The following is a 180672-nucleotide window of genomic DNA, read 5'->3' on the forward strand; positions in this document are numbered from 1 at the left end:
TCGCCTAGTTTTGTAGAACGGGTTTTGGCAATTTTAAATTCACACTGAAAATAATCTATCCACTTTGCAATTAGCGGCGCTGCTGGCTCGGGCATGTACTGCGCTAAAACTTTAACCTTTTCCACGAATGCTAAGATAAATAATTTTAAGGTTTAACCACAAAAGAGACAAAGTTTTACACAAGAAAATAGAATCTTCTTGTAGCTTAAAACCACAGAGTGGGCTAAGTTTGCCCCAGAGAAAACGGAGATGTTTTAGTACCCATTAACAATAAAGTTTATAAGCTCAATAGATAAATAATCTATTTTGGGAAAAATGTGCTGTAATTCTTAAACATACAGTCGTCACCCTGAACCGAGCCTTAGCGAGCTCACCGAAGGTAATTCATTTCAGGGTCTATCTGGCAGAAAAGATGCTGAAACAAGTTCAGCATGACGATCAGATTTATAGAACAATCATTCTTTATAAACGCGCGCTAGCAAATCTGGTCCGAGACCAGTATAAATATCTATAGCAAGCCCGATCATATTCTAGTTAATAAATCCTCTTCCATGATCCTTTGTGTTCTCCGTGCCTCACGCTGTTCTCTCTCTGGTTAAAACTCGTCCTATTCCTCTGATGGAAACAATGATGCCAGCACCAGTTTAATCTCTCCGAAAGAATAATCTTTTCCCAAAAACTCCCTTATCGTAGCCATTGATTTTGTTTTCTGGCTCTCCACCGCATCAGTAATATTTCTGATCTTATTTGCCTTTACCAGTTTGGTTACATCCAATTGCTGGGTTGAAACATAATAGGCCAGGTGGCCCTCAATAGTACCGGCAGAAAAACCACGTTCTTTTGCAATTTCATCAATGGTTTTGCCTTGCTCGTAAAGCTCAAAGCTGACCAGCTTGGTGTCGGTTTTTGGCTCTTTTTTCTTTTTCTCTGCTGCAGATTTTACTTTAAGCGTTTCTCCTTTTAACTGGATTGCCTTTTGGAGCTGATTATTTCTTTCAACTGTATTTAACAATGCATCGGTATCGGCTTTGCTAAACTCTTTCCCTGCAATGAGTGCCTGCAACAAGGCTTTGCTTTTATGCATTTTTTTCAATTGCTCATACACCAGAATTTCGAGTTCTAACAGTTCGGTAACATAAGTTTTAATCTGCTTTTCTTCCTTTATCACTTCAATTTGAGCCAAGAAACGATCTGAAATCTCCTTAACCAGTGGATTAAAATATTTTAAGGCAGCCTCTACCCTTTTCGATACATTAAATAAAGTATGTTCGGTTTGCTGTGCGAAAAGATTTTTCAGCTGATTCACAAATGTATCCGCTGTGGCCGTTATTTTTTGAAAGTCGGTATAAATAGTATCGGTCCAATCTTCATGTCTTTGCTTGGCCGATTTTTCACTTTTATCAAATGTCTGACGGTGCTCTTTTAAATAGTAGCGGATCAGATTCAGATCAAATGCAGCAAGCAGGTAACTGCGGATAAAAGTATAACTTTCTACACTAATCTGCTCGTTCAGTACTTCTGATGGCTGCTTAGTTTTAGAAAAATAATGCACATTCTGATCTTGTTGCAAACCACTATCGCGCAGGTGAGAAGTTAAAACCAAACCTTTTAATGAGCGTAAGCGCGATAAGGCCACATAAGCCTGACCTGGCGCAAAAGCATCACCAACATCTATAATGGCTTTATCAAAGGTTAAACCCTGGCTTTTATGCACGGTTATCGCCCAGGCTAGTTTAATAGGATATTGAATAAACGAACCAGCTACATTTTCCTTAATCTCGTTGCTTGCTTCATCCAGCTTATATTTTACGTTCTCCCAGGTATAACGGGAAATCTCTATGACTGTCCTATCCTCGGGGAGTTCAATCTCGATCATATCTTTCTCGATATGATGTACCACACCGATTTTGCCATTGTAGTACCTTTTCTCGGCTGTCATATCATTTTTAATGAACATCACTTGTGCACCAACTTTTAGCTCTAAACTTTTATCATTGGGGTAAGCGTATTCATTAAATTCGCCCTGAATTTTTGCCTCAAAAAAGTAAGATTTACTTTTCAGCTGAGCTAGTCTTTCGCGGTTAATGCTATCGGCCTTATTGTTATGCGTGGTTAATGTAATGTAGTTTTCATCGGCCGCAGGTTTAAAATCCTGCTTAAAATGCTGTCTCAGTAAAGCGGTATCTTCAGCCGTAATTTTGTTGTTCCGAAGATTGTTCAGCAGATCGATAAATACCGAATCATCCTGACGGTAAATTTTATCCAGTTCGATATAAACCGGTGGATTATCCTGCAGGGCCAGGGCATCGAAAAAATAAATGCTCTTATAAAATTTGGCCATGATGCGCCATTCATCGTTTTTGACTACAGGTGGTAACTGGTGCAAATCGCCGATAAACAACAACTGTACCCCGCCGAAGGGAAGATTTCTGTTCCGGCGTACATAACGTAAAGCAAAATCGATGGCATCGAGCATATCGGCCCGCAACATACTCACCTCGTCGATGACCAGCAACTCCAGTTCCTGCAACATGCGGCGTTTATTGCCCTGCATGTTTAAATGTTTTACTAAAGTTTTTGGCGTATTGAAGTTGAAATTGATATTTTCATTGATCAAGCCTCCGGCAGCATCTGGAAAGAAAGAACCGAAAGGAAGTTGGAAAAGCGAATGGATTGTTACCCCCGATGCATTGATTGCAGCGATACCGGTTGGTGCTACAATTAAGGCTTTTTTATGCGTAAGTTTAATCAGTTTCCGTAAGAAAGTTGTTTTACCTGTACCTGCTTTTCCAGTCAAAAAAACATGTTTCGAGGTATAATTAACAAATTTAGCCGCAATTTCTGCAGGCATAGAAGTTTCTTCTAAAGTGGGCATCGGCAGTAAAATTTTAGTTTACAATAAACGGAGGGATGAATAAAGCTAAACATTTTAGCACAAAACTAAACAATGATTGATGAGAAAATTAAATTTTCAGAGGATAATTTTTGATTTAAGCATTTGTTTAATCAATACAGTCTTAGTTAGCCAGAATAAAAAACCTTAATAGAATTACTGCAAAAGCAACCTAAACCTGACAGAAACGACAGCTCCCGTCCCGATTTTACATCGGGATTCGTCGGGACTATAGTGTATGGCAGGACTGTAATAACAAAAAAACCACTGTCCCTGCTTTTCTAAATCTATTCAACCACACTATAAAACAATACAACAACCTAACAATTAATGATAAAGCTTTTTCTTATCTTTGCGGCCTGATGAAACAACAATATTCAAATCTTATCGCTGTTAAATTCCTTTAACCAGGTTTCATCAATCTTTACACCCAAAATTTTATTATGCTTAACCCTGAAATAGAAAAACGTAAAACCTTTGCCATTATTAGTCACCCCGATGCGGGCAAAACCACACTGACAGAAAAGTTTCTGCTTTTTGGTGGCGCCATCAATACTGCCGGGGCGGTAAAAAGGAACAAAGCGAACCAAAGTAATACCTCCGATTTTATGGAGATCGAAAAGCAGCGTGGTATCTCGGTGGCCACTTCGGTAATGGGTTTCGAATACAGTGGTAAACGTATTAATATTCTGGATACACCTGGTCACAAGGATTTTGCTGAAGATACCTACAGAACGTTATCAGCAGTGGATAGTGTGATTTTAGTGGTCGACTGTGTGAAAGGTGTGGAGGAACAGACGGAAAAACTGATGTCGGTTTGCCGTATGCGTAATACCCCGGTAATCATTTTCATCAACAAAATGGACCGCGAGGGTAAAGAGGCTTACGATTTACTAGATGAAATTGAAGAAAAACTAAACATCAGCCTTTGCCCGCTTTCCTGGCCTATTGGTCAGGGACACACTTTTAAAGGTGTTTACAGCATTTACAACAAACATTTAAATTTATTCAATTCGGATAAAACCAAAGTAACCGACTCGGTTGTTGCGGCAAGTGATTTAAATGATCCATCTTTATTAAATTACCTGAAAGAAAACGAAATCAATACTTTAAAAGATGATGTTGAACTGGTTGACGGCATTTATGGTAAGATAGATAAGGATTTGTATACCGATGGTTTAGTTGCACCTGTGTTTTTTGGTAGTGCGATCAATAATTTCGGGATAAAAGAGCTTTTAGATACGTTTATTGATATCGCTCCAAGTCCTAGGCATAGAGAAGCTGAAGAACGTGATGTATTGGTGGAAGAGAAAAACTTCAGTGGTTTCGTATTTAAAATCCATGCCAACTTAGATCCAAAACACCGCGACAGAATTGCCTTTTTAAGAATCTGTTCAGGTAAATTTGAACGCAATAAATTCTATTACCATACCCGTCAGGATAAGAAATTAAAGTTCTCTAACCCGATGGATTTTATGGCGAACGAAAAAAGCATTGTGGAAGAGGCCTGGCCGGGCGACGTAGTGGGTTTATACGATAGCGGTAACTTTAAAATCGGTGATACTTTAACCGAAGGCGAAAAACTGCAGTTTAAGGGAATTCCTAGTTTCTCTCCTTCAATTTTTAAAGAGGTGGAAAATATGGACCCCATGCGTACTAAACAGCTGGAAAAAGGTATTGAACAATTAACTGATGAAGGTGTGGCGCAGTTGTTCGTGATGCAGCCCGGAAACAGAAAAGTGATCGGTGCCGTTGGTGAACTTCAGTTCGAGGTAATTAATTTCAGGTTAGAGCATGAGTATGGTGCAAAATGTCGTTTCCGTACGTTGAGTTATACCCGATCGAGCTGGGTAACTTCTACCGACAGAAAAAAACTGGATGAATTTGTAAAACGTAAACAACAGCACATTGGCTTCGATAAAGAAGCTAATCCGGTTTATCTGGCGGATAGTGAATACATGATTAATTTAACGAAACAGGATTATCCTGATATTGAGTTCCATAAAACCAGTGAGTTTAAGAGTTAAAATTGAATAAGGGAATGATTGAATCTCTCATTCAATCATTCCCTTATTCAATCCTTATTTCCTCCCGCTCATATCCCAAACTTTAAGCTTATTTAATACCGCTTTACCACCGTTGGAAAAAGCAGCTAAACCCGTGGCTTTTTCATCAGGAAAAATCATGGTGCTAATTACCTTTTCGCCAGCATTTCCGAAAACTTCTAACGAAGATTTATCAAACAGCACCTGAAGTTTAATTTTACCGTTTGCCGGATTTACGGCTGCGGTTTGAATGATGTTCTTATCATTTTTAATCCCTTTCTCTGAGCGTGTACAATCAACATAAAGTTGTTTTTTAACAGCATCATAGCCAACTTCTACTTCCTTAACAACATTTCCTTTCTCATCTTTTAGCTGAGCAAGTTTAAAACCTATTTTTTCAGCATCGCTAACAGAAAATTCGGCATCAATCCAATAGGAATTTTGGCTGGTGCTTAAGTCGATATGCTGATCGATAACAAGGTTTTGCCTGGTGATTATTTTACCGCCTGAATGTTTTTTCATGTTATCACCAATTAAGCTAGCAGGCTGCTGAAACAAGCGAATTCCTTCGGGTGTAGTTTTTAAGGCTAAATCTCTTGGGATAGACATCTGTCCTTTCCATGGGAATGTTTCTTTACCGCCGGGCTGTAACCAGCCCAATAAAATTCTTTGGCTTTTTGGTGCATCGTTCCAGGGAATGGCCGCATAAAAAGAATCACCCTCATCCACCAACAAGGTTAATTTTCCATCATTATCGTTTTTAAAGGTCTTGCCATCAAAATCGCCGACAAAATATTGCATTGTTGGTCCTTTTGGCCCGAATAATGAAATGGCCAACACCCATTTGGTATTGTTTTTATTTCCATCAACAGCCAGGGGAATAATAAAAGGACATTCCCAGCCACTACCTTGATTACCTTGCTTCCCAAAATCGCTCAGCATGGTCCAGTCTTTTAAGTTTTTTGAGCCATAAAACCTCGCCTGATGCTCATCAACCATCGCAACAGTCATGATCCATTGCTGGGTGCTTTCATGCCACCAGACATTAGGATCCCTGAAATCTTTTTTGTTTAAATCGATGATGGGATTTTTTGCATAATCGGTAAAGCTTAATCCGCCATCATTGCTATAGGCCATGTACTGCGATTCGTTGCGCTGCTTCGGAAGATCTGCGGTATAAAAAGCGACAACCGGCGCTTTTCCCTTTCCCAATCCACTTACGTTAAACTTATCCAGCACCGCCGAACCCGAAAAAATCATGGTAGTCGTATCTTTTGTTATTTTTTCGGGAATAGCAACCGGAAGATGTTTCCAGTTCACCAGATCTTTACTAGTGGCATGGCCCCAGCTCATGTGCCCCCATTTATTTTCGAATGGGTTGTACTGATAATAAAGATGAAATTCACCATTCAGATAAATTAACCCGTTTGGGTCATTTAACCAATTTGATAGTGCTGTAAAATGATAAGTCGGCCTCCATTGAGGCGTAGGCTGTTGAGCGAAGGTACTTATCGAACAGCACATTAAAAAAGCGAGAATATATTTGGTCTTGAACATAATTGAATTCAAATTACAAATAAGAATTCAATTACTAAAACGTTTAACTAGTTTCCTGAACGCTTTACAAAATTTTCTTCATCAACGCTATTGTATTGCTGATGCGTTTGTGCTAAACGCCTTTTAATTTTTGAGATTAGCAATCGTGGCGAAAGTACTTTAACACACTCTCCAAAGCCTAAAATTTCACGTTCCAGTTCATAATTCAACACCACATCGATCCTGAAAGTGGTAGTTTTCTCATTTTTGCTCAATACCACTTGTGATTGATGCATAGGTTTCGTTAGCACATAAGGCGCATGATCGTTGGTAAACTCGAGGATTACTTTTTGCGCACGATCGCGTTCGTTTTTCGTTACACCAATCAGATCTTCATAATACCGATCGAAATCTACCCCTTGGTAGGCAACAAACGTTTCGTTGGGCAATTCCTGAAATTCTATAATCCGATCTAATGCCAGGTTTAATATTCCTGGCCGTTTTTTAGCCTTGCAGATTAAAAACCACCTGTTGCGATATTCTTTTAACAGATAGGGATAATAAATCCCTTGCTGCGGTTGTTGCGCCTTGAAAGATTTATATTCGATCAATAGCGATTGTTTATTCAAAACCGCCTGGTACAATGGCGGGATACACTCCAAACCTTTAACCAGCTTATTGCTTTCCAATTGAATATTATTGCCACTCTGTTTGGTCGATTTGTAAAGGTTATTTTCTAAACGGGCAATCATATCGCTCATTTCGTCGAAATAATTAAAGGCATTAAACTGCTTGAGTACACCAACAATTTCTTTCATTTTATCTACATCGGCATTATTAATCGGCGCTTTGGTAATGCTGAAAGTAGCGTCTTCGTAAGCATAAAAGCGTTTATCCTTCACCACAATCGGCGCATTGTAGCCCAATTTGTCGCTCCGCATCAACTGAATATCCGCCTGGATGGTCCGCCTGCTTACACCCGTGGTAATTCCTTCCAGTTCGTACAGCGTTGCCGATACCTTTTCGATAATATCCTCTAATGTCCATTTACGGAAACGATTCTTCAAACAATCGTCGATGGTTTTGTACCGGATGAGCGCTAATTTATTTACGGCCATTTTTAATCAATTTGAGTTTCAGGGTGAATTCTGATCCTAAAGCTGAACTAAATATAAGAAAGTGCTTATCATCTACGCAATACAATTGCGCAATTGAGGAATAAAAGCAGGCGTTTAAACGGAAAACAAAATTTAATAAACTAATAATCAATACATTAACGATTTTACATGAAAATAATTTATACTACGCAAATTGGTCGCGTAGTGGTAGTGGCATCTTTGTAATGTCGCCAGTCGATAATGTTCTTTGATAAATATTAATAATAGCAATCTGATTTGTAAAAGGCAGTTCACTGTTTTAAATAATATGCGCTCTCCGTTAACCTGTGCCAGTTTACTGGCCTGGCCAGAAGCCCCTGTTCCCGATTGGTGGAACAGGGTAATGTAAGTGCAAATCAGACCAAATAAAGAAATTCTGATGAATAATCGGAATGGCAATACTAAATAAAACTGATCCAATGTTGTGGGTTTCGGAATAGCCCCAAAGTATTCGGGCAATATGCGTAGAATATGCTGATCAGGATTATGATAGACTGTCTAAACACGTTGTGTGTCGTGGGTTCGAATCCCACTTCCGAGCAATCGGAATAATTCAGGGGTAGAATAACAACAAATCATGCAGGTTCGAATCCTGCTTCCAACCATCACTTGGAATAGCAAAATGGTAATGCAATGGATTAGGGTTCCATCTTAAAAGAAGGGTAACTTTTCAAACCGCCCACCAAAACCAGCGTTGCGCAACCGCATTTGGCTTCAGGATTTTTCGAAATCCAACAAGCAAATCTGTGTTTTGTTCAGCAAGGATCAGTGCAGCAAGAAAAGATTTAAAAATCAAATGAGTTAAAACGAAAAGGCAAAATGCTTTAAGAGCTTAGGCCTGAGTAGAAAAACAAAGTTTCATTTTTAAACAAACTTGACAAACTTTTACTTCCGCAGAAAACAGGTAAATGTTCTTCCGCAACGCTTTTAAAAGAATAAATTAACAATACTCATTTAAGTCCTTCCTTTAGGGGAGGATTTAGGTGGGGCTAACTCCAGAAAACATGAAAAGAGTAACCATTAACACCAATTATGTTGGATTGGTGTTTAAAAAAGGAAAATTAAAAAACGTTTTAACCGCAGGAACTTATTGGTTAGGTTTCGGTGAAAACATCACTTTGTACGACATGGCCAAAGAGTATTATTACTCAGTAGCTGAATTAGATATCTTGTTGGAAAACATAGATTTTGTGAATTTGATTCACCTGGTAAGTGTGGCCGATAATGAATTGGCTTTGGTTTATCAAAACAAAAACTTCAAGAATGTTTTAACCGCTGGCAGACATGCCATCTGGAAAGGTTTATCGACTTATGATTTTATTAAAGTAAATATCAGCAATATCAAAATCGATGAAACCATTGACAAAAATTTGTTGGAGAAAGCACCATTATTGAATTACATCAGGGCTTACAAAGTAGAGTCATTCGAAAAAGCCTTGTTATTTATCGATGGTAAATTTGAAAACGTATTGGAAGCAGGAAACTACGTTTACTGGAAAAACAGTACCACCGTTCAGGTTTTAAAAACCGATATGAGGCATTTGAATATGGAGATTATCGGACAAGAAATCTTAACTAAAGATAAAGCGCAATTGAGGGTAAACTTCAGTATTCAATATAAAGTTGATGACATCATCAAAGCTTTATTAGAGAACAAGGAATTTGAAAAACAATTATACATCACCATGCAATTGGCATTAAGAGAATCTATTGGCTTAATGACTTTTGACGAATTGATGGAAAGCAAGGAAAAAATTGCTGAAATGGTAATGGCCATCACCTTAGATAAGGTTGAAAATTTGGGTGTAAAATTAACAAACTGTGGTGTTAAAGACATCGTTTTACCAGGTGACGTTAAGGAGATTATGAATCAGGTTTTAGTTGCCGAAAAAAGAGCGCAAGCCAATATCATTACCCGGAGAGAAGAAACGGCCTCAACCAGAAGTTTGTTGAATACCGCCAAATTAATGGAAGATAACAGCATGTTGTATAAGTTGAAAGAGATGGAATACGTAGAGAAAATCGCTGAGAAAATCAACAACATCAGCTTATCGGGCAGTGGACAAATTGTAGATCAATTGAAGCAGATCTTCGTAAAATAAATTAAATTTAGAAACCCCTCGGTTAGGTGAGTATTACCTACCGGGGATTAATGAAGAATAAAATGAAAACCACAATAATAAACAGACTTACAGAAATAGAAAGATCAAATGATATCAAAATATTATTTGCATGTGAATCAGGTAGCAGGGGATGGGAATTCCCCTCACCGGATAGTGATTTCGATGTCCGCTTTATTTATGTGCGCCCGCTCAATTTTTATCTTTCTGTTCAGGATAAGGATGATCAATTGGGTTTTCCTATTAATTATGAGCTGGATATTTACGGATGGGACATCAGGAAGGTGCTTAAATTGATCCGGAAATCTAATACTACTCCTTTCGAATGGTTACAATCGCCAATCATTTATAGTGAACTGGGTAATTTTAGAAATGATTTATGGACACTCTGTCAATCATACTTTTACAGAAAAACAAATATCAATCATTATTTAGGAATAGCACACAGCGCACTAGAAACGGTGGTAAATGAAGACGAAATTAAAATAAAGAAGCTTTTTTATGTACTTCGTCCTTTACTTTCGGCTAAATGGTGCTTGGAGAAAAACACGATAGCGCCGATGACCATCGGGCCGCTTTTAACCTTAATGCCCGAGCATCTTCAAACATTGGTAAGGGATTTAATCATATTAAAATCGACCTCAGCAGAAGGTTTTATCATCAAGATAGCTCCTGAGTTGAGCAGATACATTGATGCTGAATTTAAAAACTGTACTGAAGGAGCCAAAGATTTACCAAAAGAAAGTTTTAATGCAGAAATGCTTGATACATTTTTTAGAGATACAATAACCCGTTATGACGATTAAAGATTTAAAGGATAAAAATTTACTGTTGTTTGAATGTTTAAGCGGTAGTAAGGCTTATGGGTTAGATACTCCAAAATCTGATACTGATATTAAAGGAATATATTATATGCCAAAAGAAATGTTTTTTGGCTTGAAGTATATCCCACAGATAAGCAATGAAAGTAATGATGAAGTTTACTATGAAATTGGCCGTTTTATTGAATTATTGATTAAGAACAATCCAAATATTGTAGAAATCCTGGCAACACCAGAAGAATGTATCTTATATAAGCATCCGATAATGGATAAACTAAATATTGACATGATTTTATCAAAGCTGTGCAAAGATACCTTTGGCGGATATGCTTTAACACAGATTAGAAAAGCAAAAGGTTTGAACAAGAAGATTTTAAATCCAATGCCGAAGACCAGAAAAACAGTATTGGATTTTTGTTTCATCACAGAAAATTATTCATCTGTAAAAGCGAAAAGCTGGCTTGCAAAAAATGCTATTTCGAAAGCTGATTGTGGATTGTCGAAAATTCCAAATGCTAAAGATCTGTATGCCTTGTTTTATGATGCGGAGAAGAAATTGAATTATAAGGGGATTGCAAATAAGGAAGCGGCAAATGAAGTATCAGTCTCATCAATACCTATAGGAGAACAAGAAATCGCCTATTTGTTTTTCAACAAGGATAGCTATTCATCTTATTGCAAAGAGTACAATGAATATTGGGATTGGGTAGAAAAACGAAATGAAAATAGGTACAGCTTAAATAAAAGCCATGGCAAAGATTACGATGCCAAAAATATGATGCATACCATTAGACTTTTGCAGGTAGCGCTTGAGATTGTACGCGATGGAGAACTAAATGTAAAAAGACAAAATCGGGATGAGTTACTTTTAATAAAAAGAGGGGAACTTGATTATGACGAAGTACTAAAAATGGCAGAAAAACTAATGCTACAAACAGAACAAGAAACAACAAAAAGTAAGCTTCAGGAAAAACCAGATGCTCAACTAATCGAATCGATACTTGTTGAGATCAGAGCAGAACTTTATGCCGATTAAAAGATTAAACAATGAACAACAACATAACAGGAAAAAACCTTATAGCATTAGGTTATTCCGAAGGAAAAATAGTAGGTCTGGCTTTAGCTATCCTGAATGAAAATTTCAGGGATATTGAAGAAAAAGAATTACTGGCCTTATTTAAAAAAGTAAAAGATTATCCGGAAAGTTTTTTGGATGATGAAGTATTAAGTGTACTGGCAGCGGCTGTGATTGAGGAAGCCAATCCAAAATCAGACGAGACCATTGCACTGATCAACAACGCAAAAGAATATTCGATTTTCGGTGCTGATTATATCGAAGAAGGGGCCAGGAATCAAATGAATATTGCGATGAAACTGCCTGTTTCGGTAGCTGGTGCATTAATGCCCGATGCCCACCAAGGATATGGTTTGCCAATTGGTGGTGTTTTAGCAACCAGAAATGCAATTATTCCTTATGGTGTAGGTGTAGATATCGGTTGCCGAATGGCGTTGAGCATTTTCGATATTCCAGAGAAACATTATTTCGGGAAAGATGCCATGTACAAACGAGAGTTAATTGCTTTCACCAAATTTGGTGCAGGTCAGAATTTTAATGGCCGTGAAAAAGCCGACCACGATGTTTTAGAAAATGAGGCTTTCAACTCTACAGCTTTTCTCAAAAATTTACATGGAAAAGCCTGGGCACAATTGGGAACTTCGGGTGGTGGAAATCACTTTGTAGAATGGGGGATTATTGATTTTGCAGAACGCGATGAGATTTTAAATATCGATAAAGGGCGTTATGTGGCATTACTTACGCACTCAGGATCACGCGGATTGGGTGCAACCATTGCTGGTCATTATACCAAACTGGCAAAAGATATCTGTAAACTCCCGAAAGAGGCTACAAATCTGGCTTATTTGGATTTAAATTCAGCAGAGGGGCAAGAATATTGGATTGCCATGAACTTAGCCGGCGATTATGCTTCGGCCTGTCATGAGGTGATCCATAAAAGATTAACCAAAGCCATTGGCGCTAAAGTTTTAGCTAAAGTAGAAAACCATCATAATTTTGCCTGGAAAGAAATGCTTGATGGCGAGGAAGTGATTGTTCATCGAAAAGGGGCCACACCAGCAGGTAAAGGGGTGATGGGGATTATCCCTGGAAGTATGACAGCACCCGGATTTTTAGTGCGCGGTAAAGGTGAAATGAGCGCTATCAATTCGGCTTCTCATGGTGCAGGGCGATTAATGAGCAGAACAAAAGCCGTTCAATCGATTACCAAATCAGATATGAAAGCCATTTTGAAAGATCACAACGTTACTTTAATTGGCGCAGGTTTAGATGAAGCACCAATGGCCTATAAAGACATTAACAAAGTAATGGCAGCACAAACCGAACTGGTTGATGTAGTAGCCAAATTTGAGCCTAAAATGGTAAGAATGGCTGATGATGGAAGTCGTGAAGATTAGTTTGGGTTTTTTAGTCCAAAGTCCTTAGTCTAGAGTCTATAGTAAAATCGTCACCCTGAACCGAGCCTTAGCGAGCTCACCGAAGGTATTTTATTTCAGGGGCTATCTTGCAAGAAAGATGCTGATTCCTAAGCTTCGGGACAGTATGACGGTCGGGGTTAAGAGACAAATCAATGTACTTCTCAGGATAAATCAAAAAACCCTCTTCAAAATTAATTGAAGAGGGTTTCTATATATTTTATTAAAACCGACTTGCTCAGCTAAAGGTTAAACAAACCTGATTGAAGTGGAAACAAAAAGCTTTTTTCAGCTTTTGTTGAAACAAAAAGCAGGACTACAATAACCGGTTAGTACAACAATTGCTTTCCAAAAAAAGCGCTTATATTGTCCTATACCTACAGATAATTATTTCAACTTACTTAAAGCCGTTTTAATCCTCGGCAACATGTCTTTAATATCCTGCAGGGTACAAGCACCAACTGATGCCCTGAACCATGGCATGCTATCTTCATTTCCGAAAGCAGAAAATGGCACTAATGCTGCTCCGGCTTCTTTGATCAGATAGAAGTTTACATCTGCACTGTCTTTTAAAATTTGACCATCTTCAGTTGTTTTTCCAATGTAATCGATTTTTATGGTTAAATAAATGGCACCCATTGGCTCCACGGCATCAACATTAAAGCCTTCATTTTTCAGTTCATTAAAACCATTGTAAAGGGCATTTAAACTATCCTGTATCTGGCCTTTAAAACTGGTCAAAAAAGTATCTACCTGTGCTTTATCATTAAAATAGTTAGACATCGCCACTTGCTCAGCTTTCGGTGCCCAGGCACCCATATGCCCAACCAATGCTTTCATTCTATTAATAATATCTTCCGGACCAAAACCCCATCCTACACGTACACCAGTTGCAGCCAAACATTTCGAGCTACCATCAACAAAAACAGTAAATGGCCTCATCGCCGGACGTAAAGAAACCGGATTTACATGCTCTTTTCCGAAAGTTAAAAGCGAATAAATCTGATCGTACATCATGTACAGTGGTTTTTCATCAGCACCGCGTGAAGCATTTTCTTCTAAAACTGCATCACAGATTTCAGCTAACGAATCCGCATCGAACATGGTTCCGGTTGGGTTTAATGGCGAACACAAAGCTAATAAAGTTGCGCCTTTTAAATGCGGTTTTAATTGCGCTGCTGTTGGCATAAAGTTATGCGCTGCATCGGTTTCTACCGCAATAGTTTTTGCTGAAGTTAAATGTGAGTAGTGGTTGTTGTTCCAGGATGGTGCAGGGAAAACCACGGTATCTCCCGGATCGATCAAAGCCAGGTAAGTAGCATAAATTAACGGACGGGAGCCACCAGAAACTAAAATACTATTCGTATTGTATTCCAGTCCAAATCTATCTTTCAATAATGCTGAAACGGTTTCTCTCAAAGGCAGAACACCATCAGCAGGTGGGTAATTGGTTTGATTAGCATTGTACGCCTCCACAATTCCAGCCTTTAGTTCAGTTGGGATTGGGTAAATGTTTGCATCAAAATCGCCTATGGTTAAGTTAGCAATTGAAGCGCCTTTGCGTTTCATTTCATTAACCTCGTTACCAATTTTTATAATTTCTGAGCCAATTAATGAACTGGCCAATACTGAAACTTTCATATACTATTTTTTATTCGCTTAAACTGAGCTGTATTCATTGATTATCTAAAGAACAAACTATTTAACATCAGATGAATCACTTCTTTTTGCTATTGACTGTTGTAATATCGGTAAACAACTGCCCTCTCTGATCTGTACCAAGTGTTACTTTACTGATCATTGTTTTACTTGCTAAGAAATTCTCTCTTATTTTTAAGAGCTTGCCGTTAACTTTGATTATTTTCTGATTTGAAACCGGAACGTTATAATATTCAAAGAAAGTGGTCATATTCATTACCTTAGCATCTTCTTTTAAAGAAACATTTACGTCCATTGATTTAGCGCCACTTGACTTTAACATGTCACCGGGCCCAATACCTGCTAAATTCACCGCCGCAATATCTTTTGGATCAACAAGCTGAGCGACTAAAATATCACACTCATTTCCATTAAATGAAGTTTTTGATATTGGGTTAGACTTTTCCTGAACGATTGTCTTTTTTTGTGCAACAGCAATATTTGCTGTAAATAAAAAAATCAGGGGGATAAGGTAAATTTTCATGTTTGTTTTTTAATTGCTAATGTCAGCAATTTTTATTTAACCAAATCTTCTATTGCTTTATTCACTTTTCCGAAACCAAATTGCGACAAAACACCTTGCATTGCTGCAGAAATCTGCTCGTTACATAGGTTGCCAATGCTTCCTTCGTGTGTATGGTGTATTTGGCCAGAAGGTGCAAAACTGCCATTTTCTATCTGTTCGCCAACAATTTTATAAGCCTCTCTAAATGGAACACCTTGTAGTGCCAAATCGTTTACTACTTCAACGCTAAACAGGTAATCATATTTTTTATCTTTCAAAATATCATCCTTTATCGTGATATTCTGGAACATGAAAGTAGCGATCTCCAGACATTCGTTTAATGAAGTGATTGCCGGGAAAAGGTTTTCTTTTAGCAACTGTAAATCGCGGTGATAACCTGATGGCAAATTGGTAATCATCATGGCTATTTCATTCGGCAAAGCCTGAATTTTATTGCAGCGCGAGCGGATCAGTTCAAAAACATCAGGATTTTTTTTGTGCGGCATAATACTCGACCCCGTAGTCAGTTCTGCCGGAAAACTGATAAATCCGAAATTCTGATTGATAAACAAACAAACATCCATGGCCATTTTAGCTAAAGTTGCCGCAACCGCGCTCATGGCCTGTGCTAAAATCCTTTCGGTTTTGCCACGCCCCATTTGCGCGTAAACCACATTATAGTTTAAACTTTCAAACCCAAGCAAATGGGTTGTTAAAGTTCTGTTTAATGGGAATGAAGAACCATAACCAGCAGCTGAACCCAGTGGGTTTTTATTGCAGATTTTCCATGCAGCCAGCATCAGCTCCATATCATCTGCCAGGCTTTCGGCATAAGCACCAAACCACAATCCAAAAGATGATGGCATGGCAATCTGTAAATGCGTATAACCTGGAACTAATTTATCCTTGTGTGTATTGCTCAGTTCAATTAACTGGTTAAATAAGGTTGAAGTTTGGCCAACCATATCTTCAATGCAGGCCCTAAAGAAAAGTTTTAAATCAACCAAAACCTGATCGTTACGCGAACGGCCACTGTGGATTTTTTTACCTGCTTCGCCAATGCGTTGAGTAAGCAACCACTCTACCTGCGAGTGCACATCTTCTACACTGTCTTCGATGGTGAAATTTCCAGCTTCAATTTCAGCATAAATATTTTTTAACTCCTGCTGAACGGTTTTTAGTTCTTCAGCGGTTAGCAAATTAATGGTTTCTAACATTTGAGTATGCGCCAAAGAGCCCAATACGTCAAACTTTGCCATTTGCAGATCCAGTTCACGGTCTTTTCCAACCGTAAAACTTTCTACAAACTGATTTACATCTATATTTTTTTGCCAGATTTTCATTGGGCGTTTATTATTATCCAGGGTTAAGATTTATTTAAGTTCCAAACAAGAAAACTCATTCTGCTTAATAAAATCAGTTATTAGATCTATTTTATTTATTAATGCTTGTGCAATTCCTATTGTTGTGTTATTACCAAACCGCAACCAGATTATTTTTGGCGGATGACTGTATAGATTTGAAAATTCATAAAAATCTGCATCGAAAGTAACAATAACATAATTGTTTCGACCTGCATACTCCCAGATTTCTTTATCTGATTTATTTTCCAGATTTAAACGCCGGATTTGGTCACAGTCTGGGAAATCATGCGCTAAAAGCTTTATAATTCTATGAGAAATATTTTGATCGAACAGCAACTTCACTAGGCCACTCTAATATTGTGTTCTCTATCAGCCGAATATGCCAGGCACGCAAATATTTCTTCTTCGCTAATTTCAGGAAAATCTTCAAGAATACCCTTAATCGTCATGCCATTGGCCAGCCAGCCCAACACATCATAAACTGCAATTCTTGTTCCTTTTATACAAGGCTTACCGAAACGTTTATTTGCATCGATCTCTATGAAATTAGGATATGTTTTCATCACGTAAAGATAAACAATATTATAAGAATTTTGATTTAGCTTAGCCAATAACTACAGGTCGCAACATATTAACATATCCTTCAACCCCCTCAGCTACTTCTCTAACATATAAAAATTCATCGGCCATATGCGAGCGGCCGGAAAAACCCGGACCACATTTTACTGATGGAATATCTAACAGCGCCTGATCAGAAGTAGTAGGCGAACCATAAGTCGTTTTGCCAAGTGCTACTCCGGCCTGAACAACCGGGTGGTTTTTATCAATCGACGATGGTTTTAAACGGATCGAACGCGGGGTAACATCACAATCAACATTTGCCCTGATAATCTCTAATACTTCTTCATTGGTATAGGCATCGGTTACGCGTACATCAACCGTGAAGGTACAATTTGCCGGCACAACATTATGTTGCGAACCTGCATTAATAATGGTCACCGTCATTTTCAATGGGCCGAAAACCTCCGATACTTTCGGGAACTGGTAATTTCTAAACCATTCAATATCTTTCAAGGCCTTATAAATGGCATTTTCTCCCTCTTCACGGGCAGCGTGCCCGGCTTTACCATGCGATACACAATCCAAAACTAACAAACCCCGTTCTGCAATGGCTAAATTCATTTCTGTAGGTTCGCCAACAATACCAAATTCAAGTTCACCTAAATCTGGCAAAACCAGTTCCAAGCCGTTGTTTCCAGATATTTCTTCCTCTGCTGTGGCCGCCAAACAAATGTTATATTTTAAACCTTCCTGTTCGTAGTAGTATAAAAATGTACCAATTAATGAGACTAAACAACCGCCGGCATCATTACTTCCCAAACCAAACAGTTTATCACCTTCAATTGCTGCATCATAAGGATCGCGGGTATAACCAGAATTTGGCTTAACGGTATCGTGATGTGAGTTTAAAAGCAATGTTGGTTTAGTGGCATCGAAGTGTTTGTTGTAAGCCCAAACGTTGTTCATTTTGCGTTGAGTCTTAATCCCTCTCTCCTCCAAAAACTGGGCGATTAAATTCGCAGTCCGATCTTCTTCTTTACTAAAAGACTGGATGCGGATCAACTGTCGCAATAAATCCAGACTTTCTTTTTGTATATTTTCTAATGACATATTATCAAGTAATTAGTATCAAGTATCAAGACTAAACCCGTCTTTAAACTTTCTACCTTTTATTTTGGCTTTCAGTTTTATGTTTGCAATTAAGACCTTATGCCCTAAACCCTACACCTCTAACCCTCTTTAGTATACAAATTTCCCGCTTTTAAGGCCGAAAGTTTAATACCTTTTATCAACGAAGAGCTATAACCGTTGTGTTCCATTTCATTTAAACCTGCGATGGTACAACCTTTGGGCGAAGTTACCTTATCTATTTCTGATTCTGGGTGTGTTCCATGTAATAAAAGCAAATCAGCCGCTCCTTTAGCCGTTTGAACAGCCATTTTTAAAGCTTCATCCGCATGGAAACCAATTTCTACCCCACCTTGACTTGCAGCTCTAATTCCCCTTAAAAAGAAGGCAATACCACAGGCGCAAAGTGCCGTTGCCGAAGTCATTAAATCTTCGTTTATTTTAACTACCGAACCTACCGTTTCAAACATGCGGGTTACATCTTCCAAATTTTGTGGCGAAGCGTTGTCGCTTGCAATGCAAGTCATCGATTGCCCTATTGCAATAGCCGTATTCGGCATTGCCCTGATAATTTGAACATTGCTATCCAGTTTTTCCCTAACCGCTGCACAGCTTACGCCTGAGATTACCGAAATCACCAAATGTTTGGCAGGATTTATGGCCGATTGAATCTCTTCTAAAACCACATTTAATTGCTGAGGCAAAACAGCTAAAATAATCACATCTGCATCAGCTGCTGCATCGGCATTATTAGCTGTAACCTTGTAGCGCTCTTGTGCAAACTTATATAAATTGGCTGTGTTGCGTCTGGTTAAGATAATGTTTTTGGTTGTGGTGTAATTGGCTTTAACCAATCCTTTTGCTAAAGATAAACCGATATTTCCGCTACCGATTATGGCTATTTTCTTCATGTGGTTCGTTTTATTTTATTTCAGTGGTTTAAACTGATTTATATTTCCTTTTGAAAAGCAATTCCAGCATTGCTATTAATGTTCAGTCCTGCTATTCGTTACAAGTCCCGCCTAAAACCCTCCGCCGTCAACCTTTATACCTTCAATCTTTACTTCAGCATTTTTGTACCAAAAGTTCCCTCAGCAAGCTCAGCCAGTTCATCGGCTTTACCGATATACACTGCCGAAACTCCTTTTTTAATCGCTTCGAAAGCATTATGCAATTTAGGAATCATTCCACCTTGCACCGTTCCATCTGCTTTTAGCCCTTCAAATTCATCAGCTTTGATTTCTCTCACTACTGAACCATCATCATTTACATTTTTAAGCACCCCTTTTTTCTCGAAGCAATATACCAAACGTGTTTCGTATAAAGCCGACATGGCTACCGCAACCGAAGAGGCTATGGTATCGGCATTCGTATTTAAAAGTTGTGTATCACCATCATGTGTAATCGCACATAAAACCGGAACTAAACCAGCTTTCAACAGGCTATCTAAAGTTGTTGAAGACACAGCGTTTTCGTCCAGATCACCAACAAAACCATAATCAATTACAGCTCCTGCCATTGGTCCGCTTTCAGCTCCGTAAGTTTTGGTAATAACCGGTCTTTTTTTTGCTCTGATCACATTACCATCAGCTCCACTTAAACCGATCGCATTACTCCCTTTGGCCTGTAGCTGGGCAACCATATTTTTATTGATCAGTCCGGCATAAACCATCGTTACAATACGCAAGGTTTCGATATCTGTAATTCTTCTACCATCAATCATTTTGGCTTCAATGCCGAGCGATTCGCCCAGCTCCGTTGCAATTTTACCCCCACCGTGCACCAGGATTTTATCTCCAGGCAGTGCTGTAAAATCCAACAAAAACTGGTGTAGGTTTTCTGAATTATCGATTACGTTTCCGCCGATTTTTATGATAGTGAGTTGTTTCATATTTTATTCTTACCGTGGTTCGTGTCTCTACGAACCACATTAATAATTTTGTGTCACCATATTAATAATTTCGGCTCGTGAGGACACGAGCCGAGGCATATGATTTATAATTCTTCCAGCATCGCTTTAATTACTGCCTGTGCAGCCCATAAACGATTCCCTGCTTCGTGGATAACCAGTGAGTTTGGTCCGTCCAAAATTTCTGATGATAATTCCAGATCACGACGAACAGGCAGGCAGTGCATCACTTTAGCATCGTTTGTGAATTTTAATTTCTCATTATTCATCATCCAGCCGTCAGGATAAGTCAATACTTTTCCGTACTCTTTATAACTACTCCAGTTCTTCACATACACATAATCGGCACCAGCCAAAGCTTCCTCTAAATTATACTGAATATTGGCATCAGGTGTAAAATCTTCCGAAAGTTCGTAACCTTCCGGCTGCGCGATTGTAAAATCGATCATCCCTTCCGCCTGAGCTTTACACATCCACTCTGCAAAAGAATTTGGTACTGCCTGAGGCAATGCTTTAACATGAGGCGCCCATGCTAAAACTACTTTAGGTTTGCGACCATCAGGTTTCTTTGTCCAGGTTTCGTGAATGGTAATAATATCAGCAAAGCTTTGTAAAGGGTGGCGTGTTGCACTCTCTAAACTCACTACAGGTACCGCGCAATATTTCACGAATTTATTGAAGAAATCTTCGCTATAATCTTCCTCACGGTTATTCAGTTTCGGAAAAGAACGCAAGCCTAAAATGTCGCAGTATTGGCCCATCACCGCAGCAGCTTCGCGAATATGTTCAACGGTCGAACCATTCATTACCACGCCATCCTGTGTTTCTAAAGCCCATCCTTCTTTATCCAGGTTCATCACCATTACATTCATACCTAAGTTTAAGGCCGCTTTTTGCGTACTTAACCGGGTACGTAAACTCGGATTCATAAAAACCAAACCTAAGGTTTTGTTCTTACCCAAATCCTGGTGGGCATAAGGGTTTGCCTTTAACGCAAGCGCATCATTTACAAACTGTTTGATGCTTGGAACATCGTGTACGGAAGTGAAAAGTTTCATATTAAGGTATAAGGTTTAAGGTGTAGGGTTTAAGGTTTTTCCCCTCCACCTGCTCTTAAAAATTTCAAAAAAGAAATTAGCATTGCCCTAACTTCATTAATTGCTTGGTTAACTTTTAAATATTCTTCTTCGCTTATGTATTTTAATTCTGAAGCACATAAACAACAATAATCAATTTCATTGGTTGAGCCCAACGCTGTATCTAAAAAATGAGCAAAATCTTTATCGGTAAATCTTCCACATCCTTCAACAATATTTAAAGGTATAGATAGTGCTGCTCTAGTTAATTGAGACGTTAATTCAAACCTTTCTTCTTTTGGAAACCTAATTGCAATATCTTTCTTGATGAACATATTTAATTCATGAGCTTTTTTCCAAACGTCAAGTTTTTTATAGTCTCTCATCACCTTAAGCCTTTTGCCCTACACCTTTTACCGCTTTTTCAAAAGCGGCTAAAAACTCATCAGCATGTGCTTTCGTTAAATTTAAGGCTGGCAATAAACGGATTACATTCGGTTTTGCCTCGCCGGTAAAAATATGGTGTGTAAATAATAATTCTTTTTTAACATGCGCCAGTTCTGCAGGTAGCTCGATACCGATCATTAACCCACGGCCACGCACTTCTACCACCTGCTCAAATTTCTTCAATTCAGCAATTAAGTAGTTTCCAACTTCTTCCGCATTTTTGATGAGCTTATCTTTTTCCATCACTTCCAAAACGGCTAAAGCCGCAGCGCAAGCTAAATGGTTACCGCCGAAAGTCGTACCCAACTCTCCATGCCAAGGTTTAAATTTGGGCGCAATAGAGATTCCCGCTACCGGAAATCCATTACCCATTCCTTTCGCCATGGTATAAACATCGGCCTCAACACCTGAATAATCGTGCGAGTAAAACGAACCTGTACGTCCGTAACCGCATTGTACACTATCGGCAATGTAAACAGCATTATATTCATCACAAAGTGAACGGATTTTCTGCAAGAAACTTTTCGAGGCTTCTTTAATCCCGCCAACACCTTGAATACCTTCAATAATAACAGCCGAAATTTCATTACCCTGTGCTTTGAAGGTTTCTTCTAAAGCAATTTCATTATTGAAAGGTAAAAAGATTACATTTTCGGTCTGGTTAACTGGTGCTACAATTTTAGGATTATCGGTTACGGCAACCGCTAAAGAGGTACGTCCGTGGAAAGCACCCGTAAAAGCAATTACTTTCTTTCTTCCGTTATAAAATGAAGCCAGTTTTAAAGCATTTTCATTGGCTTCGGCTCCCGAATTGCACAAGAACAATTGGAAATCCTTTTTATCGGAAACTTCACCAAGTTTCTCTGCCAGTTGAACCTGTAAAGGAATTTTCACCGAGTTAGAGTAAAAACCAACTTTATTTAACTGATCGGTTAAGCGGTTTACGTAATGTGGGTTAGTATGTCCGATTGAAATTACCGCATGACCGCCGTATAAATCTAAATATTGTTGATCATTAGCATCCCAAACATTACTGCCTGATGCTTTAGTTATTTCTATATCATTAAGTGGGTAAACGTCGAATAGTTGCATTTTTTTTGAGGTATAAGGTTTGAGGTGTAGGGTTTAAGGCTTTTCCCCTCCACTTCTCAAAAATTTTAAAAATGAAATTAGCATTGCCCTAACTTCGTTAATTGATTGGTTTACTTTTAAATAATCATCTTCGCTTATATACTTTAATTCAGAAGCACATAAACAGCAATAATCTATCTCGTTAGCAGAGCCTAAAGCATTATCAAGGAAGTGTGCAAAATCTTTATCTGTAAATCTCCCACATCCTTCAACTATGTTCAAGGGAATAGATAAAGAAGCCCTGGTAAGTTGTGAGGTTAATTCAAATCGCTCTTCTTTTGGAAATTGAGTTGCAATATTCTGTTTGATAAACATATTTAGCTCATGTGCCTTTTTCCAAACGTCAAGTTTTTTATAATCTCTCATGCTTTACCTTACGCCTTAAACCTTACACCCTCCACCATAATTAAAAATAGGCGGCTTTTAAACGCAGTCCTGCTGTTTCATCCAGACCGAACATTAAATTCATATTCTGAACTGCTTGTCCGCTGGCACCTTTTAACAGGTTATCAATAATACTGATGATAAATAATTTACCACCATGTTTTTCTAGGTGTACCAATGCCTTATTGGTGTTCACAACCTGTTTTAGATCGATGTTTTTCCGGCTTACATGCGTAAAAGGATGCGCACTATAATAGGTTTCGTAAATATTTTGTGCTTCTTCTAAACTCAAATCACTTTCCAGGTACATGGCAGCTAAAATACCTCTGGTAAATGCTCCACGCTGTGGGATAAAATTTAAAGCTTCAGAAATGGATGGTTGCAACTGCAATAAACTTTCGCTAATCTCATTCAAATGCTGGTGTTCAAATGCCTTGTAGATGGAAAGATTATTGTTTCTCCAGCTGAAATGCGAAGTGGTAGATAAACTCTGTCCCGCACCTGTTGATCCCGTAGTTGCATTAATATGAACCTCATTTTGAATCAATCCTTTAGCAGCCAATGGCAATAAGCCCAACTGAATGCAAGTTGCAAAACAGCCAGGGTTAGCAATATTTTTAGTTGCCTTAATTTTATCGCGATTCAGCTCAGGTAATCCGTAAACAAAGTCTTTGGTCGAAAAGCTAGCATTTGCATGCAACCTGAAATCCTGAGAAAGATCGATGATTTTAATGTTATCATTAATTGGATTTGCAGCCAAAAACTTTTTGGCATCGCCATGGCCAACGCATAAAAACAAAACATCGATATCTTGCGGAATATCACTTACGAATCTTAAATCCGTATCGCCGATTAAATCAGTATGTACATCGGAAATTAAGTTTCCGGCGTTACTTGTGCTATTTACGAAAGCAATTTCAACATTGGGGTGGTTAACCAAAATACGTAGCATTTCGCCACCTGTGTAACCCGCACCACCAATTATTCCTGCTTTAATTTTCATATTTAAAAAGGTTTAGGGTTTTAAGCTCGAGGTTTAAGGTTTGGGCGCTTTAACTTTACGCCTTCAACCTTATACCTCAAACCTCCGAGGTTATGCCTCGTTATTTACTTTATGCCAGATCATTACCTGGTTACCAAATATTTTTGAGAAACCTTTAACATCTTCTCCGCTCCAGGCATTGTTCATTTCGCCATAGCTACCAAATTTATTGCTCATTAAATCATGGTTAGATTCAATTCCGATAATCTGGAAACGATATGGTAACAACTCTACAAACACCTTACCGCTCACAAATTTTTGTGTATCGGCTAAAAAGGCCTCGATATTCCGCATAATCGGATCGTGGAACTGACCTTCGTGCAACCAGTTGCCATAAAAAGATGATAGTTGCTCTTTCCAGCTTAACTGCCACTTGGTTAAGGTGTGTTTTTCTAAAGTGTGGTGCGCTTTAATAATGAGAATGGGACCAGCCGCCTCAAACCCAACACGGCCTTTAATACCAATAATGGTATCACCTACGTGGATATCTCTACCGATACCAAAAGGCTGAGCAATGGCCTGTAATTTTTGAATGGCCCTAACAGGTGCCAATTTTTCGCCATCAATGGCAACCAGTTCACCTTTTTCGAAGGTTAATTCTACCTTACGCGATTCTGTTTCTGAAACCTGGGTTGGCCAGGCGCTTTCTGGTAAGGTTTCGCGTGAGGTTAAAGTTTCCTTTCCTCCTACCGAAGTTCCCCATAAACCTTTATTGATCGAATATCTTGCTTTTTCGGCACTATATTCTACACCATGTTGTGCTAAATATTCTATTTCCGCTTCGCGGGATAATTTTAAATCTCTAATTGGCGTAATGATTTCAACCTCAGGAATAAGAATATTAAAGATCATATCAAAACGTACCTGATCGTTACCTGCACCAGTACTTCCATGAGCTACGTAATCTGCACCGATTTTTTTAACATAATTGGCAATAGCAGTTGCCTGACTAACGCGTTCTGCACTTACCGATAATGGGTAAGTGGCATTTTTTAATACATTACCAAATACCAGGTATTTAATACAACCCTCATAGTAACTTTCAGTTTCATCTACAACAGCATGCGATTTTACGCCTAAAGCATATGCTCTTTTCTCAATTTCCTGTAATTCTTCATCAGAAAAACCGCCAGTATTTACGATTACTGAATGAACTTCTAATCCACGATCTTGTGCCAGGTAAATACAACAAAATGAGGTATCTAAGCCTCCGCTAAATGCTAAAACAACTTTTTTCATGCTATTTAAATAAAAAGGTAAATAAAAATAAAAGGGCTTTTAAGCCATTTTTTGGCTTAGGTTTAACAACTAAGCGCTGTTTAATGCGCATAAAGCGCTCGTATAATTTGGGTTTCTTTTGCAGTTCTTCGGCAAATTGCTTGGCTACTTCGTGTTTTTTCTCAGCCGGATCGTAAAGCATAGCTGTACACATACAGTTTTTGCGTTCCTTCATTTTTAAGATTTCGAAGTTTACGCAGCTTTGGCAGCCTTTCCAAAATTCTTCATCCTGGGTAAGTTCGCTGTAGGTTACAGGTTCATAGCCTAAATCAGAATTGATTTTCATGACGGCCAAGCCAGTGGTTAGACCAAATATTTTCGCTTTTGGGTACAACTTTCTCGACAAACCGAAAATTTCATTTTTAATGGCCTTTGCTAATCCCGCTTTGCGGTATTTAGGGCTTACCACCAAACCACTATTGGCCACAAACTGTCCGTGGCTCCAGGTTTCTATATAGCAAAATCCCGCCCAGGAACCATCCTTGTGGAAAGCAATAACCGATTTGCCCTCCTGCATTTTATTAGAAATATATTCCGGCGAACGCTTAGCAATGCCTGTTCCACGAGCTTTTGCCGATTCAGCCATCTCTGTTACTATTTCTTCGGCAAATACACGATGTTCAGGAAGTGCAACCTGCACTATAAATTCGTTAATATCCATTCGTTTTCTAACGAAAAATTATAAGTATTCTTGTTAATTGGGTTTTTAGAGAGGATCAATTCCTCGTTACGTTTAGTGTGGGTACTAAATACGTGGAGTGAAATTTTGCCGGCTTGTGGGATAATAAAATACGGGCTGAAAATGATTAATAAACAAACCTTTCCCAGACACATTTTGTGCTGAGGAAACAGAAAGTTTATATAAAATTTGTTTAATCATTTCTTGCGTATTAAAACGGCTTTAACTCTATTGAGGTGCAAAGGTTTAAATAAAAATCGAGTTACACAATAATATCGTCATTTTTTTTATGTTAAGCTTTCCATTTTATTGAATTAATCTGACTTAAACGAGGATTTGGGCAGCTAATGGCTTTTAAAAATTTTCGGGTAATGTATTGTTTGGCTATTGGTACAGTTACCAATTTTAACATTGTTAAAAAAACGCGATAAACTTTAACATCTGCTTAACATCATTTAACATCCTGCAATACGGTTTAACCCCAATATTTGTACGTCTGTAGCGAATGCGATCTGGCTATCGTTTTATGGATACTCCTTAAATATTAAATCAAAATTTTAACTGTATGAAGAATTTTACGCCATTTCATTTCAAATCGATCACTTTATTTGTTCTAATCGCTTTTACAGCATTAACTTCCTGTAAAAAAACCGAAACTGCCGATCCTACCATATCTTATTTAAGGGTAATCAATGCATCACCTTCTTTGGCTACCTACAATGCTTACTTTAACGGGAGCATAGTTAATTCGGCAGCTTTACCATTCGGTGGCTCCGCTGCCTATCTTTCTTATCCCGCAGGCAGCTACAGTTTAAAATTTACTACCGCCAGCAGTACAGAGAGTTTGTTAACCAAAACCCTTACCTTAAATGCGGGCACTTATTATTCTTCTTATTTAATTAACAAACCTGCTGCATTAGATACCTATACCATTGGTGATGATCTTTCTATTCCATCAACGGATAAAGCTTATATCCGTTTTATCAACTTATCACCTGATGCACCTGCTTTAGACCTGGCAAAAACCAGCGCCACCACCATGCTGGCTACCAATAAAGCCTATAAAAGTGCAAGTGGTTTTATTGCTGTAGATGCAGGAACTTATACATTGGATGCAAAAGAAACTTCATCGGGAACTGTTAAAGCTACTTCTGCCAGCACTACTTTTACGGCGGGTTATCATTATGACTTTATTTGTGGCGGTTTGGTAACACCAGCAAATGAAACTGAACGTCCTTTAAGTTTGCAGGCTATATTGATCAAATAATCGCATTAAAATATTGATGCATAAAAAGGGCAATTTTCGATATGAAAATTGCCCTTTTTTATATTTACAATTCAGGAAGAGGCCATTAATGACATAGCCCTCTTCTTGAATTATTTTTTGACCACATCAGTAAATTTCACCTGGATGACATAAGTTCCCTCTAATTTTAACTGCCACGACCATCTTGGATTTACAGAAAAACCTGGTGATGCCGGAAAGCCATCTATTGACTTTACAAAGGTGCTCGGTATCCTGTAATACATTAAGAAACCCCAATCGGTAGTTGGTGTAACATATTTTGTTAAAGGAAACGGTGCTACCTCAAAATCGCAGATCATAGCGGTATCAGTTTGAATAACCGGGTTGAATTTAGCATAGTTTTCAAAAATTGGCCTATCTCCCCTTGCTATAATTTCTCCTGCCTTAGGATTAAAAACTTTACCATTTTTATCAACCATCTTTAAAATGGCCCTTGCTCCCTGGTTAGATATTTTGGTACAGGTAATGATTGGATTTTTCATCGGCGTGGCTACACCTGTAACATCATTAAAGCCGTTAGAAACATTATCTGTGATCACGAATAAATCTTCCCCAATAGGATCTACAACATTTATGGTGGCCATTTTAGGGAAAAGTTTTGTGCCTGTACGATTGGTCATTTCAACATCAAACACATATCTGCCCAAAGGTAAATTAGCCGATGCCCTGTTAAAAGTTAGCTGCCCGCTATTTTCGTTAAAATACATTGGTAATTTTTTCACCAATTCTCTTTTCTTGTTCAGCAGCTCAACAGTTACATCAGTTTCGGCATTAAAACTTGTACCTTCCTTGAACACCAGAATTTCGTATTCTTTAGAAAACTCAGCCGGCGCCGGAGAACCATCTTCTTTTCTCAGGTTTAACATTTTAAAGGTATAAGGTGGTGTTGAACCATCTGCGTTAATCCTGTCAGACTGGAAAAGTATTAAGCCTCTTTTAGCAAAAATATCGTTGTCTTTATAGCGAATGGAGTCACTTTGAAAACCATTCTCAATTTTTGAACAGGCATAAATACTCAACAAGAATAGTATGCCCAAAATATATTTAATTTTCATAATTTAAATAATTTATGATTTAATTCCCTAGTGGCTGCCCATTAAAGAACAACCTATGATTTCCACTTAAAACATGAACTACCCCTGTTTTTGTGATAATGCCAGAAGTCTGGACGTCTACCGCTTTGTCTTTTTGATCTTCGGGTATTGCATCCTGATTAGGTTCTTTGTCATCACGTGTACCAATTACCTTGGTATAGGTAACATAATCTACGTAATTTACATACTGCCCATATTCAAAAGAACGTCTGAATTTGATTAAATACTGAACATTGGGAATTACACCGAGTGCACTGTTGTATAGTTTGCCTCCCAAAGTAATCTGATCTCTATCAATTTTTCCGGCAAAAAGATAGGTCTTCAACGAATCGCTAAGCTCCTGAGCAGGAATATCCTTTATTCCGAAATTAATATTTTCATTTCCGGTTTCAATAGCCTTTTGGTTTTTCTTTGCCTTTACATAATCGGCAACACTATAATTAGTGGTGGCAAAGAAAGTTACATTTCCATTTACCGCATCTTTTAAACCAGCTTTATCGATTACTTTAACCAAAGAATCAAAATTCCGGTTAGATTTTAAGTAATCGTAGGTAGTCATATCCACGTAGGCGTTGCTGGGCCCTCCATCGCGCTTATAGTCGTCTTTTTTACATGCCGAGAAAGCGACTACGACTATAGCTATATATATTAAAATATTATTTTTCATGATTTTTAATCTAAAGATTAATTTATTTACACTTTACCCAACCAATAGGTGGTTTGTTTTAAATATGGATTATTCCTAAACAGAGCAGGATCTACCGGCCAATAAAAGCCCTCTTTTCTAAATCTTTCTACCGGAAGCCAGTCTACAAGGAATCCATACCTTCTGGTTCTCAATAAATCATAAAACAGGTGCCCTTCTAAAAACATTTCTCTTCCGCGCTCTATAATGTATTCATCCATCACCTCATCTACGGTTAAGCCAGGATCTACCAAAACAGGATTAGGGTCGTTTCTTGTTCTAAACGTGTTAATAATAGTTGTTGCAGTAGCCGCATCTCCTTTATACAGTGCAATTTCGGCTTTTAACAACCTCATATCAGCTAAACGGAATATGATGATGTTATTGCTTAAATAAGGATTTAATTTTTGCCCTGGGTTTCGATAGGTTACATTACTGTATTTTAAAGACGCTGGTTTTTCTGGTATGGTTAAATCAAACCCTTTTTTATACCTGATATCGGTAGTCGTGTAAAAATGATCATCTAAATACCTCGGCACTACAAAATACCTTGGGTTATTACCGTTTCCAACGATATAAGATTCGTTTAAGAAAAATCCACCCACCGAACTATTTGAGCCTTCAAGGGTATTCTCGCTGATGTTGATCTCAAAAATACCTTCTGAAGAACGGCCTATAAAGGTGTTTTTATAATTTGCAGTATCTGTTAATGTATAACCTCCACGACTAATTAAGGTGTTAATGGTGGTATCGGCACTATTCACGTCAACCATATTTGGTGCATCTGATGCTACATTCGACATAGTAGCGCGCCACAAAAATAAATGAGCTAAAAGTGCATAACCAGATCCTTTATTGGCTGTCACTTTTGCATCGCCACTGTTGGCATAGTTCCAGCTTAACAAATTAATGGCTTTATGGCAATCGCTCTCAATCAGTTTCATCACTTCTGCTTTCGATGTTCTAGGCAATTGAGGTGCATTAATCGGATCTTCATAGGCTTCGGTTACAACAGGTACATCGCCCCAAACCCTAACCATCATAAAATAACTCAATGCTCTTAGAAAGTAGGCCTGTCCCATAATATTATTTCTAAATTCGGCAGGATCATCTTCAGAAGACAATTGAGAATTGCTCATGCCAGCTGCTTTTTGCAAAATGAGATTAGACATGGCAATGCTTTTATAATATAACGTATAATTTGCCAGGCTATTTAAGTTGTACTGAAAGGTAAAATCGCCATTCTGTATACCTTCCAGGCCATCTCCTGTATATTGGATGGTAAAATAATTTTTGGCGATTGCATCTCCATACATGAAATACCGGTTACTTTTATTGGTAATAGCGCTACGGAACATCGCATAATTACCAGCCATGGCACTCCTTACATCTTTGGCTGTTTTCCAAAATGTTTGCTCATATGGTGCATCTTTGGGTTCTTCGTAAAGTAATTTTTTACAGGCACTGGTGGTAACTATAATGATTACAGTACTTAATATGCTGAGTTTTGTAATTATATTTTTCATTATTGATGATATTAAAATTGAACTTGAACACCTAAAGTATATTTTTTCGGAATCGGATATCCGTTTCCATTATACTCGCCATACCCATTTACAGCCTCTGCATCTGGTAGTTTTTTAGATTGCTGGAACATCCATACGTTATCTACTACGGCAAATATTTTAAATTGACCTAAGCCCAGTTTCTTTAATGTGCTTGCATTAAGATCGTAGCCAAGGTTTATACTTTTTATTCTTAAATAACCACCTTTTTCTAAGAAGAAAGTTTGTGCTCCTGTATAATAATATCTGTAAGTACCTAAATCGTACTTGGCATATTCTGCATTATCGCCTGCACTTCTCCAGATATTCAACCGATCCAGATCTGGCGTAGAAAAATTAGCAAAATTAGCTACAGCATTTCCATCCTGAGAGTTTGCAAAACGATCGGAATCGAATAAATTGAGTACATCTCTTTTAAAGGTAAAGGTGGTAAAAATACCAAGTGTGAAATTTTTATAACTTAGGTTATTGGTAAAACCACCTGTAAAACGAGGATTTGGATCTCCAATTGGCATCTTATCCGGGTTAATACCATCATTAAAAATATCAACGAAATAATCGCCATCTAAATCAGCCAGGTAAAAATCTCCTTCGTTAAAGGTACCGTTGCTATTCCTATATCGCTCGCCGGTGAAAGGGTTCTGCGGAATATCTGAAGTTCTCGAAAACACCCCCCTGGTTTGATAAAGATAGAATGCATTAATAGGGCTGCCCACCGATAAAATATGTGTTTTATCAAATCTATCGCCACTCAAAATGATATCTCTACCGCCGTTTGGCAAACTCATGATCTGATTCTTGTTGTAAGAGATATTAAATGAGGTATACCATTTAATCTTTTTATTAATTGGGTTTGCGGTAAAAGTAAGTTCCATACCCGCATTACGTACCGAAAACGCATTGGTATAAGCAACGTCGTAACCTGAAGTAGCAGGCAAGTCTACATTAAATAATTTCTCCTTAACCTCTTTATTATACACATCAAATGAGAATGCATATTTTCCATTCTGTATCTCGATATCGGTACCAATGTTCCATTGGGTAGATTTCTCCCAGCTTAGGTCTTTTTGGGCTACCCCGTTAACAAAGTTTGGTGTTATTGAGGTAACGCCGTTGTATGACGTTGATCCGCCATTGCCTTCGAAAACACCATTATTAACAACATACTTATTATACTGCACGTAAGCATTTCTTAAATCCTCATTACCTGTTGCACCATAACTACCCCTGATTTTTACCAGTGTAAATGGATTATTGGTGATGTTTTTCATGAAATTTTCTTCAGACAAGATCCAGCCTAAAGATAGCGATGGAAACACGCCCCATTTGTTATTCTCACCAAAACCTGATGAACCATCGGTTCTTATGGTTGCAGATAACAAATATTTCTCCGCATAATCGTAATTAAAACGTCCGTAATAGGCAATTAAACCATGGGCCCTATATTGCGATAATGCACTGATATTGGCTTGTTGAAAGCCGGTGACCACCTGAATATTATCAGAAGCGCCCCCAAATCCGGCAGCCTGTGTATTTTGATACTGACTGTACTCTATGTCCTGTCCAACAACAGCTGTGAATGAGTGTTTTTGTATGGAACCGGTATAATTCAAATAATTGGAAGTCCTCAAACCCATTGCACTTGAAGAAAAGCTGGTAGAGCTATTACCAAAACCATTATTTAATAAACTACTAATACTCGCATCCCTACGTGCATTATCTGCCGTGTAAGATGACTGAGAATTTAGTGTAAAGTGTTTATTAAACTCATAAGATAAATTTAGGTTTACCCCAAACTGGTTACTGATGTTTTTATCCAGGTTTTCGCTATTGGGATTTACAAAAAAGTCGAGTTTCTCTGGTGACAAATTAAGCAGAGAAGAAGGTAAATTACCCGAGCCTATTTTGGTAGGTTTCGAAGGATCGTCAGGATCCTCATTTCCCCTGGCCCGATCAGCCCTTGAGTAATAAAACTGTGGATTGATCATCAATTTTTTGTTCAATGCCCTTGATGACAAGTTAAGCCTGCTACTGTAACGTTTAAATCCGGTCCCTTTGATAATACCCTGTTCGTTATAATAGCCTCCGCTAAAACGATAGGTCATCCCATTTTCTCCGCCACCGGTTAAACTTAAATTGTTGTCATTAATCTTACCTACCTGATAAAACAGATCCTGCCAATCGGTATTTCCGTTAAAAGCCGGGTTTAAACTATCCGTAAGTATATAAGGTAGCTGTCTTCTTTGGTCGTAGGTAAGCTGTCTTTGTAAAACTTCCATCTTTTGTCTGCGTTCTGTAGCACCGATGGTTGCCTCTCTTAAATCCGGCCTTTGCACAAAACCTACATAAGAACTCAGGCTAACTTTAGTTTCGCCGCCTGTTCCTTTTTTTGTGGTGATTAAGATTACACCATTAGCTGCCCTCGAGCCATAAATAGCCGCAGCCGATGCATCTTTTAATACATCTATCGATTCAATATCATTCGGATTGATACCCGCTAAATAGTTAGTACCGGTTCCTGTTCCAGGCGGCACAAAATCATCTGACGACTGCGGTATTCCATCCACCACATATAAAGGTGATCGTATCGTATTATACTGATCGTAGCTGGTGCTCGCTGTAGAGTTACCCCTTACCGATACAGATGGAGATACGCCGGGCTGACCTGTAAAATTTTGAACATTTACACCCGAAAGCCTACCCTGTAACAATTGATCGAAACTTGATGCTGGTAAATTGGCCAGTTCTTTTCCCGAAATACTGGAAATGGAAGCCGTTGTTTTCTTCCTTGTAATTTTCTGATAGCCAATAAGTACCACCTCATCCAGCATCTTATTGTCATCAGCCAGCGTAAAGTTTAAAGTACTGTTTCCATTAAGCGGTTTTTCTACCGGCAGGAAACCTACTATTCTGGCGACGATAACGGCCTTCTCGTTTTGTATGGTCAGTACATATTTACCCTCGGCATTAGTTGATGTACCATTTTTTGTCCCTTTTTCTAATATAGATACCCCGGGGATGGGGCTTTGATTCTGATCTAAAACGGTTCCTTTGATTGTTTTCTGCGCAAAAGCGAGCCAGGGAATGAGCAAATAAAAAAAAGTTGCCGCTAAAAATTTCACATAGCAATGTCTTGTAGAAGTTTTTTCCATTGATGATTTAGTTAGTTAGGTTTTATTACAAACTAAAAGTATCAATATTTTTACTCAGATTTTAATTTTTTTTTGATCAAAAGGAACCATATTTTAACCTAAAAACTGGTCGATATACCATATTTTGTTTCACAAAAAATGACATTTGTAATTAATAATCTACCGCTAACTGCTCAAAACGGCTCATTTCACTAAATAAGCTCATATTCTTACCCATCACCAAATTAAATTTGGAGAAATTCTACCAAAAGTTTAGTTGTAAAAAAATGCGCTTAAACACGGATAAAATATCGACTAAAACGTTAAAGTAATTCGTTTCTTTTTATCCAAAAAGAGAAATATAACACCCAGATACAGGCCTCAAATTTATCTATTTAGAATAATTCAAAATAATTTGGATAATACGTTTTTCTACCGTTATTTTGCAGCTGTTTAGAATTAATCCAAATAAATATTATCATGCTTAAAATCAGACTTTTCAGTATAACGTTTCTTTTAACTTTTACCAGTCTACTCTCCTTTGCCCAGCAGTTTGCGACCATAAGTGGTACCGTTACCACTTCCGACGGTAAACCAGCAGCTTATATTTCAGTAGGTTTAAAAGGAAAAGGTCTGGGAAATGTAACTAACGAAAAGGGTATTTTCGAAATCCAGCGGGTTAAACCAGGATCATATATCTTAAGGGTATCGGCTGTTGGTATCCAAAACATAGACAAACCAGTGACGATTACCGCTGGTGAGCACAAAACTGTTGATTTTGTAATCAACCAAAATTCAAACCAACTTAATGAAGTAAATATTAACCAGGGCGTAAATAAGTATATCGCTAAGAAAAGTGAATTTGTTTCGAAAATGCCACTTAATAACTTAGAAAACCCGCAGGTATATACCACAATTACGAAAGAAACAATGGCCGATCAGCTTGTGTTTTCGGTTGATGATGCAGCCCGTAATGCCACTGGTATTCAAAAAATGTGGGAATCAACTTCACGGGGTGGCGATGGTGGTGCTTATTACGCATCAAGAGGTTTTATTGTACAGGCGAAACTGAGAAACGGAATTGCTGGTAACGTAACCGGCCGTAACGATGCCGCTAACTTAGAAAATGTTGAGTTTATTAAAGGCCCATCTGCTACATTATTTGGTAGTACATTAACCTCATATGGTGGTTTAATTAACCGTATTACCAAAAAACCTTTTGAAGGAACCGGAGGCGCGGTAAGTTTTTCGACAGGCAGCTACGATTTTAACAGGGTTAGTACCGATTTCAATTTTCCTGTTGATAAAGATAACCACATTTATGCCCGATTAAATACTTCATATAATTATAAAGGTTCTTTTCAGGAGAATGTGTTTGACAAAGGTTTCTTCATTGCGCCGAGCTTATCATATAAAGTAAACGATAAATTAGACTTTGTTTTCGATGCAGAAATTGCCAATGGTACAAGCACCCTAAAACCTTTTGTTTTCTTCTATTTCCCGGTTGCACAACTGGGTTTTGACAGGGCAGACCAAGCTGGAATAGCTTACGACAAATCCTTTACGGGAGACGCGATGAAGCAGAAATACAATAGTTCTAACTTCTTCGCACAGGCTAATTATAAGTTTAACGATAATTGGTCTTCGCACACCAGTTTTTCAAGCAATTATAGTTTCTCTAATGGCCGTGGCACATATTTGTTCCTGGTACCAAACAGCTATTTTAATCCTGCTGCCGCACCAGGTGCCGAAGTTTTATCCAGAGCAGATCAATCAACCGATAACAGTAAGGTTTTTACCTACGAGGTACAACAAAATTTTAATGGCACTTTCAACTTAGGTTCGGTAAAAAACAGAATGGTTTTAGGTCTGGATTATTTACGTCAAAACTCCGATCAGCTATTTTATTCGATCGATACTTTTGATATAACCAATAAAAACGGAACAGGTGCAAATTACAATGACTTTACGGAACATAATCTGGCCGCATTTTATGCTGCACTTCCTAATGTTCCTAAATATCCGTATAACTTTAAAACCAATACCTACAGTGCTTATGTTTCTGATGTAATTAACTTAACAGACAGGTTAATTGCCCTGGCCGCTTTAAGAGTAGACCGGTTTGATAACAAAGGTAACTCTGACCGTGCAGGTTCAGCTCCAAAAGGTGCTTACAAACAAACCGTTTTTTCTCCAAAATTCGGTTTGGTATTTCAGCCGATTAAAGATCAGTTATCATTATTTGCCAATTACCAGAATGGTTTTAACAATGTTAATGGTATCGATTATAAAGGTGATACTTTTAAAGCCGAGCAGGCGAACCAAATTGAAGGTGGTGTTAAAACGAACATCTTTAATGGAAAATTAACAGGCGCTGTATCTTACTACTATATTAAAGTTAAAGACATTGTTAGGGGCTATAACCAAGATGCCAGTAATCCTAATGCACAAATTCAGGATGGCAATAAAATTAGCAAAGGTATCGAAGCTGAAGTTATTGCAAACCCTGTTGACGGTTTAAATATTATTGCAGGTTTCGCTTATAACGATAACCATTTAGAAAATGCATCGCCAGATGTAGAAGGCAGAAGAGATGCTTATTCAGCAGCGCCATACTCAGCAAACTTATGGATCAGTTATAAATTCAATGCCGGCTCGCTTAAGGGTTTTGGATTAGGCGCAGGTGGTAATTATGCAAGCGACAACAAAATTGTAAATAGTGTAAGCCAGGGGGTATTTATATTACCTGCTTATAAGGTTTTCAATGCCTCGGTATTTTACGATCATTCAAGATTCAGAATCGGAGCCAAAGTAGACAACTTTACCAACCAAAAATACTGGACAGGTTACAGCACCATGAATCCTCAAGACCTGAGAACTGTTACCGGCAGCGTTACCTACAAATTCTAATTAAAAACAACAATAAATATTAAAAAATGAATAAAATTAAACCCATTAGCTTAACGTTCTTATGCTCTCTCTTTAGCTTATTTTCATTTGCGCAACAATTTGGAACAATAAAGGGAAAGATTAGCACTTCTAATGGAAAACCAGCGGCCTTTATTTCAATTGGGTTAAAGGGCAAGGGTCAAGGCACTACATCAGATGATAATGGCTTATACACCATAAACCGTGTTAAAGCCGGAACTTATACAATTAAAGCTTCTGCAGTTGGTATCGACGCCTCAGAAAAAAGCATTACGATTGTTGCAGGTGAGACTAAAATTATCGATTTCATATTGAAAGAAAATGATCAGGCGCTGGAGGAAATTACAATAGCGGGTATCAATCAAAAATACAAAGTAAGCTTACCCTCTGCTACACTCAGGTTAAACGAACCATTGTTAGAGGCGCCACAAAACATTCAAATTGTAAGTAGTGGAATCCTTAAAGACCAGCAGATCATTAGCATGAGCGATGGCTTGATTAGAAATGTAAGTGGTGCAGTTCGCCTTGAACACTGGGGAGATATGTACACCAATATTTTAATGCGCGGATCGCAAATCCAGGCCATGCGTAATGGGTTCAATGTGGTTTCATCTTACTGGGGGCCATTAACCGAAGACATGAGCTTTGTTGATCATATTGAGTTTGTTAAAGGTCCTGCCGGATTTATGCTGGGCAATGGCGATCCAAGCGGGATGTATAACGTGGTGACCAAAAAACCTACCGGTTTAAACCAGGGCGAGGTTTCGTTTACTGCCGGAAGCTTCGATTTATACCGTACAACAATTGACCTTGACCACAAACTAACAGCTGATGGTAAATTCTTATTCAGGTTAAATGCAGCTGCACAAAATAAGGGATCGTTCAGACCATTCGAACAAAATGACCGCTACAGTTTTGCTCCCGTATTAAGTTATCAAATAACACCGGGCACCAAGCTAACAGCAGAGTATACTTTGCAAAATGCAAAAATGACTGAGGTAGGTTCTTATTATATTTTTAATACTGCCGGGTATGCCAGCTTACCAAGGGAGTTTACTTTAACACAACCTGGCGTACAGCCTAACCGAATCAACGACCATAGTGTAACATTGAACTTAACACAACAACTAGGTCAGAATTGGAAATTAACTGCACAGGCAGCTTATTATAAATATTTACAAAATGGCACAAGCTCATGGCCATCAGCAGTATATCCAAATGGTACCATTATTCGTAATGTTGGGATATGGGATGCTGAAAGCAGCATGAAATTAGCTCAGTTATTTGTGAATGGAACGGTTAAAACAGGTGGCATTGTACACCGCATTTTAGCTGGTTTTGATGGTGGCAAGAAAAATTATATGGCCGATTGGGGTCAGTCTCACGATTTAGATCTCGCCAGTTCTCCATTTAATTTATACAATCCCAATTATGGCTTCCCGTCAAACGGTTATCCAAACTTTGACCGTGTTACTCCATTAGAACAAAGGGCTATTGCAGCAGGAGGTTTAATGGATCAAAAATACTTAAGCGGTTATGTTCAGGATGAATTAGGCTTTTTCAATAATATTGTTCGTTTAACCCTTGCTGGTCGTTACACTTATGTAAGTCAATCGGCCTGGGGTGGTTCACCTGATAAAGCCAAACACGTAACCCCAAGGGTTGGCTTAAGCGTATCGGTTGATAAAAACACTTCTGTTTATGCGGTTTACGATGAAGCTTTTACCCCACAGACCGGCTTTTTCCGGGATGGTGGCACCGCAAAACCCATTACCGGTAACAACAAAGAATTGGGCATCAAAAAAGACTGGTTTGACGGCCGTTGGAACACCACCCTATCCGTTTATAGAATTACCAAACAGAATGAGATTACCGGAGATCCACTTAACAAGGCGGGAGAAACTTTCAGTATTGTAATTGGCGAAAAAAGAGCACAAGGTATAGAGTTTGATATCCGTGGTGAATTGGCCAAAGGATTAAACTTAATTGCAAACTATGCCTATACCGATGCCAAGGTAACAAAGGTAGCAGATGGAGTTGAAGGCGTTTTTGTAGGTCAGGTCGTACCAGGTTTTTCAAAACATACCACGAATGCATGGTTAACCTATTCATTACAGAATGGTCTGCTTAAAGGTGCAGGGATTTCTGGAGGTTTTACATACCTGGCTGGTAGAGCAGTAGGAACATACAGCGGAGAAAACGCCAACGAAAATCTTCCTGATTATTTTAAACTGGATGGAGGCTTATTCTGGTCGCATAAAAAAATAAAAATAACCGCCAATGTATTTAACATTTTAGACAAGTATTTGTATAGTGGTGCGTATTATACCAATTACTGGAATGCTCCAACCTACGATTTACCAGTCTACTCATGGCAAGCCGAAGCACCAAGAAACTACAGAGTAAGCGTAGCCTATAAATTTTAATTAAATCAATCAGGAGCAATTGGATCAGATCAATTTCTCCTGGTTTTAAAACCCAACCCAGAAAACATGAAAACTAAAATCTCATTATTATTTTTCTTTCTAGCCTTTAGCATTTCGAGCGCATTTGCACATGCTTTATGGATAGAAACAGCCTCAACAGGTAAAAAAGGACAAGCACAGGAAGTGAAAGTTTTCTTCGGAGAATACGAGAGCAACGAACCTGACTCAGCCGCAAAATGGTTTAGCAATTTAAAACAATTCAGCCTGGTGTTAACCGCTCCAAACGGAACAACTAAGGTTTTAACCACAGCTCCGGATGTACGTTTTTTTAAAACAAGTTTCACTCCTGATCAGGATGGCACCTATAAACTTTCTGTAGTTCATGAAGTTGCTGACATTTATGAAAAAGCTAAAATTGAATATTATGCCTTTGCAGATGTGGCAGTAGGAAATGCAAAAGTAAACACGGCTTTCCCTGCAACTGCAGCATTAACCATCAGACCGGATAAACATGCTTTAAAAGTGGGTGAAACTTCAGTTCATCAGGTAATTTACAACAAAGCTCCTTTTGCAAAACAAAAGTTAACGGTTGTAAATGCTGAAAGAAAAGCACAACCTGCTGAAACCGATGCAGAAGGAAAATTCACTTTCAAACCAGAACAAAAAGGAAATTATTTTCTGGAAGCCTTTACAGAAGATAAAACGCCCGGAAAATTAAATGGAAAAGATTACGATAAAGTTTGGCATTTAGTCACTTATACTACTGCAGTTAAGTAGTCGTAAATTTTTATAAAAATTTAAAGCCAATTAGTCTTAAAAAAGGCTAATTGGTTCTTTTATTCATACCACTTTGCTAATGGCACTAACAAAAACATCAACCAAATCAAAAAACAAGAAATCGCGACTAAGACGGATCAGCGACTGGCTGCACCTGTGGCTGGGCATTGCATCAGGATTAATTGTATTGATGTTAGGCGTTACAGGATGCATGTACGTTTTTCAAAAAGAAATTACTGAACTGATTCACCGCAAAGCCTATTTTGTTGATGTTCCTTCAAATCCTAAAACCTTACCACTAAGTTTACTACAAACCAATGCCGAAAAAGCATTGGGGAATCAAAAGAAAATCAGCTTTATTTCTACATACAAGACACCGGGAAGAGCCTGGGAATTTGGCACTTATAAGGCCGGCGACCCTAAAGCCTTCTGGTATTTCGATTCAGTTGATTATTACGATCTCGTATTGGTAAACCCATATACAGGAAAAGTAACCCTGGTTGCCGACCATAAATATGAGTTTTTTGCCGTAGTTAAAATGATCCACTGGAGTTTACTGATCAATCATCCCATTGGCCAGCAGATCATCGGTTGGTCGACTTTCATTTTTGTATTCCTGCTCATTTCAGGCATGGTCATGTGGTGGCCGAAAAACCTCAAAAAATCGAATTTCGATAAGAGTTTTAAAGTAAAATGGAAGGCCAAATTTAAACGCATTAATTACGACATGCACAATGTGCTGGGCTTTTATGTCATGCTGATTTGTTTAATGCTGGCGTTAACAGGTTTGGTTTGGGCATTCCAATGGTTCCAGGGGGCAGTTTATGTGGTGGCATCAGGAAGCACTACGCCACCCAAAGTGGTAGAGGTAAAATCAGATTCAACAAAAAGCATTAAAGCCATTCCATTCGATATTGCTTTTGATCAGGCCAAAAAGATCTTTAAAAACGAAGACCGCATTGGGATGTCGCCGGCAGCACCTGGTACAGCAACCATCTATGCCACAGGTTATCGGGGTGAAGAAACCTATTGGAATTATGATGTGATCCAGTTCGATCAATACTCGGGTAAGTTATTGCATAGAACAAACCAATCAGAAAAAAATGGTGGTGAAACGGTAATTGGCATGAACTACGATATCCACGTTGGGGCCATTTTAGGATTAACCGGAAAAATAATGGCCTTTTTTGCCAGTTTAATCGCAGCAAGTTTACCCATAACCGGATTTATTATCTGGTGGGGAAAAGGAAAAAAGAAAAAAAATACCGCAGTGGCGGAAAACTAAATACACCCTAATTAATCATAAAAATGAAATTTTTAAACCTAATTTTAGTATTGAGCGGTTTAATCACCCTTAATGCTCATGCACAAACAAAAGCAGACACTCCCGAAGAAAAACTAGAAAAGGATAGAAAAGCAATAAAATCTTTAGCTGGTTTTTATGAAGTAAACTTCAACTATGGTGAAATTACCGCCCCAGATCCAAGTTACAAATTCAGCAAGCCTTACGAAAGCCACGGCAACGAATGGGCAGAGATTATTGTAGATGAACCTAAAAGAATTGTGATTCAGCACATGCTGGCCATTAACGATACCACGGTTATTAAACACTGGCGCCAGGACTGGACGTATGAAGATACCAACATTATGCTTTATACCGAAGGTAATGCGTGGAAAAAGGGCAATTTAACTCCGGCTGATGTGAAAGGAAAATGGACGCAAAAAGTTTATCAGGTTGATGATAGTCCACGTTACCAGGGCTACGGAACCTGGAGCCATGTTGGCGGTCATGATTCATGGTCGAGCGAAACCGACTCTCCACTACCAAGAAGAGAATCTACTGTGCGTAAAGATTACAATGTATTAAACCGCGGCAGCAGAATTACCATCACTAAAAATGGTTGGATGTTTGAGCAGGACAATAAAAAAATTGTGCGTTCGGCCAGTGGCGATAAACTTTTAGCTGTTGAAAAAGGTTATGAGGAATTTACGAAAATAGATCCTAAAACTTTTGCATATGCACAAAAATGGTGGGCCAGCCAGCAAACTTATTGGGCAGATGTACGTGGCGTTTGGGCTGATATTATTGGCTCACAAAATACATTTAAAGTACAAACCATGGCCAACGGCAAATTGCTGTACGAAACCCTTTTTAACCTGGGCGATCAATCTATTAAAGAAAAATGGTCAGCAAACCAGAATAAAGAAAAAATTAAAACTGCTTTACAGCCTTATCTGGTAAAGTAAAACAATTGTTTTTATAATGAATGGTTGATGGTTAATAGCAATGGTCTGTTAACTATCAACCATTTTTTACTTAAACCTTACAAGCGATAAGCAAGAGCCATTTTAACCTTTTACTTATTAGTTACATAATGATATGGGCGTTCCCCAATCCCGTGAAATACGGGAAAGGGTCGGGCTTTTCAGGGCTGCGCTGCGCTCCGGTACCGGTGAAAACCGGCACAGAACCCTTACAATCCCTAACGCAGATTTACAATAATAAAATACTCTTACGGCTTTGACTAGCTTCATCTTTAAACTTAAGAACTACAGGCCCAAGTTAAATAAACCTGATAAAGCGGAAAGCCCGGAACGAGGCACGAGTGAGGACTTGAAGCGATAGCAGGACTTTCGTAAACGAAGCACACCGAACCTTTATTTACAAAAAAATTGACCATCTAAATTGTAGGTGTATCAAGGTTATACCGTTTAAAAACCGTAAGGTTGTTGTCCAATTTAATTTATTAAATTTCGGGATGAAAAAATTTGGCTTCATCATCTTCCTTTTTTTAGCAATCAATACTTTCGCCCAAGATTCTACTTATACCAGAAATATCATTAACACCCTGACATCAAAAGAATTTTGGGGCAGGGGTTATACCCGAGATGGGATGAAAAAATCTGCAACATACCTTGCAGAAGCTTATCAGAAAATCGGTCTATTGCCGATGGGAGCAAATTATAAACAGGTTTTTAATTTCCCTGTAAATACTTTTCCAGGAAAAATGATGGTGGCCATTAACGGCCAAAAACTCATCCCCGGTAACGATTTCATTGTGAATAACGAAGGCCCTGGTATTAAACAAAAAGCAATTTTAAACAAGATGGATAGCCTTCATTATCAGGCTTCGCCATCATTAAATATTTTGTTAAAAGACAAATTAACCTGGTCTGTAGCAACAGAAGTCGGCGATTTAACCACGATTCAGATCAATAAAAAGCGTTTAACAGCAATACCGAAAACAATTAGCGTCGACATCGAAAATAAATTCATTCCCGATTTTCAGGCTGCCAATGTTTGCGGTTTAGTTAAGGGCACTAAATTTCCTGATTCTCTTTTAATCATTACTGCACATTACGATCATTTGGGCGGAATGGGTGCTGATACCTATTTCCCTGGTGCAAATGATAATGCTGCCGGGGTAGCCACTTTATTGAGTCTCGCCAAATATTATGCCGCACATCCCCAGGCCTATTCTATTGGTTTTATCTGTTTTGCAGCTGAAGAAGCCGGATTATTGGGATCGAGATATTTTGTAGAAAACCCTTTGGTTCCTTTAAGCAAAATAAAATTTCTGATCAACCTGGATTTAGTTGGCACGGGCGAGGCTGGAATGACGGTAGTTAACGCATCTGTTTATCCTAAAGCATTTGCCATGCTCAACGCCATCAACAATGAAAATCAATATATCTCCAAAATAAACCAGAGAGGTAAAGCCGCCAACAGCGATCATTATTTCTTTACCGAAAAAGGTGTCCCTGCATTCTTCATTTACACACAGGGCGGTCCCACTGCCTATCACGATGTGTTCGATAAACCAGAAACTTTACCACTTACCGAATACCAGGATCTGTTTAAATTAATTGTTGCGTTCAATCAAAAATTGATGGAATAGCCTCTGTTTGATAAGGGAACTTTAAATCTCGATTCAAACCTTTAATGTCGAACACCCAAGGGTTGGATTCCTTTTTCACCGGTTGGGATAATATTACAGGCCTTTGGGATAATTAAATATAGCAATCAAGCCTGTATAATCATCTTTGAATCAACAAAAACGATTCATTATGAAAACCATCCCAAAACTTAGTCTTGCATTTTTATTGTTAATTGCAACTGCAGTTAAATCGAATGCCCAGAACCCCATGGAGATTGTTATATTAGGCTCTTCGCACGACAACTCCAAATCGGCACAAAACTTTCAGGCGATCATTGATAAACTTAAAAACTTTAAACCTGATATGGTTTTTGGCGAATACCTGCCCCAGAGTGATTATGCCAAACTGGAAGAAAGCAACTGGGCTAAAAAATCATTTAGAAAAGGACATGATTATTTAGAAAAATTAAATCCGGCATCTCCGAAAAATATTGATGCACAAATTAAAAAAGACCAAAAAGCACTCGCCTCATTCCCTTATTACCATAAAACCAGAATGAATTTAGCTGTTCACTATGCTAAAAGCTGGGACAGGGGAAATGCCGATTACCAGATTTTTGTACTCGAGAATTATATGAAAGAAAGCTTTGGCAAAGAAGAACAGGCTGAATACACCAAAATGTTCGGCAGCATAGATTCATTAAAAAAAGTTGGTTTTTATAGAACCGGGAGTGAATATACTAAAATCTATTTCCCACTTATTTATCAGTTGAAGCAAGATCAGATTTACAATATGGATTGCCAGACTTACGATAAACCATGGAGCGAAGCCTGGGCCAGGACTGATTCGTTATACAAAATCCTGATCAATAAAGCCAAGGCCGATACCACTTCACCAGAGGCCCTTACCGTTAAAGCACTGGAAAAATACTGGAGCTATAGTGATGAAGAATCAAAGGTTTTTAATGCCGATCCATATGCTGGCATGAATACGTTAAGATACGGCGTACTGGATGAATCTATGAATTTTTATGGTGGCCGTCACTTTTATGGCTATGCGGGTTTCCCTACCGAAACGGTGAAAGAGATGATTGCACAATGGACTTTAAGAAACGAAGGAATGTGTAAAAATATTATCGATCAGGCAAAGGCAAAAAAAGCCAAAAGGATTGTAGTCGGTGTTGGCGCATCTCACCGCAAATGGATGGAAGAAATTTTAGCCAAAAACCCAGCTGTTAAAATCATCAACTATAACGATTTACATTAATTATACGCTCCTATTATTAAGCCTCATTGCATTAGCTTGAGGCTTTTTTATTTTAGTCCGTGTAATTTTTTCGTTTTGTATTTGCAAAAATATGGTAAGCCAGCTATTTTTACCTAAAAGATTAGTTGTTTTCGGTTGAAATGCAACGTTTAGTTAGCCCGTACGTCTATTAATGAAATTAAGCCAGACATTTAGTCTGTCACATTTTTTATATCGTTCATCACATTTATCTATACCGTAAAAACATAGCGCCTAATTTTAGTTTGCTTATTTAAACCTGTACATGAAGAAACTCCTGCTTTCAATCGGCCTTATCCTAACTATTTTTAATTTATTTGCACAAAAAAACGGAAGCATTACCGGAATTTTAGCCGATAGTGCCAATCGCAAAAACACCTTAAATTACGCCACAGTTTCAGTATATAAAGTTGGCGATAGTGTATTAAACACTTATAAATTATCGGATGATAAAGGTATTTTTAAAATCAATGGACTAACCATAGGCGTAAAATACCGTTTAGTGGTAACCGCATGGCAATATGGAACTTACCGGAAAGAGGTAGAACTAACTGCAGCCAACCCCGCCTTAAATCTGGGCACTCTTTATCTTTCTGTTAAGGCGAATGACTTAAATGAAGTGGTAATTTCGGGAGAAAGACCACCTGTAATTGTTCGTAAAGATACCATTGAGTTTAATGCCGAGTCTTTTAAAACACTGCCATCGGCGGTGGTAGAAGATCTGCTAAAAAAGCTACCCGGGGTTGCAATCGCTGCCGATGGGTCTATACAGGTTAATGGCAAAGCAGTGAGTAAAATTTTAGTAGACGGAAAGGAGTTTTTTGGTGGCGACCAGCAGATTGCAACGAAAAACCTACCCGCAAACATCATCGATAAGGTGCAGGTGGTTGATGATAAGCAGGCTAAAAGACGCGATCCGGATTTAACCGCAGCAGAAATTCCGCAGATTATCAATTTAAAACTAAAAAAAGCCATTAAAAAGGGTGCTTTCGGTAAATTATATGCTGGTGGAGGGTTAAAAGAGCTGTATCAGGCCGGTGGATTAATGAACTTTTTTAGGGATACCACACAGGTGAGTATACTGGCATACGGCAACAACATTAACCAGCCAGGTTTTAACCCCAACGATGTACAGCGGATAGGTGGTTTTAACCGCAGTGGCATCAATTCCATGATGATGAATTCTACCGGTTATTTCGAGTTTAATGGCATTAATTTCGGTGGCAGTTATAATGGTGTCCAAACTTCTTCGGGTGGTGGTTTTAACTTTAACACCCTAACCAAAAAGGGGATCAAAATTAACACACAATATTTCTTTGGCCGATCGGACAATCTTTTAGAAAAACTCACCAATACCAACCAGACATTAGGTACCGACAGGTTGATTACCAATGCCAGCGAAAATACCAAAGCACTGATATTGAAACATAATATAGGCGGAAAGTTAGACTGGCAAATCGATTCTTTAACACAGCTCACTATCGAGCCGGCAATTGTACTAAGTGCTAACAATTCGGTAAGCAAGGTCTCTTCGCGTAATAACAATGCGAACAACCAACTCATTAACACGCTCCAAAATTTAAATGACCTGAATACTTCGAGTAACAAATATCAGCTGAGAGCAGATTTTAGTAAGGATTTTAAAAAGGCAGGAAGATCTTTAAACCTGGGCACCGATATTTCGGCAACACCAAATCCAATTCTTAATTACAACAGAAGCACCAGTGTTTTTTACCTCACACCATCCACCTCAGAAATAGATCAGTTGAGGAACAATACCATTGATAATTTCAGGTCTTACTTATATGGCAACTATACCGAACCCATTAGTAAAAAACTGTATTTCAAAGCCGATGTAAGTGGAAACATCATTAATAACGAAAATGCACTCAGCACTTTTTATCGCAATCCGGCTAACCAGCTGTACGATATTGCAATCCCCAATTTATCGCAAACCGTTAAACAAGCCGGTTTCAAAACCAACACCAATATTAGCCTCGGATACAAGGTAACTAAAGACCTCTTCCTTCAGCCAGGATTGGTACATAACTATATTTCGTTAAACAACCGCTTTACCAATAGCGCAGATATCGATCAGCGTTATAATTTTATGTGGCCGACATTCCAGTTGAAGTACAAAATATTCCGTTTTAACTATTCAGCCCGCTTTGCAGAGCCGAATGTAAGTTATCTTCAGCCCGTGGCAGATAATACCAATGCATTTTACATCAGAAACGGCAATCCGAACCTTTTGCCCGCCCGTACGCAGAATTTAAGCATGAATATGTACAAATACGATCCTAAAAGTCTCATTAACTATAATTTATATGGCTATGGTAGTTTCACAAAAAATGGTGTGGTTAACACTATTACCATAAATAATGGCGTTCAAACAATCAATCCGGTTAACAAAAGCGGTATTTATAATTTTAGTGGTGGAGCAAATATTTCGAAAGATTTCAAAAAAGATAAAACCAGTTTAAAAGTAGGTTTAGGTTTCTGGGCCAATTTTGATCATACACCGGTTATTGTGAACAATATCCAAAGTGATGCGAATGTATTTTACGTAGGGCCAAATGGAAGTGTGAGGTTAAACCTGAACGATAAGGTAGAAATTAACCAATCGTATTCGGTTAACCTGAACAGGAGTAGATACGACGACAGTTTTTACACCAATATCAGTTACAATACCCATCAAAGCACTTCCGAACTGATTATCCGTTATCCCAAAAAACTGGTTTTCGAAACCAGCTATTCTCTAACCATCAACGATCAAAACATTGCCGGATATAACAATAACATCAAATTCTGGAATGCTGCCCTTACTTACCTGTTCATGAAAAACGACAGGGCGCAATTAAAATTCTCGGTGAATGATATTTTACAGAGCAATGTGCGAAGGAATATCCAGATTACAGGCAATAGCATTATCGACACACAGAGTAATAACCTGGGTAGATATGGCATGCTTACGCTTACTTATAATATCCAAAACTTTGGACAAAAAGTTGGTGGCCGGCAAACATTTTTTAGTTTTTAAAGCGCCCGTCTGATACAGGGGGCTGTGCCCCCACAGCGCTCCGCAAAAATTACTCGTTTCAAACTTTTCATAATGGCCGGATAAGTGCGAGCCGTAGCAATCTTTTTGTCAATTCATCAAATAGATTGCTTCACTCCTTCGCAAATCCCTTTCTTCAGTTCGCAATGACGATTTTATCACTACAAAAACATCTCGGCAAGCAACTCATACGATTTTATACGGTCTTCAAAATGCTCAGTTATGGTAACGGCCATCAGCTCATCAACGTCATAATCGGCAGCCAGTTTGGTCAGTCGTTCTTTAATTACCTGCGGGGTACCATAAATCATTCTTGGTTTATTGGCCTTAATGCGTTCCTGTTCTGCAGCATTATAACTGATATCTTTAATGTCGTTCCAGCCTACCGAAGTTAGACCTCCTCCTTTTTCCAGCTGGAGAAAACGATGAGCCATTAAGGCCTCCTGCTGTTTTACCTTTTCTTCATCTGCTGAGCAGAAAATAAAAAGTGCCACATTTTCTACTGGTTTTGCCAGATCAACGGAAGGTTTAAAATGTTCCCGATAGTATTGAACAGCCTGCGGCCCTCCATGTGGGTTAATAAAATGGGCAAAAGAAAAGCCCATTCCAAAGTGTGCCGAAAATAAAGCACTTTGTCCGCTACTGCTTAAAAGCCACTGTTGCGGAACGGTTTCTGCAATCGGAATAGCCTTTATTTTTGCCTGAATACCACCATCTGAAGTATCATGTAAGTAATGCTGCAGCTCTCGCAGTTGTTCTACAAAATCCTGCTCGCTCCAATTGTTTGAGGGATTAAGCATCGAAGCCGTAATGCGGTCGGTACCCGGAGCACGCCCCATCCCCAGATCGATCCGGTTAGGGTGCATCACCTCCAGCAAACGAAAACTTTCTGCAACCTTTAACGCGCTATGGTTAGGCAGCATAATTCCACCCGAACCTATTCTTAACGTTTTGGTATGATTGGCCAAATGCGCAATTAGGATCTCAGGCGTTGAACCTGCTAAACTGGTGGTATTGTGATGTTCTGAAACCCAGAAACGCTGGTACCCTAACCTTTCGGTTTCTTGTGCAAGTATAGTGGTTTCTTCAATGGCGCGACGGGCAGTAACACCCTTGCGAACCGGTGACTGATCTAACACACTTAGTTTTATTTTTGTATTGCTCATATTCGTATGTAACAAATTTATGAGCCTGCTCATTTAAAACAGGAGTACGAAAAGCTTTATGACTTTTAAATTACCCCCTAGCCCCCTCGAGGGGGAACTCAGAGCGAAAACACAAAAACACCTTTTTTATTTTTAAAACAAGTAAAGCCCTTTAGGGCTTTGGGGTTAGTTTGACTAAATACTGATCTTCGCCATCATCAAAAATCAATTCAGCATCCCATCCCGTTTCTTTCGCAATCTGCTTAATGGTTTTTTCATCGATGTATATCCAGTTAAACCAGTTGCCTTTTTCCCCTTTATATTCGTACTGATAAGATACCTCGCCATAATATTGGTTTTGTGGTTTTGGCATATCTTCATATAAATAAGCAATATCAGAAGAATCGAAAATCACCTGTCCGTTAGGGTTAATGAGGTCTTTTAATTTGATCAGAAAATCCTTAAAACCAGGTAAAGTTCCGGTTAAACCAATACCATTCATGAGCATGATAATGGTATCGAATTTCTCCTGATAGGTAAAAATATCCTGCACGAATGCTTTTTTTACACCGCGGTCTTTCATAATATTCACCGCTGCTTCCGAAATATCAATAGCCGTTACATCAATATTAAAAGCCTGTAAAAGTAAAGCATGACTGCCCACACCGGCGCCAATATCCAATACCTTGCCGCTGCACATGTGTAAGGCCTGAAGTTCTAAAACCGGCATATCTTCATCATCACGGAAGAAGAATTCTAAAGGCATTTCTTCTGGCTCCCCATACGAATTGTGCAACCAAAGGGTATCAGCCTCGCCTGTTCTGTAAATATCTGTTAACGCTTTACCAAAAACATCCATGTGGGCAAAGATAGGGAAAATGAATACGATGTAAGATGGAAGATGGATGAAGTGAGATGGAAAATGGAAATTTATAATTACGCTGTTAGTTGGGATTTAAGTTAGTCGGGATTTGTAATCCCGTCTTAGGAGCCAGGGACTTCCAATCCTCAAAAGACAAGTGAAAACCAGACTATAAATTTGAAGAATGAAAGTAAAATGGAAAATGGATGAGGTGAGATGGAAAATGGAAGAGGTATGAAAAGGAGCCGATGAAACAAACTCTTCTTAACTACCTTTGAGGATGTAAAAAGAAAAATCGTCATCTCGACTGAAGCACAGCGGAATGGAGAGATCTATATTTTAGATTTAGCTTCGCTGAGCCTTCGTGTTCTCGACTACGTTACACTCCGCTCGAAATGACGGCGCCCTACAAATCCGGACCAACTTAATCATTATTCGATCTCAAATACCTGATGGTATTCGGGGATAGCCACATGTTTAAAGCCTGTATCTTTCAATTTGCTGGCGAAATTCTGCTGAACTTCGTATTCGCCATGTACCAAAAAGAGCTGTTTAACTTTAGCCGGATCCTGACCTGATAAAAAATGTAATAAATCTTCATAATCGCCATGTGCACTCATCGATTTTATCGATCGTACTTCGGCTTTAACTTCATATTCATCGCGGAAAATCTCCACAACTTTTTGTCCGGCAATTAACCTACCGCCAAGCGATTTAGGTTCGCAATATCCCACCATCAAAATGGTATTTTTCTGATTACCAATATTATTCCTGATGTGGTGTTTTACACGGCCAGCCTCTGCCATTCCCGATGCCGAAATAATCACACATGGTCTGGGATCGGCGTTTAAAGCTTTCGATTCTTCTACACTTTCGATAAAACGCAGGCCTTTAAAACCAAATATATCATGATCTACTTTTAAAGTTTCCTTAACGCCATTATTGTATATCTCAGGGTGGTTTTTAAGAATTTCAGTTGCTTTTGATGATAAAGGACTATCTACATAGTACGGAACATCAGGCAATTTACCTTTTAACTCGAGCCCGTTTAAAGCATAAAGCAGCTCCTGCGTACGGCCAACGGCAAAAGCCGGGATAATCACTTTCCCCTTTTTCACTTTGCAGGTATTGTTAATGATTTCTAGAAGCATGTTTTCGATCGGATCAAGATCTTTATGCAGCGAATCGCCGTAGGTAGATTCCATTAAGATATAATCGGCCTGATCAAACTGTTGCGGGCTCTTTAAAAGCAGGTCGCCATAACGGCCCACATCTCCTGAAAAGGTCATTCGTATCGGTTTTCCGTCTTCTGTAATGGTAAGGTGAACCGCAGCACTACCTAAAATATGGCCGGCATCAGTAAACTTTAGGCGAATACCTGCCTCAATCTCGAAATCCTCTTCATACTCCACAATCTTCATCTGACTAACCGTTTTGGTCACGTCTTCATCGGTGTAAAGTGGCTCTTCCATTTCTTCGCCTTCGCGCAGATGGCGGTTAGAAAATTCGGCATCCTGCATCTGTATTTTGGCAGAATCCATCATTAAAATACGGGCCAGATCCATAGTTGCCGAGGTACAGAAAATCTTACCTTCAAAACCTTCTGCAACCAGTTTGGGCAATAAGCCACAATGATCTATATGTGCGTGTGATAAAACCAGGTAGGTAACCTTTTTGGCATCAAAGCCGAAAAAATCGTTTAATTTATCGGTAATACGGCCCATCCCCTGGAATAAGCCACAATCTAATAAAATCTGGGTGCCGTTTTTTAAGGTAATAAGGTGCTTACTCCCCGTAACAGTACGGGCGGCACCATGAAAAGCAATGTTCATCTAAATGGTGGTTAGAAAATATATAGAATAAAAATGCCGGATATTTCCGGCACTTCCAATTCTTTATGCATTTATTTCTGCTATTTTATCTTTCACCTTATCAGCTACACCAGTTGCTTTATCTGCTAAACCTGCAAGTTTATCTTTCGAACTATCTAAAATATCCGCTAACCAGTCTGATACTTTACCCTTTAAATCGCTGGTAGAATCAGAAGATAATGCCAATGCGATTGTTGCACCAAGTGCTGCTCCAGCTAATACGCCTACTATAATTTTTGTTTCCTTTGTCATAACTTTATTATTTAATAATTAAACATTAATTGGCACTTGTTGTTTTGGTTTTATTCTAACATAAATCATTCCATTTACATGAAGCATATTTTTTTTATCGATTTGGACAATACCATCTATTTTACCAAACCTAACGAAGAACAGTTGATGAGTGGGTTATACCAGCTTTTAGACCAGGAAGATTTAGGGGTTTCTGATGAGGTATATCAAACATCGAAAAAAGATATGTTAAGGACCCCTTTCCAGAAAGTAGCCAAAAAATATGGCTTTAAACAACTAGCCGTTGATCGTGCGGTTGATTATTTAAAAAACCGCGAAGTAACCAGCCCCTTAAAACCGAGCAATGATTACCATTACATTAAAAGCCTTAAAGGACGTAAATTTATTGTAACGGCGGGTTTTCCGAAACAGCAAACCTCAAAGGTGAAGATGTTGGGTATCGCTGATGATTTTGAGGAAATACATGTTGTGGATGTTTCGACCACCAACAAAAAGGAAGCTTTCAAACTGCTGATTGATAAATACAATCTTAAAACAGATGATATCTTAATTATAGGTGATGATGCCGAATCGGAAATTAAATTCGGACTGGAACTGGGGATTGAAACATTTTTACTCGATCCCGAAAACCTGCATCCAGGTGCCAAAAGCACTTTTAGGGGAATTGATTTAAGTAATTTGCATGAGGCAGCAGGGCAATCTTAGTTACTTCATTTGAGCATGGCCTATTGCATTAAGATTCCCGCCTGCACGGGAATGACGATCGCACTTAAAAACCAGATATTACACCTTAGCATAATGCCTGTGAATGGCTTAGGTTAATAAATAAAAAAGTCCCGATTTTCATCGGGACTTATCAATCTATCCTCTACCACCTCTTGATGGTCTTCCTCCTTCAGAGCCGCTTCTTTCACCACCTCTTTGTTGTTGTTGTTGCGGTGGTGCTTCTGTTCTTCTTTGTTCTTGTCTTTGTTGCATTTGCTGCTGCTGTTGCTGTGCTCTTTGTTGTTGAGCCTGCGCATCACGCTGTGCACGTTCTTGTTGTTGCGCCTGTGCACGTTGTTGCTGTGCCTGGGCATCGCGTTGCGCTCTTTCTTGTTGCTGAGCCTGAGCTTGCTGCGGACGTTGTTGTTGCAACTGCTCATTTCTTTGCTGTTGCATCTGCGCATCTCGCTGAGTCCTTTCCTGTTGCTGGGCCTGGGCTTGCTGTGCACGTTGCTGTTGCAACTGCTCATTACGTTGTTGCTGTACTTGGGCATCACGTTGCGTACGTTGTTGCTGAAATTGCTCATTACGCTGTGCTCTTTGCTGCTCCATTTGGGCCGCGCGTTGTTGTTGGTCTATCTGACCACGTTGCTGTGTTTGAACATCGCGCTGTGTACGTTGCTGATCCTGGCTCATACGGTCTTGTTGCGTACGTTGTTGCCTCATCTGTTCTAAACGCTGCTGATCCTGACCGCGGTTTACGTTTTCTTGTCCGTTTCTTCCGTCTACACCATTGGCATTTCCACGGCTAACACGTCCATTAGCATCTCTATTATAAACTTCGCCTCTGTTATTAGGCTGATTATTATTATCTCTGCTTATGGTACCGTTGTTTCTATCAGGTTGTCCGGTACGGTTATCTCCTCTTGATCCAAAACGGTTATCACTATTATTGTTACTACCACCTCTTTGATCGCGATTGCTATAACCTTCATTTCTTCCACCCCTGCTAATACCAGCATTTCCTTGCTCAAATTTTCTTGGTGCTGCACTACGGTTGTCCGCATTACGCTCTGGTCTAGGTCTGTAGATAGATACTTCCCTGCTATTAATCCTGCTTGCACCTGGTCTTGAACCTTGTGAATACCTATAAACGGTTACATCCCTGTTGGTTGCACGTCTGATATCTTCCACCCTTGGGCCACCATAATAGGTTCTTCTGTTATAAACATAGGTATTATTGATAATGGTGGTGTTTCGGATATATACATTGTTACGACCATAATCATATCTTGGGAATACATTGATATAGATATTGCGTTGCGGAATAAAGTTCCAGCAGAAATCTGGCACAGCATAACGACGGCCAAAGCTCAGATTAATATTAATGCTTGGTGCCATTGGTGCCCATCCGTAATATCCATCGCCGCTTCTCCAATCTACCCAGGCTGGTCCCCAATTGGTATCCGGTAACCAGATCCATTGCCTGTAACTGTTAATTACCCAACGGCCATAGTGGAAAGGTGCCCAGCCCCAATCGTAATTAGAAACCCAGGTATTACCATATTCGGTCATGGCCCAGCGTCCGTTGGTATAATATGGACGAAATTCGCTTTGATCTACCTCCGGGCGCCAAACATATCCATATTGAGGATCTTGTATCCAGGTTCCATAAGGCGAAAGTTCATCGTAAAAAGTCTGTAAAGAAACATTGCCAGTGCTATAACCATCGTCCTGGTAATCGTTTTGATAGTCTTGTGCCCTGACAAGGGTTGTGGTTCCGGCAAGGAGCGCAAATAGCCCCAGCACAAGTGCCGTAGATTTCAGTGTTTTCATTTGTGTGTTTTATTTTAATAACCTAATGTGTGTGTATCAATTAGAGAACCAAAAATATAGAAGGTTTAATATGCATGCATAGTTTCTGCGTTTTCCTTCAAATATTGCCCTACAAGGCATATTTAACTAATATTTAACGTTTTAAGCCGAGTTTAATTGTGCAGAAAATAAGTCAGTTAGAAATAAAATTTGCTACACCTTTGCTTACAAAAGAGATTATATTGCCAGTACCGCAAATTTTAGAACTTAAATTCTATTTATTGTAAGTATTTTTGTAGCATGCAAAAAGGCACTTTATACCTTATTCCCGTACCATTGGCTGAAGAGGTAGCACACAAAACTTTTACCCCTTATTTGGTTGATACCATTAACCAGATTGATACCTACATTGTAGAAAATAGTAAAACAGCCCGCCGGTTTTTAAAAGAGGCTGGTTTAAAAACACCTCAAAAAGATTTAATCGTGCACGATTATGGCAAACATAACCGAACCGATTTAGGTCAGTTTTTTGTTGAGCTTGCCGCCGGAAAAGATGTAGGTTTAATGAGCGAAGCGGGTTGTCCGGGCATTGCCGATCCCGGGGCTGATATTGTTGCCGAAGCACATAAACGCGGCATTAAAGTGGTACCATTGGTAGGGCCAAGCTCGATTTTACTGGCCTTAATGGCCTCAGGTTTTAACGGACAGAGTTTCGCATTTTGGGGCTATTTACCAATTGATAAAGAACAGCGGACCAAACGCATTAAAGATTTAGATTTATCGGCGAGCCGTTACAAACAAACCCAGATCTTCATCGAAACACCTTTCCGCAACAACCAGCTTTTTGAAGAAGTGCTGAAAAGCTGCAAACCCAATACGCAGGTTTGTGTAGCCAGTAACCTCACGGCAGAAGATGAGTTTATTAAAACCCAAAGTGTTTACAATTGGCGCAAAGAGGAAATCGATCTTCATAAACAACCTACTATATTTTTGTTGTACTAAGATAAAATCGTCATCTCGACTGAAGCGTAGTCCCGAATTATCGGGAGAGAGATCTTTTTATATAGATTTCCCGACTCCGTTGCACTTTGCTCGAAATGACGAACAATTTCAAAAAATCAAAACATATCCGATAATAGATTGGTTGTTATCATAGCGCGCTGCAATTTATTTACTAAATCTTAGCATGATGAAAAACACGATCACACCAAAAAACAATCCAACCGTTCAGGGCAGTTCAATAGCCGATCGGGCGAACCACGATGTTAAAACGGATAAAAAAATCCAGGGAATAACCAATGGCGGTGGCCAGCGGTCAGATCAAACTTCTAACAAGGATAATCAACGGAAGTACGATAATAAAAAATAATCGAAGGTCGTTTAATATGACCAAAAGAAAAGGCTTGTCGGAAAATCTTTATTAAATGAGATTTCCTGACAAGCCTTTTTTAATAAATGGCATTTTATTTTGCCATTACATTATAGAAGTTATAATCCGTCATGGGCGCTCCTGTTATGCCTAAATTATGGCAAATCGTAATGATCTGGCCACGGTGGTAAGTACTGTGGTTGAAAACATGTAGCACATATTCGAAATTCTGAAAGTCGGAAGTGAACCAGGGGCTTTGGATTTCCGTTTTCTGATTAAATCTATCTTCACTAATTGCGGTAATATAAACGGCTAAATTTTCTGACTGTTTCAACAGCGCATCAAAAATATCATTCAAACTTCCATATTCGCGAAATTCGAATTCGGTTTTAGTAAGAATTGAATACCAATACTCCTGCGCCTGTAAAATATGGGCGAGCGTTAACTTTACACTTTTAAAACTCGATAATACTTCCTGCTCCAATAACTGTTCCGGATGATTTTTTAACCAGTTTACCAAGGTTAAATTTGCCCAGAAATTATAGTTTGCATAATTTTTCATTAAATACACAAGAGAAGTTTCTTCCATTGTTTCTGCGAATAATTGTTCCTGTACCATGTCTTTTTTGCTTTAGTTACACAAAGAAAACACAGGCCACTGACAACCCTATGGCAGTGTAAAAATCAGCATGAAAATATTTTTAAAATAAACATTTCCCCATCCATTTTCCATCATCCATCTCCCATCTTACATCATCCATCTTTGCCTCCTACCTGATCACCCTATCAGGAGAATAGGCGATAAAATACTCCGATCCGGTTTGGATACTGACATTCCGATCGGGCACATTAACTTTAGGTTGTTCTTTAAGCTGCGATAATACGCTCGCTGCAAAATCATGTATCTTTTTTGGATCTACCCGGCAGGAAACCGTCGGAAAGAAATCATGTTCTATTTCGGCCTTTCCCTGCTCACTTACCTGGCTAAACTTCCACGATTCTTTGGCCCGAAAACCATTTTCGTTGTTGGCATTGTTTAAATGGTATAAAAACACCTTCGCCTGTAAGGCTATACTCTCATTTTGCATACTATAAAATTTGGGCCTTCCGGCCATAATTTGGTAAGGTAAGAAGAATTAACTGGTACGCTGTTTTTTTTTCGACCTGCAAGCGGTGCCGCCCGCACGTTATTTTCGGTTTACCAATCAATCCCATTAAAATAAATCCATAAAAACAGACTGTTTGTGTAAATTTTTAAATACAAATATAGCTTTACAACATTACATCATATACTAATTAAGTTTTCGTGTAAAATAATAAAATGGGCGGATATTAATGTAACACCTTCTGTTACATTTGTTTATCAGCTCCGAAAGGACTTAACTAACTTAAACTTCATGAAAAATAATCTAAAAAAGATTGCCATCGTTGCCATGGTGGCATTGGTAATTGCCGCCTGTAAAAAAAATCAGGAATCGACCACTGCGCCACAAGAAACGGTAAAAAATGCTGACAAAGTTTTACAGTACATTAAAGACCTTGGTTTCCCTGCATCAAGCATTGTTGATAATGGAAATGAATTTATCGTAGAAGAGGATATTTCATTTCCGAAAAACATGGAAATCCCGGCTAATGGTGCTGGCGCAAAAACAGAGCAATACTATACCGGAAGCATTGTAAACAGCACTAAAAAACTGAATATTAGAATTTTTGTAGATCCGTCTATGACTTCTATGAGCAGCGAGATCAATAGTGCAATTGCGCAATGGAATGGTGTATCGGGCTCAACCTTAAGGTTTAGTATCGTAACTACGGCACCATATGATATCTTAATCAAAGACGAAGCCTTAACAGCGCCTCCGGGATATGTTACCTGTGGTATGGCACAATTCCCTTCGGGCGGAAGTGCTGGTGCGCTGGTTAGAATTAACAAAGCAGGCATTGCAGGTAATTCCTTTGCACAACGTGCAAGAACAATATGCCATGAGTTTGGACACTGTATTTCTTTCAGACATACGAACTGGTCAGCTCAGGGCGAATCTACGGCCACAAACGTTCCTGGTGTTACTGGAACAGATGCTTTATCACTGATGAATGGTGGCCAATGTGGATCGGGCGCAACAGTATTATCACAAAAAGATAAAGATGCCACTGCTGCATTATATTAAAATTTGCTAAAAACAACTAAACAAACCTAAACTGGTCTATAAGGAGCTGATAAAATGATTAAGCCCGGGCGCTCATTGTAGTAACTGGGCTTATTCTTTTGATAAGGCTATAATGTCTTTCCCTTCTAAAATCCGTCGCTCGCCATTGTGGCTTAAAGTATTAATCATGGCATTGCCCAGCTCGTCCATGGTGCAAAATCCACCCGGATAAATGGCCCTTCCAACAGGAAATAACCAATTGATATAAGTATAAAATTTATGGGCATATTTTTGTCCTGGCAATGGTTTAATAAAACCCGGGCGAAAATTAAATACCTGTTTGAAAGGTAATTTCATTAAATCGTTCTCCGTTTTACCCTTTACCTGCGCCCATTTCAACCGGCCATTCGCATTAGTTCCCCCCCCTGAAACATAACAAAAAGTCATTCCATCGTTCAGCTTGCTTAAGGTTTCGGCAACATGCATGGTTAGGTTATAAGTCATTTTGTAATAAGTATCGCTATCAACACCTACAGAGGTAATGCCTAAACAAAAGAAACAGGCATTGTAACCTGAAAGCTGATTTTCAATTGGCGAAAAATCGAAAAAATCAGCATGGATAATCTCTTTCAGCTTAGGATTCGTATACCCACAAGGCTTACGGTTGATGACTAAAACGCCATCAATTTCCGGACTGTTTAAACATTGCATCAATACGCCTTCGCCAACCATTCCTGTAGCACCGGTGATGATTACGTTATTCTGACCTCTGGTTTTTCCCATGATTAATTGTTTACGAACTAAAACGATCCAAAAGAAGCTTTGTTTAGCACAATATACAAAAAGAGCAACCGGTTAAAGTTGCTCTTAAAAAATTATCTTGCTGAGGGGCCTTTCATCTGGTAATCTTTAGGTGGTTCTGCTCCTAAAAGATGTTGTACAAAGTAATCCCAGCGTCGTCGCGTCATGTAAGGCGAGTAATCGCCATAACCGTGTGCACTATTTGGAAAAATAACCAGATCGAAAGATTTGTTTGCTTTTTCTAATGCTTCAACTACGAGTAATGTATTGTAAGGTGGTACATTATCATCCATCATACCATGTACCAGCATCAGTTTTCCTTTCAGATTTTTTGCATAGTTCTGGTTGGCCTGTGCTTCGTAATCAGAATTTTCTACCAAACCATTGTAACGCTCGCCCCAATCGTCCTCATAATTTCTGTTGTCGTGATTACCTGATTCTGAAATCCCCACTTTAAAGAAATCCGGATAACGGAACATGGCCGCAGCGGTGGCAAAACCACCACCTGAGTGCCCCCAGATCCCTACTTTTGTCGTATCAATAGGGTATTTAGCAGAAAGCTGTCTGATGGCTGCAATCTGATCAGGCAGGGTATTCTCGGCCATATTGCCATAACTCATGTCATGGAAACTTTTAGATCGGTCGGGATTACTGGTTCCTTCTATTACCACGACAATAAAGCCCAGTTCGGCCAAAGCCTGATTATCGCCACGCGAAGCCGCAAAAGACCAGCTGCCTACGCTACCACCCTGCGGACCTGGGTAAATATAATCGATCACCGGGTATTTCTGCCCTGCATCCATTTTGGTTGGTGTAAAAACCAGTCCGTAAATATCGGTTTTGCCATCTTTGGCTTTAACTGTAACCGGAACAGGGGCTTTCCAGCCGGTAGCGCTTAACCTCGATACATCTGTTTTCTCTAAAGTATTGATCAGTTTCCCATCGATACTTCTTAAAACAGTAACCGCTGGTACATCTGGTTGCGAATAAGTATCTACAAAATATGCAAACGAAGGTGAAAATACCACCTGGTGGTTGCCTTCTTCAGGGGTTAACAATGCCAGGTTTTTCCCGTCGAAACCGATTTTGTATAAATGGCTGAAATAAGGATTCCCTTTTTCGCGGCCATTCGCCATGAAGTAAAGTGTGCGTGTTTTTTCGTCAACTTTAATTAAACGGCTCACTACGAAATCGCCTTTGGTAATCTGGTTTTTCAATTTTCCGCTGGTCGCATCGTACAAGTACAAGTGGCCCCAGTTATCTCTTTCCGAATACCAGATAATTTCTTTTGATGCCGGAAGGTAGCGCCAGTTGATGGCTCCCTGACCAGATTCGTATTGTGTTTTTACCGTTTCTTCAAAAACTTCTCGAACCGCACCTGTTGTGGTATTGGCAATGCGAAATTTTTCATTTTTATGATCGCGGGAGGTAGAAAGGAAGGCCACTTCAGTACCATCGGCTTTCCAGTCGATATCATCAAAAGTACCGCTGCTCGAAATATCATCGCTTAAGGTTGCACGGTGTTGATCTGCCGGTATGTTTAGCGAAACCATCTTCGCATTTTCTACATCAATAACTACTCTTCTAATCGTTGCAATCTGTTTATCACCAGGCAGAGGGTATTTCCATGCTTTTAACACTGGCGCACCTACATTAGTGGTTACCAGATACATGTCTTTGGAATTTCTTTGATCCTGCTGAAAAGTGGCTATCTTTTTCGAATCAGGCGACCAGCGCAAAATCGGTGCATCGCTATGTTTCCATCCCGCATTGTCGGTAGCATAACCATAATCTTTAATGCCATCAGTGGTTAACTGTGTTAATTTTCCTGTGGCTACATCCTTAACAAACAGGTTGTAATCTTGAATTAAAACGGCTTTTTTCCCATCAGGAGACAAAACTTCATTGCGGCCAGCGCCCCGGCGTGATGGCGTCGCACTGCTTTTATAGTCGGTAGTTAACGTTTTGGTTTTCTTTACCGGATCTACCAAAAAAGTTTGTTCGGCACCATTGGTTTTAGTGGTGTACCAGAATTTATCGCCATCCAGCCAGTTTGGTTGCACACTGGCATGGTCGATATACTTTGCGGTGTTGTAGCTCATAAAACTTTCCGCTCTTTCGTAATCTTTAACGGTTAAAGCTTTATGCTGAGCATTTGCTGTAATGGCTAAAGCACAAGCCGTTACGGTAAGCCAATATTTATTCATCATGTTAGTTAATCTTGCGATAAAAATAAGACTGTTTTAGGAAATGATTGGTATTAATCTTGATATAATTTCCCCAAGCATCATAATCTTTCTTTTTTTGGAAAAGCAGGTTCCTGTGTGCATCGGCGCTGAAAGTCCTGCTCATTCGCGCTACTGCGTGCCGCTTCGATCAGGTTTATTTTACCTGGTTAGGTGGTTCTTGGGAAACATCAATCCGTGCACAGCTATATAAACTGAATAGAAAGCTTTTTCAGATAATAGAAGTAGTTATTTTACCTGGCCAAAACCAGCTCCAATTACAGGATTTCTACAAAGCCATCCGTTCCGTTTAACCTAATGCGCTGCCCGTCTTTGATCAGTTTGGTCGCATTTTCTACACCCACAACGGCCGGCAGGCCATATTCTCTTGCAATCACAGCACCATGCGTCATTAATCCGCCAACTTCGGTAATCAGGCCTTTTATGGAAACGAACAAGGGCGTCCAGCTGGGGTCGGTAAATGGGGTAACAAGGATATCTCCATCTTCCAGATCGGCATCTTCCATGTTTAGGATAACGCGTGCCCGTCCTTCAATCACTCCTGAAGAAACCGCCAAACCTACAATGGCTTCGGCCGGAAGATTTTCGCGTTTGTATTTACCCCTTATAACTTCCCCATCGGATGTAATTACCCTTGGTGGAATTAGTTTTTGGTACTGTTTAAAGGTTTCTTTTCTTTGGTGTACAAGCTGAATATCTAATGTATTGGTGCTTACCGCTTCACGCAATTCCTGAAAGGTGAGGTCATAAATATCTGCGCTCTCGCTGATCACTTTGGCTTTTAAAAGCTTTTCGGCTTCTTTCAGTAAGGCCTGTTTATAAATAAAGAAGCGGTTAACGATTCCGTATTTTGGATATTCGCGATAACCTGCAAAATTCCGGAGCAGGTTGATCATCTGTTTGGTTTCCTTTACTTTTTGTTCGCCTTCTGTCAGAGATGCTAATTTACCCAATAATTCATTTTCCTTTTTTAAAGCTTCCCTTTGCCCCTGCTCAAATTTTCGCTTGCCGGCATTGGGTTCAAAGTTTTTAATATTGCTAAGCAGCAGGGGAATGAGTATGGATGGTTTTTCGCTCCAGCGTGTATTGGTAATATCAATTTCTCCGGCACAGCGCATGCCGTATTTTTCGAGATATGCGTTAATTGCGGCGCGGGTTTCTTTACCTCCATCAAACTGCATCAGACCAGCTAAAAAATGATCCTCCTTTGCCTCCTGTAAATAGTTAATTACCTCTGGATAAGGGCGAATCACATCTGCCACATCCAATAGTGCCAAACCCATTTCTGAGGTGATATTATTGGGTGCCGACTGAGACAGTGCATCTGCCGGATTTTTTTCACCCAACCATTCGTCCATCTTTTCGTTGATCCAGGCTGCAGCATTCATTGCGGCGATGATCACACCCATGTGCTTCGAATCAAATATCATCTTCTTCGATTGCCCGATATCTTCCAGAATAAAATCAAATAGGTCAGGTCCTGATTTCGTTTGGATAGCTTGCTTTAGTGCTGCTACTGATGCCTCATCTTTTTTAATCAGATCAGCAACAATAGCCGGGTCGTTTCCTACTTGTGCTAAAATCGCCGCAGCAGACATGCCTTTAGTACTTTTGGCCAACAGGGGTACTTTTCCATCATCTGGTAGCAATTTGATAAAATCACCTCGCCCGGTAATGGTGATTAATGCATCTTTGATGAGCGGATCGTGTTGCCCCATCGCATCTAATAAATTCTCCCTTCCCGATGGCGTAATCAAACTATCGGTAACATCAACAAACAATCTTCCACCCGCGCTAAACATCGGCCTGGCCGCTCTTAATTGCCATAACGATAATCCCAGTGGTTTCATCGGGTCCGTCATCATTTGCTGATGGCCAACAGATATATACACATGGTTTTCAGCATCATTTGTTTCCGGAATGGGATATAAAGTGGTAATTGGCCGGCTCTGTACCATGTAAAACGCATCATCAGCCAAACACCATTCCGTATCCTGAGGCTGCCCGAAATGTGCTTCGATTTTTCGGCCTAGTTGCTCGAGTTGTAAAATCTGTTCGTCAGTGAGCACTTGCCTGTTTTGCGCTTCTGCCGAAAGGTCCTGAGTTATTGTACCTCCATCCTTTAAGGCATAAATAGCCAGTTTCTTGGTCGATATCTTTTTATCTGTAATCCTGCCATTGTACACCTGATAATTATCGGCATTCACCAGGCCTGAAACCATGGCTTCACCCAGGCCAAAACTGGCATCGATGGATAAGATTTTCCGATTTCCGGAAACCGGATTGGCCGTAAATAAGATTCCTGCAGCCTGCGGAAAAACCATTTGCTGCACCACCACGGCTAACTGCACTTTATGGTGATCAAAGTCATGCTGGATGCGATAAATTATAGCCCTATCCGTAAATAAGGATGCCCAGCACTTGCTGATGTGTTTTATGACAGCTGTTTTTCCGATAATGTTCAGGTAGGTATCCTGCTGACCTGCAAAAGATGCTGTAGGCAGGTCTTCGGCGGTAGCACTCGATCGGACAGCAAAGGCTGTATGTTGATCAAAAAGGGCAAGATAATTTTCAATCTCTTCGCTTATGTCATCAGGAATGGATATGCTTTCGATAATTGCACGGATTTTTGCACTGGTTTTGCTAACCGCAGACCGATCTTCCGTTTTAAGCTGACTCAATTCATCCATTAAGCCATTTAGTTCCTTATTGTTCGCCGTTATTTTCTTATAGGCTTCGGTGTTGATGCAAAAACCATCGGGCACATGGATACCCTCAATTTTAGATAGCTCGCCAAGATTGGCACCCTTACCTCCAACGCTCAAAAGGTCAGCCTTGTCGATTTCCCGAAAACCAGTTACGTATGTGCTCATATCATTTCCTTTTTTTTGGTAGAAATTGTCTCTTCACCCTACAAAAAACAATTTAAACTTTGTTTATCAACGCTTTAACAGCAATTTTCACAGAGACGAAAAGCCAAAAGTATAAGGTATAAAAGACGAAAACAACGTTTTTTGACTATATTTTTCAAGGCGCAATAATGGGCCAAGTATTGGCGTTATCCTTACAACAAAGGGGTAATAATTTATATAGATTTCCTTCTGTTCCGGGGTTTTCCCTGTCAGGAAAGCCAATAAACCGGTGCTCATATGTATACAAACACCAAAGCTGAAAAGATGGATTGTGGAAGCTATTGAGTGGGACGTACGGCTTTGTCTCATCTCATGGCAGAAAATAAAAAAAGCCTGCTATCCGTACGAATTGCAGGCTTTTGAAAGCATTTTGGCAGATTTATTTATATCTACTATATTTAAAACTGTATTTAATTGAAATAAGGGCTGTATTTAAGCATCAGTAACTGGCTTTTCTGAAAACTATTGCCAACAGGTGAACTGCTAAAAGTCTTGTGCTCATCTACCCATTGGTCTTCAAATTTGTATGTTTTCTGTTTAAAGGCCTTTTCATCAAATTTAGTTCCTTCTTTAGCGCTTAGTAAAACATCATTCAAAAACATTTCCCATCTTTTTTTGTAAAAATCGCCGGTTAAACCTGCCCAGCTGCGGTTGCCATAATCGTTTAACGAACGCTGTTTGCCGCCCCAAACCGTGATCAGCATTTTAGCATCCTTTTCATAATAATCCTTTTCCCGGGCATTTTTACCTAATTTTCTGGCATCAGCTATCCATTTTCCCAAAAGCATACTCGGTTGTGTAGCCAACAGTTCATCCAGGTCGTCAATCAGGCTTAACATCTCCGCTTTCTTTTTGGTCATTCCTACAATATCCTTTCTCTCGTAAGCAGCTGCGAAATCGTCTCTCAACGTAATGAAATGATTACCCAAAACCTGTCTGCCGATGTTAACCAGATCATAACTAAAGGATTGGTGAGCCGGATTTTGAATCGCAAGCATTTTCTGCCATATTCCAAAAAGTGTTTTGTTGTTATAGTTAAACTTGGGGTTCGGGGTCCAATGTGCGGTACCCTTTAAAGTGGGTTTTGCATTTACTAAAATCCCCTGCCCCAGTTGCGAAGGCCTGTTATACACTTCTTTTACCAGCTCATTCCATGCCGCCTGATTGTTGGTATCTACACGGCCCAATCTTCTGTTGGCCCAATTGTTCGTCCAGCTGTTTACATCTGTTTTGCCGGTGCTCCATGCTTTTTCAAAAACATAATCATACATCACCGGATTAACATCAAAACCTTCGAGCGTTGAGCCTACTCCGGTTAAATTCGCACCCCCGTTTTTAAATGCATTTTCCATTCTGTCTTCAACGGTTTGTAAATTTCCCACCAGCATGCTGTTGCCACCAAAGTTGCCCAGGTAACACCAGATATAAGGCTGGTTAAAATACGACTCGGTGAGTTTCCATACTTCGGTACTTTCTGCGTAATAATCTAAGAGTGTCATTTTATCTTGCGGTACCGCCCTGACAAAGGCTTTAATGCGTTCGTTGGTCCATTCTTTGCGCATATAGTAAAATACCCAGGTCATTTGCAGCCATTCGGCCGATGGGTCTACCGACTTCATGGAGCTATAAATCACATCCGCAGCACTGGCCAGGTATTTAGGTTCCCAGCTTGGTGGGGTTACCTCGTTAAAAGGGTCTGCACCGTAAATATGGTCCGTTCCAAATGCTGCAGTCTGCTCTGCTAAAAAGGCGGTCTGTATCTGTTTAAATAATGGATCGAATGGATCGAGGAAGTGGCTGTAATATTCTTCGCTAAAACCTCCCCAGGTACCCAAATCAGTAATTTTTGCATTCGGAAACTTAGTTTTAATGGCCTGTGGAACGTGTCCGGCAAAAGCAGGTAAAATGGGTTTCATGTTTAACTCGCGTTCGCGCTTAACGATTTTCTTTTGTAAGGCGAGCTGGTCATCCAGCCATGATTTTGGCAATGGGCCATCCCAATGGTCGATGTTCGACATCCTGTGCCAGGGCAAAAATGCAGGTCCGGTAAAATAACTGCGTATCTGCTCATCACTTAAACCCATTTTCGACCATACTTTGTACCAGATGGCTTCCTGCCCGGTAATAGAAAGCGGCATGTTGATGCCGTTAAGGGCCATCCAGTCAATTAAATGCTCCCAATCTTTCCAGCCCCACCAGGGCATGGTATAACCGAAAGTACAATAGTTTAAAAAGAAACGGTTTTTAACCCTTGCCTCCTGGTTAATTTTACTTGTTAACACGGGCATTAATTTGGGAAGATCGATCTGATCATCCTTATACCAGGAAACGGAGGTGTTGCAATAATATTTAAGGTAGTGGTTTAGGCCATAAGCCATCGAGTTGTAACTATTCCCTTTTACAATCAGCTTACCTTCTTTACTTTCCAGTTCAAAATAGTCTTTTCCTGAAGTGGTTTGGCTTTGCTCAAACAGGATATTTTTAGCATAGGGTTTAACAATCCTTTTTGCCAGATCTTCTATAGGTGTTGCTGCTTTTGAAAATAATGAGGGGAGAAAGAAAACAAGAAATAAGTAGGAAAAGGTTTTGATGGACTTGGTCATTTGTGTTATTGTTATTAAAATTATATTATTAAAAAAGGGGCCGCCATGAAAAAGCATACCCCTTTATACTTTCTGTTAATTATTGGAGCGTAGGGTCGAAAGTGCCTCCCCAATCTTTGTTTTGCAGTAATTTATTAGCATTTGCAATGATGTTTTGTGCTATAGGTGCAAAATAATATTTGTCAGGAACAATATTGAGTTTGTTACCGGTTTGTGGTACACTTAACGGAACATATTTGAAGTTCTCTTCTAACAATTGGTTAGCCTGGCCGAGCGACCTCGCTTTTGCCAGTGCCATTTCTGAACCATTGGCTTCGATGGCGATGGCTTCTAAACCCGTTTTGCCTTTGTTATCTAACAAACTAAACATACGCCATCTTCTCAAATCGTTAAACCTAAAACCTTCAAAACAAAGCTCAATATTCCTTTCGTCCATAATGGCTTTACGCATTTGCTCACGGGTGGTGGCTACAATACCATAATTTCCATCTGCACCGGGTTCAATACCCGCACGGGTTCTAATTTGCCTCAATATATCCAATGCATCTGCTAAATGATTGGTTTCGTTCGCAGCTTCTGCATAGTTTAACATGACTTCTGCATAACGCATCAATACATAATCTACGCCGGATTGTAAGACAGTAGCTTGCGTTAAGGTTAAATCGCAACCTTTTAACACAAAGAATCCTGCATTTACATTATTATTGGTAGAGCGGTCTGGAGAATTTGGATTAATCCCGTTATTATCCAAAGCATTGGCAATGCCCAATGCGGTATATTGCCGATAGCCGGCAGCCGTACCTGCAACAGGATAGGTTTTTGCATTCCAAACGATAGATTTTTCAAACCTTGGGTCTCTGTTTTTCCAATACGATTTTAGCATATCAGCATCAGATAAAAAATAGGCACTGGTTGGGTCATTATAAAGCTTTCCATCTTTCATGGGGAAGGCCTTTACAAATTCGTAAGTTGGGGTAACAGCGGTGTTGCCTCTTGCTAAAGATAAGGGGCGAAGTCCGTTGTCCCAGCTTGCCGTTTTATCCGGAAACTGATTAATTACAGAAAAAACCACTTCGGTATTACGCTCAGCAAGCGCTATCGTCGAATAATCACTTACCAGTTTGTAACCCTGTGCTTTTAAATCATCATAAGCTTTTTTATTTACGGTATAAGCATCGGCCCAATAGGCATTATCCCATGGGTTGCCTGGATTAAATTGTGGTGAAGCCTTATAAAGTGCCATTCTTGCTTTAAAAGCCAGGGCGAAGTTACCATCAATTCTTCCCCAACTGGCAGAGCTCGGCAAATTACGTTTTGGCAGCAAGGCAATAGCCTGATCTAAATCGGCATTCATGAAATCAAAACACTCTTTGGTTGAGTTTCTGGGCACATTAAGTTCATCCTTATCTTTATCCTGTGGGATTTTGATATAAGGGACACCACCATAGGTTCGGACCATGCCAAAATAAAAGTAGGCCCTGAGAAAATAGGCTTCTCCTAAAATTCTATTTTTGGTGGCATCGGGTAAAGTTCCTTTGGGTATATCCAAAATAGCTTGGTTAACCAACCTAACCGGAGCGTAATTCCAGTTACCCAAACCGCCATTGGTGATGGTTACAGCATCTTGCGGAAAAGCAATGCCCGATAGCTGATCGCTGTTACGATCGGCACTTGCATTCCAGTTGCCGAAGGCAGTAGGATAAATATTGGTTAAATAAGCATCAGCTAATAATTGATCGTTCCAAATTTGATTGGGATCATATGCCGTTAAATTGTCAACATCTAATGCTTTTTTACATGCCGAAAACAGCGTTACGGCGATGAGGAATATGAATATTTTTTTCATAAAAATTTGTTTTTTATCGGCCATGAAGCTAGCATGAGCATCATTACTGCGCTTTTTAAGCCGTATGCCCATGCCGGTTTCATTTTTTTATAACAACCGGTTTAAAATTTAACATTTAAGCCCAAAGTGAAGGTTTTCATAATCGGGAAAGAATCGTAGTTGTTCTGCTCAGGATCCTGAAATTCTTTCATAGCCGAGATGGTTAACAGATTGGTTCCGTTGAAGAAAATCTGCGTACCAGCTAAGCCAGCTTTATTCATCCATTTTTGTGGTAAATCATAAGCTACATTAATGTTTCTTAAGCGTAAGTAAGCACCATTAACCATCCAAAAGCTAGAGGCGCCTGTACCAGATTCCTGCCAGTTCTGACCGACCGGCCTAGGGTATTTAGCATTAGGATTTTCAGCAGTCCAAACGTCGCCAGCCCATATTGGATAATAGGTACGGAAGTTACCGCCATGCTGGCGCATACCACCACCTTCCTGGTTACTGATCATCCTGTCATAAGCACCTACACCCTGCATCAATGCATCAACAGTAATGCCTTTCCAGTTGACCCTAAAGCCAAAACCAAAGTTTATTCTTGGTATTGCATTGTTACTCAATACCTGAAGGTCATTATCATCAATTTTATTATTTGCCCCGGGTTTAAATGCATCGCCTCTTACATCTTCATAAAGAATAGCACCTAAATATGGTTTTCTGCCATATTGCAAAAATCCTTTAGCATTTAAGGCATCTAACTGTTCCTGTGTACGGATCAGATCAATTGCTTTTAAACCAATAATTCTATTGGCAGGCTGGCCGATGGCGGAGCGCCATTCGTTAACACCGCCTGGTAAATAATCAGCACTTTGATCCAATACGTCCCAACGGTCTTTGGCATAACCCAAATTACCGAACAATGAATAATTTACCTGGCCAATTTTATCTTGCCACTCCAGGTTAAAATCTACCCCTCTGAAGCTTCTGGCGGCATAATTTTCTGGCGCTATCGTTGCTCCATAAGATGCCGGCACGATAATATCCCGCGGTCCGAGGATATCTTTCATGTTATTCAAAAAGGCATCAACAGAACCGGTTAGTTTATTTTTTAACAATCCAAAATCTAAACCGATGTTGTAGTTATAAATAGTTGCCCAGGTTTGGTTAGGCGTAGGTGTGCTACCTGGTGCAACACCACGGAAAAGCGTATTGCCAAAAATATATGAGTTCCCGTTTCCGTAGGTTTGTTCAAATCCGAAAGCGCCAATAGTATTGTTACTTGTATTTACCAGATTCCCCGTTGTACCATATGAGGCACGCAGTTTTAAATCACTCAACCATTTAGCGTTATCCTTAATAAAGCCTTCTTGTGACATTCTCCATCCTGCAGAAACAGATGGGAAGAAACCCCATCTTTTGGTCTCAGCAACTAAGGGAGTTCCATCATATCTGAATGAAAAATCAACAAGGTATTTTTCGTCAAAATTATAACCCAATTTACCAACCCATGCAATATTCGAAATCCATGAATTAAATGCATTTCCTCCGTTAACACCAATGGCTTCTGTAGCATTACCCGTTCTGTTACCCGCTGATGCAGAGTAGGCAAACATCTGATCTATACTGGCTGTAGGCGCAAAACCTGTCGTGGTGATATAGGTCGTTTTAAACTCCGACTGTTCGAATATCGCTTGTGCCGTTACTTTATGTTTATCAAAAGTTCTATCGTAGTTTAAAAAACCGTTAACCTGATACCTCCAGGCATTATTCATCTCATAACCTAAGCTTGGCTGGGCTTGCCCGAAAGTGTAGGTATTTGTTTTTGCAGGATCTGGTGCTGCAGGAATGAATCGGTTACCCGATGGATCTTTAGGAGAATAAACATAATTTTTCTGATAAGTGATAAACGTTTTACGCATGTAATCCACCGCTTCATAATTTCCTGCGATTTTAGCAGAAAGACCTTTGGTAATGGCATCTAACTTAACGTTAAAGGTTAAAATAGGATTAAATTGCCTGTTCTTTGTATCAACATACCGATCGCCATTAACCTGATCGATTACGCTCCAGGCCTGAAAACTGCCCAATGGGGTTTGTACCGGGAAAGCAGTAACCTGATTAGCCGGAGTGCCATCAGCCTCAGTATAAAAAGGATATAATTTAGTCCAGTTGAAGGTTACACGATAAAAATCGCCCACGTTAAAATCATCAGCAGAATCGCCCTGCCAAAAAAAACGGTGGTTATTTTGCTGAGATGCCGATAAATTTAAATTCATAGAAATGGCATTGCTCAATTGTGCAGTAATGTCCGATCGCAGGTTGAATTTGCCAAAATCTACATTTTTGTAAGTACCCTGCTCATCGGTATAACCAGCCATGGCATAATAGGTAATTCTTTCGCTACCGCCATTCACACTAAGGAGGTACTTTTGTGAATTTGGATTGCGCCAAACCCAATCGTTTACATTGTAAACCTTATCATTAAAATAATCGAATTCTCTCTGATTATTGGGTTGCACATAAGGCGTGGTTCTGGCACCTTGCTCCCATTCAAATCTCGTTACCCGGTTTTGGTAGGTCAACTCATCAGCGGCGGTGGTAATATCGCCCAAGGGCGTTTTAGTAGTGGTGGCTAAGGTATTTGATGCCTGAAAGTTAAACAGTGCTTTTTGTACCTTACCTGTTTTGGTTGTTACAACGATTACCCCATTACCCGCCTGTGCACCGTAAACAGACGCCGAAGCCGCATCTTTTAAAACGCTCATCTGGTCAACCTCATTTGGATCCAGCGCATCGAAAGAGGCTTTATTTTTAATCACACCATTAATCACATACAAAGGTTCTCTAAAACTTCCCCTTACACGTATGGTTGAGGTAGCACCAGCAAGCCCAGAGCTATTGGTAACAGTAATACCAGGTGCCCTGCCCGCTAAGGCATTAGATAAGTTAGAAACCGGAATAGAACCAATTTTGTCCATTTTAATAGAGGAGACAGAACCTGTAATATTTCCCTTTTTCTGCGTGCCATAACCCACCACCACAACCTCTTCAAGGTTAGATTGAGGTATCATTTTGATCGTCATACCTGATGACGCTTTTACTTCAAGCGGCTTGTATCCTACATAAGAAACAATAATAACGGCACCATCTTCAATGTTTTTGAGCTGAAATACACCATTGGCATCAGCCTGGGTAACAATTTTTGTTCCTTTAACACTTACTGTTGCTGCAGGAATGGGCTGTCCGTTTTCATCAATTATTTTTCCGCTAACATCAAGATACCTGCTACCTGGAAATGAGTATTTAGTTGATAAATGACTATTTCCGAAGTTTGCATCACTATCCGAAACTTCCAATAGTACGTTTTTTGCATTGGATTGAAATGCAAGCATTGCGAAAGAAAGTGCCAAAATCAACTTTCGATGTTGAGATCGCTTTTTAATCGATAACCACTCCACACCATTGCGTGGAGCATTCTGTTGTTTAATTAAAGACATAGTTTTGTTGGTTGTATTGGTTGCTTTGTTTTTAAACGATTTCAGGGATGATGATTTAAAATTTTGTAGTTGTTTTAGTGCTAATAATGAATACAAATTCCCACTTGTATTTAATTCGATTATGTTATGTTTGCGACGTGATCGCAAGGGTTTAGTAAAACTATTGGAAATATAATTTTGTAGTTAATGATTAAGGCTACAAAGTTTTTGAATTGTTTTGTATGTACAACTATTTGATTTATAGCTGATTATTTTTTATGAAATCGAATTCTGGAAATAAGGAAACTCACGCTTTTTTCGAATTGCTGGATTATTGCGTGGCCGAGATCATAAAAAAAATGGGGGGCTTGCCTGTTGCCGAATGGCGTTCGACAGATTATACAGCCCTGAGTAGCCGTTTAGGAAAACAGACAAAGGTTTATTTAAGCGAAAATACACTCCGGCGGATACTGGGCAAATTGAAAACCTCAGAACGCTACTATCCACAGAAGGCAACAAGGGATGCTTTGGCACAATTTATAGGTTACCGCGACTGGCAGGAGCTTGAGCTGGTTTATAAAACCACGAAAGAAAATAGCCAGGCGACAGCGGAGAATCTGGCAGACCAGAAATCGCTATCTATAAGCGCCGTCAAAAGAGCGCGCAAATCTTACCGCTTTGCAGCAATTCTAAGTATCCTGTTGGTTTTTGGTTGTGCAGCTGCGATAATCTTTTTTAAACATGGGGAGCAGATGCATGTAAAACTGGTGTGTACCAATCCCTTCGGAGCAGTACCTCACTCAGCAACTTTCAGGCTGGAAGCAATGAAAGGTTATAATCAGGACGAGAAATTTCAGCTTGATTTTTTGGAAGAAGCGATGCGGTCCGAAATCAGCGGAAAGAAAGAAGTAACCAAGTTTTTTAAAAATCCGGGCGTGGTTTATGCCACCTTGCTTCACAATAGCAAGGCCATCGATACCGTTAGCGTCTTTATGCAGACCAAAGGATGGGTGGCCAATTCGGGGAACGATACTTCACGCGCTTTTCCGGTAATCGGGCTTAAAACACTCCATCCGGCAAATATTTATGTCTCTCCCCAACAACTCGATTCGGCAGGTCTGGATACCGCAAAACCTTTTATGGTTGGCTTCAGTTATGTTAAACCTTCACACATCAGTGGCGATAATTTTTCTTTTAATTGTAAGATTTTCTCCGAAAAAGACAGGCCAGGTACACAATGCGTAGGAACCGCTATCCTCATCCTGGGCTCGAAAGATAAACATGTGATCAATCTGTTCAGGCCAAGTTGTTCGGCCTTTTGCGATTATAAGTTTTCAGAACTGCGTGTGCTGGGTTCAGATAAAAACCTCAGTAATCTTGCCTTTAATCCCGAACATGGTGGGGATGTAACCATCAGGGTAGCAAATAAAGTGGTTTCCATTTACCTTGATGGAAAAAAAGTGCTCACTACGCAATATAAACAATCCATAGGCGAAGTAATGGGGATTAAATTTGTATTTAATGGAATAGGCAAGGTGGTTTCGCCCCAACTGCAGGATTTAAAAACTAAAGAAATTTTTTAAGGTATTGGCGTTGATCAACGGCCACATCTCAGGTCAATAGCAGATGATTAGGCCCAAGGTCATAAACAGAATGACCTTATATAGTCCGCATTCAAAAAAATGCGGACTATATGCAAAACAGGATATTAATTAGTTTTCTTTCCGGATAAAAATTGCGCCGTTAGTGTCATTACTGGTATCGCCCCTTACATAGGCTTTAATGGTAAATGCGGCACCGGTTTCATAGTCGTTAATTTCGAATTTATAACTGTTTTCTTTTTGTTCTGTGGTGTTCTGTTGCACGCCTCCATTAAGCTTCGTGCCATTTTTATAAATTTCGATGGATTGTATTTCAAGCTTGCTCCTGCCTCCTGTAGATTGAAAACTTAATACATATTTCCCATTTGAATTGATTTTACCTGTGGCATTGATTTCCATTAGCGCAAAATCTTTTGCCTTAATATTTGATGGATTCCATTCTGATAATAAGGTGCCATATTTTTTGTAACGTTCATACTTTTCCGGAAAATAAAGGGGAAGGGAATATTGCTGACGGTTGAGCACAGTGATGGCTAAGAAATTATTAAGTCTATCTACTTTAACCGGCTGCGTGTAAACAGGAGAGTAAGCATTCGGGAAAGAGCCATCTGTGGTATAGCGTATTTCAGCATGGTCGACAATATTTTTTAAGGTGATGGTTTCGGTACTGTCTGTTTTAGTTTTACTCATTAGCTTCGGTTGAGGCAAGCGAAAACCATAGCCCGCATTTTGATAACGGCTGTAATGTGAAGCCATCCGGTTTTCAAAATCTGTCCAGCTTTGCCGGGCGAGAGGTGTCCAGCAAACTTCTGCCAGCGCGCTCAGTCTTGGCAGGGCCAGGTAATCAAAATATTTTTCTGACCGGTTTTCATTTAGCGGAGCAAATTCTGGCAACTTGTTTCCATGGATAAACTGATCTGCCCATAATGTTCCTGAAGCACCCAGGATTTGCCCCCTATATTTTTCATCTAAACCTTTCACCATCGGGTTTAAGGAATACACCCGTTCTAAAGAAACTGGTCCTACCCAGGTTGCAGTTTGCACTTCACCCGGAATGTTTGCTTCGGACATATCAAAATAACAATAAGAAGTAAGGGACTGAACGATGCTGTGCCCGGCCTCAACTGCTTTGAGTATTTTTTTCGGATCGTTCCAGATCATCCCCACCATCGGCTCTTTTATGCCTTCTTCTATGGCTTCATCCCAGCCCACAATGGTTTTACCATATTTTTTCAGTATCGTTTGTACACGGTTATTAAAATAGGTTTGCAGTTCGGCCTCTGATTTTAGTCCCAATTCTTTCTTCTTCCGCTGGCAATCTGCACATTCTTTCCATCTACTGTAATTGGCTTCATCTCCGCCAATATGGAGATATTTGGATGGGAAAAGTGAAACGGTTTCTTTAAAAACATCCTCTAAAAAACTAAAGGTACTTTCTTTGCCCACGCAATAAATTTCTCTGCTGATTGAATGCTGGGTAGGCATTACGAATTGCTGCCCTGTACAACCCAGGTAAGGATAAGCAACAATTGCGGCGAGGGTATGTGCAGGTAGCTCTATTTCGGGCACCACCTCTACATTTCGCTTTGCCGCATAGGCTACTATTTCTTTGATATCATCCTGTGTATAATAACCTCCGGTTGTTTCTGCACCAACACCACGCCAGCCACCAATTGAGGTTAATTTCGGGTATTTTTTAATTTCTAATCTCCATCCGGCATCATCAATAAGGTGAAAGTGTAAAACGTTCATTTTATACATGGCCATCATATCAATAAATTTCAGCACATATTCCTTACTGAAAAAATAGCGCGAAACATCGAGCATCATGCCACGCCACGGGTATTCCGGGCTATCGTTAATCACCGCACCATTGATATTCCAAACTATATTTTTTTGACGCTCTTTATTATATATTTCGGCGGGCAACAGCTGTAGCAAACTTTGAATGCCATAGAATACGCCTGCGCTGTTAGCCCCGGTAATTTTAATTTGTTTGTTATCGACCAATAAATGATAGGCTTCCTTATTGGTGTCTCCTTTAGCCGTAGCTAATATAATTCCGTTAAGTGGTACAGTTTTAAATTCCTGTAACGCAAAATCATAACCCGTAGCCGGGCTTAAAGCCGATGCCAGGAGCAGTGCCTGGTCCTTAAGTCCTTTTTGATAATAAATTTTTGTCTGGGCATTCAGCTTAAAAACTTTTCCGTTTGCTTTGAAATCTCTGGGTTGGGGTATAATATTAGTTTGCGCCAATACTTGGCTCCGGAATGCCAACATCAGCATCAGTACCGTAAAAATATTTTTCATGATTGGTTATATCAGGTTTTGATACAGCAATTTGTAGAAATATCATTGGTTTTTAAAGTTTATTACTGCACAAACGTTTGTTTAGAACCAAAGCGCTTTATGATGAGTGATTTGGATTTAATATTGGCGCAAATGCCCCTTTATTTGTCATAACGGTACAGCATCTAAAGTAATTTTTACGCCTAAATTTAAACATCGTAAAAACTGGATGATGTTATTACAAGGTAAAATCGCGATTATTTATGGAGCTGGCGGATCTCTTGGCGCTGCGGTAGCCAGTGCGCTCGCCTCTGCCGGTGCTCAGGTATTTCTTACAGGCCATCATATACACAGCGTGGAAAAAACAGCAAATAAGATTGCATCTGCCGGAGGAAAGGTTTCATTCCATGAGGTAAATGCGAGGAATGAGAAATCTGTAAATGACCATATACAAACAGTGATGCAGGCCGCTGGATCGGTTGATATCTCTTTCAATGCAATCGGCTGGCAGGATACACAAGACATCCCTTTAGTTGATATGGCGCTTGATGATTTTATCCGTCCGATAAATATTGCCATGGAAAGCCAATTCATCACTGCAACCGCTGCGGGAAGGGTGATGAAACAAAATAAATCCGGGGTGATCCTTTCGCTCACTGCCACACCCGGAGGTATTGGTTATGCCAACGTGGGCGGATTTGGCCCTGCCTGTAATGCGGTAGAGGCATTCTCCAGAAACCTGGCTTCAGAGCTGGGGCCATATGGAATTCGTGTGATAAACATCCGTTCGGCCGGATCTCCGGATTCAAGGGTTTTTAAGGAAGCAATAGATGCCGGTGGCGATGAAGTGAAAGCATTCATTAAGAAAATGGAAAACGACACCATGTTAAAACAGTTACCGCTCATGGAGGATATAGCCAATACAGCCGTATTTCTTGCGTCGGCTATGGCTGGTAAAATAACAGGGGTTACCATCGATGTAACAGCAGGTACCACAAGCGCACTGAATTATAAAGTAACAAACATCGCATTTCTGAAAAAAGATGCCAGTAAACCATAGGCGCAACAGCAATTTTCCTTTCAGGTTAAATACCCACCGGCGAAAACAAATAAAGCCTGAAATCTCTCAATTTCAGGCTTTACTCAATCCCGGGTATTTTATGAATTTATAAACCGTTATACGAGATCGTGTTCACTTATTCATGTATCGGTATAACTGTTAAAAATTTACCAAACTCGCAGCATCGTATCGTGCTGGAATGGGTATATTTAAAAACTTAAGGACGGTTGGGGCAACGCCATAAATAAACGGCGGATTTCCACTTACATAATTGCCAGCGCTAGCACTCGACCATGAAGGTGCACTTGTGCCACTTCCGATTAAATTAACATTACCTCCAATAATACCTGTATAAACTGAGCCTGATCCGTCATTTCCTTTTGCGTAATATTTTAAACTCGCATAATCAGGATGGTTGGCTGAAGTAAGGTTACTATTCTGATACTGTTTAGCAATTGTAGCAGGGCTTAATGCGGTATTGAAAATCCGCAGGTGTGAGATGTTACCGTTAAAGAGGTTTGGCCCATAAAGCCCCCTGCCGTCCTGACCGATATTAAGGTTTAAAGCAGGATCCTGTATCGACCCTGTAACTGCAGAAATATCTCCGTTTAGCTTCATCAATCCAGCTTCATATACCATTGCCCTGTTGGTTGTACGGTTAATTACCAGGGTAATGTAATGCCAGTTCTGATCAGTAAGGTCTATACCAGGATCAAAATCTTTACGGGCAGTGCCATTGCTGATGTTAAACCTTAATTTCCCCATCTGATCGTGCATTTCAAAACCAACATTAATACCGGATACCCAATTTTTATTGCTGATTACAGGTGGATAATTTGTACTTAATGTATTATTTTTTCGCACGCGGTATTCGATAGTGAAATTGCCGGTTGCAAAATCTACATTAGATATGGCGGGCAGTTTTCCATAAGCCCCATTGCCAAAACCCACAACATTTTCGCTATGCGAACCGCTTACACCAGGGAGCGTATTTACCACCGCAGGCGCTATCGCGCTGTTGTTTAAAATGATAAAAGGATTTCTTTCTAAATAACTTGCGCCACCATGCCCGGTTCCGGTACCACCATGATCGGTTACCATAACAATAAGCCAATCCTCGCTGCTATAGGTTGCCCTGTTTTTTAATGCGGTAAGAATATTTCCGACATGAACATCTGCTGCTGCAATTGCATTGGTATAGTTAACATTGCTGGTCGAAAAGCCGCTTCCGTGGCCATTGTGGTCGATGTTGTCAAAGTGGCAAAAAAGTACATCAGGATTGTTGTTCGAGAGTTCATTAATTACGGCTGTGGCCACTTTACTATCTCTTAATACATAATCACTATCGCCATAAGCTGTGCGAAAAGCAACATCGCTAGCATTCACGATATAGGTTGTAATCGGGTTCCATGCTACAATTGCACCTGTTCTTAGGTTGGGTAGTGCTGTTTTTATTTCCCTGAAGAACGATGGGTTATTGGCGATATCGTTTCCTGTAAAAGAGTTGTCAGTTGCTTTGTGTTTCGAAATGGAGGTGCCGGTTAATATCCCGCTCCATCCGCCTGCACTCCAGGTTGGTGGTTCTGCCTGGGCATTTGTACTTACCCACGATGAATCAATAAGTGCTTTTATATGCGGGGCATTTTGTTGAGTAAGTGCAGTCCACAATGTGCCATCTAAGCCAATAATAAGGACTTTTTTGGTTTTTACTACTGCTTCTGTTTTTCCGGCACCAAGTGTTTTAAAACTTTCGAGCTTGCTACAGCCAAACAGGATGGAGGAAATTAAGCAAGCGGCAACTAATTTCATCATTGCGCTTTTGTTCGACTTTAGGAAACTGCCGGTTTGCGGCGCCCATAGCAGAAGTCGTAAGGTGTTGTTTTTCATGGTTTGTTTTTTAGGACGTTTAAATTGGTTAGATTATTATTGTTTTTCGGGATTGATTTCCGGTTATTCCATGAAAATCATTTCTATAAGAATAAAGGTTTTCTGGTGTTTGACTTTGGTATGCAATTGTTAAGTCTGTTTTTTCGATATCAATATTTTAGCAGATAATTTATTCCAATCAAAGCAAAACATTGTAAACAATGTTTATTAATACTATACAAACATAAAAATATTTATCAATAATGAACCATTAGGTTTAAGAAAGATGGATGGTCAATAAGAACTTGCTGATTTTCGGCTAAAGAAATGTGTACTAAAGACTTAGGAGCAACTGCTAAGCTTCAGACTAGTGATTTTGTTTTATTGACCATTACTGCTTTAAAGGTAATATTACCTTACCTGCGCTTTAATTGAATTTTTGAATCATATGAGCTCCGCGAGTTTGCCGAAATATGGAGCCATGGTAAAAAAGCTACCCTCCACCTAACTTCGTAACCACAGCGGTTTCCCGGAAGGCAAATGGGCAGCTTTTCATGAGCATAAAATTTGGTGAACACCCATGATGACGATCTTCATCCACAGGTATTCACCATCACCTGCAAATGTGCTCAGGCTATTGTTTTACTATTTTAAATTCTGTCCTCCTGTTTAACTGATGCGCGGCAGCGGTACATTGTACCCCATTGATACATTTATTTAACAACCTGGTTTCTCCGTAGCCAACAGCTGTAATTCTGTTTTTACTTATTCCCCTATCTATAATATATTGTACTGCAGCATCTGCCCTTCTTTGTGATAATGCCAGGTTATAGGCATCATTTCCACGACTATCGGTATGTGAGCCTAATTCAATCCAAATCGTTGGATTGTCAGTCATAATTTTAACCAGCTTATCTAATTCAATCGCCGCGTCTGCACGGATATTCGATTTATCGAAGTCGTAATAAATATTTTCCAGTTTAATCGCTTTATTGATTTCAATCGCCTCCAGGTATAAGTCTTTTTTAATCTCTGTTGATGCAGTAAGGCCAATAGTGGTTAACGAAGCTCCATCACTTCTATAATTGGTCTTCTCCCCTTTTAGTCCATAATCAGACGCTTTTTCAAGATTAAACCTGAATCTGCCGTTATCATCCGTTTCAACTTTTAATGTAGAACCACCTGTTTTGTTTAGTGTAACAATGGCATTGTTTAGCGGTTGCCCTGTTGTTTTATTATAAACCGTTCCAGTCAATTTAAAGGCTAGCATTAATTGTTGGGTAAAGCTGTAAATATCATCGTCACCTAAACCATCAATACGGTTAGAAGAGAAAAATCCTGTTGTTGCAGTATTTAAATTGAATGTAAAATCATCCTGGGGTGAATTCACCGGGTAACCCATGTTCTGAGGTTCTGCTATCTTTCCGCCAGTTAGTTTGGCACTAAAAATATCCAGACCACCCATGCCTACCCGTCCATCACTACTGAAATAAAAATTATTACCATCAAGAAATGGGCTTCTTTCGTTGCCCTCCGTATTAATCTCTGTTAAATTAACTGGCAGTCCCCAATCCCCCTCAGCTGTTTTCTGGCAAACATACAGATCCGTTCCACCTTTGCCACCTGGCCTGTTTGAACTAAAATATAAGCTTTGTTCATCTGTACTGATAAAAGGATCGCCTACAGAATATTGATTTACATTATTGTATTTAAAAGCTACAGGCGTACTCCATTTTCCTGAAGCATCTTTTTTACTGCTATAAATCTCGACGTTAACCGTAGCCTGCTTTCCTTTTAGGATTTTAACTTTTGTGTAATCTAATTGCTTTGGAATCTTCGTAAGCGTGAAATACATTTCACCTCCGTTTTGAGTAAAGCTTGCAGGACCAACATGGTAATCTGTCCCTGCCTCGATTGGAAATAATGTAATATCATCTGCACCGGTTTTGGTGTAAAGCTTAAGGTAAGGATTCCCTGTCCAACCATATATGGTTTTATTGGGTGCTTTCGAACCATCGAATTTTAAAAATGGCTTATTCCCGCTTTGTTCGTCTTTACCTTTTAAGCCCCTGTCTGAGGAGAATACGATCATTCCTTTTTGCATCACTGCACCCCAATCTGATTGTGGGCTGTTTAATGATTTTTCATTATTGATGACAACGGATTTCGGTTCTTTCATCCAGTACATCGCCGAATCGCAGGAACGCAACCACATACTTTTTAATGAAGGGTTGAGATTTTTATTTAAATCTGCATACTTATTATACTGAATTTTGGCTTCGCTGTATTTTGAATTACTTTGCAGTGCTTTTGCATAGGCCAAAGTATTTTCTGCCGGGCTTTTTTCCATCCCTGCAGCGATTGCGTACCAGCTTTCAGTTTGCTTATAATTACGCTGGTAGTGATAACAGGCCGCTAACCGTTCAGCAGCATGTAGTGTTGCTTTTTTCTTATAAGCCTGCTCGTAAAGATCAATTGCTTTATCGTAATTATATTGCTCAAATGCTTGATCAGCTTCATTTAATACATACTGTGCTGTTGCTGAAAAAGAGCATAACGTACTGAACAGGATCAGTGATAATTTTTTATACCTCATTGGTCAATTTAAATTTGAAATTTTGGAATCATACAAACCTGATTCCGATCATCGCTAATCTCATCCTTCAAAGAATAAGCTTAACACCTAAAAATATCTTGGCGTAACCATTCTCAGGCTTTTCCTATTAAAGAAATAACCGATCGAAATCTCATGGGTACCGCCACTGTAACCCTGCAAAGGCCCTATAGAGAAATCGTAAGCATAACCAATCCGTAAATTGCTGCCTGCAAAAAACTGTGCTGCCACAACCCCTGAATTTAAGTTGCTCAAATCTTTCTGGAGATAACGCTTATCGTACAGCTTTATGCCCGTGCGGTAAGAAGCACCCAGCCATACTTTATCTGCAATGATAAAGAACGCACTAACGTCTAAACTCGTTGGACCTCCACGGTCATCCTTCAATAAAAACGAAGGCTTCAACTGCAGGTCTTCATTAATCGGCAACAACATCCCTGCGGTTAAATAATAGTGTGGTTTGGGTTGTGCAATAAAAGCATAGCGGTCGATATCGATGTACTGCGAAACCAGGTTATCTGCCGAGAAACCTGCGTAAAAGCGGTTGTTAGAAAAGTAAACCCCGGCACGTGCATCGGGTACAATTGTACTCTGAATACCAACTGGCTGGTTCACTTCAAAATCGTTTGGGTTTAACATTGATCCATCAATCCCTGGTTGCACCGCTCCAACACCCACGCCAAAGGCTAGCCTCGAAGAGCCATCCGAATTCATCGGGATCCGGTAAGCGTAGTTTGCATAGGCCGACAGGTTGCGCTGTGCTCCAATCCTATCGCTTGAAATCTGTAAGGCCAAACCAACATTGCCATTGTTTGCAATCGCATCTACCGCGATAGACATGGTGGTGGGCGAACCTTCAATACCCGTCCACTGGTTACGGTAAAACGCGTGAAGATTCAACTGTTCTTTATAACCTGCATACGCCGGGTTAATGTAAATCCCGTTAAACATGTACTGACTAAACTGGGCATCCTGCTGGGCTTTAGCCAGCAGTACGCTTATCGTTAATATCGTAAGTATGAATATCTTTTTCATTTATTATCTTAATTGTGGGCTTGCCCGATTGGGAGTTGGTTAAAAATGTGTTCTGCTTGTTTAACCATTCAGCATCCAATCCTTAATCCTATTTCTTAAATGCCCTGATTAAAGTGATGTAGCCTTTAAACACCTGCCACTCTGCCCCTGCTAATTCCTTTACCCGAAGCACATAAAAATAAGTACCTTCATTCAAGCCCTCGCCTGTCCAGTTGTTCTGGTAGCCTGTGGCTTTATAAACCTCGTTGCCCCATCGGTTAACAATAACCAAATCATTCTCCGCAAATAGTTCCAATCCACGAATCTCGAAGGTATCGTTCGTGCCATCGCCGTTTGGAGTATATAAATTAGGGATAAACAAGGTAGCGCCCGACACATTAAGTTTGGTAAAGTAACCGCCATTTGCTGCCATATCGGTGGCAATGGCTACATTGTTGCGTGTATGTACGCCAACATTAGGGTTAGTTCCTTTTAAGATATCCCATTTATCACCGCTTATGTAACGGGCAATTGCTGCATTGGCATCTTTAAACAAACTTCCGTTGGTGTTGCTGTTGTGCTGTAAAACCATGTTTGCAGTTAGCGATGGGGAACCATAAATGTGCCACACGCGGTCCATACCCAATGCCGGGTTTCTAATCGCCTTGTTTGCGCCTGCATAATCCTGAACGCTTACAAACAATTTGCCTGCACCGCCCGGGCTTAAAGTAGCAGGCGTATAATCCCCTTCTGCAATACCCACCGGAAAGACAAAACCATCGCTGCCTGCATAATCTTTGATCATGTGACCGGTAATGCTGTTGCCCGTAACCACCATCCTGGATTTGCTGTAATTCTCAATTTTACCTGAACTGTTAAAAGCCAGGTTATGTCCGTTCAGGATAATATCTGCACGGTCTGCCGCTAAATCTAAAGTACCGCCAATGTTCAGCTCTGCCGATAAGGCACCTGAAGGGTTGGCCGTTTTGTAACCCGGATCGGAAACATCGGCAAGCAGGATATTCTCCTCATTGTGGTGCTCTATAATCAGGTTGATGAAATTACCGTTGTTCCCATCAATCTTTGTCGGACCGGAAGCCATACCAGGATAAAATGGATTTGCCCCAGGATTATAAATCACAATTTTTCCCAATCCCTTAAAAACTGCGCCCGGGGCAATCCATATTTTTTTACTCCATATTTCAAGTGTTCCGTCAATTGTCCAGTTTGCCTCTGGTCCGAAATAGCTCTCCTCAGAGAAGCGTTGCTCTGTGGTACCGGCGGCGACATTAATCGTTGAATTATCAACAGTCATACTGCCTGTCCCGGTTTGGGCCATGGCACCAAAACCTGAGAGCATCAATAAGGTTGATAGTAATATTTTTATAGAATGGCTTGACATTTGAACGATAATTAATTTTGATTGCTTTGTGAGGGCAGCATAGGATTTGTTATTACCTGGCACTTTCTCACACTAAAATAAATTGTTGCTACCTCTGACCGGAAACTTTCATCTCCGTAAGGCTGATTGGAACCATTGTTTTTACCTTTTATTTTATAGGCTATAGATGCTGTACCAACAAAACCTGCTTTGGGTGTAAAAGTTACCTTTCCGGTAGCAGGAGCATATATGAATGTACCTTGTGCATTAGTTACAGAAAAAGGATTCGTTTCCGGCGTTTCATCTGCTTTAAGAAATTGAAACGCATTAAAATCTATATTAGCTGATGAACTGGTAGGTGGGCCGGTTACTGGCCCTGTGTAGGCAACATCATTGGCATAAGGATCAACAATAACCGGAGTATTTTTACAGGTTGCCGCATTATCATCAGCAGCTTCTGCCGCATAAGGCAAGGAAACATTTAGTTTCCATATTTTATGAATATCGGTTAAGCCTCCTGTTGTTGCGGCAAAACCCATTCTAAAATTTGCAGGAACCCGACTATCTATCGTATTTAAAGTATTCACTCCCTGAATATCTGAAGTATTATAATCGGTTGACTGAGGATTTGCATTTTCAGTATAATTCATATTGGCATCCGCCCTGTACCAGTAATTATCAATTACCGTAGTCACTGTGTTTTGATGCTGTATTTTGACTGTTACATTAAAACCGCCACCAGCATTTGGTATCAATTCAATAAAGGCTTTTCTATAATTCGGATCGTTTGGATCTGTAGTATAAGCGCCAGACCTTAAATTAAAATTATCAGCTATCCCACCTAAATAACTATAACCACCGGCTGGTGTAAGTACTGCTCCTCCTCTGGTTACAGAAGTAGGAGAAAGCGTACCCTGAGTTCTTAATACCGGATACCCGGTTCGCCCAAGTTCTCTACCATTATTATCTATAAATTTTCCTCTTGCACCTCTTAAAGTGACGTGACTCATTGCATTTGACCAGGTTACTCCGGAAATACCGTTAAGACGGGCATCACCCTGAAAGGGGGCGTTTTTAAAGTTTCCATAAGAATCAAAGGCAATACCTAAATAGGCTCCGCTAAGCCCGTCTTTTCGCTCTCCGCTATATAAATCTCTCGCTCTTAAATATGCATAACCCATACCACGACCTTTAGCCCCGATTACTGGCGTAATAGATGCATCATATAAAAAAAGTAACAGTCCATCAGCGCCTGTACCTCCATATATAGCATATTCAAAAGAAATTTTAATTCCTACTGAGGTATTAAATTGTTTGTCATTAATAAAAACTGCACCAAATTGAGCAGTTTGAGCAGGCGTTAATTGTAAGCCTGTAGTGGTAAAGGTAGCGGCATTTGTTCCGGCGCCTGTAGGTTTAGTTACCTCAGGGGGTTGGGTAGTTGACAAAAATGATTGATTGTATGGAAAATCGCCAAATAATTGCGCATTTACCGGCTTAACATGAGCTACTGTTAAAAATAAGGCTAAGCTAATCGCCATTTTTAATTTTTTTGAAGGACAAATAATGTCCCTCAAAAAATTAAAATATATAATAACTTGAATTTTCATTTCTCTATTGATTAAAATATTAATCCTTTACCTTGAATACAATATTCATAAATGAAGCTTCAGTTGCTACTGCAGTAGATTTAACTGTATAAGAAATCACACCTGCCGCAGATATCGTAACCGTATTGAATACATTATTATCAAAATAGGTTACAAAATAATCCAGATCAGCTGGTGCCAGAACCGGCAATGATGAACTTGCATTACTTCTCGCCTGATTTAAAGCTGAAGTAAATCCAAACTGCTGTGAATAAAATGTATAAATATTTAAAGTTCTGGTTCCTGTTAATGGTATTCCGTTAGCATCGTGTGTAGGAATAACTACCGATGGTGCATAGAAAAACTTAGGCATTGCTGCTTTAACCTGTTTTAATACACCTGAACCTGGATCAGCTACAACAATGCGATCCGCAGTTGAAGTATAGGTGGATCCATTAAAGCTATATGTATTATTACCCGTTTGCAAACCTGCCAAAGCAAGCATATTCGTAGCATCTGTAGTAACAATAGTTGGCTTAATTAGCGGTCCGCTAAGCTGCACTACGCCATTAGTCACTGTTAATCCGTTATTTGCACTGGTAGATGTTAGCACATCGGTTGGTGCCAATAATAAACCACCGTCTGCACCCACTTTTAAAATATTAGGTGTATTAGCACTTTTCAATTGGGCTGTAACAGCCGTTGTGGTCTCATTGGCATAAGTAATTGCGCCAGTAGTAGTATTTTGACTTAAAGTTGTAGTCGGTGTATTGATTTTATATGGTGTTGCCGTTGTTCCATTTCCTATGACTGTTGTATTAAGGCCATCAGTTATTAAACCTGCACCGCCCTGAGCCCCTGTTGCACCTGCCGGACCCGTTGCCCCCGTATCTCCCTTATCGCCTTTTAAACCTTGAGCACCAGTTGCACCAGTAGGACCCGTCGCACCTGCATCTCCCTTGTCGCCTTTCACCCCCTGAATGCCTTGTGCGCCAGCAGCACCGGTCAGACCAACTGGACCAATTGCACCCTGAGCGCCTGTAGCGCCAGCAGGACCCGCTGCACCTACATCACCCTTATCGCCTTTCAAACCTTGAGCACCAGTTGCACCAGCAGGCCCTGTTGCACCTGTATCGCCCTTGTCACCTTTTACACCCTGAATGCCTTGTGCACCAGCAGCACCTGTAGCGCCAGTAGGACCCGTTGCACCTATATCTCCCTTATCGCCTTTCAAACCTTGAGCACCAGTTGCACCAGCAGGACCAGTTGCACCTGCATCTCCCTTGTCACCTTTCACACCCTGAATGCCTTGTGCACCAGCAGCACCCGTCAGACCAACTGGACCAATTGCACCCTGAGCGCCTGTTGCACCAGCAGGACCTGTTGCTCCTGCATCTCCTTTATCACCCTTGTCTCCTTTCAAACCTTGAGCACCAGTTGCACCTGCATCACCTTTATCGCCTTTTGCACCGTTAATATTGGTCCAGGTATTGGTAGTTGGATTGTAAACCCAGGTTCCACTGTCATTCGTTACAATCGTAACGCCTGCGCCCGGAGCGCCTGGCTGACCTGAACCCGGGGTACCTGGAGTTCCAGTTTTCCCTGGCTGGCCTTCAACACCAACTACACCTGCATCGCCTTTATCTCCCTTGTCACCTTTTGCACCGTTAATATTGGTCCAGGTATTTGTTGTTGGATTATAAACCCAGGTTCCGCTGTCATTGGTTACAATCGTAACGCCTGCGCCCGGAGCGCCAGGTGTGCCTGAACCCGGAGTGCCCGGAGTTCCAGTTTTCCCTTGCTGTCCTTCAACACCAACTACACCTGCATCGCCTTTATCTCCTTTTGGACCATTGATATTGGTCCAGGTATTGGTTGTTGGATTATAAACCCAGGTTCCACTGTCATTCGTTACAATCGTAACACCTGCGCCCGGAGCACCTGGTGTGCCTGAACCCGGAGTACCCGGTGTTCCAGTTTTCCCTGGCTGACCCTCGACACCAACTACACCTGCATCGCCTTTATCTCCCTTGTCACCTTTTGCACCGTTAATATTTGTCCAGGTATTGGTTGTTGGATTATAAACCCAGGTGCCGCTGTCGTTGGTTACAATCGTAACACCTGCGCCCGGAGCACCAGGTGTGCCTGAACCTGGAGTACCCGGAGTTCCAGTTTTCCCTGGCTGTCCTTCAACACCAACTACACCGGCATCACCTTTATCTCCCTTGTCACCTTTTGCACCGTTAATATTGGTCCAGGTATTCGTTGTTGGATTGTAAACCCAGGTTCCGCTGTCATTGGTTACAATCGTAATACCTGCGCCCGGAGCACCTGGCGTGCCTGAACCCGGAGTACCCGGAGTTCCAGTTTTCCCTGGCTGTCCTTCAACACCTACTACTCCTGCATCACCTTTATCTCCTTTTGGACCATTGATATTGGTCCAGGTATTGGTTGTTGGATTGTAAACCCAGGTTCCGCTGTCATTGGTTACAATTGTAATACCTGCACCAGGGGCACCTGGTGTGCCTGATCCCGGAGTGCCCGGAGTTCCAGTTTTCCCCGGCTGTCCTTCAACACCAACTACACCTGCATCGCCTTTATCTCCCTTGTCACCTTTTGCACCGTTAATATTGGTCCAGGTATTCGTTGTTGGATTATAAACCCAGGTGCCGCTGTCATTGGTTACAATCGTAACGCCTGCACCCGGAGCGCCTGGTGTGCCTGATCCCGGGGTACCCGGAGTTCCAGTTTTCCCTGGCTGTCCTTCAACACCAACTACACCGGCATCACCTTTATCTCCCTTGTCACCTTTTGCACCGTTAATATTGGTCCAGGTATTCGTTGTTGGATTGTAAACCCAGGTTCCGCTGTCATTGGTTACAATCGTAATACCTGCGCCCGGAGCACCTGGCGTGCCTGAACCCGGAGTACCCGGAGTTCCAGTTTTCCCTGGCTGTCCTTCAACACCTACTACTCCTGCATCACCTTTATCTCCTTTTGGACCATTGATATTGGTCCAGGTATTGGTTGTTGGATTGTAAACCCAGGTTCCGCTGTCATTGGTTACAATTGTAATACCTGCACCAGGGGCACCTGGTGTGCCTGATCCCGGAGTGCCCGGAGTTCCAGTTTTCCCCGGCTGTCCTTCAACACCAACTACACCTGCATCGCCTTTATCTCCCTTGTCACCTTTTGCACCGTTAATATTGGTCCAGGTATTCGTTGTTGGATTATAAACCCAGGTGCCGCTGTCATTGGTTACAATCGTAACGCCTGCACCCGGAGCGCCTGGTGTGCCTGATCCCGGGGTACCCGGAGTTCCAGTTTTCCCTGGCTGGCCTTCAACACCTACTACACCTGCATCACCTTTATCTCCTTTTGGACCGTTAATATTGGTCCAAGTATTGGTTGTTGGATTATAAACCCAGGTTCCACTGTCATTCGTTACAATCGTAACGCCTGCGCCAGGAGCACCTGGTGTGCCTGATCCCGGAGTGCCCGGAGTTCCAGTTTTCCCTGGCTGACCTTCAACACCTACTACACCTGCATCGCCTTTATCTCCTTTTGGACCATTGATATTTGTCCAGGTATTGGTTGTTGGATTATAAACCCAGGTTCCGCTGTCGTTGGTTACAATTGTAATACCTGCGCCCGGAGCGCCTGGCTGACCTGAACCCGGGGTACCCGGATTTCCAGTTTTCCCTGGCTGGCCTTCAACACCTACTATACCTGCATCGCCTTTATCTCCTTTTGGACCGTTAATATTGGTCCAGGTATTGGTTGTTGGATTATAAACCCAGGTGCCACTGTCATTCGTTACAATCGTAATACCTGCGCCCGGAGCACCTGGTGTGCCTGAACCCGGGGTACCCGGAGTTCCAGTTTTCCCTGGCTGTCCTTCAACACCTACTACACCTGCATCACCTTTATCTCCCTTGTCGCCTTTTGCACCATTAATATTGGTCCAGGTATTCGTTGTTGGATTGTAAACCCAGGTGCCACTGTCATTGGTTACAATCGTAATCCCTGCGCCCGGAGCACCTGGTGTGCCTGAACCCGGAGTACCCGGAGTTCCAGTTTTCCCTGGCTGTCCTTCAACACCAACTACACCTGCATCGCCTTTATCTCCCTTGTCACCTTTTGCACCGTTAATATTGGTCCAGGTATTCGTTGTTGGATTGTAAACCCAGGTTCCGCTGTCATTGGTTACAATCGTAACGCCTGCGCCCGGAGCGCCAGGTGTGCCTGAACCCGGGATACCCGGAGTTCCAGTTTTCCCTGGCTGTCCTTCAACACCAACTACACCGGCATCGCCTTTATCTCCCTTGTCGCCTTTTGCACCATTAATATTGGTCCAGGTATTCGTTGTTGGATTGTAAACCCAGGTTCCGCTGTCATTGGTTACAATCGTAACGCCTGCGCCCGGAGCACCTGGTGTACCCGAACCCGGAGTACCCGGAGTTCCAGTTTTCCCTGGCTGACCTTCAACACCAACTACACCTGCATTGCCTTTATCTCCCTTGTCACCTTTTGCACCGTTAATATTGGTCCAGGTATTCGTTGTTGGATTGTAAACCCAGGTTCCACTGTCATTCGTTACAATCGTAACGCCTGCGCCCGGAGCACCTGGTGTGCCTGAACCCGGAGTACCCGGAGTTCCAGTTTTCCCTGGCTGACCTTCAACACCTACTACTCCTGCATCACCTTTATCTCCTTTTGGACCTTTGATATTGGTCCAGGTATTCGTTGTTGGATTATAAACCCAGGTTCCGCTGTCATTGGTTATAATTGTAATGCCTGCGCCCGGAGCACCTGGCGTGCCTGAACCTGGGGTACCCGGAGTTCCAGTTTTCCCTGGCTGTCCTTCAACACCTACTACTCCTGCATCACCTTTATCTCCTTTTGAACCATTGATATTGGTCCAGGTGTTGGTTGTTGGATTATAAACCCAGGTTCCGCTGTCATTGGTTACAATCGTAATACCTGCGCCCGGAGCACCTGGCGTGCCTGAACCCGGGGTACCCGGAGTTCCAGTTTTCCCTGGCTGTCCTTCAACACCAACTACACCTGCATCGCCTTTATCTCCCTTGTCACCTTTTGCACCGTTAATATTGGTCCAGGTATTGGTTGCTGGATTATAAATCCAGGTTCCACTGTCATTGGTGACAATCGTAACGCCTGTTCCAGGGCCACCGGGTTGACCGGGAATGCCCGGAGTACCTGTTTTTCCGGGCTGTGCTTCAATAGCTATAACGCCTGGATCACCCTTCAAACCTTTTGTATAAACCCATTTTGTTCCATCATTATAATAAATACCTGGAACAACATCTTTGCTTGTTGCAGTATTATAAACCATCATACCTGCTACGTGAGCAGTTAATGGAGCTGGATTTGTACTTTCAATAAGTGCGACCCTCGCATGTAATAAACCTTTATTAGTGCTTTCCAATTCAAGCAATGCATCTTTATTTGCCAGATTTCCCTCTGTAATGGTTCCATCTTTTACTTTTTGTTGTCCAAAAACCTCAAAAAAGCAAATTGACAAGCCTAAAATAATGAGTAAGCGTTTTTTCATCATATTATTATAATTTTATTATCACATCCTTTCTATCAACTGTTTTTCACTGTACAATTGAAATAATCTGTTAATCAGACTTTAGTTGTTGCGAAAAAATTGAATGGAAAAGTGTTTAACAGATTGTATGGCACAAAGAGAGATATAAAATTGTCCCTGGAAGAAAACTTGAATACGCACATCTACACGTAACCAGCAAAACGCTGACTACCAACTCATTAATAACAAAAGCAAAGAAATCAATCAGTACATCGATCAGAGATTCAGTATAGTATCTGGTTAAATTTTGAAAATAAAAGCACAGATCTTTACTCTATAGTATTGGGTTAGAATATATATCCCCGTTTAATCTATGAATCTTTACATGGTGCGATAATTACACTCATTATGACAAGAACAGCCTTAACAATATTTAGAAAGCTGCCATTAAAACCCACTTAGCTACATTATTACCGACAAGAATCCATTAACATCCCCCTCGAATCAATATTGCATTTTTATACTTGTGATCCGGGTAGTTTATATTTCTAAATTATATTCATTACCAGGCTCAGCTCAAAGCATAGTAAAATAGTGAGCACAATTGCAACGAATATTAGCAGCCTGACCACGGGATTTGGATCTTTTTTCATTTTACATATTTTATCGATGCAAAAGAATAAATTTGGAAAGCGTAAAAGAAAATCATGACTACCCAAAGCTACGCACTAAAAACAAACACCTTATAATCAACAAATTAAACATAAAACAGCAAACATTTCAAATTTTCAATAATTGTGCATCATGATCGTATGCGTAGATACGCGTAGAAATTAAGGCATGAATTTCACTTTCAAATCCGTCATTTTGTAACTGAATAAAAAACCGGAATGAGATTTACATATACCAGGGCAATTGCCAAAAAAATTCTTCTTGCATTTCTTGCATGTACTATTGTTGCAGCATTGGCGGCTCTTGTTGCCCTCAATACGATTACAGACAAACTTGGCAGCATTTCTAAGCTGGCAACCAACATTGAACAAAATCAATCGAAACCAGAACAGATATTATTATTAATTCACCGTGCGGAAGACGACTTCCAGGAGTCGTTGCTGACGACAGGTAATAATAAATATGCCGACTACAATACAAAGATTGTACTGGTTTTTAGCATGATTGATTCCTTATTGAAAGAAAATGCTGATACTTCTAAACTAACGGCCTCACAAAGTAAAAAAGTGAAGTACTGGTACCATGAAAAAATGAAACTATCGGATAGGTTATTTGTACTCAAACGCAGTTTCGATTCCTTGCTCACGATATATTCAGATTTTAATAGGGAGAATACAAAAGGAGATGTGGCCAGTCTTCATACAGAGAGCCCGGCTATCCGGAAAATCAATACAGATACGGTACTAAAAGTTACGCCTAAGGAAAAAAAAGGTTTTTTTAAAAGAATAAAGGATGCCATCGCTAACAAAAATGAGAAGTCTGTTGTTGAGATAAACCATTATAAAAATGTAGTAATTAGCCCTCCCGATAAACAAAAGACTAATGACGCAGATAAAAAACTGTATGCCAGAAAGCTTGAATTGTTACGACAGAAGAATCAAAAACTCCTTACCATACAGAGTGAGCTGATTATCCTGAATTCACATATCAGTAATGAGCTGGAATTCATTATCAATAATATAAAAGACATCAATTACAAGTTAATTGACGAGTTTAAAGTGGTGGCTTTAAAAAATTACCAGCAAACCACCTCGGTATTGGTCCGTTTTTATATATCGGCATTGTTCCTGGTGCTTTTATTTGCTGTTCTGTTGATCATCTTTATCATCCAGTTGAACAAAGCTGAAGTTTTGCTGAGAAATGAAACCGAACAATCTGCGATGGAGGCTCAGCAAAGAATCGATGACCTGATGAAAAAAATTGAATTGAACGAGCGCAGTCACTCACCTTCAAAGCTAGAGGCACTGAAAGAGATTGTTCAGCTTGCGGTTAACAATAATCCTGCATTTCTAATAAAGTTTAATGAGTTTGACCCAGATTTCAGTCCGAAGCTGTTAGAAATAGCTCCGCACTTGGTTGCAAGCGAAATTGAACTCTGCATACTGCTGAGGCTAAATTTTGAAACCAAAGAGATTGCACGCCACACAAAAGCTTCTGTTCGCGCAATTGAGAGCAAAAAATACAGAGTCAGAAAAAAACTGAATATACCTTCAGATAAAGATATCAACATCTGGATGGCCCATATCTGATAAATATCTTCAGTATGCCTGATATGAAACAATATGCTCATTTTAGATGCCTCCAGTAGGTTACAAAAAAGCTATAACGTAAAAAAGCCCTGTTTACCAGGGCTCTTTTTATGCGGAGAGAGCGGGATTCGAACCCGCGGTACCTTGCAGTACACACGCTTTCCAAGCGTGCTCGATCGACCACTCTGACACCTCTCCGGGTGGATTGCAAAAGTATATTTTTTATTGGTAAAAAAAATGCTCCCGGTTAAAATCGGGAGCATTTTTAAATATGATATTAGAAATTAATCTATAACCGTAATTTTTAACATGTTGGTTTTACCTTTTGCTTCCATTGGGATAGCAGCCGTATTGATCACGATATCACCTTGTTTAACCAATTTTTTGCTTTTTAAGAATTCGTTCACCTCTATAATAGTGTTATCGGTACTTTCCCACTTATCGTAGTAAAAACCTCTTACGCCCCAAAGTAAACTTACCGCGTTTAATAAGGCCCTGTTGCTGGTAAAAATAAAGGTTAAAGCTTCCGGACGGTGACTTGAAATTTCAAAAGCAGTATAACCACTTAAAGTCATCGATACAATACCTACCGCGTTGGTTTGTTTCGCTAAGAAACAAGCTGAATCGCAAATGGCATCGCTTAAAAAAGATGGCGATTTTGGTTTTAAAAACTTATCGGGATTGAAAGGATAGTTGTTTTGCTCAATGTTCTGGATAATTTTTTGCATCGTTTCGATCACGATCAATGGAAATTCTCCAACTGAAGTTTCACCACTTAACATCACTGCATCAGCACCATCTAAAACAGAGTTGGCCACGTCATTTACCTCTGCACGTGTTGGGCGAGGTGTAGTGATCATGCTCTCTAACATTTGGGTAGCCACAATTACAGGTTTAGAAGCTGCCCTACATTTAGCAACAATCATTTTTTGTAATAATGGAACTTCTTCCATCGGACATTCAACACCTAAATCGCCACGGGCAACCATAATACCATCCGTTGCCGCAATAATTTCGTCGATATTGGCAATGGCTTCAGGTTTTTCGATTTTTGCAATTACACGGGCAGTTTTACCACGTTCTGCAATAATTTTTTTAAGTTCGATAATATCTTCTGCCTTACGCACGAAAGATAAACCGATCCATTCTACATCATTTTCTAAAACAAATTCTAAGTTTTCGCGGTCTTCTGGTGTTAAAGAAGGGATAGAAACTTTAGTATTTGGAAGGTTTACACCTTTTCTGGAAGTTAAAATACCACCGTGAACTACCTCACAAACTACTTCATCTTTTAAATTGGTGGAAATCACTTTCATTTGAAGCTTTCCATCATCCAAAAGGATAATTTCGCCCGCCTGAACATCCTGAGGGAAGTTTTGGTAAGTGATGTAAATACGTTCCTCGTTACCAATGCATTCGGTTGTGGTAATTACGGTAGTTTTACCATTAATCAGGTTAATGCCACCTTCTTTTACTAAACCAATGCGGATTTTAGGGCCTTGTAAATCGGCAAGGATACCTACATTATAATCGTATTTTTTATTTAAATCGCGGATGGTATCCAAAACCGCCTGATGATCTGCTTGTGATCCGTGTGAAAAGTTTAAGCGGCAAACATCTAAACCTGCGTTAAACATACTATATAATACATCTGGTTTTGCTGATGCAGGCCCAAGCGTGGCAACAATTTTAGTTCTCGAATGAAAAGGTTTCATTTAATTAATTGATTTTAGCAATGCAGTTTAAGAAAGCATAATTATTTATCTAAAATAATCAAACTGCATTAAATTTTATATATTTTGTTCTTTTGTTCTTTGTTTGTAACCGTCAAATATAGTGTATTTAATACACCAAGTATATAATTTTTATATTACCAAATTCTCACGGCTCTTTAACTTAGTTGGATCTATCTTTGCAGCCACCTGTATATCAGTCAGTTTATTCAAACCATTGATTAAATAATCCAAATCTTCCTTATCAATAAATTCTTTAATAATAATAAAGAAATCTACTTTGTTCATCTCCGGAATTAGAAAACCATCGCTACTTTTGTTGCAAATTAAGTAGTATTCTACCTCACCTTGCTCTACAAAAAAGTAATATTTAGAGAAAGACCAGGCTGGTTCGTCGATATTAAAAAATATTTCATGGTCTTCTATTTTTTCAAATTGTGTATTTAATCGGGTATTAATTTTGTGGCAAAGCACATAGTCTTTTAGGGGTGCTGTGATCGCAATTAGTATAAAATCAAGGTCTAAGGTAAGTTTTAGGTAAGTCTTATTCAAAGCGAAATAAATTATTTACAGAACGAAATTAAAAAACTAATTCTATATTCGCTGTGTTATTGAGATACCAAAATTACGTATCGAAATAAAAACATTTGAAAATTGTAAGAATTTATTTTTCTTTGCACAGAATTATTTAACCATTAAATTATAAAATTATGTCTGATATTGCTTCAAGAGTTAAGGCTATTATCGTAGAAAAACTAGGTGTTGACGAAAGCGAAGTTACGCCAGAGGCTTCATTCACCAACGATTTAGGTGCAGATTCTTTAGATACCGTAGAGTTGATTATGGAATTTGAAAAAGAATTCAATGTAGCTATTCCTGATGATCAGGCTGAAACCATCGGCACAGTTGGTCAAGCGATTGCTTATTTGGAAAAAAACGTTAAATAGAATTACGCTTTTTCAGTATAAATGGAATTAAAAAGAGTAGTAGTAACAGGGTTGGGTGCGCTCACTCCTATAGGCAATAATGTTCCCGATTTTTGGGAAGGATTGACTAACGGGGTGAGTGGCGCTGCTCCTATTAAGGGTTTTGATACTGAAAAGTTCAAGACCAAATTCGCATGCGAGGTTAAAAATTTTAATCCGGAAGACTTTCTGGAAAAAAAAGAAGCCCGCAAGCTAGATCCGTTTGTACAATATGCTCTTGTGGCAACAGATGAGGCTGTGAAGGATGGTGGTTTTGATTTTGAAAAATTAGATACCAACCGGATCGGTGTAATCTGGGGTGCGGGCATAGGTGGATTGAAAACTTTCCTGGATGAAATTTCGAATTTCGCCAAGGGAGATGGTACGCCAAGATACAATCCATTTTTTATCCCTAAAATGATTATTGATATTGCTCCAGGGCATATCTCGATCAAATACGGCTTACGTGGGCCAAATTTTGCAACTGTTTCGGCATGTGCCTCTTCAACCAATGCCATGATTGATGCTTTTAACTATATCCGTTTGGGTATGGCTGATGTAATTATCAGTGGCGGTTCTGAAGCCATCATTAACGAAGCAGGTATGGGTGGTTTTAATGCCATGCATGCATTATCAACGCGTAACGAAGATCCGGCAACGGCATCACGCCCTTTTGATAAAGACCGTGATGGTTTCGTAGCTGGTGAAGGTGCAGGTACAATTATTTTAGAAGAACTTGAACATGCAAAAGCAAGAGGTGCAAAAATTTATGCAGAGCTTGTTGGCGGTGGAATGAGTGCCGATGCTAATCACATCACAGCACCACATCCTGAAGGTTTGGGCGCTAGAATGGTAATGACCAATGCACTAAAAGATGCTGGTTTAACAACTGCTGATATAGATTATATCAATGTACACGGTACTTCTACCCCACTGGGTGATATTAGTGAAACCAAAGCCATTGGTACATTATTTGGTGAAGATGCTTATCGTTTAAACATCAGCTCAACCAAATCGATGACTGGCCACCTTTTGGGTGCAGCCGGAGCTATTGAGGCTATTGCAGCCATTCTTTCTGTTAAAAATGATATTGTTCCTCCAACGATCAATCACTTTACAGACGATCCTGCATTTGACCCTAAATTGAATTTTACTTTTAACAAAGCACAAAAACGTACCGTTAGAGCTGCTTTAAGTAATACATTCGGTTTTGGCGGCCATAACGCTTCTGTTATTTTTAAGAAATACGAAGATTAATTTAAAACAGCCCTGCTATATAATTTTGTATGCTAATTAAAAATAGATAACTTAGTTAAATATGCTAATTAGCCGTTAATTGTGTTATTTATTTAATGCCGATATTAAAATTATATAAACTTTATCTCTCTCCTGAAAAGGAGTTTGTTAAAAAGCTGAAAAACATTTTAGGCTTTGTTCCAGGCAATGTTACGCTCTATAAAATGGCGTTCAGACATCGTTCTGTAGCAAAAGTTTTAAAAAATGGAAGCAGGAGCAGCAATGAACGCTTAGAGTTTTTAGGCGATGCTGTTTTAGGTTCGGTGATAGCAGAGCTGCTTTTTAAACATTACCCTTACAAAGAAGAAGGTTTTTTAACCGAAATGCGCTCGAAAATTGTGAACCGGGCTAATTTAAATCAGTTGGCAAAGAAAATTGGTTTTGATAAGCTCATTCAGTTTGACCAGCGTTCGGTTAGCATTCAAACCAAACACAATTCAATGCTCGGCGATGCTTTTGAAGCCATTGTAGGCGCCATTTATATGGATAAGGGATACAATTTTACCAAAGAGTTTTTATTGCGCAGAATTGTAAAACCACATATCGATATTCATACCCTGGAACTTACTGAAACCAATTTCAAAAGTAAATTGATTGAGTGGTGCCAGCGCCATGGCAAAGATGTTATGTTCGAACTGGCCGAAAACAGTGAAGGTGAAAGTGCCAAGTTATTTACCATCAGCGCAATTGTTGAAGGTGAAAAATATGGTACCGGCAGAGATTACAACAAGAAAAACGCAGAAAAATTAGCAGCCGAAAAAGCTTGCGAAGCATTGAGTATATAGAAGATAGGTTAATTGTACAGGTGGGTTAAAACTTCTACTAACGCTAAATGCTCAACTCAGGACTAAACACTCAGACCCCGGACTTCGGGCTTATTTTATACCCCCAAAACCCATCACTCCAAACTGACTCAGGACTAAAGACTTCGGACTCAAACCTATTTTCCCTTTCCCAGTGTATCCGTAAATTTCTTTGATGATTCTTTAATGTATTTGATGTAATCGTAACTGTTCCAGTATTGCGCTTTATCGAATTCAGGACGACAGTTTAACATGTATTTTTCTAAGGTATCGCCTCTTAATTCGGTATTGTTTTTAATGATGCTTTGGTTGAAGTAGACATCGATTTGCGATTGTTTAATTTCATTATCAGCATACCGGCCAAACCGCCTTGCATTTTTAGGATCCTTGCCAAACAGGTTATACAACGCATTTAACGGACTGAATACGGCTGACAGGAATGAAGTTTTACCTCCATTGTATACGCCCTTGTTTTTAAACTCTCTTTTAATATCGTCGAGGTCTTGTTGTTTCGTATTTCCCCTAATGGTTACATCGGCTAATGTAGTACTTCCGCGAACAAGATAAACAACCAGATCCTTCTCACTGGTAACCACTACGCGCTGATCGACCAGGTCTCTTTTAATGACCAGAAGAGTATCGCCAAGTCTGGCTTTTAACTGAAACATACCAATATCATTACTCCCCACCCCTATACCGGTACGCAGGTTGGTAATTTGTGATAATGCAATCCTAACGTTTGAGCCTTTCTCGATGACCACGCCTTTAATAATAAAATCCTGTGCTTTAGCGACAAAGCCAATTGCGGTGAGAACGAAGAGTATGAAGGTAAATTTAAAGTTTTTCATTTATGTTTTAATTTGTGTGTTTCAAAGTATCAGTATATTTTTTAGCCGATTCTTTGATGTATTTAACAGCATCGTAATTGTTCCAGTTACTAACCATGCTACTGCTTGGGTAATAGTCGAGCAGAAATTTGTCTAGCGCTTTTCCTGTTAAGGTGGTATTTTTCGATACTAAATTTTTATTAAAAAATTTATCCACCTCGATTAAACTTAGCTCCTTTTGATAATAACGGTTAAAATTACGCGCTCTTGCCGGTGTTTTCCCAAAAAGCTCATAAAAAAATGTTAACGGACTCCCACCAAAAGGGTTTAACAAGATTAATGGTGGTTTACCTGCATAAAATGAACCATTTCTTTTCAGGTCTCTTTTTATGCCTTCCATTTCCTGCTTTTTAGTCTGGCCTTTAACCGTAACCTCTTCTAACATTGTGCTCCCTCTAACCAGATAAATAACCAGGTCATCATCTGATTTAACTACTATTTTTTGCTCATTCAGATTTCTTTTTTGAATGAACAGCGTATCGCCAATTCTTACACTTAACTGGAACATTCCAATATCATTACTGCTTGCGCCCATTTTACTGCGCATATTGGTAATACCAGCCAAAGCAATCCGCACATTCGAACCTTTTTCAATTATTACCCCTTTCAGCACAAAATCCTGCGCTTTGATTTTTAAGCCCTGCATGAAGATGATCAGTAGAAGAATAATTTTCAAATGCTTCATTGCGTTAAAATGGCCAGTTAAATGATCGGGTAGCGCAGATTGGTTTCTATTTTAACAGCAGATTGGTTTTGTTGTTTGTTTTCTGCCTAATTGTTACATCCTGGCCAGAAAACGAATTTATCTTCCTTAATGAAGGAAAATGCTTTCCTATCTACCAATATTTTTGTAAAATTAACACTTGTTAACCTGGCAAACTGTTAAATAAACGTTAATAATGATGAGAAAACTATTTGGCGGATTTTATTTACTCTATTCGGCAATTGTATTTTTCGTACTCATGCTTATTGTTTGCCCTTTTATCCTAATTAGTACAGGTATTTTTAAGGAGAAAACAGGAAGAAAAATTTCCTTTTATTTTTTAAAATGCTGGGCATGGGCTTTTAGTCTTTTCACTTTTCTATGGTTTTCTTCAGGTGGTAAAAAAATTGACACTTCGCGGGCTTATATCTATGTAGGTAACCACAGTTCCTTTTTAGATGCCATAGCCATTGTGATCTGCATTCCACAGGCCTTTAGTCCGCTGGGGAAGATCGAAATGCTTAAAATACCCGTATTTGGATGGATTTACAGACGTTTAGTGGTGATGATTGACCGAAGCAGCAGAGAAAGCCGCGACCAATCTGTAGCCGAGCTAAGGAAAGATCTGGCCGATGGTCAATCCATATTGATTTTTCCGGAAGGAACGATGAATAAATCTGATCAACCTTTAAATACTTTTTATGATGGCGCCTTTCGTTTAGCGATAGAAACCCAAACCCCTGTTTTACCCTTCGCCATTTTGAACAGCAGGGCGCATCTACCCAGAACAGATCCGTTATTATTAAATCCTGGATTAATTAAAACAGTATTTGGGGAAGCCATTGAAGTGAAAGGCCTGGTTGCCGAAGATATTGAAGAACTGAAGCAAAAAACATTTAATGCTATTTTGAGCATGTTGGAAAAGTAGGATTATATTTCATTAATCAGGAATAAAAGCCCAGTCCCATCAGGTTTAAACACGCTGATTTGTACTTTGCAGTTAGCAGACCAGAGCCAAAACCAATTCTGCTTTGTACCTAAACCCGATTGGAATGAAAAGCCCGCATCCCGCTTTTCATCGGGAGAGGACTTGTAATGAAAGCGGGGCTGCAATCCCCAAAGAAATGCTGAACGCTGGTTTTCCAAATTCCAACAATCATTTCTTTAAACGACCACCTTCCATAATCCTAACACCCAATCCATTATTATTTCTCCTTTCGGCTGAAAACCCTATCTTTGCGCATGATAAAATCCATGACAGGATACGGCTTAGCAACAGCCGATTATGCAAATGCAAAGTATAGTGTCGAAATCAAATCGCTCAACAGTAAATTCCTGGAGCTGAATTTAAAATATCCTAAAGCTTTTTCTGATAAAGAGTTGATTCTGCGCAACATTTGCAGCAAAGACATCGAGCGCGGAAAGGTGAGTTTAAGCATCAATGTAGAACGCACCAATGGTGAGGTTACAGGTGCGACCATCAATACTGCATTATTAAGCCACTATTATAAACAACTTATTGCCGTTAATGACGAATTAAGTGCCGGAAGCAGCAATTTATTGCAAACTGCCTTAACTTTTCCTGATGTCATCAGCTACAAGGAAGAAAGTGTGAGCGAGGATGAGTGGAACCATTTATTCCAGATTTTCACTTCAGCTTTGGCCAATTTCAATAAATTCAGAGAAGATGAAGGTGCTGTTTTAAAGGCTGATTTAGAGCTGAGAATTAAAAATATCCTTTCTTATTTCAAATCTGTTGAGGAATTAGAGCCTAAAAGAATTACCGCTATCCGCGATAAATTTACCCAGTTTTTAGACGATGCGGTAGGTAAAGTAAATATCGATCAGAACCGTTTTGAACAGGAACTGATTTATTACATTGATAAAATAGACATTACTGAAGAAAAAACACGTTTAAAAAGCCATTGCGATTATTTCTTGCAAACTTTAGCAAGCAAAGAAGCAAACGGCAAAAAAATGGGTTTCATTTCTCAGGAAATCGGAAGAGAGATTAATACCATGGGTGCTAAAGCAAACGATGCCCAAATGCAACAATTTGTTGTAGGTATGAAAGAAGAATTAGAAAAGATAAAAGAACAGTTATTGAATGTGTTGTAGTGTTAGGCGGAGAGCGATAAGCGCTTAACGCCAGACGCCAATCGCAAAAATTTTAAAAATGCAAGGCAAATTAATCATATTTTCAGCACCATCAGGAGCAGGTAAAACCACTATAGTACATCATTTATTAACGAAATTTCCTGAGCTGAGCTTTTCTATTTCTGCGACAACCCGCGAATTAAGAGGCGCTGAAACACATGAAAACGATTACTATTTTATAAGTAAAGAAGAATTTTTGCACAAAGTAGCCCGCCAGGAATTTGTGGAGTTTGAAGAAGTTTATAACGGAACTTTTTATGGCACTTTACGTTCAGAAATAGAGCGCATCTGGAATGATGGCAAACACGTTATTTTCGATATTGATGTAGAAGGCGGTATCCGTTTAAAAAGAAAATATGAGGAAGATGCGCTGGCCATTTTCGTTCAGCCACCATCATTAGATGTTTTAAAGGAACGCTTAAGCGGCCGTGGTACAGATAGTCCTGAGAAATTACAGGAACGTTTTATTAAAGCTGAAAAAGAACTGCTTTATGCAGATAAGTTTGATGTGATTTTAAAAAATTACGATCTGGCTACAGCCTGTGCAGAAGCAGAGCAGTTGGTGGGGGATTTTTTGAAGAAATAGCTTTCTAAAGAAAGTAGAAATCTTTATATTTGAGTGATGACTGATATTCAATTATATAGCCAAATATCTTCATTGCCTTCAGATTTGAAGAAGCAAGTGTCTGATTTTGTCTCATCCCTAAAGAAAAAATCGAAAGAAAGTAAAAAATTGAAAGAAAGACAATTTGGCTATGCCAAAGATTTCTTTAAAATGGCTGCTGATTTTGATGAACCATTAGAAGATTTTAAAGATTATATGTAATGCAGCTTCTGTTGGATACGCATACATTTATCTGGTTTATAAATGGAGATTCATCCTTGCCAAAGAAGATAGTTAATGAAATTAAAAACCTAAATAATCAATGTTTTATTAGCATTGCTAGCATTTGGGAGATTGCAATAAAATCTAAATTAAACAAACTTTCTTTAAGCGCAGATTTCGATAAAATTTTAGACTTTCTGGATCAAAATCAAATAGAAATATTGCCAATTTCGTTTGATCATATTATTACGCTGAATGAATTAGATTTTCATCATCGCGATCCATTTGATCGAATTTTGATTGCTCAAGGCATTTCTGAAGACTTAACGATTTTAACAAAAGACCAAAATTTTAGCTTTTATAAGGTTAAAGCAATTTGGTAAACCGCAAACATGAAAACTGGTCTTTTCTTTGGTTCATACAACCCCATCCATACCGGGCATTTAATTATTGCCAATTACATGGCTAACCATACTGAGCTTGATGAAGTATGGTTGGTGGTTTCACCACATAATCCCTTAAAAGACAAAAGTGGTTTAACCAACATGTACGACCGTTTGGAAATGGCCAAACTGGCTACAGAAAATGCAGAACATATCCGTGTGAGCGATATCGAGTTTTCCCTACCTCAACCATCATACACCATCGATACCCTTACCTACTTACATGAAAAATATCCTGAAAAAGAGTTTGTATTAATTATGGGTGCCGATAACCTGGTATCATTTAAAAAGTGGAAAAACTACGAGGTCCTTTTAAAAAACTACCAGATTTACGTTTACCCCCGGCCAGAAGCAAATGTAAGCGAATGGGAAAATCATCCTTCCATCACTTTTACCAAAACCCCTTTAATGGAAATTTCTTCAACCTTTATCCGTAAAGCCATTAAAGAGAAAAAGAATGTTCAGTTTTTCCTGCCTGATAAAGTGATCGATTTTATTGAAGGCAAGGGAATGTACAAATAACACACATTAACAACCTAAATTACTGCCGGTAAAAGCAACAGACTTACAACCTATTAGATTAAATCAATTAATGGATTGGTTTTTGTTTAATTCGCCTTTTGATTATTAATTTAGCGGCAGCTGATACAACAAAACACGTGAGAAAAAATTTATTTATACTTATTGCCCTTTGTGGCACTGCATTTTCGGCAAGCGCACAACAGAAAACCTATTTAGAATTATTGGCCAATCAACCGAAATGGGTCGATTCGGTTTTTAACAAACTTAACCGTAGAGAACGTATTGCGCAGATGTTCTTTGTTCGGGCACACACTAATCTGGGTAAAAAATATACCGACTCAGTTGGTCAGGTAATTAAAAAAGAACAATTGGGTGGAGTAATCTTTTTTCAGGGAGGCCCCGGCAGGCAGGTTTTAGCCACTAATGACTATCAAAAATTAAGCAGGGTACCTTTAATCGTAGCCAATGATGGTGAATGGGGTTTGGGCATGCGTCTGGACAGCACAATTTCCTATCCTTATCAAATGGCCCTCGGTGCAATCCAAAACAAAGAGCTGTTGTATAAAATGGGCTTGGAAGTAGCCAAAGATTACAAACGCATGGGTATGCAGATGAACTTAGCACCCGATGCCGACATCAATAATAACCCTAAAAATCCGGTTATTAATTACCGCTCTTTTGGCGAAAATAAATACAATGTGGCGACCAAGGTTGCCGCTTATATGAAAGGCATGCAAGATGGCGGCTTATTAACCACCTTGAAGCACTTTCCTGGTCATGGCGATACTGATGTAGACTCGCATTACGATTTACCCCAGCTTACTTTCTCTGCTACACGTTTGGATACTTTAGAAATGTATCCTTTCAAAGAGCTGATTAAACAAGGGGCTTCTGGCGTGATGATTGCACACATGAACATCCCATCTTTAGATAATACGCCAAATTTACCCTCTACCCTTTCCAAGCCGATTGTTACAGGCATTTTAAAACAGAAATTAGGCTTTAAAGGCTTGATCATCTCGGATGCGATGGACATGAAAGGTGTGGTAAAATACTTTAAAGATGGCGAAGCGGATCTGATGGGTATTATTGCAGGCAACGATATCATAGAACTTTCGGAAAATAGCGATAGGGCGATTAAACTGGTGCGTAAAGCGGTGAGACAGGATCGTGTAAGCATGGCCGAGATCGACCAAAGCGTGCGTAAAATATTAACTGCAAAATATTGGGCAGGTTTGGCTAAACGCGATACGATTGTAACCCAGGGTGTTGTTGCTGCCGTAAACCGCAATGCAAGTAATGCTTTGGTGCAGGAGTTGGCCAATGCGTCAGTAACCCTACTAAAAGGTAAAGATTATATCAAACGTCTTATTCCAATCAGAAGAACAGCCATTATCAGTATCGGCGTGCCCTCGGTAACCACTTTCCAGAAAGAGATTTCGAAAGGTTATTATAACTCTGTTTATTATGTGCTGGATAAAGATGCCAATGCTACACAAATTTCGAACATTGCCCGCGAAATCGCTGCATTTGACCAGGTGATTGTGGGCATTCACGACAGCCGTGCAAGACCTGCAAACAATATTCCGCTTAATGCAGGCGTAAAAAACTTTATTAAAGAGTTATCAGCAAAAAATGCTGTTTTTGCGTTGTTTGCAAATCCATATAATCTGGCCAGCTTAGCTGGTTTAGAAAACAGTAAAGGTTTGGTTGTTGCGTATCAAAAAGAAGATTACATGCAGATTTCAGCTGCCGCAGTAATTAACAACAGATTAACACCTACTGGTAAGTTACCCGTAAGCGTGGCTCCGTTTTATAAATTCGGCGACGGGCTTTAGTTATTGACCACATAGGCACGAAGAATACAAAGAATCGGATGTCGGATGATTAAATCTTCCGGCATTTTTTATTTCTATCATTTTACCACGCAAATATAACGTCTTCGGAATAATCAATTTATTGCTTTAGTCTTTTAGCTTTTTTCAAAACAATTCCTTGCTCAAAACGATTATCTAATTATAAAATCTTAATGTTATGATAGACCCGGAAGATGACAATTATTCAAACGATCCTAATGATGCTTTACGCAGAGAGGATGATGTAGAAAATATCAATGAAATTAATGGTGATGATACCAGCATAGAACACGACAAAGATCTGCTGGAGCAAGCCGATGAAGCATCTAGGGCTTCTTACGAGTTAAACCTTGATGATGAAGTGGAAGAAGATGATCTAGATGATTAAAAAGAAAGCCCTCCCGATGTAAAATCAGGACGGCTTTTTATCTTTAAGTTGCCCGGTTTTCTCTCTAAAATTTATACCTTAAACCTTTACTTGGCCTTCGACTTATACGTTTCGGGATTAACCGCAGTGGTTGTCCATCCTTTTAAAAAAGAGGTAATTTTCTTTACATCATGTCCAACTTTCTTTTTACCGTTGGCGCCAACTTCTTCGGTTTCTAAATAAGAAGAATTTTCAATGTGTAACACTTTGCCTTTACCATCAAGGATTAAAAATACCGGAAAGCCAAAACGTTGAGGATATCCTAAACTGGCTAAAACACTTTCGTTTTTATTCTCAGGACTGTAATTAACCAGAACAGTTTCAAAATTGTCGTTAATGTATTTTTTTAGCGTTGCTGTGCTGTCAACCAGATTATGAAATGCAATACACCAGCTGCACCAGTTCCCACCAACCTGTAGCAAAACATGCTTATTTTCTTTAGCTGCCTTTCCAACCGCAGCAGCAATTTCGGCTTTGGCATCGGCTTGTGGGTTATAGATATGAACGCCTTCTTTTTTCGCCTGACTAAAAGCTGCAGTCGAAAGAAATACAGCCGTTAATAAAATGACTAATCTTCTCATGATTTTTTTGAATAATAATTAAGTAAAAGTAAGAAAGTATAATCTTACAATAAATTATTCGCGAATTCTTTACAGAGACATGGAAAATGTGGATTCGTAGTCCGTAGTCCGTAGTCCGTAGTCCGTAGTCCGTAGTCCGTAGTCCGTAGTCCGTAGTCCGTAGTCCGTAGAATGGAAAGTGATTCGGAACGAAGGTTTAATCTGGTCGTTATGTATTTTCCATCATCCATGCCCCATCTTCCAATTTTGCATATCTTTGCCCTGCAATGGATTTTTTAGACATACATACCCATAAAACTGCCACACAAGCAGGGGTAACCAGCATTCAAAGCCTGTCGTTAACTAACGATATCTTTTTAGCGATGCCTAAAACAAAGCCGATCTCGGTAGGCTTACATCCCTGGTTTGCCAAAATTGATCACCTGGAGCTTCAAATGAAATATTTAACGGTTGTGGCCAATCAACCGAATGTTAAACAAATCGGCGAATGTGGTTTAGATCGCTTAAGAGGTGAAAACCTGGAAAATCAGACAATAATCCTAGAAAAGCAGATAGAATTGGCTGAAAAGATTAACAAACCGTTGATTCTGCATTGCGTAAAATGCTTTTCGGAATTGATTGCGATTAAAGACCGGTTGAAAGTTAAAGTACCAATGGTCATCCATGGTTTTAATAAAAATGAAGAACTTGGCCAGCAATTATTGGATAAAGGATTTCTACTTTCATTTGGTTTGGCTACGTTGAAAGAAAGCTCCGGTGCGGCAAAACTCATTCAAAGTACCGATAATTTTTTCCTGGAAACAGACAATGCGGATATATCGATTGCAGAAATTTACCAGGCCGCAGCCATTTTAAAAAAATGTAGTGTTGATGAACTTAAAGCTCGTATTTTTACCGACTGGAAAAAATTCAATTTAATATAAACTTGTCATTCTGAGCCTGTCGAAGAATACAGTCAATTACAAAATTATGTCTGATGTTACCTGGCTTTCGCGCTCTGCCCTCCTTGTAGGAAATGATGGAATAGAAAAACTACAATCGAAACACGTTCTGGTAATTGGTTTAGGTGGAGTGGGTTCTTTTGCTGCCGAATTTATCTGCCGCTCAGGCGTTGGTGAAATGACTATTGTAGATGGCGACGTAGTTGACCCGACCAACCGGAACAGGCAATTACCAGCTTTGGCAACCAATCATGGTGTAAGCAAAGCGGCAATTATGCAAGAGCGTTTACTGGCCATTAATCCCGAATTAAAACTCCATGTGGTGAATACTTTTCTTACACCGGAAAAATGCAGGGAAATTTTAGAATCTGATTTCGATTACATCATGGATTGCATCGACAGTGTAATGCCCAAAATCACTTTGTTAGGAACGGCACTGGAAAAGAATATTCCTATTGTAAGCTCAATGGGCGCTGGTGGTAAAATGGACCCCACCAGATTAAGAATTACCTTGCTTCCCGATACCTATCAATGTGTTTTTGCCAGTTATGTACGCAAAAGGCTGAATAAACTCGCCAATGCAGCAAAAATAAAAGCTGTTTTCTCCACAGAGGAAATGGATAAAAACTCGATGATCATGACTGACGGGAGTAATTTCAAGCGTTCGGCTTATGGCACCGTTTCTTATCTGCCCGCGGCATTTGGCGGTGCCTGTGCCTCGGTTGTAATCCGCGATCTGCTTGGCCTTCCAATCGAAATGGCCGAACGCCCTGCAAGAATTAGCCATAAAACGCTCCATAAACGGAAAAGCAAAAAAGCCTGATCCCCATGAATTGTTGATATCATGATTTCGCGAAAATTTTAAATTGTTGTAAGTTTAAAATTCGAGAGAAATTATATTATGCCCCAACCCCTCAAAATTCTTCAGGCCTCTGCAGGTTCCGGTAAAACGTTCAGTCTTACGGCACATTACCTCACGCTGCTTTTTAGTGGAGACAATAAGTACCGCGAAATTTTAGCGGTAACCTTTACCAACAAGGCCACCGAAGAAATGAAAACGAGGATTCTCGAGGTACTGCTCGGATTGGCGAAAGGCAATCCATCTAAAAAAATCGACGATTATCGGAAACTGATTTTACAGGCCTACCCTACAGTAAGTCAACAGGAATTACAGTTTAAAGCCGATAAGATTTACCGCAAAATTTTGCACGATTACAGCCGCTTTTCGGTAAGTACAATTGATGGTTTTGTGCAAAAAGTAATTCGTGGTTTTGCTTTCGAGCTGGGACTCAATGCCGATTATAATTTAGAAATGAATTATGATAAGGTGAAGGACGATCTCGTAAACAAATTAGACGAAGCTTTAGACCACAACAAACAGCTTTTACAATGGATCATCGATCTGGCTATCGAGCGCATCAGCGACAACAAAAGCTGGAACTATAAATTCGAACTTTATAACCTGATCGGAGAAATATTTTCTGAGCGCTTCCAGATTTTCGAAGATGCGGTAAGTACACTTGGATTGGAAAACATCGATGAATTATTCAAAAAATATATCAGTGTTACTAAAGCAGAAATCAAAAATTTTGAAGAGGAACTGATTGCACTAGCTACTGAGGCGAACGAAGCCCTGAATGTAATCGGCGTAGAAACCGAACACCTCAAAGGGAAATCGCGTAGTCCGCTGGCTAAGATTATTTTGGTTGCCAGAGGCGATTTTTCTAAAATAGAACCGCTGTTTAATTTAATTGATGAACCTGAGGAGTGGTTTCAAAAAAACACAAATTTCCCTGAAGCTTACGACACCGTAAACCCGATTCTCCAGAAATTAAAAGCACATTATTTAGCCCATTTACCCAATTACAGCCTGGCCATCGCTTTTAATAAAAACCTTTACTATTTAAGGTTGATGCAGGAAATTGCCGTGTTATTGAAAGAATACCGGGCTGAAAATGACAACCTCCTCATCAGCGATGCGCAGAAACTCATTTCAGGGATTACCGAAGATGCCGGCGACAACCCTTCTTTCATCTGGGAAAAAGTGGGCAACCGTTACCGCAACTTTTTGTTCGACGAATTTCAGGACACCTCTACCAGCCAATGGGGAAGTTTTAAATCACTATTAACCAATGCAATGGCTACGCCTAGTCAGGATTTGATCGATCACCTGATTGTTGGCGATACCAAACAATCTATTTACCGCTGGCGTAATGGCGACTGGAATATCCTGCATAAACACGCCAAATTAGACGTCGGCGCAGAAAACGTATTGGAAGAAAGTTTAGAAGAGAATTACAGAAGTGCCGAGAATATTATCACTTTCAATAATTTCCTTTACAAGGCTATTCCACTCACCCTGCAGAATGAGCTGAATGAAAATCTGGCTACCAAACCAGATAGCATCTCTAAGTGGTGGCATGAGCAACATTATCAGCAGATTATAACCGATATTTACGGCGGTTCGACCCAAAATTTTGCCACCAATACTTTAAAGGGCGGCACCATCAAAATTAAGAAGTTTGGGAAAGATCATGCACCAAACGAAGCGCGTTTTACTGAAACCGTTTTCAGGGATATTGTCCTTGATGATATTGTTGAAGAAATAAACCACCTCAAAAACGAACTGCAGTATGCCCTAAAAGACATTGCCATTCTGGTTCGTTCGAATAGTGAAGCCTTACTAACCGTTAAAAAATTAATGGGGCATGACTTACCGGTTTTATCGGGCGATGCTTTGTTGATTTCGAACAACTCAGCCATACAGCTCATCATTAATACCTTAAAAGTGCTGATTGGTTTAGAAACACAAACGGCATTATATAAAGCCAATTGTATTGCACTGTACCATTCGCTACACGATAAAGAAATCAATGCCAATCATTACCTGAATCTTAACAATAAGCCTTTAAACACCCTCACAGCAGTTTTACCCGTGGCTTTGTGCGAGAACTGGCAAAGCTGGTTACAGCTCCCGCTGCCCGAGCTCGTAGAAATTTTAATTGAAAGTTATGGTTTAAAAAATCTGACCGCCAATTTACCCTATCTGCTGGCTTTTAGAGATTTAACCGCGTCAGCAGGCAAGCTTGGCGAAAAAGGCATTATTTCCTTTTTAACCTGGTGGGAAGAAGACGGCATCAAAAAATCACTACCCTCGCCCGAAGGTGCCGATGCGATACAGATCATCACTATACATAAATCTAAAGGACTGGCCTTTAGGGCTGTTTTTGTGCCATTTTGCAATTGGGAGATTAAAGGAAAACCGAATGGCACTTTTTGGGTATCTTCAGAAGAAACCGTCTATAAAGAACTCAAGGGTATTCCATTGAAATACAACGAGGCATTGGCCGATTCGGCAATTGCAAAAGCATATTACGAGGAATTACTTTATAACAATATGGATGCCCTGAATATGCTTTATGTGGCTACCACACGATCAAAAGATTACCTCTACATCGCCACTATGGCCAAAAAGGAATTGAAATTATCCAACATGGGCGATGTGATCAACTTTACTTTTGATGAGCAGTTTGATGAAAATGGGGTATATGAAATTGTTGATGATGTAATTGTTGAAAGTAAAGTTGAGGAATCCAATTTTATCAACTTAAAAAGTTACCCTACTACAACCCGCTTATCAGAGCTTTATATCCCATCAGAAGACAAACACTTAAAACATTTGGTCAATATTGAAAAATCAGGCAGAAAAGGTTCGCTATTGCACGATATTCTGGCCAGTGCCAGTACCGAAAAGGAGGTAAATGATTATAGCACCAATCTGGTTCTACAGGGCATTATCAAAGAAGAAGAAAAGCAGAAATTAATCGATTCGGCATTGGAAGTATTAAACAATCCCGAACTTCAAATCATTTTAGGTAAAGCGAGTGAAAGCATCGTAGAAAAAAATATTATTGATGCCCACGGAAAACTCCACCGTCCGGACAGGGTGCTGATTAATGCTGATGAAGTAATTATTCTGGACTATAAATTTACTTTGGAAGAAAGCGACAAACATATCGAACAGGTGAACAACTACAGGGTATTACTTTCGGAAATGGGTTATCAGCATATCAAAACCTATCTTTTCTACGCAGTTAAGGGTAAATTGAAATTAGTATAATATGGAAAAAGTAAACGATTTATGCCCCAATTTCGATCAATGTTATCCGATTTATCAAAACAAGCAAATCTGCTACGCACTGCGTAGCATTTATCAAACAACTGTAAATCAACAAAATAAAATACAGTATGCACTGCTTAGCAATTTGAACTGGACACACCACCGACTAATGGTGAGAGTCGATGATATTGAGGCAAGGACAAGCAATTATCGAATTGCAATTAAAAAACCAAGGCAACGATTCAAATTCTATACACTAACATGAAACCATTTTTACAGGAAGTTGCCGAAGATTTAGTGACCAGATTTGGAAACCAGCTGGAAAACTGTGCTATTGTTTTTAACAATAAACGGCCATCGGCTTATTTACAGAAACACTTTGCTGATATCATCGGCAAACCCTTTTTCAGTCCTTCATTTTTTACCATACAAGAATTTTTTGCCAGTTCTACCAGTTATAAAATAGCCGATTTTTACCTGCAGTTTTTCACTTTACACCGGATTTACAACCAACTGCTTGCCGAAGAACAATTAGAAAGCATTTCGAGCCATAAGTTTTTTCCACTGGCCAAGATTATCTTAAGTGATTTTAATCAGATTGATGCCGATCTGGTTGATGCAGGAAAATTATACCGCGATCTGGAAGATATATCAGTCATCAATAAAGATTTCGATTATTTAAGTCCCGAGCAGTACGAGTTTCTTTCGCAATTCTGGACCTCCTATTCTGAAGGAAAACATAAAAAACAGCAGGAATTATTCATCAAGATGTGGCGCAGGATGCCCAAACTTTACCATAAATTCCATGCAACGCTTAAAGAACAGGGATATCTAACCAATGGCTCTGTTTACCGCCACCTGGCCGACGACATTACCAATCATCAGCAATTTATTTCGAATTTTGATCAGGGCAAGATCATTTTTGTTGGTTTTAATGCCTTAAGCAGTGCCGAAGCTAAAATATTCTCCCAGCTTCAAGATGCCGATAAAGCTTTGTTTTATTTTGATGCGGATACTTATTATTTAGACGATGTATCGCAGGAAGCAGGTTTGTTCTTACGGAAAAACATCAACCAGCTTGGCCTAAAGAATGTATTTGCCGAGCAGGAGAGTTTAATGAAAACAGCTGCGCACCAGGTGAATGTTTTCAAAGTGCAGGGGCAATCGGCACAGGCCAAAATCTTAAACAATATTTTAGAGGAAGATTATACAAATGCCGAAACAGTTGGAAAAACGGTGGTGGTTTTGGCAGATGAAAGTTTGTTGATTCCAACTTTACAGACTATTCCAACAACATTTAACGGAACAGAAATCGACCTGAATGTTACTATGGGTTTTGCCCTTTCGACCTCTAGCATTTTTGGCTTGGTTGATTTATGGTTGGGCAGTCAGTTGGAAATTTTACAACGCGATAAGGTAACCTATAAAAATGTCGAGGCGTTTTTAACCCACCCCTTAACCGGTCTGACGCAGAAAATGCGCGATAAAATTTTAACCGCATTACTCGAAGAAAATGAAGTGGAGATCGACCATAAACGCTTACTGCGTCAAAGTGGATTATTTGAAGCTTTCTATAAAAAAATCGACGATCCGCAACATGTGGTAACCAATTTATTGGATGTTCTGGATTATGTGTTAACGAGATTATCGAATGCGAAAACACTAAAAAAAATCGATGCCGAACTTTTCGTAAAAACCATTCAGGAATTAAACAGATTGCACGATACTTTTAGCAACCATATTGGCAAAGAAGAAATTCCTTTTGTGATTTATTTGGTTCAAAAATCATTGCAAGCCATTGCCGTTCCGCTTTCAGGCGATCCTTTAAACGGCATCCAGGTAATGGGACTGCTCGAAACCCGAAACTTAAATTTTGATAAGGTGGTGATTTTAGGCTTCAACGAAGGCATTATCCCAAAATCATCCATCGGTAACAGTTTTATTCCCGATTCTATCCGCCGTGTTTATGGTTTACCTGTACTTGAAAACCTCGATGCCATTTCATCTTACATGGTTTACCGCCTGATGCAAAGGGCAAAGAATATCAACTTTGTTTATAACAGTTTGACCGACGAATCTACTTCAGGCGAGGCCAGCAGGATTTTAAAGCAGCTGGAATACGAAAGCGGTTTCGATTTCACCTACAATGAGCTTAATCTAGAGGTAAAAACCGAAGCTTTTAAAGAAATGCGTATCGAAAAAACAAATAACGCTTTTATTCAGGAAACCCTTCAAAAATACCTCGATAAAAAGAAAGTGATTTCACCTTCTGCGCTTACACAATACATCTCCAATCCGATCGATTTTTTCTTCAATTACATTGCCGGGATTAAAGAACCTAAGGAAGTAAGTGCTGTAGTTGAAGCCAATGAGATTGGCTCGATTCTGCACAAAGTGATGGAGTATTTTTATGAGGATCTGAAGTCTGCTGAAATTACTGCAGACCGCATTAAAGAAAAAAGGAAAAAAGTTCCATCATTGATACAGAAGGCGTTTAATGCCGTAATGTTCAACAATCCCGATAAGGTGATGGAGTATAAAGGCATGCAAAAGGTGATTTTATCCATTGTTGATGCTTATGTGAATATCATTTTAAATCAGGATGCGGCCCAAACGCCATTTACCATCATTAGCCTGGAGCAAAAAGTAGAGGCCGAAATCAGCTTCCCCTTAAATGGAAAAGAAGCCAGTATTAAAATTTTTGGTTTTATCGATCGTGTTGATGTAAAAGACGGGGTGACCAAAATAATCGACTACAAAACCGGAAGCGATAAGCTGACTTTTAAAGATATCCCTGAATTGTTCAATTCAGATGGAAAACACATCAACAAAGCTTTAATCCAAACTTTATTATACACTTATGCTTATGAACAATTCTCGGGCAGAACTTTTGTAGAGCCCAATTTATATGTAGTGAAAACCATGAGCGTAGATGGCGTTTGGTTTAAGTCTGGCAGGCAAAATCTATCAGGAGCTTATCTGGAAGAAATAAAGCCGGAATTTCTTGCTGAGTTAAGAAAAAAGTTAACCGAACTTTTCGAAGCACCTTATTTTGTAGCCAGCACTGTTGAGGATAATTACAAATATTCTATTTATAAAACTTTGTTTGGGAAATAATATTCATTGCAGTTGGCTGAAGCCAATTGCAATGAATAGCGTAAATTTTAGTTATAGGCAAATTTGTATTTCCTCGCAGTCTGTTTTAACAGACTGCAAAAATTCCTTATATTTAGATTAATCAAACCATCAATTATGTCGTATGTAAGAATTTGGGTTCACCTTGTGTTCTCAACTAAAAACCGACATCCCTATTTAACAAAAAATATCCGCTATAAAGTTCAAAAACACATTATGGATAATTGTAGAGAAAAATCTATTTTCCTACAGGCAATTAATGGATACACCGAACACATGCACTGCCTGATATCTCTGGGAAGAGAGCAAACAATTGCAAAAATAGCGCAGCTCATAAAAGGAGAATCCTCATTTTGGATCAACAAAAATATGCTAACAGACATACCTTTTATGTGGCAGGATGATTATTTTGCTGTATCCGTTAGCGAATCTGGTTTGCAAGCAGTGACCAATTATATTAAAAATCAAGAAATTCATCATGCCAAAAAATCTTTTGAATCTGAGGTCAAAGAATTTGCAGAGAAATATGGATTTACCTTAGAAAAAGAAGATCTTTAAAAATGCTTACCTTAAATTTCACAAAATTCCCGGTTCTCGAAACCGAGCGTTTAATTCTACGCGAACACGACCTTGCAGATGCCGAAGCACTTTTTGCCATGCGTACCAACGAAAATGTAATGAAATACATTGATAGGGAAAGGCCCAAAGATATTTTTGAGATCAAAGATTTTATTTCCCGTTTCAGAAATGGCTACGAAAATCGCGATAACCTGGCCTGGGTAATTGCCTTAAAAGAAAATCCTAAACAAATGATAGGATCCGTAGGTTATTGGCGCACCGATTTTGCAAACCACAGAGCCGAAATTGGTTACATGCTTCATCCCGATTACTGGCGAAAAGGAATTATTTCAGAAGCACTGAAAAAATCAATTGCATTTGGATTTGAAGACGTTAACCTACACACCATCAGTGCTAACATTAACGTAGGAAATGATGCCTCAAGGCAAATGCTGATCAAACATGGTTTTGTAAAAGAAGCACATTTTAAGCAAGATTATTATTTCAGAGGCCAGTTTCTCGATAGTGAGATTTATGGATTATTAAACCCAAATCATTAAATCCAGCTAAACATTTTTTATATTTGAGTATGTACCGTTTAGATAGAACAGCATTTAATGCACAAACTGCAAAAGAAGCCAGTAAAGCCGATCGGATTTATTATAAAAACCTATCGTGGCAAGAGCGTTTAAGAATTGCAAACTATTTAAATAGTGTAGCTTTTAACTATCCAGAAAATGACCCTCCCAAAATGGATAAATCTGTATTTTCTGTTCGAAGTAGAAGATAATGGGAAATATTTTCAATGATGATTTCCGGGAATTTATTCAGGCGCTAAATAATCATGATGTAAAATATATTCTAGTTGGTGGATATTCGGTAATTCTTCATGGATATTCCAGAACGACTGGAGATATGGATATTTGGGTGGAGAGAACTGCGGAAAATTATAGAAAGATATTCAATGCTTTTTTTCAATTCGGCATGCCAGTTTTCGATATGACAAAAGAAAATTTCCTTCATCATCCAGATTGGGAAGTCTTTAGTTTTGGAAGACCGCCAATATCAATCGATTTAATGATCCTGGTAAAAGGACTAAGTTTTGAAGAATGTTATCCGAATTCAGTTTTCTTTGAAGAAGATGGATTAAAAATAAGAACTATAAATTATCATGATCTCTTACTAGCTAAAAAGTCTTCTGCTAGAGCAAAAGACATTAATGATTTAGAAAACCTATAAGAATGAATAAAGCTACAGCACTCTTTCTCGTCTCACTAAACTAGAAGTTAAAATATATGCTGACAGTTGCATTTTAGATAACTACAGTAATCATATCCATTTTGGAGAATATATTTCGGAAAAAGCGAAAGCTTTAATACAATAAGCTTATCCAAAACACAATTACCCAATATTATTTCCCACTTCGACAGATAAACAAAAAATACAGCTTCAAAAACATCAAATAATTAGTCAGATTACCTATAATTATTACAAAACATAGGCATTATAGCCTTTGGTTTCAAAGCGATTAATAATTATATTTGCCACCGTTATTAAAATTTACAATGAGAGAAATCCAATTTAGAGAAGCACTACGCGAAGCCATGAGCGAAGAAATGCGTAAAGATGACCGCGTTTTTTTATTAGGTGAAGAAGTAGCAGAATATAACGGTGCGTACAAAGTAAGTCAGGGCATGCTTGACGAATTTGGTGCGAAACGCATTATCGATACCCCGATTGCCGAATTAGGTTTCGCAGGTATTGCAACTGGTGCAGCAACAGCAGGCCTTATTCCAATTGTGGAATTCATGACCTTTAACTTCTCATTAGTAGCTATCGATCAGATTATCAACGGTGCTGCTAAAATTTTATCAATGAGCGGTGGTCAGTTCTCATGCCCAATGGTTTTCCGTGGCCCAACAGGTAACGCAGGTCAGTTAGGTGCACAACACTCTCAAAACTTCGAAAACTGGTTTGCAAACACACCAGGATTAAAAGTGGTAGTTCCAGCTACTCCTTACGATGCAAAAGGATTATTAAAACAATCAATTATAGATCAGGATCCGGTTATTTTCATGGAGTCTGAGGTAATGTACGGCGATAAAGGCGATGTTCCTGCTGAAGAGTATTACATCGAATTAGGAAAAGCAAACGTAACCAAACAAGGTACTGATGTAACTATTGTTACTTTCGGTAAAATGTTAACACGCGTTGTAAACCCGGCTGTAGAAGAATTAACGAAAGAAGGAATCAATGTTGAGGTGATCGATTTACGTACTGTACGTCCTATCGATTACGATACCATTATCGCTTCTGTTAAGAAAACCAACCGTTTGGTTGTGGTAGAAGAGGCCTGGCCTTTGGCATCTCTTTCTGGAGAAATTGCCTTCATGGTTCAAAAACATGCATTCGATTATTTAGATGCACCAGTTTTACGTATCACTTGTGCCGATGTTCCACTTCCATACTCTCCAACTTTAATCGCAGCAAGCTTACCAAATGCTGAGCGCGTAGTTAAAGCGGTAAAAGAAGTAATGTACGTTAAAAAGTAATTACAAATTATTAGTCTGAGCTTAGGCAAAGACCAAAAGATATAAATCCCCCAAAGCAATTTGGGGGATTTTTTTATTCCTCCATTTCCGTGCCCTCCGTGTTTCCGTGGCAAATATTTGAAAATCAATGTCAGCAATTCTCCGGTTCCAGCAGCCCCGCTATCCATTGCAATCTTTTTGGCAAGTTACCTGCTCCATTTATTGTTATTGCGGGTAGGGATGACGAAGCAATCTTCTCCTGTAGAACGCATCAAAAAGTATTTTCATTCCTGTCGGGTTTAGTTAACCTAAGGCCTATACAAGAAACCCAATTCAGCTTCTTGCTCAAACCAAAAACCTTCAGATAATTTTTATATTCGTGGCATAAAGAATCTATATTCATGCCTGATAATTACATAGCCGACCAAACATTCGAAAAAGCCGATTTTACCTTACGGACACTCCCAAAAGCAGAATACGAAAACTGTAAATTCACTAACTGTGATTTTTCAAGCGCTGATTTAAGTGGTGTAAAATTTTTAGACTGCAAATTTATCTCCTGTAATTTAAGTCTGGCAAGCCTTACCAAAACCTCATTTATTGATGTAAACTTTCAGGATTGCAAAATGCTGGGATTGAGGTTCGATAACTGTAACGATTTTGGACTGGCATTTTCTTTTGGCAATTGTAAACTGGATCATTCTTCTTTCTACAAACTAAAACTGAAGAAAACGGATTTCAAAAATTCACAATTACATGAAGTCGACTTTTCAGAAAGCGATTTAGCTAATTCAACTTTCGACAATTGTGATTTATTAAATGCTACCTTCGACAGGACTATTCTCGAAAAGGCCGATTTTAGAACAGCTTATCATTACTCCATCGATCCGGATAATAACAGGATCAAAAAGGCAAGATTTTCAAAATCCGGGCTTGCCGGGCTATTGCACAAATACGATATCCAGATCAGTGAATAGGTTTTTAAGAAATTTTGTAAATTCAGCTTACAAAACTACAGACCATGGAACAGCCCAAACCAGAAAACATTGACCAGTATATTGCCAATTTCCCGGTAGAAACACAGAAATTGCTACAGCAAATCCGCGAAACGATCCACCAAGCTGTACCAGAAGCCAAAGAAGTAATCAGTTATGGGATGCCCGCCTTCAAACGGAACACCGTATTGGTTTATTTTGCCGGTTATGCTAAACACATCGGTTTTTATCCAACCGGCTCAGGAATCGAGGCATTTAAAGAAGAGTTTGCCCAGTACAAATGGAGTAAGGGAGCTGTACAGTTTCCTTTAGATAAACCTTTGCCGCTAGATCTGATTACCAGAATCACCAGGTTTAAAGCAGAAAGAGATTTGGAGAAAGTCAAAAAGAAGAAATCATAACGCTTCTGGTATTTTCATCCGGGTAGATGATGTGTGGATTATGGAAAGCAGCTCAAAAAAGCATCAGTCTAGTAAACCATTCTAAAAAACGTTAGCCTAATGAAAAAAATACTTTTACTCCTACTTCTCTTTATCTCTGCCAAATCATTTTGCCAAAAAGCAACAGTTGTAGAAATTGAAACACTTTCGAAACCAACCAAGCTGATTCCTGTTGTTCCCAATCAGGAAATACTTAAAATGCTTAAGGCAGATCTTGAAAAAAATGTAGAAAATTTGCCCGATAGTTTAGTTTATTATGGAGAACATCCTTTTTTAACGGGCATTTTAAATTCTTATATCGATCATAGGCCATTTGTTATTTCCCCTGATATTTTCTGGTTGCTGATTAGTCAGGGTTTTGCCCGGCATGTTACACAAAATGCCGAAGAGTTAAGATCACAGATGGTTGACTTTGAAGGCAGGAAGACCTTAACCGTTGTTTCAGACAAAATTATGCTTGGTAATCCCAAATCAGATTGGGCTTCAATTTTTCCGCAGTTTAACGAGCAGATTAACGATTATACAGGAAAAAAATTAGTCGGCATTTTAACTTCCGATTTCACCACTACCACACCCACCTCGAAAGTGGTGAGCCAGGTTACGATTATGGAAACCGTAAAATCTTATTTTGAATTTAAGGTAATTATAATAGGTTGTGGAATCCCGAAAATCACCATCGAAGGCACAACTCAGGATTGGAAGAAATTACTGGAGAAAACAAAATACCTGTCTCAGTATAAATTAGAATGGTGGACAAACGAACTTATCCCAATTATCGAAGAAATCATAGCGGCTAAAAAAGGAAAAGTAAATAAAGATTTCTGGATGAATATGGTAAAATACCATACCGAAAAGAAATATGGAACGGTAAATACAATCGACGGCTGGATTGTAAAGTTCTTTCCTTATACCAAAGAAGGAAACAAAACAGGTTTAAAACCAATTACCAGCGTAAACAATCTGGCTTCGGAGATTGTAAAAGTTCCTTTTATTCTGGAAGACGCACAGCACCAATCAAAGCACAATATGGAAATCTGGGCTGGATTTATCGGTTTATCCCAAAACAACAAAAATTTCACTATGAAACCGGAGATGAGCTGGGCAATAGTTAATAAAGACAGTGCACCATCTGAAACTTTCGTTTTCGGCAATAAAACCAGCGCTGATGATCTTTCAATGAGTAATATTAGCGAAATTCCAAAAGAACTCTATGCATTAAAAAGCATAGGCACATTGAGGATCAAGTTCACAAAAGATATTGCGATTCCTGATGAACTAGGTAAAATCCAAATCAGAAGATTAGAACTTACCGGACAGATTACAGCGGTTGAAAAGCAAAGACTTATAAAACTTTTCCCTAACAATTGGCTGATCATAAATGGAAGAATGATCGAACGCTGATGAATATAATCATTGCTTTTTTTCAAAAACTTACTCACAAATTTTCGTGGAAAACTTCGTGCTAAAAATCATTAAATCCCGCAAATCCTGATTAGCTTTGCTTCCTTTAATTTTTACCTTTAGGATATGTTAACCCACCATAAAATAATTGCAGCCGAATTAAAAGTTGCAGAAAAACAAGTAACGGCAACCATAAATCTGTTAGATGAAGGTGCAACTGTACCCTTTATTTCACGTTATCGTAAAGAAGCAACTGGTAGCTTAGATGAGGTTGAAGTGGCTGCAATACGCGATCGGGTTTTGCAATTGCGCGATTTAGACAAGCGCCGGGAAGCGATTTTGAAATCGATGACCGAGCTTGGCAAGTTAACACCTGAACTGGAAAAAAAGATTAACGAAGCAGAAACCATTTCACTTTTAGAAGATATTTACCTGCCGTTTAAGCCTAAACGTAAAACTCGTGCATCGGTAGCAAAAGAGAAAGGATTAGAACCTTTAGCCTTACAGATATTTGAACAGCATGCTTTTGATTTAGAGGCATCGGCAGATAAATTTATCGATGCAGAGAAAGGTGTAAATTCGCTTGACGAAGCTTTAGCAGGCGCAAGGGATATCATTGCCGAAATGATTTCTGAAAATGTGGAGGCACGGACCAAAATGCGGACTTATTTTCAGGAAAAAGCGACTTTTAAATCAGAAGTGATCAAAGGAAAAGAGGAAGAAGGCATTAAATATAAAGATTACTTCGAATGGAACGAACCGGTTAAAACAGCTGCATCGCACCGTGTTTTGGCTATGCGTCGTGGCGAAAAAGAACTGATTTTAAGATTAGATGCACTTCCACCTGCAGAAGATGCCATTGCTATTTTAGAAAACCAGTTTATTTTAGGCAATAATGCGGCTTCAAAGCAGGTCCAGCAGGCTTTAGAAGATGGCTACAAACGTTTATTGGAACCAGCAATGGAAACCGAACTTCGTGTTTTCACCAAGCAAAAAGCGGATGAAGAAGCCATCCGTGTATTTGCTGAAAATGCACGTCAACTGTTATTGGCAGCGCCAATGGGACAAAAGAATGTATTGGCTATCGATCCCGGTTTCCGTACAGGCTGCAAAGTGGTTTGTTTAGATAAACAAGGTCAGTTGTTAGAAAATACGGCAATTTACCCGCATACCGGACAAGGAAATGTGAAAAATGCCGAATTTACCATTCAGCAGCTTTGCGAGAAACACAACGTTGAAGCCATTGCCATTGGTAATGGTACTGCAGGAAGAGAAACTGAAGCTTTTGTTCGTGCGTTGAATTTACCGCACATCACCATTGTAATGGTTAACGAAAGTGGCGCTTCGATTTATTCGGCATCGGAAGTAGCCAGGGAAGAATTCCCCACACAGGATATTACCGTACGTGGAGCCGTTTCAATTGGTCGCCGTTTAATGGATCCATTGGCTGAACTAGTAAAAATCGATCCGAAATCTATCGGTGTTGGTCAATATCAGCACGATGTTGATCAGAATAAATTACAGGCAAGCTTGGATGATACCGTTATCAGTGCAGTAAACGCTGTTGGTGTAGAATTAAACACTGCCTCAAAGCAGATTTTAGCCTATGTTTCTGGCTTAGGACCAACATTAGCGCAGAATATTGTTGATTATAGAAATACACATGGTGCTTTTAAAAACCGTGAAAGCCTGAAAAAAGTGCCTCGTTTGGGCGATAAAGCTTACGAGCAGGCAGCAGGTTTCTTACGCATCCGCAATGCAGAAAATGTTTTGGATACCAGCGGTGTTCACCCTGAGCGTTACGCCGTAGTAGATAAAATGGCAAAGGATCTCGGCACTACCGTTTCTGCTTTAATGAAGGATACGCAATTGCAAAAACAGATTAAACCACAGCAATATGTAACAGATGAAATCGGTTTGCCAACACTAACGGATATTTTAAAAGAACTGGCAAAACCTGGTCGCGATCCACGTGAACAGTTTGAAGCTTTTAGCTTTACCGATGGGGTAAACGAGATTTCAGATTTAAGGGTGGGCATGAAACTCCCTGGAATTGTAACCAACATTACCAACTTCGGTGCCTTTGTTGATATCGGCGTACACCAGGATGGCCTGGTTCACACCAGTCAGCTGGCAAACCGTTTTGTGGCTAACCCAAATGATGTAGTAAAAGTTCATCAAAAGGTAGAAGTTACCGTAATGGAAGTTGATGCAGCGCGTAAAAGAATTTCGCTTTCAATGAAAACTGAAGTTAGTCCGAAGTCTGAAGTCCGCAGTCGGGAGTCTAAAGAACATAAGCCCAAGCAAGAATACAAACCCAATAACAGCAAGCCTAATTTTAAACCACGTAATGAACCAAAAGATGCTGATGGCGATTTGCAAGAGAAATTGGCAAAACTGAAAGGCATGTTTAAATAATTTCGGGCAATTCTCATACTGAGCCTGTCGAAGTATTTAGGGAGTCTTCGACAGGCTCAGACTGACATGTAATTACTATTTCTCAAACTCCAATCTCTTCTTCGGTAAACTTTCAGGATAATTTGTTTGAATAAACGAAATCATAGCTTCCCTTACATGGCAACGTAAATCGAAAGCCCTTGAAGAACTAGAAGCGCTCATCAGAAATCGGACTTCGATGGCACCATCTTTTGTACTATCGGTAACCTGTACCACATTTACACGTTTGTCCCAAAGTGGATTCGCATTCAATAACCTGGTTAATTCTTGTCGCAATGGCTCAATCGGGATGGCATAATCAAGATATAAAAAAACCGTTCCAAGCAGATCAGCAGAAACACGGGTCCAGTTTTGAAATGGTTTTTCAATAAAATAGGTAATCGGCAAGATCAACCGTCGTTGATCCCAGATATTAACCACCACATAGGTTAAAGTAATTTCTTCGACTTTTCCCCATTCGCCTTCCACAATTACAACATCATCAATTCTGATCGGCTGGGTAAAGGCAATCTGAAAGCCTGCCAATAAATTTCCAAGGGATTTCTGCGCTGCAAAACCAATGATAATCCCACCTATACCAACTCCCGTAAGTAAGCCAGCCCCGATTTTACGCATGCTTTCAAAACTCAATAAAATAATAGCAGCAGTAATTAAAATAATAAGCGAAACAATAAATTTTCGAACAAACTGCAACTGCGTTCTGATTTTACGTTCCTTTAGGTTATTTTCTTTGTTTAGGTCATATTTCAGGTAGAGATAATCTTCCAAAACGTTAATTGCCCTCACCAAAATAAGTGCAAAAGTAACCGTAAGTGCAATTTCCAATATCTTGGTTATTGGAAGACGATATGTTGGCGCCATCTCCATCAGCGTTAACGAGAAGTTAAGGAACAATAGGGGAATAAAAATAGCTACAGGTCTCCTCAAATGCTTCACTGTCGATTTTATAATGATAAAATCCCACCATCGCGAAAGCAGGATGAAAGTTTTGTGAATGATAAACTTGATTAAAATGCCAAGAGATACCGCTATTAATCCAATGATGAGATTCTTAAAAAACAAAGGAATTGGATAACCGAAAATCTGGTCGATATACTGCATAAACGAAATCTGTGGTTAATAAATACGGCGATCACCTAATGGATATTCTTATAACAGCCATATTTTTGGATTGTTTGCCAACAGGAAACCACTAGCCCCAAATAATTATTTACATTAGCATTTTGTAAATCTTCAAAAAGGAAAGGATGGATTTTTTCGATGCGCATACTATATTTTTTACTGTCCTTGGCTATAAAATGAGCTATCTGGAATTCTTCGCGGTAATTACGGGGATTATTTCGGTTGTTCTTTCGGCAAAAGCAAGCATCTGGAGCTGGCCTGCAGGTATTGTTAATGTATTCTTATCAGCCTTTTTATACTACCAAAGCCAGCTTTACCCCGATATGTTTCTGATGGTTTTCTTTTTTGTAACCAACATAATGGGCTGGTGGCGATGGGCGAATCCAAAACCTGAAGAAGAGGACAAAAACAAAGAACTTAAAATTAGTTTTATGCCGATAAAACAGTTTCTAATATTATTGGTTATTGGCATTGTTGGTACGTTACTGATGGGTACACTAGCCAGTCAGCTCCACAATTGGCTTCCAATGTTATTTAACTTACCAAGTGCTTATCCTTTTGTCGATTCGTTTATTTTTGTAATGAGCGTAATCACCACTTTTCTAATGATCCAGAAAAGGATAGAATGCTGGATTATCTGGCTGATCATCGATGTAGTGGCTACTTATCTATATTTTTTAAAAGGCATCAAATTTATGGGAGTAGAATATTTAATTTTTACCGTTATTGCTGCATTTGCGTTGTGGCATTGGATAAAAGAGTATAAAAGCTATTCTAAACCAGCATGAAAAGAGGTTTAGTGATTGGCAAATTTATGCCTATCCATAACGGGCATATTGCGTTGATTAATTTCGCTGCCTCACAATGTGATGAGTTGATTGTTTCGATGAGTTTTACACCTGCTGACAAGATTGATCCGGCTGTGCGTTTCAAATGGATCAAGGAAATATTTAAGGATCAGCCCAACATAAAACCCGCCATCATTGCGGATGATTTTGATGATGAAACCCTAGCCTTGCAAGATCGGACAAATATCTGGGCGATTAGAATGAAAGAAGTATATCCAAAGATCGACATGCTTTTTAGCTCTGAATTTTACGGAGAACCTTTTGCTTTTAATTTAGATGCTGAACATATTTTGTTTGACGAACCAAGAAAATTTATCCCCGTTTCCGCAACTTTAATCAGAACAAACCCATTCCAATACTGGGAATTTATCCCAAAAGAAGTACGCCCGTTTTTTGTAAAGAAGATTTGTTTCTATGGACCAGAAAGTACGGGTAAATCAACCATGGCCGAAAAAATGGCTTTGCACTACCAAACTACCTTTGTTCCTGAAGTTGCACGCGAATTAATCACATCGAACGATATTACCCTTGATGACATCATCAAAATTGGGACAGCACAAACCGAAAGGGTAAAAGAAAAAGCCAGCATGGCCAATAAGGTTGTTTTTTGTGATACCGATCTGATTACCACAAAAATTTATTCGCAATATTACCTGAACGAAGTTCCACAGATCCTGAATGATCTGGAAAACGAAATCCGCTACGATTTATATTTCCTATTGGATATTGATGTAGAATGGGTAGCTGATCACCTCCGCGATTTTGGAGACCAGCGCTTAGAAATGTTTAACCTATTTAAAGGCGAGCTAGAAAAACGTGGGATAAACTATATTCAGATCAGTGGAAATTATGCAGAACGTGAAGAGAAGATTAAAAAAATTATAGATTTACTATTGGTGTAAATAAATCAATTTTTGTATCTTCAAGTCAAATCCAAAAATGATATGACAGCGAAACAAATGCTTCCTATCATCCCTGACAATACTGTAGTTAATAAAATTTACGAGCTAAGAGGCCTTAAAGTAATGCTTGATAGCGATCTGGCCGAACTTTATGGTGTAGAAACTAAACGCCTTAATGAGCAAGTTGGTAGAAATCCAGATAGATTTCCAGAAGATTTCATGTTTCAACTAACTGATGAAGAGTGGTTAAACTTGAAGTCGCAAATTGCGACCTCAAAAAATGGAAGAGGTGGAAGAACCTATTTACCTAATGTTTTTACCGAACATGGTGTGCTTATGCTGTCGAGTGTTTTAAACAGTAAGCAGGCTATTCAGGTAAATATCCAAATTGTAAGGATTTTCTCTCGTATTCGTCAATTTATTATAGATAATGGTGAACTCAAATTGGAAATCGCCGAAATCAAAAGAAAAGTAGATAACCATGATAAAAACATCGAACTGGTTTTTAGTTATCTTGATCAACTAATCGATAAGAAAATAGGACCGAGAAAAAGGATTGGCTATATGCCTGATGATTTATAGATTATTTAACCACAACGATTTTAATCACATGTATATGTAAAATTATAATCAGTATTACGGGTAACATATGCATCGATACCAACAACTTCAATTGATTTGAGCTTATCCAGTTCTTTTGTATAGGACAATGAATAGTTATTTTTGTCCAAATAGTTATATTTTAATGCTTCAGCCGTTACATTTACACCCTTGAGTCTATTTCTACTTGTTACACCAAAAAAAGATGCAGCTGGAAGCAATGACGGTTTCGGGCAGATATATGAAATCGGATTAGTATCGTAAATGACGTCAACGGCATCCTCATCCAAATCATATACAAACTCGTAAGTGAGCGATCGTTCTCCTGGTGCATTAGGCTCATTCCTTACCTTTACTAAATTGCCATTAGCATAAGTAAAACTATACTTCTCAAATTGCGAAACGGTCGCAGTCGCAATTTGCCCATCGTCATTATAAGTAAATTCAAAACTTTGAGCAAATCCAAATTTGGCTTTTACTATCCTATTCTTCGCATCTAAAATATAAATATAATTACCATAGCGCTTAGTTATAATCGTAACGGTGTCTTTTGTATATTTCACTGTAAAATTAGATACTCCGCCTGTATCAGATGAAGACGTAAGGCTTTTGAGGTTGCCCGAATCATCGTAATCCAGATTGGAATTATTATAAAATGGACCGCTAACTGTATTATTGAATTGACCAGTGGTAGAACTTCTTATAGCAGTTACTCTACAATTGTTTAATGAATTATCACTCTTCTTACAGGATTGAAAAAATAAACTAACAGTTATTGAGGCGAGAATAAAGTACTTCATTTGAGATGATTAATTAATTTGTTCAGCGCCCTAAATATATGATTTCTTTATAACTTAGAATCGAGGTTTTGAAAACATTATGCTTCAGACTAATAATTTATTTAACACAACTATTTGATAATAAAAGTATTCTATCTATCTTTGCAGTCCCAAATTTAATGGGAATAATAAATTGTTTAATAAATTAAATACAAGCAAGTGAATACGTTAAGTTACAAAACTGTCTCGGCCAATGCGAAAACTGTTAACAAACAGTGGATTGTTGTTGATGCGCAAGGCGAGATTTTGGGGCGCTTGTCATCGAAGATCGCTATGATCATCCGTGGTAAAAACAAGCCTGAGTACACCCCACACGTAGATTGCGGCGATAACGTAATTGTTATCAATGCAGACAAGGTTAAATTGACAGGAAACAAATTCAGCGAAAAGCAATATGTTTCTTACACTGGTTATCCAGGTGGTCAACGTTTTATTTCTCCTAAGGAGTTAATGGCGAAACACCCTCAACGTGTAATCGAGAAAGCGGTACGTGGTATGTTACCGAAAACTAAATTGGGTAAAAAATTATACACCAATCTTTTTGTGTATGCTGGTGAAACTCACCCTCATGCAGCTCAATCTCCAAAAACCATTAAACTTTAAGAAATGTCAGTTACTAACACTTCAGGAAGAAGAAAAACAGCTGTTGCACGTATCTACTTAAAAGATGGTGCTGGCGCAATTACCGTTAACGGTAAAGATCACAAAGTATATTTCCCAACTTTACCATTGCAATATATCGTAAACCAAAGTTTAGAAGTTTCTGAACTTGTAGGTCGTTATGATATCACTGTAAATGTACAAGGTGGTGGAGTAAAAGGACAAGCAGAAGCTGTTCGTTTAGCTATTGCTAAAGCGATTGTTGAACTAGATGCGGAGAAAAAACCTGCATTACGTGCTAAAGGCCTAATGACGCGTGATATGCGTATGGTTGAGCGTAAAAAACCAGGACGTGCTAAAGCTCGTAAGAAATTCCAATTCAGTAAACGTTAATCACAGGAGGCAAAGACAATGGCAAGAACAACTTATCAAGACTTATTGGATGCAGGTGTACACTTTGGTCACCTTACCCGTAAATGGAATCCAAAAATGGCTCCTTACATTTTCATGGAGCGTAATGGAATTCACATTATAGATTTAAATAAAACTTTAACTAAAACTGAAGAAGCTGCGGCTGCGATTAAACAAATCGTAAAATCAGGACGTAAAGTATTATTTGTTTCAACAAAAAAACAAGCAAAAGGAATCGTAGCTGAACAAGCTAAAAAAGTAAACATGCCTTTCGTAACCGAGCGTTGGTTAGGTGGTATGTTAACCAACTTTGCTACTGTTCGTAAGTCAATCAAAAAGATGTCTAACATCGATAAAATGACTAAAGACGGTACTTATTCGATCTTATCTAAAAAAGAGCGTTTAATGATTCAACGTGAGCGTATTAAATTAGAATCACTTTTAGGTGGTATTGCTGATTTAAACCGTTTACCTGCAGCTTTATTCTTAATTGATGTTAAGAAAGAACACATTGCAGTTACTGAAGCGTTAAAATTAAACATCCCTACTTTTGCGATGGTTGATACTAACTCTGATCCATCTAACATCGATTTCCCTATCCCGGCGAATGATGATGCTACAAAATCAATCTCTTTAATTACTGATGTAATTATCAAAGCTATTGAAGAAGGTTTAGACGAGCGTAAACGCGAAAAAGATGATGAGGCTGAAAAAGAAGCAGTAGCTGCTAAAGCTGCAGCTGATGCTCCAGAAGCAAAAGAGCCAAGACGTAAAAAAGCTGCTGAGGCAGAAGTTGAAGCGTCAGCATCAGAAGAAACTAAAACAGAAGAATAGTAATATTTTTTAATTGCAGGTTACTGGTTTCAGGTTTTAAGTTGGCTTAACATGAGTTTAACTTGGCGCTTGTAACTTGTAACCTGTAATTGTTATAACAAGATTGTAAAATTTAAAAAAGGAAATAAAATGTCTACAGTACAAATTACTGCCGCTGATGTAAATAAACTACGCCAACAAACTGGTGCTGGTATGATGGATTGCAAAAAAGCATTATTAGAAGCTAATGGCGATTTCGAAGCTGCTGTTGATTTATTGCGCAAAAAAGGTCAAAAAGTATCTGCCGCTCGTTCTGGTAATGCTACTTCTGAAGGCCTGGTATCAATCAATGTTTCAGCGGATGGCACAAATGGTAAATTAGTTGCTTTAGCTTGTGAAACTGAGCCAGTTTCTAAAGTGGAAGATTTCCGTAACCTAGCTCAAGCTGTTTTAGCTGCTGCAGTTGCCAACAATCCTGCTAATACTGAAGAATTATCAGCAATTACTTTGGAAGATGGACGTACAGTTGCTGAAACCATAACTGAACTAACCGGTAAAATCGGAGAGAAAATCGTTATTCAGGAGTACGCAAATATATCTGGTGAGAAAATCGTTTCTTATATCCACTCTAATGGTAAAATGGGTGTTTTAGTAGTATTTGAAGGTGCTAATGGCGCAGATATTACTGAAGCTGGTAAAGATGTTGCTATGCAAATTGCTGCAATGAACCCAGTTGCTGTTGATAAAGACGGTGTTGATCCTGCTACTATCGAACGTGAAATCGAGATTGCTAAAGACGTTATCCGTCAAGAAGGCAAACCTGAAGAAATGGTGGAGAAAATTGCTGCTGGTAAATTGAATAAATTCTACAAAGACAGTACTTTATTAAACCAGGAGTTTGTTAAAGATAGCTCTATCGATGTACGTAAATTTTTAGATAACACTTCTAAAGGTTTAACTGTATCTGCTTTCAAACGTGTACAATTAGGTGCATAAGCACTAAAAAACATATTAAAAAGCTCCCGATGTTGAATCGGGAGCTTTTTTTATGCCTATATATTTTAGGAAAGGGCGTCATCTCGACTGAAGCGCAGCGGAACAGAGAGATCTATCTATACAGATTTCTCAACTACGTTGCACTTCACTCGAAATGACGGTACGAGTGGAGTTTCGATACCAATTGATTGCCGCATGCAACCCTCCTACTTCCTCAACGCAGTATAGCTGCCAACTTCCTTACCAGAATCATCAATCATACTCGCCACGAGTTTATTTCGATCGGCTTTTATTTTGGTGATTGTTCTTGTTCCTGTTCTTGGTCCGCCACCAATAATCAAAGGATAATGGTTTAGCGCTTTATCAGGTTGGTGCACCATATATTTATGGGTGTGACCACTTAAAACTAAATCTACCTTACCCTGATTCAACAAAGGCTCAAATAACTCAGTACAATGTTTTGGACCATGGGCATCGCCAGAAAAGCGTGGCGGAATATGCATTAACACCACTCTAAATGGTGCTTTTTTAAATTCCTTTGAATTTATTTCTGTTTTAAGCCATTCGGCCTGCTGCACCCTGTAATCGTCAAAATCGACAATACCTGCGTATACCGGATGTGCATCTTCTTTATCTTCACCAGTGTCTAAAATAACAAAGCGAACAGGCCCCAAGCTAAAAGCCGCATGGCCAACATGCATATAATATTGTGGAAATTCGCGTGCAAATTTACCACGTGTTTCATGATTACCCCTTACGTAAATAAAAGGCGTATGCTTTGCAAAATTATCGACACAGGGCTGGAGCATATGCTCGATGATCTGTTTTTCGTCGGTTTGATAATCGAATATGTCTCCATTAAAGAAAATAAAATCCTGCTTCTTATCCGGAACAAGTCCTAACAACTGAGGGATTGATTCTGGCCGATCGTGCGTATCATTCATCATTAAAAACGAAACCTCTTCCTTAGCCAGATCAGCATTCACAAATTCTTCAACAGCACTGCTCACCGTTGCACCATAAGTTAATTTGTAAGGCTGGAAATCTTTAATTTCTTTGGAAACAATTTTATAATAATATTTCGTTCCTGGTTTTAAATTTTTCAACATTACCGCATTCAGCTTGCTATTGGCTTGCATTAAACCCAGCTCCGCTTTTCCGTAAGCTTTTTGGCTCAACTGATCGGCCTGTTCTCCAAATTCTACCCAACCTGCAGCATTTTTATTGGTCAACCAAAGAATGGTCATCGAGTTATTAAAGTTGGTTTGTAAATAAGGGCCGACTGCTATTTTAAATTCATCTTCTCTAAGGGGTACGCTTGCAATGGCAGCAGATGGCGCTACTAAGGTAGCAGCACTTAAAGTTAGTCCGGCCTTTAAAAAACTTCTTCTATTTGGCTGATTTTCATTCATTTGGTCAGGTTTTATCTTATTGATCAAATATATAGTTACAATATTTAACTTTGACCGTGTAAGATTAAATTTACTCAAACGTTTGATATGCCAAAAGTAATTACCAATACATCCTACTTTCAGGATAATGCGATAAAAAGTAACCAGGATATCTTAATTGAAGGCAGTACCATTTCTATTATTAATAGTTCCGAAAATAAAAAAACGAGCCAATCATTAACGATTCCGGGATTTATTGATCTACAGATTTATGGCGCTGCAGGCCGGTTATTCTCTGCCGATCCAACGGTCGAATCATTAACCATCATGGAAGATGATCTGCTGAAAAAAGGAACCACGGGCTTTTTAGCTTGTATGGCAACAAATTCTTCCGAAGTTTTTAATGCATGTATCAAAGCAGCTAAAGAACATCGGTCGGCTGCAAAAAATTGCCTGGGATTGCACTTAGAAGGCCCGTTTTTAAATCCAAAACGTTTAGGTGCCCATGTACCTGCGTTTGTACGGAAAGCCTCGCTGGATGAAATTAAGGAATTAATCGATTTTGGTGATGGTGTAATTAAAATGATGACGATAGCGCCAGAAATCCAGGATGATGAGGTAATACAATACTTACTAGACCATGGTGTTGTGGTTTCATTAGGGCATAGTAATGCAACCTTTGATGAGGCAACAGCGGCTTATAACAAAGGCATCCAAACCACCACCCACCTTTTTAATGCCATGAGTCCCATCCACCATCGCGAGCCTGGAATACCAACAGCTGTTTTTAATCACGATAAGGCAATGGCCAGCATTATTGCCGATGGGCAGCATGTAGATTTCGAAGTGCTTAAATTTGCACAGAAACTTTTAAAAGAACGTTTATTCCTGATTACAGATGCGGTTACCGCCTGTTCTACCGGCCCATATCAGCATGTTGAAAAGGAGAATAAATATGTGATGCCCGATGGTACACTTTCTGGCTCATCAATAACGATGTTACAGGCCGTTAAAAACTGTGTAACACAATGTGCAATCAGTTTAAATGACGCCGTTAAAATGGGAACGCTTTACCCTGCTCAATTGATTGGAATAGAAAACCTTACTGCAACTATAGCAACCGGGCACCAGGCAAATTTATTGGTATTGGATGACGAACTGAATTTAAAAGAGGTAATCTTCAGAGGCGAAACGATATAAGCCACCGGCTTGCCGCAACTCAATAAAAATGATAGCACAAAAAGGGCAATATTTTAAGACATTGCTCTTTTTTCTTTAAATGAGTATTTCTATTTAAATATTTACATCAATTATTAAAAACCATAGCTAGGTATTAAAAAATTGTTAATATTTTTGGGGTCATGAAATACAAACGCATCCTACTTAAGCTTAGTGGAGAATCGCTAATGGGCGACAAACAGTACGGTATTGATAATGAACGCGTTAAACAATACGCTGAAGATATTAAAGCAGTACACGATAAAGGCTTAGAAATCGCAATCGTAATTGGAGGAGGAAATATTTTTAGGGGCTTAAGCGCCGAAAAAAGTGGGATGGACAGAGCACAGGCCGATTATATGGGCATGTTGGCTACGGTAATCAACTCTATGGCCTTACAAGATGCTTTAGAAAAAGTTGGTATTAAAACACGTTTACTTACTGCAATTAAAATGGAGCAGATTTGCGAACCATTTATCCGCAGAAGAGCTGTTCGACATTTAGAAAAAGGCCGTGTGGTTATTTTTGGTGCCGGAACCGGAAACCCATACTTCACAACCGATTCGGCTGCTGCTTTACGTGCCATTGAAATCAAAGCAGACGTTGTTTTAAAAGGAACACGTGTTGATGGAATTTATACCGCAGATCCAGAAAAAGATCCATTAGCCACTAAATACGAAGAAATTTCTTTCAGAGAAGTTTACGATAAAGGCCTTAATGTAATGGATATGACTGCCTTTACCCTTTGCGAAGAAAACCAAGTGCCAATTATTGTGTTTGATATGAACAAACATGGCAATTTCATGAAAATCGCTAATGGCGAACCTATTGGAACCCTGGTTAAATAAGGAATAAAAATTATTATTTTTGTAGAAATACACACAATTATGAACGACCTCATACAATTACAATTAATGGATGCTCAATCTGCAATGGAAAGAGCTATCGATCATTGTGAATCTGAATTAACTAAAATCAGAGCTGGTAAAGCATCAGCTGGAATGTTGGATGGTATTTTCGTGGATTATTATGGCGCCGCTACAGCATTATCACAAGTAGCCAGTATTAATACGCCTGATGCCAGAACAATCGTCATCCAACCTTGGGAAAAATCACTTCTAACTGCAATTGAAAAAGCTATTCAGGTAGCGAATATTGGTATCAATCCTCAAAATGATGGTATCGTGATCCGCCTGGTGGTACCACCTTTAACAGAAGAGCGCAGAAAAGACCTGGTGAAAAAAGTTAAGGAAGAAGCCGAAAGAGGCCGCATTACCGTTCGTAACATCCGTAAAGATGCCAACACTAAAATTCAAAAATTAAAGGGTGAAGGTGTTTCTGATGACGAGATTAAAACAGGCGAAGGCGAAGTGCAAAAATTAACCGATGCCTATATCATCAAAGTTGATAAACACGCTGAAGCTAAAGAAAAAGATGTAATGACAGTTTAATCTGTATAAAATACAAGCAAACAGGGAATGGACTTAAATCTATTCCCTTTTTTATTGCTCTTATTTTTTCGCGCTTGATCCTCTGACGTTTAAGACAGTAGGCAACGATACCTGCATGTTTTCGATAGGCTTTCCTGCTCTTTTAAGTTTGTTCAATAGAATCTTCATCACATTTTCTGCAATGGCCTCAAGAGGCTGTGCAATGGCAGTAACCGGAGGTTCACAAAACTCCAGGATTTCGAAATCATCAAATGAAACCACAGCAATGTCTTTGTGGATCTGAATACCTAATTTTCTAAAAGTTCTTAAACCATCTAAACAAATATAGTTCGCCGCAAAAACTACGGCATCAAGCTGCTGCTCTGCTTTAAAAAACCTGATCATCTCTTCAATTGAGTCGGCAGAGTTTACATAGTTTATCTTCTTTACTATTGCCGGCAAATTATATTTTTCGACAGCGCTTTCGTAACCTGCCAGTCGATCTACCATTTGTTGCTGAACGGTATCGATGGTTACAAAACCTATTTTTTTATAATTATTTTTAATGAGGTGCTCCGTTGCTTCGTAGGTACTGTTCTGGTTATCGATGATGACATAATCCGTTTTAACATCCTGTACATAACGATCAAATAGTACCACAGGTGCCTCTGTTTGAATTAATTTTTTAACTTCTTCTTCCAGTCCCTCAGGCAAGGCCATAATGTAACCATCAACATGCCTGTCTTTAAAAATCTGCAGCAATTCTATTGCCTTATCGGTATCGTTTCTGGTACTGCTAAAAAGAATTTTATAACCAAGGCTCGACGCAATTTCATCAATCCTGCGTGCTATACCAGAGAAAAAAGGTTCAGAAATATCATCAACCAGGAAACCTATAATTTTTGTTTTACCCGTTCTTAAACTTGTAGCAAGGGTATTGGGCTGATAGTTTAATTCAGCCACCAGGTCTAAAACCTTTTTGGTAAGCGATTCGCTAATGTTTTTTTCTCTTGCTTTCCCATTAATTACAAACGATACGGTTGTAATGGAAATATTTAATTGTTTAGCGATATCTTTAATTGAAACACGTTTCTTCATCACGGGCATTGAACGAATAATTTGATCAGGTAATATAACAATATATCTATAAATATATGATGGATATGAAAAAAACTAGTCTGAAAAAGAAAAAGAGCAACCTATCCAGGATTGCTCGATTAACTAACTTATTATTCATAAAAAATGCTGTTGGGGAAGGAGTCGAACCTTCAAGGGGTAGTTAGCTACAGTTCAAAAAATTAATTTGTGGTCAACCCAATAAACTGCGTTTGTCCCATTATTCCCCACCACCGAGACAAGGAGGCGTGTCTGCCAATTTCACCACCCAACATTATAGTCATCAGTCCGTAGTCTTTAGTCTAACAGTCTACTTAAGACTATGGACTTTCGACTCAGGACTAAGTCGCTGTAGGGGAAGGAATCGAACCTTCAAGGAGTGGTTAGTACCGAAACCGGTATATTCCCATTATTCTCCGCCACCGAGACAAGGAGGTGTGTCTGCCTGTTTCACCACCCTACATTATGTTATGCAATTTTGAAAGAACGTTTCCTTTTTGTTAATTGCTTGATACAAATGTAAAGGAACATCCAATACCTTGCAAATATTTTAAACATTTAATTTTATTTTTATAATATTGATAAATATTTGTAAATTCGCTTATCATAATTCAAAAATATGCTTAAAAAAGACAATTCCAATTTAGAAATTGACAACCTCGACATCGATATATTGAAGCAATTGATGCAGGATGCCACTAAACCCTACACAGAAATCGCTAAAGATCTGATTGTTTCGGGCGGAACGATACACGTTAGGATGAAGAAACTGCAGGAAATGGGCATTATAAAAGGCTCTCATCTCATCATCGATCCGCAGAAAGCCGGATATGATATTTGTGCCTTTTTGGGAATTTACCTGGAGAAAGGGATTCAGTACAAAGATGCCGTTGCACAGCTGAGCAAAATTAAGGAAGTAGTAGAATTGCATTATACTACCGGCGCCTACAGTATGTTTGCCAAAATTATTTGCAGGGACACCAATCATTTACGCCACGTTTTAAACGAAGAAATACAGGCCGTGAACGGTATCCAACGAACAGAGACTTTAATCTCGTTAGAAGAGAGTATTAAGCGTCAGATTGAGTTGGGGTAAAAGCAGGAAAGACCAAAGCGGAAAGACTAGAGACAAATAGGATCGTGGTTCTTTTAAGGTATGTTTTTTTTGGAAATGAACATTCAGTAATCTTTCGGGAACTGCAGTCCCGTTATCCGCTAATTCCGATGAAGAATCGGAACCGCTACTACCGGGTTTAGAAACAAAGGTCGGTGCAGGGTAAATATCCAGCCAAAAATAGCACCACCTCACGAGCCAACTAGACCCGATTGAAGCGGGCATCCCGATGTAAAATCGGGATAAAACGGAAAGCGGGAAGAAACATGGATAATTGTACAGGCATTGCTCTCCTAACCTTCGACTACACTATCAATGACAGGTTCTAATAAAGCGGTTGTCTTTCTCGCGCATGCGGAAATCTTGAAGCGTATTGCATTACGATTCCCAATCGAGTTGGGAATGACAATATCTCTATAGTATCATCTACTTAAAATATATCTGTTAATTGTATTGATTTTTATACAATAAATTAACCCTCATGGTGACAAAACGCTATAATACATTGTTGTAAAACTATTATTCTAGCTTAATCGGGATATTAAGTCTGGAGCCAGATTTCCCGGCTGCGTTGCACTCCGCTCGAAATGACGGATCTATTTTATTTCAGCAGCTGATAAGCAATAAGTGCGGCAACGTAAGCCATAGCCGTCATATAGGCCAATTGGATGACAGGCCATTTCCAGCCTTTAGTTTCGCGGTAAACAATCGCAACCGTGCTCATACACTGCATGGCAAAAGCATAAAAAAGCATTAATGAAATACCCGTAGCAAAAGTATAAACGGGTAAACCGGTACGACTATTAACTGAGGCCGACATGCGCTCTCTAATGGTGCTTGTATCCACGTCACCACCATCAACGCTGTAAATGGTAGCCATGGTACCCACAAAGGCTTCGCGGGCAGCAAAAGAGGTAATTAAACCTATACCGATCTTCCAATCGTAGCCTAGTGGACGAATAGCAGGCTCGATCCAATGACCAAGAATGCCCACATAAGAGTTTTCCAACTTCTCGGTAGCCACCAGGGTTTTGATGTGATCGGTATTTTTTATGGTATCAGCCAAGGCAGATTCGTATTTTTTATCGATGCTTTCAAAGCGGTTTCCCGGTCCGAAAGAGGCCATTACCCAAAGGATGATGGAAATGGCGATGATGACTTTACCAGCTTCGAAAACAAAGGTTTTCGATTTTTCGTACATCGTGTAGAACACATTTTTCCATCTTGGCATGCGATACACCGGCAATTCCATAATGAAATAAGAGCGTTCTTTGGTTTTGATGATGAATTTCATTACCCATGCCACCAATACCGCAGCAATAATACCAACAAGGTACATCACCATCAGCGCCAGTCCCTGCAGGTTAAAAACACCTAAAACGGTCTGAGAAGGAATAATCAATGAAATAATTAAAATATAAACCGGAAGTCTTGCCGAACAACTAACCAGTGGGGTAACCATGATGGTAATCATTCTGTCTTTCCAGTTTTCAATATTTCTTGCAGCCATAATAGATGGAACGGCACAGGCCAAACCACCGATCATCGGCACCACCGATTTTCCATTAAGGCCAACCTTACTCATAATTTTATCCATCATAAAGGTAACGCGGGCCATGTATCCCGTATCTTCTAAAATGGATATAAAGGCAAAAAGGATTGCAATTTGTGGGATAAATACAAAGATACCGCCGAGTCCTGCCACAACACCATCCAATAACAGATCGGTAAGCATACCTGCAGGCAAATATTCGTGACCAATACTGGTAATGAAACCAAAACCCGTCTCAATCCAGTCCATCGGGTAGGACGACCAGGCAAATATGGCATTGAAAATTACAAACAAGATAAGCAGGAAAATGGCAAAGCCCCATACTTTATGGGTTAGGACCGCATCTAATTTATCACTGAAAGAAAATTTCTTTTCAGTACCCTTATCCACAACCACATCAGATAAAATAGTGCCTAAATGTTTGTATCGGGCAATAGTTTCAGCAGCCTGAACTTTAGAAGATTCGAAATGGTGCGACTGCTCTATATTTTCAATTTCTTCCTGTTCCTTTTCGGTGAAGAAAGTTAAATGTTCATGCTGGTGCAAAACCTGCAGCGCATAATAATCATTGTCTGAATTAAGTTTAGATTTTATCGCGTTAATAGCTTCGGGAGCTAAAAAATTCACATCTACATCCTGAAACTGTGTGGCGATTTTATTGGTATTGGCAATCGCTTCTTTTAATTTATCAATTCCAATGTTATTCCTGGCCGAAATGGAAACCACCTGAATACCCAGCTTCTCTGCAAGTTTATCCAGATCAATCTCTATTCCCTGCTTAACCGAAAGATCGATCATATTCAAGGCCAAAATCATTGGGATACCTAAATCTGCCACTTGCGAATACAAAAGCATATTACGCTTTAAATTCGAAGCATCGGCAATGAGCACAATAACATCAGGATGACTATTGTTTTTTTTATCGGCAAGTACCTGAAAAACGATGCTTTCATCGGCGCTTTTCGGATATAAGCTATACGTTCCCGGTAAATCGATTATTTCGGCTTCTTTACCACCTGCAAGTTTTGTAAAACCTGTTTTCTTATCAACAGTGATGCCTGGAAAATTTCCGATTTTTTGATTTAATCCTGTTAAACGATTAAATAAAGTAGATTTACCTGTATTGGGATTACCAACTAACGCAACTTTAATATCCAAACCCAGCTTTTTTATTGAATAATGATAACATCGGCTTCGCTTTTACGCAAACAAAGCTGATAACCAGCAACACGAATAGCCATTGGGTCGCCCAGTGGAGCAAAACGCTCTACTTCTACCACTTCGCCCGGCAAACAACCCATCTCCATTAACTTTACAGACATATCTAAATCTGTAAAAGCTACAATTGTTCCTTTTTCTCCGACTTTTAGGTGCGACAGCTTCATGTGCTAAATTTGGCGCAAGTTAACCTTTCTTTAGATTTATTCCAAATAAGAAAGTGGCATGAAGCAGATAAATTACATAGGTTTACCCTAAAATGATCTAGTTCCGCTGTCTGCCGCCACCAAAGCCACCACCTCCGTTACCGCCACGGCCCCTGCCACCTTCTTCGCCACCTCTGATGCGGTTTTTACCGCCCATACGGTTTAATGAATAGGTAAATGAAAACATGAAATAACGTTGCAATACATTGTAACTCACATCCTGAATGGTGTTGTTATTGGCGGTGCGGCTTACCCCTTGATTCTCGTTCAGTAAATCGTTAACCGCAGCTTTAAAGGTTCCCCTGTTTTTGAAAAACTGTTTGCTGATATAAGAGTTAACCAGGGTAAAATGCGTATCGAAACCCTCTCCCCTTCCGGTATTCTGATTATAATCGGCATCTATAGCCCAGCGGATATTTCCCGGAAACAAATAGCTTACACTTACATTTGGGCTGAAAGTGTAATACCGTGTATTGGAATTAGGCTGAACGGAATAAGTTGCACGGTTAATTGAACCATTAACACCTGCCGTTAAATCGAGTTTATCTAAATTGGAAACTAAACGGTAACCGTTGGTAACAGACCAGCTGTTGGTAATATTTTTTAAGGAGTTGGTAAAGTTTACATCCCGATCGTAACTGCCACTAACATTGATGTGGAAGTTCAGTTTATTTTCTGCCATAATCGGCAAACTTAATGAGGAGGAAATAGATCCTGAATAAACACCATTTACGTTAACCGGGGTAATGGCCAGTTTTCCCTGATCCTCGCCACTTTGAATTAAACTACTGCTGTTTGCAATCCGGTTTGAGGTTTGGGTAAGGTTTAAATTCACGAACAACGACCTGTTTTTTCCTACGGTAAATGTATTATAGGCTACGCGAAGGGTATTATTGAATTCGGGTTTCAGATCGGGGTTACCAACCGGGATACTTTGCGTATTGGTATTGTTTCTAATTGGCTGTAATTGTTGAATGGTTGGCTGGTTGGTACTGCCTCTATAGTTAAATACCAGGCGTTTGCTGTTGCTGAAATTATACCTGAACATGGCCGAAGGGGTATAATTAAAAACATTTTGCTTGAGTACATATCCTTTGCTGATGTTATTATTTGTCCGGTCTGTATTTTGAACTGCCATACCTACATTCCAGTTGTATTTTTTATCCATTTTATTAAAGCTAAAGCCTGCGGAGTTGGTTAAAATGGTATTCTCGTAAGCATTACTAAAGGTTTCATCCAACAAATCGTACTGTAAAGTAAGTGGATTAAAATTATAGGTGAAACGATCGGATGTATTGTGGTTATAACCATTCTGATAATTAAATTCCAAGCTCAGGGTTTTATCCAAAGGTTCGGTATATACCAATCTTGTATTCTGATTGATGGACTCACTCTCCTGATCGTTAAACTGATCGGTTATTTTTTGAGTGGTGGTTCCGTTTTCTCTTCTCGTTTCGGGATTGGTATTGTAATTATCAGCGTCGTTATTATTAATGTTGGTATTGAAGTTTAAGGATAGGGTTCTTCCTCTGCGTATAAATTTTTTACGCAATAAAATGTTATTGCTAATGGATGGTGCGGTACTATGGTTTCGCAGGGACTGTGTTCCACTAATCATATACCGGTTATAATCGCGTGTATAAGTGCTGCTGTTTAAACTCTCGTTATCGGTATAGCTCAAATTTGGCTGTATGCGTAGTGAGGTTAAGGAATCAAGCTTGGTATCGACCATAAAGTTTAAGCGGTGGTTTAACCGACCCGAACTATTGGTTTGATTGTTATTAAAAATAGTGGTTTCATCACCCAATAAATTTTGGGTTACACTATTTCTGAGGATCAGGTTGTCAGATTTATTAACGAAATAACTCATTTCTATTTGAGTCTGATCGGCATATTCGTCCGAGAAATTAAATCCGCCAGCTTTGGTATCGGTAATTCCTCCGCGACCGCCATTCCCTCCTCCGTTTCCGCCGCCTAAACCGCCGCCAAAGTTTTGTTTGTTCACATTGTTAAACTGGGCAATAACACTTAGTCGCTTATCCTGATTGAAATGATTGATATTCGCGTTAACATCGTAACGGTCGTTAGAACCATAACCTCCTGTGGTGTTGCCGAAGTAACCATTTTTCTTATCCTTTCTGGTGGTGATGTTAATAATTTTGGTTCTTGATCCGTCATCAATTCCGGTAAATTGTGCCTGGTCTGATAGTTCATCAATGATCTGGATTTTATCGATCATATCTGCAGGAAGGTTTTTAGTAGCCAGTAAAGGATCATTCCCGAAGAATGTTTTGCCATCTACCTTAACTTTGGTAATGGTTTCACCCTGGGCTTTTACCGTGCCTGCTTTATCAACCTCCACGCCCGGAAGTTTTTTCAACAGGTCTTCTACAACCGCATTCTCGATTACTTTGAAAGAACTTGCGTTAAATTCAATAGTATCCTTTTTCACTACAATCGGCGGAACTTCAGCTTTGATATCAACGGTTAGAAGATCAATTGCTCCGCCTTCTAAAATAATGTCAGCCAGGGCAACATTAATTTTATCTGCGGTAATGGTAAAATCTTTTGTGGTATTCTTTAAACCTAAAAACGCAGCATATAACCTATAGCTACCAGGTTTCAAGCCCGAGAGCACGAACTTCCCATCTTCGGTTGTACTTACTGCACCAACCATACTCGAATCAGTCAGGTTCTTAACCGCAATGGATGCGTAATCAATTGGTTTTTTATCTTTTGACTGAATAACACGTCCGCTAACTGAACCCGTTTTCTGGGCGTAAGCAAAAAAAGATGATAAAATAAGAAGGAGCGTAAAAATCTGTTTCATTCGGTTAGTTTGGTTTATAGCTTAGAGACTAGCGGCTTTTACAAAGGTTTATTTTGATTAGGTAACATTTGAAATACATAAATGTCAACCATACATTTAATCTCCAGACAGCTGGCTTTAAAACAGAAAAGTCCCGGTTAAAACCGAGACCTTTCTAAAGTAAAATCGTCATTTCGACAGGCGTGTAATCCAGAACTTTCGGGAGAGAAATCTTGCATCATTTTAGATTTCTTCACTACGGTCGAAATGACGATATTAAAGAATGACAGATTACATTCTCATACGGCGGCCGCCATCACCTCCCTGGGCAGGCATCTGCATATCTCCGCTCATATTTCTTCCGCCAATGCGGGTTAAAGAATAAGTGAATGAGAACATGTAATAACGTTTTAACACGTTATAGTTTAAATCTGTAATCGTATTATTTGTTGCAGTTCTGCTAATGCCTTGATTTTGATTAAAAGCATCGTTAACAGCAATTTTAAATGTACCTCTGTTTTTAAAGAACTGACGACTGATATAAGAATTTACCAAAGTATATTCGGTATTATATCCTTCCCCTCTACCTGTATTTTTGATATAATCTAAATCTACTGCCAAGCGGATATTTCCAGGGAACAAATAACTAATATCGAAACTAGGGTTTAAAGTATAGTAATTCGTAGTTGAGTTTGGCTGAGCAGAATACGTTGCCCTGTTGTAGGTTCCGGAAATACCACCAGTAAGATCAAACTTATCAAAATTGGTCACGAAATTATACCTGTTGGTAACCGACCAGGAATTAGTGATGTTTTTAAGCAGTCCGGCACTGTTATTCCCTGTTGTAAAATTCACATTCCTGTTGTAATTAGCGTTTAACGATGCATTCAGGTTTAATTTACGCTCCGGTAAAATTGGCAAGCCCATGTTGATACTTGCATTACCCGAATAAACCCCGTCAACATTCACATAAGTCGTTCTGATTTTCCCGTAGTCTACATCATTTTGATCGGTTACCAGTTGACTGCTATTACCGATAGCATTAAAAGTTTGACTAAGATTTAGAAAAGCAAAAAACATCCTGCTTTTGGCGAAATCGAAATTGTTATAGTTAATGCTTAAATTGTTATTAAACTGCGGCTTTAATTCAGGATTACCCACAAAAACACTTTGTGTGTTGGTATTATCAAGTATTGGCTGTATCTGGTTGATTGTTGGCTGTTGGGTTGTTCCTCTATAACGGATATTCAATCTTCTCGAGTTACTGAAATTATACCTGAAATTGGCCGATGGCGTTAAATTGATAAAATTCTGTGTCCTAACCAAACCCGTTGTTAAGTTGGTGTTTTCACGGTTAGTCTGTTGTGCGGCTAAACCAATGTTCCAGTTGTATTTCTTTTCGTTGGTTGTAAAACTTACCCCGGCAGCATTTGTTAAAGTTTGATTCTCATAAATATTGGTATAATCCAAATTAACCAGATCATATTGTCCACTGGCTGAATTGAAATCCAGTACCTGGCGACCCTGATTGTCGTGGCTATATCCATTCTGGTAGTTAAATTCTAAACTTGTTGTTTTAGATAACGGCTCGGTATATACCAATCTGGAGGTATTGTTAATAGAATTGGTGTTCACCTTGTTCAACTGATCGATCAGACTGGCCGTTGGGGTACTGTTAATGGTATTCGTTTCAGATATATAATTATAGTTATCAGCATCATTATTATTGATACTCGTATTCACATTAAGTGACAACGTTCTACCGCGTCTTTTGAATTTTTTACGAACCAAAAGGTTGTTACTAATATTAGGAGTAGTACTGTTGCTGATATAGCGCTGATTTCCGACAGTTGTAGACTGGATCAGATTTCGGGTATAATCACTCAGGTTTGTCGCATCACTTTCAGTGTACGATACGTTTGGCTGGATTTTAATCGTTGTAGAAGAATCCAGTTTGGTATCGATCATGAAATTAAAACGATGGTTAATCCTGTCGGTATTATTATCCGCATTGTTTAAAACGGTGGTAATTTTATCGCCCAATAAGTTTTGGGTAAAACTGGTTTGCTGATTCGCTACAGCCGATTTATTAAAAAAGTAACTTCCCTGAATTTGGGTACCATCTTTATAGGTATCGGCAAAGTTTAAACCTGCTGCATTGGTGGTGGTTATACCACCGCTACCAGCACCACTTCCTCCGCCACCAAAATTACCCCGGCCACCGCCGCCAAAACCATTTCCTGCACCATTACCTTGTCCGAAGTTTTGTTTATTGACGTTGTTAAACTGACCAATAAAACTGAATTGCTGGTCATTATCGAACTTGTTCACATTTAAGCTGGCATCATAACGATCTTGTGTACCGTATCCAACTGTACTATTTCCAAAATAACCCTTTTTCATTCCGGCTTTAGTTGTGATGTTTAAGATTTTATTTCTTGTACCATCATCAACACCAGAAAATTGAGATTGCTCAGACATTTCATCGATTACCTGAATCTTATCTACCATGTCGGCAGGTAAGTTTTTGGTAGCCAATAAAGGGTCTGTTCCGAAAAACTCCTTACCATCTACTTTAACTTTTGTAACGGTTTCACCCTGCGCTTTAATACTTCCGTCTTTTGCTACTTCAACTCCAGGAAGTTTTTTCAGCATGTCTTCTACAACCGCGTTTTCTCTAACCTTGATTGATTTTCCATCAAATTCTATGGTATCTGTTTTTACCACTACCGGAATGCTTGCGGTAACGTTAACATCTTTTAAATCAACACCATCGTCAACCATGGCAATTTCGCCGGCATTTACGGCTGCTTTAGCCACTTCAACATCTTTAGTTACTGTTTTCAAACCTAAAAAGGCCGAGTAGATTCTATATTTACCTGGGGCAATACCCTTAAAACTAAAAGTTCCATCAGGATTACTTTGTCCTGAAGCTACAGTGCTCGAATCTTTCAAGCTTTTAATTGCTATGGTAGCAAAGTCAACAGGCTTTTTATCTTTCGCGTTAATTACTTTACCGCTTATTGAGCCAGTATTTTGAGCCTGGGCAATATATCCACAAAATAGGAGCACCATGAATATTGCCCGCTGAACGTTTCTTTTCATCAAAAAAAATTAGATATTATAATACAAAACTAAGCTATCAGACTACGCAAATGCCGAAAGGTTTGTTAAGGTGTGTTAAAAGCTTGGTAACATTTTAAATACAGCTTTTCAGGAAGGAGATCTGATCTAAAGGGAAGGTCGGTCAGAAAGGGGATTATTTTTGTGGTGAAGGATAACTTTTGTAATATACTTTTGGGCAGTTGCAGTTTTTTTTAAAAATACTGCATCCGCTTAAACCTATGGCCACAATTACACAGATGATGCTAACTTTTGTTTTCATTGAAATTTAATTTATGAAGCAATACATAACTAAAAACGGCCATTGATGCGCCTAACATATCGCAGCCAAAATCCCACCATTCTGCTGAGCGGTAGGTAAAAACTTTCCATTGCAACAATTCAATTCCGCCACCAATGATGGCATTGATGAGCAATATTTTAAAAATGGTTAATGTTCTGAAAGCGAAATTATGCTGGTATCTGATTTTGCCGTAGAAGAGCAGCACGGATAAAACAAAGAAAAAACCCATATGGGTCATTTTATCAAAGCCTTCGAAAAAAAAGCCTTGCCCCTCAGAATCGGGCATTTTAATATTACAAAGCACCAAAACGACAATAGTCCAGAATATGGCCCATTTTTGTTGTTTCAGTGCTTTGTATAACATATAATAATTAAGCGCCAACCAATTCCTGGTAAGCTTCTGCTGATAATAAATCTTCTACTTCAGCTAAATCAGCTAAAGATACTTTTACCATCCAACCTTTTCCGTAAGGATCAGAATTTACCAATTCAGGATTATCGTTTAATTCAGCATTAACTTCTAATACCGTACCTGTAACTGGCATATATAAATCAGACACTGTTTTAACCGCTTCTACCGTACCAAAAACTTCTTCTTTTGCTACTTCGCTACCTACCGTATTGATATCAACATAAACAATATCACCTAATTCGCGCTGAGCGAAATCAGTAACACCGATAATAGCTTCGTTACCTTCAACTTTAACCCACTCGTGGTCTTTAGTGTATTTTAATTCTGATGGAAAATTCATGGTTTGTAAGTTATATTAATTTTCTTGTTTTATTAAGCTTGTATGCATTAAACGTTTCCTGACGTTTACCCGCCAAAAATACAATTTAGTTTAACATATCGCAATGCCTGGCCAATTAACTTATTGTAAAAAGGTTTAATGTTGCATTTCATAATGAACTTCCGAATTGGCAATTGTTCAGATTAAACAGATTCAGTAAAAATCTTTATATTCACCTAACAAATTAACGCTCAACATGAAACCTGCACAAATTCACACTTTAAAAGTATGCCTTGCCACACTACTTGTTTCCGTTCCGGTAACCATGGCCATCGGATTCACCTATATTGGATTGATCATGCTCATCAAACCGCTTAATTATAGTTTTAATTTCAACCTTACCTTTACCCATCTATTTATCTTTGTCGCTATAATTGCAGCAGTGATGACGATAAATCATTACCTGATCGAAAAATCGGGTTATAAAAGATTTATAAATGACCGGCCGATAGCGCATTCGATTGTTATCTTTCTGTTCTATTTGCTGATCAGCGGGGCCATGCATTTTAAAAGTTTTGATTATTTGCTGTTCAGTTACGCCCCCATGTTCTTAACTGCATATCTATTTAGCAGATTATTCTCCGCACAAAAGGCCAAGGCTTTATCTTCTTAAGCAATTTATTAATTCAATGTAAACCTTAAACTAAACCCGAAATTACTGAACGAAGTATTAAAGGTTTGCGAAGTATAAGGCTTTGTAATATTCGAATCGTAAAACAATTTGATGTTAAATTTCTGATTCAGCACATAATCTACACTTGGCCTTAAGGTAATGTTCTTTGCTCCTGAAGAAACTTCGGCTTCGGTCACATCAGCCCGGTAAATAACGGTTTTATTATCGCGAATAGCTACATCCAGTTTGAAATCCATGTTGTTATCCATTTTCAGGCTTTTAAACCATCCAAACGGGAAACGGAATTTATTGGTACGGTAGCCCAATCCTAACACCATATTGTTTTCTGATAACTGCGCCAGCTGACTGTTAGATAAACTCAATCCCAATAAACGTGAACGGTTTAATTCGAATGAAGCCGTCAGGTTATTTTTAAACCTGGTATCCACACCAACCAAAGGAGAAAAATATTCTGAAATGGTTACCTGTGCAAACTGGTATTCTGGTAAGAAGTTATTATTTACATCTCTGCTGCTAACCGCGCCATTGGTTTCCTGATAACGCAATAAGGAGTTGAAGCCATTAATATTGTAGGCAGAGCGATAACCATGTCTGATATCGACAGATGAAAACTTATCGGCGATAAAAGGAATACGGGTTAAGCCACTATAAGTTAAACTCCAGTTTGGCAGTGGAATTTTAGGAAAGGCATTCATTTTTGTCTTGCCTGCATCTTTACCCGAATAGGCAGCCATAAAAGCAGAGATAATTACATCCTGGCTTTCTTTGCTGTAACCATCGGCAAAACCACCATTTACACCGCCTGAATTTGGATTTTGAGCACCCAATCTTCTGGAAATAATCATCCTATTGGCCATAAACTGATTAAACAAGCCCGAAATTACTGTTGAATTATTCTCTTTAAATGCTGTACCTAAAGCAATGTATGATACGCTATAATCGCCGGTAGTAATGGCACTTAAGTTTTCGAACGATGATACACTGGCTACATACCTGAAATTGGTCGAAAAGTTTCTTGTCTGCGCTTTATTGGCCTTTAGTGTAATCCGTAAATCTTTAAATGGTTCTACCTGTCCGGTAAGTTGAAAATCTTCTCTGAGTGTGTTTACATACAGCTGATTCTGCAAGGTATCGGTGGTTAGCCATCCATTGTTTAAGGCCATATCGCGAATATCGCGCTGACTTCCGAAAGCAAAACCTAAACCCGGTGCGCCGGTTGCATTATCAATACCAAAATACTTTGTGGTTGGCAAATAACCCGGCAAGAAAATACCTTTGGTTTGCACAAAGCTGGCATTAACATTTTTTACACTCGTTAACAGGTTAATAAAAAATTTCTTTGCGCCACTTCCCTCCTGATCGTTCCCCGCACTTCTGATAAAACCAAACTTATTGTATAAAGTAGTTAGGTTTAAAGTTGGATTGATCTGTACCGTTCTGCTGTTCTGTACGGTATTACCCAAATTAATATTCGGATCGCGCAAGGTAGAAAGCGGCTCGGTTTGCCAGTTAAAGTTGGTACCATAACGGGTTTTTACGGTAATCCAGTTTAGCCCTGGTATTTTATCAATTGGCAGGTTATAAGTAACGTTTAAATTGTGGTTATAATCGGTGGTGCGTCCTAAACGTTTTAAATTTTGCCAAACCGTATCACGTTTTAAACCGTCTAATCTTCCATCCGGTTCATCGATGATCGAATAATTTGTGGCATTAAAATCTAACTGTAGCGAACGGGTAAGGTTCCAGGCAATACCATAAATCCGGCTCATGGTAAAGTTTTTATTAAAGGTGGTACCATAACCGCTTTGGTAAACCCCAATGGTATTATTCGGATCGTTATTTCGTAAAGTATTTTCTGAATACAAACGGTCTACATCAATCCTGAAGTTAATGGCGCTCGGGAAAATACTGAAGTTAAAATCCTTCAATAAAGCCAGCATATTCGACTTTATAATTTTTTCGAACGGTGCTATCGTTTTAGCTTCTTTAGAATAACTGTACTGTAATGATGCCCTGTAGGTATTCTGAATGCTGCTCTGGTTAATAAAATCGCGATGATTGTATTGGGTATAAGCATAACTTGCTGCAAAATTCTCAATATCCCAAAGGCGGACAGGTTTACTATTATTGGTCCGTTCTTTTCTAACGTTGGTAAAGTTGATACCTCTTCTAACGGTATAATCCTGTGCAAAATTTAAAATGGAATCTTTTTGTTCTTTTGTCGATTGCGCTAAAGCATTTTTGAGCTCGATATCTGGTGTTCTTGGATTATACTGTGGGGTAGAAACCTGTTTAGAGTAACTCACAAACATTGGAATTTTCACACCCGATTTTTGTGGCAGGAACTTACCTAACTCCATGGCAGAAGAAACATCAAGCAATACATTATCGGCACGGTTACGTTCGCTCACTTTCGAATCGATAGAACCAAAACCAATGGTCGATTTACTTCCGGAAATATTTACATCTGCAAAATCGGCTAGTTTTAAATTCAATCTTCCTGTAGCTGCCCAGCCGCCTTTTTCATCAAATTCGGTTAACCTCAACTCGTTAAACCAAACCAGTGCATTTTTATCCAGTCCGTCATCATTCTGCTCATCATTAGCGGCACGGAGCGGATTTTTAATCCCCACCATATACACCCTAACCTTGCTCATATCAGGCTGCCCTTTAACGACAATGGTTCTTGCTCCATCGGTATAGGTAAATGGAACATTTGTTGGCCAGGGTTGTCCGTTAGCTTGTTTAGCTACATTACGGGCCAGCTTCGCATTCTGGAAAAGTGTTAAATCGATATCCATTCTGTTGGCTTCCGGCCAAATGGCGTCAGGATCGCTGGTACCCGGATTGGTCACCTTTAACGGGATTACATATTCGTAATAATTATCCTGATTATCAGTTCCGATTCTTAAGAATGCGGAAACATCATTATCATTTAAAATTTGATTGTTAACGGCCTCGGCATGGATAAACATTTCTAAATGTTTGTAAGATCTGAAATCGCTATAGGCTGTTTTAAATGCGGCCCTGCCATAACCATCTCTTAATGATTTTACAATAACCGATAACGATTGCTCATTTAAACGCGTATCGCCACGATAGTTGCTATAGTCACGCTCACGAAGAATGCCCGGAGGGGTAACGTATGGGATTGGTGAACGTTTTCCATTTTCTTCGATGTTTACTGTCGAGACTTCAATTGTAGAATTATCAGGCGTAAGTGCCGGCAATGATGGATCGACGATTACCTGTGCAGCTTCATTCGCAGCGTTGTATTCTCTCCACTCTCCACGGATCAGCTGCAACTTTGCAAAACGCATAACGGCAGTATCAGCGAAATTGGTCATAAACATCCTGAAGAAACGGATGGATTTAAAATCCTGGATACCGCCTACTCTGTCCTGATACTGACCAATTGGGATTCTGAACTGATACCATGAAACTGCCTGTGTATTTCCATTGGCCAGTTTTACCTGCGAAGTTACTTTATCGGTAATAAAATTCTGACCCACATTTAAATCACCCGGGCGCATCGAAACTTTATACTGAAAATACTCATCACTTTGCGTCATGTTATTATCGCGGTTGATGTCTTCTCCATCGGGTAAAGAAGTAGAGGCAGAGTTTTCAAGTCCTAATTCTTCCTGCGACTGCTGTGAAGTTTTAGAGTTTCCTTCCGTTCCGTTATATTTTTCGTAACGTTTAAGAATACCTGCATTAATCTGATCTAAGGCCGGACCTCTGAAATAGGCATAATTATCTGATGAAGGATCGGCATCAAGTGCGGCAGAAGCTGTGGCATTTAACTGCGATTTAATTTGTGTAATTGCCGCAGCAAATTTTACCTTTTCGTCTGCATCTGCTAGTCCATCCAAACCGACGTCCTGTGCACGACGCGAATTGGCATTATTATCAAAAGCCTGTACTACGGGCTGCAATTTGGGAACACGCCCCCATGCAGTTTCCTCGTATTTACTTGGATCGTTTGTTGCTGGCAAACCATTTTCTAACGATTTTCTACCGTCTTTTAGAATATCTTCCGAAATATTACCCAGGTTGAAATACATATCACCACCTGCCGAATTCGGTTTATAAATAAAGGGGTCCATTACCCAAAACTCAATAAAGCCCACATTTAAGGCTTCAAAATCGTTGGTTTCGATTTTTCGCTGGAAACCTCCCCAGTTATTTTTGGGCTGCAATAATGTTCCGTCTGGCCTGAAATCTGTCGGGCGGAAGTTATACGGCCCCCTAACGGTTGGGTAGTAAGCCACATCGAAAGTGGTAATATTTAAGGCTTGTCCGGTTGCTGTTTCTTTAAACGGGAAAACTTCCTGTTCAATTACTTCTCTTACGTAGTGATTAGAAAGTTCGGCCCGGTTGTTCCTGATATTGGCTGGAGTAGTAGATGCCGCAGAGTTATAAAAAGTAGGATCGATGTTATAAAATGCGATTCTTGCCCGGTTGTAACCATAGGTTAAATCGTTAGATTTATCATGTTCGGCGAAAAGCTGGGGAGTGCCCGATAACTGCCAGGCAATGGCACTTTTTAAATCGATTACCGATCTGGATGCCTCGAAATCATCTAAATAACTTACCCCATTTTTACTGCCTGCAAAATTTAATGCCCTTGGATGCCCTGGAATCAATTGTGCAAACTCTCCATAAAACGTCACACTCGAAGGTGCCTTCGTAGAAAGGAAAGGGAGTTTATCAACCAATTTGGTTAAAAACCTTGATGGCGAACTGTAGTTAATATCTGCTCCCCAAATGGTATTCGAAATGGGTTCCTCGCCGATGTTTACCTTTTGCGTTAAAGGTTTCTCGGTTAAGTTCATGATGGTACCACCCAGGTTTAGCTTGTTGTTAACCCGGTAATCTAAACGGGTTCCAAAAAGCGAGCGTTGCTGCAGACCAAAAAGTTCATTGTTTTCTGTAGTTATCCGAATCGGCTGGCCAGATACCAACAGTGCCTGGTTGATAATGCTCACCCGGCCACCTTGATAATCAACCGTAAAATCTATGCCTTCAGTTAATGGCATGGTTCCTGCAAAAACCTTTACCGATCCTTCGGGAACATTTATGGCATTCAAACTAAATTCAGAAGAAATATCGGATTGGTAATTTACCTTAATGATATACCGGTTCTGGTTTTGAAATAACTGTTTGGCAATAGTCTGCGTCGAATCGTAAAGCGCTGTAAAAGTATATTTATTAATTAATGCCTGTTCGCTGGGCAAAAATCTGGCAGCTAAATCTTTACCGAAAGGTTCAATTACCGGAAAGATAATCCTGCCGTTTGCCGGGTCGATGGTGATATAACCCGAATTGGTATTGGTTACCAACGAGGTTTGCCCGTTGCTGCCTACCCCAAACATGCTGGCCTGATTGGCATTGCTCGCCGTTGAGTACGAACCAAAGGCATTATTTGCGGCCACAAAATCGAAAATCCCATCGGGTTTACGTTCATTTTGCTGATTTAAGCGATCGAATTCAGTTAAGGCAATCCACTGTTTATTCGCCGTATTTTGTCCTTCGGTCATTACCGGATTATCCACACCGGTTTCATTATCAATGCGGTAAATATCGAGTTTGAAATTTTGACTGCTGATCTGATATCCCCCAATAGAGTAGATATTTTTCATCATCAAATCCCAGGTAGGAAGTTTGATTTTAGTGGTTTCGTTCTTTAGCAATTTAGCGTAAAGCACTTTCGGATTAGCCGCATCAAAAGAAACGTCGGTAGAAAATTCACCCACCTGGTATTCTACCCCATTATAAGTATAGCGGTAAGCAACAGCTAAAACCTCATCGGAATTTAAAGGGTTGTTTAGTGATAAATAACCCAGTTGCGGCTGAAAAGTAAACTCCCGTTCGTTTAATTTCCGGGCGTAGATCAGTTTGGCAAAGTTATCGGTATTGCTGCTATTGGCTGGCGTTGTCTGGAAGAAAGAGAGTACGGCGTTAGAATTGGTTTGCCTTATCGCGCCACCCTGATAAGCATTTAATTGCGCAATCAAATTATTCGATTGTTGCGAAAAACCCGTTGCGGTCGTTCCCGCTGGCAAACCTGAAGTACCACCCGTAAGCAAAGAAGTATTAAAAGGCGCATTTTCGCCCAAATCCATCAAACCCAATACATCTCGCGAATCAGTAGTATTACCGGCCTTATTGGTAATCCAAACCTCAATTTTAGTAATCTGTATCGGCGAAGTGATAATGGGTGCGTTAGCCAGATTTTTGTTGTAGTTGTTCCTGAAATATTGTGACAGGAAATAGTGTTTGTTAGCCTCGTAGCTATCGATATTTACGGTAGTGGTATTTTGCTGCGCCCCGTTGGTAATCTTAATTTCCCTCGATTCGGATTTCTGCTGGGTGTAAACACTTGTTACATTTAAGCGTCCGAATTTCAACTGTGTTTTAATCCCGAAAAGGGCCTGTGTTCCGGTAATTAAAGAGGTATTTAAAGGCAAGCTTACGTTACCCGCTTCAATTTTTTGGATAATATCATCTGGTCCGCCGGTATAATCGAGTTTGATCTGGTTTTCGAAATCAAATTGGGCCTCGGTATTGTAATTGCTTTTGATTTTTAATTTAGTTCCAATGTTACCCACCAGATCCATTTGTATCCTCTGGTTAAAATCGAAATTGGTCTGTACCCTTTGTCGTTCGTTAAAAAGCGGGTTTTCATTTTTATTTACCCGGCCTAAAAAGGTGAGCTCGGCTTCCCCGCGGGGCTGTATATCGATGGTTGTTCCACCGAATAATTTTTCGAAAGCTTTACTGTTTACCTGAATCTGGGGAATGATACCTGTGCTTCTATAATCACTTACCTCTGCATTTGAAATACTCCGCCAGTTACCGCGTTTTATCTCACTGTTAACCAATCGCTGGTATTCATCGATCGTTAAATATTGTGTATTTAAAACAAATTTTTCACCAATTAATTCCTTTACCACATAACGTTTATTCTTGGCATCGTATTCTACCACACGCTTTAAATTACTGGGCGCAGGAGAAAATGGATTAACGGCCGGGCTAAGTCCTAAACGTTCCTTTTCGCGTAAACCAAAATTATTTTTTGGCGTAATGGTATCCGTTTTGCTTGGAACAACTTGGGAGAAAGCGTTTTGAGAAGCAATTAAAAAAAGAGGGATGAGAAACAGAAATGTAGATATTCTCTTCAAAGGCAGTAGATCTATAAAGTTTTTAAAGCTTGTTTAATTAGTTGCTCTACCGAAAGTGTTCCCTCTGTCACTTTTAAAATCTGGTCTATAGTTTTTTCGGCGGTTTGTTTGGCGAATCCGAGCATTACCAATGCTGATAACGCTTCATCTTTAACAGTATTGTGTTGAGGCATAGAAATTAACGAGTCTGCCCCTTCTTTTTTTAGTTTATCCTGGAGTTCTAAAACCAGGCGTTGTGCCGTTTTAGCTCCTAAGCCCTTAATCCGTTGAATTAGGGGTAAATCTGCTTTAACAATCGCGGTCTGGATTTCTATAGGTGTAATCGATGATAAAATCATTCTACCTGTATTTGGTCCAATTCCCGATACCGATATTAAGTGTAAAAATAAACGGCGTTCGCCTTCATCGGCGAAGCCGTATAATGTATGTGCATCTTCTTTTACATGCAGCCAGGTGTATAGTTTACACCTTTCTGCATCGCCCAAAGCGCTGTATGTATTTAAAGAAATGTTTATATGATAGCCTATACCTCCGGCTTCAACCACAACATATGCCGGGTTTTTGAATGTCAATTTACCATCAATATAGGCGTACATGTAATTCTACTTTTTAGTTGTTTTTCCAAATATACCTTTTCGTTTCGATGTTGCAATTTCTTCTTTTGCTTGCACATCTACAACAGCAATGGTAACCATATTGACGATTTCGCGTACAGAACTACCTAATTGAACAATATGAACAGGTTTATTCAGTCCAAGCAGGATCGGACCAACCGCTTCGGCACCGCCTAACTCTTGTAACAATTTGTATGCAATGTTTCCTGATTCGAGATTTGGGAACACTAAAGTGTTAGCTGGAGCATCTGCCAGGGTACTAAATGGAAAATTATCTTTTAACAGTTCGTTGTTGATGGCAAAGTTTCCCTGCATCTCTCCATCTACAATTACCTCCGGATGATTTTTATGCAAAAGTTTAACTGTTTCCCTTACTTTATTTGGTGTTACCCCATCGTTCGAACCAAAGTTTGAATAAGATAATAAAGCAATGCGGGGTTTGATGTTAAACTGCTTAACAGATTTATCAAGCAATAAAGTAATATCTACCAGCTCTTCTGCTGTTGGATCTACGTTTACTGTGGTATCTCCGAAGAAAACCGGACCTTTTTTGGTCATCATCATGTACATACCCGCAACACGTTTCACACTTGGATCAACACCAATTACGTGTAAAGCAGGCTTAATGGTCGATCCATAATTTTTGGTCAGACCCGAAATCATGGCATCGGCTTCGCCAAACTCAACCATCGATGCACCATAATAGTTACGGTCTCTCAATAATTTAGTGGCATCAGTTAGAGAAACCCCTTTACGCTGACGTTTTTGATAAAGCGCCTCGGCATATTGTTTGGTTTTATCAGGATTCTGCATCTGATCGATGATCTCTACACCTTCTAACTCCAAACCGTGCTCATCAATAATCGCCTGTATTTTATCTTTATTTCCTAAAAGGATTGGAATGGCGATATTCTCGTCGTTAACAATCTGCGCTGCTTTTAAAATTTTGTAATTATCAGCTTCGGCAAATACAACTCTTTTTGGATCTGTTTTAGCTTTGGTGGTAATGGCACGCATAATGGCATCATCCAAACCTAAACGTTTTCTTAATTCTTCGCTATACGCATCCCAATCGGTAATAATTTTACGGGCCACGCCACTTTCAATGGCTGCTTTGGCTACCGCGATAGAAACCTCTGTAATTAACCTAAAATCGACAGGTTTTGGAATAATATATTCTTTACCGAATTTAAGGTTACGGGCATTGTAAGCTAAGTTTACAGCCTCTGGAACCGATTTTTTAGCCAATTCTGCGATGGCTTTAACGGCAGCGATTTTCATCGGCTCGTTAATACCTGTTGCGCGAACATCAAGCGCACCACGGAAAATATAAGGGAAACCTAAAACGTTATTTACCTGGTTCGGATAATCAGAACGGCCTGTAGCCATAATAATATCTTTACGGGTTTTGATCGCCAGTTCGTAGGCAATCTCGGGATTAGGATTGGCCATTGCAAAAACGATTGGGTTTTTGGCCATCGAAGTTAACATTTCTGCGGTAACACAATCGGCTGATGAAAGACCGATAAACACGTCAGAATCTTTCATGGCTTCGGCCAAAGTGCTGATTTTTCTATCTGTAGCAAATTCAGCTTTAATCTCATCAAGTACTTCACGGTCTTTACGGATCACACCAGAACGATCACACATGATGATGTTCTCTTTTTTAGCGCCCAAAGAAACATAAAGTTTGGTACAAGAAATTGCAGCGGCACCAGCACCATTAACTACAATTTTAATCTTATCCATTTTTTTCTTGAAGATTTCGCAGGCGTTCAGCAATGCCGCAGCTGAAATAATCGCTGTACCGTGCTGATCATCATGCATGACCGGAATGTTCATTTCTTCCTTTAAGCGACGCTCAATTTCGAAACATTCTGGCGCTTTAATATCTTCTAAGTTAACACCACCAAATGTTGGCTCTAAAGCCTTCACGATTTTCACAAAATCGTCAACATTTTTGGTGTCTAACTCTAAATCGAATACATCAATATCAGCAAAGATCTTGAAAAGCAAACCTTTTCCTTCCATTACTGGTTTTCCGGCTTCCGGACCGATATCGCCTAAACCTAAAACGGCTGTACCGTTACTGATTACCGCAACCAGGTTGCCCTTTGCGGTATATTTATAAACATCTTCTTTATTTTCTGCAATCTTCAAACACGGCTCTGCAACGCCAGGGGAATACGCTAAAGTTAAATCTCTTTGCGATGTTGTAGGTTTTGTGGGTACTACTTGTATCTTTCCTGGACGGCCTTGCGAGTGGTAATCAAGCGCATCTTGCTTTCTAGTGGTCTTACTCATTACGTAACTTATTAGTGACGGGGGCAAAGGTACAATTCTTTTTATGAGGCATAAAATAAAAAGCCCTTCAAAAAAGTTAAATAAGACGCGACATTAAGCTGCCTGTTGCAGCAATGGATTAAACCAGGTTTATGATACCATTTCAAATTACCTGATCAAGAAATAAGCGCAATTGTTTCGTTTCCGTATTAGCCCCTGCTAATTTTCAGGATCATACCAACTTGCAAACCGGCTTTGGATAAACGGTTATCTCTTCTGATACTCTGAACGGTTGCACCGTCAAATTTCTCGGCAATTTCAGACAAGGTATCGCCTGTTTTAACTTTGTAACTCAAGAACGACGATGGTGCTTTTAACGGTGTACGGTTTTTGGCATAGATTTTTAATTTTTGTCCAGGCACCAGGGTTTTGTTTTTTAAACCGTTCCAAACCCTTAAATCCTGTACCTCTACACCATATTTATCGGCAACAGTTGTCAAACTTTGTCCGGAGGTAACTTTATGGTAAACTACAGCGGTTGTAGCGATACTTTTGGTTTTTTTCTTTCTTAAATCTCTTACATCATCAGTACTGGCGGCCACCACTTTCATGTTCACCTCCACTTCCTGATTATTTAACACATCGTAAATTCCGGCGTAATCGATATCCCTTAACTTAGGCATCACAATACGCTTGGGTTCATCATCTGTGCCATTCACGATCTTTTTCTTGTACGATGGGTTTAAGGCCATAATGGCTGCTTCATCAACATTTAACACCTTTGCGAGTGTAGACAGCGAAACGAAGCGAGTCGTTTGAACCGTATCGGTTTTTAAAAACATGCTTGAGGCTTGCGCGGTAATCTGATGTTTGCCCGAATAATTCATTACGTAAACCGCAGCAATAAATGCCGGCACATAATTTCTGGTTTCTTTAGGTAAAAATTGCCTGATCACCCAAAAATCCCTCGAGCCAGCTTTATCAATCGCCCGGTTAACATTACCCTTTCCGCAGTTATAGGCGGCAATGGCCAACAGCCAATCGCCTAGCTCTTCAAAAGCATCTCTAAAATAGGCTGCCGCTGCATAACTCGCCTGAATCGGATCTTTGCGTTCGTCCACAAAATTATCCATCTTCAGGCCATAAGCCTTACCCGTGCCGAACATAAACTGCCAGATCCCTGTTGCCCCAACTCTCGAAATGGCATGCGGATTCATCTGCGATTCGACGATGGTTAAATATTTTATTTCCTGCGGAATGTTATAATCTTTTAAGGCTTTATCAAAAATAGGGAAGTAATAACTCGACAAGCCAATCATTTTCCCGAACATATCTTTACGCTTGGCATAAATATCGATATACTGCTGAACGTACTCGTTATACGGAAGGGGTACCGTTTTCGCAATAGAATCGAGCCTGAGTTTATAGATAAAATTCTGGCCCATGCTTAACGGGTTCTCTGAAACAACCGGTACAGCTACCGTATCGGTATTGATAAAGATGTTATTGTGAATCTTCGGAAGACTATCCAGTTTGAGTGTTTGTTGCGCGGAAGAGGAAGAAATGTATCCTAAGCATGCACAAATTGAAGCAAAAAGTAATTTTTTAATCATGGGCTATTGGTTCAAATTTTCATTAGCCGTGGCTGGTGTTCCCACAAACCTTTGTACAAATCCTTTCTTCTTTCCATAGGGAACTAAAATAAGAACCTGCGAACCTCCCAGACAATGCCTGGAAAACAGCTAATGAAATGCCATTGCCATACTTAACGATAATGCTTTTTTACATTAAATTGCTTCGTACTTCGCAATGACGATAAAACTATGATAAAAATGCCTGAGAAAAAGCCAGAAGCTTATCTTCCTCAAAATGTTTGGCTGTAAATTGTATACTTAACGGTAAACCTTCTGTATTATTGCCTATTGGCAAGGCAATAGCCGGATTTCCACTTAAAGAAGGTAACACGGTAAAAATATCGGCCATGTACATCACAATTGCGTCCTGAACATTATCGCCGATTTTAAAAGCGGCTGTTGGTGCCACAGGAGAAAGAATTAAATCATAATCCTGGAACAAAACATCCATTTTTTCTCTGATTAACCGGCGAACCTGCTGTGCTTTTTGATAATAAGCATCGTAATAGCCTGCACTTAAAACAAAAGTACCTAAAAGGATGCGGCGTTTTACTTCTTCACCAAAACCTTCTGCACGGGATAACTTATAAAGTTCGTTCAGCGATTTCGCTTCCAGGTTACGATGTCCGTAATGAACGCCATCATAACGCGAAAGATTTGAAGAGGCTTCGGCCGTTGTTAAGATATAATAAGCCGGAACCAGATAATCCAGCAAATCAAAAGAAACATACTCAACTGTATGTCCATCTGCTTTGAGCTGCTCGATTGATTTTAAAATAGCTGATTTGATTTCAGGATCGAGGGCTTCGCTCTCAATCGTTTCCTTTAATACTGCTATTTTTTGTTTTTTATGCTCGTTTAAATGATCAGGATAATCGGGTACTGGAACCGGAGAAACGGTAGAATCATAATCATCTTCGCCAGCTAAGACCTGCAAAAGCAAAGCAGCATCTTCTACTGAAGAGGTGATTGGCCCCACCTGATCGAAAGAGGAAGCATAGGCAATAACACCGTACCTTGAGATACGCCCATAAGTAGGCTTAAGACCGATTTGCCCGCAAAATGCTGCTGGCTGTCTTACCGAACCACCGGTATCAGTTCCTAGCGCAGACAAACACATATCGGCCTGAACCGCTACAGCTGATCCACCTGAAGACCCACCTGGAACAAGGTCGGGATTTGCCGCATTTTTAGCAACCCCATAGTATGAAGTTTCATTTGAGCCGCCCATAGCAAACTCATCACAGTTTAAACGACCAATAATAATGGCATCTTCCTGTAACAATCGTTGCACAACTGTAGAAGAATATGGAGATACAAAGCCTTCGAGCATTTTTGACGATGCAGTAACGATATGGTCTTTGTAACAGATATTATCTTTAATACCAATAACCATCCCTGCAAGTTTACCTTGCTTACCTTCTTCTATTTTTTGCTGTATCGCTTTTGCCTGAACTTCGGCCGATAAAAAAAACACCTCATTAAATGCATTGAGGTGTTCATTATTTTCAATTTGCTTAAAATAATAAGCTAATAAATCGGGTAAAGTTAATTGCTTTTGCGAAATGAGTGCTTGAATCTCTTTAAGAGAGCTGTATTTCTTCAAAACTAAAAATTATTGCAATTAAACGGTTTTATCACGGTTTGACGGATCTACTTGTTCTCCATCAACACCATCTTTACCATCTTTAAATTCTTTAACACCTTTACCTAAACCTCTCATTAGTTCAGGAATTTTTTTACCACCAAATAATAACAATACCACTACCGCAATAATGATAATTTCTGGCGTTCCAAGCATTGCTGCTATTGTTGTATTTAACATAACTTTTTGTTTAAACTTTTTCTTTGTCAGTTATAATTTTTTCGTCAACAGGCGTGCTGGCTTCTGTATGGGTTGCACTTGCCTCTGCCTTTTCATCAACAGAAGGTTCTTCTGTCGGATGATGGCGCTGACTATGGTTTACCGCTGTTTCTTCTGCTTCTTCTTTATCTAAATCCATGGCATTGATATTCCTATGGATTTCACGCTTCACACCATCAGAGGCATCTTTGAATTCTCTGATCCCTTTCCCTAGTCCTCTGGCAAGTTCAGGTAATTTTTTACCCCCGAACAACAATAGAACGACCACTAAAATGAGTACGATCTCTGATCCACCCATGTTTAAAAACTCTAATAACGTGCCTTGATACATCACTAATATAATTTATACAAATATAGACATTTTAAGTTGTCTTAAGTTTATTTACTAATCCACGCTTCTGGATTTAAAGCTGCCTGCCCTCTTCTGATCTGAAACTTCAGTACAGCATCATCGCCGGTGTTGGCTACAACCCCAATGGTTTGTTTGGTATCAACAGAATTACCTACGCTCACACTGACCGATTTTAGGTTTTGATATACCGTAAAGTACTCGCCATGGTTGATCAAAACTACTGTCCTACCCATCATTACCTGAACAGCTGCAACCTTACCTGCAAATACCGCTCTAACCGCCGCCCCGTCTGTTGTAGTAATATCTACACCATCATTGGTGTAACTGGCCTGATCGATCTTATGCATACCAAACCTTTCGGTTATTGTTCCTGTGGCTACCGGCCAAGGTAACCTTCCCCTGTTATTTTCAAAACCTGCCGATAACCGCGCTGCCTCTGGTGTTGCAGTAAGCAATTCTCCTGTCGATTTTGCTTTAGCCGTTGGCGTAGCTGGTGCTGTAGGTACAGGTTTATTTTCAGCCTTGGCTTTTGCCGCCGCTATCCTTGCTTCTTCAGCTGCTTTTCTTCTGGCCTCTTCAGCGGCTTTCCTTCTGGCTTCTTCAATTGCCCGCTGAATAGCAGCACTAATGGCCCTGTCTATCTGCGCCTGCTGTTTTTTACGGCTGGTAATATCTTGTTTAAACTGCCTTTCGTCTTTACTCAGCTTGTTTAATTCTACTGATTGTTTATTTTTATCTTTACTTAAACGTTCACGCTCTCTTTCCTGTTCCTTCAACAGGTCACTTTTTTCTCTAAGTGTTTTATCCAGCACTTTAATTTTACCATTCAGGTCTTGCTGGGTATTTTCAATGTAACCAGCCTGTTTTTTACGGTATTGACTAAACTGCTGTAAATACTTTATTCTTTTATAAGCCTGATTAAAATCCTTCGCTGCAAAAATGAACATCATTTTATCGTACGAATTTCTGTTGCGCTGGGCAAAACGGATCATGCCGGCATATTCTTTTTTAAGATCGCCTAACTGACCTTGCAACGTATGTACGGTATTTGTGTTCTGAGAGATTTGGTTATCCAGATTTTTTATTTCAGAGTTGATGGTGCCGATTTTATCCTGGCGCAACCTAATCTGGGCATTTATCGTATTAATCTGCTGTATAGTAAGCTTTTTACCACTGGCAGTTTTATTCAAATTCTTTTGAAGCTGTTCGATTTCGCGTTGTATAGCTTCTTTTTTCCTTCTGAGCTGACTTTCAGTTTGTGCAACCGCCGAAAGGGTTAACACGCTTAAAAAAAGGATAAATAGGAGTTTTTGTAGCTTCATTAAGCCAAAAGTATAAAAATTTTGTAGTAAAAAATATTAAAATCGAGATACTAAAGTCATAATTGCTTATTACAGAACTGTCTTCACTCAATCTTCATGCACAACAAAGATTGCCAGAGCCGCTATACCTATACAGTATCTACCCCTGGCAAATCAATTAGCTAAAATAAGTAATGAGTTCTATTTTACTTTACAACCGCAAATCTCTTTGGTACACTAAACGGAAAATCGACCGGAACATTGCCATCAATTTTTACAAATTGTAAGTCGATGTTTATTTTCTTTGCTTTAGATAGTGTTTTGATCTGCAATGCACTAGGAAATAATGATTCATTTAATTTTTGATAATCAGTATAGGTTACTTTTAAAGCCTGACCGTTTTTAGCGTCATTTAAATTGGTTTCTGACACTTTGAAAAGCGTGTTAAAAAGCAATTTGTAATCTAACTCCGATTTGCTTCCAGAGACGACCCAAACACCATTTTCTTGTTTAACATCAGATTCTGCCGTTAAAAACTCGCCCATGGCATTACCCGTTAAAATGGCCTGTAGGGTATTAAAATTAACCTGTTTATTGGTGAAATTGTAAATGTAACTAAATGGTTTTTTTAGGTATTCGCTTTTCATCCGGTTCATGATCTTGATGCTGTCAGGCGTAATCAAGGCTCTTGCCACCTCTGCCATTCCACCTAATGCAGTAATGCTCACCCAAATGGTTTCCTTATCTTTCATCTTGAAATTCATGGTTACATCATTTGCATCGCCGGCAATATCTAAAGTTGCTTTTGCTTTTAAAGAAAGTGTATTAAATTTAAGTTGTTTGCTATTTAATAAGGTTAGGGCTTCTGCTTTCGAATTATCAGTTTTGGTTTCTGTTTTAGTAGGGGGAGCCACTACAATTTCTTTTTTAGGTTTACATGCCGAAACAAAAATTACAGCTCCTAACAGGAATGCGCTATTTAAAATACTTCTTTTCATTTATCTTTTTAATTAATACTTCTGATCCGTTTCCAGCCTCTTTTGCTTTTTGCCATTGGATTAATGCTGCATCCTTTTCACCTTTCATAAAAAGTATATCGCCGTATCGCTCCAAGTAAACACCATTTTTACTGCTATTGTTTTGCAAAGCCTTTTCGATCCACGTTTTCGCCAGATCGTATTTTTGCTGTTTAAACAGAATAAAGGCATAGGTATCTACAATTGAGGAATTATTAGGCATTGCATTGGCCGCTGTTTCTGCATATTTCGCTGCCTTGGTTAGGTCGTCATTTCTTAACGCCAGATAGTAAGCATAATTATTCATGATGAGATAATTATCGGGCTCGGTTGAAATGGCTTTTTCGAAAGCGGTTTTAGCCAGGGGAAAATTATTCTGGTTGATGTAGATATCGCCCTGTAGAGCATAGATCTGTGCCTGCAGGCTTTTATTCTCCACATCTAACTGTAGTGAAGTTTTTAAATTGCTTTGGGCAGGCTCGTATTTGCCTGTTTTAAACAAGGCATAAGCCATATAATAGTACAAGCTGGCCTGATTGGGATAAATGCTTAAAGCTTCATCACCAACCTTTATGGCTTCCTCATAGTGCCCCAATAGTGTTTGGATATTAATGACCTGCTCCCAAACGACATAAACCTGTTCGTTAAGTTTTAAAGCAGCCTGATATTGAGTCAATGCCTCTTTTAAATTGTTCTGCTGATAAAGTACGTCGCCATAAAGCGCCAATGCTTTTGCTTCAGCCGGATTTTTTTCAGCCACCAGTTTACTCAGTTCGGTTACATTTTTAGCAACAATAGGCTGATTAAGTTTTGGAAAAAGTGCCGCAATAATCTTCACCTTTTCAGTAAGTGGCATTTCATTGCTTTCGAAAGCTAATTTTAAGGAAGAAAATGCAGCTTCATCATTTTTTTGCCTGCGGTAAATATCGGCCAAAGCCAGGTTCACCTCAAAATTATGGGGTTCAAGTTGTTGTGCTTTGGTTAACACCTTTAAGGCTTCCGGATCATTTCCTTTCTGCAAAAGTAAACCTGCAGCATACAGGTAGTTCTTTACATCAGCCTGATTGCCTTCCAGTAATTTAACAATATCACTTTCGGTGGCATTTCCATTCGATTGCAGGCGTTTTTTCGCGTTCACTAAATCTCTCGATTCTCCAAATTTAGCCTGGATCTCCTCATAGGTTTTTTTTGCGGCATCGAGCTGATTGGCTAAAAACTGCGCATTGGCTTTATCAAAATAATAAGCATCGTTTTCGGGATCTAGGCGGATCAACTGATTAAACACCTCGATGAGTTCGGGCATTTTATTGGTGCGTTTATATACCTCACCAAGTAAGCGCCAGTACCATAAATTGCCTGCATTTAATTTAATTGCCTGTTTTATATTTTGTTCCGCTTCTGAAAGTTTATCTAAACGCAGGTTTGCATTGGCGAGCTCGAAATAGGCCGCATGGTTATTTGGGTCCAGGCCGACAATTTTATTGAAATTGGTAGAGGCCACAACATAATTTTCAGACATTTTCTCCCGCAGGCCCGCAAAAAACAATTGTTTTACCATATTGCTATCACGATTGTTGCTTGGCGTAACCGCTCCCTGCCCAAAAGCCTGGAAGCCCATTAACGTCGCTCCTACAAGAAAATGTACTTTGTATTTCATGTTATTTTATCCATCCAAAAATTAACTCCTGACTAAAGACTTCTGACTCAGGACTGCGGACTACTTCCCCGTATGTCCGTAACCACCTTCTCCGCGGGCAGTTTCCCCTAATTGTTCAACAGTTTGCCAGCTAACGGTTTCGTGTTTTGCCACAACCATTTGTGCAATTCTATCGCCATTAACGATTTTAAAATCTGTATCTGATAAATTTACCAATAAAACTTTTATTTCGCCACGGTAATCGGCATCAATTGTGCCAGGTGCATTTACAATGCTAATACCATGTTTATAGGCCAAGCCACTTCTGGGCCTGATCTGTGCTTCGTAGCCAACCGGTAATTCAATAAACAAACCTGTTGGCACCAGTAATCTTTGCAAAGGTTTCAGTATTATTTCTTCAGTTATTGCCGCCCTCAGGTCCATGCCAGCTGCATGTGCAGTTTCGTATTGTGGCAGTGGGTGTTCGGATGTACTGATAATTTTTATTTCCATTTTTATTAGAATTGAGATTGGAGATATGAGATTTTAGGTAAAATCAGAAGCCTTAAACCCTTTAGCCGTCTACCTCTTCAATATTTTCATTAAATCATTCTTTTCGAAATAAGCAATGCCTGCAACAAAAACAATTAACATGGCATTACCAATATAAATGTTTCTGTTAAATACAAAAAACGAAGAGAATACCAGTATGATGGAAATGATTAAGTAGGCTAAAATCTTTTTCAGGTTGTAGGGAATCGGGTAATATTTCTGTCCGAGGATATAAGAAATAATCATCATTGTTCCATAGGTAGCCATCGAAACCCAGGCCGAGCCCATGTAGCTAAACTTTGGAATCAATATCATATTGAATACAATGGTAATAAAGGCCCCAATTAAAGAAATGTACAATCCAAACCTCGTTTGATCAGATAATCGGTACCAGATCGACAGGTTCATATAAATGCCTAAACACACATATCCCACCAGTAAATAAGGCACTGCGGGTAAACCGACCCAATATTCGGCCAGGTGTTTTGCATCGCGACTGATAAAGTATTTCAGGATTTCGATATTGGCAGTGAGTGCCACAAAAAGAATGGAAAGTGCAATTACAAAATACTCTAGAATTTTTGCATAAGTAACCTTTGCATTTTCATTTTTAGCATAGCTGAAGAAAAATGGCTCAGCACCCAGTCTAAAAGCCATATTGAAAATACTCAGGAATATGGCCAATTTACAAACAGCGCCATAAATACCTACTTCTGCTTCGGTCGTGTATTTATCCAAAAGTATTTTGTCCAGATTTTCATTGACAATGAAAGATAAATTTGCGATCAAAACAGGCCAGCTGTAAGAAAGCATTTTTTTAAACAGATCGCGGTCAAATTTAAACTGAACCTTTAAAAATTCTGGTACTAAAAGCAAAAAGGTTAGTGCACTGGCGACCAGATTGGCAATAAACACATATCCAACCCATTTATCGCGAAACCAGTTTTGAAAAAAGGATGCGCCAGGTAAATCGTGTTTAATAATTAGTGGAATACCATAAATAAAAAACAGGCTTAAGAGTACATAACTTAAGATATTCACAAATTTAATGATACTATACCTGAAAGGTTTTCCATCAGCCCTGATCCTGGCAAAAGGAATTACACAAATGGCATCCGAAAACAAGAGCCAGAGAAAATACTGCACATATCTTTTTTGATCCTGATAGTGTGACATGTTACTATTTAACAACCATTTGGTTATCGGTTCGGTAAAAACAAGACCAGTAATTAAAAAGAATGTTGAGATAAAAGCAACGATCAGAAAAGAATTGTTGTAAACCTGCTGTTTTTTGTCTTCGTGTTTATTGAGGTATCTAAAAAAAGTAGTTTCCATTCCAAAGGCCAATATGGCATTGATCATAGAGGCATAAGCATACATTTTGGTAAAAACACCTAATGCACTTGCACCGTAACTTCGGGTAAATATTGGTGTTAATATGAAATTGAGTAATCGGGAGGCAATGGTGCTGATACCATAAACCATTGTTTGCCCAAGAAACTTTTTATATACAGACATTTACGATTGAGATTTGAGTACTGCGTATTGAGATAAGCTCCTGAGCGGAACAGTATAGCAATCCAACAATTCAGCAATTTATTTCCTTAAGATTTCAAAATTACGATAGTTTTTTACTTCGCCATCGCTTACCGTCACATTTTCTACACGCGAACGGTCGGGTCCTTCGTGGCACCAGTTTACAAATTCTTCCAGAAAAACATTTTCGCCTTCCGCTTCGATGTAAACCGATCCGTCTTTTTCGTTCCTTACAAAACCCGTTACCATCATTTGGTTGGCAATAATTTTTGTAGTTTCCCTAAAGCCAACGCCCTGCACTTTACCTGTTATCGTTATATTGAGGTGTTTCACTCCTAAATCCCCTGAAGGGGACTTTACATCTTTTTCGATCATGTTAAACTTTTAATACTGCAAAGTTAGTAAAGCAATTGTGTATCGCTATGTTTATAAGTCCAATTCGTTTTGTAAACGGTTAAATCTTTGTATTTCGGAGCTAAAACCCAACCATATTTCTTCAAGGATTTCTTTTGCAGGTTTAATTTCACTCAGCATCGCTGAAACCTGACCGATTTCGAGTTCTCCGTTTTCCATATCGCCCTCAAACATACCGGCTTTTGCCCTTGCTCTGCCCAAAAGCTCCATTAAGCGGTTTCGATCTGCGCCTTCAGCTTCTGCCACCGATACCGCATCAGCAAATTCATTCTTTAGCAAGCGCACCGGAACCAGTTTTTTCATGGCCAGCTTAGTATCGCCTTCAGCAGCCGCAATAATTTTATCTTTAAACGCCGGATGGGCAGATGATTCTTCGGCAACAGCAAAGGCCGAACCAATCTGAACGGCATCGGCACCTAATGCAAATGCAGCCAGCATAGCCTTTCCACTCCCGATACCACCAGCAGCGACAACCGGAATTTTAACCGCCTCTTTTATCATCGGGATTAAACACATGGTGGTGGTTTCTTCCCTCCCATTGTGCCCACCTGCTTCAAAGCCTTCAGCAACAATGGCATCCACGCCGGCTTCCTGCGCTTTTATGGCAAATTTTGTATTCGCAATTACATGAACTACAGTAATACCTTTTTCTTTTAAAAAACTGGTCCATGTGGCAGGATTACCGGCAGAAGAAAATACAATTTTTACTTTCTCTTCGATTACTACATCTATAATTTCCTGAATATTGGGGTAGAGCAATGGAATGTTAACACCAAAGGGTTTATCGGTAGCTAACTTGCACTTCTGGATATGCGTTCTTAAAACATCAGGATACATGGAACCCGCTCCAATAATACCAAGTCCTCCTGCATTCGAAACTGCCGATGCCAATCTCCAGCCACTACACCAAACCATTCCGGCCTGAATAATAGGGTATTTAATATTGAAAAGTTTACAGATTGGATTCATCGAAAATATTTACTTTATAAATGGATGACAAATTAGAAGCATCTATTATTCTGAGAGTATTCTGTACAATTCTAAAATTTAAGATTTTTAATGTTAAAAGCTAAAGTCGCATTAAAAAAAATGAAACAAGTATATTGTACATTAAAAATAAGTTTTTTTAATGTACAAGGATTAAATGACATTATAATTTTTGTTGAGATCAAATGACACCTTAAAACAAACCATTTTTAATGGTCACTCAAAGAATTTTGTATACTAGATGCCTATTATTTAAACTAACCGTTTTACTCGATCATTTTCAATCTTAAAATCGGCAGAAAGCTGGATTAAATTCAATCCAGGCTTTTTACCAACTTCTATTGTTCCGATTTGTTGCTCAAGCGCTAAAAATTCGGCTCCGTTTATCGTTGCCCAACGCAAAAGTTTTTCAAACGTTACTTGCTTGTGTTGCTGCAAGGTGATCATTTCTGACAGGATATTAAGCTGGTGATTACTCGCCAAACTATCTGTACCCAAGGTAATCTTTACATTTTCTTCAATTAAAAGGTCAACATCGGGCAAAGCATTTTCGATATATAAGTTGGCTTGCGGACAAAGGCACCAGAACAGATTATTATTGTTTTCCTTTGCAAAGGCGATATCAGCTTTAGTGGAAATGGTATTGTGCACCAACAAAGTCTTCTGCTCTTTAATATAGGGTAACCAGGTTTGTAACGATGTTTTTTTTGTTGGTTCGAAGAAAGAAATATCGAGTCCTAAAAATTGGTATAGGTCTAAAAATCCACCCGATTTATTTTCGAAAAAGGCATTTTCATCTTCGGTTTCCTGATTGTGAACACTAATATAGGCCTTATCTTTTTCGGCTTCCTCTTTTATTAACCGGAACAATTCAGGTGATACTGAATAAGGAGCATGTGGTACAATTGAGGCGGGCAAAGGTCCAAATGCTTGCTTAATTCCCTTTGCATAATCCATTATCGCATCTGCCCGTTCGGGATTAAAGCCCATGGCTTCGATAAAAGTATGGTAGTATATTTTGCTGTCCGCTTTTACTTCTTTTGACGAAATTTGATTGGAAATATCGCCAACGGCTACAATCCCGTTTTCGAACATTTTCTGGTCAGCATTGTACATGGCAGCTTTAATTTCATCTATATCGCCCTGCCTGCTTTTAATAATACTTTGCACAAATTCTACGAGCCCCGTTTGTTCTGGAATCTGCCCCAACATATGCGAGAGTTCTAAATGGCAATGGGTATTGATAAAACCCGGAACAATTGCGCCTTTATACCTGAGGATATCCAGATTAAGATTTCCGGCCACTTCTTCGGTTAATACTTCTTTAATTTCGCCAGCTGCATTTACGGCTACCACGCCGTTTTTAATCGGCGGGGATGATACAGGAAATATCCAATCGGCTGAAAAGTATTTTAACATATCGCAAATTAGCGGAATAACCGGAGCAAATAAAAATATTTTTCCACGTCTGGTCCATTTTGATGATGAAATGATTTTTGATTTACTTTCTAAAGAAGTTAGAAAAGGGGAAAGAAAAAGAGCCTCCTATCGGAATCGAACCAATGACCTACTGATTACAAGTCAGTTGCTCTACCAGCTGAGCTAAGGAGGCTTTTAATCGGGCTGCAATGATAGAAAAAAATCTTCTTTTTTAAAAATTGAAAGTTATTTTTTTGAATTTCTTTTTTGAGTTTCCCGAAATCGATTTTTTAGTAGTTGTCACCCTGTCCCGAAGCTTCGAGATCAGGATCTATTTTGCTGAAAAGATGCTGAAACAAGTTTAGCATGACGATAAGTGGAGTAAGGAGTTTAGTTAGGTATGTTTAATAAGTTTACAAATGCCTCTCAGTTTATAAACGCCATCAATATCTGCAAAATTTGTAGTCATTCACCCCAAAGTGTGGAGAAACTCCACAGCGTCAAAACTTTGGCACACACATAATCACCTGTAAAACAATAAATTAAACAAAATATACGGTTTGGCATCATTGTGAAACATTAGCAAGTATTGTTACACAAATTAAATTTTAAAATATATACTATGAAAAAGTTCGTTTTAGCAGCAACCGTATTAGCATTAGCAGGATTCTCAGCAGTACAGGCAAGTGAAGTAAAAGATTTTAAAACTACTGCAATTGTTGCAGTTCAAGATAGCGCAGTGAAAACTCCGGTTAAATTGGAAGAACTTCCTGCTCCGGTAACAACAGCATTAAAATCTGATGCTTACAAAGGCTGGACAGCTACTGAAGCTTTCTCAGTTAAAGAAGGCACTAAAGAATATTATTTAATCAACGTTAAAAAAGAAGCTGAAACCGGTTCGGTTAAAATCGACAAAGACGGTAAACCAGTTCAATAATAAAATAAGTTAGCGCTCCATAATTAACGAGTATTTAACGTAACGAAAGTTACCAACCATATTAAAACAGAATATCATGAAAAAGATCATTTTAGCCGCTACTTTAGCATTCGCAGGATTCACAGCTGTTCAAGCAAGTGAAGTAAATACAATCAAAAACGCTGCAATTGTTGCAGTTCAAGATAGTGCCGTAAAAACTCCGGTTAAACTGGAAGAATTACCTGAACCAGTAACTACTGCATTGAAATCTGATGCTTATAAAGGATGGACTGCAACTGAAGCTTTCTCGGTTAAAGAAGGCACCAAAGAGTATTATTTAATCAACGTTAAAAAAGAAGCTGAAACCGGTTCGGTTAAAATCGACAAAGACGGTAAACCAGTTCAATAATCTAAAATAAGTACGCCACATAGGCATAATCAATATAAGCGTGGCCTTCGGGCTGCGCATAAACTAAAAAATATATCCCATGAAAAAATTAATTTTATCAGCTGCGTTCTTAGCTTTTGCAGGATTCTCAGCAGTACAGGCAAGTGAAGTAAATACAATCAAAAATGCTGCAATTGTTGCAGTTCAGGATAGTGCAGTAAAAACTCCGGTTAAACTGGAAGAGCTTCCTGCCCCAGTTACAACAGCATTAAAATCTGATGCTTACAAAGGATGGACCGCTACTGAAGCCTGGTCTGTTAAAGAAGGAACAAAGGAATACTATTTAATCAATGTTAAAAAAGAAGCAGAAACTGGTTCAGTTAAAATTGATAAAGACGGTAAGCCAGTACAATAAAACCCAAAATAATTACATCTACCTATTACAAGAAAGCCGGATTATGTCCGGCTTTTCTTATTTTTGTTACATGGCGAGAATCCTGATTTTAGAAGACGATACCACATTTGCTCAATTACTTGAAGGTTTTTTAACCAAAAACGGTCATGAAATCACCCTTGTAACCCAGGTAAAGCAATCATTTAAGCAAGTAGAAAACAATGAATTCGACTTACTTTTAATTGATTACCGTCTTCCGGATGGAACAGGTCTTGAAGTGCTTAGCCACATCCGTGATCTGGGTTTGTCTATACCCGCAATCGTAATGACCAGTTTTAATGATGTTCGAACCGCGGTCAGATCTATACAATTAGGTGCTTTTGATTACATTACCAAGCCGGTTAATCCGGATGAGTTATTAATGGTGATCAAAAATTCTTTAACCAAAAAGGATTTAAAAAGTGTTGAACCAAAAGAAACAAACAGTGATTTTATAAAAGGGAAAAGTGCAATTGCGGATAAACTGTATGAACACATCAATTTGGTAGCCCCAACTGATATGTCGGTAATTATACAGGGCGAAAGCGGCACAGGAAAGGAATTTGCTGCAAGAACCCTGCACCAGCAGAGTAAACGTGCCGATAAACCTTTCGTGGCCATAGATTGTGGAGCTTTATCGAAAGATTTAGCGGCCAGTGAATTATTCGGACACGTAAAAGGTGCCTTTACTGGTGCGTTAAATGACAAAAAAGGGCAGTTTGAGGCTGCAAACGGCGGAACTTTGTTTTTAGATGAGGTAGGCAACCTGAGCTACGAAGTACAGATTAAATTACTCCGGGCATTACAAGAAAGGGTAATCCAGCCTTTGGGCAGTACCAAACAGATTCCGGTGAACGTGCGCATTATTACGGCTACAAATGACGATCTGGCCAATAGCATGCAACAGGGAGAATTTAGAGAAGATTTATATCACCGGTTAAATGAGTTTAAAATCCAGCTTCCACCATTGAGAGATAGGGGCGGAGATTTGGAACTGTTTATTAACCATTTTATACAGCTATCAAACCGCGATTTAGAACGGAACGTGAAAAGTGTTTCGAGTGAGGCCAAAGCACTTCTGCTGAGTTACGATTGGCCAGGAAATCTGAGAGAACTCAGCAATGTGATTAAACGCATGGTTTTATTAAGTCCGGGTGATGTTGCCCAAATTAGTGCATTACCTGATGAAATGATGATTTCTGTTCATCATCAATCCGCCCCAGGTAATTCATCCGATCTGAAAGCAGTGAATGAACAGAATGAAAAAGCGTTGATTACTGAAACCTTGATCAAAGTGAGGCATAACAAATCAAAAGCGGCCAAGATTTTAAACATCGACCGTAAAACGCTTTATGCTAAAATGGAGCGATACGGCATAGAATAATTACTCCGCATTGGCGTAATCCATCTCTTCCATAAAGGCAATTAAACTATCCAGTTTTCTAATCTGTAATAAAACTTCAGAGTTAATATTTTTAGTTAAGCCTTTTTCAGCAATTTCTACTTCCAGTAGCCGAAATGCATTTGCTAACGTTTTTGAACCCATCTGTGCTGTGCGTCCGGCCAGGCGATGAACCAATAACCTCGCCTGATCCGGATCATTATCGGTTAAATGTTTTTTCAGCAATGCAGCATCATCTATAGAATCCTGTTTAAAACGGTTCAATATTTTCTCCAACATTTGCTGGTCGCCAAAGGTCATTTTCTCAATGGAAGAAAAATCGACTTCTGGTTGTTCGGTTAAAATTTCGGCCCGGTCAAATATAGAAAGGATATCTACAGCCCTAAACGGTTTCATAATCAACCCATCAAAACCTTCGCTTAAAACCATTTCGCGTTCTTCAGGTAAAACCTGTGCGGTAATGGCGTAAAATTTAATGTGAGCTGGGAGTTTCTTTTTTAATAAATGACAAAGTTCGAAACCCGTCATTTCTGGCATGCGCATATCAACCAATATGTATTTTAAGTCTGGTTCAGGTTCTGCATGTAAGATATCGGCCACCTGGGTGAAACTTCTAAATGGGATTTTGTTTTTCTGAAAGATCATTCCACACAAATCGAGAATGAGTTTATCATCATCAATTACCCAAACCGTGCCTGGATTTACAATGGCATAATGCTCTAAATCAAGGGTATCGCTTACGCGTTCGGTCGTATTTTCATATTTCATGTAAATATTAAATGTAGTACCCATGCCCGGTTTACTTTTCACATAAATTCTTCCGCCTTGCGTTTCGATCAAAGATTTAACGATAGGCAACCCCAAACCTGTTCCAGCCTGATTGATAATATATTTCTCAGGAGATTCGATCTGCTCAAATTCATTAAATATTTTAGGAATATCTTTTTCTTCGAAGCCAATTCCGGTATCTGTTATGGTAAAATGAAAGTGCAGGTCATCTCCTTGCTTTTTATATGAAACGGATAAGTTAATTTCACCTTTCAGGGTAAACTTTACAGCGTTGCCTAACAAATTAAATAAAATCTGCTTTAATCTAAATGCATCGCCTTTTACAAATTCAAGCTGGGCAAGATCAAGTTTTGCGTTTAATTGCAACGATTTCTGTTCTGCGAGTGGCCGCATGACCGAAACTACCTCATCCAGGGCTTTTCTGATATTGAATACCTGGTTATTGAAACTAAATTCACCTGAAATAATCCGGTTATAATCTAATACCTCGTTCACAATCTGAAGTAAATGAATGGAAGATTGATAAATGGCATCCACATCTTTCTTATTCGGTACATCCTGCTGGGTAATCAGCTCGGCATAGCCTAAAATAGACTGCAGCGGTGTCCTGATCTCGTGACTCATGTTCGATAAGAACCGTTGCTTCGCTTTACCATGGTATTCTGCCTCGTCTTTAGCAAGCTCTAAGGCCCTTCTGTATCGGTTACTTTTTGTAATGTCAGCCAAAATTAAATACAGCAGAATAACTGTTAACAGAAAAAAGATGATAATAATGGTGGTGATTTGCGTAATCCCGTCATTAACCACTTCTTTGGCCTGTATACCATTTAAATCTACCTGGGCCACTGCTTCACCCTCCACTTCTCTTAAAATCTGCAGCATTTGGGCAGTTAAAGCATTACTGGCATTAGACAGATCTGCTTCACGTTTTAAAAATTTCTGGCTTTTCTGACGTTGCTCCAGTTCGATGTTTTTTAACGAACCGGTCATACTCTTCATGATGCTGTCTTCCGCCTTTGCATTTAAGGTATCACGTTTTACTTTAAACTCTTCGTTAATAATTTTATATACCTCCGATTTTTTCTTTCCAAAAAGCTTGGTGAAAAAATTCCGCGATTTCTTCTCTTCTTCAGGCGCAACGGTAGTGGTCGATGTCGTTGTTTCTGTTGTTAAAACTGCACTATCGGTTTGTCTTGCCCTTATCGCAACCAGTTCATTTAATTTCTGAACTTCATCAGAGAACGATTTGGTATTCACCAATGTTTCTCTCACCTTTAAATAATTGATAAATTGCTTATCCCGGTCGGTTAGCAGATTCTTGATCGACTTTATCCGCGCCAGTTGGGCAGAATCGCCCCTGTACAATTTACGTAAGGTATCTAAACTGTTTCTTAATTTACGTGATTCTTTCAGAAAACTATAGGTACCTTGTTTATTGAAAGCCTCATCTCTTTGCAACTGATCTAACCGGGCAATTTTGTGCGAGAGATCATTTACAATTCTTAAGCGGTCGTTCGGGGCCGAAATTTCTTCAACAGTATCCAGCATCCGTGTAAAAGCAAACTTGCTGATGCCCCATGCCATTAACAAAGCAAAACAGGCAAACAGGAAACCTATAATTACTTTACTTTTTATTGCCCGGAAGAAACGCTTTTGAATAACAGCAGCCATTTAATTCAGATTATGTATGATAAACCCTAATGATAACGGTTTAACCTGTAGAATTGATATGTATTTATCTTTTACAAATAACGTACCACAAGAAAAATTGATTAAAAAACTTTAATTTTAATCGCCTAAAAAAACAAACTATGAACCGTATCGACCGACTTTTCGGAATCTTAACCCTGCTTCAATCCCGAAAATACATTACTGCAGAAAAAATTGCGGAAAGATTTGATATGAGTATTCGTACAGTTTATCGCGATATCAAAGCATTAGGAGAGCAGGGGATACCGGTAAGTTTTGAGCAACATAAAGGTTATTATCTGGTTCAGGGTTATTTCCTGCCACCAGTTTCTTTTAATATGGACGAAGCCAATGCGCTGCTATTGGTTGAAAGTTTAGTGAATGGATTTGCCGATAACTCAATCCGTACCCATTATTCTACAGCACTGACAAAAGTAAAGGCAGTATTAAAAACGGGCCAAAAAGAAAAGCTCGAAACCTTGAATCAACATATAAAACTGCAGATTCCGGAAAGGTTAAATTTTAACTTCGAATACCTGTCGCTTATTCAGCACGCCATTGCCGAAAAACACCTGATCGAACTCGATTATAAAAACAATAAGGAGGAAGTGAGCAAAAGAGAAGTAGAGCCAATTGGCCTGATTTTTTATGCCTTTAGCTGGCATTTAATTGCCTGGTGCCATTACCGTAACCAATACCGTGATTTTAACCTCACCCGAATCATCTGCCTTAAAAACCTGGGCATTCCTTTCAAAAAAACACAGCACATGCCACTGAGCGAATACATGCATCTGCTTCCTGTAAATTATTAAAAATAATATTTTTCACGCTGCCATAGGGTTGTCAGTGGGCTGTATTTTCTTTGTGTAAACAAACATCAAAATCATGAGTATAGCCGATTTATTACTAATGGATTTAAACACCGCAGAAAAAACAAAACAGAAAAATATGGACATTATTAAATTATTATTGAAAGAATTGGAAGCCGAATTTAATACCACAAAAAAATTCCTGGCTATTGTACCGGTTGACAAATTCGACTGGGCACCACACGAAAAAAGCATGAAAATGAAATCGCTTGCAGTTCATATTGCCGATCTGCCGAGTTGGGTTTCACTGGCTTTAACTACTGATGGGCTGGATTTCGAAACAGCGCCTTATGTAGAACAACCTGTAGAAAATGCCAATGACCTGGTTAAAATTCTGGAAGAAAATTATGCGAAAGGAAAAACGGAATTAGAAAAAGCTACAGAAGAAGACCTAAATGGACGTTGGGTATTGAGTATGGGCAAACAGGTACTGGCCGATTATTCTAAATATGAAACCATCCGTCATTCGCTTAGCCAAACATCTCATCACCGGGCACAACTGGGTGTTTATTTAAGATTATTGGATATTCCAATCCCTGGAAGTTATGGGCCAAGTGCCGATGACCAGAATTTTTAGTTTGTTATCATTTTTTTTAATGGGCTGTTGACACCTGGTGCGTTTCAACAGCCCGTTTTGAAATGACGGTTGGATTACCTGGCAATCTTGATATTCCATCTCCACTTCGCTACTTTTAGCAATGAAAAAAATATTGGCAATCTCCGGGAGTACGAAAACGGTATCAACCAATGGGCTTTATATTAAGGCTATCTCCCGGCTTTTGGGCGGAGACTTTGAGGTAACAAACTTTTCATCCATTGCAGATATTCCACATTTCAATCCTGATTTAGACCAGGAAAATCCGCCAAATGCCATAGAAGACCTTCGCTTAGCCATCCAAAAGGCAGCTGGTATCATCATTTCTACTCCAGAATACGCCATGGGTTTACCAGGTTCGCTAAAAAACCTGCTCGATTGGACCGTAAGTTCAGCATCATTTTCCGGGAAACCTGTTTTAGCGCTCGTTGCCTCCACACAGGGCGAAAAAGCTTATCAATCGCTCATCGATATTTTAACCGTAATTGAAGCAAGGGTATCGCCCCAGTTGATTTCATTTGCAAAAGCGAAGATTGACAATGAGGCGGCAATTACAGATAAAGAAACTTTAACCGCACTCAAAAGCACTGTTGATTCATTTGTTGCCAGCCTGGAGAATGGATAACACGATTTATTTCCGTAAAATTGCAGCATGAACAATAACTCTGCAACCCGTTTAAATAAATTCATCAGTGAAAGTGGATTATGTTCACGCCGTGAAGCAGACCGTTATATCGAAAAAGGCACCGTTTTTATCAACGGGAAAAGAGCTAAAGTAGGCGATCAGGTTTTTGCGGGCGATAAAGTGATGGTAAACGGCCATAATATCGAACCTAAAGAAGAAAGTAATTTCATCCTCCTGGCTTTTAACAAGCCTGTTGGCATTACCAGTACTACAGAAGGCAGCGTACGCGATAATATTGTTGATTACGTCAATCATAGCGAAAGGATATTTCCCATTGGCCGTTTGGACAAAGATTCCTCAGGTCTGATCTTCCTGACCAACAATGGCGATATCGTTAACAAAATTTTAAGGGCAGGAAATAAACATGAAAAGGAATACGTAGTTACCGTTAATAAACCCATCACCGAAGATTTCATTTTCGAGATGAGTAACGGTGTTCCCATCCTGGGGGTAAATACGCGTAAATGTAAGGTCCGTCAGATCAGCACATTCGTATTTAATATTATCTTAATTCAGGGTTTAAACAGGCAGATCCGTAGAATGTGCGAGCATTTTGGTTATGAAGTGACCAAATTAGAGCGTACACGTATCATGAATATCAATTTAAAAGGCATTCCGGCAGGAGAATTTAGGGAACTTACAGAAGAGGAGATGAAGAGTATCACCAAAAGTGTCGAAAATTCATCTTCTGAAGCTAAATCAAAGCCAAAAAGTGCTGCTAAGAAAAAAGCCAATGCCTGGGAAGAAATCCCTGAACTTAGGGAAGAACAGCCTAAAAAATCTTTTAAGGCAAAATCATCAGGCCAAAAATCTTCCGGCAAAAAACCGACTGGTCATTCAGGCTCAAAACCTACTGGTAAAAGTAACACCGGGAACAGAAACTCGAAACCTGCAAAAGGTAAACCTGCAAGCAAGTCAAATACAAGAGGCAGAGGAAGATAAGCCAAGAAATTGTAAAATTCGGTCTTATCTAAGTGCCTTATACCTTCCACCTTTTTACCTTCTGCCTTTTTTAAGTACCTTTGCAACAAATGGTAACAGCAAAAAAAACCGATATCCGTGCATTAGATTTGCCTCAATTGCAACAACACCTGGTAGCAATGCAACAGCCTGCATTTAGGGCCAAGCAAATTTACCAGTGGCTTTGGGAAAAATCGGCTACGAGTTTCGAGCAAATGAGTAATCTTTCCAAGGATCTTCGTAAAGCATTGGATGAAACCTTTGCTATTAATGCTGTTCAGGTCAACAATTCTCAATTCAGTAACGACCATACCATAAAAAATACTTTCAGGCTAGCCGACGGCAATATTGTGGAAGGGGTTTTAATTCCTCTCGAAGACCGCATGACGGCCTGTGTAAGCTCTCAGGTAGGTTGTAGTTTAACCTGTAAATTCTGTGCAACTGGCTACATGGATCGTAAGCGTAATTTAAATGCTGATGAGATTTATGATCAGGTAGTATTAATCGATAAACAGGCTAAACAGAACTATAACAATCCCCTTACCAATATCGTGTATATGGGCATGGGCGAGCCACTGTTGAATTATGCCAATGTATTGAAGTCTATTGAGCGTATTACTGCTCCAGATGGCTTAAACATGAGCTATAAGCGCATTACAGTTTCTACTGCTGGTATTGCTAAAATGATCAAGAAATTAGGCGACGATGGTGCAAAATTCAATCTGGCACTTTCGCTTCATGCGGCCGATGATAAAAAGCGTAATGAAATTATGCCGATTAATGAGGCCAACTCGTTAAAAGCACTGGCAGATGCCCTTAAATACTATTTTGCCAAAACCAAAAATCCGGTAACTTACGAATACATCGTTTTTAATCATTTTAACGATGAAATTTCTGATGCCATGGATTTAGCTAAATTCTGCAAACATATCCCTTGCAAGGTAAACCTTATTGAATATAACCCGATTTCTTTCGCCGATTTCACCAATGCAGAAGGCGATAAGATTGATGCTTTTTCTAATTACTTAAAAAGTCAGGGAATCAATACCAATATCCGCCGTAGCCGTGGGAAAGATATTGATGCCGCTTGTGGCCAGTTAGCGGTAAAAGAAGAAGCCGCCAACGCATAATTTAATCTAGCTATTTAAGTAGTCCACTTCAACAAAGTACATCTTTTCAAATAAATATATTTTTTGGAGCGCAATTTCTGCACCATGTAGGCCGGGTTCTGTCCTGCTGTGCGCTGCAATCCTTTTGGGAAACCTTTGGTGTAAACAATCTACCTCCGCCCAAAAGGGATTTCCGCTGCCATCAGGGCTATTGAACCTGGGGTAAAGGCATAACAGGGAAGACAGTATATATTCAGCGGAAATCAGCGTAATCTGTGGGAACTAAATCTTAACTTTCTTAACTCCTTAATGGTTGAAATAAAAAGCTTGCTGCCAATCTTTTTAATATTAAGGCATTTAGGACATTGAGAAACATGCTATCCAAATCCTTAACTACCTTAACTGCTTAATGGTGAAATAAACCCTCTAACCATTCCTTTTACCATTAAGAAATGAAGGACATTAAGAAACATGCTATCCAAACCTTAACTAGTTAAACTCCTTAATGGTAATTAAGAGTAGAAGGTTTATTTTACAAAAGGTTATAAACCAAGAAAACCCTTTAACATTGCTGTTAAAGGGTTTCTC

General features: G+C 39.3%; 140 protein-coding genes and 3 tRNA genes (1 of these 143 running past the window's edge). 66 read left to right on the forward strand and 77 right to left on the reverse strand.

All coding sequences use genetic code 11. The annotated features are described in order from the left end of the window. Nucleotides 1–125 carry the 5' portion of a SprT-like domain-containing protein gene (locus AC04QZ_RS21890; RefSeq protein WP_478359471.1) on the reverse strand. Its footprint begins 484 nt before the window's first position, so only the first 125 of its 609 coding nucleotides appear in the window; its start codon is at nt 123–125; its stop codon lies off the left edge, out of view. Between the two features lie 482 nt (nt 126–607). Next, entirely contained in the window at nt 608–2875 is a 2268-nt protein-coding gene (locus tag AC04QZ_RS21895) for a helix-turn-helix domain-containing protein (RefSeq protein ID WP_478359472.1), read from the reverse strand. Nucleotides 2876–3336: 461 nt separating this feature from the next. Between AC04QZ_RS21895 and AC04QZ_RS21900 the strand changes: the two genes are divergently transcribed. Then, entirely contained in the window at nt 3337–4920 is a 1584-nt protein-coding gene (locus AC04QZ_RS21900; protein ID WP_056094020.1) for a peptide chain release factor 3, read from the forward strand. 54 nt (nt 4921–4974) lie between these two features. On the opposite strand, the gene AC04QZ_RS21905 is transcribed toward AC04QZ_RS21900, so the two are convergent. Together AC04QZ_RS21905 and AC04QZ_RS21910 are read right to left on the reverse strand one after the other, a co-directional pair. After that, nucleotides 4975–6495: a glycoside hydrolase family 32 protein gene (locus AC04QZ_RS21905; RefSeq protein ID WP_478359473.1), complete on the reverse strand. Its 1521-nt coding sequence runs from the start codon at nt 6493–6495 to the stop codon at nt 4975–4977. A 47-nt stretch (nt 6496–6542) separates the two neighbouring features. After that, nucleotides 6543–7592 (reverse strand): helix-turn-helix transcriptional regulator, encoded by a 1050-nt coding sequence (locus AC04QZ_RS21910; RefSeq protein ID WP_478359474.1) that lies wholly within the window; start codon nt 7590–7592, stop codon nt 6543–6545. A 1043-nt stretch (nt 7593–8635) separates the two neighbouring features. Between AC04QZ_RS21910 and AC04QZ_RS21915 the strand changes: the two genes are divergently transcribed. The 4 genes from AC04QZ_RS21915 (at nt 8636) to AC04QZ_RS21930 (ending at nt 13044) form a co-directional block, all read left to right on the forward strand. Next, nucleotides 8636–9733, forward strand: coding sequence for a slipin family protein (locus AC04QZ_RS21915; protein ID WP_478359475.1), 1098 nt, complete (start codon nt 8636–8638; stop codon nt 9731–9733). A 62-nt stretch (nt 9734–9795) separates the two neighbouring features. Next, a complete protein-coding gene (locus AC04QZ_RS21920) occupies nt 9796–10557 on the forward strand; it encodes a nucleotidyltransferase domain-containing protein (RefSeq protein WP_086547999.1) in 762 nt (253 codons plus the stop codon). Beyond that, nucleotides 10547–11608 (forward strand): DNA polymerase beta superfamily protein, encoded by a 1062-nt coding sequence (locus AC04QZ_RS21925; RefSeq protein WP_478359476.1) that lies wholly within the window; start codon nt 10547–10549, stop codon nt 11606–11608. The genes AC04QZ_RS21920 and AC04QZ_RS21925 overlap by 11 nt, the downstream gene beginning before the upstream one ends. Nucleotides 11609–11619: 11 nt before the next feature. Then, entirely contained in the window at nt 11620–13044 is a 1425-nt protein-coding gene (locus AC04QZ_RS21930) for an RtcB family protein (protein ID WP_478359477.1), read from the forward strand. A gap of 405 nt (nt 13045–13449) precedes the next feature. On the opposite strand, the gene AC04QZ_RS21935 is transcribed toward AC04QZ_RS21930, so the two are convergent. From AC04QZ_RS21935 to AC04QZ_RS22005, 15 genes are all read right to left on the reverse strand, one after another. Further along, nucleotides 13450–14703: a pyridoxal phosphate-dependent aminotransferase gene (locus AC04QZ_RS21935; RefSeq protein ID WP_478359478.1), complete on the reverse strand. Its 1254-nt coding sequence runs from the start codon at nt 14701–14703 to the stop codon at nt 13450–13452. 76 nt (nt 14704–14779) lie between these two features. Continuing rightward, nucleotides 14780–15244: a hypothetical protein gene (locus AC04QZ_RS21940; RefSeq protein WP_478359479.1), complete on the reverse strand. Its 465-nt coding sequence runs from the start codon at nt 15242–15244 to the stop codon at nt 14780–14782. A 32-nt stretch (nt 15245–15276) separates the two neighbouring features. After that, complete coding sequence (gene argH / locus AC04QZ_RS21945) at nt 15277–16608, reverse strand: argininosuccinate lyase (protein ID WP_478359480.1); 1332 nt, start codon at nt 16606–16608, stop codon at nt 15277–15279. Between the two features lie 30 nt (nt 16609–16638). Beyond that, a complete protein-coding gene (locus tag AC04QZ_RS21950) occupies nt 16639–16971 on the reverse strand; it encodes a DUF5615 family PIN-like protein (RefSeq protein WP_086548006.1) in 333 nt (110 codons plus the stop codon). After that, complete coding sequence (locus AC04QZ_RS21955) at nt 16971–17192, reverse strand: DUF433 domain-containing protein (RefSeq protein WP_086548007.1); 222 nt, start codon at nt 17190–17192, stop codon at nt 16971–16973. The genes AC04QZ_RS21950 and AC04QZ_RS21955 overlap by 1 nt, the downstream gene beginning before the upstream one ends. Nucleotides 17193–17232: 40 nt before the next feature. Beyond that, nucleotides 17233–18300 (reverse strand): M20 family metallo-hydrolase, encoded by a 1068-nt coding sequence (locus tag AC04QZ_RS21960; RefSeq protein WP_086548008.1) that lies wholly within the window; start codon nt 18298–18300, stop codon nt 17233–17235. A gap of 119 nt (nt 18301–18419) precedes the next feature. Then, nucleotides 18420–19229, reverse strand: a complete 810-nt coding sequence (proC, locus tag AC04QZ_RS21965) for a pyrroline-5-carboxylate reductase (protein ID WP_086548009.1) — start codon at nt 19227–19229, stop codon at nt 18420–18422. Between the two features lie 149 nt (nt 19230–19378). Continuing rightward, nucleotides 19379–20209, reverse strand: coding sequence for an acetylglutamate kinase (argB, locus tag AC04QZ_RS21970; protein WP_478359481.1), 831 nt, complete (start codon nt 20207–20209; stop codon nt 19379–19381). A gap of 104 nt (nt 20210–20313) precedes the next feature. After that, on the reverse strand, nt 20314–21285 hold the full coding sequence (locus AC04QZ_RS21975) for a Rossmann-fold NAD(P)-binding domain-containing protein (protein WP_478359482.1): 972 nt from the start codon (nt 21283–21285) through the stop codon (nt 20314–20316). A gap of 29 nt (nt 21286–21314) precedes the next feature. Then, complete coding sequence (locus AC04QZ_RS21980) at nt 21315–21689, reverse strand: four helix bundle protein (RefSeq protein WP_086548012.1); 375 nt, start codon at nt 21687–21689, stop codon at nt 21315–21317. A gap of 4 nt (nt 21690–21693) precedes the next feature. Beyond that, a complete protein-coding gene (locus tag AC04QZ_RS21985; RefSeq protein WP_478359483.1) occupies nt 21694–22842 on the reverse strand; it encodes an aspartate aminotransferase family protein in 1149 nt (382 codons plus the stop codon). A 33-nt stretch (nt 22843–22875) separates the two neighbouring features. Continuing rightward, nucleotides 22876–23247 carry a four helix bundle protein gene (locus AC04QZ_RS21990; RefSeq protein ID WP_478359484.1) on the reverse strand — a complete coding sequence of 124 codons (372 nt, stop codon included), beginning with the start codon at nt 23245–23247 and terminating at the stop codon, nt 22876–22878. 40 nt (nt 23248–23287) lie between these two features. Next, entirely contained in the window at nt 23288–24268 is a 981-nt protein-coding gene (argC, locus tag AC04QZ_RS21995) for an N-acetyl-gamma-glutamyl-phosphate reductase (RefSeq protein WP_478359485.1), read from the reverse strand. A gap of 90 nt (nt 24269–24358) precedes the next feature. Continuing rightward, the gene (gene argG, locus AC04QZ_RS22000) at nt 24359–25546 is read right to left on the reverse strand and encodes an argininosuccinate synthase (protein ID WP_478359486.1); all 1188 of its coding nucleotides are present in this window, start codon (nt 25544–25546) and stop codon (nt 24359–24361) included. A 1-nt stretch (nt 25547) separates the two neighbouring features. Next, nucleotides 25548–26246, reverse strand: coding sequence for an N-acetyltransferase (locus tag AC04QZ_RS22005; RefSeq protein ID WP_057931816.1), 699 nt, complete (start codon nt 26244–26246; stop codon nt 25548–25550). A gap of 583 nt (nt 26247–26829) precedes the next feature. Between AC04QZ_RS22005 and AC04QZ_RS22010 the strand changes: the two genes are divergently transcribed. Beyond that, nucleotides 26830–27531, forward strand: a complete 702-nt coding sequence (locus AC04QZ_RS22010; protein WP_478359487.1) for a DUF4397 domain-containing protein — start codon at nt 26830–26832, stop codon at nt 27529–27531. A 110-nt stretch (nt 27532–27641) separates the two neighbouring features. On the opposite strand, the gene AC04QZ_RS22015 is transcribed toward AC04QZ_RS22010, so the two are convergent. Genes AC04QZ_RS22015 through AC04QZ_RS22030 form a run of 4 tightly spaced genes read right to left on the reverse strand, consistent with a single transcriptional unit; the run spans nt 27642 to nt 34066 of the window. Continuing rightward, nucleotides 27642–28625, reverse strand: a complete 984-nt coding sequence (locus AC04QZ_RS22015; RefSeq protein WP_086548019.1) for a DUF5007 domain-containing protein — start codon at nt 28623–28625, stop codon at nt 27642–27644. Nucleotides 28626–28644: 19 nt separating this feature from the next. Then, nucleotides 28645–29331, reverse strand: a complete 687-nt coding sequence (locus AC04QZ_RS22020; protein ID WP_478359488.1) for a hypothetical protein — start codon at nt 29329–29331, stop codon at nt 28645–28647. A 26-nt stretch (nt 29332–29357) separates the two neighbouring features. Continuing rightward, nucleotides 29358–30875 (reverse strand): RagB/SusD family nutrient uptake outer membrane protein, encoded by a 1518-nt coding sequence (locus tag AC04QZ_RS22025; RefSeq protein ID WP_086548021.1) that lies wholly within the window; start codon nt 30873–30875, stop codon nt 29358–29360. A gap of 11 nt (nt 30876–30886) precedes the next feature. Next, complete coding sequence (locus tag AC04QZ_RS22030) at nt 30887–34066, reverse strand: SusC/RagA family TonB-linked outer membrane protein (RefSeq protein ID WP_478359489.1); 3180 nt, start codon at nt 34064–34066, stop codon at nt 30887–30889. A 459-nt stretch (nt 34067–34525) separates the two neighbouring features. Here AC04QZ_RS22030 and AC04QZ_RS22035 point away from each other — a divergent pair, with 459 nt between their 5' ends. The 8 genes from AC04QZ_RS22035 to AC04QZ_RS22070 all read left to right on the forward strand — a co-directional run bounded on the left by AC04QZ_RS22035 (nt 34526) and on the right by AC04QZ_RS22070 (nt 48379). Beyond that, nucleotides 34526–36955, forward strand: a complete 2430-nt coding sequence (locus AC04QZ_RS22035) for a TonB-dependent receptor domain-containing protein (RefSeq protein ID WP_478359490.1) — start codon at nt 34526–34528, stop codon at nt 36953–36955. A gap of 26 nt (nt 36956–36981) precedes the next feature. Beyond that, nucleotides 36982–39399: a TonB-dependent siderophore receptor gene (locus AC04QZ_RS22040; RefSeq protein WP_478359491.1), complete on the forward strand. Its 2418-nt coding sequence runs from the start codon at nt 36982–36984 to the stop codon at nt 39397–39399. Nucleotides 39400–39465: 66 nt separating this feature from the next. Further along, nucleotides 39466–40176, forward strand: a complete 711-nt coding sequence (locus AC04QZ_RS22045) for a DUF4198 domain-containing protein (protein WP_478359492.1) — start codon at nt 39466–39468, stop codon at nt 40174–40176. A 79-nt stretch (nt 40177–40255) separates the two neighbouring features. Continuing rightward, nucleotides 40256–41461, forward strand: coding sequence for a PepSY-associated TM helix domain-containing protein (locus AC04QZ_RS22050; RefSeq protein WP_478359493.1), 1206 nt, complete (start codon nt 40256–40258; stop codon nt 41459–41461). Nucleotides 41462–41484: 23 nt separating this feature from the next. Continuing rightward, nucleotides 41485–42423 carry a DUF6607 family protein gene (locus tag AC04QZ_RS22055; protein ID WP_478359494.1) on the forward strand — a complete coding sequence of 313 codons (939 nt, stop codon included), beginning with the start codon at nt 41485–41487 and terminating at the stop codon, nt 42421–42423. Between the two features lie 512 nt (nt 42424–42935). Then, on the forward strand, nt 42936–44075 hold the full coding sequence (locus AC04QZ_RS22060; RefSeq protein ID WP_478359495.1) for a M28 family metallopeptidase: 1140 nt from the start codon (nt 42936–42938) through the stop codon (nt 44073–44075). A 169-nt stretch (nt 44076–44244) separates the two neighbouring features. Further along, a complete protein-coding gene (locus AC04QZ_RS22065) occupies nt 44245–45321 on the forward strand; it encodes a DUF5694 domain-containing protein (protein WP_478359496.1) in 1077 nt (358 codons plus the stop codon). Between the two features lie 283 nt (nt 45322–45604). Further along, a complete protein-coding gene (locus AC04QZ_RS22070; RefSeq protein WP_478359497.1) occupies nt 45605–48379 on the forward strand; it encodes an outer membrane beta-barrel protein in 2775 nt (924 codons plus the stop codon). A gap of 179 nt (nt 48380–48558) precedes the next feature. On the opposite strand, the gene AC04QZ_RS22075 is transcribed toward AC04QZ_RS22070, so the two are convergent. The 4 genes from AC04QZ_RS22075 to AC04QZ_RS22090 form a co-directional block, all read right to left on the reverse strand. Further along, a complete protein-coding gene (locus AC04QZ_RS22075; protein WP_478359498.1) occupies nt 48559–49563 on the reverse strand; it encodes an LLM class flavin-dependent oxidoreductase in 1005 nt (334 codons plus the stop codon). Nucleotides 49564–49714: 151 nt separating this feature from the next. After that, nucleotides 49715–50401 carry a class I SAM-dependent methyltransferase gene (locus tag AC04QZ_RS22080; RefSeq protein WP_478359499.1) on the reverse strand — a complete coding sequence of 229 codons (687 nt, stop codon included), beginning with the start codon at nt 50399–50401 and terminating at the stop codon, nt 49715–49717. 434 nt (nt 50402–50835) lie between these two features. Then, nucleotides 50836–52236, reverse strand: coding sequence for an MBL fold metallo-hydrolase RNA specificity domain-containing protein (locus tag AC04QZ_RS22085; RefSeq protein ID WP_478359500.1), 1401 nt, complete (start codon nt 52234–52236; stop codon nt 50836–50838). A 63-nt stretch (nt 52237–52299) separates the two neighbouring features. Further along, nucleotides 52300–52527: a YtxH domain-containing protein gene (locus AC04QZ_RS22090; protein ID WP_086548034.1), complete on the reverse strand. Its 228-nt coding sequence runs from the start codon at nt 52525–52527 to the stop codon at nt 52300–52302. A 78-nt stretch (nt 52528–52605) separates the two neighbouring features. Here AC04QZ_RS22090 and AC04QZ_RS22095 point away from each other — a divergent pair, with 78 nt between their 5' ends. After that, nucleotides 52606–53232, forward strand: coding sequence for an HAD family hydrolase (locus tag AC04QZ_RS22095; protein ID WP_478359501.1), 627 nt, complete (start codon nt 52606–52608; stop codon nt 53230–53232). Nucleotides 53233–53388: 156 nt separating this feature from the next. Here the strand turns inward: AC04QZ_RS22095 and AC04QZ_RS22100 are convergent, their stop codons facing one another. Continuing rightward, a complete protein-coding gene (locus tag AC04QZ_RS22100; protein ID WP_478359502.1) occupies nt 53389–55068 on the reverse strand; it encodes a DUF6600 domain-containing protein in 1680 nt (559 codons plus the stop codon). Nucleotides 55069–55347: 279 nt separating this feature from the next. Here AC04QZ_RS22100 and AC04QZ_RS22105 point away from each other — a divergent pair, with 279 nt between their 5' ends. Next, nucleotides 55348–56049, forward strand: a complete 702-nt coding sequence (locus AC04QZ_RS22105) for an SAM-dependent methyltransferase (RefSeq protein ID WP_029274984.1) — start codon at nt 55348–55350, stop codon at nt 56047–56049. 184 nt (nt 56050–56233) lie between these two features. After that, nucleotides 56234–56416 carry a hypothetical protein gene (locus AC04QZ_RS22110; protein WP_478359503.1) on the forward strand — a complete coding sequence of 61 codons (183 nt, stop codon included), beginning with the start codon at nt 56234–56236 and terminating at the stop codon, nt 56414–56416. Nucleotides 56417–56510: 94 nt separating this feature from the next. On the opposite strand, the gene AC04QZ_RS22115 is transcribed toward AC04QZ_RS22110, so the two are convergent. Together AC04QZ_RS22115 and AC04QZ_RS22120 are read right to left on the reverse strand one after the other, a co-directional pair. After that, nucleotides 56511–57035: a DinB family protein gene (locus tag AC04QZ_RS22115; protein WP_478359504.1), complete on the reverse strand. Its 525-nt coding sequence runs from the start codon at nt 57033–57035 to the stop codon at nt 56511–56513. Nucleotides 57036–57186: 151 nt separating this feature from the next. After that, nucleotides 57187–57504: a hypothetical protein gene (locus tag AC04QZ_RS22120; protein WP_478359505.1), complete on the reverse strand. Its 318-nt coding sequence runs from the start codon at nt 57502–57504 to the stop codon at nt 57187–57189. Between the two features lie 309 nt (nt 57505–57813). Here AC04QZ_RS22120 and AC04QZ_RS22125 point away from each other — a divergent pair, with 309 nt between their 5' ends. Beyond that, a complete protein-coding gene (locus AC04QZ_RS22125) occupies nt 57814–58584 on the forward strand; it encodes a M57 family metalloprotease (protein WP_478359506.1) in 771 nt (256 codons plus the stop codon). A 90-nt stretch (nt 58585–58674) separates the two neighbouring features. Here AC04QZ_RS22125 and AC04QZ_RS22130 read toward each other — a convergent pair whose 3' ends face one another. From AC04QZ_RS22130 to AC04QZ_RS22155, 6 genes are all read right to left on the reverse strand, one after another. Then, nucleotides 58675–59346 carry an NAD-dependent epimerase/dehydratase family protein gene (locus AC04QZ_RS22130; protein ID WP_478359507.1) on the reverse strand — a complete coding sequence of 224 codons (672 nt, stop codon included), beginning with the start codon at nt 59344–59346 and terminating at the stop codon, nt 58675–58677. Between the two features lie 92 nt (nt 59347–59438). Continuing rightward, the gene (locus tag AC04QZ_RS22135) at nt 59439–61574 is read right to left on the reverse strand and encodes a S9 family peptidase (RefSeq protein WP_478359508.1); all 2136 of its coding nucleotides are present in this window, start codon (nt 61572–61574) and stop codon (nt 59439–59441) included. A gap of 293 nt (nt 61575–61867) precedes the next feature. Further along, a complete protein-coding gene (ppsA, locus tag AC04QZ_RS22140; RefSeq protein WP_478359509.1) occupies nt 61868–64483 on the reverse strand; it encodes a phosphoenolpyruvate synthase in 2616 nt (871 codons plus the stop codon). A gap of 449 nt (nt 64484–64932) precedes the next feature. Beyond that, nucleotides 64933–67125 carry an alpha-N-acetylglucosaminidase gene (locus AC04QZ_RS22145; protein ID WP_478359510.1) on the reverse strand — a complete coding sequence of 731 codons (2193 nt, stop codon included), beginning with the start codon at nt 67123–67125 and terminating at the stop codon, nt 64933–64935. Nucleotides 67126–67204: 79 nt separating this feature from the next. Next, entirely contained in the window at nt 67205–68971 is a 1767-nt protein-coding gene (locus AC04QZ_RS22150) for a RagB/SusD family nutrient uptake outer membrane protein (RefSeq protein ID WP_478359511.1), read from the reverse strand. 101 nt (nt 68972–69072) lie between these two features. Further along, nucleotides 69073–72453, reverse strand: coding sequence for a SusC/RagA family TonB-linked outer membrane protein (locus AC04QZ_RS22155; protein WP_478359512.1), 3381 nt, complete (start codon nt 72451–72453; stop codon nt 69073–69075). 257 nt (nt 72454–72710) lie between these two features. On the opposite strand from AC04QZ_RS22155, the gene AC04QZ_RS22160 reads away from it, so the two are divergent. Continuing rightward, nucleotides 72711–74015 carry a hypothetical protein gene (locus tag AC04QZ_RS22160; protein ID WP_478359513.1) on the forward strand — a complete coding sequence of 435 codons (1305 nt, stop codon included), beginning with the start codon at nt 72711–72713 and terminating at the stop codon, nt 74013–74015. A gap of 129 nt (nt 74016–74144) precedes the next feature. Here the strand turns inward: AC04QZ_RS22160 and AC04QZ_RS22165 are convergent, their stop codons facing one another. Next, entirely contained in the window at nt 74145–76343 is a 2199-nt protein-coding gene (locus AC04QZ_RS22165) for a beta-N-acetylhexosaminidase (RefSeq protein WP_478359514.1), read from the reverse strand. 208 nt (nt 76344–76551) lie between these two features. Here AC04QZ_RS22165 and AC04QZ_RS22170 point away from each other — a divergent pair, with 208 nt between their 5' ends. Further along, nucleotides 76552–77382 (forward strand): SDR family NAD(P)-dependent oxidoreductase, encoded by an 831-nt coding sequence (locus AC04QZ_RS22170; protein ID WP_478359515.1) that lies wholly within the window; start codon nt 76552–76554, stop codon nt 77380–77382. 159 nt (nt 77383–77541) lie between these two features. On the opposite strand, the gene AC04QZ_RS22175 is transcribed toward AC04QZ_RS22170, so the two are convergent. From AC04QZ_RS22175 to AC04QZ_RS22200, 6 genes are all read right to left on the reverse strand, one after another. Next, nucleotides 77542–79269 (reverse strand): alkaline phosphatase family protein, encoded by a 1728-nt coding sequence (locus AC04QZ_RS22175; protein WP_478359516.1) that lies wholly within the window; start codon nt 79267–79269, stop codon nt 77542–77544. A gap of 613 nt (nt 79270–79882) precedes the next feature. Continuing rightward, nucleotides 79883–81844: an OmpA family protein gene (locus tag AC04QZ_RS22180; RefSeq protein WP_478359517.1), complete on the reverse strand. Its 1962-nt coding sequence runs from the start codon at nt 81842–81844 to the stop codon at nt 79883–79885. A gap of 87 nt (nt 81845–81931) precedes the next feature. Next, nucleotides 81932–82897, reverse strand: coding sequence for a PorP/SprF family type IX secretion system membrane protein (locus AC04QZ_RS22185; RefSeq protein WP_478359518.1), 966 nt, complete (start codon nt 82895–82897; stop codon nt 81932–81934). Nucleotides 82898–82985: 88 nt separating this feature from the next. Next, a complete protein-coding gene (locus AC04QZ_RS22190; RefSeq protein ID WP_478359519.1) occupies nt 82986–84278 on the reverse strand; it encodes a gliding motility-associated C-terminal domain-containing protein in 1293 nt (430 codons plus the stop codon). Nucleotides 84279–84289: 11 nt separating this feature from the next. Next, nucleotides 84290–85798 (reverse strand): hypothetical protein, encoded by a 1509-nt coding sequence (locus AC04QZ_RS22195; RefSeq protein ID WP_478359520.1) that lies wholly within the window; start codon nt 85796–85798, stop codon nt 84290–84292. 88 nt (nt 85799–85886) lie between these two features. Next, a complete protein-coding gene (locus tag AC04QZ_RS22200; RefSeq protein WP_478359521.1) occupies nt 85887–91424 on the reverse strand; it encodes a beta strand repeat-containing protein in 5538 nt (1845 codons plus the stop codon). An 866-nt stretch (nt 91425–92290) separates the two neighbouring features. Between AC04QZ_RS22200 and AC04QZ_RS22205 the strand changes: the two genes are divergently transcribed. Next, a complete protein-coding gene (locus tag AC04QZ_RS22205; protein WP_478359522.1) occupies nt 92291–93661 on the forward strand; it encodes a helix-turn-helix transcriptional regulator in 1371 nt (456 codons plus the stop codon). A gap of 113 nt (nt 93662–93774) precedes the next feature. Here the strand turns inward: AC04QZ_RS22205 and AC04QZ_RS22210 are convergent. From AC04QZ_RS22210 to AC04QZ_RS22220, 3 genes are all read right to left on the reverse strand, one after another. Then, nucleotides 93775–93859: transfer RNA gene (locus AC04QZ_RS22210), tRNA-Ser, on the reverse strand. 86 nt (nt 93860–93945) lie between these two features. After that, the gene (pyk, locus tag AC04QZ_RS22215) at nt 93946–95376 is read right to left on the reverse strand and encodes a pyruvate kinase (RefSeq protein WP_086548050.1); all 1431 of its coding nucleotides are present in this window, start codon (nt 95374–95376) and stop codon (nt 93946–93948) included. Nucleotides 95377–95526: 150 nt separating this feature from the next. Beyond that, the gene (locus AC04QZ_RS22220) at nt 95527–95946 is read right to left on the reverse strand and encodes an IPExxxVDY family protein (protein ID WP_478359523.1); all 420 of its coding nucleotides are present in this window, start codon (nt 95944–95946) and stop codon (nt 95527–95529) included. A gap of 158 nt (nt 95947–96104) precedes the next feature. On the opposite strand from AC04QZ_RS22220, the gene AC04QZ_RS22225 reads away from it, so the two are divergent. The 3 genes from AC04QZ_RS22225 (at nt 96105) to rnc (ending at nt 98440) form a co-directional block, all read left to right on the forward strand. After that, nucleotides 96105–96341, forward strand: coding sequence for an acyl carrier protein (locus AC04QZ_RS22225; RefSeq protein WP_008508386.1), 237 nt, complete (start codon nt 96105–96107; stop codon nt 96339–96341). Nucleotides 96342–96362: 21 nt separating this feature from the next. Beyond that, nucleotides 96363–97616, forward strand: a complete 1254-nt coding sequence (gene fabF / locus AC04QZ_RS22230) for a beta-ketoacyl-ACP synthase II (RefSeq protein ID WP_029274997.1) — start codon at nt 96363–96365, stop codon at nt 97614–97616. 95 nt (nt 97617–97711) lie between these two features. Then, nucleotides 97712–98440: a ribonuclease III gene (rnc, locus tag AC04QZ_RS22235; protein WP_086548051.1), complete on the forward strand. Its 729-nt coding sequence runs from the start codon at nt 97712–97714 to the stop codon at nt 98438–98440. Between the two features lie 155 nt (nt 98441–98595). Here the strand turns inward: rnc and AC04QZ_RS22240 are convergent, their stop codons facing one another. Further along, nucleotides 98596–99306: a hypothetical protein gene (locus tag AC04QZ_RS22240; protein WP_478359524.1), complete on the reverse strand. Its 711-nt coding sequence runs from the start codon at nt 99304–99306 to the stop codon at nt 98596–98598. A 7-nt stretch (nt 99307–99313) separates the two neighbouring features. After that, a complete protein-coding gene (locus AC04QZ_RS22245) occupies nt 99314–100030 on the reverse strand; it encodes a hypothetical protein (protein ID WP_478359525.1) in 717 nt (238 codons plus the stop codon). 214 nt (nt 100031–100244) lie between these two features. On the opposite strand from AC04QZ_RS22245, the gene AC04QZ_RS22250 reads away from it, so the two are divergent. From AC04QZ_RS22250 to AC04QZ_RS22285, 8 genes are all read left to right on the forward strand, one after another. After that, a complete protein-coding gene (locus AC04QZ_RS22250) occupies nt 100245–100976 on the forward strand; it encodes a lysophospholipid acyltransferase family protein (RefSeq protein ID WP_478359526.1) in 732 nt (243 codons plus the stop codon). A gap of 326 nt (nt 100977–101302) precedes the next feature. Beyond that, nucleotides 101303–102166, forward strand: a complete 864-nt coding sequence (locus AC04QZ_RS22255; RefSeq protein WP_086548055.1) for a YicC/YloC family endoribonuclease — start codon at nt 101303–101305, stop codon at nt 102164–102166. A gap of 58 nt (nt 102167–102224) precedes the next feature. Then, nucleotides 102225–102791 (forward strand): guanylate kinase, encoded by a 567-nt coding sequence (gene gmk / locus AC04QZ_RS22260; protein WP_029275003.1) that lies wholly within the window; start codon nt 102225–102227, stop codon nt 102789–102791. Between the two features lie 36 nt (nt 102792–102827). After that, a complete protein-coding gene (vapB, locus tag AC04QZ_RS22265; RefSeq protein ID WP_131529628.1) occupies nt 102828–103031 on the forward strand; it encodes a type II toxin-antitoxin system VapB family antitoxin in 204 nt (67 codons plus the stop codon). Continuing rightward, entirely contained in the window at nt 103031–103414 is a 384-nt protein-coding gene (locus tag AC04QZ_RS22270; RefSeq protein ID WP_478359527.1) for a type II toxin-antitoxin system VapC family toxin, read from the forward strand. The genes vapB and AC04QZ_RS22270 overlap by 1 nt, the downstream gene beginning before the upstream one ends. 9 nt (nt 103415–103423) lie before the next feature. Beyond that, a complete protein-coding gene (gene nadD, locus AC04QZ_RS22275; RefSeq protein WP_478359528.1) occupies nt 103424–103996 on the forward strand; it encodes a nicotinate (nicotinamide) nucleotide adenylyltransferase in 573 nt (190 codons plus the stop codon). Between the two features lie 137 nt (nt 103997–104133). Continuing rightward, nucleotides 104134–105834, forward strand: coding sequence for a glycoside hydrolase family 3 protein (locus AC04QZ_RS22280; protein ID WP_478359529.1), 1701 nt, complete (start codon nt 104134–104136; stop codon nt 105832–105834). A 196-nt stretch (nt 105835–106030) separates the two neighbouring features. Then, the gene (locus AC04QZ_RS22285; RefSeq protein ID WP_086548059.1) at nt 106031–106240 is read left to right on the forward strand and encodes a hypothetical protein; all 210 of its coding nucleotides are present in this window, start codon (nt 106031–106033) and stop codon (nt 106238–106240) included. A gap of 86 nt (nt 106241–106326) precedes the next feature. On the opposite strand, the gene AC04QZ_RS22290 is transcribed toward AC04QZ_RS22285, so the two are convergent. Then, entirely contained in the window at nt 106327–106860 is a 534-nt protein-coding gene (locus AC04QZ_RS22290; protein ID WP_478359530.1) for a thioredoxin family protein, read from the reverse strand. A gap of 266 nt (nt 106861–107126) precedes the next feature. On the opposite strand from AC04QZ_RS22290, the gene AC04QZ_RS22295 reads away from it, so the two are divergent. The 13 genes from AC04QZ_RS22295 (at nt 107127) to AC04QZ_RS22355 (ending at nt 123399) form a co-directional block, all read left to right on the forward strand. Beyond that, nucleotides 107127–107783, forward strand: a complete 657-nt coding sequence (locus AC04QZ_RS22295) for a TatD family hydrolase (protein WP_478359531.1) — start codon at nt 107127–107129, stop codon at nt 107781–107783. A gap of 46 nt (nt 107784–107829) precedes the next feature. After that, nucleotides 107830–108624, forward strand: a complete 795-nt coding sequence (locus AC04QZ_RS22300) for a tRNA threonylcarbamoyladenosine dehydratase (RefSeq protein ID WP_478359532.1) — start codon at nt 107830–107832, stop codon at nt 108622–108624. Between the two features lie 78 nt (nt 108625–108702). Continuing rightward, complete coding sequence (locus AC04QZ_RS22305; protein WP_478359533.1) at nt 108703–111921, forward strand: UvrD-helicase domain-containing protein; 3219 nt, start codon at nt 108703–108705, stop codon at nt 111919–111921. Nucleotides 111922–112182: 261 nt separating this feature from the next. Beyond that, the gene (locus AC04QZ_RS22310) at nt 112183–115038 is read left to right on the forward strand and encodes a PD-(D/E)XK nuclease family protein (protein ID WP_478359534.1); all 2856 of its coding nucleotides are present in this window, start codon (nt 112183–112185) and stop codon (nt 115036–115038) included. 135 nt (nt 115039–115173) lie between these two features. Then, nucleotides 115174–115614, forward strand: a complete 441-nt coding sequence (gene tnpA / locus AC04QZ_RS22315) for an IS200/IS605 family transposase (protein ID WP_086548065.1) — start codon at nt 115174–115176, stop codon at nt 115612–115614. Nucleotides 115615–115616: 2 nt separating this feature from the next. Then, a complete protein-coding gene (locus AC04QZ_RS22320; RefSeq protein ID WP_478359535.1) occupies nt 115617–116174 on the forward strand; it encodes a GNAT family N-acetyltransferase in 558 nt (185 codons plus the stop codon). Nucleotides 116175–116203: 29 nt separating this feature from the next. Further along, nucleotides 116204–116404 (forward strand): hypothetical protein, encoded by a 201-nt coding sequence (locus tag AC04QZ_RS22325; RefSeq protein WP_086548067.1) that lies wholly within the window; start codon nt 116204–116206, stop codon nt 116402–116404. Next, on the forward strand, nt 116404–116853 hold the full coding sequence (locus AC04QZ_RS22330) for a nucleotidyltransferase (protein WP_086548068.1): 450 nt from the start codon (nt 116404–116406) through the stop codon (nt 116851–116853). Before AC04QZ_RS22325 ends, AC04QZ_RS22330 begins: the two co-directional genes overlap by 1 nt. A gap of 326 nt (nt 116854–117179) precedes the next feature. Next, nucleotides 117180–118166, forward strand: a complete 987-nt coding sequence (locus tag AC04QZ_RS22335) for a pyruvate dehydrogenase complex E1 component subunit beta (protein WP_029275017.1) — start codon at nt 117180–117182, stop codon at nt 118164–118166. 380 nt (nt 118167–118546) lie between these two features. Next, nucleotides 118547–119122: a pentapeptide repeat-containing protein gene (locus AC04QZ_RS22340; RefSeq protein WP_478359536.1), complete on the forward strand. Its 576-nt coding sequence runs from the start codon at nt 118547–118549 to the stop codon at nt 119120–119122. 44 nt (nt 119123–119166) lie between these two features. Continuing rightward, the gene (locus tag AC04QZ_RS22345) at nt 119167–119541 is read left to right on the forward strand and encodes an iron chaperone (RefSeq protein ID WP_086548070.1); all 375 of its coding nucleotides are present in this window, start codon (nt 119167–119169) and stop codon (nt 119539–119541) included. Between the two features lie 99 nt (nt 119542–119640). After that, nucleotides 119641–120981, forward strand: coding sequence for a DUF4419 domain-containing protein (locus AC04QZ_RS22350; RefSeq protein WP_478359537.1), 1341 nt, complete (start codon nt 119641–119643; stop codon nt 120979–120981). Nucleotides 120982–121107: 126 nt separating this feature from the next. After that, nucleotides 121108–123399, forward strand: coding sequence for a Tex family protein (locus AC04QZ_RS22355; protein WP_478359538.1), 2292 nt, complete (start codon nt 121108–121110; stop codon nt 123397–123399). Nucleotides 123400–123474: 75 nt separating this feature from the next. Here the strand turns inward: AC04QZ_RS22355 and AC04QZ_RS22360 are convergent, their stop codons facing one another. Continuing rightward, entirely contained in the window at nt 123475–124539 is a 1065-nt protein-coding gene (locus tag AC04QZ_RS22360; protein ID WP_478359539.1) for a mechanosensitive ion channel family protein, read from the reverse strand. A gap of 146 nt (nt 124540–124685) precedes the next feature. Here AC04QZ_RS22360 and pnuC point away from each other — a divergent pair, with 146 nt between their 5' ends. From pnuC to AC04QZ_RS22375, 3 genes are read left to right on the forward strand one after another with little or no spacing between them, the layout of a single operon-like run. Beyond that, nucleotides 124686–125348, forward strand: a complete 663-nt coding sequence (pnuC, locus tag AC04QZ_RS22365; protein WP_478359540.1) for a nicotinamide riboside transporter PnuC — start codon at nt 124686–124688, stop codon at nt 125346–125348. Then, on the forward strand, nt 125345–126310 hold the full coding sequence (locus tag AC04QZ_RS22370; RefSeq protein WP_478359541.1) for an AAA family ATPase: 966 nt from the start codon (nt 125345–125347) through the stop codon (nt 126308–126310). The genes pnuC and AC04QZ_RS22370 overlap by 4 nt, the downstream gene beginning before the upstream one ends. Before the next feature lie 42 nt (nt 126311–126352). Further along, on the forward strand, nt 126353–126892 hold the full coding sequence (locus AC04QZ_RS22375) for an ORF6N domain-containing protein (RefSeq protein WP_478359542.1): 540 nt from the start codon (nt 126353–126355) through the stop codon (nt 126890–126892). Between the two features lie 20 nt (nt 126893–126912). Here AC04QZ_RS22375 and AC04QZ_RS22380 read toward each other — a convergent pair whose 3' ends face one another. Continuing rightward, nucleotides 126913–127710: a hypothetical protein gene (locus AC04QZ_RS22380; protein ID WP_478359543.1), complete on the reverse strand. Its 798-nt coding sequence runs from the start codon at nt 127708–127710 to the stop codon at nt 126913–126915. A gap of 198 nt (nt 127711–127908) precedes the next feature. Between AC04QZ_RS22380 and rplM the strand changes: the two genes are divergently transcribed. From rplM to tsf, 4 genes are all read left to right on the forward strand, one after another. Beyond that, entirely contained in the window at nt 127909–128352 is a 444-nt protein-coding gene (gene rplM, locus AC04QZ_RS22385) for a 50S ribosomal protein L13 (protein WP_010602007.1), read from the forward strand. A gap of 3 nt (nt 128353–128355) precedes the next feature. Continuing rightward, nucleotides 128356–128742 carry a 30S ribosomal protein S9 gene (gene rpsI, locus AC04QZ_RS22390; protein ID WP_029279076.1) on the forward strand — a complete coding sequence of 129 codons (387 nt, stop codon included), beginning with the start codon at nt 128356–128358 and terminating at the stop codon, nt 128740–128742. Between the two features lie 18 nt (nt 128743–128760). Further along, a complete protein-coding gene (gene rpsB / locus AC04QZ_RS22395; RefSeq protein ID WP_057931874.1) occupies nt 128761–129594 on the forward strand; it encodes a 30S ribosomal protein S2 in 834 nt (277 codons plus the stop codon). Between the two features lie 129 nt (nt 129595–129723). Next, on the forward strand, nt 129724–130569 hold the full coding sequence (tsf, locus tag AC04QZ_RS22400) for a translation elongation factor Ts (protein ID WP_086548076.1): 846 nt from the start codon (nt 129724–129726) through the stop codon (nt 130567–130569). A 206-nt stretch (nt 130570–130775) separates the two neighbouring features. Here tsf and AC04QZ_RS22405 read toward each other — a convergent pair whose 3' ends face one another. Next, nucleotides 130776–131981, reverse strand: coding sequence for a metallophosphoesterase (locus AC04QZ_RS22405; protein ID WP_478359544.1), 1206 nt, complete (start codon nt 131979–131981; stop codon nt 130776–130778). 87 nt (nt 131982–132068) lie between these two features. Here AC04QZ_RS22405 and nagA point away from each other — a divergent pair, with 87 nt between their 5' ends. The 3 genes from nagA (at nt 132069) to frr (ending at nt 134629) form a co-directional block, all read left to right on the forward strand. Continuing rightward, nucleotides 132069–133160 carry an N-acetylglucosamine-6-phosphate deacetylase gene (gene nagA / locus AC04QZ_RS22410; protein ID WP_478359545.1) on the forward strand — a complete coding sequence of 364 codons (1092 nt, stop codon included), beginning with the start codon at nt 132069–132071 and terminating at the stop codon, nt 133158–133160. A gap of 161 nt (nt 133161–133321) precedes the next feature. Beyond that, nucleotides 133322–134026: a UMP kinase gene (gene pyrH / locus AC04QZ_RS22415; protein WP_086548079.1), complete on the forward strand. Its 705-nt coding sequence runs from the start codon at nt 133322–133324 to the stop codon at nt 134024–134026. A 39-nt stretch (nt 134027–134065) separates the two neighbouring features. Continuing rightward, complete coding sequence (frr, locus tag AC04QZ_RS22420) at nt 134066–134629, forward strand: ribosome recycling factor (RefSeq protein ID WP_086548080.1); 564 nt, start codon at nt 134066–134068, stop codon at nt 134627–134629. Between the two features lie 60 nt (nt 134630–134689). Here the strand turns inward: frr and AC04QZ_RS22425 are convergent, their stop codons facing one another. Both AC04QZ_RS22425 and AC04QZ_RS22430 read right to left on the reverse strand, forming a co-directional pair. Further along, nucleotides 134690–135706: a LacI family DNA-binding transcriptional regulator gene (locus AC04QZ_RS22425; protein ID WP_478359546.1), complete on the reverse strand. Its 1017-nt coding sequence runs from the start codon at nt 135704–135706 to the stop codon at nt 134690–134692. 147 nt (nt 135707–135853) lie between these two features. Continuing rightward, nucleotides 135854–135998, reverse strand: a tRNA-Asp gene (locus tag AC04QZ_RS22430). 345 nt (nt 135999–136343) lie between these two features. On the opposite strand from AC04QZ_RS22430, the gene AC04QZ_RS22435 reads away from it, so the two are divergent. Then, nucleotides 136344–136820 carry an Lrp/AsnC ligand binding domain-containing protein gene (locus tag AC04QZ_RS22435; RefSeq protein ID WP_025145395.1) on the forward strand — a complete coding sequence of 159 codons (477 nt, stop codon included), beginning with the start codon at nt 136344–136346 and terminating at the stop codon, nt 136818–136820. A 619-nt stretch (nt 136821–137439) separates the two neighbouring features. Here the strand turns inward: AC04QZ_RS22435 and feoB are convergent. The 6 genes from feoB to gcvH all read right to left on the reverse strand — a co-directional run bounded on the left by feoB (nt 137440) and on the right by gcvH (nt 146781). Further along, complete coding sequence (gene feoB, locus AC04QZ_RS22440) at nt 137440–139554, reverse strand: ferrous iron transport protein B (protein ID WP_478359568.1); 2115 nt, start codon at nt 139552–139554, stop codon at nt 137440–137442. A gap of 5 nt (nt 139555–139559) precedes the next feature. After that, the gene (locus AC04QZ_RS22445) at nt 139560–139775 is read right to left on the reverse strand and encodes a FeoA family protein (RefSeq protein ID WP_055913318.1); all 216 of its coding nucleotides are present in this window, start codon (nt 139773–139775) and stop codon (nt 139560–139562) included. 97 nt (nt 139776–139872) lie between these two features. Further along, on the reverse strand, nt 139873–142644 hold the full coding sequence (locus AC04QZ_RS22450) for an outer membrane beta-barrel protein (RefSeq protein ID WP_478359547.1): 2772 nt from the start codon (nt 142642–142644) through the stop codon (nt 139873–139875). Nucleotides 142645–142914: 270 nt separating this feature from the next. Then, nucleotides 142915–145728, reverse strand: a complete 2814-nt coding sequence (locus tag AC04QZ_RS22455; protein ID WP_478359548.1) for an outer membrane beta-barrel family protein — start codon at nt 145726–145728, stop codon at nt 142915–142917. 263 nt (nt 145729–145991) lie between these two features. After that, complete coding sequence (locus tag AC04QZ_RS22460; RefSeq protein WP_478359549.1) at nt 145992–146393, reverse strand: VanZ family protein; 402 nt, start codon at nt 146391–146393, stop codon at nt 145992–145994. Nucleotides 146394–146400: 7 nt separating this feature from the next. Beyond that, a complete protein-coding gene (gcvH, locus tag AC04QZ_RS22465; RefSeq protein ID WP_086548085.1) occupies nt 146401–146781 on the reverse strand; it encodes a glycine cleavage system protein GcvH in 381 nt (126 codons plus the stop codon). A gap of 235 nt (nt 146782–147016) precedes the next feature. Between gcvH and AC04QZ_RS22470 the strand changes: the two genes are divergently transcribed. Next, nucleotides 147017–147433, forward strand: coding sequence for a hypothetical protein (locus AC04QZ_RS22470; protein ID WP_478359550.1), 417 nt, complete (start codon nt 147017–147019; stop codon nt 147431–147433). 8 nt (nt 147434–147441) lie between these two features. Here the strand turns inward: AC04QZ_RS22470 and sov are convergent, their stop codons facing one another. The 16 genes from sov to AC04QZ_RS22550 form a co-directional block, all read right to left on the reverse strand. Beyond that, nucleotides 147442–154641: a T9SS outer membrane translocon Sov/SprA gene (gene sov / locus AC04QZ_RS22475; protein WP_478359551.1), complete on the reverse strand. Its 7200-nt coding sequence runs from the start codon at nt 154639–154641 to the stop codon at nt 147442–147444. A gap of 11 nt (nt 154642–154652) precedes the next feature. Further along, nucleotides 154653–155237: a Holliday junction branch migration protein RuvA gene (gene ruvA / locus AC04QZ_RS22480; RefSeq protein ID WP_086548088.1), complete on the reverse strand. Its 585-nt coding sequence runs from the start codon at nt 155235–155237 to the stop codon at nt 154653–154655. A gap of 6 nt (nt 155238–155243) precedes the next feature. Next, nucleotides 155244–157559: an NADP-dependent malic enzyme gene (locus AC04QZ_RS22485; protein WP_086548089.1), complete on the reverse strand. Its 2316-nt coding sequence runs from the start codon at nt 157557–157559 to the stop codon at nt 155244–155246. Nucleotides 157560–157747: 188 nt separating this feature from the next. After that, entirely contained in the window at nt 157748–159151 is a 1404-nt protein-coding gene (locus tag AC04QZ_RS22490) for a lytic transglycosylase domain-containing protein (RefSeq protein WP_478359552.1), read from the reverse strand. 208 nt (nt 159152–159359) lie between these two features. Next, nucleotides 159360–160778 carry an Asp-tRNA(Asn)/Glu-tRNA(Gln) amidotransferase subunit GatA gene (gene gatA / locus AC04QZ_RS22495; protein ID WP_478359553.1) on the reverse strand — a complete coding sequence of 473 codons (1419 nt, stop codon included), beginning with the start codon at nt 160776–160778 and terminating at the stop codon, nt 159360–159362. An 18-nt stretch (nt 160779–160796) separates the two neighbouring features. Continuing rightward, nucleotides 160797–160997 carry a Sec-independent protein translocase subunit TatA/TatB gene (locus AC04QZ_RS22500; RefSeq protein ID WP_029287719.1) on the reverse strand — a complete coding sequence of 67 codons (201 nt, stop codon included), beginning with the start codon at nt 160995–160997 and terminating at the stop codon, nt 160797–160799. 10 nt (nt 160998–161007) lie between these two features. Further along, the gene (locus tag AC04QZ_RS22505; protein ID WP_086548092.1) at nt 161008–161367 is read right to left on the reverse strand and encodes a Sec-independent protein translocase subunit TatA/TatB; all 360 of its coding nucleotides are present in this window, start codon (nt 161365–161367) and stop codon (nt 161008–161010) included. Between the two features lie 47 nt (nt 161368–161414). Next, on the reverse strand, nt 161415–162710 hold the full coding sequence (locus AC04QZ_RS22510; protein WP_086548093.1) for a murein hydrolase activator EnvC family protein: 1296 nt from the start codon (nt 162708–162710) through the stop codon (nt 161415–161417). Nucleotides 162711–162895: 185 nt separating this feature from the next. After that, nucleotides 162896–163687, reverse strand: coding sequence for a lipoprotein insertase outer membrane protein LolB1 (lolB1, locus tag AC04QZ_RS22515; protein WP_086548094.1), 792 nt, complete (start codon nt 163685–163687; stop codon nt 162896–162898). Beyond that, entirely contained in the window at nt 163665–165362 is a 1698-nt protein-coding gene (locus AC04QZ_RS22520; RefSeq protein WP_478359554.1) for a tetratricopeptide repeat protein, read from the reverse strand. Before AC04QZ_RS22520 ends, lolB1 begins: the two co-directional genes overlap by 23 nt. Before the next feature lie 60 nt (nt 165363–165422). After that, nucleotides 165423–165854, reverse strand: a complete 432-nt coding sequence (gene dut, locus AC04QZ_RS22525; RefSeq protein WP_478359555.1) for a dUTP diphosphatase — start codon at nt 165852–165854, stop codon at nt 165423–165425. 69 nt (nt 165855–165923) lie between these two features. Beyond that, on the reverse strand, nt 165924–167411 hold the full coding sequence (locus tag AC04QZ_RS22530) for an oligosaccharide flippase family protein (RefSeq protein WP_478359556.1): 1488 nt from the start codon (nt 167409–167411) through the stop codon (nt 165924–165926). Nucleotides 167412–167489: 78 nt separating this feature from the next. Next, nucleotides 167490–167804 (reverse strand): acylphosphatase, encoded by a 315-nt coding sequence (locus tag AC04QZ_RS22535; RefSeq protein WP_478359557.1) that lies wholly within the window; start codon nt 167802–167804, stop codon nt 167490–167492. Nucleotides 167805–167855: 51 nt separating this feature from the next. Next, nucleotides 167856–168812 (reverse strand): NAD(P)H-dependent flavin oxidoreductase, encoded by a 957-nt coding sequence (locus AC04QZ_RS22540; protein ID WP_478359558.1) that lies wholly within the window; start codon nt 168810–168812, stop codon nt 167856–167858. A gap of 270 nt (nt 168813–169082) precedes the next feature. Continuing rightward, complete coding sequence (locus tag AC04QZ_RS22545; protein WP_478359559.1) at nt 169083–170249, reverse strand: amidohydrolase family protein; 1167 nt, start codon at nt 170247–170249, stop codon at nt 169083–169085. Between the two features lie 120 nt (nt 170250–170369). Beyond that, nucleotides 170370–170442: transfer RNA gene (locus AC04QZ_RS22550), tRNA-Thr, on the reverse strand. 429 nt (nt 170443–170871) lie between these two features. Between AC04QZ_RS22550 and AC04QZ_RS22555 the strand changes: the two genes are divergently transcribed. From AC04QZ_RS22555 to AC04QZ_RS22570, 4 genes are all read left to right on the forward strand, one after another. Next, a complete protein-coding gene (locus AC04QZ_RS22555; protein WP_086548100.1) occupies nt 170872–171186 on the forward strand; it encodes a hypothetical protein in 315 nt (104 codons plus the stop codon). A gap of 76 nt (nt 171187–171262) precedes the next feature. Further along, complete coding sequence (locus AC04QZ_RS22560) at nt 171263–171574, forward strand: hypothetical protein (RefSeq protein ID WP_086548101.1); 312 nt, start codon at nt 171263–171265, stop codon at nt 171572–171574. A gap of 79 nt (nt 171575–171653) precedes the next feature. Continuing rightward, nucleotides 171654–171968 (forward strand): hypothetical protein, encoded by a 315-nt coding sequence (locus AC04QZ_RS22565; RefSeq protein WP_057931901.1) that lies wholly within the window; start codon nt 171654–171656, stop codon nt 171966–171968. A gap of 70 nt (nt 171969–172038) precedes the next feature. Continuing rightward, entirely contained in the window at nt 172039–173370 is a 1332-nt protein-coding gene (locus AC04QZ_RS22570; RefSeq protein WP_478359560.1) for a sigma-54-dependent transcriptional regulator, read from the forward strand. Here the strand turns inward: AC04QZ_RS22570 and AC04QZ_RS22575 are convergent, their stop codons facing one another. Then, nucleotides 173371–175848, reverse strand: coding sequence for a hybrid sensor histidine kinase/response regulator (locus tag AC04QZ_RS22575; protein ID WP_478359561.1), 2478 nt, complete (start codon nt 175846–175848; stop codon nt 173371–173373). Between the two features lie 140 nt (nt 175849–175988). Here AC04QZ_RS22575 and AC04QZ_RS22580 point away from each other — a divergent pair, with 140 nt between their 5' ends. From AC04QZ_RS22580 to rlmN, 5 genes are all read left to right on the forward strand, one after another. Beyond that, entirely contained in the window at nt 175989–176678 is a 690-nt protein-coding gene (locus AC04QZ_RS22580; protein WP_478359562.1) for a helix-turn-helix transcriptional regulator, read from the forward strand. A gap of 73 nt (nt 176679–176751) precedes the next feature. After that, the gene (locus tag AC04QZ_RS22585) at nt 176752–177312 is read left to right on the forward strand and encodes a DinB family protein (protein ID WP_478359563.1); all 561 of its coding nucleotides are present in this window, start codon (nt 176752–176754) and stop codon (nt 177310–177312) included. 121 nt (nt 177313–177433) lie between these two features. Continuing rightward, a complete protein-coding gene (locus AC04QZ_RS22590) occupies nt 177434–177955 on the forward strand; it encodes an NADPH-dependent FMN reductase (RefSeq protein WP_478359564.1) in 522 nt (173 codons plus the stop codon). Between the two features lie 27 nt (nt 177956–177982). Beyond that, on the forward strand, nt 177983–178957 hold the full coding sequence (gene rluF / locus AC04QZ_RS22595; protein WP_478359565.1) for a 23S rRNA pseudouridine(2604) synthase RluF: 975 nt from the start codon (nt 177983–177985) through the stop codon (nt 178955–178957). An 89-nt stretch (nt 178958–179046) separates the two neighbouring features. Next, nucleotides 179047–180105: a dual-specificity RNA methyltransferase RlmN gene (gene rlmN / locus AC04QZ_RS22600; protein ID WP_086548108.1), complete on the forward strand. Its 1059-nt coding sequence runs from the start codon at nt 179047–179049 to the stop codon at nt 180103–180105. The last annotated feature ends 567 nt before the right edge of the window (nt 180106–180672 follow it).

The sequence above is a fragment of the Pedobacter folensis genome (assembly GCF_056490665.1).

Excerpts from the sequence above, each read along its gene's own strand:
- AC04QZ_RS21895 (WP_478359472.1), bottom strand. The coding sequence starts at position 2,875 with ATGCCCACTTTAGAAGAAACTTCTATGCCTGCAGAAATTGCGGCTAAA.
- AC04QZ_RS21900 (WP_056094020.1), top strand. The coding sequence starts at position 3,337 with ATGCTTAACCCTGAAATAGAAAAACGTAAAACCTTTGCCATTATTAGT.
- AC04QZ_RS21905 (WP_478359473.1), bottom strand. The coding sequence starts at position 6,495 with ATGTTCAAGACCAAATATATTCTCGCTTTTTTAATGTGCTGTTCGATA.
- AC04QZ_RS21910 (WP_478359474.1), bottom strand. The coding sequence starts at position 7,592 with ATGGCCGTAAATAAATTAGCGCTCATCCGGTACAAAACCATCGACGAT.
- AC04QZ_RS21915 (WP_478359475.1), top strand. The coding sequence starts at position 8,636 with ATGAAAAGAGTAACCATTAACACCAATTATGTTGGATTGGTGTTTAAA.
- AC04QZ_RS21920 (WP_086547999.1), top strand. The coding sequence starts at position 9,796 with ATGAAAACCACAATAATAAACAGACTTACAGAAATAGAAAGATCAAAT.
- AC04QZ_RS21925 (WP_478359476.1), top strand. The coding sequence starts at position 10,547 with ATGACGATTAAAGATTTAAAGGATAAAAATTTACTGTTGTTTGAATGT.
- AC04QZ_RS21930 (WP_478359477.1), top strand. The coding sequence starts at position 11,620 with ATGAACAACAACATAACAGGAAAAAACCTTATAGCATTAGGTTATTCC.
- AC04QZ_RS21935 (WP_478359478.1), bottom strand. The coding sequence starts at position 14,703 with ATGAAAGTTTCAGTATTGGCCAGTTCATTAATTGGCTCAGAAATTATA.
- AC04QZ_RS21940 (WP_478359479.1), bottom strand. The coding sequence starts at position 15,244 with ATGAAAATTTACCTTATCCCCCTGATTTTTTTATTTACAGCAAATATT.
- argH (WP_478359480.1), bottom strand. The coding sequence starts at position 16,608 with ATGAAAATCTGGCAAAAAAATATAGATGTAAATCAGTTTGTAGAAAGT.
- AC04QZ_RS21955 (WP_086548007.1), bottom strand. The coding sequence starts at position 17,192 with ATGAAAACATATCCTAATTTCATAGAGATCGATGCAAATAAACGTTTC.
- AC04QZ_RS21960 (WP_086548008.1), bottom strand. The coding sequence starts at position 18,300 with ATGTCATTAGAAAATATACAAAAAGAAAGTCTGGATTTATTGCGACAG.
- proC (WP_086548009.1), bottom strand. The coding sequence starts at position 19,229 with ATGAAGAAAATAGCCATAATCGGTAGCGGAAATATCGGTTTATCTTTA.
- argB (WP_478359481.1), bottom strand. The coding sequence starts at position 20,209 with ATGAAACAACTCACTATCATAAAAATCGGCGGAAACGTAATCGATAAT.
- AC04QZ_RS21975 (WP_478359482.1), bottom strand. The coding sequence starts at position 21,285 with ATGAAACTTTTCACTTCCGTACACGATGTTCCAAGCATCAAACAGTTT.
- AC04QZ_RS21980 (WP_086548012.1), bottom strand. The coding sequence starts at position 21,689 with ATGAGAGACTATAAAAAACTTGACGTTTGGAAAAAAGCTCATGAATTA.
- AC04QZ_RS21985 (WP_478359483.1), bottom strand. The coding sequence starts at position 22,842 with ATGCAACTATTCGACGTTTACCCACTTAATGATATAGAAATAACTAAA.
- AC04QZ_RS21990 (WP_478359484.1), bottom strand. The coding sequence starts at position 23,247 with ATGAGAGATTATAAAAAACTTGACGTTTGGAAAAAGGCACATGAGCTA.
- argC (WP_478359485.1), bottom strand. The coding sequence starts at position 24,268 with ATGAAAATTAAAGCAGGAATAATTGGTGGTGCGGGTTACACAGGTGGC.
- argG (WP_478359486.1), bottom strand. The coding sequence starts at position 25,546 with ATGAAAAAAGTTGTTTTAGCATTTAGCGGAGGCTTAGATACCTCATTT.
- AC04QZ_RS22005 (WP_057931816.1), bottom strand. The coding sequence starts at position 26,246 with ATGGATATTAACGAATTTATAGTGCAGGTTGCACTTCCTGAACATCGT.
- AC04QZ_RS22010 (WP_478359487.1), top strand. The coding sequence starts at position 26,830 with ATGAAGAATTTTACGCCATTTCATTTCAAATCGATCACTTTATTTGTT.
- AC04QZ_RS22015 (WP_086548019.1), bottom strand. The coding sequence starts at position 28,625 with ATGAAAATTAAATATATTTTGGGCATACTATTCTTGTTGAGTATTTAT.
- AC04QZ_RS22020 (WP_478359488.1), bottom strand. The coding sequence starts at position 29,331 with ATGAAAAATAATATTTTAATATATATAGCTATAGTCGTAGTCGCTTTC.
- AC04QZ_RS22025 (WP_086548021.1), bottom strand. The coding sequence starts at position 30,875 with ATGAAAAATATAATTACAAAACTCAGCATATTAAGTACTGTAATCATT.
- AC04QZ_RS22030 (WP_478359489.1), bottom strand. The coding sequence starts at position 34,066 with ATGGAAAAAACTTCTACAAGACATTGCTATGTGAAATTTTTAGCGGCA.
- AC04QZ_RS22035 (WP_478359490.1), top strand. The coding sequence starts at position 34,526 with ATGCTTAAAATCAGACTTTTCAGTATAACGTTTCTTTTAACTTTTACC.
- AC04QZ_RS22040 (WP_478359491.1), top strand. The coding sequence starts at position 36,982 with ATGAATAAAATTAAACCCATTAGCTTAACGTTCTTATGCTCTCTCTTT.
- AC04QZ_RS22045 (WP_478359492.1), top strand. The coding sequence starts at position 39,466 with ATGAAAACTAAAATCTCATTATTATTTTTCTTTCTAGCCTTTAGCATT.
- AC04QZ_RS22050 (WP_478359493.1), top strand. The coding sequence starts at position 40,256 with ATGGCACTAACAAAAACATCAACCAAATCAAAAAACAAGAAATCGCGA.
- AC04QZ_RS22055 (WP_478359494.1), top strand. The coding sequence starts at position 41,485 with ATGAAATTTTTAAACCTAATTTTAGTATTGAGCGGTTTAATCACCCTT.
- AC04QZ_RS22060 (WP_478359495.1), top strand. The coding sequence starts at position 42,936 with ATGAAAAAATTTGGCTTCATCATCTTCCTTTTTTTAGCAATCAATACT.
- AC04QZ_RS22065 (WP_478359496.1), top strand. The coding sequence starts at position 44,245 with ATGAAAACCATCCCAAAACTTAGTCTTGCATTTTTATTGTTAATTGCA.
- AC04QZ_RS22070 (WP_478359497.1), top strand. The coding sequence starts at position 45,605 with ATGAAGAAACTCCTGCTTTCAATCGGCCTTATCCTAACTATTTTTAAT.
- AC04QZ_RS22075 (WP_478359498.1), bottom strand. The coding sequence starts at position 49,563 with ATGAGCAATACAAAAATAAAACTAAGTGTGTTAGATCAGTCACCGGTT.
- AC04QZ_RS22080 (WP_478359499.1), bottom strand. The coding sequence starts at position 50,401 with ATGGATGTTTTTGGTAAAGCGTTAACAGATATTTACAGAACAGGCGAG.
- AC04QZ_RS22085 (WP_478359500.1), bottom strand. The coding sequence starts at position 52,236 with ATGAACATTGCTTTTCATGGTGCCGCCCGTACTGTTACGGGGAGTAAG.
- AC04QZ_RS22090 (WP_086548034.1), bottom strand. The coding sequence starts at position 52,527 with ATGACAAAGGAAACAAAAATTATAGTAGGCGTATTAGCTGGAGCAGCA.
- AC04QZ_RS22095 (WP_478359501.1), top strand. The coding sequence starts at position 52,606 with ATGAAGCATATTTTTTTTATCGATTTGGACAATACCATCTATTTTACC.
- AC04QZ_RS22100 (WP_478359502.1), bottom strand. The coding sequence starts at position 55,068 with ATGAAAACACTGAAATCTACGGCACTTGTGCTGGGGCTATTTGCGCTC.
- AC04QZ_RS22105 (WP_029274984.1), top strand. The coding sequence starts at position 55,348 with ATGCAAAAAGGCACTTTATACCTTATTCCCGTACCATTGGCTGAAGAG.
- AC04QZ_RS22110 (WP_478359503.1), top strand. The coding sequence starts at position 56,234 with ATGATGAAAAACACGATCACACCAAAAAACAATCCAACCGTTCAGGGC.
- AC04QZ_RS22115 (WP_478359504.1), bottom strand. The coding sequence starts at position 57,035 with ATGGTACAGGAACAATTATTCGCAGAAACAATGGAAGAAACTTCTCTT.
- AC04QZ_RS22120 (WP_478359505.1), bottom strand. The coding sequence starts at position 57,504 with ATGCAAAATGAGAGTATAGCCTTACAGGCGAAGGTGTTTTTATACCAT.
- AC04QZ_RS22125 (WP_478359506.1), top strand. The coding sequence starts at position 57,814 with ATGAAAAATAATCTAAAAAAGATTGCCATCGTTGCCATGGTGGCATTG.
- AC04QZ_RS22130 (WP_478359507.1), bottom strand. The coding sequence starts at position 59,346 with ATGGGAAAAACCAGAGGTCAGAATAACGTAATCATCACCGGTGCTACA.
- AC04QZ_RS22135 (WP_478359508.1), bottom strand. The coding sequence starts at position 61,574 with ATGATGAATAAATATTGGCTTACCGTAACGGCTTGTGCTTTAGCCATT.
- ppsA (WP_478359509.1), bottom strand. The coding sequence starts at position 64,483 with ATGAGCACATACGTAACTGGTTTTCGGGAAATCGACAAGGCTGACCTT.
- AC04QZ_RS22145 (WP_478359510.1), bottom strand. The coding sequence starts at position 67,125 with ATGACCAAGTCCATCAAAACCTTTTCCTACTTATTTCTTGTTTTCTTT.
- AC04QZ_RS22150 (WP_478359511.1), bottom strand. The coding sequence starts at position 68,971 with ATGAAAAAAATATTCATATTCCTCATCGCCGTAACGCTGTTTTCGGCA.
- AC04QZ_RS22155 (WP_478359512.1), bottom strand. The coding sequence starts at position 72,453 with ATGTCTTTAATTAAACAACAGAATGCTCCACGCAATGGTGTGGAGTGG.
- AC04QZ_RS22160 (WP_478359513.1), top strand. The coding sequence starts at position 72,711 with ATGAAATCGAATTCTGGAAATAAGGAAACTCACGCTTTTTTCGAATTG.
- AC04QZ_RS22165 (WP_478359514.1), bottom strand. The coding sequence starts at position 76,343 with ATGAAAAATATTTTTACGGTACTGATGCTGATGTTGGCATTCCGGAGC.
- AC04QZ_RS22170 (WP_478359515.1), top strand. The coding sequence starts at position 76,552 with ATGATGTTATTACAAGGTAAAATCGCGATTATTTATGGAGCTGGCGGA.
- AC04QZ_RS22175 (WP_478359516.1), bottom strand. The coding sequence starts at position 79,269 with ATGAAAAACAACACCTTACGACTTCTGCTATGGGCGCCGCAAACCGGC.
- AC04QZ_RS22180 (WP_478359517.1), bottom strand. The coding sequence starts at position 81,844 with ATGAGGTATAAAAAATTATCACTGATCCTGTTCAGTACGTTATGCTCT.
- AC04QZ_RS22185 (WP_478359518.1), bottom strand. The coding sequence starts at position 82,897 with ATGAAAAAGATATTCATACTTACGATATTAACGATAAGCGTACTGCTG.
- AC04QZ_RS22190 (WP_478359519.1), bottom strand. The coding sequence starts at position 84,278 with ATGTCAAGCCATTCTATAAAAATATTACTATCAACCTTATTGATGCTC.
- AC04QZ_RS22195 (WP_478359520.1), bottom strand. The coding sequence starts at position 85,798 with ATGGCGATTAGCTTAGCCTTATTTTTAACAGTAGCTCATGTTAAGCCG.
- AC04QZ_RS22200 (WP_478359521.1), bottom strand. The coding sequence starts at position 91,424 with ATGATGAAAAAACGCTTACTCATTATTTTAGGCTTGTCAATTTGCTTT.
- AC04QZ_RS22205 (WP_478359522.1), top strand. The coding sequence starts at position 92,291 with ATGAGATTTACATATACCAGGGCAATTGCCAAAAAAATTCTTCTTGCA.
- pyk (WP_086548050.1), bottom strand. The coding sequence starts at position 95,376 with ATGAAACCTTTTCATTCGAGAACTAAAATTGTTGCCACGCTTGGGCCT.
- AC04QZ_RS22225 (WP_008508386.1), top strand. The coding sequence starts at position 96,105 with ATGTCTGATATTGCTTCAAGAGTTAAGGCTATTATCGTAGAAAAACTA.
- fabF (WP_029274997.1), top strand. The coding sequence starts at position 96,363 with ATGGAATTAAAAAGAGTAGTAGTAACAGGGTTGGGTGCGCTCACTCCT.
- rnc (WP_086548051.1), top strand. The coding sequence starts at position 97,712 with ATGCCGATATTAAAATTATATAAACTTTATCTCTCTCCTGAAAAGGAG.
- AC04QZ_RS22240 (WP_478359524.1), bottom strand. The coding sequence starts at position 99,306 with ATGAAAAACTTTAAATTTACCTTCATACTCTTCGTTCTCACCGCAATT.
- AC04QZ_RS22245 (WP_478359525.1), bottom strand. The coding sequence starts at position 100,030 with ATGAAGCATTTGAAAATTATTCTTCTACTGATCATCTTCATGCAGGGC.
- AC04QZ_RS22250 (WP_478359526.1), top strand. The coding sequence starts at position 100,245 with ATGATGAGAAAACTATTTGGCGGATTTTATTTACTCTATTCGGCAATT.
- AC04QZ_RS22255 (WP_086548055.1), top strand. The coding sequence starts at position 101,303 with ATGACAGGATACGGCTTAGCAACAGCCGATTATGCAAATGCAAAGTAT.
- gmk (WP_029275003.1), top strand. The coding sequence starts at position 102,225 with ATGCAAGGCAAATTAATCATATTTTCAGCACCATCAGGAGCAGGTAAA.
- vapB (WP_131529628.1), top strand. The coding sequence starts at position 102,828 with ATGACTGATATTCAATTATATAGCCAAATATCTTCATTGCCTTCAGAT.
- AC04QZ_RS22270 (WP_478359527.1), top strand. The coding sequence starts at position 103,031 with ATGCAGCTTCTGTTGGATACGCATACATTTATCTGGTTTATAAATGGA.
- nadD (WP_478359528.1), top strand. The coding sequence starts at position 103,424 with ATGAAAACTGGTCTTTTCTTTGGTTCATACAACCCCATCCATACCGGG.
- AC04QZ_RS22285 (WP_086548059.1), top strand. The coding sequence starts at position 106,031 with ATGATAGACCCGGAAGATGACAATTATTCAAACGATCCTAATGATGCT.
- AC04QZ_RS22290 (WP_478359530.1), bottom strand. The coding sequence starts at position 106,860 with ATGAGAAGATTAGTCATTTTATTAACGGCTGTATTTCTTTCGACTGCA.
- AC04QZ_RS22295 (WP_478359531.1), top strand. The coding sequence starts at position 107,127 with ATGGATTTTTTAGACATACATACCCATAAAACTGCCACACAAGCAGGG.
- AC04QZ_RS22300 (WP_478359532.1), top strand. The coding sequence starts at position 107,830 with ATGTCTGATGTTACCTGGCTTTCGCGCTCTGCCCTCCTTGTAGGAAAT.
- AC04QZ_RS22305 (WP_478359533.1), top strand. The coding sequence starts at position 108,703 with ATGCCCCAACCCCTCAAAATTCTTCAGGCCTCTGCAGGTTCCGGTAAA.
- AC04QZ_RS22310 (WP_478359534.1), top strand. The coding sequence starts at position 112,183 with ATGAAACCATTTTTACAGGAAGTTGCCGAAGATTTAGTGACCAGATTT.
- tnpA (WP_086548065.1), top strand. The coding sequence starts at position 115,174 with ATGTCGTATGTAAGAATTTGGGTTCACCTTGTGTTCTCAACTAAAAAC.
- AC04QZ_RS22320 (WP_478359535.1), top strand. The coding sequence starts at position 115,617 with ATGCTTACCTTAAATTTCACAAAATTCCCGGTTCTCGAAACCGAGCGT.
- AC04QZ_RS22325 (WP_086548067.1), top strand. The coding sequence starts at position 116,204 with ATGTACCGTTTAGATAGAACAGCATTTAATGCACAAACTGCAAAAGAA.
- AC04QZ_RS22330 (WP_086548068.1), top strand. The coding sequence starts at position 116,404 with ATGGGAAATATTTTCAATGATGATTTCCGGGAATTTATTCAGGCGCTA.
- AC04QZ_RS22335 (WP_029275017.1), top strand. The coding sequence starts at position 117,180 with ATGAGAGAAATCCAATTTAGAGAAGCACTACGCGAAGCCATGAGCGAA.
- AC04QZ_RS22340 (WP_478359536.1), top strand. The coding sequence starts at position 118,547 with ATGCCTGATAATTACATAGCCGACCAAACATTCGAAAAAGCCGATTTT.
- AC04QZ_RS22345 (WP_086548070.1), top strand. The coding sequence starts at position 119,167 with ATGGAACAGCCCAAACCAGAAAACATTGACCAGTATATTGCCAATTTC.
- AC04QZ_RS22350 (WP_478359537.1), top strand. The coding sequence starts at position 119,641 with ATGAAAAAAATACTTTTACTCCTACTTCTCTTTATCTCTGCCAAATCA.
- AC04QZ_RS22355 (WP_478359538.1), top strand. The coding sequence starts at position 121,108 with ATGTTAACCCACCATAAAATAATTGCAGCCGAATTAAAAGTTGCAGAA.
- AC04QZ_RS22360 (WP_478359539.1), bottom strand. The coding sequence starts at position 124,539 with ATGCAGTATATCGACCAGATTTTCGGTTATCCAATTCCTTTGTTTTTT.
- pnuC (WP_478359540.1), top strand. The coding sequence starts at position 124,686 with ATGGATTTTTTCGATGCGCATACTATATTTTTTACTGTCCTTGGCTAT.
- AC04QZ_RS22370 (WP_478359541.1), top strand. The coding sequence starts at position 125,345 with ATGAAAAGAGGTTTAGTGATTGGCAAATTTATGCCTATCCATAACGGG.
- AC04QZ_RS22375 (WP_478359542.1), top strand. The coding sequence starts at position 126,353 with ATGACAGCGAAACAAATGCTTCCTATCATCCCTGACAATACTGTAGTT.
- AC04QZ_RS22380 (WP_478359543.1), bottom strand. The coding sequence starts at position 127,710 with ATGAAGTACTTTATTCTCGCCTCAATAACTGTTAGTTTATTTTTTCAA.
- rpsI (WP_029279076.1), top strand. The coding sequence starts at position 128,356 with ATGTCAGTTACTAACACTTCAGGAAGAAGAAAAACAGCTGTTGCACGT.
- rpsB (WP_057931874.1), top strand. The coding sequence starts at position 128,761 with ATGGCAAGAACAACTTATCAAGACTTATTGGATGCAGGTGTACACTTT.
- tsf (WP_086548076.1), top strand. The coding sequence starts at position 129,724 with ATGTCTACAGTACAAATTACTGCCGCTGATGTAAATAAACTACGCCAA.
- AC04QZ_RS22405 (WP_478359544.1), bottom strand. The coding sequence starts at position 131,981 with ATGAATGAAAATCAGCCAAATAGAAGAAGTTTTTTAAAGGCCGGACTA.
- nagA (WP_478359545.1), top strand. The coding sequence starts at position 132,069 with ATGCCAAAAGTAATTACCAATACATCCTACTTTCAGGATAATGCGATA.
- pyrH (WP_086548079.1), top strand. The coding sequence starts at position 133,322 with ATGAAATACAAACGCATCCTACTTAAGCTTAGTGGAGAATCGCTAATG.
- frr (WP_086548080.1), top strand. The coding sequence starts at position 134,066 with ATGAACGACCTCATACAATTACAATTAATGGATGCTCAATCTGCAATG.
- AC04QZ_RS22425 (WP_478359546.1), bottom strand. The coding sequence starts at position 135,706 with ATGAAGAAACGTGTTTCAATTAAAGATATCGCTAAACAATTAAATATT.
- AC04QZ_RS22435 (WP_025145395.1), top strand. The coding sequence starts at position 136,344 with ATGCTTAAAAAAGACAATTCCAATTTAGAAATTGACAACCTCGACATC.
- AC04QZ_RS22445 (WP_055913318.1), bottom strand. The coding sequence starts at position 139,775 with ATGAAGCTGTCGCACCTAAAAGTCGGAGAAAAAGGAACAATTGTAGCT.
- AC04QZ_RS22450 (WP_478359547.1), bottom strand. The coding sequence starts at position 142,644 with ATGAAACAGATTTTTACGCTCCTTCTTATTTTATCATCTTTTTTTGCT.
- AC04QZ_RS22455 (WP_478359548.1), bottom strand. The coding sequence starts at position 145,728 with ATGAAAAGAAACGTTCAGCGGGCAATATTCATGGTGCTCCTATTTTGT.
- AC04QZ_RS22460 (WP_478359549.1), bottom strand. The coding sequence starts at position 146,393 with ATGTTATACAAAGCACTGAAACAACAAAAATGGGCCATATTCTGGACT.
- gcvH (WP_086548085.1), bottom strand. The coding sequence starts at position 146,781 with ATGAATTTTCCATCAGAATTAAAATACACTAAAGACCACGAGTGGGTT.
- AC04QZ_RS22470 (WP_478359550.1), top strand. The coding sequence starts at position 147,017 with ATGAAACCTGCACAAATTCACACTTTAAAAGTATGCCTTGCCACACTA.
- ruvA (WP_086548088.1), bottom strand. The coding sequence starts at position 155,237 with ATGTACGCCTATATTGATGGTAAATTGACATTCAAAAACCCGGCATAT.
- AC04QZ_RS22485 (WP_086548089.1), bottom strand. The coding sequence starts at position 157,559 with ATGAGTAAGACCACTAGAAAGCAAGATGCGCTTGATTACCACTCGCAA.
- AC04QZ_RS22490 (WP_478359552.1), bottom strand. The coding sequence starts at position 159,151 with ATGATTAAAAAATTACTTTTTGCTTCAATTTGTGCATGCTTAGGATAC.
- AC04QZ_RS22500 (WP_029287719.1), bottom strand. The coding sequence starts at position 160,997 with ATGTTAAATACAACAATAGCAGCAATGCTTGGAACGCCAGAAATTATC.
- AC04QZ_RS22505 (WP_086548092.1), bottom strand. The coding sequence starts at position 161,367 with ATGTATCAAGGCACGTTATTAGAGTTTTTAAACATGGGTGGATCAGAG.
- AC04QZ_RS22510 (WP_086548093.1), bottom strand. The coding sequence starts at position 162,710 with ATGAAGCTACAAAAACTCCTATTTATCCTTTTTTTAAGCGTGTTAACC.
- lolB1 (WP_086548094.1), bottom strand. The coding sequence starts at position 163,687 with ATGAAAAGAAGTATTTTAAATAGCGCATTCCTGTTAGGAGCTGTAATT.
- AC04QZ_RS22520 (WP_478359554.1), bottom strand. The coding sequence starts at position 165,362 with ATGAAATACAAAGTACATTTTCTTGTAGGAGCGACGTTAATGGGCTTC.
- dut (WP_478359555.1), bottom strand. The coding sequence starts at position 165,854 with ATGGAAATAAAAATTATCAGTACATCCGAACACCCACTGCCACAATAC.
- AC04QZ_RS22530 (WP_478359556.1), bottom strand. The coding sequence starts at position 167,411 with ATGTCTGTATATAAAAAGTTTCTTGGGCAAACAATGGTTTATGGTATC.
- AC04QZ_RS22535 (WP_478359557.1), bottom strand. The coding sequence starts at position 167,804 with ATGATCGAAAAAGATGTAAAGTCCCCTTCAGGGGATTTAGGAGTGAAA.
- AC04QZ_RS22540 (WP_478359558.1), bottom strand. The coding sequence starts at position 168,812 with ATGAATCCAATCTGTAAACTTTTCAATATTAAATACCCTATTATTCAG.
- AC04QZ_RS22545 (WP_478359559.1), bottom strand. The coding sequence starts at position 170,249 with ATGTTAAAATACTTTTCAGCCGATTGGATATTTCCTGTATCATCCCCG.
- AC04QZ_RS22555 (WP_086548100.1), top strand. The coding sequence starts at position 170,872 with ATGAAAAAGTTCGTTTTAGCAGCAACCGTATTAGCATTAGCAGGATTC.
- AC04QZ_RS22560 (WP_086548101.1), top strand. The coding sequence starts at position 171,263 with ATGAAAAAGATCATTTTAGCCGCTACTTTAGCATTCGCAGGATTCACA.
- AC04QZ_RS22565 (WP_057931901.1), top strand. The coding sequence starts at position 171,654 with ATGAAAAAATTAATTTTATCAGCTGCGTTCTTAGCTTTTGCAGGATTC.
- AC04QZ_RS22570 (WP_478359560.1), top strand. The coding sequence starts at position 172,039 with ATGGCGAGAATCCTGATTTTAGAAGACGATACCACATTTGCTCAATTA.
- AC04QZ_RS22575 (WP_478359561.1), bottom strand. The coding sequence starts at position 175,848 with ATGGCTGCTGTTATTCAAAAGCGTTTCTTCCGGGCAATAAAAAGTAAA.
- AC04QZ_RS22580 (WP_478359562.1), top strand. The coding sequence starts at position 175,989 with ATGAACCGTATCGACCGACTTTTCGGAATCTTAACCCTGCTTCAATCC.
- AC04QZ_RS22585 (WP_478359563.1), top strand. The coding sequence starts at position 176,752 with ATGAGTATAGCCGATTTATTACTAATGGATTTAAACACCGCAGAAAAA.
- AC04QZ_RS22590 (WP_478359564.1), top strand. The coding sequence starts at position 177,434 with ATGAAAAAAATATTGGCAATCTCCGGGAGTACGAAAACGGTATCAACC.
- rluF (WP_478359565.1), top strand. The coding sequence starts at position 177,983 with ATGAACAATAACTCTGCAACCCGTTTAAATAAATTCATCAGTGAAAGT.
- rlmN (WP_086548108.1), top strand. The coding sequence starts at position 179,047 with ATGGTAACAGCAAAAAAAACCGATATCCGTGCATTAGATTTGCCTCAA.